At 37.3% G+C, this 230,686-nt stretch carries 211 protein-coding genes and 1 riboswitch (1 of these 212 cut by a window edge); of the genes, 120 read left to right on the forward strand and 91 right to left on the reverse strand.

From position 1 onward, the window contains the following. Positions 1 to 160: 160 nt before the first annotated feature. The 6 genes from BUA76_RS09020 to proS all read right to left on the reverse strand — a co-directional run bounded on the left by BUA76_RS09020 (position 161) and on the right by proS (position 7,779). Complete coding sequence (locus BUA76_RS09020) at positions 161 to 1,141, reverse strand: HNH endonuclease (RefSeq protein WP_143149888.1); 981 nt, start codon at positions 1,139 to 1,141, stop codon at positions 161 to 163. 109 nt (positions 1,142 to 1,250) lie between these two features. Further along, positions 1,251 to 2,363, reverse strand: coding sequence for a molecular chaperone DnaJ (dnaJ, locus tag BUA76_RS09025; RefSeq protein ID WP_072884487.1), 1,113 nt, complete (start codon positions 2,361 to 2,363; stop codon positions 1,251 to 1,253). Positions 2,364 to 2,463: 100 nt separating this feature from the next. Continuing rightward, on the reverse strand, positions 2,464 to 3,000 hold the full coding sequence (locus tag BUA76_RS09030) for a nucleotide exchange factor GrpE (RefSeq protein ID WP_072884488.1): 537 nt from the start codon (positions 2,998 to 3,000) through the stop codon (positions 2,464 to 2,466). A 436-nt stretch (positions 3,001 to 3,436) separates the two neighbouring features. Further along, the gene (locus BUA76_RS09035; protein WP_072884489.1) at positions 3,437 to 4,777 is read right to left on the reverse strand and encodes an Nramp family divalent metal transporter; all 1,341 of its coding nucleotides are present in this window, start codon (positions 4,775 to 4,777) and stop codon (positions 3,437 to 3,439) included. Positions 4,778 to 4,883: 106 nt separating this feature from the next. Next, on the reverse strand, positions 4,884 to 6,179 hold the full coding sequence (locus BUA76_RS09040; RefSeq protein ID WP_072884490.1) for an OmpA family protein: 1,296 nt from the start codon (positions 6,177 to 6,179) through the stop codon (positions 4,884 to 4,886). 124 nt (positions 6,180 to 6,303) lie between these two features. Beyond that, positions 6,304 to 7,779 carry a proline--tRNA ligase gene (gene proS / locus BUA76_RS09045; protein WP_072884491.1) on the reverse strand — a complete coding sequence of 492 codons (1,476 nt, stop codon included), beginning with the start codon at positions 7,777 to 7,779 and terminating at the stop codon, positions 6,304 to 6,306. Positions 7,780 to 7,926: 147 nt separating this feature from the next. On the opposite strand from proS, the gene BUA76_RS09050 reads away from it, so the two are divergent. Next, a complete protein-coding gene (locus BUA76_RS09050; protein ID WP_072884492.1) occupies positions 7,927 to 8,979 on the forward strand; it encodes a prolyl-tRNA synthetase in 1,053 nt (350 codons plus the stop codon). 53 nt (positions 8,980 to 9,032) lie between these two features. Further along, positions 9,033 to 10,409 carry an OmpP1/FadL family transporter gene (locus BUA76_RS09055; protein ID WP_083573206.1) on the forward strand — a complete coding sequence of 459 codons (1,377 nt, stop codon included), beginning with the start codon at positions 9,033 to 9,035 and terminating at the stop codon, positions 10,407 to 10,409. Between the two features lie 97 nt (positions 10,410 to 10,506). Here the strand turns inward: BUA76_RS09055 and BUA76_RS09060 are convergent, their stop codons facing one another. Both BUA76_RS09060 and BUA76_RS09065 read right to left on the reverse strand, forming a co-directional pair. Further along, the gene (locus BUA76_RS09060) at positions 10,507 to 11,220 is read right to left on the reverse strand and encodes a ZIP family metal transporter (RefSeq protein ID WP_072884679.1); all 714 of its coding nucleotides are present in this window, start codon (positions 11,218 to 11,220) and stop codon (positions 10,507 to 10,509) included. Next, positions 11,220 to 11,945 (reverse strand): class I SAM-dependent methyltransferase, encoded by a 726-nt coding sequence (locus BUA76_RS09065; RefSeq protein WP_072884494.1) that lies wholly within the window; start codon positions 11,943 to 11,945, stop codon positions 11,220 to 11,222. Before BUA76_RS09065 ends, BUA76_RS09060 begins: the two co-directional genes overlap by 1 nt. Before the next feature lie 134 nt (positions 11,946 to 12,079). On the opposite strand from BUA76_RS09065, the gene BUA76_RS09070 reads away from it, so the two are divergent. Next, on the forward strand, positions 12,080 to 13,240 hold the full coding sequence (locus BUA76_RS09070; RefSeq protein ID WP_072884495.1) for a THUMP domain-containing class I SAM-dependent RNA methyltransferase: 1,161 nt from the start codon (positions 12,080 to 12,082) through the stop codon (positions 13,238 to 13,240). 244 nt (positions 13,241 to 13,484) lie between these two features. Here BUA76_RS09070 and rsmA read toward each other — a convergent pair whose 3' ends face one another. Continuing rightward, positions 13,485 to 14,255, reverse strand: coding sequence for a 16S rRNA (adenine(1518)-N(6)/adenine(1519)-N(6))-dimethyltransferase RsmA (gene rsmA, locus BUA76_RS09075; protein WP_072884496.1), 771 nt, complete (start codon positions 14,253 to 14,255; stop codon positions 13,485 to 13,487). 92 nt (positions 14,256 to 14,347) lie between these two features. Here rsmA and BUA76_RS09080 point away from each other — a divergent pair, with 92 nt between their 5' ends. From BUA76_RS09080 to rluF, 6 genes are all read left to right on the forward strand, one after another. Continuing rightward, positions 14,348 to 15,247, forward strand: a complete 900-nt coding sequence (locus tag BUA76_RS09080; RefSeq protein ID WP_072884497.1) for a cell division protein FtsX — start codon at positions 14,348 to 14,350, stop codon at positions 15,245 to 15,247. A gap of 1 nt (position 15,248) precedes the next feature. Continuing rightward, positions 15,249 to 15,548: a DUF3098 domain-containing protein gene (locus tag BUA76_RS09085; protein ID WP_072884498.1), complete on the forward strand. Its 300-nt coding sequence runs from the start codon at positions 15,249 to 15,251 to the stop codon at positions 15,546 to 15,548. A gap of 75 nt (positions 15,549 to 15,623) precedes the next feature. Continuing rightward, complete coding sequence (locus tag BUA76_RS09090) at positions 15,624 to 16,442, forward strand: undecaprenyl-diphosphate phosphatase (protein ID WP_072884499.1); 819 nt, start codon at positions 15,624 to 15,626, stop codon at positions 16,440 to 16,442. Between the two features lie 58 nt (positions 16,443 to 16,500). Further along, complete coding sequence (gene truB / locus BUA76_RS09095) at positions 16,501 to 17,199, forward strand: tRNA pseudouridine(55) synthase TruB (protein ID WP_072884500.1); 699 nt, start codon at positions 16,501 to 16,503, stop codon at positions 17,197 to 17,199. Beyond that, positions 17,196 to 17,768, forward strand: coding sequence for a hypothetical protein (locus BUA76_RS09100; RefSeq protein WP_072884501.1), 573 nt, complete (start codon positions 17,196 to 17,198; stop codon positions 17,766 to 17,768). Before truB ends, BUA76_RS09100 begins: the two co-directional genes overlap by 4 nt. Beyond that, positions 17,768 to 18,490, forward strand: coding sequence for a 23S rRNA pseudouridine(2604) synthase RluF (rluF, locus tag BUA76_RS09105; protein ID WP_072884502.1), 723 nt, complete (start codon positions 17,768 to 17,770; stop codon positions 18,488 to 18,490). The genes BUA76_RS09100 and rluF overlap by 1 nt, the downstream gene beginning before the upstream one ends. An 81-nt stretch (positions 18,491 to 18,571) precedes the next feature. Here rluF and BUA76_RS09110 read toward each other — a convergent pair whose 3' ends face one another. Next, a complete protein-coding gene (locus tag BUA76_RS09110) occupies positions 18,572 to 19,873 on the reverse strand; it encodes a ComEA family DNA-binding protein (RefSeq protein WP_072884503.1) in 1,302 nt (433 codons plus the stop codon). A gap of 128 nt (positions 19,874 to 20,001) precedes the next feature. Further along, a complete protein-coding gene (locus tag BUA76_RS09115) occupies positions 20,002 to 20,346 on the reverse strand; it encodes a MerR family transcriptional regulator (protein WP_072884680.1) in 345 nt (114 codons plus the stop codon). 231 nt (positions 20,347 to 20,577) lie between these two features. Between BUA76_RS09115 and BUA76_RS09120 the strand changes: the two genes are divergently transcribed. Further along, positions 20,578 to 21,471, forward strand: a complete 894-nt coding sequence (locus tag BUA76_RS09120; RefSeq protein WP_072884504.1) for an SMP-30/gluconolactonase/LRE family protein — start codon at positions 20,578 to 20,580, stop codon at positions 21,469 to 21,471. A gap of 330 nt (positions 21,472 to 21,801) precedes the next feature. After that, the gene (locus tag BUA76_RS19405; protein WP_072884505.1) at positions 21,802 to 24,264 is read left to right on the forward strand and encodes a TonB-dependent receptor plug domain-containing protein; all 2,463 of its coding nucleotides are present in this window, start codon (positions 21,802 to 21,804) and stop codon (positions 24,262 to 24,264) included. Positions 24,265 to 24,328: 64 nt separating this feature from the next. On the opposite strand, the gene BUA76_RS09130 is transcribed toward BUA76_RS19405, so the two are convergent. After that, the gene (locus tag BUA76_RS09130; RefSeq protein WP_072884506.1) at positions 24,329 to 25,636 is read right to left on the reverse strand and encodes a DEAD/DEAH box helicase; all 1,308 of its coding nucleotides are present in this window, start codon (positions 25,634 to 25,636) and stop codon (positions 24,329 to 24,331) included. Positions 25,637 to 26,409: 773 nt separating this feature from the next. Between BUA76_RS09130 and rpsA the strand changes: the two genes are divergently transcribed. From rpsA to BUA76_RS09150, 4 genes are all read left to right on the forward strand, one after another. After that, on the forward strand, positions 26,410 to 28,206 hold the full coding sequence (gene rpsA, locus BUA76_RS09135; protein WP_072884507.1) for a 30S ribosomal protein S1: 1,797 nt from the start codon (positions 26,410 to 26,412) through the stop codon (positions 28,204 to 28,206). 217 nt (positions 28,207 to 28,423) lie between these two features. Next, positions 28,424 to 31,012, forward strand: coding sequence for a T9SS-dependent M36 family metallopeptidase (locus BUA76_RS09140; protein WP_072884681.1), 2,589 nt, complete (start codon positions 28,424 to 28,426; stop codon positions 31,010 to 31,012). 121 nt (positions 31,013 to 31,133) lie between these two features. Next, the gene (locus tag BUA76_RS09145) at positions 31,134 to 32,105 is read left to right on the forward strand and encodes an EamA family transporter (protein WP_072884508.1); all 972 of its coding nucleotides are present in this window, start codon (positions 31,134 to 31,136) and stop codon (positions 32,103 to 32,105) included. Positions 32,106 to 32,180: 75 nt separating this feature from the next. Further along, complete coding sequence (locus BUA76_RS09150) at positions 32,181 to 33,176, forward strand: alpha/beta fold hydrolase (protein WP_072884682.1); 996 nt, start codon at positions 32,181 to 32,183, stop codon at positions 33,174 to 33,176. A 63-nt stretch (positions 33,177 to 33,239) separates the two neighbouring features. Here BUA76_RS09150 and BUA76_RS09155 read toward each other — a convergent pair whose 3' ends face one another. After that, positions 33,240 to 34,202, reverse strand: coding sequence for a Gfo/Idh/MocA family protein (locus BUA76_RS09155; RefSeq protein ID WP_072884509.1), 963 nt, complete (start codon positions 34,200 to 34,202; stop codon positions 33,240 to 33,242). 130 nt (positions 34,203 to 34,332) lie between these two features. On the opposite strand from BUA76_RS09155, the gene BUA76_RS09160 reads away from it, so the two are divergent. From BUA76_RS09160 to BUA76_RS09185, 6 genes are all read left to right on the forward strand, one after another. Then, on the forward strand, positions 34,333 to 34,986 hold the full coding sequence (locus BUA76_RS09160) for a protein-L-isoaspartate(D-aspartate) O-methyltransferase (protein ID WP_072884510.1): 654 nt from the start codon (positions 34,333 to 34,335) through the stop codon (positions 34,984 to 34,986). Between the two features lie 119 nt (positions 34,987 to 35,105). Beyond that, on the forward strand, positions 35,106 to 36,086 hold the full coding sequence (locus BUA76_RS09165) for a 2-hydroxyacid dehydrogenase (protein WP_072884511.1): 981 nt from the start codon (positions 35,106 to 35,108) through the stop codon (positions 36,084 to 36,086). A gap of 246 nt (positions 36,087 to 36,332) precedes the next feature. Further along, positions 36,333 to 36,623, forward strand: a complete 291-nt coding sequence (locus tag BUA76_RS09170) for a hypothetical protein (RefSeq protein ID WP_072884512.1) — start codon at positions 36,333 to 36,335, stop codon at positions 36,621 to 36,623. Between the two features lie 233 nt (positions 36,624 to 36,856). Next, on the forward strand, positions 36,857 to 41,023 hold the full coding sequence (locus tag BUA76_RS09175) for a T9SS type B sorting domain-containing protein (RefSeq protein WP_072884513.1): 4,167 nt from the start codon (positions 36,857 to 36,859) through the stop codon (positions 41,021 to 41,023). 283 nt (positions 41,024 to 41,306) lie between these two features. Next, positions 41,307 to 43,292: a urocanate hydratase gene (locus BUA76_RS09180; protein WP_072884514.1), complete on the forward strand. Its 1,986-nt coding sequence runs from the start codon at positions 41,307 to 41,309 to the stop codon at positions 43,290 to 43,292. A gap of 165 nt (positions 43,293 to 43,457) precedes the next feature. Then, complete coding sequence (locus BUA76_RS09185; RefSeq protein WP_072884515.1) at positions 43,458 to 43,913, forward strand: hypothetical protein; 456 nt, start codon at positions 43,458 to 43,460, stop codon at positions 43,911 to 43,913. 193 nt (positions 43,914 to 44,106) lie between these two features. On the opposite strand, the gene BUA76_RS09190 is transcribed toward BUA76_RS09185, so the two are convergent. From BUA76_RS09190 to BUA76_RS19245, 4 genes are all read right to left on the reverse strand, one after another. Further along, positions 44,107 to 44,370: a hypothetical protein gene (locus BUA76_RS09190; protein WP_072884516.1), complete on the reverse strand. Its 264-nt coding sequence runs from the start codon at positions 44,368 to 44,370 to the stop codon at positions 44,107 to 44,109. Then, complete coding sequence (locus tag BUA76_RS09195; RefSeq protein ID WP_072884517.1) at positions 44,367 to 46,676, reverse strand: PHP domain-containing protein; 2,310 nt, start codon at positions 46,674 to 46,676, stop codon at positions 44,367 to 44,369. The genes BUA76_RS09190 and BUA76_RS09195 overlap by 4 nt, the downstream gene beginning before the upstream one ends. Before the next feature lie 12 nt (positions 46,677 to 46,688). After that, a complete protein-coding gene (locus tag BUA76_RS09200; RefSeq protein ID WP_072884518.1) occupies positions 46,689 to 46,904 on the reverse strand; it encodes a hypothetical protein in 216 nt (71 codons plus the stop codon). Between the two features lie 132 nt (positions 46,905 to 47,036). Beyond that, a complete protein-coding gene (locus BUA76_RS19245) occupies positions 47,037 to 47,210 on the reverse strand; it encodes a hypothetical protein (protein ID WP_178337326.1) in 174 nt (57 codons plus the stop codon). Positions 47,211 to 47,317: 107 nt separating this feature from the next. Here BUA76_RS19245 and BUA76_RS09205 point away from each other — a divergent pair, with 107 nt between their 5' ends. The 3 genes from BUA76_RS09205 to BUA76_RS09215 all read left to right on the forward strand — a co-directional run bounded on the left by BUA76_RS09205 (position 47,318) and on the right by BUA76_RS09215 (position 51,285). Beyond that, on the forward strand, positions 47,318 to 48,025 hold the full coding sequence (locus tag BUA76_RS09205; RefSeq protein WP_072884519.1) for a DUF6261 family protein: 708 nt from the start codon (positions 47,318 to 47,320) through the stop codon (positions 48,023 to 48,025). A 121-nt stretch (positions 48,026 to 48,146) separates the two neighbouring features. Further along, positions 48,147 to 48,740, forward strand: a complete 594-nt coding sequence (locus BUA76_RS09210) for a TonB-dependent receptor plug domain-containing protein (protein ID WP_072884520.1) — start codon at positions 48,147 to 48,149, stop codon at positions 48,738 to 48,740. A 916-nt stretch (positions 48,741 to 49,656) separates the two neighbouring features. Further along, complete coding sequence (locus BUA76_RS09215; protein WP_072884521.1) at positions 49,657 to 51,285, forward strand: NADP-dependent glyceraldehyde-3-phosphate dehydrogenase; 1,629 nt, start codon at positions 49,657 to 49,659, stop codon at positions 51,283 to 51,285. A gap of 367 nt (positions 51,286 to 51,652) precedes the next feature. On the opposite strand, the gene BUA76_RS09220 is transcribed toward BUA76_RS09215, so the two are convergent. Beyond that, complete coding sequence (locus tag BUA76_RS09220) at positions 51,653 to 52,483, reverse strand: alpha/beta fold hydrolase (RefSeq protein ID WP_072884522.1); 831 nt, start codon at positions 52,481 to 52,483, stop codon at positions 51,653 to 51,655. 161 nt (positions 52,484 to 52,644) lie between these two features. Here BUA76_RS09220 and BUA76_RS09225 point away from each other — a divergent pair, with 161 nt between their 5' ends. Both BUA76_RS09225 and BUA76_RS09230 read left to right on the forward strand, forming a co-directional pair. Beyond that, entirely contained in the window at positions 52,645 to 53,151 is a 507-nt protein-coding gene (locus tag BUA76_RS09225; RefSeq protein WP_072884523.1) for an RNA polymerase sigma factor, read from the forward strand. Between the two features lie 11 nt (positions 53,152 to 53,162). Continuing rightward, positions 53,163 to 53,756, forward strand: a complete 594-nt coding sequence (locus BUA76_RS09230; protein WP_072884524.1) for a hypothetical protein — start codon at positions 53,163 to 53,165, stop codon at positions 53,754 to 53,756. A 32-nt stretch (positions 53,757 to 53,788) separates the two neighbouring features. Here the strand turns inward: BUA76_RS09230 and BUA76_RS09235 are convergent, their stop codons facing one another. Both BUA76_RS09235 and BUA76_RS09240 read right to left on the reverse strand, forming a co-directional pair. Next, on the reverse strand, positions 53,789 to 54,352 hold the full coding sequence (locus tag BUA76_RS09235) for a YdcF family protein (RefSeq protein ID WP_072884525.1): 564 nt from the start codon (positions 54,350 to 54,352) through the stop codon (positions 53,789 to 53,791). Between the two features lie 14 nt (positions 54,353 to 54,366). Then, complete coding sequence (locus BUA76_RS09240; protein ID WP_072884526.1) at positions 54,367 to 55,902, reverse strand: S41 family peptidase; 1,536 nt, start codon at positions 55,900 to 55,902, stop codon at positions 54,367 to 54,369. Between the two features lie 133 nt (positions 55,903 to 56,035). Between BUA76_RS09240 and BUA76_RS09245 the strand changes: the two genes are divergently transcribed. Beyond that, a complete protein-coding gene (locus tag BUA76_RS09245) occupies positions 56,036 to 57,136 on the forward strand; it encodes an MBL fold metallo-hydrolase (RefSeq protein ID WP_072884527.1) in 1,101 nt (366 codons plus the stop codon). Here BUA76_RS09245 and BUA76_RS09250 read toward each other — a convergent pair whose 3' ends face one another. Next, entirely contained in the window at positions 57,137 to 57,424 is a 288-nt protein-coding gene (locus BUA76_RS09250; RefSeq protein ID WP_072884528.1) for a GNAT family N-acetyltransferase, read from the reverse strand. A 215-nt stretch (positions 57,425 to 57,639) separates the two neighbouring features. Between BUA76_RS09250 and BUA76_RS09255 the strand changes: the two genes are divergently transcribed. The 3 genes from BUA76_RS09255 to BUA76_RS09265 all read left to right on the forward strand — a co-directional run bounded on the left by BUA76_RS09255 (position 57,640) and on the right by BUA76_RS09265 (position 60,868). Continuing rightward, entirely contained in the window at positions 57,640 to 58,533 is an 894-nt protein-coding gene (locus BUA76_RS09255; RefSeq protein ID WP_072884529.1) for a helix-turn-helix domain-containing protein, read from the forward strand. An 87-nt stretch (positions 58,534 to 58,620) separates the two neighbouring features. Beyond that, positions 58,621 to 59,622 carry an aldo/keto reductase gene (locus BUA76_RS09260; RefSeq protein ID WP_072884530.1) on the forward strand — a complete coding sequence of 334 codons (1,002 nt, stop codon included), beginning with the start codon at positions 58,621 to 58,623 and terminating at the stop codon, positions 59,620 to 59,622. 55 nt (positions 59,623 to 59,677) lie between these two features. Further along, the gene (locus tag BUA76_RS09265) at positions 59,678 to 60,868 is read left to right on the forward strand and encodes an MFS transporter (RefSeq protein WP_072884531.1); all 1,191 of its coding nucleotides are present in this window, start codon (positions 59,678 to 59,680) and stop codon (positions 60,866 to 60,868) included. A 343-nt stretch (positions 60,869 to 61,211) separates the two neighbouring features. On the opposite strand, the gene BUA76_RS09270 is transcribed toward BUA76_RS09265, so the two are convergent. Then, positions 61,212 to 63,431 (reverse strand): NADP-dependent isocitrate dehydrogenase, encoded by a 2,220-nt coding sequence (locus BUA76_RS09270; protein ID WP_072884532.1) that lies wholly within the window; start codon positions 63,429 to 63,431, stop codon positions 61,212 to 61,214. A 165-nt stretch (positions 63,432 to 63,596) separates the two neighbouring features. Between BUA76_RS09270 and tpx the strand changes: the two genes are divergently transcribed. Then, positions 63,597 to 64,097, forward strand: coding sequence for a thiol peroxidase (tpx, locus tag BUA76_RS09275; protein ID WP_072884533.1), 501 nt, complete (start codon positions 63,597 to 63,599; stop codon positions 64,095 to 64,097). A 475-nt stretch (positions 64,098 to 64,572) separates the two neighbouring features. Further along, positions 64,573 to 65,784, forward strand: coding sequence for a DUF763 domain-containing protein (locus BUA76_RS09280; RefSeq protein WP_072884534.1), 1,212 nt, complete (start codon positions 64,573 to 64,575; stop codon positions 65,782 to 65,784). Between the two features lie 66 nt (positions 65,785 to 65,850). Here the strand turns inward: BUA76_RS09280 and BUA76_RS09285 are convergent, their stop codons facing one another. From BUA76_RS09285 to BUA76_RS09310, 6 genes are all read right to left on the reverse strand, one after another. Beyond that, positions 65,851 to 66,690 carry an SDR family NAD(P)-dependent oxidoreductase gene (locus tag BUA76_RS09285; RefSeq protein ID WP_072884535.1) on the reverse strand — a complete coding sequence of 280 codons (840 nt, stop codon included), beginning with the start codon at positions 66,688 to 66,690 and terminating at the stop codon, positions 65,851 to 65,853. Positions 66,691 to 66,876: 186 nt separating this feature from the next. Further along, positions 66,877 to 67,614: an SDR family NAD(P)-dependent oxidoreductase gene (locus BUA76_RS09290; protein ID WP_072884536.1), complete on the reverse strand. Its 738-nt coding sequence runs from the start codon at positions 67,612 to 67,614 to the stop codon at positions 66,877 to 66,879. A 272-nt stretch (positions 67,615 to 67,886) separates the two neighbouring features. Next, positions 67,887 to 68,459: a Crp/Fnr family transcriptional regulator gene (locus BUA76_RS09295; protein WP_072884537.1), complete on the reverse strand. Its 573-nt coding sequence runs from the start codon at positions 68,457 to 68,459 to the stop codon at positions 67,887 to 67,889. Positions 68,460 to 68,550: 91 nt separating this feature from the next. Then, positions 68,551 to 68,865, reverse strand: coding sequence for a hypothetical protein (locus BUA76_RS09300; protein WP_072884538.1), 315 nt, complete (start codon positions 68,863 to 68,865; stop codon positions 68,551 to 68,553). 3 nt (positions 68,866 to 68,868) lie between these two features. After that, a complete protein-coding gene (locus BUA76_RS09305; RefSeq protein WP_072884539.1) occupies positions 68,869 to 69,297 on the reverse strand; it encodes a DUF4268 domain-containing protein in 429 nt (142 codons plus the stop codon). Positions 69,298 to 69,404: 107 nt separating this feature from the next. Beyond that, complete coding sequence (locus BUA76_RS09310) at positions 69,405 to 69,812, reverse strand: VOC family protein (RefSeq protein ID WP_072884540.1); 408 nt, start codon at positions 69,810 to 69,812, stop codon at positions 69,405 to 69,407. A 170-nt stretch (positions 69,813 to 69,982) separates the two neighbouring features. Here BUA76_RS09310 and BUA76_RS09315 point away from each other — a divergent pair, with 170 nt between their 5' ends. The 6 genes from BUA76_RS09315 (at position 69,983) to BUA76_RS09340 (ending at position 74,729) form a co-directional block, all read left to right on the forward strand. Then, positions 69,983 to 70,390: an RrF2 family transcriptional regulator gene (locus BUA76_RS09315; RefSeq protein ID WP_072884541.1), complete on the forward strand. Its 408-nt coding sequence runs from the start codon at positions 69,983 to 69,985 to the stop codon at positions 70,388 to 70,390. An 88-nt stretch (positions 70,391 to 70,478) separates the two neighbouring features. Continuing rightward, entirely contained in the window at positions 70,479 to 71,171 is a 693-nt protein-coding gene (locus tag BUA76_RS09320) for a phosphoadenylyl-sulfate reductase (protein ID WP_072884542.1), read from the forward strand. After that, positions 71,167 to 72,099: a sulfate adenylyltransferase subunit CysD gene (cysD, locus tag BUA76_RS09325; protein WP_262484273.1), complete on the forward strand. Its 933-nt coding sequence runs from the start codon at positions 71,167 to 71,169 to the stop codon at positions 72,097 to 72,099. The genes BUA76_RS09320 and cysD overlap by 5 nt, the downstream gene beginning before the upstream one ends. A gap of 84 nt (positions 72,100 to 72,183) precedes the next feature. Beyond that, positions 72,184 to 73,425, forward strand: a complete 1,242-nt coding sequence (locus BUA76_RS09330) for a sulfate adenylyltransferase subunit 1 (protein WP_072884683.1) — start codon at positions 72,184 to 72,186, stop codon at positions 73,423 to 73,425. A 39-nt stretch (positions 73,426 to 73,464) separates the two neighbouring features. After that, entirely contained in the window at positions 73,465 to 74,349 is an 885-nt protein-coding gene (locus tag BUA76_RS09335; protein WP_072884544.1) for a sulfite exporter TauE/SafE family protein, read from the forward strand. An 89-nt stretch (positions 74,350 to 74,438) separates the two neighbouring features. Then, positions 74,439 to 74,729, forward strand: coding sequence for a putative quinol monooxygenase (locus BUA76_RS09340; RefSeq protein ID WP_072884545.1), 291 nt, complete (start codon positions 74,439 to 74,441; stop codon positions 74,727 to 74,729). A gap of 148 nt (positions 74,730 to 74,877) precedes the next feature. Here the strand turns inward: BUA76_RS09340 and BUA76_RS09345 are convergent, their stop codons facing one another. Together BUA76_RS09345 and BUA76_RS09350 are read right to left on the reverse strand one after the other, a co-directional pair. Continuing rightward, positions 74,878 to 76,185, reverse strand: a complete 1,308-nt coding sequence (locus BUA76_RS09345; RefSeq protein WP_072884546.1) for a T9SS type A sorting domain-containing protein — start codon at positions 76,183 to 76,185, stop codon at positions 74,878 to 74,880. Positions 76,186 to 76,395: 210 nt separating this feature from the next. Next, positions 76,396 to 77,214, reverse strand: coding sequence for a T9SS-dependent choice-of-anchor J family protein (locus BUA76_RS09350; RefSeq protein ID WP_072884547.1), 819 nt, complete (start codon positions 77,212 to 77,214; stop codon positions 76,396 to 76,398). Positions 77,215 to 77,310: 96 nt separating this feature from the next. On the opposite strand from BUA76_RS09350, the gene BUA76_RS09355 reads away from it, so the two are divergent. The 9 genes from BUA76_RS09355 to BUA76_RS09395 all read left to right on the forward strand — a co-directional run bounded on the left by BUA76_RS09355 (position 77,311) and on the right by BUA76_RS09395 (position 87,163). Continuing rightward, positions 77,311 to 79,446, forward strand: coding sequence for a TonB-dependent receptor plug domain-containing protein (locus BUA76_RS09355; RefSeq protein WP_072884548.1), 2,136 nt, complete (start codon positions 77,311 to 77,313; stop codon positions 79,444 to 79,446). An 11-nt stretch (positions 79,447 to 79,457) separates the two neighbouring features. Continuing rightward, positions 79,458 to 80,585 (forward strand): HmuY family protein, encoded by a 1,128-nt coding sequence (locus BUA76_RS09360; protein WP_072884549.1) that lies wholly within the window; start codon positions 79,458 to 79,460, stop codon positions 80,583 to 80,585. 42 nt (positions 80,586 to 80,627) lie between these two features. Further along, positions 80,628 to 81,506, forward strand: a complete 879-nt coding sequence (locus BUA76_RS09365) for a heme/hemin ABC transporter substrate-binding protein (RefSeq protein WP_072884550.1) — start codon at positions 80,628 to 80,630, stop codon at positions 81,504 to 81,506. Further along, the gene (locus tag BUA76_RS09370) at positions 81,490 to 82,533 is read left to right on the forward strand and encodes a FecCD family ABC transporter permease (protein ID WP_072884551.1); all 1,044 of its coding nucleotides are present in this window, start codon (positions 81,490 to 81,492) and stop codon (positions 82,531 to 82,533) included. The genes BUA76_RS09365 and BUA76_RS09370 overlap by 17 nt, the downstream gene beginning before the upstream one ends. Beyond that, positions 82,530 to 83,300 (forward strand): heme ABC transporter ATP-binding protein, encoded by a 771-nt coding sequence (locus tag BUA76_RS09375; RefSeq protein ID WP_072884552.1) that lies wholly within the window; start codon positions 82,530 to 82,532, stop codon positions 83,298 to 83,300. The genes BUA76_RS09370 and BUA76_RS09375 overlap by 4 nt, the downstream gene beginning before the upstream one ends. A 1-nt stretch (position 83,301) precedes the next feature. Further along, entirely contained in the window at positions 83,302 to 83,952 is a 651-nt protein-coding gene (locus BUA76_RS09380) for a class I SAM-dependent methyltransferase (RefSeq protein WP_072884553.1), read from the forward strand. Positions 83,953 to 83,957: 5 nt separating this feature from the next. Beyond that, on the forward strand, positions 83,958 to 84,986 hold the full coding sequence (locus BUA76_RS09385) for a hemin-degrading factor (protein ID WP_072884554.1): 1,029 nt from the start codon (positions 83,958 to 83,960) through the stop codon (positions 84,984 to 84,986). Between the two features lie 344 nt (positions 84,987 to 85,330). Further along, complete coding sequence (locus tag BUA76_RS09390) at positions 85,331 to 86,203, forward strand: ChaN family lipoprotein (RefSeq protein WP_072884555.1); 873 nt, start codon at positions 85,331 to 85,333, stop codon at positions 86,201 to 86,203. 330 nt (positions 86,204 to 86,533) lie between these two features. Continuing rightward, positions 86,534 to 87,163, forward strand: a complete 630-nt coding sequence (locus BUA76_RS09395) for a peptide deformylase (RefSeq protein ID WP_072884556.1) — start codon at positions 86,534 to 86,536, stop codon at positions 87,161 to 87,163. Positions 87,164 to 87,170: 7 nt separating this feature from the next. Here the strand turns inward: BUA76_RS09395 and BUA76_RS09400 are convergent, their stop codons facing one another. From BUA76_RS09400 to BUA76_RS09475, 16 genes are all read right to left on the reverse strand, one after another. Then, positions 87,171 to 87,806 (reverse strand): hypothetical protein, encoded by a 636-nt coding sequence (locus BUA76_RS09400; protein ID WP_072884557.1) that lies wholly within the window; start codon positions 87,804 to 87,806, stop codon positions 87,171 to 87,173. A gap of 148 nt (positions 87,807 to 87,954) precedes the next feature. Next, positions 87,955 to 88,377 carry an organic hydroperoxide resistance protein gene (locus tag BUA76_RS09405; RefSeq protein WP_072884558.1) on the reverse strand — a complete coding sequence of 141 codons (423 nt, stop codon included), beginning with the start codon at positions 88,375 to 88,377 and terminating at the stop codon, positions 87,955 to 87,957. After that, positions 88,378 to 88,812: a MarR family winged helix-turn-helix transcriptional regulator gene (locus BUA76_RS09410; protein ID WP_072884559.1), complete on the reverse strand. Its 435-nt coding sequence runs from the start codon at positions 88,810 to 88,812 to the stop codon at positions 88,378 to 88,380. Between the two features lie 21 nt (positions 88,813 to 88,833). Beyond that, positions 88,834 to 89,466: an NAD(P)H-dependent oxidoreductase gene (locus BUA76_RS09415; RefSeq protein ID WP_072884560.1), complete on the reverse strand. Its 633-nt coding sequence runs from the start codon at positions 89,464 to 89,466 to the stop codon at positions 88,834 to 88,836. Between the two features lie 129 nt (positions 89,467 to 89,595). Then, on the reverse strand, positions 89,596 to 90,048 hold the full coding sequence (locus BUA76_RS09420; RefSeq protein ID WP_072884561.1) for a DoxX family protein: 453 nt from the start codon (positions 90,046 to 90,048) through the stop codon (positions 89,596 to 89,598). Between the two features lie 52 nt (positions 90,049 to 90,100). Further along, complete coding sequence (locus BUA76_RS09425) at positions 90,101 to 90,667, reverse strand: Crp/Fnr family transcriptional regulator (protein WP_072884562.1); 567 nt, start codon at positions 90,665 to 90,667, stop codon at positions 90,101 to 90,103. A gap of 53 nt (positions 90,668 to 90,720) precedes the next feature. Further along, entirely contained in the window at positions 90,721 to 91,449 is a 729-nt protein-coding gene (gene lipB, locus BUA76_RS09430; protein ID WP_072884563.1) for a lipoyl(octanoyl) transferase LipB, read from the reverse strand. Positions 91,450 to 91,481: 32 nt separating this feature from the next. Next, positions 91,482 to 92,216 carry a tryptophan synthase subunit alpha gene (gene trpA, locus BUA76_RS09435; RefSeq protein ID WP_072884564.1) on the reverse strand — a complete coding sequence of 245 codons (735 nt, stop codon included), beginning with the start codon at positions 92,214 to 92,216 and terminating at the stop codon, positions 91,482 to 91,484. A 122-nt stretch (positions 92,217 to 92,338) separates the two neighbouring features. Next, positions 92,339 to 93,517 carry a tryptophan synthase subunit beta gene (gene trpB, locus BUA76_RS09440; protein WP_072884565.1) on the reverse strand — a complete coding sequence of 393 codons (1,179 nt, stop codon included), beginning with the start codon at positions 93,515 to 93,517 and terminating at the stop codon, positions 92,339 to 92,341. 85 nt (positions 93,518 to 93,602) lie between these two features. Beyond that, a complete protein-coding gene (locus tag BUA76_RS09445; RefSeq protein WP_262484271.1) occupies positions 93,603 to 93,986 on the reverse strand; it encodes a transposase in 384 nt (127 codons plus the stop codon). Positions 93,987 to 94,315: 329 nt separating this feature from the next. After that, the gene (locus tag BUA76_RS09450; protein WP_072884566.1) at positions 94,316 to 95,002 is read right to left on the reverse strand and encodes a phosphoribosylanthranilate isomerase; all 687 of its coding nucleotides are present in this window, start codon (positions 95,000 to 95,002) and stop codon (positions 94,316 to 94,318) included. A gap of 18 nt (positions 95,003 to 95,020) precedes the next feature. Further along, entirely contained in the window at positions 95,021 to 95,800 is a 780-nt protein-coding gene (gene trpC / locus BUA76_RS09455) for an indole-3-glycerol phosphate synthase TrpC (RefSeq protein WP_072884684.1), read from the reverse strand. A 5-nt stretch (positions 95,801 to 95,805) separates the two neighbouring features. Beyond that, entirely contained in the window at positions 95,806 to 96,792 is a 987-nt protein-coding gene (gene trpD / locus BUA76_RS09460) for an anthranilate phosphoribosyltransferase (RefSeq protein WP_072884567.1), read from the reverse strand. Between the two features lie 22 nt (positions 96,793 to 96,814). Then, positions 96,815 to 97,426: an anthranilate synthase component II gene (locus BUA76_RS09465; RefSeq protein WP_072884568.1), complete on the reverse strand. Its 612-nt coding sequence runs from the start codon at positions 97,424 to 97,426 to the stop codon at positions 96,815 to 96,817. Position 97,427: 1 nt separating this feature from the next. Next, complete coding sequence (locus BUA76_RS09470; RefSeq protein WP_072884569.1) at positions 97,428 to 97,781, reverse strand: four helix bundle protein; 354 nt, start codon at positions 97,779 to 97,781, stop codon at positions 97,428 to 97,430. Between the two features lie 124 nt (positions 97,782 to 97,905). Continuing rightward, on the reverse strand, positions 97,906 to 99,327 hold the full coding sequence (locus tag BUA76_RS09475; RefSeq protein ID WP_072884570.1) for an anthranilate synthase component I family protein: 1,422 nt from the start codon (positions 99,325 to 99,327) through the stop codon (positions 97,906 to 97,908). A 380-nt stretch (positions 99,328 to 99,707) separates the two neighbouring features. Here BUA76_RS09475 and BUA76_RS09480 point away from each other — a divergent pair, with 380 nt between their 5' ends. From BUA76_RS09480 to BUA76_RS09495, 4 genes are all read left to right on the forward strand, one after another. After that, positions 99,708 to 99,938 carry a hypothetical protein gene (locus BUA76_RS09480; RefSeq protein WP_072884685.1) on the forward strand — a complete coding sequence of 77 codons (231 nt, stop codon included), beginning with the start codon at positions 99,708 to 99,710 and terminating at the stop codon, positions 99,936 to 99,938. Further along, positions 99,938 to 100,315, forward strand: a complete 378-nt coding sequence (locus BUA76_RS09485; protein ID WP_072884571.1) for a c-type cytochrome — start codon at positions 99,938 to 99,940, stop codon at positions 100,313 to 100,315. The genes BUA76_RS09480 and BUA76_RS09485 overlap by 1 nt, the downstream gene beginning before the upstream one ends. A gap of 160 nt (positions 100,316 to 100,475) precedes the next feature. Then, entirely contained in the window at positions 100,476 to 102,176 is a 1,701-nt protein-coding gene (gene lysS, locus BUA76_RS09490) for a lysine--tRNA ligase (protein ID WP_072884572.1), read from the forward strand. 112 nt (positions 102,177 to 102,288) lie between these two features. Then, entirely contained in the window at positions 102,289 to 103,107 is an 819-nt protein-coding gene (locus BUA76_RS09495) for an OmpA family protein (protein WP_083573200.1), read from the forward strand. 86 nt (positions 103,108 to 103,193) lie between these two features. Here BUA76_RS09495 and BUA76_RS09500 read toward each other — a convergent pair whose 3' ends face one another. Beyond that, positions 103,194 to 104,201 (reverse strand): cytochrome d ubiquinol oxidase subunit II, encoded by a 1,008-nt coding sequence (locus tag BUA76_RS09500; RefSeq protein ID WP_072884574.1) that lies wholly within the window; start codon positions 104,199 to 104,201, stop codon positions 103,194 to 103,196. Continuing rightward, positions 104,198 to 105,541: a cytochrome ubiquinol oxidase subunit I gene (locus BUA76_RS09505; protein WP_072884575.1), complete on the reverse strand. Its 1,344-nt coding sequence runs from the start codon at positions 105,539 to 105,541 to the stop codon at positions 104,198 to 104,200. The genes BUA76_RS09500 and BUA76_RS09505 overlap by 4 nt, the downstream gene beginning before the upstream one ends. Positions 105,542 to 105,771: 230 nt before the next feature. On the opposite strand from BUA76_RS09505, the gene gyrB reads away from it, so the two are divergent. The 6 genes from gyrB to BUA76_RS09535 all read left to right on the forward strand — a co-directional run bounded on the left by gyrB (position 105,772) and on the right by BUA76_RS09535 (position 114,306). Further along, on the forward strand, positions 105,772 to 107,706 hold the full coding sequence (gene gyrB / locus BUA76_RS09510) for a DNA topoisomerase (ATP-hydrolyzing) subunit B (RefSeq protein WP_072884576.1): 1,935 nt from the start codon (positions 105,772 to 105,774) through the stop codon (positions 107,704 to 107,706). Between the two features lie 135 nt (positions 107,707 to 107,841). Next, positions 107,842 to 109,734: a DUF3857 domain-containing protein gene (locus tag BUA76_RS09515; protein WP_072884577.1), complete on the forward strand. Its 1,893-nt coding sequence runs from the start codon at positions 107,842 to 107,844 to the stop codon at positions 109,732 to 109,734. A gap of 1 nt (position 109,735) precedes the next feature. Then, positions 109,736 to 111,667, forward strand: coding sequence for a transglutaminase-like domain-containing protein (locus BUA76_RS09520; protein WP_072884578.1), 1,932 nt, complete (start codon positions 109,736 to 109,738; stop codon positions 111,665 to 111,667). Positions 111,668 to 111,743: 76 nt separating this feature from the next. Further along, entirely contained in the window at positions 111,744 to 112,571 is an 828-nt protein-coding gene (locus tag BUA76_RS09525) for an RsiV family protein (protein ID WP_072884579.1), read from the forward strand. A gap of 23 nt (positions 112,572 to 112,594) precedes the next feature. After that, a complete protein-coding gene (locus BUA76_RS09530; RefSeq protein WP_072884580.1) occupies positions 112,595 to 113,410 on the forward strand; it encodes a hypothetical protein in 816 nt (271 codons plus the stop codon). Between the two features lie 5 nt (positions 113,411 to 113,415). Then, on the forward strand, positions 113,416 to 114,306 hold the full coding sequence (locus BUA76_RS09535; RefSeq protein ID WP_394332942.1) for a diacylglycerol/lipid kinase family protein: 891 nt from the start codon (positions 113,416 to 113,418) through the stop codon (positions 114,304 to 114,306). Positions 114,307 to 114,630: 324 nt separating this feature from the next. Here BUA76_RS09535 and BUA76_RS09540 read toward each other — a convergent pair whose 3' ends face one another. Both BUA76_RS09540 and ggt read right to left on the reverse strand, forming a co-directional pair. Continuing rightward, a complete protein-coding gene (locus tag BUA76_RS09540) occupies positions 114,631 to 115,911 on the reverse strand; it encodes a dicarboxylate/amino acid:cation symporter (RefSeq protein ID WP_072884581.1) in 1,281 nt (426 codons plus the stop codon). A 134-nt stretch (positions 115,912 to 116,045) separates the two neighbouring features. Next, positions 116,046 to 117,734 carry a gamma-glutamyltransferase gene (ggt, locus tag BUA76_RS09545; RefSeq protein WP_072884582.1) on the reverse strand — a complete coding sequence of 563 codons (1,689 nt, stop codon included), beginning with the start codon at positions 117,732 to 117,734 and terminating at the stop codon, positions 116,046 to 116,048. Between the two features lie 163 nt (positions 117,735 to 117,897). On the opposite strand from ggt, the gene BUA76_RS09550 reads away from it, so the two are divergent. The 3 genes from BUA76_RS09550 to BUA76_RS09560 all read left to right on the forward strand — a co-directional run bounded on the left by BUA76_RS09550 (position 117,898) and on the right by BUA76_RS09560 (position 122,654). Continuing rightward, positions 117,898 to 120,753: a TonB-dependent receptor plug domain-containing protein gene (locus BUA76_RS09550; protein ID WP_072884583.1), complete on the forward strand. Its 2,856-nt coding sequence runs from the start codon at positions 117,898 to 117,900 to the stop codon at positions 120,751 to 120,753. Positions 120,754 to 120,865: 112 nt separating this feature from the next. Beyond that, positions 120,866 to 121,819 carry an NAD-dependent epimerase/dehydratase family protein gene (locus tag BUA76_RS09555; RefSeq protein ID WP_072884584.1) on the forward strand — a complete coding sequence of 318 codons (954 nt, stop codon included), beginning with the start codon at positions 120,866 to 120,868 and terminating at the stop codon, positions 121,817 to 121,819. Between the two features lie 82 nt (positions 121,820 to 121,901). Further along, on the forward strand, positions 121,902 to 122,654 hold the full coding sequence (locus BUA76_RS09560) for a polysaccharide deacetylase family protein (RefSeq protein WP_072884585.1): 753 nt from the start codon (positions 121,902 to 121,904) through the stop codon (positions 122,652 to 122,654). A 1-nt stretch (position 122,655) separates the two neighbouring features. Here BUA76_RS09560 and BUA76_RS09565 read toward each other — a convergent pair whose 3' ends face one another. The 3 genes from BUA76_RS09565 to BUA76_RS09575 form a co-directional block, all read right to left on the reverse strand. After that, positions 122,656 to 123,486 carry a class I SAM-dependent methyltransferase gene (locus BUA76_RS09565; protein WP_072884586.1) on the reverse strand — a complete coding sequence of 277 codons (831 nt, stop codon included), beginning with the start codon at positions 123,484 to 123,486 and terminating at the stop codon, positions 122,656 to 122,658. 25 nt (positions 123,487 to 123,511) lie between these two features. Further along, positions 123,512 to 124,717: a metallophosphoesterase gene (locus BUA76_RS09570; RefSeq protein ID WP_072884587.1), complete on the reverse strand. Its 1,206-nt coding sequence runs from the start codon at positions 124,715 to 124,717 to the stop codon at positions 123,512 to 123,514. Positions 124,718 to 124,784: 67 nt separating this feature from the next. Continuing rightward, complete coding sequence (locus BUA76_RS09575) at positions 124,785 to 125,852, reverse strand: 3-oxoacyl-ACP synthase III family protein (protein ID WP_072884588.1); 1,068 nt, start codon at positions 125,850 to 125,852, stop codon at positions 124,785 to 124,787. Between the two features lie 101 nt (positions 125,853 to 125,953). Here BUA76_RS09575 and BUA76_RS09580 point away from each other — a divergent pair, with 101 nt between their 5' ends. The 8 genes from BUA76_RS09580 (at position 125,954) to BUA76_RS09615 (ending at position 132,229) form a co-directional block, all read left to right on the forward strand. Then, positions 125,954 to 126,523, forward strand: a complete 570-nt coding sequence (locus BUA76_RS09580; protein WP_072884589.1) for a hypothetical protein — start codon at positions 125,954 to 125,956, stop codon at positions 126,521 to 126,523. Positions 126,524 to 126,526: 3 nt separating this feature from the next. Continuing rightward, a complete protein-coding gene (ubiE, locus tag BUA76_RS09585; RefSeq protein WP_066437096.1) occupies positions 126,527 to 127,258 on the forward strand; it encodes a bifunctional demethylmenaquinone methyltransferase/2-methoxy-6-polyprenyl-1,4-benzoquinol methylase UbiE in 732 nt (243 codons plus the stop codon). A 3-nt stretch (positions 127,259 to 127,261) separates the two neighbouring features. Next, a complete protein-coding gene (porT, locus tag BUA76_RS09590) occupies positions 127,262 to 128,044 on the forward strand; it encodes a type IX secretion/gliding motility protein PorT/SprT (RefSeq protein ID WP_072884590.1) in 783 nt (260 codons plus the stop codon). A gap of 137 nt (positions 128,045 to 128,181) precedes the next feature. Further along, positions 128,182 to 128,484 carry a hypothetical protein gene (locus tag BUA76_RS09595; RefSeq protein ID WP_072884591.1) on the forward strand — a complete coding sequence of 101 codons (303 nt, stop codon included), beginning with the start codon at positions 128,182 to 128,184 and terminating at the stop codon, positions 128,482 to 128,484. Continuing rightward, positions 128,484 to 128,771, forward strand: a complete 288-nt coding sequence (locus BUA76_RS09600; protein ID WP_066437082.1) for a cell division protein ZapA — start codon at positions 128,484 to 128,486, stop codon at positions 128,769 to 128,771. The genes BUA76_RS09595 and BUA76_RS09600 overlap by 1 nt, the downstream gene beginning before the upstream one ends. Before the next feature lie 222 nt (positions 128,772 to 128,993). Next, a complete protein-coding gene (rny, locus tag BUA76_RS09605) occupies positions 128,994 to 130,559 on the forward strand; it encodes a ribonuclease Y (RefSeq protein WP_072884592.1) in 1,566 nt (521 codons plus the stop codon). A gap of 80 nt (positions 130,560 to 130,639) precedes the next feature. Next, entirely contained in the window at positions 130,640 to 131,881 is a 1,242-nt protein-coding gene (locus BUA76_RS09610) for an MFS transporter (RefSeq protein WP_072884593.1), read from the forward strand. Between the two features lie 159 nt (positions 131,882 to 132,040). Beyond that, positions 132,041 to 132,229, forward strand: coding sequence for a hypothetical protein (locus BUA76_RS09615; RefSeq protein ID WP_072884594.1), 189 nt, complete (start codon positions 132,041 to 132,043; stop codon positions 132,227 to 132,229). A 345-nt stretch (positions 132,230 to 132,574) separates the two neighbouring features. Here BUA76_RS09615 and BUA76_RS09620 read toward each other — a convergent pair whose 3' ends face one another. The 3 genes from BUA76_RS09620 to BUA76_RS09630 form a co-directional block, all read right to left on the reverse strand. Continuing rightward, positions 132,575 to 133,882, reverse strand: a complete 1,308-nt coding sequence (locus tag BUA76_RS09620; protein ID WP_083573201.1) for a voltage-gated chloride channel family protein — start codon at positions 133,880 to 133,882, stop codon at positions 132,575 to 132,577. A gap of 32 nt (positions 133,883 to 133,914) precedes the next feature. Next, positions 133,915 to 133,983: riboswitch (Fluoride riboswitch) on the reverse strand. A 13-nt stretch (positions 133,984 to 133,996) separates the two neighbouring features. Then, positions 133,997 to 134,869, reverse strand: a complete 873-nt coding sequence (locus tag BUA76_RS09625) for a sugar phosphate isomerase/epimerase family protein (protein WP_072884595.1) — start codon at positions 134,867 to 134,869, stop codon at positions 133,997 to 133,999. Then, the gene (locus tag BUA76_RS09630; RefSeq protein ID WP_072884596.1) at positions 134,869 to 135,336 is read right to left on the reverse strand and encodes an acyl-CoA thioesterase; all 468 of its coding nucleotides are present in this window, start codon (positions 135,334 to 135,336) and stop codon (positions 134,869 to 134,871) included. Before BUA76_RS09630 ends, BUA76_RS09625 begins: the two co-directional genes overlap by 1 nt. Before the next feature lie 95 nt (positions 135,337 to 135,431). Here BUA76_RS09630 and BUA76_RS09635 point away from each other — a divergent pair, with 95 nt between their 5' ends. After that, the gene (locus BUA76_RS09635; RefSeq protein ID WP_072884597.1) at positions 135,432 to 135,788 is read left to right on the forward strand and encodes an arsenate reductase family protein; all 357 of its coding nucleotides are present in this window, start codon (positions 135,432 to 135,434) and stop codon (positions 135,786 to 135,788) included. A 31-nt stretch (positions 135,789 to 135,819) separates the two neighbouring features. Further along, a complete protein-coding gene (locus tag BUA76_RS09640; protein WP_072884598.1) occupies positions 135,820 to 136,224 on the forward strand; it encodes a hypothetical protein in 405 nt (134 codons plus the stop codon). Positions 136,225 to 136,422: 198 nt separating this feature from the next. On the opposite strand, the gene gcvT is transcribed toward BUA76_RS09640, so the two are convergent. The 3 genes from gcvT to idi are packed head-to-tail and all read right to left on the reverse strand — an operon-like array spanning position 136,423 to position 138,503. Then, the gene (gcvT, locus tag BUA76_RS09645) at positions 136,423 to 137,499 is read right to left on the reverse strand and encodes a glycine cleavage system aminomethyltransferase GcvT (protein WP_072884599.1); all 1,077 of its coding nucleotides are present in this window, start codon (positions 137,497 to 137,499) and stop codon (positions 136,423 to 136,425) included. A gap of 15 nt (positions 137,500 to 137,514) precedes the next feature. Beyond that, complete coding sequence (locus BUA76_RS09650) at positions 137,515 to 137,991, reverse strand: hypothetical protein (RefSeq protein ID WP_143149891.1); 477 nt, start codon at positions 137,989 to 137,991, stop codon at positions 137,515 to 137,517. Further along, positions 137,988 to 138,503 carry an isopentenyl-diphosphate Delta-isomerase gene (gene idi / locus BUA76_RS09655; RefSeq protein WP_072884600.1) on the reverse strand — a complete coding sequence of 172 codons (516 nt, stop codon included), beginning with the start codon at positions 138,501 to 138,503 and terminating at the stop codon, positions 137,988 to 137,990. Before idi ends, BUA76_RS09650 begins: the two co-directional genes overlap by 4 nt. 258 nt (positions 138,504 to 138,761) lie before the next feature. Between idi and BUA76_RS09660 the strand changes: the two genes are divergently transcribed. Together BUA76_RS09660 and BUA76_RS09665 are read left to right on the forward strand one after the other, a co-directional pair. Beyond that, positions 138,762 to 139,172: an LNS2 domain-containing protein gene (locus BUA76_RS09660; protein ID WP_029294086.1), complete on the forward strand. Its 411-nt coding sequence runs from the start codon at positions 138,762 to 138,764 to the stop codon at positions 139,170 to 139,172. A 75-nt stretch (positions 139,173 to 139,247) separates the two neighbouring features. Continuing rightward, positions 139,248 to 140,207 carry a D-2-hydroxyacid dehydrogenase gene (locus BUA76_RS09665; protein WP_072884601.1) on the forward strand — a complete coding sequence of 320 codons (960 nt, stop codon included), beginning with the start codon at positions 139,248 to 139,250 and terminating at the stop codon, positions 140,205 to 140,207. 44 nt (positions 140,208 to 140,251) lie between these two features. Here the strand turns inward: BUA76_RS09665 and mscL are convergent, their stop codons facing one another. Next, the gene (gene mscL, locus BUA76_RS09670; protein WP_072884602.1) at positions 140,252 to 140,638 is read right to left on the reverse strand and encodes a large conductance mechanosensitive channel protein MscL; all 387 of its coding nucleotides are present in this window, start codon (positions 140,636 to 140,638) and stop codon (positions 140,252 to 140,254) included. A gap of 200 nt (positions 140,639 to 140,838) precedes the next feature. Between mscL and BUA76_RS09675 the strand changes: the two genes are divergently transcribed. Then, complete coding sequence (locus tag BUA76_RS09675) at positions 140,839 to 142,353, forward strand: bifunctional ADP-dependent NAD(P)H-hydrate dehydratase/NAD(P)H-hydrate epimerase (protein WP_072884603.1); 1,515 nt, start codon at positions 140,839 to 140,841, stop codon at positions 142,351 to 142,353. A 1,797-nt stretch (positions 142,354 to 144,150) separates the two neighbouring features. Here BUA76_RS09675 and lgt read toward each other — a convergent pair. The 10 genes from lgt to BUA76_RS09725 form a co-directional block, all read right to left on the reverse strand. Beyond that, a complete protein-coding gene (gene lgt / locus BUA76_RS09680; RefSeq protein WP_072884689.1) occupies positions 144,151 to 145,017 on the reverse strand; it encodes a prolipoprotein diacylglyceryl transferase in 867 nt (288 codons plus the stop codon). 434 nt (positions 145,018 to 145,451) lie between these two features. Beyond that, the gene (gene yidD, locus BUA76_RS09685) at positions 145,452 to 145,697 is read right to left on the reverse strand and encodes a membrane protein insertion efficiency factor YidD (protein WP_072884604.1); all 246 of its coding nucleotides are present in this window, start codon (positions 145,695 to 145,697) and stop codon (positions 145,452 to 145,454) included. A gap of 412 nt (positions 145,698 to 146,109) precedes the next feature. Beyond that, entirely contained in the window at positions 146,110 to 146,502 is a 393-nt protein-coding gene (locus BUA76_RS09690) for a DUF6705 family protein (RefSeq protein ID WP_317041294.1), read from the reverse strand. Next, positions 146,498 to 146,710 carry a DUF6705 family protein gene (locus tag BUA76_RS09695; RefSeq protein ID WP_072884606.1) on the reverse strand — a complete coding sequence of 71 codons (213 nt, stop codon included), beginning with the start codon at positions 146,708 to 146,710 and terminating at the stop codon, positions 146,498 to 146,500. The genes BUA76_RS09690 and BUA76_RS09695 overlap by 5 nt, the downstream gene beginning before the upstream one ends. Before the next feature lie 157 nt (positions 146,711 to 146,867). Then, positions 146,868 to 147,467 carry a DUF6705 family protein gene (locus tag BUA76_RS09700; RefSeq protein ID WP_072884607.1) on the reverse strand — a complete coding sequence of 200 codons (600 nt, stop codon included), beginning with the start codon at positions 147,465 to 147,467 and terminating at the stop codon, positions 146,868 to 146,870. A 38-nt stretch (positions 147,468 to 147,505) separates the two neighbouring features. Further along, complete coding sequence (locus tag BUA76_RS09705; protein ID WP_143149892.1) at positions 147,506 to 148,093, reverse strand: DUF6705 family protein; 588 nt, start codon at positions 148,091 to 148,093, stop codon at positions 147,506 to 147,508. Between the two features lie 197 nt (positions 148,094 to 148,290). After that, a complete protein-coding gene (locus BUA76_RS09710; protein WP_072884609.1) occupies positions 148,291 to 148,845 on the reverse strand; it encodes a DUF6705 family protein in 555 nt (184 codons plus the stop codon). Beyond that, on the reverse strand, positions 148,845 to 149,414 hold the full coding sequence (locus BUA76_RS09715) for a DUF6705 family protein (RefSeq protein WP_072884610.1): 570 nt from the start codon (positions 149,412 to 149,414) through the stop codon (positions 148,845 to 148,847). The genes BUA76_RS09710 and BUA76_RS09715 overlap by 1 nt, the downstream gene beginning before the upstream one ends. A 25-nt stretch (positions 149,415 to 149,439) precedes the next feature. After that, on the reverse strand, positions 149,440 to 150,921 hold the full coding sequence (locus BUA76_RS09720; protein WP_072884611.1) for a hypothetical protein: 1,482 nt from the start codon (positions 150,919 to 150,921) through the stop codon (positions 149,440 to 149,442). Continuing rightward, positions 150,890 to 151,129, reverse strand: coding sequence for a hypothetical protein (locus tag BUA76_RS09725; protein ID WP_143149894.1), 240 nt, complete (start codon positions 151,127 to 151,129; stop codon positions 150,890 to 150,892). The genes BUA76_RS09720 and BUA76_RS09725 overlap by 32 nt, the downstream gene beginning before the upstream one ends. Positions 151,130 to 151,580: 451 nt before the next feature. On the opposite strand from BUA76_RS09725, the gene BUA76_RS09730 reads away from it, so the two are divergent. Beyond that, the gene (locus tag BUA76_RS09730) at positions 151,581 to 151,829 is read left to right on the forward strand and encodes a helix-turn-helix domain-containing protein (protein ID WP_072884613.1); all 249 of its coding nucleotides are present in this window, start codon (positions 151,581 to 151,583) and stop codon (positions 151,827 to 151,829) included. Positions 151,830 to 151,842: 13 nt separating this feature from the next. Here BUA76_RS09730 and BUA76_RS09735 read toward each other — a convergent pair whose 3' ends face one another. After that, positions 151,843 to 152,118, reverse strand: coding sequence for a hypothetical protein (locus BUA76_RS09735; protein ID WP_178337327.1), 276 nt, complete (start codon positions 152,116 to 152,118; stop codon positions 151,843 to 151,845). Positions 152,119 to 152,165: 47 nt separating this feature from the next. Here BUA76_RS09735 and BUA76_RS09740 point away from each other — a divergent pair, with 47 nt between their 5' ends. Together BUA76_RS09740 and BUA76_RS09745 are read left to right on the forward strand one after the other, a co-directional pair. Further along, positions 152,166 to 152,891, forward strand: a complete 726-nt coding sequence (locus tag BUA76_RS09740) for a DUF6261 family protein (protein WP_072884615.1) — start codon at positions 152,166 to 152,168, stop codon at positions 152,889 to 152,891. Positions 152,892 to 153,057: 166 nt separating this feature from the next. Beyond that, a complete protein-coding gene (locus tag BUA76_RS09745; RefSeq protein ID WP_072884616.1) occupies positions 153,058 to 154,335 on the forward strand; it encodes a replication-associated recombination protein A in 1,278 nt (425 codons plus the stop codon). 71 nt (positions 154,336 to 154,406) lie between these two features. Here BUA76_RS09745 and BUA76_RS09750 read toward each other — a convergent pair whose 3' ends face one another. From BUA76_RS09750 to BUA76_RS09765, 4 genes are all read right to left on the reverse strand, one after another. Next, the gene (locus tag BUA76_RS09750) at positions 154,407 to 154,850 is read right to left on the reverse strand and encodes a hypothetical protein (RefSeq protein ID WP_072884617.1); all 444 of its coding nucleotides are present in this window, start codon (positions 154,848 to 154,850) and stop codon (positions 154,407 to 154,409) included. 112 nt (positions 154,851 to 154,962) lie between these two features. After that, positions 154,963 to 157,152, reverse strand: coding sequence for a DUF2339 domain-containing protein (locus tag BUA76_RS09755; protein ID WP_072884690.1), 2,190 nt, complete (start codon positions 157,150 to 157,152; stop codon positions 154,963 to 154,965). Between the two features lie 91 nt (positions 157,153 to 157,243). Continuing rightward, positions 157,244 to 158,092, reverse strand: coding sequence for a prephenate dehydratase (gene pheA, locus BUA76_RS09760; RefSeq protein ID WP_072884618.1), 849 nt, complete (start codon positions 158,090 to 158,092; stop codon positions 157,244 to 157,246). Positions 158,093 to 158,103: 11 nt separating this feature from the next. After that, positions 158,104 to 158,514 (reverse strand): acyl-CoA thioesterase, encoded by a 411-nt coding sequence (locus BUA76_RS09765; RefSeq protein WP_072884619.1) that lies wholly within the window; start codon positions 158,512 to 158,514, stop codon positions 158,104 to 158,106. Between the two features lie 138 nt (positions 158,515 to 158,652). On the opposite strand from BUA76_RS09765, the gene dnaA reads away from it, so the two are divergent. The 3 genes from dnaA to BUA76_RS09780 all read left to right on the forward strand — a co-directional run bounded on the left by dnaA (position 158,653) and on the right by BUA76_RS09780 (position 161,432). Continuing rightward, positions 158,653 to 160,107: a chromosomal replication initiator protein DnaA gene (gene dnaA / locus BUA76_RS09770; RefSeq protein WP_072884620.1), complete on the forward strand. Its 1,455-nt coding sequence runs from the start codon at positions 158,653 to 158,655 to the stop codon at positions 160,105 to 160,107. A 96-nt stretch (positions 160,108 to 160,203) separates the two neighbouring features. Continuing rightward, positions 160,204 to 160,653, forward strand: coding sequence for a low molecular weight protein-tyrosine-phosphatase (locus BUA76_RS09775; protein ID WP_072884621.1), 450 nt, complete (start codon positions 160,204 to 160,206; stop codon positions 160,651 to 160,653). 80 nt (positions 160,654 to 160,733) lie between these two features. Beyond that, complete coding sequence (locus BUA76_RS09780; protein WP_072884622.1) at positions 160,734 to 161,432, forward strand: SAM-dependent methyltransferase; 699 nt, start codon at positions 160,734 to 160,736, stop codon at positions 161,430 to 161,432. A 288-nt stretch (positions 161,433 to 161,720) separates the two neighbouring features. Here BUA76_RS09780 and BUA76_RS09785 read toward each other — a convergent pair whose 3' ends face one another. Next, complete coding sequence (locus BUA76_RS09785; RefSeq protein WP_072884623.1) at positions 161,721 to 162,584, reverse strand: DUF4349 domain-containing protein; 864 nt, start codon at positions 162,582 to 162,584, stop codon at positions 161,721 to 161,723. A 129-nt stretch (positions 162,585 to 162,713) separates the two neighbouring features. Here BUA76_RS09785 and BUA76_RS09790 point away from each other — a divergent pair, with 129 nt between their 5' ends. Then, positions 162,714 to 163,781, forward strand: a complete 1,068-nt coding sequence (locus BUA76_RS09790; RefSeq protein WP_072884624.1) for a DUF2891 domain-containing protein — start codon at positions 162,714 to 162,716, stop codon at positions 163,779 to 163,781. Positions 163,782 to 163,904: 123 nt separating this feature from the next. Here the strand turns inward: BUA76_RS09790 and BUA76_RS09795 are convergent, their stop codons facing one another. Beyond that, positions 163,905 to 164,378 (reverse strand): Mpo1 family 2-hydroxy fatty acid dioxygenase, encoded by a 474-nt coding sequence (locus BUA76_RS09795; RefSeq protein ID WP_072884625.1) that lies wholly within the window; start codon positions 164,376 to 164,378, stop codon positions 163,905 to 163,907. A 69-nt stretch (positions 164,379 to 164,447) separates the two neighbouring features. Here BUA76_RS09795 and BUA76_RS09800 point away from each other — a divergent pair, with 69 nt between their 5' ends. The 5 genes from BUA76_RS09800 to BUA76_RS09820 all read left to right on the forward strand — a co-directional run bounded on the left by BUA76_RS09800 (position 164,448) and on the right by BUA76_RS09820 (position 170,669). Beyond that, entirely contained in the window at positions 164,448 to 165,293 is an 846-nt protein-coding gene (locus tag BUA76_RS09800; protein ID WP_072884626.1) for a helix-turn-helix domain-containing protein, read from the forward strand. 89 nt (positions 165,294 to 165,382) lie between these two features. After that, positions 165,383 to 166,693: a TolC family protein gene (locus tag BUA76_RS09805; RefSeq protein ID WP_072884627.1), complete on the forward strand. Its 1,311-nt coding sequence runs from the start codon at positions 165,383 to 165,385 to the stop codon at positions 166,691 to 166,693. A 21-nt stretch (positions 166,694 to 166,714) separates the two neighbouring features. Next, entirely contained in the window at positions 166,715 to 167,842 is a 1,128-nt protein-coding gene (locus BUA76_RS09810) for an HlyD family secretion protein (RefSeq protein WP_072884628.1), read from the forward strand. Positions 167,843 to 168,042: 200 nt separating this feature from the next. Beyond that, entirely contained in the window at positions 168,043 to 169,635 is a 1,593-nt protein-coding gene (locus tag BUA76_RS09815; RefSeq protein ID WP_072884629.1) for an MFS transporter, read from the forward strand. A gap of 329 nt (positions 169,636 to 169,964) precedes the next feature. After that, on the forward strand, positions 169,965 to 170,669 hold the full coding sequence (locus tag BUA76_RS09820; protein ID WP_072884630.1) for a class I SAM-dependent methyltransferase: 705 nt from the start codon (positions 169,965 to 169,967) through the stop codon (positions 170,667 to 170,669). A 47-nt stretch (positions 170,670 to 170,716) separates the two neighbouring features. On the opposite strand, the gene BUA76_RS09825 is transcribed toward BUA76_RS09820, so the two are convergent. Beyond that, the gene (locus BUA76_RS09825; RefSeq protein WP_228408476.1) at positions 170,717 to 171,367 is read right to left on the reverse strand and encodes a hypothetical protein; all 651 of its coding nucleotides are present in this window, start codon (positions 171,365 to 171,367) and stop codon (positions 170,717 to 170,719) included. Between the two features lie 72 nt (positions 171,368 to 171,439). Continuing rightward, positions 171,440 to 173,476 (reverse strand): methionine--tRNA ligase, encoded by a 2,037-nt coding sequence (metG, locus tag BUA76_RS09830; protein WP_072884632.1) that lies wholly within the window; start codon positions 173,474 to 173,476, stop codon positions 171,440 to 171,442. Between the two features lie 328 nt (positions 173,477 to 173,804). On the opposite strand from metG, the gene BUA76_RS09835 reads away from it, so the two are divergent. From BUA76_RS09835 to BUA76_RS09960, 26 genes are all read left to right on the forward strand, one after another. Further along, positions 173,805 to 176,666, forward strand: a complete 2,862-nt coding sequence (locus tag BUA76_RS09835; protein WP_072884633.1) for a SusC/RagA family TonB-linked outer membrane protein — start codon at positions 173,805 to 173,807, stop codon at positions 176,664 to 176,666. A gap of 12 nt (positions 176,667 to 176,678) precedes the next feature. Then, complete coding sequence (locus BUA76_RS09840) at positions 176,679 to 178,238, forward strand: RagB/SusD family nutrient uptake outer membrane protein (RefSeq protein WP_072884634.1); 1,560 nt, start codon at positions 176,679 to 176,681, stop codon at positions 178,236 to 178,238. A gap of 18 nt (positions 178,239 to 178,256) precedes the next feature. Beyond that, entirely contained in the window at positions 178,257 to 179,324 is a 1,068-nt protein-coding gene (locus BUA76_RS09845; protein ID WP_072884635.1) for a SusE domain-containing protein, read from the forward strand. 78 nt (positions 179,325 to 179,402) lie between these two features. Continuing rightward, positions 179,403 to 181,559 carry a glycoside hydrolase family 97 protein gene (locus BUA76_RS09850; protein WP_072884636.1) on the forward strand — a complete coding sequence of 719 codons (2,157 nt, stop codon included), beginning with the start codon at positions 179,403 to 179,405 and terminating at the stop codon, positions 181,557 to 181,559. 59 nt (positions 181,560 to 181,618) lie between these two features. After that, a complete protein-coding gene (locus tag BUA76_RS09855) occupies positions 181,619 to 182,098 on the forward strand; it encodes a DoxX family protein (protein ID WP_072884637.1) in 480 nt (159 codons plus the stop codon). Next, a complete protein-coding gene (locus tag BUA76_RS09860; RefSeq protein WP_143149895.1) occupies positions 182,095 to 182,448 on the forward strand; it encodes a hypothetical protein in 354 nt (117 codons plus the stop codon). The genes BUA76_RS09855 and BUA76_RS09860 overlap by 4 nt, the downstream gene beginning before the upstream one ends. Positions 182,449 to 182,468: 20 nt before the next feature. Continuing rightward, positions 182,469 to 184,322, forward strand: a complete 1,854-nt coding sequence (locus BUA76_RS09865; protein ID WP_072884639.1) for a glycoside hydrolase family 13 protein — start codon at positions 182,469 to 182,471, stop codon at positions 184,320 to 184,322. A gap of 98 nt (positions 184,323 to 184,420) precedes the next feature. Then, entirely contained in the window at positions 184,421 to 184,933 is a 513-nt protein-coding gene (locus BUA76_RS09870; RefSeq protein ID WP_072884640.1) for a nuclear transport factor 2 family protein, read from the forward strand. Continuing rightward, entirely contained in the window at positions 184,933 to 186,351 is a 1,419-nt protein-coding gene (locus tag BUA76_RS09875) for an MFS transporter (protein WP_072884641.1), read from the forward strand. Before BUA76_RS09870 ends, BUA76_RS09875 begins: the two co-directional genes overlap by 1 nt. A 465-nt stretch (positions 186,352 to 186,816) precedes the next feature. After that, positions 186,817 to 187,719 carry a branched-chain amino acid transaminase gene (locus BUA76_RS09880; RefSeq protein ID WP_072884642.1) on the forward strand — a complete coding sequence of 301 codons (903 nt, stop codon included), beginning with the start codon at positions 186,817 to 186,819 and terminating at the stop codon, positions 187,717 to 187,719. Then, the gene (gene ilvD, locus BUA76_RS09885) at positions 187,712 to 189,397 is read left to right on the forward strand and encodes a dihydroxy-acid dehydratase (protein WP_072884643.1); all 1,686 of its coding nucleotides are present in this window, start codon (positions 187,712 to 187,714) and stop codon (positions 189,395 to 189,397) included. Before BUA76_RS09880 ends, ilvD begins: the two co-directional genes overlap by 8 nt. A 20-nt stretch (positions 189,398 to 189,417) precedes the next feature. Then, positions 189,418 to 191,157 carry a biosynthetic-type acetolactate synthase large subunit gene (gene ilvB, locus BUA76_RS09890; RefSeq protein ID WP_072884644.1) on the forward strand — a complete coding sequence of 580 codons (1,740 nt, stop codon included), beginning with the start codon at positions 189,418 to 189,420 and terminating at the stop codon, positions 191,155 to 191,157. 5 nt (positions 191,158 to 191,162) lie between these two features. Next, positions 191,163 to 191,753, forward strand: coding sequence for an acetolactate synthase small subunit (gene ilvN, locus BUA76_RS09895; protein ID WP_072884645.1), 591 nt, complete (start codon positions 191,163 to 191,165; stop codon positions 191,751 to 191,753). Between the two features lie 152 nt (positions 191,754 to 191,905). After that, positions 191,906 to 193,387, forward strand: coding sequence for a ketol-acid reductoisomerase (ilvC, locus tag BUA76_RS09900; protein WP_072884646.1), 1,482 nt, complete (start codon positions 191,906 to 191,908; stop codon positions 193,385 to 193,387). Positions 193,388 to 193,523: 136 nt separating this feature from the next. Continuing rightward, entirely contained in the window at positions 193,524 to 194,792 is a 1,269-nt protein-coding gene (gene ilvA, locus BUA76_RS09905; RefSeq protein WP_228408477.1) for a threonine ammonia-lyase IlvA, read from the forward strand. 105 nt (positions 194,793 to 194,897) lie between these two features. Beyond that, on the forward strand, positions 194,898 to 195,626 hold the full coding sequence (locus tag BUA76_RS09910; RefSeq protein ID WP_072884647.1) for a pirin family protein: 729 nt from the start codon (positions 194,898 to 194,900) through the stop codon (positions 195,624 to 195,626). Positions 195,627 to 195,839: 213 nt separating this feature from the next. Then, the gene (locus BUA76_RS09915) at positions 195,840 to 196,373 is read left to right on the forward strand and encodes an NADPH-dependent FMN reductase (protein ID WP_072884648.1); all 534 of its coding nucleotides are present in this window, start codon (positions 195,840 to 195,842) and stop codon (positions 196,371 to 196,373) included. A gap of 284 nt (positions 196,374 to 196,657) precedes the next feature. Beyond that, positions 196,658 to 197,650 (forward strand): phosphoribosylformylglycinamidine cyclo-ligase, encoded by a 993-nt coding sequence (gene purM, locus BUA76_RS09920; RefSeq protein ID WP_072884649.1) that lies wholly within the window; start codon positions 196,658 to 196,660, stop codon positions 197,648 to 197,650. 81 nt (positions 197,651 to 197,731) lie between these two features. After that, positions 197,732 to 198,298 carry a phosphoribosylglycinamide formyltransferase gene (gene purN / locus BUA76_RS09925; RefSeq protein ID WP_072884650.1) on the forward strand — a complete coding sequence of 189 codons (567 nt, stop codon included), beginning with the start codon at positions 197,732 to 197,734 and terminating at the stop codon, positions 198,296 to 198,298. A gap of 617 nt (positions 198,299 to 198,915) precedes the next feature. Continuing rightward, positions 198,916 to 200,433 carry a bifunctional phosphoribosylaminoimidazolecarboxamide formyltransferase/IMP cyclohydrolase gene (purH, locus tag BUA76_RS09930; protein ID WP_072884651.1) on the forward strand — a complete coding sequence of 506 codons (1,518 nt, stop codon included), beginning with the start codon at positions 198,916 to 198,918 and terminating at the stop codon, positions 200,431 to 200,433. 246 nt (positions 200,434 to 200,679) lie between these two features. Beyond that, a complete protein-coding gene (gene purD / locus BUA76_RS09935; protein ID WP_072884652.1) occupies positions 200,680 to 201,918 on the forward strand; it encodes a phosphoribosylamine--glycine ligase in 1,239 nt (412 codons plus the stop codon). Positions 201,919 to 202,161: 243 nt separating this feature from the next. Then, the gene (gene guaA / locus BUA76_RS09940; RefSeq protein WP_072884653.1) at positions 202,162 to 203,691 is read left to right on the forward strand and encodes a glutamine-hydrolyzing GMP synthase; all 1,530 of its coding nucleotides are present in this window, start codon (positions 202,162 to 202,164) and stop codon (positions 203,689 to 203,691) included. 423 nt (positions 203,692 to 204,114) lie between these two features. Continuing rightward, complete coding sequence (locus BUA76_RS09945) at positions 204,115 to 205,614, forward strand: carbon-nitrogen hydrolase family protein (protein WP_072884654.1); 1,500 nt, start codon at positions 204,115 to 204,117, stop codon at positions 205,612 to 205,614. 749 nt (positions 205,615 to 206,363) lie between these two features. Beyond that, a complete protein-coding gene (locus tag BUA76_RS09950; RefSeq protein WP_072884655.1) occupies positions 206,364 to 206,801 on the forward strand; it encodes a transposase in 438 nt (145 codons plus the stop codon). Position 206,802: 1 nt separating this feature from the next. Beyond that, entirely contained in the window at positions 206,803 to 207,138 is a 336-nt protein-coding gene (locus BUA76_RS09955; protein ID WP_066436637.1) for a transposase, read from the forward strand. A 97-nt stretch (positions 207,139 to 207,235) separates the two neighbouring features. After that, positions 207,236 to 208,885, forward strand: coding sequence for an ABC1 kinase family protein (locus BUA76_RS09960; protein WP_072884656.1), 1,650 nt, complete (start codon positions 207,236 to 207,238; stop codon positions 208,883 to 208,885). Between the two features lie 11 nt (positions 208,886 to 208,896). Here the strand turns inward: BUA76_RS09960 and BUA76_RS09965 are convergent, their stop codons facing one another. After that, on the reverse strand, positions 208,897 to 209,244 hold the full coding sequence (locus BUA76_RS09965; RefSeq protein ID WP_072884657.1) for a winged helix-turn-helix transcriptional regulator: 348 nt from the start codon (positions 209,242 to 209,244) through the stop codon (positions 208,897 to 208,899). A gap of 137 nt (positions 209,245 to 209,381) precedes the next feature. On the opposite strand from BUA76_RS09965, the gene BUA76_RS09970 reads away from it, so the two are divergent. Continuing rightward, positions 209,382 to 209,996 (forward strand): NADPH-dependent F420 reductase, encoded by a 615-nt coding sequence (locus tag BUA76_RS09970; protein ID WP_072884658.1) that lies wholly within the window; start codon positions 209,382 to 209,384, stop codon positions 209,994 to 209,996. A 67-nt stretch (positions 209,997 to 210,063) separates the two neighbouring features. Then, the gene (locus tag BUA76_RS09975; RefSeq protein WP_072884659.1) at positions 210,064 to 211,416 is read left to right on the forward strand and encodes a DEAD/DEAH box helicase; all 1,353 of its coding nucleotides are present in this window, start codon (positions 210,064 to 210,066) and stop codon (positions 211,414 to 211,416) included. Between the two features lie 79 nt (positions 211,417 to 211,495). Here the strand turns inward: BUA76_RS09975 and BUA76_RS09980 are convergent, their stop codons facing one another. From BUA76_RS09980 to BUA76_RS10010, 7 genes are all read right to left on the reverse strand, one after another. Then, on the reverse strand, positions 211,496 to 212,461 hold the full coding sequence (locus BUA76_RS09980) for a tetratricopeptide repeat protein (RefSeq protein ID WP_072884660.1): 966 nt from the start codon (positions 212,459 to 212,461) through the stop codon (positions 211,496 to 211,498). 10 nt (positions 212,462 to 212,471) lie between these two features. Next, complete coding sequence (locus BUA76_RS09985; protein ID WP_072884661.1) at positions 212,472 to 213,125, reverse strand: GDSL-type esterase/lipase family protein; 654 nt, start codon at positions 213,123 to 213,125, stop codon at positions 212,472 to 212,474. A gap of 58 nt (positions 213,126 to 213,183) precedes the next feature. Beyond that, a complete protein-coding gene (locus BUA76_RS09990) occupies positions 213,184 to 213,645 on the reverse strand; it encodes a lipocalin-like domain-containing protein (protein ID WP_072884662.1) in 462 nt (153 codons plus the stop codon). A 188-nt stretch (positions 213,646 to 213,833) separates the two neighbouring features. After that, positions 213,834 to 214,997 (reverse strand): iron-containing alcohol dehydrogenase, encoded by a 1,164-nt coding sequence (locus BUA76_RS09995; RefSeq protein WP_072884663.1) that lies wholly within the window; start codon positions 214,995 to 214,997, stop codon positions 213,834 to 213,836. Between the two features lie 377 nt (positions 214,998 to 215,374). Next, positions 215,375 to 215,950, reverse strand: coding sequence for a hypothetical protein (locus BUA76_RS10000; RefSeq protein ID WP_072884664.1), 576 nt, complete (start codon positions 215,948 to 215,950; stop codon positions 215,375 to 215,377). A 237-nt stretch (positions 215,951 to 216,187) separates the two neighbouring features. Next, a complete protein-coding gene (locus BUA76_RS10005) occupies positions 216,188 to 216,592 on the reverse strand; it encodes a hypothetical protein (RefSeq protein WP_072884665.1) in 405 nt (134 codons plus the stop codon). A gap of 13 nt (positions 216,593 to 216,605) precedes the next feature. After that, the gene (locus BUA76_RS10010; protein ID WP_072884666.1) at positions 216,606 to 217,769 is read right to left on the reverse strand and encodes a DUF4062 domain-containing protein; all 1,164 of its coding nucleotides are present in this window, start codon (positions 217,767 to 217,769) and stop codon (positions 216,606 to 216,608) included. Positions 217,770 to 217,887: 118 nt separating this feature from the next. On the opposite strand from BUA76_RS10010, the gene BUA76_RS10015 reads away from it, so the two are divergent. Next, positions 217,888 to 220,422, forward strand: a complete 2,535-nt coding sequence (locus BUA76_RS10015) for a phosphoenolpyruvate carboxylase (protein ID WP_072884692.1) — start codon at positions 217,888 to 217,890, stop codon at positions 220,420 to 220,422. A 6-nt stretch (positions 220,423 to 220,428) separates the two neighbouring features. Further along, a complete protein-coding gene (locus tag BUA76_RS10020; protein WP_072884667.1) occupies positions 220,429 to 221,175 on the forward strand; it encodes a hypothetical protein in 747 nt (248 codons plus the stop codon). 43 nt (positions 221,176 to 221,218) lie between these two features. On the opposite strand, the gene BUA76_RS10025 is transcribed toward BUA76_RS10020, so the two are convergent. Further along, the gene (locus tag BUA76_RS10025; RefSeq protein ID WP_072884668.1) at positions 221,219 to 222,829 is read right to left on the reverse strand and encodes a S8/S53 family peptidase; all 1,611 of its coding nucleotides are present in this window, start codon (positions 222,827 to 222,829) and stop codon (positions 221,219 to 221,221) included. An 86-nt stretch (positions 222,830 to 222,915) separates the two neighbouring features. Here BUA76_RS10025 and BUA76_RS10030 point away from each other — a divergent pair, with 86 nt between their 5' ends. The 5 genes from BUA76_RS10030 to BUA76_RS10050 are packed head-to-tail and all read left to right on the forward strand — an operon-like array spanning position 222,916 to position 226,634. Continuing rightward, positions 222,916 to 224,040: a DegT/DnrJ/EryC1/StrS family aminotransferase gene (locus BUA76_RS10030; RefSeq protein ID WP_072884669.1), complete on the forward strand. Its 1,125-nt coding sequence runs from the start codon at positions 222,916 to 222,918 to the stop codon at positions 224,038 to 224,040. Positions 224,041 to 224,047: 7 nt separating this feature from the next. Then, on the forward strand, positions 224,048 to 224,470 hold the full coding sequence (locus BUA76_RS10035) for a hypothetical protein (RefSeq protein WP_072884670.1): 423 nt from the start codon (positions 224,048 to 224,050) through the stop codon (positions 224,468 to 224,470). A gap of 52 nt (positions 224,471 to 224,522) precedes the next feature. Next, on the forward strand, positions 224,523 to 225,077 hold the full coding sequence (locus tag BUA76_RS10040) for a hypothetical protein (protein WP_072884671.1): 555 nt from the start codon (positions 224,523 to 224,525) through the stop codon (positions 225,075 to 225,077). 56 nt (positions 225,078 to 225,133) lie between these two features. Beyond that, positions 225,134 to 226,156 (forward strand): UDP-glucose 4-epimerase GalE, encoded by a 1,023-nt coding sequence (galE, locus tag BUA76_RS10045; RefSeq protein WP_072884672.1) that lies wholly within the window; start codon positions 225,134 to 225,136, stop codon positions 226,154 to 226,156. A 25-nt stretch (positions 226,157 to 226,181) separates the two neighbouring features. Further along, entirely contained in the window at positions 226,182 to 226,634 is a 453-nt protein-coding gene (locus tag BUA76_RS10050) for an adenylyltransferase/cytidyltransferase family protein (RefSeq protein WP_072884673.1), read from the forward strand. Positions 226,635 to 226,678: 44 nt separating this feature from the next. Here BUA76_RS10050 and BUA76_RS10055 read toward each other — a convergent pair whose 3' ends face one another. The 3 genes from BUA76_RS10055 to dapF all read right to left on the reverse strand — a co-directional run. Beyond that, positions 226,679 to 229,246, reverse strand: a complete 2,568-nt coding sequence (locus BUA76_RS10055; protein WP_072884674.1) for a TonB-dependent receptor domain-containing protein — start codon at positions 229,244 to 229,246, stop codon at positions 226,679 to 226,681. A gap of 166 nt (positions 229,247 to 229,412) precedes the next feature. Next, complete coding sequence (gene mltG / locus BUA76_RS10060; protein WP_072884675.1) at positions 229,413 to 230,438, reverse strand: endolytic transglycosylase MltG; 1,026 nt, start codon at positions 230,436 to 230,438, stop codon at positions 229,413 to 229,415. A gap of 19 nt (positions 230,439 to 230,457) precedes the next feature. Continuing rightward, positions 230,458 to 230,686 carry the 3' end of a diaminopimelate epimerase gene (dapF, locus tag BUA76_RS10065; protein WP_072884676.1) on the reverse strand. It continues 539 nt past the right edge of the window, so only the last 229 of its 768 coding nucleotides appear in the window; its start codon lies off the right edge, out of view; the stop codon is at positions 230,458 to 230,460.

A 230,686-nucleotide genomic window follows, 5' to 3' on the forward strand; every position in this document is an offset into this window, starting at 1 on the left:
CTCAAAAGTGTGCGGAAACAAAACCAGCTGATTTTGATTATAATGTCTAAATCCCATATATATGACTGATTACCAGATAAATATACAAAATACTCACAAATGTTACAACTTTTTTTAATAAAAAAACCGCCTCAGTTGTGAGACGGCCTCCTAATCGTTTTTATGATTTATTAAAAATAAGACTATAGTGATATCGCAAGAATTCAGATCCTAGATTTTCTCGGTTATAGGCTAATTCTTTAAGGTGATATTGATTATGAGAATCAATGTGCTCTATTAATTTTGTCTCAGGATTTATGGCAATACTTCCATAATCAAATTCAGTGTGGTGATAAGGGCAAAGAATGATTATATTTCCCTTAGTGTCTGGTCCTTGATGTTCTCCACCTAATGGTTTCAAATGATGACCTTCAGAATAGTAAAACCCATTTGGCAGTTGAATACTTTTTCCACATATTTGGCATTTCCAATTGTTCTCAGCCTTAGTTGATCTTGATAATTTAGTATCTCTAATTAGTCTTGAAATAATTGTTTTAACACGCCCTGCAGGATTGTAATCTGGACTCTGTGGTTCGTTTTTAGTTGGTACATTAATATTATTTTCTATACCCAATTCAGGTTTAAAACCAATTGATCTTGAAATCAAGTCAAAAACATTATACAATTCTGGAGAACATGTAGCGAAATATTTTTGTGCAACTCTAAGTTCTTCCCTATATAAATTATAGAATTGTCCATCTTTGTTATTTTGAAGAATATCTTTTAAATTTTGGTGATATTCAATAAAAATTTTATCGATTGGATACGGGACTTCAACTTTTGTAAAATTGGTAATATTAATTCTTTGATAAATTTCTCTATTACCCCAGTCTTCGGATAACGGTGGTTCTTCATTCGTTTCAATTAGTTCCGAGTTGGCTGTAGAAATGCCATAAAAATGATACTTGTCTTTAATTTTTACAAGATGTATTATAGTATCATTTATATTTACTCTTTCCATCAATTTCCAAGATCTAGTGTAAGAATTGCGGCTAAATTTTGGGCTCCATAAGCAAGCTCCTAATTCCCATCCGATTCCTCCATGTTTTAAGTTTGTAATTTCAATATAAATTTTTTGATTTTCTTTAATTTGAGGTAACATTTTTCTGTTTTTTTTTGTTTTTAGCTTATTTTTTAAATTTAAAAACAAATATATAATTAAAAATGTTGAAACTATTAAATAAAAAAGAGGCCTAAGCCTCTTTAATATATTAGTTGAATAGATCTTTCACTTTATCAAAAAAAGTTTTTTCCTTTCCTGATGGTTCAGCAATCATTTCTCCGCTGTCCATCTGTTTCTCAAAGAAATCTTTCTGTTCTTTCGTCAGCTTTTGTGGAGTCCAGACATTAATGTGGATAAACATATCGCCTTTTCCGTAGCTGTCGATGCTTGGAAGACCTTTTCCTGCTAATCTCAGGATTTTTCCGGATTGCGTTCCGGCATCGATGGTAATTTTTACCTTTCCGCCAACAGTCGGTACTTCTTTTTTTGTTCCCAAAGCTGCTTCGGCAAAAGAAATATACAATTCTTGGTGAAGATTATCGCCTTCTCTTTTAATGGTTTTATCAACTTCTTCTTCAATAATCACCAAAAGGTCTCCCGGAATACCGCCGAAAGGCGCATCATTTCCTTTTCCTCTTACATTAAGCTGGATGCCGTCTCTCGCTCCTGCAGGAATATTGATGGTAACTTCCTCTTCATCTTTAATAAGTCCTTGCGCATTGGCACCGGCCGGAATTTTATCGGCAACTTTCCCGATTCCCTGGCAGGTTCCGCAGGTAGTCTGGGTCTGCATCTGTCCGAACATCGTATTCATGACTTTCAGCTGAACTCCCGAACCGCCGCAGGTAGGACACGTTTTTGAAGTCGCCCCTTCAGCTAACTTCATTTTCTTTACTTTAATGGTCTTCTGCGTTCCGTTTACCATTTCATCAAGATTCAGCTTGATCCTGATTCGCAGATTGGAACCTTTCACCTGCTGACGTCCGCCTCCGCCGCCAAAACCGCCGAAACCGCCACCGAAAATATCTCCGAACTGACTGAAAATATCCTCCATGTTCATTCCGCCGCCAAAGCCGCCGCCAAAACCACCGTTTCCGCCAACTCCCGCATGACCGAACTGATCATATCTTGCGCGCTTCTGTTCATCGCTCAATACTTCGTAAGCTTCTGCTGCTTCCTTGAATTTTTCTTCAGCATCTTTATCGCCCGGATTTTTATCAGGGTGATATTTGATAGCCATTTTGCGGTATGCTTTCTTTATCTCGTCGGCTGATGCAGATTTGCTGATCTCAAGAACCTCGTAATAATCTCTTTTTGACATCTCTTTCTATAATTGATTATTGATAAATGATAATAGATTTAAATGGGTAAACAAATGAATGTACATCAATTATCACTCATCATTTATCATTCATAAATTTTTAATTTCCTGTAACTACTTTCGCAAAACGGATCACTTTATCTCCCAAAGTATATCCTGTTTCAATCACGTCTACAATTTTACCTTTAAGATCTTCTGACGGGGCAGGGATCTGAGTAATGGCTTCGTGGAAATCTACATTGAAGCTGTCTCCCGGATTTACCTCTATCGCTTTCAGTCCTTTTTCAGTTAGTTTACTTTTAAATTTATTGTAGATCAGTTCAACGCCCTGAAGATCCGAAGGATTACCGTTTTTGGCAATTTCCTTTAGTGCTCTTTCAAAATCATCCAGAACGCCCAGCATGGAAACCATCATATCCTGATTGGCATACTGGAAAAATTCCATTTTTTCCTTAGACGTTCTTTTTTTATAGTTTTCGAATTCAGCGTATAATCTGATGTAACGGTCTTTTTCTTCTGCCAAAAGTTCCTCCGCAGAAGGTTTTGCTGTCACATTGTCTTCAGATGCAGCCTCATTCTGAATATTGGTTTCTTCCTGATTATTGATGCTTTCTTCGTTGATATCCTGATTTTCCATAATTCAATATTTATTTGGGTTAGTATTGACAAACATTCTGCCAAAGGACAAAGGGTGACATTTAGGCAGATATTGTAATTTTTAATAATTCACCATTCACCATTAACTTCTTTTAAGAAGCTTTATCGCGCTATCCACTCATACTCCTCGCGCAGCCGCAGCTTTCATTGCCCGCGTTTGCTGTGGGGTAACCGTTACTATCGCGGCTAGGGTATCAGGTTTGGTAACTTCGGAACCTCAGGCACCATTGAAATTACTGTTTGTTAAAACTATTATTTTAATATATATAAAAATAGCATTACAAAATTCCCCTCATCCGGAGGAGGGGTGGATTTGACCAAAGGGAGAAGACGGGGTGGTTTAAAATTACTTAAATAAAATGGTAAATTAAAAAACTGAAAATATTTAAATATAAAAAGTTCTTAATAAATTCACTTTAAACACCCTCTCCAAAAAAAGTCTGGTACAAAAGATAAACATTCAGAATAATGATAATAAATGAAATAATCCAGACACAAACTCTTAAAAAAGGTTTATTCACAAATTCCCCCATTTTTGCTTTATCATTGGTAAACATGACTAAAGGAACAACCGCAAAACTCAGCTGCATGGATAGTATCACCTGGCTTAAAACTAAAAGATCCGTAGTTCCTTTTTCACCGTAAAGAATAGCAACAATAAGTGCCGGAATGACAGCAATTAATCTTGTAATCAGTCGTCGCAGCCAGGGTTTTAATTTAATATTCAGAAAACCTTCCATTACGATTTGTCCGGCAAGAGTGCCTGTTAAAGTAGAATTCTGTCCCGAAGCCAGTAAAGCAATCGCAAAAACAATACTTGCCATAGAAGCGCCTAAAATGGGAGTCAGTAATTTATATGCATCATGAATATCCGCTACGTCATGATTCCCCGAAACGTGGAAAGTGGCGGCTGCCAGAATGAGAATCGCACCATTAATAAAGAAAGCCAGCATCAGAGAAAAAGTGCTGTCTAATGTCGCAAATTTTATGGCTTCTTTTTTTCCTTCAGCATTTCGTGGGTAATCTCTTGTCTGAACAATACTGCTGTGTAAATACAAATTATGCGGCATTACAGTGGCTCCTAAAATTCCTATCGCAATATAAAGCATCGCAGGATTCTGAACGATTTCCGCTTTTGGAATAAGCCCCCCGAAAATTTCTTTCATGGCAGGCTCTGAAATTACCAGTTCATAAACAAAACAGGCGAGGATAATAAAAATTAGTCCTCCCACAATGCTTTCAATCCACCGGAATCCTTTAGACTGGAGCAGAAGAATGAACAGTACGTCTATTGTCGTTATAACAATTCCCCAGGTAAGAGGAATCTGGAAAAGGAGATTGAGTGCAATGGCAGATCCAATCACCTCGGCAAGATCGCAAGCTGCAATAGCAATCTCACAGAATATCCATAATACAAAGTTGGTAGTAGGACTGAAATGATCCCTGCAGGCCTGAGCAAGGTCTCTTTCGGCAACCACTCCAAGTTTTACGGATAAGTGTTGCAATACCATCGCGAAAATATTCGAGATCAGTATTACGGAAAGCAGCGTATAACCGAACTGCGCTCCTCCCGCAATATCCGTTGCCCAGTTTCCGGGATCCATGTATCCTACCGCAACCATAAGTCCCGGACCGGCAAAGGCCAGATATTTTCTCCAGAAGCTGCCGTTTTGGGGAACTTTTACGGAAGAATATACTTCAGATAGTGAATTGGATGTTTTATCTCTACGCCAGGCGTTCTTTAAATTCAAACTCATAGAATGTTAGAAATGACTAACAAATGTAATTAAATAAATGAAAACTACAAAATCATAAATAAAGATCCCGAAATGCTTCGGGATCTGCCATTATATCGTAATAAAATTATTTTGCAAAACGTACAGCCATTTTACGGTCAACGGCTCTTTCAGCATCAGAGGCAGAAGCATCAACAGTTGCAAATTCACTTCCATATCCGTCTGCTCCGGTAATTTGCGATCCTACACCTCGTTGGTCCAGCCAGGATCTTATAAATTTTGCACGGTCTTCAGATAATTTCTGATTTTTAGCTTCGTCACCTGTCTTATCGGTATAACCTCCAATTTTAACCTTTACATCAGGATAAGCTTTTAAGATGGCTACCAGGTTTTGTAGTTGTGCATCGGAGCCGGCTTCAAGCTGATCAGCACTTCCCGTTTTAAAATTGACGTGGTCAAAGTTATACCAAGTATCTTTTAATGCGTCGTCATTCTGTGCGTTTTTATAACCTTCTGATTTCAGAAAAGCAATCATTCGGTCTTCCATCCCTCCTTTGTATCCTCTTAAAGGGGTGCCATTCAGATCAATGTCTTCATCAGCCTGAGTAGCAGAAATTCCTGTCGAGTTACTGTTTCCGGTAGTAGTTGCTGTATCGGTTACCACTTCGCCGGAGTCAGTTACAATAGTGGTTGTCGTTGTTTCTCTTTGTTCACACTGTCTCCAGATGAAATAGGCTGCGGCAATCAATAATAAAAGTGGCAAAAGCCATTTCCAGATAGAACTGTCTTTATCTTTATTTCTATCGGGGAAAGTTCCATTCATAGCGGTGCTTCTCGTAACTTCCACTTTCGGTTCTTCCTGAGCCGGCATATTGATCTTATCCTTATCATTGTCAAATTTATATCTAGCATCCCAGTCTCCCATGCTAAGCGAAGCAAAAGAAAGTCCTGCAGGCAATAATGTTGAAACAATCCCTTTCTGGTCATTAAGGAGTCTTGAAATTCCTGCTTTATCCAGATTGTTATCTGCAGCATACTTACTAATTGTACCAATAGTTGTTCCGGTGACCAAATTTAAAAGAGAGTTTGAAGAATTATTACTGACTTCCGCATAAGTGGCAACTGAGTTGACAAGTCCGTTCAGCTTATCGCCGAATATCTGTGTAAGTACACTTGCAATCGATGAATTGTTGGAAGAATTTCCCACCGCATTTGCGAGAATTTGTGGTGAGGAAGAATTCATGATAGCATCCAATACTAAAGGATTATCCGAATTGTTGGCCAATCCTCCCACCACAGCAGGCAATAATCCTTCGATGGCTTTTGTAATTCCGGATTCGCTTTCACCGTACTGTGAAGCAGCTTGGGTTATCAAAGCCGGTCCCAGCTGTCCTTTAATAAGATCAATAATGTTTAGAGACATAGTAAATTATTTTGAGATTAATGTAGAATGATGCTAGCAAAAACTTGTCCAAACGTCGATGATAAAAAAAAATCTGCAAAAATCCATTGGATTTTTACAGATTCAATATCATTTTTAAGATTTGTTAATATGCTTTTGCAAATAAAACTCTTCTTTTGGATGGTTTTCCTGAAATAAGAGATACTCCCTCTTCAATATCATCATCCAAAGGGATACATCTGATGGTTGCCTTGGTCTCTTCTTTGATCTGTTCTTCTTCCTCAGCAGTGCCGTCCCAGTGCGCATAGATAAAGCCGCCTTTTTCTTCCAGAACTTTTTTAAATTCCTCGTAAGAATCAACTTTGGTAATATTGTTCTTTCTGAATTCGAAAGCTTTATTATAGATATCCTGCTGGATGGTTTTTAGTAAATCTTCGATGTAAGAATCCAGTCCTTCAATAGAACGTACTTCTTTCGTAAGATTGTCTCTTCGTGCAATTTCCACAGATTTGTTTTCCAGATCTCTAGGTCCCATCGCAATTCTTACAGGAACACCTTTTAGTTCATATTCTGCAAATTTCCAACCCGGTTTGTTTTGAGTGTCATTATCAAATTTCACGGAAATTCCTTTCGCTCTTAATTTAGCCTGGATGTCCAATGCTACTTCACTGATCTGCTCCAGCTGCTCTTCTCCTTTAAAAATCGGAACAATAACCACCTGAATAGGAGCCAGCGTAGGAGGAAGCACCAATCCGAAATCATCGGAATGGGTCATGATCAATGCTCCCATAAGGCGTGTTGAAGTTCCCCAGGAAGTTGCCCACGCATGTTCTATCTTTCCTTCTTTATTGGTGAACTTTACATCAAAAGCTTTGGCAAAATTCTGGCCTAAAAAGTGAGAGGTTCCTGCCTGAAGCGCTTTTCCGTCCTGCATTAATGCTTCAATACAATACGTTTCATCGGCTCCGGCAAACCTTTCGGAAGGTGTTTTTAATCCTTGGATTACCGGCATTGCCATGAAATTTTCTGCAAAATCCGCATACACTTTATTCATTTTTTCCGCTTCTTCAATCGCTTCTTCTTTTGTTGCGTGAGCAGTATGGCCTTCCTGCCAAAGAAATTCAGCAGTTCTCAGGAAAAGACGTGTTCTCATTTCCCAACGTACCACATTGGCCCATTGGTTAATAAGGATCGGTAAATCTCTGTAAGACTGGATCCAGTTTTTATAGGTGTTCCAGATAATTGCTTCCGAAGTAGGACGTACAATCAGCTCTTCTTCAAGTTTAGCATCAGGATCTACAATCAGTTTGGAAGGGTTATCCGGATCTGTTTTTAATCGATAGTGCGTAACAACGGCACATTCTTTAGCAAAACCTTCTGCATTTTTTTCTTCAGCCTCAAACAAGCTCTTGGGCACAAAAAGCGGGAAATAAGCGTTTACGTGACCTGTCTCCTTGAATTTTTTATCCATTTCGTCACGCATTTTCTCCCAGATTGCATAGCCATATGGTTTAATTACCATGCATCCTCGTACTCCTGAGTTTTCAGCTAAGTCGGCTTTTACCACCAACTCGTTATACCATTTGCTGTAATCTTCGCTTCTTGAGGTTAATTTTGCCATTAATTTTTTTTTAATTTTTTTAACTTTTCGCTATTATTGTTATCTAAAAATAAAAATCTATTTTTGATAGATTTTTGTACCTGTGGTAATGGTACATTTTTGGTACATTTTGCAAATATAATTTAAATAAAAAATTTTTACGTTATCATGAAAAGAAATATACATAAAAATTTGCTTGGCGCAATTAAATCCAAAGGGATTCTGGCGGTGGCAGGCGGATTATTACTTGTGTCTTGCGGCGCCCAGATGGGTGGATACAGCGAGACAGATGGCGTTTATTACGACCCGAATAAGGATACCCTTCCGGAAGGCGTAATTATCAACGACAGAGGAAACAGGGTAGGAGAGGACTATAATTATTATCAGGATGATTCTAATCTTATTCAGAATGCAGAAATCAATTCCAGAACGGGGCGTTATGAAGACTGGAACAGCTATAATTGGAATAATACGGCAACCGATTCCGACTGGGGAATGTATGCAGGAAGTGAAACCAACTACTACGATAATTCGTGGGGGTGGGGTTGGGGTAATCCTTGGGGCTGGGGCGGCTGGAACAATCCTTATTGGGGTTGGGGCGGTGGCTGGGGCATCGGACTTTCATGGGGTGGCTCATGGGGTTGGGGTGCCGGCTGGAACTTAGGATGGGGCTACTCACCTTTCTGGGGATATAACCCTTATTGGGGATGGGGTGGAAATCCTTACTGGGGCTGGGGTGGCTATTGGGGAGGTAACTATTATGCTCCTTATTACAGAAGAAGTAGTGCCAACGGAAGAGGGTTTAATACCTACAACGGAAGCTTTGCCAACAAATATGGAGTTACCAGTTCGAATGGTTTCAGAAGAAGTTCTACCGGTACAGGAAGCTTCAGAAATAATGCAAATAACGGCGGTTTCAGAGGATCCAATAACAGTGGTGGTTTCAGACAGGGAAATACTACGAATGGTGGTTTCAGAAATCAAAATGGTGTAAGACCTCAGGGAGGATTCCGTAATCAGGGGCAGCCAAGACCAAATTACAATTATCAGCAGCCTTCCCAGCCAAGAAATGACGGCGGTTTCAGAAACAACGGCGGCTTTAATAATTCCAACAGTGGCGGCGGCTTCAGATCAGGAGGCGGTGGCTTCGGAGGAGGAAGTAGCGGTGGCGGTTTCAGATCCGGCGGCGGTGGAGGCGGTGGCTTCCGAGGTGGCAGATAATTTTAAAATTAATAACTATTCAAAAAATAATGTTAAAAAAATCTTTAGCAATAATGAGTATTTCTGCTGCATTTTTTGCGCAGGCTCAAGATGTTTCAGTGATCAGGAATACGGTGGATGTTTATTCCAATGCACCTAATATCGGTTCAGCAAAATTTAATGCCATGGCAGGATCTAATGGTGCTTTGGGTGGAGACGCCAACGCTCTTCTTACCAACCCTGCCGGTTTGGGAGTTGCCATTTCAGGAGAAGTTTCAGGAACCCTTTCTGTCACCAGTAATAAAAATACATCTTCTTATGCAGGATCATCTTACGGATACACTATTAATAAGGGTGATCTGGGAAATGTGGGAGGGGTAATGACCTTTCAGTTGATGACCGAAAGTGCATGGAAATTCATTAATATTGGTGTGAATTATTCCAATCAGTATATAGACAATTATATTGAAACTCCGGGTAACAGTAATTTAATTTATGATTTTCCTGATGCTACGAGCTCGTCATTAGGCAGACACGCCTACGACAGATATGGGTATATGTCTAAAACAAGTTTTGGTGTAGGGGCAAATTATAACAATAATTTATATTTGGGAGCGGGACTTAATTTTTTCAATTCGTCCATCGACCAATCTGATACTGCAATTTTTAATTCTTTATCAAATGGAAGCTCAGAATACTTCAGTAAGCAAAACACTCCTTTTTATGAAAGAGGTAACGGTTTTTCAGCATCTCTTGGTGTAATTGGGAAATTAGGTAGAAATTTTAGACTGGGTGCGGCGTTGGAAACTCCTACTTTCTGGAATATTGACAGAAGCTATAATTTTTATAATGATCCTATTTACGGAGATGATTATGCTGTTGAAGACCGAAGGCTGACTTCGCCGATGAAAGCTACCTTAAGTGCCGCGTTTATTGCTAATAAAAGTTTTGCTTTAAATGTCGATTATACATTAGGTTTAACAAAGCCTAAATATAAAGTATATGGAGATGCAGAAACTGAACTGAATGATTTCTTCAAAGATAATTATAAAAATCTTTCAGAAGTAAAGATCGGTGCAGAATACAGAATTAAGCAATTCAGGCTTAGAGGAGGGTACGCCTATGCTTCGAGTCCTTTTGATGCACTAAATGTTGACAGATATACTGATAATGGCGGTATTACCGGTCAGTCTTATAGCAATCTGATCTTAAATGACAGGAATGCACTTTCAGTAGGTTTGGGATATGATTTCAGGTCATTTTATATTGACGCATCTTATCAGAATGTAACCTCAAAATATAGCAATCCGTTTTTATATGGTGTGGTGGACAATGCTTATGAAGCAGGATATTATTCTCCAAGCCGTCTGATTTCAAGTGATGCTTATGCGGTATCGGATGTAAAAAATGTGAGAAATAACTTCTTTATTACCTTTGGATGGAAATTCTAACGTACTATAGATTATATTCAATATAAAACAAAGCTCCGATAATTTCGGAGCTTTGTTTATTTATAGATAAAAAATGATCTAATTTAATGGTGATGCCTCAATGAGAATGATCATGGAAAAGATGCATTAATAAAGCAAGAGAAACTCCCAGAATGACCAAACCAATTTTCAGCCAGTCAATATTGTGGTTTTTATTGCTTTCAAATATAATGACTGAAGAAATATGCAGAAAAATACCTCCCACAATAGCCAGAAAATAAGGCTGCAGATCCGGATCAAAGTAATTGCCCAACAGCATTCCCATCGGTGAAGCCAGCGCAAATAAAGCTACAATCATCAGGGAAGGATAAGATGGCGCAGATCTCGATTCATCTTTCCTATTGAACAAAAAAGCTCCCAAAATAAAGGAAATCGGAAGATTGTGAAAAACAATTCCCCACAAATAAGGTGAAAGCCCATGCTCATCATTGGCTAAAGGAATTCCTTCTATAAATGCATGAATGAAAAGTCCTACCATTAACGCAGCCGGAAGAATATTATGTTCACTGTGGTGGTGAAAATGGCCATGTTCAAAACCTTTGGTAAGCGCTTCCAGGATCATCTGCAGTAAAACACCGGCAATAACGAAAATACCCAGGCTGGCTCCTGTTTCCGCAGTATATACTTGAGGAAAGACTTCATTAAGACAGATGGTAATCAAAAATCCTGCACTTAAAATCAATAAGTTTTTAGCCAGCTTTTCTTTTTTTCCAAAATATTTTCCTAAAAATACTCCGGAAACAACACTTAAAATCAGTAAAAAAACCGTTATCATTTTTTCTTAAATAAATTAATGCAGCGCGGAGATTTTTCTTTATCAAATTCATTCAGCTGATAATCTCCCCAGATTTTAATTCGTTCAAAACCACATTCTTCAGCATAGCTATTAATTGCTTCCAATGTATGAAGTTTTACTTTTTCAAAAAAATGGTAAGGTTTTCCCTTATCTTCAAACCGGATATCTTTAATGATATGTCTTCCTTCTATTCTTTTTGTAATTTTAAATTCAATTTCTCCACGTATAACAATAGATTCTGGAACGATATTCTTCCTTACAAATTCTTCATTCAGATAATCCAGCACGAAAAAACCTCCCGGTTGTAAAATGTTGTACACCGACTGGAAAACTTTCCTGTCATCACTTTCATGATCAAAATATCCGAAGCTTGTAAAAAGATTGAATACCGCATCCATAGGATCCGCATCAATGGGATTCCTCATATCATGGACGTCGAATAATAAGGTCTGGTTTTCAAACTGTTTATCAAATTCAATGCTTTTTCTGGAAAGATCTAATCCTAAAACATCATATCCTAGCTTGTTAAGAAACACAGAATGTCTTCCTTTTCCGCAGGCCAGGTCGATAATCTTGGCATTTTGAGGCAGTTTAAGGTCTTCCGTGAGTTTTGTAATGAAGTTTTCTGCTTCCGTGTAATCCCTGTTACTGTAAAGCAAATGATAATAAGGGGTATCAAACCAAGATTCAAACCATTCCATAATGCAAAAATAACTAAATTTGTGCGGTAAAAGGAAAAAGTATTTAATATTGAAAGATCGAAATATTCAATGATGCAATAATCGGAATATCTAATCTTTTAATTTTTAAATATTTAAACTTTTAATAATACGATATGGATACAGAAAATATACAAATTCAGATAAAAACATTTTTCGGATTAGAACAGGTTTTAGCAGAAGAGATTAAAAAACTCGGCGGAAGAAAGGTGGAAGTGAAGAACAGAGCGGTCAACTGTGAAGGCGACCTCGGTTTTTTATACAAAATAAACTATTCTGCAAGAACAGCTTTAAAAATTTTAGTACCGATTCATGAATTTAAAGCTTTCAACCAGCATCAGTTTTACGACAGGCTTTTCAAATTCAATTGGGAAGAATTTATGGATGTTGAACAATCATTTGCGATTGATGCAACGGTAAATTCAGAAACATTTAAGCATTCGCAATTCGTAACCCTGAAAATGAAAGATGCAATTGTCGATTATTTTCAGAAGAAATTCAAAAGACGTCCCAATGTGGAAACAAGAAATCCGGATATTAAATTCCACCTTCATATTGATCGCGAATTAATTACCATTTCGCTGGATTCTTCAGGAGATCCTTTATTTAAAAGAGGTTACAGACGAGAACAAGGTGAAGCGCCGATTAACGAAGTTTTAGCCAGCGGAATGCTACAGTTAGCGGGATGGGACGGAAAAGGAAACTTCCTGGATCCGATGTGCGGTTCCGGTACCTTATTGATTGAAGCGGCAATGATTGCAATGGATCTTCCGGCGCAGCTTTTCAGAAAAAGATTTGCCTTCCAGAACTGGAAAAATTATGATGCTGATTTATTTTCGAAAATAAAAGAATTCAGAGTCAACCGAATCAAAGAATTTACCGGGAAAATCGTAGGCTATGATATTGACGCCAGAATGCTGAATGCCGCAAGAATCAATATTGAAGCTGCAGAAATGGAAGATGTGATTGAAGTTAAAAAACAGAATTTTTTCGATTCTAAAAAAGAGCTTTTCCCGTTACTAATGGTTTTCAATCCGCCTTATGACGAAAGAATTTCCATTAATGATGATGATTTTTACAAGAAAATAGGAGATACCTTCAAAACACATTATCCGAATACGCTGGCCTGGCTGATCTCATCAGATCTGGAAGCGGTAAAGAAAATAGGGCTTCGCCCTTCAAGAAAAATAAAGCTTTTCAACGGAAAATTAGAGACAAGATTCCTGCAGTATGAAATGTACGAAGGAACTAAAAAAGTCCACAAATTAGAAAATTAATCAATTTTTATGTCATAAATTAAATTTAGAGCCTGTTTAAATTTTAATAAATAAATTTTTTATAAGTTTTTCTTAATTTTCTAAATTAAATAAACTATGTTTATTCTTTTATTTTAACATTAAGGATTTTAGTGAGTTAGATTTTGTTCAAGTTAAATCAATAAATTGATTTTTATTAAGTTTTTTAAGCTAAGGTGCTTAATTCCTTAATGTTAAAATACATATAAATTTAAACTGGCTCTTGTTATTGATTGTCTTTCCAAAGCTGTGTAAATGAAATAAAATCGGAAACACTTAGTTCTTCCGCTCTTTTGTCCATAAATTCATGGGTTTTTAACGCTTCGGGAATGTTCAGTATTTTTAAAGCGTTTGAAAGCTTTTTTCTTCTTTGGTTAAACCCGGCTTTTACGATCTGTTTAAACAAAACTTCATTTCCTGAAAGTCCTTCCTTAGGATTTCTTGTCAGTCGGATAACTCCGGATTTTACTTTCGGAGGAGGGTTGAACACATTTTCATGAACCGTAAACAAATACGATGTATCATAATACGCCTGTATCAGAACGGTAAGAATTCCATAATCTTTTGTTCTCGGAACCGCGGCTGTTCTTTCAGCAACTTCTTTCTGGAACATGCCCACCATTTCCGGAATCAGCTCATAATGATCTACAATCTGAAATAAAATCTGGGATGAAATATTATACGGAAAGTTCCCGATAATGGCAATTTGTTCGTTTTTAGTAAATTGAAAATCCTGTTTAAGAAAATCACCGACGAAAGTTTCTTCCGTTACTTTGGGATAATTATTTTTTAGATATTCAATAGATTCGTTGTCGATCTCCGCCAGGTAAATATGCTGGTCTTTTTCCAGCAGATATTTGGTAAGAACTCCCATTCCCGGTCCAACCTCCATTACATTTTTGTAGCCTTCAAAACTCAGACCTTCCACAATTTTTCTTGCGATGTTTTCATCTGTCAGGAAGTGCTGACCAAGATGCTTTTTTGCTTTTACACTCAATGTTTTTTATGATTTTATTAACAGTGATTTTCTCTTTTTCGTTCCCAAATTTCGGAAGTTTTTTTCTATTTTAGCCAAAAATTTTAATATTAATGGCTAAATCTGTAGATGAATTTAATAAGAAAAGGCTTAGGTCTAGCAATATTACAGTGGTAATAAGTATCGCCTTAGTGTTATTTTTACTCGGATTAATGGGACTTATTTTGATCAATGCCCAGAAATATTCCGATTATATCAAAGAACAGCTTGTGGTAAATGCTTACTTCGCTGAAAATTATAACGCTAAAGATTCTGTAAAGATTGCGAAAATGGAAGCCGAAGTTTTCAAGGAAATTCAGACGCTGGCTCCGGTGAAAAAGGCAACTTACATCAGCCGTGAAATGGCATCTCAGGAAGCTAAAAAAAGCATGGGAATCGATACGGATGCTCTTTTCGAAGAAAATATATTTCCTTCATCTATAGAAATTGCACTGAAACCGGAATATGTGGATCCTGCCAAAATTGATGAAGCCCTGAAAGTAATCAAAGCCGTTCCGGGAATTGCTGAAGTGAAGAATGACAGTACCCTGATGGTGGATGTTTACAATAATCTGAGCCGTATTCTTAAATGGATCTTAGGTTTTTCCATATTATTTTTAATTTTAGCGGTGGTTTTAATCAACAATTCCATCCGTTTGAAAATATTCTCCAAAAGATTTATTATTAAAACCATGCAGCTTGTAGGAGCAAAGAGAAGATTTATTCTCAAGCCTTTTATTATTGAAGCGGTGGTGCTTGGAGCCATTGGCTCTTTAATCGGGCTTCTGGCATTGTTCGGGATCTGGTATTACTTTACAAGCCAGATTGGTTCTGCCTTTGTACAGGACAATAATCAGTACTTCTGGCTGGTATTGCTGGTAATCGGAGTAGGTATTTTTATTACGGTTCTGAGTACGGTAGTTGCTACCTGGAGATTCTTAAGATCAAACGTTGACGACTTATATTATTCTTAAAATGAGCAAAAAAACAAATAAATTTTCCGCAGATGACTTCGGAAAAGAACCCAATGAAGTTCCTCAGCAAACAAACTTTTATTTCGGAAAGGAAAACTTTAAGTGGATGCTGATCGGTCTTGCATTTATCATTGTAGGATTTCTCCTGATGATGGGGCCTGATGCCAATACCGTAGATGGAAAATTTGATCCTAATTCCTGGAACGACGGCATCTTTTCTATCCGCAGGATCAGAATTGCACCCCTTTTTGTAGTTATAGGCTTTATAATCGAAGTATACGCAATTTTAAAAAGAAAATAAATAATATTTTACGATATAAGCTTTGTCAGAGTTCTGGACTTTGACAAAGTTTTTTTTGATAAATACAAAAAAAATATGGATTTAATCAAAGCAATAATCATCGCGATTATCGAAGGATTAACAGAATATCTCCCGATTTCTTCTACAGCGCACATGGGATTTACGGCCAGTTTAATGGGACTGCCGGAAGATGAATTTTTAAAAATGTTCCAGGTTTCTATTCAATTTGGAGCCATACTTTCCGTAGTTTTTGCTTATTGGAAGAAATTTTTTGATCTGAAAAATTTACAGTTTTACTTTAAACTCGCTTTTGCAGTAATTCCGGCTCTTGTTTTAGGCTACCTTTTTGATGATACAATAGAAGCTGTACTGGGTAATCAGATTGCGATCTCATCAGTTTTGGTATTGGGTGGAGTTGTTCTTTTATTTGCGGACAAATGGTTTAAAAATCCTAAAATTGACGATGAAAAAGGCATTACCATAAAAAAAGCAGTTACCATAGGTTTTTGGCAGTGTCTGGCCATGATGCCGGGAACCAGCCGGAGTGCCGCATCAATTATTGGCGGGATGACGCAGGGTTTAACAAGAAAGGCAGCGGCAGAATTTTCATTTTTCCTGGCCGTTCCTACGATGCTGGCGGTTACAGTATATTCTGTTTTTGTAAAAACGTGGGGTAAAGAAACGGCAAATCCACAGAAAGGTTATGAGATGATCATGTCATCACAGGATCACATCACGATTTTCATTGTCGGAAATATTGTCGCTTTCATTGTTGCATTGATAGCCATTAAAGCATTCATCGGCGTTTTAAATAAATATGGTTTCAAACCTTGGGGATGGTACCGTATTTTCGTTGGAGTCGCTTTGCTGATCTATTTTTATTTTTTCCAGTAAACTAAAATAAATCAAACATTACTGATTACCCATTACCCATTATCATTATCATTTGACCATGACAGCTGAAGAACTACAGTCAGGACATCTATTTTTATTGGACAAGCCTTTGGATTGGACTTCTTTCCAGGCGGTCAATAAAATGAAATACAAGCTCAAAAGAGAGTTTGATCTTCCCAAAAAATTCAAAATCGGTCATGCCGGAACATTAGATCCAAGAGCAACCGGACTTCTGATTGTATGCTGCGGAAAATTCACTAAAAAAATTCCTGAAATCCAGGATGCACCAAAAGAATACCGGACAGAAATAAAAATCGGGGTACAGACCGAATCCTACGATACTGAAAAACCGGAAATTCTTCATCAGGATATTTCGCATATTACTGAAGATCAGATTCATAAGGCTTTGGAGAAATTTGTGGGAGAAATAGATCAGACTCCGCCGGTTTTTTCCGCAATAAAAATCGAAGGAAAAAGAGCTTACGATCTTGCGAGAGCTGGAGAAGAAGTGGAAATGAAATCCAGGAAAACCACCATTCTTTACATCAATGAAATTAAAATTGATCTACCTCTGGTAAGTTTCATAGTTGGCTGTTCAAAAGGCACTTATATCAGAAGCCTGGCTCATGATATTGGGAAGGAGCTGGAGGTCGGGGCTTACCTTACTCAGTTGAGAAGAACCAAAATAGGAGAATATAAAATTGAAGATGCAACATCAGATTTTCTGGAAAATGATTTTAGATTTAATCAACCATGAAAAATATACTTGTATTAATTGCCTTAATTTCTTTTTTAACAGTATTTTCCCAGGAAAGAGAAACTTCAGGAAAGACAATGGGATTTTATTTCAACCCATCCATGCATCTGGGTTTAAAATTAAATAAAGAAAAAGAAATTCCCAACAATACGCAGTATATCACTCCAGAGCCGCCACGTAAAATTATGTATGGCATTACGGCGATCGGCGGTTACAATTTTCTTCCTAACTTTGCAATAGGATCAGGATTCAGGTACAGCTTTATTCAGGATAATTACCATCTGATTTATCTGATGGTTCAGCCGAAATTTATTTTTGATCCGGGAGAGAGACCATTCTATATTGAACTGAATTATGGGAGACAGCTTAATCATTCTTTGGTTTCCGATGCTGAATTTTGGGGTGGAAGACTGGGGCTGCAGGTCTCTTATTCAAAAAGAATCAGCCAGGAAGGAGGTATTTTCCTGGAATCTCACAAATTAGGAAATTCAAATCCGTTTTTTGTTGGGTTAAGCTATGGAGTAACGATTTTCAGTAATAAAAATTATACAGGGTACGGAGAAGATTAATGGAAAAAACTCGCATCAATAAATATTTATCAGAAGTTGGCTACTGCTCCAGAAGAGCGGCAGACAAGCTTTTGGAGGAAGGGAGAATTAAGATCAACGGAAAAATTCCGGAGATGGGAACAAAAGTTTCAGATGAGGATGTAATTGAAGTAGATGGCAAACCGATCCGTGAGCCGCAGGAAGACCATGTTTATATCGCATTCAATAAACCTGTGGGAATCGTCTGCACCACAGATACCAAAAGAGAAAAAAATAATATCATCGATTACATCAACCACCCGAAAAGAATTTTTCCTATCGGAAGGCTTGATAAACCAAGTGAAGGGTTAATCCTTCTGACCAGTGATGGCGATATTGTCAATAAAATCCTGCGGTCCAGAAACAACCACGGGAAAGAATATATCGTACGGGTTGATAAGCCGATTACACCAAAATTTCTCGAAAAGATGAGAAACGGTGTACCGATTTTAGACACGATAACTAAAAAGTGTGAGGTTGAAAAAATTGATGAAATGAATTTCCGGATTGTTCTTACACAGGGATTAAACCGCCAGATCCGGAGAATGTGCGAATACCTCGGATATGAAGTGAAAAAACTCAAAAGAATACGGGTTTTAAATATTAAACTGGATCTGCCCATCGGAAAATGGAGAGATCTTACAAATGAAGAGCTTGCCACATTGCAAAATCTTGTAGAAGGCTCCAGCAAAACTTTTGATTAAACTCCGAGACTTTGCCTAAACTTATTATAAGCTTTATTTTGTTACTTATTTGATATACCTGCTTTCTATAACTATTGAATGTTATTTAAGATACAATTTCATCTTGGCCTCATATTCAGGTTTGATTTTTAAGAGCTTCCAAAGTTTCTTTTCGTCTTTTTCTGTTAGCCTGTAGAAAATGATTTTATCTGCTGAATATTTGAAGTACGGATGATTTTTAAGCCATTCTTCGGGAGCTTCGAGCAAAGGATATCTGATAACATTGGAAGTGTTAAGCTGCGCTGTAGAGAGCAATTTCTGCATTAAAGGGATATCAATATTATAGGTCGTTAGTATTTGCTCCTTATTCATAAATCCGCCCAATTTTTTCCTGAAACCAATCATAGAACCTGCCGCTTTTTCATCAAAACCAAACTCTAAAAGCTGTCTGAAAGTAATTGCATTTAAATCAACTTTAGAAAAGTCTGTTTTTTCCTGCTGTTTAGTTTCAGACTGTATATTGTGTCGTTCTGCAACGGATGCCGGATTTAATCTTATAAAAGGTTTCAGATCCTCAAATTTTTCATTGGATATTACAAAACATTTTTGAATATCTCCTAAACTTTTAAAACTTCCTCTTAAATTCCGGTCTCGGTAATTGACAATTATCTGTGCCTGCTTATCGGAAAAACCCAGCGATCTCCAGCCTTCTGCATCTAACAGATTCGGGTCAAAAGGACGGTACTGAATTTTTGATGCATTCGATATCAAATTGTTAGTGTGGTGGTTAAATCCGGCAGGCGTTTTCTCAGGAAGAATAAGATAAGATGATAACTTTTGATAATTTTCTTCGCTAATAATAAAACACTCTTTGAATTTCTCTTTGCTTACAAAACTTCCGCCCAGATAATTTTTATATTTAACTATAGCTTCCGCCTGCCGCTCCGAAAATCCAATTTTTATCCAGTCAGCAACAGCATAAAAATCAGGATTAAATTTTCCTGAAACCGTAATTGATTTCTTTCTAAAATCAGAAAAATCCTTGATTTTTGCTTCATTATTAGTTTGTGGTAATGTGATATAAGGCTCCAGTTCTGAAAACTTTTCTTCTGAGACCGCAAAACATTTTTTAAATTGCTCTTTGGAAAGAAATTTTCCGCCGACTACTTTTTTATAATTAAGAATGGTTGCCGTCTGTTTTTCGGAAAACCCTAAATGCTTCCATTGCTTTTCATCAAGATCATTGGGATCAAATTCTGCTAAATGTAAAGCAGCAGTATTATTGCCGATAAAATGTACATTGGAGAATTCTTCCTTCCCTTTACTCCTATATTTTTGAAACCCGAATAAGATAATAAGCAGCATTCCCATGAATGCAAGCTGTTGGTAATAATTTTTTTTCATCGCTGCAAACTTAACAACTCTGTTAGTTAATAGCAATGAGCGGATTGCAATTGGATGATTTTAGAATATAAATTCAGGAAAATGGTTGAAAAATATGCTGATAAAAAGAAATCAACTTCAAATTTTACTTATTCCGAATCTCTTTCTACCAAGGAATCTTTGAGTTTCAGCAGTTCTGCTTTTACAAATTCCAGTCTGTCGATCAGGGTAATGGTTTCTGAAATTTTGCTGTTGGTAGTAAGGGCAATTTTTGCGCCGTCGAGCGTATAGCCTTTTTCTTTAACCAGATGATAAATGATCTGAAGATTTTTAATGTCTTCCGGAGTGAAATATCGGTTGCCTTTTTTGTTTTTTTTAGGCTTAATGATAGGAAATTCCTGTTCCCAATATCTTATTAATGAAGTGTTTACATCAAATGCTTTCGCAACTTCTCCTATGGAATAATACAGCTTATCTGGTAAATTTATCTTCATTTTTAGAATCCTAATTTTCAAAGATAAAAAATTTTTAAATTTCATCAGCAAAACCCTCCCTGAAAAGTTCGGTCATAGGTAAAAAATCATTCTTGGTTTGCATTTTTCAATTTCAATCCATTGAAAAAATAAATATTAATTAAAATCTTGATTAATGTCCACAAATGAGAAAATAAACTTTTGAATCTGATGGTACAAATCGTAAATTGTACCCTTAAAATTTAATGTTGTATGAAAAATATTCTACGGTTTGCTCCGGTTGGTTTGGTTTTAGTAGTACTCAACTGCAAATCAGTTAATACCAATACTATGTTTTATGAAGACGTACAGCCGAAAAAAATTTCGGATCAGTTTACTTTTACAGAAGGACCTTCTTCGGATAAAGAGGGAAATGTTTATTTTACCGATCAGCCCAACGATAAGATTTATTACTGGGATTGGAAAACCAACCAGATAGTTGAGTTTTTAAATAATACGGGAAGAGCCAATGGTACTCATTTCGACAAAGATGATAATCTCATTACCTGCTCTGATAATAAAGGAGAGATCTGGAAAATTTCAAAAGACAAAAAAGTTGAAGTCTTGCTGACAAATGTGGAAGGTAAAAGACTGAATGGCCCTAATGATGTATGGAATGATAAATTCGGTGGAATGTACTTTACAGATCCTTTATATGAAAGAGATTATTGGGTAGATTTTAAAAAGGAAACCCCTCACAAAAGCCTGTATTATAGAAGCAAAGATGGTGTAGTGACAAAAATTGAAACCTTTACGCAGCCGAACGGAATCGTGGGAAGTGAAAAATTCAGAAAATTATATGTATCAGATATTGATGCCGGAAAAACGTATGTTTATGATATGCTGGGGGAAGGAAAATTATCTGAAAAGAAACTTTTCTGTGAGATGGGTTCTGATGGTATGACAATAGATAAACACGGAAATCTTTATTTAACCGGAAATGGGGTTCATGTTTTTAATCATGAAGGAAAAAAGATTTACCATATTCCTATTGATGAAGACTGGACAGGAAATGTGACTTTTGGAGGTAAAGATAATAATGTATTATTTATAACGGCTTCCAAATCAGTTTACATTCTTCCTACAAAAGTAAAGGGTGTAGAATAGAAATTAGTGTTTAATGTATGTTCAATAAATACTGAACCTTGTCATTTTTGACAAGGTTTTTTTATTTTAAATTTTATTATGAAAAGCAACATCATATGAATATATAGATTTAACCAATTTATATGCATAGCATAGCAAAAAAAAGATTAATTGTATATCAATAAATGGTGATAATATTTTTCATAATACAGAATTATTAAAAAAAAATTAAATCCTTTATTATAATTTAAATAAATTATTAAAGTAGTTGATTGAATAATTGATAATTAAATTGATGTAAATTTAAATTTTATTCAATACATTTACTCGAAATTGATTTAAAAAGACTGAATGATGAAAAAAAATTATGTTGCGGTTGCATTTTTGATATGCGCCGTAAGTTTATTAAAAGCACAAGAGAAAGACTCGGTGTCAACAACCAAAATTGATGAACTTGTTATGGTGGGCACAAGAGCCGCGCCGCGGTCAAGTGTCACTACGCCTCTTCCGATTGATAATATTGATGCATCTATTATTAAGTCGTCCGGATATACTCCGTTGGGGCAGACTCTACAATACAGAATTCCTTCCTTTAATTCTACAAGTGCTGCAGTGCAGGATGCAACTTCATTGCTTGACCCATTTGAAATAAGAAATATGGGATCTTCCAGAACGCTTGTTCTTGTCAACGGAAAAAGAAAAAATCAATCTTCTTTAATTTTTACACAAAATACAATTGGAAAAGGCGAGACAGGAACCGATCTTTCCGCTATACCCAGTATTGCGATAAAAAAAATAGAAATTCTTCGTGATGGAGCTTCTGCACAATATGGTTCTGATGCAATTGCAGGGGTTATCAATATTATCTTAAAGGATAAAATAGACTTTACTGAAGCCAACGCGAACTTCGGATTGTTTTCCAAAGGCGACGGATTTTCTCAAAACTTTAATATCATTACCGGAACAACATTTAAAAACGGAGGATTTGTGACTTTTTCATCTAATATTCAAAATAATGACTATGCCTACAGAAATGGAAATGTAAATGCTTATTGGGAAGCACAAACTTTCGGTGCCAATCAAAATGTAGTGGAATCATACCTTGCGAAATACCCAGACGCACAGAACAAAAATGCCTATCCTAAAAAAAGCAATATAAGCTTTTTAGTAAATTCTTCCGTTGTTTTATCTGAGCATTCCAGTTTGTACGCTAATGCTTCACTTGCGGTAAAAAAAGTGAATAGTTTTGCTAATCACAGAACTCCTTATTGGGTGAATCCTAATAATGTAATTAATTCACCGGATGGATTTACTCCGACTTTTATTGGTGATCTTACCGATTATGGAGCAACACTCGGGTATAAAAATAAAACTGAAAACGACTGGAATATAGATATGAGTGCTACATTTGGGGGCAATAAGATTTTATATACAGTTGGAAATACTTTTAATTCCTCTTTGGGAGCATCCAGTCCTATCAATTTTAAACCTGGTGGTTTTAGATTCAATAATATTGTGGGTAATATAGATGTCACCAAAAGATTTTCAGAAAGTGTTGCATTGGCTTTTGGTACGGAAGCAAGAAGAGAAGAATATGAAATCTATGCCGGGGATCCCGGCTCCTATTTTCAGACGGGAGCTATATCTTTTCCGGGTATTTCTCAGGACAATGCTGGAATATTTTCACGATATAATGTTGGTGTATATGCAGATGCTGCATTTGACATTTCTGAAGCTACTTCGTTTAATGCTACAGCACGCTTTGAAAATTACAGTGATTTTGGAAATGCATTGGTTTGGAAGGTGAGTGCGAAACAAAATATCATAGGAAAAAAACTTATTGCAAGAGCTTCTGCGTCTACAGGATTTAAAGCTCCGTCTCTTCAACAGGTTTATCTCTCAACTATTCAGAATGTTTTTTCAAACGGAAATATTGTATCGGAAGGACTTTTTAATAATGTAGGAAAAGAGGCTAAAGCAGTAGGAATTCCTAGTCTTGATGCCGAAAAATCCCTGAACTTCACTTTTGGACTTGGTATTCAGCCCAATAAAAATTTCTCAATTACTATAGACGGCTATCTTATCAAGCTTTATGATAGAATTTTATTGAGTTCCAGAATGAATGACCAGGCTACTATTTTAAATCCTTTATCAGCAATTGGAATTTCCAACGTTACAGCAGCAAGCTTTTTTATTAATGGAGTAGATACCAATACTTTAGGTGTAGACCTTGTTGCCAATTACAGAAATATCAATATAGCAGCGGGAAAACTTGCTCTCAATCTGGCGATGAATATCAATCATTCTGAAATCACAGAGAATTCAAGCAAATTGGATGGATTAAATCTCGTAGCTCCTTTCAATAGAACAGAAGAAGCGCTTGCTACAACATCAAGACCTTCTTTAAAAGCAGTATTTGGAATTGATTATGCCATTCAGAAATGGAACTTTTCACTGAATAACACGCTGTTTGGAAAAGCTAAGTATGCGAATAGCGGAATGCCGGGAGCCAATTTGGCTTGGAATGATCCTGCTGCATCTTCGCAGTCATATCTGGAATTTAGTCCCAGAGTAACATCAGATCTTCTAATCAACTATAATATTAATGATAAAAACACAATCAATTTGAGCGTTATGAATATCTTTAATGTTATTCCTAAATGGAAATTGGTAAATCTGCCTTCCGGTACTTCTTATGATGAAATTTATAATGCAGTCACCTTTAATGGAAGATATCAGCAATCAAGCTATGACGCGCAGCATTTCAGCATCTTTGGGACACAATTTATGCTGGGATATAATATAAAATTTTAATAATGCCCTAAATAGTGTTTATATAATGGTGGTGTAGAGTTGCTTTCTGCTGAAAGCAACTCTTTTAATAAGCTACTTCCATTTTCACTTTTTTACCTTTCAGTTTTTCATTGGTTAGCTTTCGTAAAACAGAATTTACTTTGTTTCTGGAAACTGCAACATAGGAAGCAGTATCTTTTACTTCAATCAATCCGACATCTTCTTTTTGCAGTTCGCCTTTTTTCAGAAGATATCCCACAATATCCACTTTGTTTACTTTATCTTTTTTCCCGACACTGATGTAAATAGTCTGAAAAGGTGTTTTTTCGGGAACTTTCTCAAATCCGGCAACATTCTCTATTGGCGTATCATTTTTAATAAAAGGAAAATTTTCTTCTTCTGTCATAATCATATAAGCGAAACCTTTGGCGTTCATTCTTGCAGTACGGCCATTCCGGTGAATGAAAGCATCTTCCTTCGGAGGTAACTGATAATGTACAATCGATTCAACTTCAGGAACATCTAAACCTCTTGCCGCCAGATCGGTAGTAATTAAAATTCTTGCCGAATCATTTCTGAATTTCAAAAGTGCCCGTTCTCTTTCATCCTGCTCCATGCCTCCGTGGAAAGTTTCCCTGTCGATACCTTTTTGGCGCAGAAGTTCGGAGATTCTATCCACAGCATCACGGTGATTGCAGAAAATCAGGGTTCTCTTATTTCCGATCTTGCATATTAAATTAAATAAAGTGTCCAGCTTTTCTTCCGATGTGGTTGTCACTTTTTTTAATTGAATATCGGGTTTTACATCATTTAATTTTAAAAAGTTGATGACCTTTTCGTCTTTAAGTCCGGTGAATGCCGGGATATCCTCCATCGCCGTTGCAGACGTTAATATTCTTTGAGATAGACCTTTTAACGAATTACAGATAAATTCCATATCTTCATGAAAACCTAATTCCAAAGCTTTGTCAAATTCATCTAAAACCAATGTCTGAATTGTTTTCGGATCGAAATTATTGTTTCTTAAATGGTAAACAACCCTTCCCGGAGTTCCTATCAGCACTGCCGGAGCTTCAATAAGGTTGTTGACTTCAATTTTTTTATCATGCCCGCCATAACAAACCGAAACTTTAAAATCTGTTCCCATTGATTTGAAAACCTGTTCGATTTGTAAAGCCAGTTCTCTTGCCGGGACCAAAATCAAAGCCTGAATTCCCGTAACGTTTTTCTTTAAATTTCTCAGCAAAGGAAATAAAAAAGCAAGTGTTTTTCCTGAGCCGGTAGGGGATAGTAAAACAATGTCCTGGCTTTTCTCCGCCGCTTTATAGACAGATTTCTGCATCTGATTCATATCCTGAATCTGCAGTTTTTGGTAAATAGAATGTAGTTCCATGGCTGCAAAGGTAGTGAATCATGTTTGAAAAGTTTTGGAATGGCAGTGGTTTAGCATATATGAGTTTGCAATATTGCTTATGGATGATCATTAATTGATAAGTTCTCAAACCCTCCAGCTCTCAAATCCTCGAAATCTCGAACTCTCAAACCCTCTAACTCTCAAACTATATTTTCAGGAGCTTATTCCGGCTTTCCGCACTCGCTATTTCATGAGTTTCGGCGCGGCAGCGAAGCTGCCGCGCCGAAACTCATGAAATGAGCTCAGACAATTGCTGCAATCCGGGCTAAGTATTCAGGAATCGTTACAAGAGTTGTTATTGTGCTCAGTTTTTCTTTATTAAGCTTTATTAATAGTATCGGAAATTCAGCTTTAAAATATATTGATCGTGTTGATGTAATGAAAAAGACTGCCATTTCAAAGGTGGCTGAGGCTCCCGAAGCCACATGATACAGAACCTAGCCTTGATAGAAACGGTTACCCCGCAGCATGAGCAGGGGAACAAAAGGCTCCGGACCGGAGTGCGCCGGAGCGAGGAGTAAGAGTGGATAGCAAGAGTAAGCTCCTTAAAATATTTTGAAAATGAGAGGGTTATGATTATTGTGGGATTGATTGCAACAATTGTTTATTTCAAATAAATATTGTACCTTTGCACCCACTTTTGTGACTAAAGGTTTGAAAAGTAAATAACTAAAAATTAATTACTTCCGTATTTTTCAATTCACATTTATTCAAACCGTTGAAAGAGAAGGAATACAAATTTTATTAGAATTATGTCAAAAGAGACAAATTCAGCAGAATTAATATTAAACCAAAACGTAGCACCTGAACAATTTGACTGGGATTCTTTCGAGTCCGGTCTTGATGCTGATGCTAGAAAAGAGAAAAGCGATCTTGAAGAAATCTACAACGGATCTTTAAACAACCTGGACGATAATGACGTATTGGTTGGTAAAGTTGTTAGATTAACTGACAAAGAGGCTATCGTAGACATCAACTTCAAATCTGAAGGTGTTATTTCTCTTAACGAATTCCGTTACAACCAAGGCCTTAAAGTAGGGGACGAGGTAGAAGTAATGGTAGACAGAAGAGAAGACAAAACCGGTCAATTACAGTTATCTCACAGAAAAGCAAGAACGCTTAAAGCTTGGGATAAAGTAAACGAACTTCACGAAACAGGTGAAATCGTAAACGGTTTTGTAAAATCAAGAACGAAAGGGGGTATGATCGTAGACGTACACGGAATCGAAGCATTCTTACCTGGTTCTCAAATTGATGTTAAGCCAATCAAAGATTACGATCAGTTCGTAGGTAAAACAATGGAGTTCAAAGTTGTGAAAATCAACCCTGAGTTCAAAAACGTTGTAGTATCTCACAAAGCATTGATCGAAGCAGATATCGAAGGTCAGAAAAAAGAAATCATCGCTCAGCTTGAAAAAGGTCAGGTTCTTGAAGGAACTGTTAAGAACATTACTTCTTACGGGGTATTCATTGACCTAGGCGGTGTAGACGGATTAATCCACATTACAGACCTTTCTTGGTCTAGAGTGAACCATCCGTCTGAAATCCTTGAAGACGGACAAACTGTGAAAGTGGTTATCCTTGACTTTGATGATGAGAAAACAAGAATCCAGTTAGGTATGAAGCAATTGGAAGCTCATCCTTGGGATGCTCTTTCTGCTGACCTTAAAGTTGGAGACAGAGTAAAAGGAAAAGTAGTGGTTCTTGCTGACTATGGTGCATTCGTAGAAATCGCTCCTGGTGTAGAAGGATTAATCCACGTTTCTGAAATGTCTTGGTCTACTCACTTAAGATCTGCAGGTGACTTCGTAAAAGTTGGTGATGAAGTAGAAGCAGAAGTATTAACTTTGGACAGAGACGAAAGAAAAATTTCTTTGGGTATCAAGCAATTAAGCAAAGATCCTTGGGAAAATATCGAAGCTAAATATCCGGTAGGATCCAAGCATGTAGGAACAGTAAGAAACTTCACTAACTTCGGTGTATTCGTAGAATTAGAAGAAGGTATTGACGGTTTGATCTACATTTCTGATCTTTCTTGGACTAAGAAAATCAAACACCCGTCTGAATTCTGTGCAGTTGGTGATAAACTAGATGTTGTAGTTCTTGAACTTGACATCCAGGCTAGAAGATTATCTCTAGGTCACAAACAATTGACGGAGAATCCTTGGGATGCATTTGAAACGAAGTATGCTGAAGGAACAATCCACGCTGGTAAAGCGGTAGAAGTTCACGATAAAGGAGCTTCTGTACAGTTTGAAGATGCTGAAGTTGAGGCTTTCTGCCCATCAAGATTATTAGAGAAGGAAGACGGATCTAAAATCAAGAAAGGAGAAGAAGCTGATTTCAAAGTAATCGAGTTCAATAAAGAATTTAAGAGAGTAGTAGTTTCTCACACAGGTATCTTCAGAGATGAAGAGAAAAAGAATGCCAGAGAAGCTTCTAACAACAGATCTAATACTACTTCATCTTCAAACAATGAAGAGAGATCAACTCTTGGAGATATCGATGCATTAGCAGAATTAAAAAGAAAAATGGAAGAAGGTAAATAATCTTCACATATTTTTGAAATAGGCCACTCGTTTGAGTGGCTTTTTTGTTTTAATATCATTTTATGAATAATTTTAATTTCAATAAATAAATTAAAGTAATTTATAAATATATTAATTTATATAATTCTAATTTCTAGAATCATATTTTGTTGATTTATTTAATATTTTATTGTTTTTATTGTATTTTATTTTTATTTTAGTTCCTTTATTTGATATTATGAAAAAAAATAATTTACAATTGCTATTTGCTTTTTACGCATTTTTACCCTCATTTTTTTTGGGGCAGGATAATGAAGTATTAATAAAAGAGTATATTTCTCAAAATAAAATCAGGGAGTATAAAAAATCTGATCTTATAAATTTTATCATTGATAATGTTGACAATTCAAAGTCAATGAATGGAGAAATTGTGAAATTTCAGCAGATGTATAATGGATATCCGGTTTATAATGCTGAAGGAACGGTACTCATCAGAGACCATAAAATTATTTATTATTCAGATACTTTTGTGAAAGACTACCATTCAGCAGTATCAGGCAATTCTGCAATAACGAAAGCTGCAGCGTTGCAAAAAATTTCTGAATACCTTCAACAACCGAAAATACAATCTTATCCAATATTAGAATTTAAAGATCCTGAACCTGAAAATGGTAAAATGGTAAAGCAAAGATTAATCTATGTTTATGACAATGGAATTTTAAAGTTAGCTTATCATTTTTCTTTTCCGGAACCGGATACCTCACATTATTGGGATATTCTTATTGACGCTGATAATGGAAATATCATCAGCAAAACAGATCTTAATCTTTCATGCAGTTTTCGTCATGACGCATATTCTCATGATGAAGATCATTCTCAGCATCATTTTATCGGTCCGGTATTCGAACGTTCTGACAATAGTTTCTCACTCTTAGTTCCGGATAACGCAAGTTATAACATTTTTCCTTTACCTATTGAAGCTCCTACCTTCGGTTCCAGATCTATTGTGAATAATCCCTGGATTCTGTCAGCTTCCCCTGAAGGATGGCATTATGACGGAAATACAAGATATACCATTACAAGAGGGAATAATGTCTATGCTTATGATGATAATGCCAACCAAAATTTAGCCGGATATTCTCCGGATGGTGGTACAACCAGAAACTTTAATTATTATTTTGGTATTAATGATGATCCTTTTACCAATCAAAGTGCTTCTATTACCAATTTATTTTACACGAATAATATAATTCATGATATTTTCTATACGTTTGGATTCACTCCTTCAGCAAGGAATTTTCAAAATACGAATTTTGGATTAGGAGGTATCGGTAACGATTATGTACAGGCTGAAGCCCAAGATGGAGGAGGAACCAATAATGCAAACTTCGCAAGTCCGGCTGATGGAAGCAGGCCAAGAATGCAGATGTATCTTTGGTCCACTGTAAACAGGATCTTTTTCTATAATGCTCCAGGTACTGCTGTAAACCGACAGCCTGTAGTCGGAACGGCGCAATTTGGAAATCCTTTAGATGCTGTAGGAGTTACCGGTAACGTGCAGTTATCATCTGTGTTAAACGGTTGTACAGCAATCCCGGCAGGGTCACTTACCGGAAAAATAGGCTTGATAGAAAGGGGAACCTGCGGTTTTACCGTAAAAGTAAAGAATGCACAGAATGCCGGAGCATCTGCTGTGATTATTTATAATAGTTTAGCTAATGGCAATACGGTTACAGATATGTCGGGAACTGATGCAACAATAACAATTCCTTCTGTTTTAGTCTCGAATACTGAAGGAGAGTACATTAAAGACCTGCTCTCTGTTAATACCGCTGTGAACGTAACTTTAAAAAAAGATGCTACGACTCGTGATGGAAGTTTTGATAATGGAATTATCGTTCATGAATATGGACACGGTATTTCAAACAGATTAACGGGGACAGGTTCCGGCTGTTTAAATTCGACTGTAAGCAAAGAGCAAATGGGAGAAGGCTGGTCTGATTTTTTTGCATTAATGCTAACCAATAAACCGGGCGACAATGCATCAATACCACGAGGAATCGGAACCTATGCAATAGTGCAGCCCACTTCAGGAGGAGGAATCAGACCGGCAAAATATTCACCGGATTTTGCAATCAATGACTATACTTATGGTGATACAAACGGCATGGAATTCACCAATTCAAGTGGGCAAATAGTTCCGAATGTACATTCAATCGGATTCATTTGGGCTTCAGTACTTTGGGATCTTCACTGGCAATATGTGGCAAAGTATGGCTACTCATCAGATGTTACAGCCAATACAACCAATGGAAGCTCAAGAATACTTCAGTTGGTAACAGATGCTTTGAAACTTCAGGTTTGTAATCCTACATTTATAGATGGAAGAAATGCAATTCTTAATGCCGAACTTGCTACCACACAAGGAGCGGACCGTTGTATGATCTGGCGGACTTTTGCAAAAAGAGGGCTCGGAGTTAATGCATCAGCAGGATCTAAAACGGATATATATGATCAGATAGAAGATTTTACTACGCCGGCAGATTGTATTTTAGCAACAGGTGAGGTTAATACTGCCAATAATACAATTACAGTTTATCCTAATCCCGCTAGAAATGAGTTTTTCATTAATTTTCCGGACAACGTTTTAGGAAAAGTAAATGTTGAGATTTATGATATGTCCGGAAAACTGATTTTATCTGAAAATAAAATTTCTCCTGATATGAAAAAATCAATTTCTACCGATAAGCTGACAAACGGAACTTATCTGGTAAAAGTAAAAGGAATAGGTATTGATAAAACATCAAAACTAATAGTAAAAAAATAAGTCAAACAACAATAAAATTCTCCGGCGCAAGCGTAGCTTGCGCCGGAATCTTTATCTATATGCATCACCTCAAATTATTTCATTTATTAGCCGTACCTTTGCAGGCTTTTAAAAATGAATCATGCAGAAGAAAAATGTATTGAAAGGAGTTTTGTTTGTAGGAATCGGAGCAAGCATTTACGGAATGCTCGCAACATTTGTAAAACTCGCATATCAGGATGGTTATACAACTTCAGAGGTTACAACATCGCAGTTTGTTTTAGGCTTGATCGGGCTATTGATATTGAATTTTATCCAGACCATTACTTCAAAAAAATCACTTTCGTCACCCAATTCCGCAGAAGTAAGAAACTTACTGTTGGCGGGTACATCTTTAGGCTGTACAAGTCTGTTTTATTATATTGCCGTTCAATATATTAATGTTTCAGTTGCGATTGTTTTGCTGATGCAGTCGGTATGGTTCAGTGTTATTGTTGAGAGTTTTATAACCAAAAAAATACCGCAGATACGAAAAATCATATCCGTAATTATTGTACTGGCAGGAACAGTATTGGCGACAGATTTGGTTAATACACAAATTGAACTGGATTTAAAGGGAGTTTTTTGGGGATTGATGGCAGCAGCCTCATACACGCTTACCATGTTCACTTCGAACAAACTGGCCACCCATCTTCCGGTTCTCAGAAAAAGTATCATCATGCTTGCGGGAGGTGGTGTGGTAATCTTTTTGTTCCTGATTTTTGCACAAATCGGACCGTTATATATTGATGGCTTAAAAAATTTCTATCTGAATTTTACGGAAAATACGGAGCATATCCATGCTTTTAGATATTCAATTCTTTGGAAATACGGTTTTATTCTAGCATTATTCGGCACGATTGTTCCACCGATTTTATTTAATATTGGATTTCCTAATGCGGGACTGGGATTGGGAAGTATTGTATCGTCCCTGGAGTTGCCTGTTTCAGTAACAATGGCTTTTGTTTTGTTGGGCGAAAAAGTAAACGCAATACAATGGGTTGGGATCGCATTGATTCTTTTTGCGATTGTTTTGATGAATCTTCCTTCTAAAAAAGAACCTGCTGTGGTATAAAGTTTGAACAATTCATGAATTTAAATAATGTTTTCTTTTAAAGCAGTCTTTAAATGGAATAATAAATATACCGTTATGCAACATCTTAAAAATATTCTTGCTATTATAATTCTGGTTTTTTTTTCGGGGACTTTGTTTTCACAAATAAAACCTTTGGATGCCGAACTCACCAATTATGAGTATCCTTTTCAGGTAAATTTTCTGGATATCGAATCTCAGAATAACGATCTTAAAATGGCGTACATGGATCTACAACCTAAAAAATCGAATGGGAAAACAATCCTGCTTCTCCACGGTAAAAACTTTAATGGAGCCTATTGGGAAAAAACGGCAAAGGACCTTTCTGATAAGGGTTTCAGGGTAATTATTCCGGATCAGATCGGATTTGGAAAATCATCCAAGCCACAGCATTACCAATTCTCTTTTTCACAGCTTGCCGACAATACGAAAGCAATTTTAGATCAACTTAATATAGATAAGACTATCGTTTTAGGACATTCCATGGGTGGAATGGTAGCTACAAGATTTACTCTTCTTTATCCTGACATAGTGGAAAAATTAATTCTCGAAAATCCAATAGGGTTGGAAGATTATAAAACATTTGCATCATACCAGACAGTAGATCAGGCTTACCAGTCGGAATTAAAGAATACGGCCGAATCTTACAAGAATTATCAGATGAAATTCTATTACGACAACAAATGGAAGCCTGAATATCAGCCCTGGCTGGACTTAATTGCAGGCTGGACATTACATCCTGATTATCCCAAAGTAGCGTGGGATGCTGCTTTGACCTCAGATATGATTTACAATCAACCTGTTTGCTATGAATTTAAGAATATTAACGTTCCAACACTTTTAATTATCGGAACAAGAGACCGTACCGCTATAGGAAAGGATAGAGCACCAAAGGAACTGCAGGCAAAAATGGGACAATATCAGTTGTTGGAAAAAAAAACGCAACAGGAAATTAAAGGCTCAAAATTGGTTGAACTGGAAAACGTAGGCCATCTTCCGCATATTGAAGTCTATGATCAATTTTGGAATGCATTGTATGATTTTATCAGATAATTAAAAATAATTCCGGCTGCCAGTTTCTGGCAGCCGGAATTATTTATTTCAAATTACTTCAAATCAGGAAATAAGTTCCATTATTCGTAAAGCTACTTTCAGCGCTTCCGTTCCGTCTTCAATGGGAACTTCCACATTCTTATTTTCAATAATAGAATCCGCAAAAGAATTCAATTCATCAAGAATTGCATTATTCGGTTGAATATCAGGATATTCAAATAAAATCTGATTTTTTTCTCCCTCTGCATTTTCAATAATCATATCAAAAGGAGTAGGATTTTCCGGTGCATCTTTCATTCGGATGACTTCTGCTTTTTTCTCTAGGAAATCTACGGAAATATAAGCATCTTTCTGGAAAAAACGGCTCTTTCTCATGGCCTTCATGGAAATCCTCGAAGTGGTAAGGTTGGCAACACAGCCATTTTCAAATTCAATTCTTGCATTGGTAATATCCGGAGTTTTACTCACCACACATACACCGCTTGCATGAATGTTTTTTACTTTTGATTTCACAATGCTTAACAGGATATCAAGATCGTGTATCATTAGATCCAGTACCACCGAAACATCCGTTCCGCGCGGATTAAATTCCGCAAGTCTGTGGATTTCAATGAACATCGGGTTTTTGATGTATTCTTTTGTGGCAATGAAAGCAGGATTATACCTTTCAACGTGGCCCACCTGCGCTTTGATTCCTTTTTCCCGGCACTTTCTTAAAAGCTCTTCAGCCTGCTCAAGCGTTTGGGTTACCGGTTTTTCTATGAAAAAATGAAGGCCTCTTTCAATGGCTTGCAAAGCATAATCATAATGATAAATGGTTGGTGTCACAATATCCAGCACATCGATTTTATCCAGCAATTCATCAAAATTTTCAAAATAAGGATATCCGAATTCGGCTTCCAGCTTTTTTCCATTCTCAGCATCTTTATCATGAAAACCTACAAATTCATATTTATCCGACTGATTCAGAAGCTTTAAATGAATCTTTCCTAAATGTCCGGCGCCTACCAAACCTGCTTTTAACATACGTTTATTAAATTTTTGTAAATATAAGAATTTTAGAGAACGGTAGGCAGATGATCATTTTTAGGTTGACAAATACTGAATGTTTTTTTACTTTTGTAAAAATAAAACCTGGAATATAAACTAAATTTAAATGGCGCAAGACTCGTTCGTACACAAAGGTAAAAGAAAGATTTTGGTGGATTATCTCAGGAACAGGATCGGAATATCAGATGAAAATGTACTTTCCGCAATGAATGAAGTCCCAAGACATCTTTTTATAGAAAGTATTTTTGAAGATTTTGCCTATGAAGACAGAGCTTTTCCCATTCTTGCCCATCAGACGATTTCTCATCCTTCTACTGTGGCGGAACAGTCTGAGCTTTTACAGGTAAAAGAAGGTGAAAAAGTACTGGAAATCGGCACAGGTTGTGGTTATCAGACGGCCGTTTTACTGGCTATGAAAGCCTTGGTTTTCACCGTTGAAAGACAAAAAGACCTTTTTGATTTTTCTAAAAAGAAATTTCGTGAAATGGGTCTTTATCCTAAATTTCAAAGTTTCGGCGACGGTTTTGCGGGACTTCCTACTTTTGCACCTTTTGATAAAATTATTGTGACCTGCGGGGCTTCTGTTTTACCTACTGAATTGCTGAAGCAGCTTAAAGTTGGTGGTAAAATGGTGATTCCTTTAGGTCCTACAGATGAGCAGGTTTTATATAGGTTTACCAAAATTTCACCAACCGAATTTGAGAAAGAAGAGTTCGGTGCTTATAAATTTGTCCCAATGCTGGGCAATACGAATTTATAGTTTTTGCAATATAAATTTAACGTAAAAATGGTCCGTCCCATTATTAATTTAATGAGACTTTTCTCTGGTGGTTTGCTTTTTGATGAAATATCAGCATCTAAAAAAATCAATGCATTACAATGAAAGTATTTATCAATAAACAGATTCCGGAGATAGGAATCCATATGTTAAAGGATGCGGGTCTTGAAATTTTTATTCCTGATCATGACAATTTAACAAGAGAAGAATGGTTAGGATATTGCCAGAGTCACGACATGATTTTAAGTGTCGGATCTGAATTTAAATTTGATATAGATTTCTTTAATGAATGCCCGGATTTAAAAGCCATTGCTTTATATTCTGTTGGCTTTGATCATGTTGATATTCAGGAGGCCAATCGCAGGAAAATCCCCGTAGGAAATACGCCTGATGTGTTAAGTAAGGCCACTTCAGATATTGCATTTCTCCTTATGCAGTCGGTGGCGAGAAGAGCCAGCTATAATTTTGAAAAAGTAAAGTCCGGAAACTGGGGAGATTTTGATCCGCTTCACGCACTTGGACAGGAGCTCTATGGAAAGACACTGGGGATTTTCGGATTGGGAAGAATCGGTTATGAAATGGCTAAAAAATCAAAGGCTGCTTTTGATATGGAGATCATTTATCACAATCGAAATCGTAATGAAGAAGCTGAAAATGAACTGAACGCAAGATATGTTCCCTTCGAAGAACTGATCTCGCAATCGGATGTACTGAGTATTCATGCGAATTTTAAGCCTGAACAGGCAGAACTGTTCAATGCATCTGTTTTTGAAAAAATGAAGGACAATGCTATTTTTATCAATACTGCAAGAGGAGGATTTCACAATCAAAAAGATCTTTATGATGCGCTTACGGAACATAAAATTTGGGGAGCCGGACTTGATGTAACCAATCCGGAGCCTATATACAAAGATGACCCGATTTTGGAACTTTCAAATGTTTGTGTTCTCCCACATATCGGTTCGGCAACAGCTGAAGCAAGAAACGGAATGGCAAAAATAGCGGCAGAAAATCTTATTGCCGTTTCAAAAGGTGAAAAAATGCCTGCTTCGGCCAATCCTGAAATTTATTCAGAAAAATAGAAAAGTAATTGATTTTATTCTTAAATTTAATCTGTCAAATATTAATATAGGTTTTACGATAAACCTGTTTTAAACTTTTACAATTTTAATAGTAAGGATTTAGGAATTAAAGCCTTATATAATTTTAATATTTAAATTGCAGTTTCAGGCGTAGTTCAAAAGAGAATTACAGCTATTAAATCAAACCACCTGTTTTAGACTTGGAATTATTTTTGTTTATGTTATAATAACACTAAATACAATATTATGATACCAGAAAACAGCGAACAGGAACAGGAAAGAAGATTGGAACAGAGAGATTACCAACCTAGTGAAGATATATTTAATCAGGAAGAACATATCCCTTTAGATGGTGATGGAAAACCCATATTTAATGAAAATACTAACGATGATACGTTAGACAAAGGACTGGATATTCCCGGAGTTGATGATCAGGCCGGAACCGATGATATCGGGGAGGATGAAGAAAACAGCTACTGGGGATATAGTGATAACGAAGACGATCACGAAGAACAAAACGACGACTTGATACGCTAACCTTGCCTTAACCGGTAAGGTTTTTTATTTCCTGAATGTAAGAAATAATTAATTTTTTAATTAAAAAAACTAAATGATTGAAAGAAAGTTATTTAAATGTTAAGCATGTTTATTTAACATAAATAATAATTAATGTTGAAGCAATTGAATTTTTTAATTATTAAATTTATCATTGAATAGTGATTAATTATAATTAAATTATGCTAAAATATTTACAAATCTTGTTCATTTCTATGAGCGTATTTACATTTTCACAGGTTCCCGTGAATGTAAAGGTAAAAGATAGCGCCGGAAATGAAAGTTTTAATGTTACCTGTAATAATAATCTGGACACAAACGGATGCATTGCCTTAAGTGTTGAATATCCTGTACTAAGACAGACAGCCAGCTATCAGGTTAGCCAGGAGACATACAGTCCTGTGATTCCTATGAATCAGGGAACATCGCTTAATGCAAACTATGATGATGTTTTTGCAGTAAAACTGGATCTGCCTTTTAAATTTTGCTTCTACAATCAATATTTTCAATCCATTGTAGTGGGATCGAACGGAATGGTAACATTTGACCTGACTCAGCTTGGAAATATCAATTATCCAAATGTACAGTGGACAAACCCAAGCGAGAATCTCCCTAAAAATTCAATTTTCGGAGCCTATCATGATATGGTTTTTTCTACAGGAGATGCATCGGAAATTTATTATTCTACCGTTGGTACCGCTCCTTACAGAAAATTTATTGTTAATTTTTTTGAAGGCCGCGTTTCCGGGTGTACCGACAGATCTTCATCACAAATTGTTTTGCATGAGACAACGAATATCATCGAAGTTTTTGTTGAAAAAAAACTTACCCCATGTCCTACCAGAAAATTTGAAAATGCTTTGATCGGTGTTCTCAACAGCGACGGAACGCAGGGCATATCTCCTGCAAACCGGAATACAGGCGTTTGGCAGGCTCTCCAGGAAGGATGGAAATTCAGTCCGCTGGGAAATGTGATAGAACCTCAGGTTACATGGACAAATGCTGCAGGCCAGAATGTCGGTACAGGAGTACAGACAACGGTTTGTCCCACCCAAAACGATACCTTTACCGCCAATGTAAAATTTAACATCTGCGGAAACAGTGATCTTATATTAACTGATGACTTTCCGGTAACGTTTGATTCTACTTATCCTATAGCAAAAAATTATACCCAGAATTTTTGTGGAAATACTGCTGTAAACATTACATTAAGCAGCTTTCAGGGAAATGTCACCACGCAGAATCCTGCAAATTTTCAGTTCAGCTTTCATACCAGTCAGCAGGATGCACAGAACAATGTGAATCCTCTGCCCAATAACTATACGCTTACGGGCAATACGGTTTTGTACGTCAGAATTCAAAACCCCGTTATACCTTCCTGTTTCAGGATTGCAGTGCTTACGTTAAATATTATTTCTAAAAGCTTACTTAAAAATACAATTGAAATTTGTGACACCAATAATGACGGAGTAGAATCCAATTATGATGTAACCTCTTTCAATACGGAACTTTTCCCGGCCGGAACCACCGGAATTTCATATCATCCGTCACAATCAGATGCCCAGAACAATACCAATGCATTAACAACAGTAAATATCACAGCTTCTACCAATCTATGGGTAAGGCTACAGGAAGGCAATTGTACGTATATTTTAGGACCTGTTAATTTTCAGTTCAGACCCGGTGTAAACTTGAATAACCCTGTAAATTTTACTTATACGGTCTGTGATATCAATGCCGATAATCAGGAACCATTTAATTATTCAACGGTTATCGGACCGCTTATTACAACCCAAACCGGAGTTGTATTTGAAGCGTATAATACCTATAATGAAGCATTTAACGGAACGGGAACAGTTTTGAATACCATTAAAAGCGGGATTTATACCATCTATGTACGAGTGGAAATTCCAAACGGATGTTTTGCTGTGGCTACCGTAAATATGAATGTAACGTTCACTACAATTGTTGCTGATGAAAAGAAAACATACATCTGTTTTAACGGTACGGACGATATTGCCGTAAATCTGAATACACTTTCAGCCGGAATGCTGGTCTCTCCACCTTCGGTTCCCGTGACAGAATTTTATACCACAGCAGCAAATGCCAATGCGGGAATTAATCCGATAAGTCCCAACCAGACAATTACGACGGACGGAAACCTCGTAACACAGACTTATTTTGTTCGTTTTGAAAATTCTGATGATTGTTATACGGTGCGGCCTCTGGTGGTAAATCTCGTACATCCGGTAATTGTGCAGTCTGCATTTACGGTATGTGATTTCAATAATGATAATTCGGAAAATGTACAGCTCTCCCAGTTTTCTCAGGCAATTATAGGAAATCAGAATGCAACAACTATCTTTTATCAGACTTCTGCCAATGCCATAGCAGGAACCAATCCGATTACCAATATTACCCTCACCGGAACCCAGCAGGTTTTTGTAAAAATAATATCCTATAATTGCGAACAGATTTACCCGGTAAATCTAAGTCTGGCTGCAACACCTACAGTAAATCCTGAAGTTACTTTAACACTTAATACCATTTGCGATAATAACAATGACGGCAGCGAAAATTATAATCTTACCCAGGCACAGCCTCAGATTTATTCAGGATCCAACGTAAGTTTTACATACTATCTGAATTATAACCCTGCAACTAATGTATTGTCCAATCAGATTGCAAATCCTGCACAGTTTCCTGTTTCCGCGGGAAATGCAACGGTATATGTAAAAGTAAAATTCAATAACAGTGAATGCTTCTCTGTATCTAAACTCAATATTCAGATCACTTTTTTACCGCCGGTTGTTTTAACTCCTGCCGTTCTGGAAAAATGTGACGAAGAATTTAATCTGAATGAAACGTTCATGCTCAGTGATGCAGTTTCCCAATTATTTGTTGCTTCACAGAATACCTATCCATTGTCATCAATGACAATCAGCTATTACAATACTGCAGCTGAGGCCAACGCAGGAAATTCAGCCAATCAGATCGGGCCAACGGTTACAACAACTGTTTCTTCCGTTCAGCTGTGGGCAAGATTTCAGTCGCAGACTACCGGATGTTATTCGGTGGCGCCTATTCAGCTTAAAACCTATTTTCCGCCAAAAGCCATTAATTCAACGATAACAGTCTGTGATGAAAATTTAGACGGAAGTTATGAAGTCAATCTGCTGAATTTTACAAATCTGATGGTCGATATCCCGAATTCTGCCAATTCATTCTTCTTTTATCTTACCCAGCAGGATGCGGAAAACGGAACGAATGCGATCGCTAATCCTGCTAATTTTACAGCCAATCCTTTTCCTGCGCAGATTTGGGTGAAAGTTCAGAATATTCCTGGCTGTGATGATATTGCAGCTGTAAATTTCACATTCGGAAATAAACTGGTTTTACAGAATCCCGGACCTTTCCAGATTGCGGTCTGCGATACGGGAAATAATGGAACGGAAACCATTGATTTAACGCAGTTTCAAAACCAGATCTATACAGGAGCAAATGTTACTTTCACATATTACCCTTCTCTGGCAGATCTTAATGCGGGAACCAATGCAATTACATCACCTTCAGCCTTTGATTACACTCAGGGCCCGGGTTCCAATACCGTGTATGTAAAAGTAAGTGTTCCCGGCTCTTGCCCGAATGTTGTACAGATTAATCTTTCACTGAAACCGACTCCGGTGTTTGATATTCCTACGCTTTATTTCTGTCCGGAAGGTTCTTTGGATTATACGGTGAATATTGAAGGCTATACCATTATTAGTTATGTCTGGACCAATCCGGCAGGACAAATTATCTCAACAACAGATACGATTACCGGAGTTACAGTTGTCGGAAACTATACGCTTACCGTCACCGCCGAAAACGGATGTACATTCACCGATACATTTGAAGTCAAGTATTTTGATGTTCCTGTAATAGAAAAACTGGAATTCAACGGAAATACAGCCGTAGTGTATGCTACAGGTCTGCAGACGATCCTTTATTCTATCGACGGAGTAACATGGCAGTCCGGAAATACATTCTACAATCTGCCAACGGGAATTACCACTTTCTATGTAAAATATGTAAACAGCGACTGCATTGTGAAGCAGCAGGGTGTAGTTCTGGATATTAAAAATGCCATTACGCCAAACGGAGACGGTATCAATGATGAATGGATTGTTAAAAATCTACATGTTTTCGGAGACAGAAGATCTACCGTGAAGATTTTTGACCGTTATCAGATGCTGATTTTTGAGCAAAGCTCCAATACCCAGTTTTTCTGGGACGGAACAATCAAAGGGCGGGCAATCCCAACCTCAAGCTATTGGTATGTTATCACTCTTCCTGACGGAAGAACTTTCACCGGCTGGATTCTGGTAAAGAATAATAATTAAACCTTAATCAGATAATTGAAACCTCATTGAATCTTCAGTGAGGTTTTTTTATTTTTGAAAGTTACATTCGTTATTCCCTTAAAGAATTTCCCTATGTGGAAGTATTTTAATGGACAGAATTCCCCTTCCTTGGAAATCTCGTTCCTCGATTTCCAGAGGAGGGGAATTAGCCACTCATCAAATTTTCACGCATTAGTTGCAGGAATTTTTGAATTTGAATATCTTTAAAACTTTGAATTTTCAATCAACTGTAAATATTAAACATAGAACTTTAAACTGTAATATGACTTTCCAGGAACAGATACAGCAGGGCATTCCCGCCACATTGCCAAAGCCGAAACCATACGAAACTACTATCAACCATGCTCCCAAGCGTAAAGAGATTTTAGGGGAAGAAGAGAAAAAACTTGCCCTGAAGAATGCTTTGCGGTACTTTGAGCCTCAGTTTCATGCAGAATTACTGCCTGAATTCAGGGAAGAGCTTGAAAAATACGGAAGAATTTATATGTACCGTTTCCGCCCGGATTACGAGATGAAGGCAAGGCCGATTTCAGAATATCCCGGAAAATCCGAGCAGGCGAAAGCGATCATGCTGATGATTCAGAACAACCTGGATTACGCGGTCGCACAGCATCCGCATGAGCTGATTACTTACGGCGGAAACGGAGCGGTTTTCTCCAACTGGGCGCAGTATCTTTTAACAATGAAGTACCTCTCTGAAATGACGGATGAGCAGACTCTGGTCATGTATTCCGGGCACCCGATGGGACTGTTTCCTTCGCACAAAGATGCACCGAGAGTGGTCGTAACCAACGGAATGATGATCCCGAATTACTCCAAACCGGATGACTGGGAAAAGTTTAATGCATTGGGCGTAACGCAGTACGGACAAATGACGGCGGGAAGCTATATGTACATCGGGCCGCAGGGAATTGTTCACGGGACAACGATCACAGTACTCAACGCATTCAGAAAAATAAATAAAGAACCAAAAGGCGGACTGTTCGTTACCTCAGGATTGGGCGGAATGAGCGGTGCGCAGCCGAAAGCAGGAAATATCGCGGGCTGTGTTACGGTTTGTGCGGAAGTCAATCCCAAGATCACCAAAATCCGCCACGACCAGAAATGGGTGAACGAAATCCATGAAAACCTGAATGAACTGGTGGAAAGGGTAAGAAAAGCCCAGGAAAGCAAAGAAACCGTTTCCCTGGCTTACCTCGGAAATATTGTTGAGGTTTGGGAAAAATTTGATCAGGAAAATTTAAGAATCGATATCGGTTCAGATCAGACGTCGCTTCACAATCCGTGGGCGGGAGGCTATTATCCGGTTGGGCAGAGCTTTGAAGAGTCCAATAAAATGATGGCGGAAAACCCTGAACTATTTAAAGAAAAAGTACATGAAACGTTAAGACGACACGCAGATGCGATCAACAGACATACCGCTAAAGGAACCTATTTCTTCGATTATGGAAACGCCTTTCTTTTGGAAGCTTCCAGAGCCGGAGCCGATGTCATGGCGGAAAATCCTACGCTCGGAAGAGAATTTAAATTCCCTTCTTATGTTCAGGATATTATGGGACCAATGTGTTTCGATTACGGATTCGGGCCGTTCCGTTGGGTGTGTACCAGCGGAAAACCGGAAGACCTGCAGAAAACTGATGATATCGCCTGTGCGGTGCTAGAAGAAATCCAGCAGAATTCTCCGGAAGAGATCCAGCAGCAGATGAAAGACAATATCCAGTGGATCAAAGGCGCGCAGGAAAACAAGCTGGTCGTGGGATCACAGGCCAGAATTCTGTATGCTGATGCCGAAGGAAGAATGAAAATCGCCGAAGCATTCAACAAGGCCATCCGAAACGGGGAGATCGGGCCGGTGGTATTGGGAAGAGACCATCACGATGTTTCGGGAACGGATTCTCCGTACCGCGAGACTTCCAATATTTATGACGGTTCCAGATTTACAGCAGATATGGCGATCCACAATGTGATCGGTGACAGTTTCCGTGGGGCAACCTGGGTTTCCATTCACAATGGCGGCGGCGTAGGATGGGGCGAAGTGATCAACGGCGGTTTCGGAATGCTGCTTGACGGAAGCGAGGATGCCGACCGAAGATTAAAATCCATGCTGTTCTGGGATGTCAACAACGGAATTTCCCGAAGAAGCTGGGCCCGAAATGAAGGCGCTGTTTTCGCCATCAAAAGAGCCATGGAAGCAGAACCGAAACTGAAAGTAACGCTCCCGAATTTTGTGGATGAGAATCTTTTTTAATTTGATAATTTGAAAATGAGCTAATTTGAAAATATTTTTAATTATTCCGTCATTGCGGGGAGGGAACGACGAAGCAATCTGTTGAATTCGTCAAACTATTTGAAAGGATTGCTTCGCTTTGCTCGCAATGACGGAAACCTAACGTAGAGCAGTGGTACTTATTGCATGAAAATATATACAATTAACAAAACAAAAGCTTCGTACCAGCTGTTTGATGACCATGAAATTTTGGTAGGCGAAATTGTTTTCGATTATATTCTGAGAAGAAATATAAAGATCAAAACAGACCATCAGCTATTTACCTTAAAACGCTCCGGTTTCGCAGGGAATACCTGGAAGTTTTTGGACGAAAAAGGAAAATTAGCGGTGATGATTGATTCTTCAAACAGGATGTTCTATTACGGTCACCCTTACACTGACATTTATGCCATTAAAATAAAAGGCAGGTGGAACAGTGCTACCTATTTGCTAAATCATCGGGACGACAGCCTGCTGATGTCCATGCAATACCGAAATCTGTTTTTTACCCGGAAATATCACTTGGAGGTTGAAGACCATTTCCCGCATGCTTTGGTGATGCTCGCTTTTTTATGTTATAATATAGAAATAATAGAAAATTAGTACTCAATAAACGAGACGTCATTGCGAGGAGGGAACGACGAAGCAATCTGTTGAATTCGTCAAACTATTTGAAAGGATTGCTTCGCTTTGCTCGCAGTGACGGACAATAAGAAAACCTGCTGTACGGCAGGTTTTTGTTTCACAATGAAAGATGTTTGTAACATATTTGAATCTTTTTATATACAGTAATAAATTACAAATCGTTAATTTCATTTTCAACATTAGAATCAGAGTTATCATCTTCTTCCTCTGCAAAAACTTTACTGATTTCATCTAACATTTCTTCTATTTTAGTCTTTTCTTCATCTTCAATTCCTTCAAAGGACACATCATCTATTTCTTTATTTTCAATTAGTTGTTTAACCATTTCAACATAGCTAAAATCTGTTAGAATTGTACCAGTGTGAATTTGTGCTTTGATATCATCATCCTCGTCTTTTGTAAATACTAATCTCATGACTCGTTATATTTTTTTAAGTTATATTTTTTTACACGTTTTTTAATTGATGATTTTCCTCCATCAGTAATTTCAGCAATGTAATCGACAACACTTTTATTTCCAATTTTACCTTCAAGTTCACATGATTTTATAACAATCTTATTGTCAATATTTCTACAGAGAATTATATTTTGAGCATCGGCAAGCATCGGAATAGTCGCATTATGGGACACCAAAATCACTTGCTTTTTTGCTTTAATTTTTTTAATAGCACTTACAAGCCCTTTGTTAATGTAATTTGTTGCAAGATTATCTTCTGGTTGATCAATTATTATTGGCGATATATCTTCTTCATACCCAAGTATTAAATCTAAAATTACAGAGGTTTTCCAACCAGGACTTAAAGAATCAAAATCTTTACCTCCATCTGTTATGATTTTATAATTTTTTTTATTTAAGTTTTCAAAATCTGAGTAGATTTTCTTTTCAAAATCTTCGTAACCATGAACTTTCGGCTGTTGCTTTTTATGATTATCCTCAAATAATATATTTGGCGTAATGTTCTCAAATCTATCAATTTTGTTTTTCAAATAATGATTAACAATCTCTATAAATTTTTCTTTATCAAGCTTAAAACCATTTTCTATATGAAGTTTATGACCCATAGATTCAATAACTTCAGAGTCGAAATTCAAATTATAATTAGAAATTTTAGAAAGCGTGAGATTAAATTTCTTATTAGCATTTACATAGATTTTCAGTGTTTCAATTAGTTTTTCAAAATTTTGTTTTTTCGTTTGATCTTCAGAATTGTTTTCTTTCAACAAATCATCGAATTCTTTTTTATAATTATCAACAATTTTCCTAGTTGAACTTTCATTTAAAAAATTTTTATACGCTAACTTTAACTCGTCTTTTAATTCTTTTATCAAACTTGAATTATGATTGACAAATGGATATTTTCCTAAGAAATCTTCTATTTCATCTAAATCAGAATTATAAGTATCATATTTTGATTTAGAAAATTCCAATTTAGATTTTTCCAAGTCACTAGGCTGCAATTTTTTAAAAGGATTTGATTTCAGATTGTCTTTAACTATTAACCTTGAAATAACAGGAATATTATTTAAATTTTGAATTTCCTTGTCGATTATTTTTACTTGTTTAACTAATTCAATTACATCTTGTTTAAACTCAGCCAACCCTTTGTTGATTAGTTCTTTCACTTCATCATCTCCCGGAAAAACATTTTTAATTATGTCTATGTCATCTATTTTATTTTCTGATACATTATTAACGACACTCATAATATAATTTTGAGATAAAAAATGAGGTGTCATACCTGAAGGATTTTTTATAATTGCTTTATCAATATCATATTGCTCTAAATATATTGATTGATCAGTTGTAGCACAAATATTCTTATGTATTGAATCTACAAGTAAGGATTTACCGCTTGATGAACTTCCAATCACAACATTTAATCCTGATTTGAATTCTACATCTATTTTAATATTTTCTTTATTAAGCGAAATGCTTTCGATGTTTTCTGACCAAAATTCTGGTTTAGTATCAGAATAGATCAGTCTTGAAGATTCCGATAAAGACAAACGTAACCCATTAAATGTAGGTAATGCTAACATCCAAGTTGGTACATAAGGATTTTGATCTTTACCGTTTGGGTAAAGCGCTGGATTATAATTATCACTACATTTTATTAGATTTACAAATTCATTGATACCAAGTTTTATAAAATATTCTTGTGTTCTTTCTAAACCACGGTTTCCTCTTGCTGTAAAGCCATCAAACTGATTGTAATAAATACTTTTTTCTAAAGTTGTATCAAATTTAACTCCTGCAGGAATAGAAGTATCAAATGTTGCATGTGATTGCCCTCCATGAGGTAATAAAATAAATTCATAATTATCAAATTCATTTATAACTTGCTGAATTGTTGGTATTGAGGGATCTAATTTTTCAACAACCTTTTTAGGATAGAGCTTGTCTAGTTTTTTATTTATCTCATCAAGCACATCCTGAGTAATTTCATCAATATCAAAATAAATATGACAATGATACGCAGGACAATCATCATAATTTTTTATATGTAATTCTACACCAACTATAATATTTACTCCTAAATTTTTAGCTTTCATGTAAGCATTGGTATTGATAGTATTATGATCTGTTAATGAAATAAGAAAATCAGATTCATCAGTAAATTCTTTAATCTTATCTACAAGTGTTTCAACAGAATAGTTTGGATCCAAACTATCAGGATTATCAGAAGTGTGTATATGTATATCTACAAAAATTGGATTCATAGCTATTATTTTTTAAGAATATTTTTTCATCATTTTTTCAATCGCTTTTTGTGTTTCATCAGCAATAATTTTTTCTGCTTTCTTTACTAATTGGCTTCTAAAATTTTCACAGCATGCTTTAATTTCAAATCCTTTTGAAGTTTTGATGAATTGTGGGTTTTGATTATGTTCAGCACATTTTTGACTTTCAATTTTTCTTTTAATTGAATTGTAATCTAATTCGTTCATAGTTTTGTTTTTAATTTTATAATCAAATGTATAGAACTTTGGTATGTTATCATTACGGATTCCCGTAGCAGCATACTTTTTTGCTTATTTATCAAACAAATAGCCGTTAAAAATAAAAAACCACCACCATATTTATCTCCGTATTTCTACGTAATTTAAAACAACGCTGAAACAAACCCCCTGCAACTGCATGAAGTCTCCCACAACTTGCGGGAAACCTCCTGCAACTGCATTTTGTTTAAAACAAGTCTGTTGGTAACCTCCTGCAATTGCATGAAGTCTCCAACAGATTGCAGGAGACTTCATGCAACTGCATTTTGTTTCCCGCAAAATGTTTTCAAACTAAATGCAGAATTATTTATATTTGTTGGTCTCAATTCATCAATAATTAACAATAAAAACACATTTCAAGTATGAAAATTTCATTAGTGAGGCTGAGTACCAAAGACCTGGCTACTCTTGCCCAGCGAATTATTTCGAATGCCCAGTCGGGAAAATATCCTGTTATTTCCAACCATCCTCTTGTGTCAACGATGCAGACTTCCTATGCGGCGTATGATGAGGTATATACCAAGCAAATCTACAGTGGGAAAGGAGTAGATGTTGCCCAGGCAGACCGTGAAAGAGATCTTGCTTACAAAAACCTCAAAGCATTCCTGAACGGTTACCGCAAGCTTCCGACGGCAGTCAATCAGCAGCTGGCGGAAGAGCTGTACCAGGTATTTAAGCAGTTCGGACTGAACCTGGAGCGATTGAGCTATTCGTCGCAGACTGCCCAGATGAAAAAGCTGATCGAGGAACTGGAACGTCCTGAAAATGCACAGAAAATTGTGGCGCTGTCTATTGATACGGCATTTACGGAAATGAAAGCGAAGCATGAAACTTTTGAACAGATCTTTGCCGATCAGGCTGTAGCCAATGCAGACCTGCGGCAGATGTCCAGCGCCTCCGCCATCCGAAAGGATCTTGAGAAAAATCTGAAATCGTATTTCAATCTGCTCACGGCCATGAAAGACGTACCGGGATGGGAACTTTTCTACAGCGATGTGAATGAACTGGTAAAAGCCGCCAAAAACTCCTCCGGGAATGATAAGGAAAACAATCAGCCCAAAAGCGAATAATTCTATACACTCAGCACTCCGCTGAGTTTTTTTATGATCGTATGGAAGAGTTATTGGTAATAAATGTTGTCCTTTCCAACCTTTTCAATCGAAAGCGCATCTTTATAAGAAAAGATACCCTATGAAATTAACGATACCTATCCCATGTCATGAAAACTGGAACCGGATGTCTCCGGCAGAGCAGGGAAGATTCTGCTCCGTATGCTCCAAAACCGTAAAAGATTTTACCGCCGTTCCGGATGAAGAAATCGTTAACGCCTTTTCGCAAAATTCGGAAAATGTCTGCGGGCGTTTTAAAAAGTCACAGCTCAACCGGGACCTGCAGTTTTCCTTTATCAACACCCTTTTCGCAAAATTTGCGGTAGGTTTTATCCTGACCGCCGGAGGATTTGCCGCTGTTAAAGCCCAGCAATGCGAACCTAAACGCGACAGCCTGGACAGGGAAAAAATTAAAGGAAAAGTGGTTTCGCCGGTAAAACAGGATTCTGTAAGGCGGATGAGTATGGTGGTTGGAGGGCTTCAAACGGTAAGTATAAGAACGAATGTTCCTTTGTATGTGGTTGATGGAAAAGTAATGAGTGAGAAAAGATTCAGAAATATTGATACCCAAAACATTGAAAGCGTACGGATTATAAAAGATGAGCCTGCGATTGCCGCCTACGGAAGGAAAGCGAAAAACGGAGTCATCGTAGTGACCACTAAGATAAAGCGATGATCTTAAAACAATGAATAATTGTTTTATTTGTCATTCTGAATAGAGCGAAGCGACGTGAAGAATCTTTTTAACCGCAGATTTCTCGGATTTGCGCAGATAATTGAGTGTTTATCATGGTAGATGAGATTCTTCCTTTGTCAGAATGACAATGGAATTTTTATCGTGTTGGTGGATATATTGTCGTCTGTCATTCTGAACAGAGCGAAGCGACGTGAAGAATCTTTTTAACCGCAGATTTCTCGGATTTGTACGGATGATTGAGTGTTTATCGTGGTAGATGAGATTCTTCCTTCGTCAGAATGACAATGGAATTTTTATCGTGTTGGTGGATATATTGTCGTCTGTCATTCTGAATAGAGCGAAGCGGCGTTAAGAATCTTTTTAACCGCAGATTTATCGGATTTGCACGGGTGATTGAGTATTTATGGTGGTGGATGAGATTCTTCCTTCGTCAGAATGACAGTAAAGTTATATCAATCTGCGTTTCTGCTTGCGTTTAGTTTGTCATGCTGGAAGCATCTCTACAGCTTTTTATGATGTGTTTTCTTGCTCTATTTGGATCCTTAACAGGATGACAAATACGAATATGTTTTAAAAACATGAGTTACTTGTTTGGTGTTTCGATGGACTGTAGTGATGGACGTTTCTAAACCATCCCGTCAAAAATTTTTTCAAATTTTCGACACCAGTGCCTCTGTGCTTTTATTTATAAATAGAATCGGCGAATCTCGTTCCTCAATTTCCAGAGTTGGGGAATTTTTTATGTACCTTTTTAAGGAAGAATTTTAGATATTGTGTGTTAATTTTATTTCAAATAGAGCAAATCTATTAATTCCCTCTTTTTAAAATCAATTTTTAGGTCTACCTTTATTCTATTCAAATAAAAACGCTAAATATTAATTAATAAAGAAGATCTATGGAATCATCAAACACTCCTTCATTTCAGGAAATATTTAAAACCTACAACGAAATTCCAGATGAATATAAAGTTCCCGAAATCCATCAGCGCGAATACCTCCTTAATGGAGAACTGGTAGCCTGGAGCGGAGAGGTACAGGAAATTTATTCGCCGGTCTGCATTCCTACGGAAAACGGTTTGCAGCGAAAGCTGCTGGGAAGCGTTCCCAATATTGGCCCTAAGGAAGCAATGGATGTGCTTGATGCCTGCGTAAAAGCCTACGACAACGGACTGGGAGAGTGGCCAACCATGTCGGTGGAAGGAAGAATCAAATGCATGCAGAAGTTTGTGTACCTGATGATTAAGGAGCGCGATGTGATTATCAGGCTGCTGATGTGGGAGATCGGAAAAACACTGGCCGATTCTACAAAAGAATTCGACAGAACGGTAGATTATATCAACCAGACGATTGATGCGCTGAAAGATCTTGACCGCGAGTCGTCCCGTTTCCAGCAGGCGGAAGGTACGATTGCACAGATCAGAAGAGCACCGCTTGGGGTTGTGTTAAGCATGGGGCCGTTTAATTATCCTTTAAATGAAATCTTTACCACGCTTATCCCTGCGCTGATCATGGGAAATACGATTTTGTTTAAACTTCCGAAACATGGTGTTCTGGCACATTATCCGCTGTTAAAAGCATTTAAGGAAGCCTTTCCTAAAGGAACGGTCAATACGCTGTATGGAAAAGGATCTGAAATTATCACCCCGATTATGGAAAGCGGCAAGGTAAATGTCCTTGCCTTCATCGGTTCGAGTAAAGTGGCCAACGGTCTGAAAAAGCTTCATCCTAAGGTTAATCGTTTACGTGCAATTTTAAGTTTGGATGCAAAAAATGCAGCCATTGTTACCAAGAATGCGAATCTTGATGTTGCAGTAAGCGAGTGTATTCTGGGATCTCTTTCTTTTAACGGACAGCGTTGTACGGCTCTGAAGCTGATCTTTGTACAGAAAGACGTTGCTGAAGAATTTACCCAAAAGCTGACAGCTGCGGTTGCGGCGATGAAACCGGGACTTCCGTGGGAAAAGGATGTTAAAATAACGCCGCTTCCTGAAGTGAATAAGCCGCCTTATCTGAAAGAATGCATTGAAGATGCTAAGTCAAAAGGAGCATATGTGCTTAACGAAAACGGTGGTTTCGGAGAAGAGTCTTTCTTCTTTCCGGCGGTTGTTTATCCGGTGAACAGTGATATGAAGCTGTATCATGAGGAGCAGTTCGGGCCTGTAATTCCGGTGGTTCCTTTTGACAGTATTGATGAACCGATTGACTACCAGGTAAACGCAGATCACGGAATGCAGGTAAGTATTTTCAGTGAAGATCCGATGGAATTATCGAAATTAATCGATCCGTTTGTTAATCTGGTGAGCCGTGTGAATATCAATTGCCAAGCACAGCGTGGTCCGGATGTTTTTCCTTTCACGGGAAGAAAAGACAGTGCGGAAGGTACGCTTTCGGTGTTTGATGCGTTGCGTTCGTTCTCAATCCGCTCTTTGGTAGCGGCGAAAGTAACGGAATCGAATAAGAATCTTTTGAATACGATTGTAAGGGATCATGATTCTAATTTCCTGAGTACGGATTATATTTTTTAGATCGTAAACGAAGGATGGTCTGTTGTCATTCTGAACAGAGCGGCGCGGCGTGAAGAATCTTTTTAACCGCAGATTTCCCGGATTTGCACGGATGATTGTGTGTTTATCGTGTTGGATAAGATTCTTCCTTCGTCATAGTGATATAGAGACGGATTTGTTGAAGCAATGAATACTTGTTTTGAGTGAATTGCTAATGTTGTGATCTTTTTAAACCACCCCGTCGTAAATTCTTTGAATTTCCGCCACCTCTCCAAAGGAGGGGAATTGCCTAAAAATTATGTAGTTTACATTATAAAATAAATCCGCAGTACCAAAAGTGCTGCGGATTTTGATTAATGAAATCAAAACATATATTGGAAGAGAATTGTTAGTGCGAAGTCAGGAATCTGCTGATGATACCGTTCAGCTCTTCGGCATGGGTCACATTAAGACCATGCGGCGCTCCTTCTATGATCATAAAATCGTTGTTGACGATTCCCTGAGCAGCCTGTTTGCCTGCGGTATCAATCGGAACAATATTATCAGAATCTCCGTGAACAATGAGTGTTTTTACGGTAACATTTTTAAGTTCGGGACGGAAATCCGTATTGGCCCAGCTTTCTGCACATTTTATCGTCGCAATAGGATTGGCGAATGAGGCAATGGCCCAATCATAGTCGAGTTGTTTTTGGCTGACTGTTTTTGAAAGCAGTCCGACATTGTAAAAATCTTTGTGGAATGATTCCAGGAACGTGATACGATCTGTTTTTAAGGCATTCATGATCTCATCCAGCTTTTCCTGCGGAACACCATCCGGATTGTCGTCTTTCTGCTTGACAATCGGAATAATGGATGAAATTAAAGCTACCTTATCGATGTTTTCGGTTCCGTAGTTGGTAATGTAGCGAACAACTTCGCCGCCACCCATTGAGAATCCGAAAAGGATCACATTTTTTAATTCAAGCTGTGTGATGATTTCATGAAGATCTTTTGCCAATCCGTCATAATCATACCCATCAAGACTTGGAGATGATTTCCCGAAACCTTTTCTGTCGTAAGAAATAACCCGGTATCCGAGATTAAGTAAAACGGGAATCTGCATTTCCCAGGATTTTCCGCTCAACGGCCATCCGTGAATCAAAATAATGGGTTGTCCGGATCCTAAATCTTCATAGTAAAGCTGGACGTTTTGATCGTCCTGTTTTGTAATAAAAGGCATATTTATATTTTTTGGTGTACCTCAGGAATCACAAATATTAAGCCAATCATTTTATATAAATTAGCATTACGTCAGACCTAATAAAAAAAATGCATAAAAATTTAATATTCGCTGTAACATTTTTAAAAAGGTAGAACTAACCTCACAGAGAGTACGAAATTATGGCCTCAACTGAACAGGACTTTTTAGATAAAATGGAAAAGCATAAAGGAATCATTTTCAAGATTTCTAAAATGTACATGGACGATAAAGACGACCGTGACGATCTGTTTCAGGAAATTACCTACCAGGTCTGGAAGGCTTATCCTAATTTCAAAGGACAGAGTGAATTTTCTACATGGCTGTACCGAATTGCCCTGAATACAGCAATTATCTTCCTTAAAAATGAGAAAAAGAGAAGTTTCATCAGTAGCGGACCTTATACCGAATATAAAATTGCCCATGAAGAATTTAATAATGAGAAAGAAGAAAAACTGAATGGCATGTACAAAGCCATCAACCAGCTGAATTCTATCGACAAAGCCTTTATTTTCTATTATCTAGAAGATTTTTCAGGAAGAGAAATTGCTGAGCAGATGGGAATCTCTGAAGGAAATGTACGGGTAAAAATGAACCGCGCAAAAAATAAACTTAAAGATATTTTAAACTCAGATAAATCACAATATTAAAATCAACTATCATGAATATAGATGAATTGAAAAATACATGGAATCAGGATGATTCTTTTGAAGAAACACCGGAAATAAGTATGGAGCAGAAGAATAAAATTAATCTTCCGCTTGAAAAAATCCGCGGCAATATGCGTATGGAATTCTGGTCTACGGTAGGTATTTTTGTTTTTGCTTTCGGGGTAATCGCTTTATCTCCTGGTCCGTTTAAGTTTAAATTTTATATCACCATCCTGATCGCTTCAATGGTTTTTGTGACTTTCTTTTTCTTTAGTAAATTTTTTAAGCTGTATAAAAATATGAGCAGCCCGATGATGAAAACGTACGACAGCCTGAAAGACCTGCTTCACCAGTTCGAGCTCAATAAGCAGTATTATTCATCATTTTATCTTTCTTTTGTTCCATTTTTAGTGTGCGAAATTATAATTGTTCTTGAGTTTATACCGCGGCCTTTTCCTTTATCAAATATCAAAATTGCAGGTATTCTTATCGGCAGTCTCGTTATTGTAATGCCTTTGTTGTTTGTGATGGGAAAATGGTGGTTCAAGAAGTTTTACGGGAAATTCATCCGTCAGATTGAGGATCTTGTTAATGAGCTTCGATGAGAGTTTCGGCGGCTGAAAGCCGCCGAAACTCTTTATTGTGTATAATAAGCCGGAAATTCTCTTATTATGGCATATATATCCCGCCATTCAAAATAATCCGGACTTGCACTGCTTACATTTTTAAAGCCTTTGTCCCTGAAAAGTTTTTTTGTTCTGCTGACGTGAAAATATTGAGATACAACAATCAGGCTGTTGAAAGGCATCTGTTTTCTTAGTGCTAACGTATTCTCAACACTTGCTCTTGTATTGTTTCCGAGATTATCAACAATGATCACAGAATCAGGAACAGCATGGGCTACAAGAAATGTTTTCATTTTATCTCCTTCATAAAAACCCTCTTTTCCCAGTCCGCCACTTACCAGAATTCGTTTGACACGTCCGGATTTAAAAAGTTGTACACCGGTTTTCAGCCGCATTTCCAGTCGTTTGGATAAGGTTCCGTCTTCATTAACCTTATTTCCCAATATAACGGCAAGCTCTGCATTTTTACCGCTGTCGGAAAGACCGTCATAAATGATGAGTGCCGAATGTCCAAGAAACCATGTAAGTATTATAAGAGCAATTATTTTAAATACTTTCAATGTATTTTTTATCATCAGTTTTAATATGATTATTTTATCGTTTTTTCTTTTTTAATTTCATTGAGAATCCAATTGAGCTGAGGATCTCTTTTATGGATAATATCGTCCATTGTTTCCTGAACGGGAATGTCAGGAACAACGCCTTTTTTTGTATGCGTAGGTGTGATATCAGGTTGTACGAAAACAAGCCCGATCGGCAGATCTATCTTTGAATTAGGCAAGGTCTGGTATGAATAAAATCCGGCTACTGTTCCGTCGTTGGCGCCACCTGTTTCTTCACCGACGAGAACAGCTCTTTTGTCATTTTTAAGTTTAGAAGTAAGAATCGATGATGCTGAAAAACTGGCTCCGTTGATCAGTACAAAAACTTTCCCGGTAAAAGCATTTTTATCGGGTTTTGAGACTTTGTCCGCTTTTATTTTATAATAAAATTTTCCGTCTTTTTTGTAGGTACTGAAAGTCTGCGCAAAGAAAAAAGCAGGATAAGCAAGAGTTTTGAAAGTGTATTGCAAAGGATTGCTTTTCCTGAAATAGTTGGTTTTTAATGGTGCTGCAGCAGAATTTACTTCAGAAGGTTTAATCAAAATATAAGGTTCAGGAGAAAGATAAGAATACAACTTGTGAATTTCTTCCAGCGAGCCTCCGTAATTGTTTCTTACATCAATAATAAGGTATTTTGATTGCGCATTTTTTATGTTTTCAAAAGCATTTTTATAAAACTTTCCTGAATATACTCCCGAAAAACTCTTTACCTGAATATAAGCAATGGTACTGTCTTTATCAAGAAATCTGAAGTTCCTGTTATATGAATCGCTCAAAGCCACATAATCATTGATTTTTTTCTCGTCTGTCCTTTTTTTGTTTTCTTTTTCTTTTTTTAAATCAGCCTCAGATTTTGATTCGCGTTTCAGCTGATAGATTTTTTTCTCACCATTATAAACCGTTTCAATAACCGCTTTATTTTGAAAACCTTTTTCCGCCACGTAATAACTGAAGAAAAGGTCTTTCAGGAAATAAGGCTTGAAGGTCGTGTTAAATCCGTCGGTACTGATAAGTTTACGGTATCTTTCAATATAATAAGATACGGGTGTATGATCAATGGACAGGATTTCTGTTCCGGGTTTGATATTTTCAATAGAATCTTTATTCCTGATAATAAAAAGACGGTTTCCCTGAATGTAATAATCAAAGCGGCTGAACATTCCTTTTTTATTTTCCAGTTCTCTGATTTCTTTTTTACTGATGCTTTTGGATGGAATTCTCAGCGAAAGATGACCTTCACGGATATCTGAAATTACCGGCTGCAGCTTAAAATAAAACTGAAGCGGCGTAAGCGGTGCATCTATGGTCTTTTTTATGCTGTCAAATTTATGATCAAGTTCTTGGTGAGAAATGTACAGGAAGAGTTGGGGGTGCATTTCTTTAATCTTGGAATAAGCAAAATCCACATCCTGCCTCAGCTTCTCAGGCGGAATAGAAGTTTTCTGCAATTCGTTGTGTTTTCGCACAGATCCGCAGGCGGAAATTAACAGAAGAAATAACAGGATGAAATAATTTTTCTTCACTTTTTTTATTTCAAAATTAAAATTTTAGTTATTATGTTTAAAAAAAAGGCGTACTTTTTTCATATAAATTAAAGGTTTTATTTTCTGTAACCGTCATATATCATATTATCATCCATTAACATTACCTAAGAAAATGATTTACATAGTTATTAGTCTGGCTGTTTTACTCGTCCTGCTGTATTTTATTATTACCGGACAGGAGGTTTTCGGTGCAGAAGCAAAAGGGAAGAGGCTGCTTAGAATGCAGCGTTCCCGATATTATAAAAATAAGCAGTTCCAGAATATTTCTAATACTCCCGCATTGGCAGAAGGGTATTCCATGCCTAAAGTAATGTTTAATTTTTTGTTTGATAAAAAAGATCCTCATCTTAAGCCTCTATCAAAAATTCCATCTATACATACTAACCTGAAAAGTTTTTCTAAAGACCAGGATGTTTTTATATGGCTTGGGCATTCGTCCTATTATATTCAGAGTGATGGCGTTTCTTTCCTGATTGATCCTGTGCTAAGTTCGTACGGCTCTCCTTTTAAGTTTTTCAATAAAGCATTTCCGGGAGCAGATGTTTTTAAACCGGAAGATATTCCTGTCATTGACTATCTCGTGATTACCCATGATCATTACGACCATCTTGATTATCCTACGGTAAAAGCGATTAAAAACAGGGTTGGAAAAGTTATTCTGCCTTTGGGAGTAGGTGCTCATCTTGAACGATGGGGCTATGCACCGCAACAGCTGATTGAAGAAGAATGGGAAACTGAAGTTGATCTGAAAAATAATATTAAAATCATATTTACACCGGCCAGGCATTTTTCTGGGCGTAAAATGAGAAGAAATGCTACTTTATGGACTTCCTATGTTCTGCATACGCCTACTAGAAAGCTGTTTCTCGGTGGGGATAGCGGCTATGATACCCATTTTAAAGAAATCGGAAAAACTTACGGGCCGTTTGATTACGCGATCATCGAAAACGGACAGTATAATGAAGCCTGGAAATATATCCACGCTTTGCCGGAAGATGTTGTTCAGGCAAGTATTGATGTGAAGGCCAGAAATATAATCCCCGTCCATTCTTCCAAGTTTGCCCTTGCTCTGCATTCATGGAATGAACCTTTAAAAAAAGTGACAAGCCTGGCAGAAAATAAGAACCTTTCTGTTGTAATACCCATGATCGGTCAGCCTGTAGATCTTAACACAGCAGAACATCATTTTGAAAAGTGGTGGGAATTTGAATAATTAGGCGTGCCAGATATTTTTGTATCGAGCAGGATGATTTTCAAACTGCTGCCGCACAAAGTCACATTCGGGATCTATCAGCAGGTCTTTTTCTTCGGCATACCGTACGAGTTCGTCCAGCAGCATTTTAGCATACCCTTTTCCTTCACGATCTTCGTTAAGTTTGGTATAATAGACAATTAACAGCCTGCCATCAACCTCTATAGACATATAGCCGGATTTTTTATCGTCTATCAGTATCTGCAACTCATCTTCATAGGGAGATATTTCAAATTTTATATTTTCCATGATAATGATATTTTCAGTGTTAATGAAATGATTTTGAGAATTATCCTCTTAAAATTACAAATTAAAAATAATATATATAAACAGAAACAGAATTTATTCATTAACCAACTATACATTCAATTTTTCAATAACCGGTCACGAGATTGGTTATTTTTATTTTATCTATTGTAGTTATTTTTATAGTAAGTGTTGTTTGATTTTTATAATTTTAATAAATGGAATTTAGCGAAACAATAAAAGGTTTTTACAAACGTGTAGGGCTGCAATGTATCAAAACGCCCGGTGTAGGTCATTTCAATGTATTTTCACGCGAGAACTGTTCTCTAATAACACCTTACAGCAGAAGAGATTATTATAAAATTTCGTTGATTATAGGAAAGGGTAAACTGCATTACGCCGATAAATGGATCTATGTAGATCGCCCTGCTATACTATTTTCAAATCCTTTAATTCCTTATTCCTGGGAAGCAGAAGATAATAACCAAAAAGGATATTTCTGTCTTTTTACCGATCATTTTGTGCATGACGGAAACCGTTTGGGAAATCTTCAGGATTCCAGCCTTTTTAAAATTGGCGGAACTCCGGTTTTCTTTATTAATGAGGAACAGCAGAAAACTGTTGCGGACATCTTTATGAAGATGATGACCGAAATTCAGTCGGATTATCTTCACAAATATGATATGCTTAGAGCCTATCTGCATCTGCTGATCCACGAAGCTATGAAAATACATCCTGCGGAAAATTTCGAATCTTACCAGAATGCTTCACAGAGAATAGCTTCTTTATTCATGGAATTGCTGGAAAGACAGTTTCCTATTGACAGTCCGGAAAGGTTTCTCAAATTGAAGAGTCCGGTTGATTATGCCGAAAGTCTTTCTATTCATGTTAATTCCTTAAACCGGTCTGTAAAAGAAATCACCGGAAAAACCACCAGTCAGCAGATTGCAGCAAGAATTATTCAGGAAGCCAATGCATTGCTGAAACATACGGATTGGAACATTGCCGAAATAGCCTATGGTTTGGGATTTGAAGAACCTTCTTATTTTACCAATTATTTTAAAAGGCAGACCGGAATATCACCCAATGCAGTAAGAACTGCTGTTGTTTGATTTTTATAATTCTTTGTTTGAATTCTATATTGAATACCAAGTGTGGCTGTTATAATTTTGTACTGTAAATTTTAAATCACAGTTATCATGAAATTTAGAACCTTAGGAAAAACAGGAGAACGATTGTCTGCCATTGGATTAGGATGTATGGGAATGAGCACGGCATATGGACCAACCGATGAACAGCAGAGCCTCGATACATTGCATAAGGCATTGGATTTAGGGGTAAACTTCTGGGATACTGCCGATATGTACGCCAATGGCGAAAACGAGAAACTGATTTCGAAAGTGTTGGTGCCGAACCGCGATAAAATTTTTATTGCCACCAAATTCGGATTTCGCTTTAAAGATGGTCAAGCCGGTCACAGCGGAGTTCCCGGAACCTACTTTGACGGTTCACCGGAGTGGATTAAACAAGCGGTGGATCTGAGTCTTCGGCGATTAAAAATTAATGAAATCGACTTATATTATGCACACAGAATAGATCCGAATATTCCTGTTGAAGACACCGTGGGAGCGATGGCAGATCTTGTAAAAGCAGGGAAAGTCCGTTATTTAGGATTATCAGAAGCTTCTGCGGAATCTATTAAAAAAGCGAATGCAATTCATCCGATCACTGCCCTGCAGTCTGAATATTCTTTGTTGACAAGAGATATTGAAAAAGAGATTCTTCCAACGATTAGGGAGCTGGGAATTACTTTAGTGCCGTATTCTCCGCTGGCAAGAGGACTTTTTTCAAATATCACTGAAACTGCGAATTTTGGGGATGATGATTTCAGAAAATCTCTGCCACGCTATCAAAACGAATACCTGGAGAACAACAAAAATCTTGCAAACGAGATCAATGAATTTGCTCAATCTAAAGGGGTTAAAGGAACGCAGCTGGCTTTAGCATGGGTTCTGAACCAGGGAGAGGACATTATTCCTATTCCGGGAACGAAACGCATTCCATATTTAGAAGAAAATATCGAAGCAGCAAATCTCGAACTTTCTCAGTCTGATCTGCAAACGATTGATTCAATTCTAAAAAAATATCCCAACATTGGCGCACGGTACAGCGAAGGCGCAATGAAATTGGTTAATAACTAATATTACATTTTTCAGGTTTTCTCATCAGGAAATCTGAATGTTACGAAGTCTAAAAATGGTTACACTTAAAGAAAAAAATAAGTTTATTGCGACGATTCTGGCATTCGCCGTAATTCCGATGTCGGGTCTGGCGACAGATATTTACCTGCCTTCTATGCCGAGTATGGCAACAGAGCTGCACCAGCCGGAAAGTAATATCCAACTGACGCTTTCCATATTTCTGATTAGTTATGGTCTTACCCAGTTTTTTGCAGGAAGCATTGTAGATTCATTCGGCAGATACAGGATTTCTCTCTTGTCGCTTGGTTTGTTTGTAGCGTCTTTTTTAATTACGGCAACTACCCATAATATTTTTGTGATTTATGCCATGCGTGTTCTGCAGGGAATTCTTTCAGGATTTGCCGTTGTTGCGAAAAGGGCATACTTTGTAGATGTGTATGAAGGGGAAGAGCGGAAACATTATCTCAGCATTATGACAATTGTCTGGTCTGTTGGTCCTATTATTGCGCCGTTTATTGGCGGATACTTACAGAAAAACTTCGGATGGCAGTCCAATTTTTATGTATTGGCGGGCTACAGCTTACTGCTTTTGCTTTTAGAATTAATTTTTTCCGGCGAGACCTTGAAAAAACGAAATCCTTTTCGTCTTGAGTTTCTCATTAAGGAATACAACACGATGTTCAAGGCTAAAGATTTCTTTTACGGGATGATTATGTGCGGATTGAGCTATTCAATGATTATGTTTTTCAATCTCTGCGGATCATTCATTATCGAGCATAAAATGGGTTATTCTGAGGTAGTAGCAGGCTACGTTTCACTGGTTCTGGGCTTTGCCTGGATGATCGGCGGATTTTTAGGAAAAGCATTAATCAATAAAGCATTTCTGCCTAAAATACGGAATGCAAATTTCATTCAGCTGTTGTTAATTGTCCTGATGTTTTTCGTATCTTATTTCTCCAACAATATTTACAGTCTGGTTGCTTTTGCATTTTTGATTCATGTTACTGCCGGATTTATATTCAACAATTACTTTTCTTACTGTATCGGAAGGTTCCCGAATTCCGCAGGCATAGCAGGCGGACTTACCGGCGGCGTGGCATTTATTATTACTTCTGCCATCAGTTACGGGATTGTTGCGGCAATAAAGCCTCAGGTTCAGCTGGAAGTTGCAGAAGGGTATTTCGTGCTGGGAATTTTAGGACTGTTTATTTTAAGCATGATTAAATTAAGAAAGGCACATGCCTAAACTAAGTTTTTATTTTAATTAAATTTTCTACAACCTATTTCAATACTAAAAATCCTCTCATTTTCGGGAGGATTTTTTTTTAGGCAAATTAAGAGCCTGTTTAATTGAATTTATTTTTACCATTAAGGCATTAAGCTCTTTTATCTTAAAAAAAATTAATAAAATCAATTTATTGATTTCTTAATCATAGTTGGTCAACTTACTGAAATTCTTAATGTTAAATATTAAGAATAAACAAAGTTTATTTTAATTTAGAAAATTAAAAAAAGCTATAAAAATTTAATAGGCTCTAATAAAAAAAAGCCCCTTAAAAAGGAGCTTCATTTATATCAAAACTTGGAAATTAAATTCCGTCGATGATTTCATTTAAAACCGTACTTGGTCTCATAGAAGCATACGTTTTGTATGTGTCTGTTTTGTAATATCCTCCGATATTCTGAGGTTTACCCTGAGCGCCGATCAGTTCAGCGTTGATTACTTCTTCATTTTCTTTCATGGCCTGTGCTACCGGAGCAAATTCAGCAGCCAGCTCCGCATCGGCAGTCTGATTCGCCAATGCTTCAGCCCAATACATAGCCAGGTAGAAGTGAGAACCTCTGTTGTCGATTTGTCCTACTTTTCGTGCAGGAGATTTATCCGTAGCTAAAAATTTAGCATTGGCTTCATCCAATGCATCCGCCAACACCTGGGATTTTGTATTCCCCTGAGTTTGTGCCAAATGCTCCAAAGAAGCTTGTAAAGCTAAGAATTCACCCAAAGAATCCCATCTTAAATAACCTTCTTCCACAAACTGCTCAACATGTTTTGGTGCAGAACCTCCGGCTCCTGTTTCAAAAAGTCCACCACCGTTCATCAACGGAACGATAGAAAGCATTTTTGCAGAAGTTCCAAGCTCAAGGATAGGGAAGAGGTCCGTAAGATAATCTCTTAATACGTTTCCGGAAACAGAAATCGTATCTTTTCCTTCTCTTGCTCTCTTTAAAGTTTCTGTCATTGCATCTTTAACATCCATAATTCTGATGTCAAGACCATTGGTATCATGATCAGCTAAATATTTTTCAACTTTTTTGATGATTTCTCTGTCGTGTGCTCTTCCTTTATCCAGCCAGAAAATTGCAGGCGTATCAGATAATCTTGATCTGTTTACGGCCAATTTCACCCAATCCTGGATAGGTGCATCTTTCGTCTGGCACATTCTGAAAATATCTCCTTTTTCAACCTTCTGAGAAAGAAGAACATTTCCGTTTTCGTCCTGAACTTCAATTGTTCCGTCAGCAGAAGCCTGGAATGTTTTATCGTGAGAGCCGTATTCTTCAGCTTTCTGAGCCATTAATCCAACATTCGGAACAGAGCCCATTGTCGTAGGATCCAGCTTTCCGTGCGCTTTCATGTCATCAATTACAGACTGGTAGAATCCTGCGTAAGAACGGTCCGGAATGATACAAACCGTATCTTCTTCTTTTCCGTCCTTGTTCCACATTTTTCCGCCGCCTCTTACCAAAGCAGCCATAGAAGCATCCACAATAATATCGGAAGGAACGTGGAAGTTGGTAATTCCTTTATCTGAATTTACCATAGCTACTCTCGGTCCGTTTACCAAAGCAGCTTCAATATCTCCTTTAATATTGGCTTCCTGCTCGTTTCCTTTAATTTTATCGAAAAGATCGGCAAGACCGTTGTTAGGATTGATGTCTAAAGATTTGAATGTTTCAGCATATTTAGTGAAAACTTCTTTAAAGAAAGTTTCTACGATAGCTCCGAAAATAATAGGATCGGAGATTTTCATCATCGTCGCTTTCAAATGCGCTGATAATAATACGTTTCTATCTTTAGCTTCCTGAATTGCTTTTTCTACAAAAGCTTTCAAAGCATTTAAGTTCATTACGGATGAATCAATCACTTCTCCAGCCTGAAGACTTGCAAAATCTTTTAATTGAGTTTCAGAACCGTCATTTCCTTTAAATACGATTCTGAATTTAGTAGCATTTTCTACTGTAGTGGAAGTTTCCGTTCCGTAGAAATCCCCGCTTTCCATGTGAGCCACATCGGTTTTGCTGTCAGCAGCCCAGTCACCCATTCTGTGAGGGTTTGCTTTGGCGTAGTTTTTAACAGCTTTAGGAGCACGTCTGTCAGAATTTCCTTCCCTTAGTACAGGATTTACAGCACTTCCGAGAACTTTTGCATATTTAGCCTTAATTGCTTTTTCTTCGTCATTTTTGGGTTCAGCAGGATAATCCGGAACCGCAAAACCTTTAGCCTGCAGTTCAGCGATTGCCGCATCAAGCTGAGGTGCCGAAGCAGATATATTAGGAAGTTTGATAATATTAGCGTCAGGTTGTGTAGCCAATTGACCCAATTCAGCCAAAGCATCACCGATTTTCTGATCATCTTTCAGAAATTCCGGGAAGTTGGCTAAAATTCTTCCTGCCAAAGAAATATCCGGTACTGCAATCTCAATGTTTGCTGATTTTGTGAAAGCTTTTACAATCGGTAAAAACGAGTGTGTTGCCAACATCGGAGCCTCATCTGTAAGGGTGTAATAGATTTTTGATTTGTCTGACATTATACTGTTATTTATTATTTGATTTTTTAAGACTCACAAATTTAGGTAAAAATTAATTTTTTAGATGATTATGAGCCAATATTTTCCACTTTAAGATTAATTTAACCTCAAACCGGATAAAAACCGCCGTATTTTAATTAAATTTGATGAACTAAAAAAAGAATTATGTCAACAACAATTACTTTAAAAGGAAATGAAGTGCATACAATAGGGCATTTGCCATCAATAGGAACAACCATCAGGGATTTTGCCTTGGTAGATTCCGGGTTACAGGTGAAAACGCTTGAAAACTTCAATGGAAAGAAAAAAGTATTTAATATTTTCCCAAGCATTGATACGCCTACATGTGCATCATCTGCAAGAAAATTCAACGAAGAAGCTTCTGCACTGGAAGATACTGTTGTTATTAATGTTTCTAAAGATTTACCTTTTGCTTTGGGAAGATTCTGTGCTGCGGAAGGTCTGAATAATGTAGAAACCCTTTCCGATTTCAGAAGCAGCTTCGGGGACGATTATGAAGTAACCATTACTGATTCTCCAATGAAAGGACTTTTGAGCCGTGCTGTAATCGTTACTGATGCCGATAATAAAGTAGTGTACACAGAACAGGTTTCGGAAATTGCAGACGAACCGAACTATGAAGCTGCTTTAGCTGCATTGAAATAATTAAAGATTATATTTAGAGCCTGTTTAAATTTTACTAAATAAATTTTTTATAAGTTTTTTCTCAATTTTCTGAATTAAATAAACTTTGTTTATTCTTAACATTAAGAATTTTAGTGAGTTAGGCTTTATTCAAGTTAAGGAGTCAATAAATTGACTTTTATTAAACTTTTTAAGCTAAGGTGCTTACTTCCTTAATGTTAAAATACAATAAAAAATTTAAACAGGCTCTTAATAATTGCCTTGTGAAATTTCCGCAGGGCATTTTTTATTTAAACACAAATGTCACGAATATTTTTACGGATAATACAAACCTCAATCAATAGGAACGTGCTTTAGCCCGTTTAATCAAATAGCAATTCAATTGGCTTTAGCCAACTTTATAAATTTAATTACTGAATATTTGTGAAAAATATTTGTGCTTAAATTACTGACCTTAATCACCAAAATTTAATTCTAATAATCTTACCTTTACCTTATGAAACGTTCCGGAACAGCAGATTTACCGCTTCACTATGGCAAAGTACCGCCGTGGCTGTATGAGCGTATGTCTATTCTGGGGCTTTCGATTATAGAGGTAATTCTTGCGGATTACGGGAAAGATGAGGTCTTGAGAAGACTCGCAGATCCGTTCTGGTTTCAGAGTTTTGGTGCCGTGATGGGGATGGACTGGCATTCTTCGGGGATTACTACTTCCGTGATGGGAGCATTAAAACGTTCCATTAACCCGAATTCCAAGACCCTCGGATTGTATATCTGCGGTGGAAAGGGAAAATTTTCAAGAGAAACACCTTCGGAGCTGATTCAAATCGCCGATAAGACAGGTTTGAACGGAAATGAACTGGTAAGAGCCAGCAAGCTTTCTGCAAAAGTAGATAATACGGCTATTCAGGACGGTTATCAGCTGTACCTGCATAATTTTATCCTTGCAGACAACGGGAATTGGAGTGTTGTACAGCAGGGTATGCACGAAACCGATAGTACGGCAAGGCGTTATCACTGGCACTCTGAAAACATAAAATCCTTTGTGGAAGAACCGCATACGGGAATCAACGGAATTTCAAGAGGTAAAATTTTAAATCTTACTGATTCGGATGCTTCCGAAAACAGAAAAGGCATTCTGGAAATCTCCCATACCGATTCTGCGGAGATTATGAGCGATTTTGCAAGGTTAATTCTTCCCGCACATCACGATGTTCAGGCTTCCGATGTTGATTTGAAACGTCTCGGAGCGTTGTTGTATGTGACCCGCGAACAGCAGCCCCAAAATTTTGAAGATCTGCTGATGCTGGAAGGAGTAGGTCCCAGAACCATGCAGTCGCTTGCACTAGTGAGCGAAGTAATTCACGGGGCGCCGTCAAGGTTCACGGATCCCGCAAGATTTTCTTTTGCCCACGGCGGAAAAGACGGCCATCCTTTTCCGGTTCCCACTAAAGTGTACGATGAAAGCATCAGTATCATCAGAAAAGGAATCGAAAAGTCAAAGCTCGGTAATTCCGATAAATTGAAAACTTTAAATAAACTTCACGATATTGTCGTAAAAACCGAACAGGATTTTACCCCGGGTTTTGATATTCAGGAAGTAATTGAAGAAGAGAGACAGAATTCATGGCGATTTGGTGGGAAAACGGTATTTGGTGATGCTCAGAAACCTTCTCCTCCGAAACCAATCCAGCTTTCTCTGTTCTAATTTAAAATAAAAAAGCCTTATACTTTTGTTAAGTATAAAGCTTTGTCTGAATTTGCATTCTGATTTTTAAATAGCTGTAGATAAGGTTAAACTTTCCCAATCTTTTGCATCTTTTGTGATGGCTTCGATCTTATTGTTCAGGAATTCCGGAGCTCCGACTCCCAACAGCAGATGTACGGGCGGATTTTCTTCTTTACTGATCTGTATCAGCACATCGGCCGCTTTTACAGGATCGTTCGGCTGATTACCGTTGATCTCATCCAGATGCGATTTCTCTGAATTTCTTGCTGCTTCATAGGCTTCAATGGAATTTTCAGGCGTTTTTACCGAATCTTTTGTCAGGAAATCCGTACGGAAATAAGCGGGATAAACAACCGTTGCATGAATTCCGAAATCTTTTGCTTCTTCTGCCAGTGCCTCTGTAAAACCTGCTACCGCAAATTTGGTAGAACAATAAACACCCCATCCCGGAAAACCTCCGTAATATCCTCCAACAGAAGAAATGTTGAAAATATTCCCTGATTTTTGTTCGCGCAGATATGGCATTGCATTTCTGATAACATTAAGGGTTCCGAAAACGTTAACGTCGAAATTCGCTCTTGCTTCAGCATCGCTTAATTCTTCCAATGTTCCCAATTGACCGTAACCTGCATTGTTAACGATGACATCAACATTTCCGAAATGTTCTACTGTTTTGGCTAAAACAGATTGTACATCATTGTTATCCGTAATATTCATACTTAACGGGAGAAAATTTTCGGAAACCTCTCCGAATGCATCTGTTAACGATGTTACCCTGCGGCTTGTTGCAGCTACTTTATAGCCATTAGATAATAGTTTTTTTACCAGTTCGAATCCAAGTCCTTTAGACGCTCCTGTCACGAACCATACTTTTTTTGTTTCCATTTTTAATATTTTTTATTGTTTTAAATGATGGTACAAAGATGACAAGAAGAGCATTTTTAAAAGTAGCCGAATCCACGAATGATGTAACCAAATCGTGAATGATCATATTTTTATAAATAAGTTGCAGGAATTATGGTTTTAAATAAAAAAGAGAAACGTAAGTCTCTCTTTTAAATGTTGTTAAATTTACCATGGGCTGATTCCTGTTTCATCTTCAATATCATTGCTAAAATACTGTCCGGTCGGTCCGTTTTCATCAGTCAGCGTATGTTTTACGATGAACGAAGCCGCGCTTTCCACAGAACCTGGACCGCTGTGGTCGTTGAAATCTGTCGCCGTATATCCGGGATCAATGACATTAACCTTAAATGGAAATTCTTTCAGTTCATAAGCCAGGGTGATGGTATAGGCATTCAATGCTGATTTGGAAGGACCATATGCTGCGGTCTTCACATGATAGTATTTCCATTCCGGATCACTATGTAAAGTAAGCGAGCCTAACCCTGAAGTAATATTGCTGATTCGCGGGCTGTCTGATTTTTTAAGAAGATTCAAAAATATCTGCGTTACATTGATGACGCCAAAGAAATTCGTATCAAAAACTTCCCGGATGTCATTAACGGATGTTTCGGCAGCGGTCTGTGGGTTTACACCCAGAATTCCGGCATTGTTGATCAGGATATCCAGTTTTCCCTGTTCGTTTTCAACAATACTTTTCGCGTTTGCGATGGATTCAGGATTGGTAACGTCGATTTCAATTGCTTTGATATTCTGAAATCCCTGCGCTGTTAATTCTTTTACGGTTGCTTCACCTTTTGCCAGATTCCTGCTTCCTAAATAAACAAATAATCCTTTTTCTGAAAGTTGTTTTGCGGTTTCAAGGCCAATGCTTCTGTTGGCGCCTGTAATGAATACTGTTTTCATTTTTTTATTTTAATTGATGGTGTAAAATTCCGATAATAAAACAAGGAGGCATTTGCCATTTGGCAAAAAGAGAAAAGAATGATAAATAAAACTGACTGATCACTTTATGTCAGAAGCGCATACATTCCCCTCCTTTGGAAATCGAGGAACGTGATTCGCCGATTCCAATTTATAATTATAAAAGTAATGAGGCATTGGTTTCAAAAATTCAAAGAATTTTTGACGGGGTGGTTTAAGTAAAGATTAAAAAAAATAGAAATTAGTCTATACAATTATAGCCTGATATTCTTCCTTATCCTGCTTAAAGAAGACTGCGTCACGCCGAGATAAGAAGCTACGTAAGAAAGAGGAATTCTGTTGACTGCCGTTGGATAAATTTCCAGGAACTTGAGATAACGTGTTGTTGCATCCTCTGTAACGAGCGGGCTTCTTCTTTCCACCTTCTGCATCAATGCCCGTGAAATGATTTTGTGGACAATGGCATCAAAACCTACAATAGTTTGCAGGAGCTCCAGCCAGTCTTTTCTTTCAAAAACAATAAGTTTACAGTCGGTCACGGCCTGAACGTAAGCGCTGGAACAAATCTGGTTATCAAAACTTTCGAGATCTACAACCAGGTTGTTTTCTTCAATGAAATATTTGGTAATCTCCTCGCTTTTATTGTTGTAGTAGCAAACGCGCAGAATTCCGTTAACCACAAATCCCACCTGTTTAGCTACTTTACCAGCTTCGGAAAAATATTCTTCTTTCGGAAGAGTTAATTCCATGGCTTTACCGGCGATAAAGTCCATCTGCTGCTGGTTGAGGTTCCCGAATCTCAGGATAAAATCAAATAATTCTTTCATGAATGCAAGGTAAGGAAAGAAAATGTTCCGGCATTTGTCATTTGGCAAATAAAAAATAAAAAACCTGTACTAATGTATGCAATCTTTTCTGTTACAATTTTCTTTTATTACCACATTTCGGGCAAAATGTAGCTGTTTCTGTTCTGTATGGTTTTCCGCAATTTTCACAATCAGGGCCATACATTTCTATAAAATGGTGCATGATAGCATTGGGATTGGTTTCTTCAAAACCTGTTAGATCATTATAATAGTCCAGCAATTTCTTAAAATTCTGTTTAAATGGGACTTTCTGTGAATTTTTTATTTCCTGAAATCCTTCGGCAAATAACTTTGATGCAATTTCTCCTTCTTGTTTATCAAGCATAGGAACATCCATTCTGCATCTCCAGCAATATCTGATTTTCATGATTTAAACATCTTTTATAAAATCCTCATATTCATAATAAAACCTTTCAAAGCCATCCATTTTGTCAACAAAAAACTGAAAAGTTTCCTGCCATGTATTTTTATTGAAAACAGAAACACCGTGTTTTTCCACCCAGATTCTGCTGATGACTTTTCCGTTCTCCAGCGTGTAAAATTCTTCTTTATGAAAATCGCCGATAAAATCTTTCAGAATATCTTCCAGCGACCAGATCTTGTTGTAATAGGCATCTCTGAAAACTTCATCTTTCATTTCGATATCCAGAGACACTTCTGCTTTTTTATTATCTGCATAAAACTTGAACGACATATCCTTGATCTTGGTATCGTATAAAATCCATTTTCTAGGAAAAGACTTTCCAAAAGCCGTCCAAAACTCTTTTTTTAACTGTTGTGCTTCCTGTTTGCTGAACATATAGCAAAAGTAGGTATTTTGAATGGAATGAAATTGGGTAAAAAAGTAAAAATCCCCAAAGAATACATGTTCTTTGAAGGACTTTTTGATTTGTTGCTGAAAGAATATTAATTTCGTTCAGTTCTTCCTAATGCTTCTGGTGTCACAGGGGTGAAAAAATTAACAAGGTTTCCATCGGGATCACGAAATAAAAGTGATTTATTTCCCCACGGCATTACTGTTGGTTCCTGAACAATGCTTCCCTTAAGATAAGCCGATAATCTTTCGTAATCGTTATCAACATCATCTACCCTGAATTCAATGATAACGCTCTGGTTTTGTTCAGGTTTTGCTACTTCATCACCGCCAAAAAACTGCAATGTTTTGGTGCTTCCGATGGCTAATGTTGTTGTTGCCGTCCGCAATTCAGCAAAATCCGGTGTGTATCTTACTATGGATAATTCTGTGATGTGTTCATAAAAGCTTATTAATCTTTCTATTTCTCCGGTAATAATGCGGACTGACAATAAATTCATTCTTCTAATATTTAATTATATCACAAAATTAGTTCGGTCTTATGACAACTATCTGTCAGCAGTATTTGGTTTAAATGAAATAAATTATAATATAGTCATAATCCATATCCGGATCTTTCAATTGATCAGCATGTTGATCCATTTAAAACAATTTTCTTATTTTTGTAGTAATGCTGTCTAAAAAATCTCAATACGCCTTTAAAGCACTGTCTTACCTTGTAGAAAAAAGGAATGACGGGCCCATTCTTATTTCCGAAATTGCGGATCATAGGAAGATCCCTTTGAAGTTTTTGGAAAATATCCTGCTTGAACTCAAAAAAGCTGGCATTCTCGACAGTAAAAAAGGGAAAGGGGGAGGATATTTTTTTAAAGAAAATCCGGAAAACGTAAAGCTTGCCAAAATCATCCGTCTGGTAAACGGGCCGATTGCACTGCTTCCCTGTGTAAGCCTTAACTTTTATGAAAAGTGCGAAGACTGTACCGAAGATCACTGTGGTCTGCATGATGTACTGATTGAAGTGAGGGATGCTTCGCTGAACATTCTGGAAAGAAAAACTTTAATGGATCTGGTGGACTGACCCGGTCCTTTTTTTTGAATTATTAGTCTACTTTTTTGGTGGGATAATAATTTTATTGGATATTTGCAATACTTCAAATGAATAAAATATGATTTCAAAAGAAGATGCAGAAACACTCAAACAGCTTTCAGCAGAGGAGGGATTGATGTTTATTTCATCACGGTTTCCGGAAACAGCTGTTTTTTCAACCTCGCTTGGTCAGGAAGATCAGGTTATTACCGATATTATTTTCAGAAATAAACTGCCGATAAAAGTTTTTACGCTGGATACAGGCCGGCTTTTTTATGAGCATTACGAACTGCTTTCACAAAACAATTCAAAATACAGGAAAAAAACGGAAGTCTATTTTCCGGATCCTTCGGATGTTGAGAAATACGTCAATGAAAAGGGGATCAACGCGTTTTACTATTCTGTGGAAAACAGGAAAGAATGCTGTTTTATAAGAAAGGTTAAACCTTTAAACCGTGCTCTTGAAAAGGCAGAAATCTGGATCACGGGATTACGCTCAGAGCAATCGGAAAACCGCGAAAATATGCCGATTATCGAATGGGATGAAGAACGCAGGCTGTACAAATATAATCCGTTAATCAACTGGAATTACCAGCAGGTTCTGGTTTATTTACAGCAGAATAACGTTCAGGAGCTGTCTTTGCATAAAAAAGGTTTCATCAGTGTTGGCTGTCAGCCATGCACAAGAGCAATCGTTGAAGGAGAAAATCCCCGTGCAGGACGCTGGTGGTGGGAAAATTCACAAAAAGAATGCGGTCTTCATTCGCATTAATTCAAAATTACTTTCAAAAATGGAAACATATAAACTAGACTATCTGGAACAGCTGGAGGCTGAAAGTATTTATATAATGCGGGAAATTGCCGCACAATTTGAAAAACCGGCTTTGCTTTTCAGCGGCGGAAAAGATTCTATTACCCTGGTTCATCTGGCCAGAAAAGCTTTTGCGCCGATGAAAATCCCTTTCCCGTTGGTTCATATTGATACCGGACATAATTTCCCGGAAGCGTTGCAGTTCAGGGATTATCTTGCAGAAACGATCGGTGCGGAACTGATCGTAAGAAGCGTGGAAGATACGATTAAAGCTAAAAAATTAGCAGAACCTAAAGGGAAATTTGCCTCAAGAAACTGGCTGCAGACGCATACTTTACTCGATACAATTGAAGAGTTCGGGTTTGATGCCTGTATCGGAGGAGCCAGAAGAGATGAGGAAAAAGCAAGAGCAAAAGAACGTTTTTTCTCTGTTCGTGATGAATTCGGGCAATGGGATCCGAAATTACAGCGTCCTGAACTCTGGAATATTTACAACGGAAGAATTGATAAAGGTGAAAATGTAAGGGTTTTCCCAATTTCCAACTGGACCGAACTGGATGTATGGAATTATATCAAGAAAGAAAATATTCAGCTTCCATCCATTTATTTTGCGCATGATCGTGATGTTATCGAACATGATGGACAGCTGATTGCCGTTTCGGATTTTATCCGAATTGATGAGCATGATACGATTGTCAATAAAAAAGTCAGGTACCGAACAGTAGGAGACATGACCTGTACGGCAGCCGTAGAAAGCTACGCGGAAACACTCGATGAGGTAGTGAACGAAATTACCGCTTCCAGAATTTCAGAACGCGGTGAAACCAGAATCGATGATAAAGTGACGGAAGCCGCCATGGAAGACCGAAAAAAGGGCGGATATTTTTAGGCTGGAAGATGGATGAAGGAAGCCGGAAGTTTTTCAATCCAATTTTTATTATATACTCATTACCCATTATTAATAAACTTAAACGTGGACATATTAAGATTTATCACTGCAGGAAGCGTGGATGACGGTAAAAGCACCCTCATCGGCAGGCTTTTGTATGACAGTAAAAATATATTGATCGATCAGCTTGAAGCGCTGGAAAAGCAATCAAAAAACAAAAATGAAAACGGAATAGACCTTGCGATTTTAACGGATGGATTACGGGCGGAAAGGGAGCAGGGAATTACCATTGATGTTGCGTACCGTTATTTTTCAACGCCCAAAAGAAAATTTATTATTGCCGATGCTCCGGGACATATTCAATACACTAGAAATATGATTACAGGGGCATCAAACTCACAGCTGATTGTCATTCTTATTGATGCAAGACAGGGGGTGATTGAGCAGACTAAAAGGCATTCCATCATTGCTTCATTATTAAAGATGAAAAATGTAGTGGTTGCCATTAATAAAATGGATCTTGTTGATTATTCGCAGGAAATTTTTAATGATATTAAAATTCAGTATGATGAGGTTGCACAAAAATTGGGACTGGAAAATGTAAATTATTTCCCGATTTCAGCGTTTCATGGTGATAATATTGTTTCAAAATCGGAGAATATGAACTGGTATGAAGGCCCTTCACTGCTTGATTTTCTGGAAACGGTTGAGGTAGGCCGTAACAATGAATTTGAATATCCGCGATTCCAGGTACAGTACGTGATCCGGCCGCAAACCGATGAGCTTCATGATTACAGAGGTTATGCCGGGGAAGTAATTTCCGGAGTCTATAAAAAAGGAGATGAAATTACCGTGCTTCCGCAAAATATCAGGACAAAAATAACCGCAATTGAAACCGGAGGAAAAGAAACGGATGCCGTTTTTGCCGGTCAGCCTGCCGTTATTCATCTTGAAGATGATATTGATATCAGCCGGGGTGATTGTCTCGTAAAGCCGGGAACTGAACCAAAAGTTGAAAATGAAATTGAAGCTATAGTCTGCTGGCTGGATAAAAAGGAACTCACCGAAGGCAGCAAATATTTTATTCAGCATAAAAGCAAACTTCTGAAGGCTCTTGTAAAAGAAATTGAATACAAAATTGATGTTAACACATTAGAAAAAATACCGGTTACTGAAAATATCAGGCTTAATGAAGTGGCAAAGATCCGGATGAAAACGGCTTCACCGCTTGTATTCGACAGTTTCGAAGAAAGCCGGAACACAGGAAATGCCATTCTGATTGACGAGACAAGCAATTCTACAGTTGGCGCTGTCATGATCTTATAGTGTAAATACAGATTTTTTATCAGCATTAAATTAAACCGCATGATCATCTCCAGGAAAGTCCAGTTCAGGCTAAATGTATTTTTTGTAACGGCCGCTGTGTTGTCGGTTACTGTTTTCACAATGTTCGAACTCGGGTATCTGGATGAACTTTTCACCATTCTTGCCAAAGATAATTATATTTTTTACTGGATGCTGCTGGTGGGAATTTTAGCTGAAACTGTTGCAGGATCTATGGGAATGGGCTACGGTGTCATCTGTACTACCACATTGCTGTTTCTCGGAATTCCTCCACATGCGGTGAGTGCAAGCATTCATTCCGCAGAAAGTTTTACAACAGCCGCCGGAAGCATTAGTCATATCAGGCTGAAAAACGTGAGTAAAAATCTGGTGAAAAGACTTGCTGTTCCGGCTGTGATCGGAGCTGTGATTGGGGCTGTTTCCTTAACGTATCTGGGAGAATATTATTCAAAAATTACGAAAACAATTATTTCTTTTTACACGCTGTATCTGGGAATCCAGATTTTCTCGAATGCTTTTAAACAAAAGCAGGATAAAAAATTAAAAAGGAAAACAAATCTTACGAGACTTGGTCTTGCGGGAGGATTTATCGATTCTTTTGCGGGTGGCGGATGGGGACCTCTGGTAACCGGAACGCTAATTAAAAATTCTTTCACACCCAGGTTTGCAGTGGGAAGTTCTACGGTGGCCAAGTTTATTTTAACGCTTACCGCAGCCATTACTTTTATTCTCACATTGGGCATTCAGCACTGGAACATCATTCTCGGGCTTCTGATCGGCGGGATCTTTACCGCACCTTTTTCTGCGATGCTTACGGCGAAACTTCCCGTTAAAAGCATGTTCGTGGTAATCGGGCTCCTCGTAATCATTATGAGTTCCATAACGATTTATAAATCTGTTTTTTAATGTAAACCACTTGTCTGTGGAAAAATAAAAGCAATAAAAATATCTTCCGTTTTGAAAATATTTTACTTTTACATCATTAAAAAAATACTATGAACATACACGTTGTTGCCGTTTTTAAATTTAATGAAAACTACTTGATGGAGGCTGTTGAGCTTTTTCAGACGCTCGTAAGAGAAACCCGGAAAGAAGAAGGCTGCCTGCAATATGATCTTATTGAAGATAAAAACAATAAAGGAACCTTCTTTATGGTGGAACTATGGGAAACCGAAGACCATCTGAACCGTCACAGCGGGCAGGACCATGTGCTGGATTTCAGAAAAGACGTATCCAAAATGCTGGAAAGTTCTACCCAGGTATATAAAGGGTTCAAAACACTTTAAAAAGGAAATAAGAACCAGTTCAAAAAATCTAAAAGGCTGTCCACAAATGCGGGCAGCCTTTTATCAGAAAAAATAGAAAGTATTATTTGAAAGTGAATTGTCAATTGTGAATTGTGAAAATTGACTGTTCACCATTCACCATTGACTTTTATTTAACGATCAGCTTTTTCGTTTCTGTTTGTCCTCCGAATGTTATTTTTACAAGATAGTTTCCGGAAGAGAGATGAGAAAGATTCAGATCCTGCTTATAAAAACCTGCCTGGTTTGTCAGTTCTGCGGAATATACTTTTTTGCCTGACATATCGAATACCTCCACATTTCCTTTATTGCTTAGCTTTTCTTTAATATCAAATAAAACAGTCACCTGTTTATCAGCTGTCGTAGGGTTCGGATAGATTCCGAAAGATGCTTTCTTTCCTGCAATTTCATTGGTTCCCAAAACAGAAGTGATATTTTTATACTTAAAATACATATTTCCGGTCTGCGAACCTTCGTTTGACGTGAAATACATTCTGTAATAGTCGGAACCTTGTTTGATATAATATACCACATCGCTGTACACGCCCATCGTTGGCTTCCACGAATGTCCTATCGCTGTAATGTTGCTTGAAAATGAAGCAGATGCAGGAAGAGTAGTGGTAGCAGTAGCCTGCGTTTCCGGCTGTACTTTCGCTACGGTAATATTTGAATTCTGAATCACACCGGACATTCTGTACTTCATGGTAGCAGGCTGGCCTGTATTTGGATCGGTGTAGGGATAATCGGTCCAGTATCTGGTGAACATGAAATCCCAGTTGGTTTTTGAAGGTTCCAGATTAGTCACCTTATCTCCTGTTGCAAAAGAGAAATAATTGAAATAAGCATCATCGGTTCCGTTGGCAATTGTTTTTGAAACCGTAGTATCCCATGAAGAATTGGCAGCATTCCATTTGGCATATTTAAAAGTGTAGCCTCCGAAATAATCGTCAATCATGAATTTATAATAGGTATTGCTCGAAATATACTTCAGGATAAAAATTACTTTTCCTTCAATGTGGTGATTTCCCGGATTATATTCGCCCCATCCGTACGTGGCTGTTCCCTGCTCGAAAGCACCTTCCTGGATGGAAGTTGTATTGTCCAGATTGTATAAAGGCGATCCGTAGGAAGAGACTGCATTCGTGGTGATGGAATTCCAGTCGTTCGGGTTGCTGGACGCCTGGTAAACTTCTATATTCTGGGCATCGTTTATTCTCGTCCCGAAGTTCATGCTGGAATTTCTGTAAAATGCAATATCCCATGTATTAGCTGGTTGAGCCACCATTGAATTGGCACTCAGGTCAAAAAATACACGGTTCTGGTAGCTTGCCCCCATCGTCATATTTACCGTTGTATATCCGTTGGCATCTGTCTGTGAGAAGGCCATCTGCTGTGCCCCTATTGCAAGCATTGAAGCGAAAAGTAGTTTTGTTTTCATAATATCAGATGTAAATTATTATTTAGAATTATTCTACAAAACTAAATAAATTATTTTTAATTGTTCTAAATAAAATATGATTTTTATCGTGTTTAAGCACAAATTCTGTTTATATTGAACAAAGAAGTGATTTTGATAGCGTATTAAATCAAAAAAGACCGACTTATGAAAATCATAAACCAGTCTTCTATATAAGGCTGTCTAATAAATTTATTTTTTAATAAACTTGGATTTAACAGCAGAACCTTCCGCAGTTTCAATAATGATATAATAAATTCCTGTCTGAAGGGTGCTGATATCAAATGATTTTCCGGATAATTTTCCATCTGCAACTTTCTGTCCGGAAGCGGAATAGATACTGATGTTTTTAGGATCTTTTTTGGTGATAAACTGTAAGGCAGTGTTATCTGAAGTCACTGCAAACTGTATAGGTTCCTGGGATTTGATCTGATTAGAAACCGAAAGGTTTGAAGCGGTATTATACACTACATTATCAATCTGTATCGCAACGTGTGTCGCCGAAGGGGTAAACCTGAAAACAATATATTGTGAAGAAGAAGCCGGAATCGTGATACTGATATTCTGAATGGTCCCAATGGTTGCTACCGTAACAGGATTGCCAACAGCAACAAATGTAGACATATCCGAAGGATTTGAAGCGAGACCGATCTGGATTGTTCCCGGGCCAGGCGACGGAGAAACTAAAGTCGTCTGGAAAGATAAGATTTTATCGCCAGCAGGAGCCACAATCTGTGGAGAAATAAGGTAAGAAGGTGCAGCACCGTTATTTCCGGCATAAGACTGTACAAACTTATTGGAAGAATTTCCATTGTCCACTGCAACAATCATTCTTGGAGATACGGGAGGAAAATCTGGAGTAGGAGAAGCTGTTATCGCAGACCATCCACCTTGTGGGAAAGTGGTGTTCCCGGCAGTAAAGCTGTCGAAATTTTCATTAAGTGTTGCAAGCTGTGCTTGAGCGGTAATCGCTGTAAATAATAAAGTTCCTAAAAGTAATTTTAGTTTCATAACATTATTTTTATTTAGAATTATTCCACAAAATTATAATTTTATTTTTAACTGTTCTAAATAAAATTATATATTTGTCAAAAATTTTTTCTCCTTATGAAAAAGAAAGTGCTTTCCATACTATCCTTATCCGTTATTTTATGGGTGAACGCACAGGAAAAAGATTCACTTAGGCAAAAAACAATCGATGAGGTTGTTATTACAGGGCAATTCATGCAACAGTCCATTGATAAATCAATCTACAAGGTTGAAGTAATTGATGTGCAGCAGATCAAAAATATGGCCGTAACCAATGTTGCCGAAGTGCTCAATCAAAATCTTAATATTTTAATAGAACCCAGCAAAAGCTCAGGAAACTCCACAGCAAATATTATGGGACTTAGTGGTGAGTACACGAAGATTCTTATTGATAATATTCCTGTGGTAAGTGATGAAGGGATGGGAAATCTTGTGGATCTTACGAAAATCAATGTCAACAACATCGAAAGAATTGAGGTGGTAAAAGGTTCAATGGGTGTGGAATACGGAAACAATGCAGTGGCCGGAGTCATCAATATTATCACGAAGAAAAATTACAGTAAAAAATTTACCGCACTGGCATCTGTACAGGAAGAAACGGTAGGGAAAGATTACGACTGGTTCAAGAAAGGAAACGGGCGCCACATCCAGTCACTGAATCTCGGGTACAGATTTAATGACAGCTGGTCCATCTCTGCAGATATTAACCATAATGATTTCCAGGGATTTAAAGGTTCGCTGAATGGCTATAAATATTTCAGTGAAAACAACGACGGAAAGCGCGGATACGACTGGCAACCGAAGGACCAGCTCACCGCAAACGGTACGATCCGTTACAGCAAAAACAATACAAGTTTCTTTTATAAGCTGAACTTTCTTACGGAAGAAATAAATTATTACAATCCTTTAGTTACGGATCTTCCTTTGGGAGGGGGAAACAGAACCTACACCGCTAACGACAAAGATTACCATACCAACCGTTGGATTCATCAGTTTAATATTCAGACAAAATTCGGAAGAATTAACTATAACGGAGATTTCTCTTATCAAAGCCAGGAAAGAAAATCACAAGTTTATACGTATGATGTTCCCAACAGACAGGAAATCTCAAGAGATCCTGAGATTACATTTTACAAATCGAATGTATTGTATTCCAGAGGGATGTTCAGTAATTTTTTGGACAATGAAAAAATTAATTTCCAGCTTGGCTACGAATTAGACCGAACAAAAGGCTTTGCCGATGCCACCACTTTTGAAAGCAATAACAACGGTAAAAATATTGAACGAGCGATCTTTAATTATGCCAATTTCCTGTCGGCAGAATGGAAGGTCAATGACTGGCTTTCATTTCGTCCCGGTGTAAGGCTTGCATTGAGCGACAGGTTCAGTTCGCAATATAACTATTCGGGAACATTACGGTTTACAACCTCTGAAAATTCGGATATCCGTGCCGTTTTCGGTTCTGCCAACCGATTTCCTACCTATGATGAATTATACACCTTTGTAGTGGATAACAATCATGACATCAGGGGAAATGAAAATTTAAAACCTGAAACGGGATATTCTGCTTCCGTATTCTGGGATTATGCTTTAACAAACAATGACAACTGGAAATTTAATTTCAGTCTATCCGGAATGTACCTGGATGTACAAAACAGGATTGAAGATGTCATCATCAACAACAGCCCGCTACAAATCACTTTCCTGAATGTAGATAATTATAAATCAATACTATTCGGAGGAGGAATTAATATAAGGAAAGGCGATCTTTCATTGAATGCGGGAGTTTCGGTTATGGGTGTTTCACAGGTTTTAAATACAGGAAACATTACTTCACCTGACGACTATAACTATTGTGCTGAAGCAAACCTGGCGGCCAATTATACTTTGCCTTCTACAAAAACTTTGTTTGCTCTTTACTATAAATATACGGGAACGCAGAGACGTTACACGCATCAGGGAAAAGAAAATGATCCGGGAGATCCGGGGCAGTATATTTTAGGGAAAATCGGGGATTTCAGCATGATGAATTTTACGGTGAGCCAGCCTTTCTTTAACAATCATTTTGAAATAAGTGCGGGGATCAAAAATATTTTCGACGTAACGAGTGTAAGAAATACCATTCAGGCGGGAGATACCCATAATGCTTCTTCCGGACTGCAGAATCTGTTCTATGGCAGAAGTTATTTTGTGAGATTAAATTATAATTTTTAAATACATTAAAAATGAAAAAAATATTCTATTGTTTGCTGATAGGAGCTTCCTTTATATCTCAGTCATGTATTAACGATAACGAAGATCCGGTATCGGTAGCAAAGATCGAGGGATCCATTGCGGAACCGAAAGTAGGAGGGGCAACACAGCCTAATCAGGTATGGATTGACCTCAGTGAAACGGATCCCGTAACGAAAGGACCTGTACAAAAGCTGACAAGAAGGACCGACTGGGATATCGCCCTTTATTCAGGAACGGAATTTAAAGTGGTGTTGAATTCCTCTATTATGATGGCCGCGGCTAAAATTCCCAATGTTACCAACTTTAGTCAGGTAACGGAAGCCACGGTTTCTACCCTGAAAAACCAGGTTCAGGTAGCCAATTTCAATCCTTCCAATGAGATTTATATCGATGATGTTAAGGGAAATTTTCCTGCTGGATATACCGCTATTGAAGAAATCAAAGCCAATGATTCTGAAAACGGAGTTTACCTGGTCAATATGGGAAAAGAAATCTACACCGGTTCGGTACCCGTTGGTTCCGTTGCGACGGGAGGCGACAGCCGAGGCTGGAAAAAAGTACAGATTGTACGTTCCGGAGAAGGATATAAAGTAAGATCTGCCGATATAGACGGAAACAATTATTATGAAATAACCGTAGCTAAAAATGCGGCCTACAATTATAATTTTATCAGCTTAAAAAATAAAAGCGAAGTCTCCATTCAGCCCGAAAAGAAAAAATGGGATCTGTGTTTCACGGTATTCACAAACACCATTTCCGGAGCGGGAAGTTACATTTATGCAGATTTTGTAACGATAAATAATGTTGGTGGAACAGGTGCTTATGAAGTGATTGTTCCTGCAGGAACTTCAGGAGTGGAAGCGTATAATAATTTTAAAACTTCTGATATCAATTCGTCTAAATTCATTTACAATGATCAGCGCATAATCGGTTCCAACTGGAGAAATCCTGTAGGTACCAATGGTCTGGAAGTATACGGTGACCGTTTTTATATCCTGAAAGATCCCAACGGATATTATTTCAAGTTGAGGTTCACAAGACTTACCAAAGCCAATACGGACGATCAGGGGGTGAAAGATGAAAGAGGCTTCCCTTCTTTCGAATATAAGCCTTTGTAAGATTTACATTTTCTCTATTCAATAAATCAAATAAGTATATCTATGAAAAAATTCATTCTTGCAGCTTCTGTTCTTGTAGCAGTATACTCCTGCAAAAAAGAAGAGGGTGCTAAAACGGAAACCCAGACAGAAACAAAAGCGGAAACACCGAAATCCAACAATAAAATTGTAACGCTTAACGGCGGAATTACGGAAATTGTGGCGGCATTAGGCCATGAAAAAGAAATCGTGGGAACAGATGTTACCAGCACGTATCCGGAATCGCTAAAAGCTACCGCTAAAGATTTAGGACACGTAAGATCCATGACTATAGAGCCGATTATGGCGGTATCTCCGACTTTAATTTTGGCCTCTGATAAAGATATCAATCCGGAACTGATGGGGAAAATCAAATCTTCAGGAATCAAAACTGAAATTTTCAAACAGGAATTTACCGTAGACGGAACCAAAAAGCTGATTGCTGACATGGCAAAAGCCATCGGAAGTACAGATTACCAAAAGCTTAATGATAAAATTGATGCGGATTTAAAACAGATTCAGCCTATTGCTAAAAAGCCGAAAGTATTATTCATCTATGCCAGAGGAAACATGCTGATGGTATCAGGGAAAAATACACCTATGGCTTCTTTAATTGAGATCGCCGGAGGCGAAAATGCGGTTAATGACTTTGAAGATTTTAAACCTTTAACACCGGAAGCTGTGGTAAAAGCAAATCCGGACGTGTTATTCTTCTTCACCAGCGGACTGCAGGGAGCCGGAGGAAATGAAGGCGCGCTGAAAATGCCGGGTGTTGCCCAGACCAACGCCGGGAAAAACAAAAAGATTATTGCGATGGATGGCGGACTGGTTTCCGGTTTCGGGCCAAGACTGGGTGAAGCGGCTGTACAATTAAACAAACTGCTCATTGAAAACGCAAAGTAAATTATACGTTTACCTTATCATAAGTGCCATACTGCTTCTCATCATAGCAGTATGGTCACTCAATACCGGAGTCTACGACTTTGCCGGAAAATCTGCCTTTGAAGTGTTGGGAAAAGTTATAAAAGGAGATGCCAATCTGCCGTTGAGCGACAAATATGTAGTGTGGGATGTGAGAGCAGCAAGAATTATCATGGCGATCCTTATCGGAAGTATGCTTGCCGTTTCGGGAACCAGTCTTCAGGGATTATTTAAAAATCCGCTGGCAACAGGAGATTTGATAGGACTGACATCGGGTGCAACATTATTGGCCGCAATTACTATTGTTTTAGGAGGATATTTCAGACAGTATCTTCCTGAAGCCGTACAATTTTCGCTGGTGGGTATTGCTGCTTTTATCGGTTCATTATTATCCATGCTGTTAGTATATAAGATTTCCACAAGCGGTGGGAAAACTAATGTTGTCATGATGTTGCTAACGGGAGTTGCCATTACGGCTATCGGTTTTTCTGTTACCGGGTTCCTGATTTATATTTCTAAAGACGATCAGTTGAGAGATTTAACATTCTGGAATTTAGGAAGTTTGGCCGCTGCAACATGGACGAAGAATATTATTTTAGGCATTGTCCTTTTAATTTCCTACATCATTTTGTTACCTAAAGGGAAAGCATTAAATGCCATGATGCTGGGTGAAAAAGATGCGCAACATCTCGGGATTAATGTGGAAATGCTAAAAAAACAGATCATTATTATTACGGCACTCATGATCGGAAGCTGTGTCGCATTTTCAGGAACCATTGGGTTTGTCGGCCTTATTGTGCCGTATATTTTAAGGCTTTTATTTAAATCGGATTATGCTTTCATTTTACCCTTATCAGCAATATGCGGAAGTATTTTATTGTTGACGGCAGATACATTCAGCAGAAGCATTGTGGAGCCTTCGGAACTTCCTATCGGGATTTTAACGGCATTAATGGGCGGTCCTATTTTCATTGCCATTTTGGTTAAATTCAAAAAATCGCTGTCATGATAAAGGCGCATCAGATCAGTTATCAACAAAAAGAATTTCATATTCTGGATTCGGTGGATGTTCACCTCGGATATGGTGAATTTTTGGCCATCGTCGGTCCAAACGGAGCCGGAAAGTCAAGTCTTTTGAGCATTCTGGCGAATGAAGTGAAATCAAAACACCAGGTTTTATTTAAAGATAAAAACATCAGCGAATGGAAAGTAGGCGAACTTTCAAAACATAAAGCTAAATTTTCCCAGCACAATAGCAACGATATTCCGCTTGAAGTAAAGGATGTCGTGATGATGGGCCGCTATCCGTATTTCGATGCACAGCCGGCACAGGAAGATTACGAAGCCATGAATTCCATGATGTATGAAACCGATATTTTCCATCTTAAAAACAGGGAATACAACACGTTGTCAGGAGGAGAAAAGCAAAGGGTACATCTTTCCAGGGTCATGGCACAGCTTCAGAATGAAATTGCCCATAAAGTCCTTTTCCTTGATGAACCGCTTAATAATCTGGATGTAAAACATCAGTATAAAGCTTTGGAAATTATTAAAAAATTTACGAAAAAAAACAATTCTGCCATTGTTGTTCTTCATGACCTTAATCTTGCGGCACAATACGCAGATAAAATTTTATTAATGAAATCCGGGAGAATTGCAGCCTGCGGAACACCGGAAGAAGTCTTTACCGCTGAAAACATCAGCGAAGCGTATAATTTTCCCTGCACGATCTGCGATCATCCCATCACCGGCAGGCCAATGATTATTTTTGGATAATATGGAAAAAAAGGACTTGAAAATAATAGCACAGAACCTTGCGAATCCGCAGGGAGAGAAAGGGATTGAGATTGGTGAAATGATGAATGCCACCAATATCGGAATGACGCTGGAAAGCATCAAAACACTGTTAATAGAAGACAACGAACAAATTCTTGAAATCGGGCACGGAAATGCAGATCATGTGAAAAGCATTTTAAATAAAGCTGCAAACATACAATATACCGGAATCGATATTTCCGAAACCATGCATCAGGAAGCGAAAAGGCTGAATAAGCATTTTGGAGATCAGGCAGATTTTGTTTTGTATGAAGGAAAGAAATTACCATTTCAGGATAAAACTTTCGACAAGATATTTACGGTAAACACGGTGTATTTCTGGGAGCAGCCGGTTGAATATTTAAATGAAATATACCGCGTCCTGAAAGACAACGGAACGTTTGTACTCACCTTCGGACAAAAGGATTTCATGGAAAAGCTGCCTTTCACTCCGTTTGGTTTTACCTTGTACAGCAACAGTGAAATGGAAGAAATGATTTCTAAAAGTCATTTTAAAAGAATGAAAATTTCAGAACGGGAAGAGCAGATCAAAAGCAAAACATCAGAAGAAACAATAACAAGAAATTATACAATTTTAACCATTAAAAAATAAAAATAATGAGCACATTAGTACACGATCTAAAAGAAAAATGGGAAGCTCTTAAAGCAGATAATCCTCATTTGAGAATCCGTAATGCAGCTGCAGAACTAGGAGTAAGCGAAGCGGAATTGCTGGCTACAAACGTAGGAGAAGGCGTAACGGTTTTAAAGCCGGAATTTAAGGATATTCTTACCGAAACGGAACAGTTGGGAAAAGTAATGGCGCTTACCCGCAATGACGAGTGTGTTCATGAAAGAAAAGGAACGTACCTGAACGGCGATTTCAGCAGTCCTCATGCACAGCTTTTCGTGGGAGAAGATATTGATCTCAGAATCTTTCTTAATCACTGGAAGTTCGCTTTTGCAGTGGTGGAAGGTGATAAAAAAAGCCTGCAGTTCTTTGGAAAGGACGGACTGGCTCTTCATAAAATTTATTTAACCAAAGACAGCAATGAAGCTGCTTTTGATGCCATAGTAGAAAAATTCACAGCCGATGAGCAGCATTCAATCCTGGAATGCGAAGCAGTTGCTCCTAAAGCCGAAGAAAAACCAGATTCTGAAATTGATGTGGAAGGTTTCCAGAAAGCATGGAGAGAATTGAAAGATACCCACGATTTCTTCATGATGACCAGGAAATTCGGGGTGAGCAGAACGCAGGCATTACGACTGGCTCCGGAAGGTTTTACCCAAAAAATCGACAGCTCGAAAGTTGTTAATGTATTGGAAGACGCTTCCGAAAAGCAGCTTCCGATCATGATTTTTGTTGGGAATAGAGGAATCATCCAAATCCATACAGGAAATGTTAAAAAGACGCTTTGGCACCAGCAATGGTTCAATGTGATGGATCCGGATTTTAATCTTCATCTCGACGTCACGAAAATCGCTGAAGCATGGATCGTGAAAAAACCTACGGAAGACGGAGAGGTTACTGCTATTGAAGTATTTAATAATGAGGGCGATTTTATCGTACAGTTTTTCGGAAAAAGAAAGCCGGGAATCCCGGAACTTCAGGAGTGGAAAAATCTGGTCGCAGATCTTGAAAAATAAATAGTTAGATTAATTGTAAGGCCGTTTTGTTTTGTGCAGGGCGGCTTTTTTAATAATTAAATTAAAACAAAACCGTCAGATATATAAAAGACAATTTGTGCTTTCGTTACTTCGAGTAGATTTTGAAGAAATCGTATCGAGAAGTTGCACTGCGGGTTACCTTATTTATAGGTTCTCGATAATAAAATTGTTTCAGAACTTTACTCGAACAGACGGACTAATAACCGAATTGGCTGATCAAATATGAAATATTTCAAATTATAAATTGGAATAGGTCTTAAAATTAAATTTAAAAACAAAACTTTCCGATCTTTGCGTTACATTAAATAACCTGATTAGTAAAAATGAAAAATATTTTCTCAATAGTATTGCTTGCTTTTTTCTGTTCATTGAATGCCCAGAATTTCAAAGCCTACCAGTTTTATGATAAAAAAGGAAGGGAAATAAGCACTGAAAAACTGGTGAAGGAATTGGTTGATTACGATGTTGTTTTCTTTGGTGAAAATCATAACAACTCCATCAATCACTGGTTGCAGCTAAAAGTTACCGAAGCGCTTTATAAAAAGAAAAACGGACAGCTGATCCTGGGTGCCGAAATGTTTGAACGGGATAACCAGGAACAGCTTAATAAATACCTTAACGGAACTTTCGATTTCAAGACATTGAAAGATTCTGCCCGTTTGTGGAATAATTTTTCTACCGATTATCAACCGTTGGTTGATTTTGCTAAAGCTAAAAAATTACCGTTTTTCGCCACCAATGTTCCGAGAAGATATGCTTCCCAGACTTCGAAAGAAGGCCTGGAATCCCTGAATAGTTTGTCTCAGAAAGATAAGAGCTATATTGCAAAGCTTCCGATCAACGTCACCCTGGAAACGCCGGGTTATCCGGAAATGAAAAAAATGATGGGCGACCATGCGGAGGAAATGAAAGTGATGAATTTTATCTCGGCACAAGCTGTTAAAGATGCCACGATGGCGGAATCGATTCTTAAAAATATGCAAACCGGGAAAACATTTATTCATTATAACGGAAATTACCACAGCAAAGAGTTTGGGGGAATTTATTGGTTTATTAAACAGAAAAATCCCGGTCTGAAAATGGCCGTGATCTCCGTTTTTGAGTCGGAAGATCCTGAACTGAAAATTCCTGAAAAAGAGTACATTCCTACAGATTTTAACCTGGTATTGCCTGTGGATATGACGAAGACGTATTGATGGTGAGAGGTGAAAGGTAAGAGGTGAGAAGTAAGAAGTGAGAGGTGAGAAGTGAGAAGTGAGAAGTGAGAAGTGAGAAGTGAGAGGTGAGAAGTAAGAGGTGCTTTGGTATATTCAATTTATTTTTGCTGGTTGTGCGGATTACGCAGATTTTAATTTTAAAATAAAATGTTAAAACAAGTAAGATAAGCAGTAAAATATACGAAATCATCTATGGAAATCTGTGGTCATAGATATACGGAAAGGTTGCTATAATCATAAATAAAATAATACGACACGGTTTTGAAAAATTTAGAAACATCTTTTATCTTTGCTCAACATTCCGGCAACATGAAAAAAATAGTATTTTTCTTCGTCTTTTTTATAAGTCTTTTGAATGCCCAGAAGCTTAGTTCTGATGAGATTTCCATTATTAATCAAGGTGATGTAACCACAGCATTGCCTATTTATCAAACCACTGATGAAAATCAGCACAGAACGCTGCTTAATATTTCCACTGAAATTGATCCGTTAGATAAAAACACGGCAATTTTAGTCCGCAGAATGAAGCAATCTTTGCTTTCAACGGATGGAGGCGTAGGCATTGCGGCGCCTCAGGTCGGCATCAACCGCAAAGTGATTTGGGTACAGCGCTTTGATAAAGCAGGGGAACCGCTGGAATACTTTATCAATCCGGTGATTGTGTGGAGATCGGAATTACAAAATCTTGGACCGGAAGGCGACCTCTCGATTCCCGATTTCAGGGACCAGTTTTACAGGAGCAAGGTAATCCAGCTGGAGTATGTTGACCTGAAAGGACAAAAATATTCGGAGATGGTGGAGGGATTTACTGCGGTCATCTTCCAGCATGAGATCGACCATCTTTTCGGAATTTTAATTTCTGATAAAAAGGAGAAAGAGAAAAACAATTCTTATCAAAAAGTGGACGCTTTCAAAAAAACGGATTCCGTGACCAGATAAATTTAGATTAATTCTTCTGTGTGTTGATATTACTGATCATATCAATGATTTCCAGAAAGTTATTTTCTTTTTTAAATGCTCTTATCTTTTCAACAATCTCAGGATAATCTTTGAAAAGGACATAAAGGTTTTCTTTTGCCTTTTCATATTTTTTTTCCTTCATTCTGATCATGTACGGATAAGCGTATAACTTTTTGTCGGGATCAGCGGTGTCCTGAAATACAAAATTCAGATAATCTTCAGCAGTTCTTGAAATAGCATTGTATCCTCTTATTGAAGTCAGATAAACATTAAATTTTCCTCCTGAAATTACCTGTCCGAAAGTATTTTCAATTTTGGTAGGCGTACCAATCAAGGCATAATTATCTGCATATGTCTGAAAATTGTGGAGGGGTACAAATTTCATATCTCCTGAAGAAAAACTAATTAGATCATCAGGATTATATTTTACCGGATTTTCACTTTCATTTTTTCTGAATTTCAGTTTATCATTCTGGCTGGGGTACCATTTGATCTGTCCGCTCAGCTCGGATGAATCTTTAAGAGTAACTTTTCCGCTGGCAAAATCTTTTGCGAAAGGATAGTTTTGGGCATAAAAAAATAATGAGATAAATAAGAAAGTCAGTGTAATTAATTGTTTCATGAAGATAGTTTTGGGTTCACAAATGTATGAATTATGATTTAAATCTTTACCTTATAATGAGCATGATATACAGTTTTAATCATTCCGGGATTAATTAAAAAAATAAATCTGCTCCAGGAAGAAACAGATTTATTTATATAAGGATATCTTAATTATTGGTTACCGAAAGTTTCACCTCGATATTGTTCCTTGTAGCGTTCGAGTAGGGACAGATCTGGTGTGCTTTTTCCGTTAATGATTGTGCTTCTTCCAAAGAAACTCCTGGAATATTGACATCAAGCTGAACAGCCAGTCCGAAACCACCGTTTTCAATTTGTCCGATGCTCACTTCCGCAGTTACCGTTGTTTCTCCTGTTTGGGTTTTCGATAAAGAGATCACTCTGTTCAGGGCACTGTCAAAACACGCTGAATATCCGGCTGCGAAAAGCATTTCAGGGTTGGTAAAATCATCATTAGCTCCACCAAGCGCCTTCGGCATTTTAACGTCGAGGTCAAGGACTCCGTTATCGCTTTTTACATGGCCGTTTCTTCCTCCGGTTGCTGTAACTTTTGTTGTATATAAGGTTTTCATTTATTTTTCTATTTTATTTAATATTTTTAATACGCTTGTTTTAAGATCGATCCAGTCCTGCTCGGAAGCGTCGATTTTTTTAGATATTTTTTCCGGAATTTTGCAGGCTTTTGCCTTCAGTGCTTTTCCGGTTTCCGAGATAAATACTTCTACGACTCTTTCATCTTCTTTTTTCCTTTTCCTCGTAATGAAGCCTTTTGTTTCCAGCCTTTTCAGCAAAGGTGTTAGTGTTCCGCTGTCGAGATACAGCTTTTCACCGATATGGTTTACAGAAAGACCGTCATTTTCCCATAAGACCATCATTACGAGATATTGAGGATAGGTAATATCAAGCTCATCAAGGAACGGTCGGTAAAGTCCTGTGATTTCTTTTGCGATTACATACAGCGGAAAGCAGAGTTGATTTTGCAGTTGTAAAGATTCCTGTTGTTCCATGACTTGAAAATTTAGGGTTAATTATTTTTTGATGATAAATTCCTCCATAGGAATTCTCACTTTTTTCATGTGGGAAAGCCAGTCGTTTTTTTCATCGCGGTATCCCAGATACAGCAAACTTACGCTTTTTAATCCCAAAGCTTTCAGTCCCAAAATCTCATCCACCACTTCATTGCTGAATCCTTCTGCTGGAGTACTGTCGATTTTCAGTTCAGCAGCCTGAGCCATAGCGAGGCCGAGTGCAATATAAGTTTGTCTTGCCGTATGGGCGAAATGTTCGTCCGGAGTCTGTGCTCCGTATATTTCTTTAAGTTTATCGGTATAACTTGAAAAACGCCCTTTAGGCAGATCTCTTACATCGGTATGATAATCATATACTTTGTCGATTTTTTCATCCGAATAGCTGTCCCATGCGGCGAAAACCAAAACGTGGGAAGAATCTCTCATTACTTCCGGGTTTAAAGCACCTTTCACCATTTTTTCTTTCAGTTCCTGGCTTTCAACTACAATAACGCGGAATGGCTGTAAACCGGATGAAGTAGGAGCAAGTCTTGCTGCTTCTAAAATTTTATATACATCTTCTTCTGAAATTTTTTTTGAAGGATCATATGCTTTTACGGCATGTCTCCAGTTTAAATCTTCTATTAATGACATTTTGATATTTTTTATTTGCAGTAGTCTATGCAAAAATGTTGCCAAATTAAATTGTGCACAATTTAATTGTATTTTCAAATAGAATTTGATATGCATGTAATTTATTTTTCAGAACAATAAGACGTTTTGTCAGAATTTAATTGCTGACAGATACACCCAAATAATAAAAAATATCTGTAAAGGTATTCTGAACCAAAGATAGCTTATACCATCTCCCTTAAATGTAGCCTTTTGATAATCAATATGGTTAATGGCCGCATATATGTTTGAAGGAAGGATTACAATAAAAAATACAATCAGTAGCCAGCCTGTGGTAATCCTGATTTCAGGAATGAGAATTCCAATTGCCGCTAGTATTTCCAAAATTCCTGTCAGGTAAATAATTCCTGTTTTAAAAGGAATATAATCCGGCAGCATCATAGACATTCCTTTAGTAAAGATAAAATGTCCGACAGCCGTAAACATAAGCATGGCAGCCATTGCGATTCTCGCTGAAATGATCACGTTAAAATTACCACGGAACATTTTGATAGTAAATAAAGAAATAGAAAAGACAGTTAGTAAAATAAGCAATGGTTTCATTATTTTTTTAGCAAAGGTCAGAATATGAACTTTTCCGGACAATGAACCAAGGTTAATAAATTCGCTTTCGTATTCTGCTTAAGGCCTGCGGTGTGATCCCGATATAAGAGGCAATATATTTTAACGGAATATTTTTAATAAGGTGTGGCTGTTCGGTAAACAAATTCAGATAACGTTGTTCGGCCGTCTCGTCAAGTAAGGAAATTTCTCTTTTGGATTTTTTTAGAAACAATTCTTCACCGGCTTTTCTTCCGATGGTATTCCCGATTTCGGTCTGTTCATATATTCTTTGCAGATCTTCGTAAGTGATTCTCCAGAGAATGGTTTTGGTGAGGGTCTGAATGGTATATGTTGATTGTGTTTGGGTTAAAAAAGAATCATAACCGCTTACGAAGCTGTTTTCAAATACGAAAGCAAACGTTAAATCATTTTCTTCTTTCGGGATAAAAAAGCGGATAATTCCTTCTTCAACAAAGGAAAGATGCTTTTCCGTGCTGCCTGCTTCCAGGAGTAATGTATTTTTAGGAAATTCCTGACGATAAAGCTTTGAAGAAAACATGATCCAGTCTTTATCTGTCATTTTTACTGTTTGTTCAAGATAGTCCCGTATCTGTTGCATGCAGAATAAGTATTAAAAAATCTGTCCGCAACGAACAGATTGTATAGATGAAATTATTTTATAAGCAATTCCGCTTCAAAAACATCCGCAAAATGTTTTCTGATTTTTGCTTTGATATCTTCCACTTCTTCAGGGGTCAGTTCTCTTTCCAGCTCTCTTTTTAAAGAAGTGACCTGCTTGTCTTTTATCCCGCATGGAACGATGTATTCAAAATACCGCATATCGGTGTTGACGTTTAAAGCAAAACCATGCAGTGTAACCCATCGTGAAGCTTTTACGCCCATCGCACAGATCTTTCTGGCATAAGGTTTTCCGACATCCAGCCAGACTCCTGTTTCCCCTTCGGAGCGTTCTCCTTTCAGTCCGTATTCTGCAATGGTCCTGATAATAACTTCTTCCAGGTTTCGCATGTATTTATGAATATCGGTGAAAAAGTTTTCAAGATCAAGAATAGGGTAGCCTACAATTTGTCCGTATCCGTGATAAGTAATATCCCCGCCTCGGTTTACCTTTACAAAAGTGGCATCAATCTCTTTTAATTTGTCGATTCCGGCGAGCATATTTTCTTCATGACCGCTTTTTCCTAACGTGTAAACATGCGGATGTTCTACTAAAAGAAAATGGTTGGGTGTGATACTATGCTGTTCTGCAGGCAGGTCGCGGTTTTTAATTTTAAGGTCGATGATGTTCTTCATCAGAGATTCCTGATAATCCCAGGCTGACTGGTACTCTCTGGTTCCTAAATCTTCAAATTCTACAACTTTATTCTGATGTGTATTCATTTTATTTTTTGATGATACAAATTTAGTGATTTTTACGCTTTGATCGAATGGATGAAATCTATAGCCTTATTCTTCCAATCTCTATCATGAAGTAAAATATCTACAAAGGCAGTTCCTATGATTCCGCCGGCGGCTTTTTCGGTTACAGTTTCGAAGTCTTGTTTTGTTTTTATTCCGAAACCGATCATCACCGGATTTTTCAGCTGTAAAGATGCAATTCTTGAAAAATATTCTTCATTTTTTAAATCTGCATTTTGATTTCCGGTAGTTGATGAGGAGCTTACGGCATACAGAAACCCGGAGCTTAAAGAATCCAGATACAGAATCCTTTCATCTGATGTTTCAGGAGTAATCAGAAAAGTAAAGTTCAGACCGTATTTTTTTATAATATGCTGATAATTTTTTTCAAATTCAATGGAAGGAAGATCCGGAATTATCAATCCTGAAACACCGCTTTCAGAACATTCTTTACAAAAATTTTCAAACCCAAAACTTAAAACAGGGTTGATATAGCCCATTAAAATCAAAGGAATTTTGAGTTTATTTTTAATGGATTTCAATTGTGAAAAAAGCTTTTCTATTGTCATTCCGTTTTTCAGTGCCGATTCGTGAGCCTTTTGAATAACAGGTCCGTCGGCCACAGGATCAGAATAGGGCATTCCGATTTCGATCATATCGGCCCCGGAATCCTGAATAAGCTGTATAATGTCTGCAGTATCTTCCAGCTGTGGAATTCCTGCGGTGAAGTATATATTGAGTTTTTTCATTTAAAATGCTTTTTAATTTGTTTTATGCTGAATATGCGATCCGGCTTGAGCGGAGCTCTTTTTGTGCAGCGAAGCGGAACAAAAAAGCGGGAGCGGAAGACGGGAATTATCGCCCAATTATTTTATAAATGTTTTAGATAGGTTTCCATGTCCTTATCTCCACGACCGCTCAGACAGATCACAACAATATCATCTTTTTCAAATGTTTTTTTATCTAAAACGGCTAGAGCATGGGCACTTTCCAGAGCTGGAATAACTCCTTCAATTTTGGTGAGCTGAAATGCCGACTGCAATGCCTCTTCATCAGTAATGCTGAAAAATTCCGCCCGGTTTTCTGTAAACAAATTCGCGTGAAAAGGTCCGATACCGGGATAATCCAGTCCTGCGGAAATAGAGTGAGGTTCAATAACCTGTCCGTCACTGGTTTGCATCACCAGACTTTTGCTTCCATGAAGAACGCCTAACGTTCCCAAAAAAGTAGTGGCAGCAGATTTTCCCGAATCTATTCCGAAACCTCCGGCTTCGGCTGCAATCAGTTGTACGTTTTCTTCTTCTACAAAATGGTAAAAAGCTCCTGCAGCATTGCTTCCGCCGCCAACACAGGCAATAACGTAATCGGGATTTTCGTGTCCCGTCTGTTCCAGCAGCTGCTCTTTGATTTCTTTTGAAATAATACTCTGAAACCTCGCCACCAAATCCGGAAAAGGGTGCGGCCCAACGACACTTCCAATGACATAATGTGTAGTTGAGGGATTGTTGATCCAGTCTCTCAAGGCTTCATTTACCGCATCTTTCAATGTTTTGGAGCCTGAAGTTGCGGGAATCACCTCTGCGCCCAGCATTTTCATACGGGCAACATTCGGAGCCTGTCTTTGAATGTCAATTTCTCCCATGTAAACAATACACTCCAGTCCGAGCAAAGCACATGCTGTGGCAGTGGCGACTCCATGCTGTCCGGCGCCGGTTTCAGCAATAATCCTGTTTTTGCCGAGACGTTTTGCCAGTAAAACCTGCCCTATCGCATTGTTGATTTTATGGGCTCCCGTATGGTTGAGATCTTCTCTTTTAAGATATATTCTGGTATTGTATTTTTCGCTTAAATTTTTAGCAAAATACAAAGGTGTCGCCCGCCCAACATAATTTTTTAATAAATCCTGGTATTCTTTCTGAAAACTTTCGGACTCAATGATCTCCAAATAATTAGACTGTAATTCTTCTACATTGGGATAAAGCATTTCGGGGATAAATGCTCCTCCGAATTCTCCATAGTATCCGTGTTTATCGGGATTTTTGTAATTCATATTTTGGTTTTTAATGTTATATTATTTTGATTGAGCAAGTCCCGAAGGGACGGCTTATGTCAGAATTGGATGGAATCCAATTAAACTAATCCCATAAATATTTTTCGTCATATTTCATTTTGTGTTTTTCGAGAATGTCCATCAGTTCTTCCTTGTAATGGATTTGCTGGTGATGCTGTCTTTGGTTTCTGATATAATTTCTTACAACAAATAGATTTTCTTCAGTCACTGAAAAAGCTCCGTACCCATCCTGCCAGAAGAAATTTTCATATTTTTTTCCTCTAGTTTTTATCCATTTGGATGAATTTGCTTTAATTTCCTGTACTAATTTCATTAGTGCAATTTTCTTTGAAAGCATACAAAGAATATGAATATGGTTATCTGTTCCTCCAATTTGCAATGCTGTACTTTCTAAATTTTTACAAATGACCGCGATATATGAAAATAATTCCTTTTCTATTTTTTTCATCAATGAAATCTTCCCGATGTTTTGTGCTGAAAACAATGTGAACATAATTTTTTACTAATGATTGTGACATCTTTGTGTTTTTTTAATTGTTATTTAAATCGGACTTACATCCGATTCTATTGTAGGTCGTCCCTTCGGGACTCTTTTTGTTTAAAATTTTTATTTAATCGGGTTTGTATCCTATTCTGCTATAAGTTGTCCCTTCGGGACTTTGTTTGTTTTTTTAATTGTTATTTAAATCGTGCTTACATCCGATTCTATTGTAGGTCGTCCCTTCGGGACTCTTTTTGTTTAAAATTTTTATTTAATCGGATTTGCATCCGATTCTGTTATAGGTCGTCCCTTCGGGACTCGGTTTTGTGGAAATATTTGTTTAATATTTTTATTTTTTTCAGATCTTTAATGCCGGGTTTTATTTCAAAGCGTGAATTGATATCGATGGCAAAAGGTTTTTGCTTTAAGATCTTTACATTTTCAATATTTTCCAGTGAAATGCCGCCACTTAGAAAGTAAGGAAAGGGGATTTCTGCTTCATTTAATATATTCCAGTCGAAGGTTTTTCCTGTTCCGCCAAATGCTGCAGAATCGGTGTCGAAGAGGAAATAATCAACAATGGATTTATTGGTGTTTATCGTTTGCTGTAATTGATCTGATTTTTGATTTCCAATTCGTATGGCTTTAATAATTTTGATTTCAGGATATAATTGTTTTCTTAGTTCGATCATAAAACCGTTATCTTCATCACCATGCAGCTGAATGAGATTCAGTTTTGCCTTTTCTGCGGTTTCTGTCACTTTTTCTAAGCTTTCATTTACAAAAACCCCCACTTTTCCCTGATGTGCAACCTCTGAAATCTGTTTCATATTCAGGTGATTCAAAATAAACCTCGGTGATTTTTCATAAAAAATAAAACCAAGAAAATCGGTATTCATTGAAATCAGTTCCTCAATTTGCTCCAATTGTGTTAAACCACACACCTTTATTTTTAGCAGATCATTTAGTTGCGTCTCGATCATTGTTAAATTTTTATACTGTTATATTGTTACATTCAAAGCAAATTCCCTGAATGCATTTCCCGGATCTTCATTTTTCATAAAATATTCTCCCATGAGGAAACCGTCAAACCCTTTTTCTTTCAAATACATGAAATCTTCAACACTGTAAATTCCGCTTTCTGCAACAGAGAGTGTCTTTTTAGGCAGCAGATTTTTCAACCGGACCGAATGTTCCAGATCTACCCGGAAATCTTTTAAATTCCGGTTGTTAATTCCTACCAGATCTATGTTTTTGTTATAATGTTGTAATTCTTCTTCGGTATGAATTTCCAATAAAACCTCCAAGCCGAGCGTATGAGCCAGATCTGTAAACTCATCAACCTGGGAAACGGAAAGACTGGCCGCAATAAGCAGTACAATGTCTGCACCCATATTTTTTGCTTCGTAAAACTGATATTCATCCACCATAAAATCTTTTCTTAAAATAGGAATACTGATATGTTCCCTTATTGGGTATATATCTGTAGGACTTCCTCCGAAGAAATCATGATCAGTTAATATCGAGATTGCACTGGCTCCGAATTTTTGATACGCTGAAGCGACGTCTAAAACAGAAGACTGATCATTGATGATTCCTTTTGAAGGAGACTTTCTTTTGAATTCGGCGATGATTCCGCTTTTGGTTTTTAATGTTTCCTTTAAAGAATACGTTTTTCTTCCAAAGAATGCTGAATCTTTCAACTGCTGAACGGAGATTTTCGACTTTGAAAACTCAATTTCCTCCTTTTTTCTCTGAATGATTTGGTCAAGTATATTCATAAGCATTATTTTAATAACAGTTCAAAGCTGTTTAATGCTTTTCCAGTGTAAAGACTTTCTTTGGCAAGAACCAGGCAGCTTTCATAGTTTCCGAATTTCCCTGTGTGAAAAAGCGCAACGGCAGCATTGGCCAAAACCACTGCATTTTGCTGCGGTGTTCCTCTTCCTTTTAGAATGTTTTTAAATATTTCAGCTGTTTCCGCAATAGTTGATCCCGCCTGAATGCTTTCTGCCGTTACAGGTTCAAAACCCAGATCAAGTGTTGAAAATATCTCTTCGCCTTCTTTGGTGATGATTTTGCTGTCGTGGGTAAGGCTGATTTCATCGTAACCATCCATTCCATGAACAAGAATGAAATCGCGGCTTTCCTTCTGAAGGAGGTATTGGTAAATCCTTGCAATCTCAAGATTATAAACACCAATTACTGAAAATTGCGGTTTGGCAGGATTGACCAACGGTCCCAGGAGATTAAAAAATGTCCGTAACCCAAGTGATTTTCTCAATGCGCCAACCGATTGTAGGGCAGGGTGGAAGAAGGGTGCATGCAGAAAACAGATGTTGGCTTTGTTGAGGTCTTCCTGTAATTCTTCCGAAGTTTTTTTAAAAATATAGCCTGCCTGTTCCAGAACATTTGAAGAACCTGTGAGGGTTGATGCACCGTAATTTCCATGTTTTATCACTTTTTGTCCGGTGCCGGCAACCACAAAACTCGCAAGGGTTGAGATGTTTATGGTGTTTTTCCCGTCACCACCGGTTCCTACTATGTCAATCGCATCTTTTGCATCAATATTAACCGGAACAGCCATTTGCAGAAGAGCTTCACGGAAACCCTGAAGTTCGGGTAATGTAATATTACGCATTAGGAAAATCGTTACAAAAGCGGTAACTTCGGTCATATTGAATTTATTTTGAGCAATTTCAATCATAATGGCTTTTGCCTGAGATTTGGACAACGTATGATGATTGAAAAGATATTCTAGAATCTCTTTCATTGATTTTAATTTAAATAGATTATTAATTCAGAAGAAAGTTTCTGATAATAATTTCTCCTTCCGGGGTCAGAATGCTTTCAGGATGGAACTGTACGCCATGAACATCGTAGGTTTTATGCTGCAGTGCCATGATCATACCATCTTTGTCTATTGCTGTTATTTCAAGTTCTTCCGGAAAACCGTCAGGATTTACCGCCCAGCTATGGTATCTTCCGACTTCCATTCCGCTATTGAGATTTTTAAAAATTTTGGTCTCCGGCTTTACAATTTCTGTGGATGTGGCAACACCATGGAAAATCTCAGTAAGGTTAATCAGGCTTCCGCCGAATGCTTCAGCAATGGCCTGCTGGCCGAGGCAAACTCCTAAAATGCTTTTTGTGGGCGCATATTCTTTAATTAAATCCAGTAAAATTCCCGCCTCTTCGGGGATTCCGGGACCGGGTGAAAGAACAATTTTATCGTATTTGCTAATCTCTTCCAACGTAATTTCGTCGTTCTTTACAACGTCTACTTTTGTCTGCAGAATTCTTTCGATCATCTGAACAAGATTGTAGGTAAAGCTGTCGTAATTATCGAAGACCAGAACTTTAGTTGCTGGTTGTTGGTTGTTGGTTGTTGGGATATTTTGTTTCATTTTATTTTTTTTTGTAATAGGCTATAAACCCATTTAATAACTTTTTACAGATAATTATTTGATTTAAAATTTCAGTAAACTCTTTGGCATTTATGTAATTTTGGTCGGAAGATAAATACAGCTGTGTTTCCAATTCATATAATGAACCTCTTGCGATAAACAGAAAATGTATTGTTTCTTTGTTTGTATTTCTTCCGCAACCTTCTGCGATATTTGAGGGAACAGAAATTGCAGATCTTCTGATTTGATTTTGAAGTCCGAAAATTTCTTCTTTTGGGTATTTTTTTGTTGCATTATAAACAAGATTAGTAAGTTTTCTTGATTCAATCCAAACATCAAGATTTGTGTATTCCATAATTTGTATTTATTTATTTATTTATTTATTTTGATCACTATCATGAAGTTAGCCATTACCATCAACTGATAACCAACAACGATCAACCAACAACGATCAACCAACAACGATCAACCAACAACGATCAACCATTAAATAGCTTTTCTGCTTTCTCCACTGCTTTTTTCAGGGCATTAAGCTTGTTATTCACTTCCAGCAATTCACTTTCTGGGCTTGATTTTGCGACTAATCCGGCTCCCGCCTGATAATACAGCGTATTGTTTTTGCTTAAAAAAGTACGGATCATAATGGCCTGGTTGCAGGTTCCGTTTAACCCGAAAAATCCTATGCATCCACCGTAATATCCTCTTGAATCTTTTTCATAGGTATTAATGAGCTGTAATGCTTTATGTTTTGGAGCTCCGCTTAACGTTCCCTGTGGAAAGGTTGCTGCCATCATTTCGAAAGGTTTTGTTCCTTCAGATAAATCGGCGGTAACTTCGCTCACCATATGAATAACGTGTGAAAATAATTGTATTTCCTTCAGCTTTGTCACAGTGACGTTTTTTCCAAGCTTTCCGAGATCATTTCTCGCCAAATCAACAAGCATGGTGTGTTCTGCGTTTTCTTTGGGATCTTTTTTTAAAGATTCGGCGGATTGCAAATCGGTTTCAAAGTCGCCGGTTCTTTTGAAAGTTCCCGCAATAGGATGGATAATCGCTTTGTTATCTTTAATAATGAGTTGGCTTTCAGGGCTTGAACCAAAGAGTTTGTAGCTTCCGTAATCGAAAAAAAATAAATACGGCGAAGGATTTATATTTCTCAAAGCACGATACACATTGAACTCGTCCCCTTTGAATTTCTGTTCAAATCTTCTGCTCAGAACCAACTGAAATACATCCCCTCTCATGCAGTGTTTCTGGGCTGTTTTCACCAGGTCGATATATTCTTCATCTGTAATATTTGAAATTTCTTCTCCATTTTTTTCAAACGGATAAATGGCAGAATTTTTATTTTTGATATAACTTTCCAGCGTATACATATCGGATTTTATTCCTTCGATCTGGTTTTCGATAAGATGCATTTCATCATTGTAGTGGTTGATAGCAATTACATATTGATACAGGCGGTAGCGGAGAAGCGGGATTTCAACTTCCGGACTCTGCGGTTTAAATTCAAGCTTTTCAAAGAATTGCACGGCCTCAAAGCTGGTATACCCGAAAAGACTTTGAGCGGTTTCTGCAATCGGATCATGCGTTTTTTCACATTCAAACACATTTGAAAATTCGTCAAAAATACCGGCAATATCTTTTTCTAAAGGTTGTTTTACAGGTTCTTCACCAGGAAGTTTTAGTTCATATTCTTTTAGATTTTTAATTTCAATTCCGGCGATGGCATTGATGGCAATGAATGAGAAATTATTATCCATGTTTTTGGAATCTGAGCTTTCCAGCAAAATGGTGTCTCTGAATTTATCGCGCACCTGCAGGTAAATATTCATCGGAGTCTGGAGATCTCCAAGGGTTTTTCTGGAAACGGTTTTTATTTTTATTTTTTTACTGAACATCACAGTTTTTTTATATAGTTTAAACAAAAAAAGACTTCAACGGGATACGTCAAAGTCTTTATTATATAATTTATGATTATAATCGCTGTATAAGAATCACCAACACGACAATAACTTCAGACCCGACGAAGAGTTTGAAAGCCACCACCAATTTTTATTGTTGCTGATATGAAACATGCCACAAATGTAAATATTTTTTTTAATACAAAAAATAAAATCCAGAAAATTTAATTTCTTTCTCGTCATAATAATTACAGCATGATCTGTCTTAAGAGTACTAATATTGGTGTTTCTTTTCTTAGAATATCTTTAAAATGAATATTTATCATGAGTTTAAAAGTTTATTTTTTATATTTTTGCTTAATAATTTTATAGAAAAAATGAAAAAAGTATTAGCAATTGCATTTATCGGAGGTTTATTAGTGGCTAACTGTTCTAAAAAGCCAAATCATGACTTACAAGACAGCAACACAATGTTGCCGGAACCGGACGCACCAACGGCAGTACAGCAGGATTCCAGCGCAGAAACAAGAGATACACCGGAAGCTGATGTAAATGCGGCAATGTCAGTTCCTGCTAAAGACGCAAAAGCCGATACGCTTACAAAATAATGAGAAAACTTTTTTTAGCAGGAATTATTGGGCTGTGCCTGTTTTCTTGTTCTCAAAAAGAAAATGTGCCTGTGGACACAGCATCTTCGGAAAAAACGGTTGATACTGAATCTGCGAAAAACAGTCTTTCCGGAGATCAGATCATCGAAAGCCTGGATTGTTCCGGATGTCACGCGGTTAATGAAAGAATGATAGGACCTTCTTATCAGGAAATTGCAGATAAGTATTCTGAAAAAGATATTGATCTGCTTGCTTCAAAAATTATAGAAGGCGGCAGCGGAGTCTGGGGCAGTGTACCGATGGCACCGCATCCTCAGGTATCAAAAGAAGAGGCTAAAAAAATGGTGGAGTATATTTTAATGCTAAAGAAAAAATAATCCATCCTGAAAAATAATAAAGCTGTTTCTCATTACGGGACACAGCTTTTTTTATACTTATTTAGCAATAATCTTACCTAATTTACTCCGAAAGCAGACAAAATTTTGAATTTTAAGGACAAAAACCCTTATCTTTGCGCGTTATTGAAATATAGAAATAATGCAATTATCAGAACAGGAAATTATCAGAAGAGAAAAGCTGAACAAGCTTGTTGAAATGGGGATTAACGCATTCCCGGCAGATGAATATGTAATTACAGATACTACAGAATCTATAAAACAGGATTTCGCTGATAATAAACAGGTTAAGATTGCAGGAAGATTAATGTCAAGAAGAATTCAGGGAAAAGCTTCTTTCGCTGAATTGCAGGACTCTACAGGCAGAATTCAGGTGTATTTCAACAGAGATGAAATCTGTACAGGTGAAGACAAAACTTTATACAATGAGGTGTACAAACACCTTTTAGATATAGGAGATATTATCGGCGTTGAAGGAGAATTGTTCACAACGCAGGTTGGTGAGAAAACGGTTTTGGTAAAAAACTTTACCCTTCTTACAAAATCACTAAGACCGCTTCCTCAGGCAAAAACTGATGAAAACGGAGTAGTGCATGATGCATTCAATGATCCGGAACTAAGATACAGACAGCGTTACGTAGATTTAACGGTAAATCCTCAGATAAAGGAAGTTTTCGTGAAAAGAACCAAGTTGTTCAACGCCATGAGAACATTCTTCAATGACGCCGGATATTTTGAAGTGGAAACTCCGATCTTACAGTCGATTCCGGGAGGTGCGGCTGCAAGGCCGTTCATCACTCATCATAATGCATTAGACATTCCATTATATTTAAGAATTGCCAACGAATTGTATCTGAAAAGATTAATTGTAGGTGGTTTTGATGGAGTTTACGAATTCTCCAAAAACTTCAGAAATGAAGGGATGGACAGAACCCATAACCCGGAATTTACCGCCATGGAAATCTATGTAGCTTATAAAGACTACAACTGGATGATGGATTTCACGGAAAAATTGTTGGAATTTTGTGCGATTCAGGTAAACGGGACAACGAAAGCAACTTTCGGAGAACATGAAGTGGATTTCAAAGCACCTTATCAAAGAATTTCGATGACGGATGCGATTTTGAAGTTTACAGGCTTTGATATTACCGGAAAAACAGAGCAGGAATTGTTTGATTTTGCCAAGTCTATCGGGATTGATGTTAATGAAACGATGGGTAAAGGAAAACTTATTGATGAAATTTTCGGTGAAAAATGTGAAGGCAACTTCATTCAGCCGACTTTCATTACCGATTATCCTATTGAAATGTCTCCATTGACGAAGAAACACAGAAGCAAAGAAGGACTTACTGAACGTTTTGAATTGATGGTGTGTGGAAAAGAAATTGCCAATGCATATTCTGAGCTGAATGATCCGATCGATCAGAGAGAACGTTTTGAGGACCAGTTAAAACTGTCTGAAAAAGGAGATGACGAAGCAGGTCAGTTCATTGATGAAGATTTCCTTAGAGCTTTGGAATACGGAATGCCACCAACATCAGGATTAGGAATCGGGATGGACCGATTAATCATGTTCTTAACAAATAATGCCTCCATCCAGGAAGTATTGTTCTTCCCGCAGATGAAGCCTGAGAAAACTGTTCCTCAAGTCGAATTAGGTGAAGACGAAAAAGTGATTCTAGAAATTTTAAACGCTCAGGAAGAGCCGTTTTTATTGGCAGAAGTGAAAGAAAGAAGTCAGCTTTCCGGTAAAAAATGGGATAAAGCGTCTAAGACGTTAACAAAGAATAATCTGGTGAAAGTAGAAAAGATTGATGACAATCTTTTGATGAAACTGGTTTAAGATTTTATTTTTATATAATTTAGTTCCGGCGGAAGCGAAGCTTCCGCCGGAACTTTTTTAAACAGACGCAAACTATTTTTGCTGATTTTACGTTTCCATTAAAAACTATCAGATGAAAACTCTCGTATTGCTGGTTTTTTGTTGTATCAGTATCCAATCACAAATGCTTACTTCTGTCTATTTCGACTATGACAGTTATACACTCACGAAAGAATCCCAAAAGAAATTAGATAGTTTGGCAAACCTGAAAAGCAATCTGAAATTCAGGATTTTCGGAAACTGTGACATCTCCGGAAGCTCAGAATACAATAAAAAGCTGTCTGAAAATCGGGCAAGCGCGGTCAGCAAATACCTTCAGGCAAGAATCGGAAATACGATTGCTTTGGAAAGTGTGGTTGGCTTAGGAAAAGAAAAGCAGATCAATGACAACAGTACCGAAGAATTACGCCGTAGAAACAGGAGAGTAGATATTTTTGTTGATCAGGTACTGATGGCTGGAGAAATAAAATCCGGCCGGTCATTTGAAAGTTTTTTCAGCAAAAAGGTGTCTGATATGAAAGTCGGAGATACCTATTCTTTACCGAATGTCAATTTTATCGGAGGCCGTCATGTCTGGTTCCCGAAAGGAAATAAGATTCTAATTCAGCTGGCTGATGTGCTGAAAAATAACCCATCTCTTGAAGTTGAGCTTCAGGGACATATCTGTTGTGATTACGATAATTTTGACGGTGAAGATCTTGATTTGAAAACTTTTAATCTTTCCTGGACGAGAGCTAATGCGATCAAAGAGTTCCTTGAAAAGCAGGGAGTAAATCCTCGACAAATTAAAGTTACCGGAATGGGACATCTCAATCCCGTCGTTTATCCTGAACGTACTGAGGAAGATATGATAAAAAACAGAAGAGTGGAAATTGTGGTGCTTAAAAAATAGTGGATTTCGGGCGGAAGCGAAGCTTCCGCCCGAAATCCACTCCAAATCAAATTCATTATCAAGGATTTGTTTCGTGACCTTTATTATTAATTTCGTCTCAGTTTGCTGAATGAAGCCATCAGATAAAATAAAAACGGTAGAATAAAGATAGACCCCAAGATCAATGCCCATCCTAAAGCGGAGATGGTTTTCGGAGCTGCAACATGCTCCAGCAAAGAAAGATGCTGACCATTCCCAAAAAGAATAATATTGGGATTATGCTGATAGGTTGCGGCCACTAAAATCATAACAACCTGGAATCCTGCTAATGCTCTTACGGGAAGAAGTTTCCTGGTATTCATGGCTCTCAGGATCAATACCAGGCAAATGGTTGCAAAGGCGGTTGCCATAATTCCCAGGGGTTTTGAAAAGACCCACATGATTAAAGGAATATCGGAGAGATAAGCTGTTAAGAAAACCAATGCTCCGGTAATGACTACAAAAATCATGGTTTGCTTGGATTTTTTAATCATTAAATTAAGTTCCAGTCGGTCAACTGTTTCTCTCAAGGCAAAAATAGAAGCCAGATAAGCGCAGATGGCAGCTGTGAACAGTCCTACAGCAACGCCAAACCAATTCAGCCAGCTGAAAATATATAAATCTAAAAAGCTGGTAGCATTAGGATTGATCGAATGGGAAATCGTAGCGGCAGCAATTAATCCCAGGAAAAACGGTGTCAGCAGACTCGAAAAATAAAAAATTTGGGTGTACAGCCTCTGCCATTCATCTTTCACAGCATCATAATGCCTGAAAGTAAATGCCGTTCCTCTTGCAATAATGCCGATGAGCATTAAAACCAATGGGATATGGAGATACGTTGACAAAGTGGTATAAATTTCAGGAAAACCAACAAAAAGAATAACGATAGCAATGATCAGCCACATATGATTGGCTTCCCACACCGGAGCGATCGATTCATACATGATCATCTGCGTTTTCGGACGGTTCTTTTTTCTCGTAAAAAGCTCTACAATTCCTGCCCCGAAATCTGCTCCGCCCAAAATCACGTAAAGACAGATCGACAGCCAGAGAAAACCTATAACTACGTATATCATAATTTTTTTTGTTTAGCGTTAAACTGAGGATCGGTAGGGTCATAAAGTTTCGGAACCATTTTGATCTGCCTGGTCAGAAGGAAAATAATGACGAAAGACAGCGAAACAAAAACGGCAGTAAAGAAATAGAACGAATATTGTATTCCGGGCATTGGTGTTACGGCATCCACAGTTTTCATAATTCCGTAAATAATCCAGGGCTGCCTCCCCACTTCCGTTACGGTCCACCCGGCTTCAAGCGCAATATATCCGAATGGAGTTGCTGTCAAGAATGTCCTTAGCAGCCATTTTCTTTCCAGCCATTCTTTTTTGAAAAATGCAGCGTACAAATAAATAATTCCTATAATAATCATTACAACCCCAAAGAAAATCATGATCTGAAATGCAAAATGGACAACAGCAACCGGCGGCCATTCATCCCTAGGAAAATCTTTCAGTCCTTTTACTTCAGAATTAAAATCATTGCTCACGAGAAAACTTAAGACTTTAGGGATTTTTATAGCATATTTTATTTCTGCTTTTTCTTCATTCGGAATACCTCCAATTACAAAAGCTGCACCTTTTTCTGTCTCAAAATGTGCTTCCATGGCAGCGAGTTTTATAGGCTGTCTCTCTGCCACGGATTTCGCGGCAACATCACCACTAAGAGGTGCTCCAAAAGCTCCTATTAATGCGAATCCGGCAGCAATTTTAAAGGCTTTGGTGTGAAATTCAACATTCTTTTTGCGAAGGATCATATAGGCATGAACTCCCGCAACAGCAAATCCTGTGGCACAAAATGCGGCAACCGTCATATGCAGTGCCTGCGGAAACCAGGCATCATTAAACATCGCTTTGATAGGGTCTATATTCAGGTACTGTCCGTTAATATAATCAAAACCGGCAGGAGAATTCATCCATGCATTGGCCGCAACTACTAAAATTCCTGAAGCTAAGCCACTGATCCCAACCAGAAAGCCGCAGAACCAGTGAAACCATTTATTAAACCTGTCCCAGCCGTATAGAAAAAATCCTATGGCAATCGCTTCTATAAAAAAGGCTGTTCCCTCCAGGGAAAAAGGCATCCCGAAAATAGGACCAGCGTGTTTCATGAACTGCGGCCAGAGAAGTCCGAGCTCAAAAGAAAGCATCGTTCCGGAAACTGCTCCGGTAGCAAAAAGTATGGCGACGCCTTTGCTCCATGCTTTGGTGAGACCTTTGTAGATTTCATTATTTGTTTTTAAATATTTCCAGTGGGCAAACGCCATCAGAAAAGGCATAACCATTCCCACACACGAAAAAATAATATGAAAACCAAGGGACATTGCCATTTGGGCACGGGCTGCAAGGAAATCGTCCATAAATATAATTTTAAGTAAATAAATGTAAGGATAAATTGCCTATTTACGAATATGATTTCCGACAGTTATTATTCAGATTGAAGATTTTAACTTTGTATTTTTTATGGCTAAATTCTATTCCGTTTCTGTGGAAAAGTCTATAGGTTTTTGACACATTTTAACTTTCATACCTCGAAAAAAATCACGATATTTGTGGGTCTTTGCATTTAGCAAAATTTTTAATATTTTATATGAGTCAGAAACAATATACAGCTAGTAGTATTCAGGCATTGGAAGGGATGGAACACGTTCGTATGCGTCCTTCAATGTACATTGGTGATGTAGGGGTAAGAGGCCTGCATCATTTGGTTTATGAAGTAGTGGATAATTCTATTGACGAGGCTTTGGCAGGATACTGCGACACCATCTTTGTCAGCATTAAAGAAGGAAACGGAATTGAAGTAAGTGACAACGGTAGAGGTATTCCGGTAGACTTCCATGAAAAAGAACAAAAATCTGCTCTTGAGGTTGTAATGACTAAAATCGGGGCCGGAGGTAAGTTCGATAAAGATTCGTATAAGGTTTCCGGAGGTCTCCACGGTGTTGGGGTTTCTTGTGTGAATGCACTTTCCAATGAAATGGTAACAACCGTTTACAGAGATGGAAACATTTATCAACAGATCTATTCCAGAGGAAAAGCACAAACCGGTGTTGAAGAAATCGGGAACAGTGACAAACGAGGAACCAAGCAGTTCTTCCAGCCGGATGATACTATTTTTACCGAACTGGTTTATAACTATGATACCTTAGCAACCCGTTTAAGAGAACTTTCTTACCTTAATAAAGGAATTACGATCACCTTAACGGATGAAAGAGAGAAGCTTGAAGACGGATCTTTCAGATCTGAAGTTTTTCATTCCGAAGGCGGATTAAAGGAATTTGTTGCCTACATCGACGGAAACCGTGAATCCATCATGGAGAATGTAATCTTCATGGAGGGCGAAAGAGATGATATTCCGGTGGAGGTAGCCATGCGTTATAACACATCATTTACTGAAAATCTTCACTCGTATGTTAATAATATCAATACGCATGAAGGAGGGACTCACCTTGCGGGTTTCAGACGGGCTTTAACGAGAACCCTTAAAAAATACGCCGATGATCTGGGCATTCCGCAAAAAGAAAAAGTAGAGGTTACCGGTGATGATTTCCGTGAAGGATTAACAGCTGTGATTTCTGTAAAAGTGATGGAACCTCAGTTTGAAGGACAAACTAAAACTAAACTCGGTAACTCAGAAGTTTCCGGTGCGGTAGATAAAATCGTAGGGGAAATGTTAACCAATTTCCTTGAAGAAAATCCTACTGAAGCGAAGCAGATTGTTCAAAAAGTGGTTTTAGCGGCAAAAGCAAGACAGGCAGCAAAGAAAGCCCGCGAAATGGTTCAGCGAAAATCTCCGATGGGAGGCTCCGGACTTCCGGGAAAATTGTCTGACTGCTCCTCAAAAGATCCTGCAGAATCTGAAATCTTCCTTGTAGAGGGAGATTCAGCAGGAGGAACGGCAAAACAGGGCCGCGACAGATTCTTCCAGGCGATTCTTCCATTAAGAGGAAAGATTCTGAATGTTGAAAAATCAATGCTTCATAAAGTATATGATAACGAGGAAATCAAAAATATTTATACCGCTCTTGGTGTTTCCGTTGGAACAGAGGAAGACAGCAAGGCATTGAATATGGCTAAGCTGAGATATCATAAAATCGTAATCATGACCGATGCCGATATCGACGGATCTCACATTTCTACCCTGATCCTGACTTTCTTCTTCAGATATATGAAAGAGCTGATTGAGAACGGGTATATTTATATTGCCCAGCCGCCTTTGTATTTACTGAAAAAAGGAAACAAAAAAGTATATGCTTACAACGAAAAGGAGCGTGAAGAATTTACCCTCGAAATGTCTCCGGACGGTAAAGGAGTGGAAGTGCAGCGTTACAAAGGTCTTGGAGAAATGAATCCTGAACAGCTTTGGGAAACAACTCTTAACCCTGAACACAGAATCCTTAAGCAGGTAACTATTGATAATGCCGTAGAAGCGGACAGTGTTTTCTCCATGCTTATGGGAGATGAGGTTCCTCCGAGGAGAGAATTTATTGAAAAGAATGCAAAATATGCAAAAATTGATGCATAATAGAATAGCATTTAACATAATAAAAAGGCCTCAATAAATGAGGTCTTTTTACTTTTATTTTAATTCTTGTTTAACATAAAAAAATAATTATAACACTTAATGGGATTTTCTTATTTTTGCTAAATTTTAATAACCATGATTAAAATACTTTGTACCGTAGCTCTTTCCACAGCATCATTGTATTATGCACAGAGCTTTCCTGCTTCGGCAATTCCTGAAAATTTGAAGAAGAATGCAGACGCAGTTATCAGAAAAGATTTCACTACTGTTCAGATCAATAAGATCGATGATATCAGATACCAATACTATACCGTAACAACAGTTCTTAATAAAGATGGAGATTCGGATGCGCAAGTGTTCATCCCCTATGAAAAAGGAAACAGTATTTCCGATGTGAAGGTGAATATCTATGATGAAGCCGGGAAAAAAATAAAGTCTTTTTCCAAATCCGATTTCAGTGATTTTGCCAACAACAATCAGGGAACATTTTATTCGGACAGTAGGGTGATGGTTATGCCTTATATGGCCACACAATATCCTTACACCGTTGAATTTTCTTACCAGATCGGTGATGAAAATACGGTGTTCTTACCGGATTTTACTCCTTTCAGATCAACGAAAGTGTCATTGGAAGAAGCGCAGATGAAAATCATTAATAAATCCGGAATAGACCTTAAAACAAAAATTTATCCGTCAGCCTATAATTATACTGCCGTAACTGAAAGTGAAAGTGCTGGCGAAAAAACCTATACCTATAAAAATGTTCCGGCTATAGATGACGTATTTTTACTGCCTCAACCCGTAAAAATTTTACCCAAAGTAAGCTTTGCTTTAACGAAATTCAACCTTGAAGGAAAGCAGGGAAGTATCAACAGCTGGGGAGATTTTGGAAGCTGGTATTACAATAGTATCTTACAGCCGGTTTCCGTATCTACACCTGCTATTAAAGCTGAAGTAATGAGCCTTGATCTTAAGGGAACAACAGAAGAAAAGGTGAAAAAATTATATCAGCATATGCAGGCTAAAACAAGATATATCTTTGTTGCGCTTGGGATAGGAGGATGGCAGCCTATGCTTCCTGATGAAGTGCAGAAAAAAGGATATGGTGACTGTAAAGGGCTTACCAATTATATGAAAACTTTGCTGGATGAAGCCGGTATTCCTTCGTATTATTCAGTGGTCAATTCAAATGCTTCGCCTGTATCTTTTGATAAGGATTTCCCAAAGATGGGTGGCAATCACGTTATTTTAATGGTGCCAACAGAAAAAGGAAATATATGGCTGGAAAATACTTCTCAGCAAGTGGCATTTAATCATTTAAGCTACAATACAACGGCAAGAAACGTTCTTTCGATCAGAAAAGATGGAATTGAACTGATTGATACTCCGGATTATTCCGCTGAACAAAGTAAAGAAAAACAGAAGCTTACAATCAAAATCAATGAAGATAACAGCATTCTCGGTGAAGGAAGTTTTTCTTATACCGGAATTCAGTATGATAATAATCTTGCTCTTGCTTCCATGTCTTCAAAAGAACGAACCGAAGCGGTAAAAAGTATGTTGGATGTTTTGCATTTCGAGAAAATTGAGATGAAAAATTTCCTGAATGATAAAGATAATGCAGTTGCGAAATACGACCTGGATTTCAAAGCCAACAATTATTCTAAAAATGCGGGAAACAGTATTATTTTCAGAGCAGTTCCTATTTTTTCGAATAATGTTTATAAAAATGAAGAAAACAGAGAATTGCCTTTCGAACTAAGACAATCTTTTGAAGATGAATATGAAGTAAGCTTTATCCTCCCGCAGCAATATAAAGTAGAAGAGCTTCCCGAAAATGTTGTGTTGAATTCAGAATTCGGAACCTATAAGCTGAGTTTTGTGAAAAACGCAGAATCCCTGAAGGTCACAAGATCCATCAGAATCAATAAAGGTATTTACCCGAAAGAGAAATATAATGATTATATCAATTTCAGAAAAAAAACAATTAACATAGACAACTCAAAAGTTTTAATATCTAAAATTTAACATGAAAAAAATAGTATTCATCGCTCTTTGCTCAGCTCAATTTATTTTTGTGAATGCTCAAAAACATAAATTTCTCGATCCTCCAAAATTCAATGATGCAGATTTATCGAAACAGAAATCAACTCTGGATGAAAATGCTCCGGCGGAAATTCTTTACAGATCATTACATTTCAGTATTGATAACACCACCGGTAATCTCATCAAAAATACATTTTACAGGGTAAAAATTTATGATAAAGATAAAGCTGAAGATTGGTTGAATGTCGAAATACCGCTTTATCAGAACGGAAGTGACCAGGAATCACTTTCCAAAATGAAGGCATTTACCTATAATCTTGAAAACGGAGCTGCGGTTGCCACCAAAGTTGACAAAACATCAAAATATAAAAGTAAAGAAAGCAAAAATATTTCTATCAGCAAGCTTGCATTCCCTAATGTGAAAAACGGGTCTGTTATTGAATATCAGTATGAAGTGATATCACCCTTTCTGTTCATTATTCCCGAAATTTTGATTGAAACGGATACCCCTTCTCTTTACACGGAATACATTTTGGACAGTCCGTCAAATATTGCCTACAATCTTAACTATACTGGTTCTTTGCTCCCAAAATATAAAGAAGTTGATGAAAGGCTATTGTATGGAGCAAACTACAGAACTTATAGGTTTGCTTATGAAAATTTGAAATCATTCAAAACGGAAAAGTTTGTAAACAATGACAGAAATTACAGAACAAAAATAGGTGCTGAGCTTCACTCTACAAATTTTAGGGAGCTGAAACTCTATTCTTCATCATGGGAACAGATTAAAGAACGTCTTTATGAAAGTGAAGATTTTGGAGGAGAGCTGAAGAAAACAAAGCTTGCCAAAGATAATATGCCGGCTAATATTGCCGGTATTTCCAATGAATTGGATAAAGCCAATGCCATTTTTAATTATGTAAAAAATACTTTTACCTGGAATAAAGATGCAGGCCTGTATGTGGAAGACGGTATTAAAAAAATGCTCGAAACTAAAACAGGAAATGCTGCTGAGATGAATCTTTTCCTGGTAATGTTGCTTCGTGAGGCCGGTTTAAAAGCAGATCCTCTTGTTATTTCTACGATAGGTAACGGATTGATCAATCTTGCTTCTCCCAATGTTTCTAAAATGAATTTTGTAATTGCAGCAATCCAGACGAAAGACGGTATTCATTTGTTTGATGCTACGGTAAAACAGTCGTCTATCGATCAGCTTCCTCCAAGAGATTGGAATCAATTCGGGATTCTTATCTCTAAAGATAAAGTTCAGCAGGTTACCATGAGCAATGCCAAGGCAAGCTTTACCTATCTCACGGCAACGGCTAAAATTAATGATGACGGAAGCATTTCCGGAAGTTATTCAGACAGAGATACCGGAACGTATGCTATGTTTGCCAAAGAATTCTACGATGAAAACGCCGATAAATACAAAAAACAATACAAAGAGAATTTCTCTATAGACTTTACTGATATTGATTCTAAAGTTATGGAGAACGGTGATTTTGAAAGTACCATGAAGTTTTCATCCGAAAACCTGATAGATAAAGTAGGAAAGAAAATCATTATTAACCCAATGCTTTTCCTGAATAAGAATTCCAATGAATTTGATCAGACGGAAGAGAGAAAATACATGATTGATTTTACTACCCCTTTTACGCGGGTCAAAAAAGTTGTTCTTGAAATTCCGGAAGGATACACAATTGAAGAAATGCCTAAAAACAAAAAGATAGTGACGGAAGATAAAGAAATCGAGTACAGTTATATTGCCGAGAAAAAAGGGAATAACCTGGAAATTGTTTCTACTACAAAAGTTTTGAGCCCAAATTATCCAAAAGAATATTATCCTGCATTCAAACAGATTTGGGGCGTGGCATCCAAGCAGGAAAATCAGGTAATAAGCCTGGTGAAAAAATAAAACAATATAATTTTTAAAATAAGTTGAAAACCATTCATTTTTTGAATGGTTTTTGCATGTATGTAGAAAAAGGATTATGAAAAACAGTATAGCCGCTCTTGCTCTTTCAGCGCTTTTTATCGTTTCATGTAAAAAAAACGAAAACAGCAGCACGGAAATTATTAAGAATGACTCTGTTCACACAAACACATTTACGGTAGATTCTGTAAAAGTGAGTGATTCTTTGAAATTGAGCGATTCCCTTAAGGTTAAATTTTCAGCTACAATGCTGGTATTTCCTGATATTAAAAACAAAACGCTTCTGGACAGTATTTATTTCGGAGAAAAGAACATCCGTGATTTTTCGAAAAACGGCATTCTAACATGGCTTGAAAAAGATAAAACCGAATACTTCAACACTATTAAAAAAGATTCCAAAGACTGGATTTCAGATATAAGTTTTTCCCAGGAATGGTATTCCGATAAAGCAATGAAGCTGAAATCAAAGCTGCACGATTATTTGCATATTCAGTATATCTGGAGTTCTTATGAAGGAGGTGCTCATGACAATTATGGTTTTTCGGAAAGAGTATTTGATGTAAAAAACGGTAAAAAGCTTCAGCTAAAAGATATTACCAGCATGTCTGTCTCAAAAATTGAAGCTTTGCTGCTGAAAAACATTAATAAAATAAACAGCGGAACTACAGATAACACCGGAGCAGTAAATAATTCGGAAATGCTTTTGGTAGATGTGATTCCTGCAACGGAAAATTTTTATTTTGATGAAAAAAACCTGTATTTCCATTACAGTCCTTACGAAATTGCCGCCTTTGCTGCAGGAGATATTACCATTCCTATTTCATGGACAGAGCTAAAAGGAACCATCAATCCTGAATTCGAAAAAAGAATGGGGATAACCTATTAGCCAATATTAAGATCAATGCATAAATGATGAAAAAAACGTATGTCATATGGATGTTGGCTTTGATTTCAGTATTTTTTGCCTGCAAAGAATTTGGAAATGAAAATAAAAATTCTGAAAAAAACGGATTTGGAAGGATTAATATAGATTCTGCCATAGAAGAAGATACCCTGCAAATTTCTGATTCGGTGGTATTGCGCTATTCATCTAAGGTGTTGTGGTTTCCCGATCTTGAAAATAAAAAACTTCTTGCACAAATTTATTCCGGGAAAAAAATATCAGATTACTCCAAAAATGGACTTCAGGATTATATTGATAAAGAAAAAGAATCCGTTTTTGACCGAACTAAAAACTCTCGTGGACTGCCGGATGTAAAACAGCAAAAGCAATGGTCTTACATCTCTCAGATGAACGTGCGTATGAACAGAAATAATTATGTAGCTATTCAATATTATAACAGTCAGTTTCTGAATGAGAGTAAAGTTCAGTATCATTATGAAGAAAAAGTTTTCGATTTTAAAAATCAGAAAAAGCTTGAATTATCAGATGTAGTAGTTCTTTCTGAAGAAACCATCCGAAGAATATTAAAACTGAGCCTTGAGAAAACAACCATGATGCAGCAGATTAAAACCTATGACCGGGAGGCCTATGCTGTTCTTTCTTCTATTACCTTTCCGGTGACCAAGAATTTTTATTTTGATGATTCCAACCTGTATTTTCATTACAATATGAATGAGATCAGCCATAATTATGATATCGGAGATATTATTCTCACCATTTCATGGGAAGATCTAAGCGGATATATTAAGCCGGACTTTGCCAGAAGAATGAAAATTAACTGAATTTAATGCTTTCTAATCTGAAAGCATTTTTTATTTTTGCATCAATGGAAAAAGTAGCCTTCATTATCAATCCCTTTTCGGCCAAGAGAAACTATCAGCCGTTTCTTACTGAACTGCATGCCAAGGTGAAAACTCCTTTGTATTATATTTCAGAATCCATTTTGGGAACAGACGATTTTATTCGGAACCATTTTTCTGAAGTTGATATTTTTGTAGCGATAGGAGGAGACGGAACTATTTCAACGGTAGCCCGTAATCTCATCAATACACAAAAAATTCTGGCTATTTTTCCGGCAGGCTCCGGAAACGGATTTTCCAATGAGACCAATTTCAGCAGAAATCTTGATGAACTTCTAGAAAAGCTCAAAGGAAAGAAATCCAGAAAAATTGATACTTTTACCATCAACGGAAGACTTTCCATTAACGTTTCCGGCACCGGTTTCGACGGAAAAGTGGTAAAAGAATTTGAAAAAACAACGCGGGGTTTTAAAAATTACATTAAAGTTTCCCTCAAAACATTCTTCAAATATAAGCCCAAAAAAGTTAAATTTTTGGATGAAAAGTATAGAGAATATGATGGTAAATACCTCATGGTAAATATTGCCAACACGCGCCAGTTTGGGAATAATGCGTACATAGCACCCCATGCTAGCAAAAGTGACGGACTGGTGGATATGGTTTTGGTTAAAAAATTTCCGATCACGTATTCCCCGCTATTTGCATTCAGAATGTTTACCAAAAAACTGAAAGATGACAGCTATATTACGTATCTCCCTGTATCAGAAGTGGAATTTAAGGTAAATACCAAAAACTGGCATATTGACGGTGAATTCAATAAGATAAAGTCACCTATTCATGTAAAAGTGCAGCCTTCGAGTCTGAATATTTTAATTTAAATACGGATATTCCTATTCAAATGAATTTTTTCTATTAATTTTTAGTAGCTATTTGATTACATCGAAAAGCGATATATATTTTATTGGAAGCTTTGGACTCCGTCGAATTGTATTTATCATTTTTTAAGGAGCAATTTGATTACATCGAAAAGCTATACTTTTATTTTTATTGGAAGCTTTTTCTCGCTTTCGCTACTCGCTTTTCCGGTATTCGGCGGCGGCGAAGCCGCCGCCGAATACCGCAAGCTCAGACATATCGCACGATTGAGACTAAAATGGCAGTTTATACAAGACCAGATGCATTCATAAGCAACTAATGATGAACTATACCTCAAGCTTTTTTTCAATATTAGCGGGATGATTCAAAGAATACTGCAGCTGATCCTTATCCAGTTGTTTTTCCCAGTTGGCAACTACAACCGTTGCTACGGAATTGCCGATTACATTGGTTAAGGCACGGCATTCACTCATGAATTTATCAATTCCCAAAATTAAAGTCATTCCCGCAATAGGAATTTCAGGAACAACGGCCAACGTTGCAGCTAATGTCACAAAACCTGCTCCGGTAACTCCTGCAGCGCCTTTTGAGCTCAACATCGCTACTAACAGCAGCATAATCTGCTTTTCAATCGGAAGATGAATATTGAGAGCCTGGGCGATAAATAAAGATGCCAGGGTCATGTAAATATTAGTGCCATCCAGATTGAAAGAATATCCCGTTGGAACCACCAATCCTACAATAGCTCTTGAACAACCCGCTTTTTCCAGTTTTTCCATAATTCCGGGAAGTGCAGATTCGGACGAACTGGTTCCTAAAACCAATAGCAGTTCCTCTTTAAGGTAATACATCAGTTTGAAAATATTAAACCCATTATACCAAGCCACAGCGCCTAAAATTAATACCACAAACAATGCGGAAGTAATGTAGAAAGTTCCCACCAGAAATAGAAGATTCAAAACAGAATGAAGCCCATATTTGCCGATTGTAAATGCCATTGCCCCAAATGCCCCAATCGGAGCCAGCTTCATCAGCATATGAACAATTTTAAAAACCGGCGTGGAAAGATCTTGCAGGAATTCGGTTACTTTCCCGCTTTTTTCTTTTGTTAAAACCAAAGCAATCCCCATCAAAATGGCTACCAGAAGAACCTGAAGGATATTTTCTCCCACCAGCGGACTGAAAAGTGTTTCGGGGATAATATTCATGATGAATCCGGTAAGGGTAGATTCATGTGCTTTCTGTTGGTATTGCGAGACATCTCCGGAAAGGGTAGCAGGATCTATATTCAGTCCATGGCCAGGCTGTAGAATATTTCCAACTACAAGCCCGATAATCAGTGCCAATGTTGAAAAGGTTAAAAAGTAGATCATGGCTTTAATGGCAATTCTTCCTACTTTTTTCAGATCTGTCATATGGGCAATTCCTAATGTAAGGGTGATGAAAATTACCGGAGCAATGATCATTTTTACCAGTTTGATAAATCCGTCACCCAAAGGTTTCATTTTTTCTCCCAGTTCGGGATAATATCTTCCTAAAAGAATTCCGGCAATTATAGCGACCACCACCTGAAAATAAAGCTGCTGATAAAGTTTTTTTGCTTTCAATGAAATTGTTTTGAAGAACGGAAATTATGAAAAAAATACTGTTTATGATGATAAATATCAGTAAAAGTTTCGGCGGAGCCTTTGGCTCCGCCGAAACTAAATCATCAAAATTCTTGAAGAAAATACTCAAATTGTTATTCCACCGCTACAGAATCATCGCCTCTGCCATCCGCAACAGCATGGATATTCCCTTCATCATCAACCATAATCATCTCTGTTCTCCCGATCTGACCCCATTTTTCCGCTTTGTAACCTAACTTTTCCATAGCTTTAATAGTGGTTTCAGGGAAGTTCTTTTCAAAAGCAACCGTTTCCGGAAGCCACTGATGATGGAATTTCGGAGCGTTGACAGACATATTGGCACTGAGTTTAAAATCTACTACATTCACAATAGACTGATAAACAGAAGTAGGAATTGTTGTTCCTCCTGGTGTTCCGACAACCATATAAGGTTTTCCGTTTTTCACAATAATTGTGGGAGTCATTGAAGAAAGCATTCTTTTATTAGGCTGTATAGAATTTGCTTCTCCGCCCACGGCTCCGAACATATTCGGAACACCTGGCTTAATGGAAAAATCGTCCATTTCGTTATTTAGAAAAAAACCTGCACCGGAAACCACAACTTTACTTCCGTACAAACCATTCAGGGTTGTTGTTACGGCAGCTGCATTACCCTCTTTATCAATCACTGAAATATGCGTAGTCTCTGTTGATTCTTTAGGTTGTTTTATGATTTTCCCGACTTCAGCACTTGGAGTTGCTTTATCAAAGCTGAAACTTTTCCATCTGTTTTTTAAGTATTCATCTGAAATAAGATATGAAGTTTTATCCTGGATGAAAGCGGGATCTCCCATATATTCTGCCCTGTCGGCATAAGCTCTTCTTTCTGCTTCCACCATAATCTGCACGGCTTTTGTAGAATTCTGCTGGTATTTTTCCAGATTTTCATAAGATGCCATTTTCAGCATTTGTGCCAGAAGTATACCTCCGCTTGATGGCAGCGGCATAGATATGATCTGGTTTCCTTTATAATCAAATTCAAGTGCTTTCCTTTCTACAACTTTATAATTGATAAGATCTGCAGACGTAATAATTCCGTTGCCTTTTTTCATTTCGGCAACCAGAAGTTCAGCAGTTTTTCCTTCATAAAATCCTTTTTGACCGGATTTCTGGATGCGTTTTAAAGTTTCAGCCAATTCTTTCTGAATAAGCAGGTCTCCGGTTTTCCAGGGAATATTTTTTACAAAAGCAATATTCGTTTTATTGTGGCGTACAAATTTTTCTTTATTGGCGTTTAGGAGATCAGCTTCCTGGCGGGTAATAGCAAATCCCTTTTCTGCTAAGTCTATTGCCGGCTGAATCAGCTGTTCCATCGGTAGCCTGCAATGCTTCAGTGTTGCAAAAAAACCGGCTACACTTCCCGGAACTCCTACCGCAAGTCTCCCGTTTTGAGAAAGGTCTGTATCTGCCTTTCCTGATTTATCAAGATACATATCATGTGAAGCTTGCGAAGGTGCAGTCTCGCGATAATCAAGTGTAAATTTTTCACCGGTATTTTTTATCCCTACCAAAAAGCCGCCGCCGCCGATATTTCCGGCCTGCGGGTAAACTACTGCAAGCGCATACTGAGTGGCAACAATAGCGTCATAAGCATTTCCTCCCATCTTCAATATTTTAGCGCCTGCCTCGCTGGCCAGGGGATGTGCCGAGACAACAACGCCTTTATTTTTAACTTTAACTTCTTTTACAATATTAAATGAGGTGAATTGGGAAGAACAAATATTGTATGTCGAAAGGATAATTACTATTACTATCTTTTTCATAGGGTATAAGATAAATTTTATTTTCTAATGTACAATTATCAATAATTATGTTAAATAAATGATTTTATTTAAACAAAACGACTTATTTATTTGTCAAATTTTCATTTAAATGAATTTTTATTATTATGTTTGAAAATTAAATATACTATAAAAACATATAATTATGAGAAAAAATTATCAAAAAATTATTTTGATCGGTGTTTTGTTTTTTGTTTCGGGTAATGTTAGCGCTCAAGTAAATGACAGCTTAAAAATCAATACGGTAGAAGAAGTTAAGATTACGGTAGGCTCCAGGAACAAAAGCCGTGTTGCTACAGATACACCCGTTCCGGTAGATGTTATCAATATCAATTCGCAATCCGTTCTGAGTCCGCAAACTGATCTCAATCAGATCCTGAATTATGCTGCCCCTTCATTTACCTCAAATTCTACTACAGTTGCAGATGGAACTGATCATATTGATCCGGCTCAGTTGAGAGGATTGGGCCCGGATCAGGTTCTGGTTTTACTCAATGGGAAGAGAAGGCATACTTCTTCATTGGTGAATATTAATGGCTCGCCTGGAAGAGGCTCTGTAGGGACGGATCTAAATGCGATTCCGGCTTTTGCCATCGATAGACTCGAAGTGTTAAGAGATGGTGCTTCTGCGCAATATGGCTCTGATGCTATTGCGGGAGTTATCAATGTGCTGATGAAAAAAAACACCAAAAAATTCACTGCAGCCATTACGGCCGGAGGATTTAATTCTAAAGGCTCCAATGATCATTCCGGAGGCTGGGACGGGGAAAAGTATCAGCTGGATCTTAATTACGGAACTAATCTGGGTAAAAACGGATTTATTAATTTTACCGTAAGTTTAATGAATAGGGATGATACAAGAAGGGCAAGAGAAAATACATCCAATATATTCAATGCTTATAACGCGATTGAACAGCGTGCTCTTAATGACGGGGTAAATATTTCTTCACTTTTTAGCAATATTAATAATACTCCTAATTCCAGTCAGATTCTTAATTATATTAAACAATATTCTCAAGAAGTTTCCTATTTTACTGCACAGCAGCTCAATCAGATTCAAAATGCAAATACTATTGCTGCCATGCAGACTGCATTGAATTTTGATGTTACTAATAACGAGTTGGATTATAGAAGATTAACACGGAAGGATTTCAATATGAGAGTAGGGCAATCCAGGCTTACAAGCGGTCAGCTGTTTGTGAATTCTGAGTTTGACGTAGCTTCTGGGATAAGAGGGTATGCTTTTGGAGGATATTCTTACAGAAGTGGTAATGCAGCAGGTTTTTACAGGTTGCCCAATCAAAACAGAACATCAACTTCCATTTATCCGAATGGTTTTTTGCCGGAAATATCTTCTGATGTTATTGATTTATCTTTTGCTGCTGGTTTCAAAGGAAAACTGGGAAATGTTAACTACGATATTAGCAACACTTTCGGAAAAAATACTTTCGATTATACCATTGAAAATACGGCTAATGCAAGTATGAAATATCCTGGTAAGACCAGTTTTGATGCCGGAGGTCTTGGTTTTTCACAAAATACCATTAATGCAGATTTTGATACTAAAGTGGATTGGCTGAAAGGGCTGAATATTGCCTTTGGGGGAGAAGCAAGGTTCGAAAATTTTAAAATAAAAAATGGGGAAGAAGCTTCCTGGGCCCTTTATGACATCAACGGGAATATACAGACCTCTTCCACTACAGCATCTTTAAAACCTACCGATTTTTTTGGGAATACAAGACCTGGTGGTGCACAGGTTTTCCCGGGATTCAGACCGGAAAATGCTTTAAGTAAAGGAAGAAATTCCATGGCTCTTTATACAGATACGGAACTGGATATTACAGACAAATGGCTGGTAAGTGCAGCATTGCGGTATGAGCATTATTCGGATTTTGGTTCTACATTTAATTATAAAATAGCTACCCGCTATAAAATCACGGAAAAATTGAATTTTAGGGCAGCGCATTCCACAGGATTCAGAGCGCCGTCTTTACAGCAGCTGTATTTTAATTCCACTTCCACACAGTTTGTGGGAGGGGTTCCTTTTGAAGTAGGTACTTTTTCAAACGATTCAAATGCTGCAGAAATATTAGGTATACCGCAGCTGAAACAGGAAGAATCCAAAAGTTATTCTGCGGGTTTTACAGCTAAATTTCCCACTGCTAAGCTTAGTCTAACTCTGGATGGATATTATATTAGAGTAAATGACAGAGTTGTTCTTACAGACCAATTTTCAAGGCCTTCAGGAACTTATGCGGATGGTACTCCTCTTAGAAACCTTCAGCTGGCTTTTGATGCGGCGAACGCAACGGCGGCTACCTTTTTTGCTAATGCTATTGATACGCAGACCAAAGGTATGGAAGCTGTGATTTCCCATAAAGCTTCCGTAGGAAAGCTTTCGTTGAATTCAGATTTGGCTGTTACGGTTTCTAAGACAAACAGGGTTGGAGATATTAACGGTTCTGATATTTTGGTGAATGCGGGACAAATTAACAGATATTATTCAGAGGCGAGCAGGATATATGTTGAGGAAGCGATTCCGAGATTTAAAGCTTCATTAAATAATTCTTTGGAAATAAACAAATGGAATTTTCTTCTGAGAAATGTATTTTTCGGAAAAGTTACAGATCCCAACGTTGTAGATGTAAACGGAGATGGGGTAATTCAGGCTGAAGTGATTAACGGGCAGGCTGTGGAAGTAGAGCATCCGGTTTGGAATGGTAAATTAATTACCGATTTTTCGGTGGCCTATAATTTCTCGGAATCATTTAAGCTTACTTTGGGAGCCAATAATATATTTGATATTTATCCAACTGAAAATTATGGTCCCGTGACTGCAAGACGTGCTACAGGTGTAGATAGTAACGGTAATGTAATTTATTCTGCCTCTCCGTCTACAATTGATTTGTCAAACGCTAATCAATTCGTTTATTCAAGAAATGTCTCTCAGTTTGGAATGAACGGAAGGTTTCTTTTTGCAAGAATAAATATGAGCTTTTAAGGATTTGTTCTTTGAATAAATGAAAAAAGGTGTGTTTTACGCACCTTTTTTATTTTGGTTGGCTTGATTTTTTTACTTTTGCGAGATCTAATAATAGTAAAAAGAATCGACTATGGAAAAAATACTTATAACGGGTGCCTTAGGACAAATCGGTACCGAGCTTACCAACAGACTTGTTGAAATTCATGGAGCAGAAAATGTAGTCGCTTCTGGGCTTGACAGATGGCAGAAGGGCATTACTTCAGCAGGATATTATGAGAGAATGGATGTAACCAATACACAGCTGGTGAGGCAGATCATTAAAGATTATGAAATCACTACAGTATATCATTTGGCTTCATTATTGTCCGGTACATCAGAAAAGCAGCCTGTTTTTGCATGGAAGCTTAATCTTGAACCGCTTCTTCATTTCTGTGAAATGGCAAGAGAAGGCCTTATTCAGAAGATTTTCTGGCCAAGTTCAATTGCTGTATTCGGGAAAGGAATTCCAAAAGAAAATGTAGGTCAGGATGTAGTATTAAATCCAACCACCGTTTACGGAATCTCCAAAATGGCGGGAGAAAAATGGTGCGAATATTATTTTGATAAGCATGGAGTAGATGTGAGAAGTATTCGTTATCCGGGTCTTATTTCCTGGAAAACTCCTGCAGGCGGAGGCACCACAGATTATGCCGTAGAGATATTTTATGAAGCCATTGAAGAGGGAAAATACACAAGTTTCATTTCTGAAAATACCGGGATGCCAATGCTGTATATGGATGACGCGATCAATGCAACGCTTAAACTGATGGAAGCCCCGAAAGAAAATCTCAGCGTACGTTCTTCGTATAATTTAGGCGGAATGTCTTTTACTCCGAAAGAATTAGCAGAAGAAATTAAGAAAGAAATACCGGATTTTGAAATCGATTATAAGCCTGACTTCAGACAGCAGATTGCAGATTCCTGGCCGGCATCCATTGATGATTCTGTTGCAAAAAAAGACTGGGGATTATCTTATGAATATGGAATTTCTGAAATGACAAAGGATATGATTAAGAATCTAAGAGTAAAACTTAACAAAAATTAGAAGTAAAGTATAATTTTAAATACAAGTTTATTTAACATCTGATTTTTAATTCTTTATATTTTTTATTTAAAATTCACTTTAAATGGTTTTGTTAACTTTTAATATTGTAAACATCGAAGCAAAATGTAAAAATGGCATTGAGGTTTCTGATGAGGAAAGATTGAAAATTTCAGAAAATAACACCAAAGCTATTTTAAGGATTTTAGATAAGCAGGATATTAAAGCAAGCTTTTTTGTAGAAATTTCTTTAGTAGAAAAGCTCCGGAACTTACTAAAAGCAATTTCATCCCAAGGGCATGAGATTGCTTTTTACAATCAGAATTCAAGTTCTGAAGAAATAGAAAATACGAAAAGAATTATTCAGGATTTTTTAGAAAAACAAATTAAGGGAATTCGCCAGAAGGATAACAAAATTTCTTACGAAAGTTTGAAATTAATGGAGTTCAGTTATATTTCAAATATTGACAACGCCGGTATTCTTTTTCCTTTTAAACGGCTTAAAAGAGATACGGAGATTATTGAGCAGGACGGACTGAGTATTGTTCCGGAGAGTATTTCCCCTTACAGCCAGCTTCCTTATAATGATTTTGTGTTTCAGGTTTTGCCGATGAAGTATTACCGAAATATGGTTTTTGAAACATTAAAAAACGATGAGTTTGTGCTGATCTATTTAAACTCCTGGCAGTTTACCGATTTCGCTAGATATCATTTTGATGTTCCCTTTTACAGGAGGCTGAATTCGGGAAAAAAAATGGAGGACAAGTTAGATGACCTCCTGAGCTGGATCAACGAGAAAGAAATGGCTACTTCCCGCATGAAAGATTATATTTTTTAATCTATTCTTCACTTTTACATATAGCCAGAAGATCTGTTGAATACTTCATATCTTTTTTAAATACAATATCTTTATGGGAATACTGTGCTGCGAAATCAACTGAGGTATTGTCCAGTACCTGGTCTGTATTTTTATTACCTTTCCTTATTTTTCTCAAAAGCTGAAACATCTTTTTTTGAACATTTAAAAGGAAAACCCTCACGGGATAAGGGTAAATGGATAAAGTGGCAGGAAGTACCGCTATTCGTTGCTTTCTGGTTCTTCTGATTTCTTCCAGAATTAAATCTGAATCTGAGCCTATTTTTAAAATTTCAACCTGTGCAAAATACTTCTTAAGCAATTTTTCCAGGCTTTCAGGCGTATATTCTTTCAGATGAAAAATATTCCAGGGTTGCTGGATATAGTTAAATAGCCTGTGCTTTTTATCCGGCGTTGAAATAATGACTATGCCGTCGGGATTCAAAAGCTGTTTTAACGCAGAAGTGTATTTTTTGTCGTCGGGAACGTGCTCAATAACCTGGAAAGAGGTAATAACGTCAAACTTTTCATTTCCTAATTCAGCAATTGTTTTAAAATTCAGATTGTGAGCTCTATATTCCTTATTTGCAAAGTCTACCGCTTCCTTGCTGATGTCAACACCAGTAACGCTTGCAGCATTCATAGAAAGCATATGTGATCCATATCCTGAACCGCATCCGTAGTCTAGAACTTTTTTGTCTTTTACAAGGTTTTTGGCGTATTCATAAGTTGCAATATGCATTAAGTGAAGGTACAATTCAGATGTATTGGTAAATTGCTGATGAATGATATGTCTTTCTCCGGTATCTTTCATTTTAAGGTACTAATTAAATGAATAACTATGCCAGTTCAAAAAGCGTGATTTCGGGTAAAACACCCACTCTTCCGGGATAAGCCAGTACACCAAAACCTCTGTTTACATAAAGCATTTTTCCTTCGCTTTCATAAAGATCTGCCCATTTCGGATATTTGTACTGAACCGGAGACCATTTTACATTTTTAAGATCAAGCCCAAACTGCATTCCATGAGTGTGCCCCGAAAGTGTCAGGTGAATGTTTCCGGGATGCTTTTTTACTACATAATCAAAATGGGTAGGGTCGTGGCTCATCAGAATTTTTGTGGCCGATTCCGGAACATCTTTCAAGGCATCATCAATTCTCCCGAATTGCGGAAAAGGTTTCAATCCCCAGTTTTCAACACCCAAAATGTACAGCTTTTCACCGTTTTTCTCAATAATACGGTGCTCATTCCGAAGCATATCAAAACCGGCCTGTCTCTCATAATCAATCAAAGTATCAAGGTTTTGTTTCTTTTCATTCAGCGAGGTCCATTGTACATAATCGCCATAGTCATGATTACCAAGCACGGCAAATTTACCATCTTTTGCTTTAATTTTTGAAAAAAGCGGAATGAACGGTTTAAATTCTTCCGCCACATTATTCACCATATCTCCGGTAAATAAAACAAGATCTGGATTTTGTTCATTAATGAGATGAATGGCATGTTCCAGTTTTGAAGGATCAGAAAAACTTCCGCTGTGAACATCGGAGATCTGAACAATTTTATATCCTTTAAAGCTTTTAGGCAGGTTGGCAAAATTGATTCTTACTCTTCTTACTTTGTGACGGTATTTCCCAAAAGTAATTCCATCAATAAAAAGAGCGGAAAGTACGCCTCCGAGCCCTAATCCTACAATGCTTAAAAATTTTCTTCTTTCGGGAAAGTAATTCTCTGATGACCCGGCCAATCCGATAAGGTAGCCTCCGGTTCTCAGGATATCATCAATTAAAAGAAATAAAACGACAAAAATTTTAGGTAGAATAAAGATCAAAAATAATGATATCATGATCTGTGCTCTCATCATACTTCTGTCGGCCCTGCTGAAATGCATCACCTCATAGGCGAAAAAGCCATACACCGCAAGAGAAATTGCCCAGTAGCCGATCCGTAGCCAGAAATTATCTGTAAGGGTTCTGATAGCCTGATAAATGTATATTTCCAGAAAAAGGAATAACGCTGCGATAATTAAAAAGTTTCTTTGCATAATCCGTTTAAAAAAGCACAAAGAATAGTTTCCCTGTGCTTTTTATATTTTAAATTAAATAATAATATTAAGGAAATCTGTATACGATAGCATTGATGTTCATTCCGGCACCTACCGAAGTCATCACAATGTTACCTTTTTCTTTAAACGATTGACCGTCCATTTTTCCTTTAATTATTAAATCAAACATCGTAGGAATGGTTGCCACGGAAGAATTTCCAAACTCCTGAATCGTCATTGGAGAAATAGAATGATCATAATCTTTCACATTATAAAGCTTATGAAGTCTTTCAATCATGGCGTAATCCATTTTGGCATTAGCCTGGTGAATCAGAATTTTATTGATATCTTCTATAGAAAGCCCTGCATCTTCAATCGTTTCTTTGATGGCTGCAGGAACGTTTTTTAAGGCATATTCGTAAATTTTTCTTCCCTGCATCCTTACAAAAAGACGGGTTTGGTCAGATTCTTTATTAATGGATGGACCGTTTGCCAGGTAATCCAATTCCGGACCGTTGTCACAAATGGTGTTGTGGGCAATGATTCCTACATTTTCATCGTCTGTTGCTTTTACAACAACAGCACCGGCACCATCTGCAAAAATCATTCTGTTTCTGTCATGAGGATCGGTTACTCTGCTTAATGTTTCTGCACCGATCACAAGAATGGTTTTGGCAACTTTAGCTTTAATTAAGTTATCAGCTAAAATCATAGCTTCCACCCATCCCGGACATCCGAAAAGCATATCATAAGTAACGCATTTTCGGTTTTTAATGCCTAATTTATTTTTTACTCTTGCCGCCATCGTTGGCATGAAATCCGCATATCCGTGTACAGTGACTTCTCCGAAATTGCTGGCGTAAATAATATAATCCAGATCTTCCTGGTCTATTTTTGCGTCTTCAATCGCAACTTTGGCAGCCTCGTACCCGATTTGTGAATTGGATAGATCTTCTTCTATGAATCTTCTGTTCTCAATTTCTGTAATTTCTACAAATTTTGCAATCGTTTCTTCAGCAGGTTTATCAATTTTCACCCCGTCTTCTGAATAAAAATCTGAACCTAAGAAATAGTCTCTCCCGATAATTCTGCCGGGAAGGTAAGATCCAGAACCAATTATGATCGTATTCGGCATTCGTTTAAATGATTTTTTAAAGATGCAAAGTTAATAATTAATATTAATAACAGAGAATTAAAAATATTATTAAATTTGCAAAAATTGTACTTTACAATCCTATGAAAAATAATGCATCCTTGAAAGGCTTACTTATTGCAATTGCGGCATTTATCTTTGCCTTTGGGATTTACTTTCTCTTTCTGGCCAAAAGGAATTATTACGTGGTCGACAATCCTACGGCCAATACATTTTATTATAAAATAAACAACGGTTCCGAAGGAACCATCGCAGGAGGTCAGACCGTTCAGGTTGAGCTGAATAAAGGGAAAAACTCCATTAAAGTGTTTGACCGGAATAAAAAAATGCTGTTTGATTCTGCTTTTGAAGTAAATAAAGTAAGAGGACTTATTAATATTGCGCATCAGGATTATTATATCAATGAACAGTATTATGGATACAACCTTAAGAAAGATTCACTACTTTTGGCACTGGATAAGACCATCATCGACGGAAAAGCCTATTTTGGAGGAGCAAAACTCTTCAATAAACTCTTCACCGACGATTTTTATTATAACGTTGATGAGGATTATGATAAAGTAATCAAAAACGTTCAGAAGGTAGAATCGAGATCAAAGATCTTCAGAAAACAGGATTACCTTAATTATTATAAAGAATATTACAAGTTTTAAGTTTTGACAAAAGATATTACCAAAATTACGCCCTACAACTCTGAAGCTACTAAGAAAAGCCAGGTAGAGGATATGTTCGACAATATTGCACCGAAGTATGATCTGCTCAATCATGTGCTGTCCATGAAAATTGATGTTTTATGGAGAAATACTTTAGTAAACTGGATGAAAAAAGACAGCCCGCAGGAAGTGCTGGATGTCGCTACCGGAACCGGAGATCTGGCCATTGCTGTTGAAAAAGGGACAGGCTCAAAAGTGATCGGATTGGATTTATCGCAACAAATGTTAAATGTTGGCGTTATTAAAATAAAAAAACTTAAATTAGACGGCAAAATTTCCATGCAAAAAGGAGATGCGGAAAATTTACCTTTCGAGGATAATAGATTTGATGCGGTATCTGTTGCATTTGGAGTGAGGAATTTTGAAAACCTTACCAAAGGTTTGGCAGAGTTGAGAAGAGTTGTTAAAGATAACAAGAGTGTTTATATACTGGAGTTTTCAAAGGTTGAGGGTTTCATGGCACCATTCTATATGTTTTATTTCAAAAATATATTACCTGCTATTGGCAGACTGGTTTCCAAGGATAATAGGGCATACACATACCTTCCGGATTCTGTAAACGCTTTTCCTTTCGGGGAAAAGATGAGACAAATTCTTTTAGATACAGGATTTAAAAAAGTTGAATATAAAAAACTAAGTTTAGGTATAGCCACAATTTATAAAGCAACAAAGTAACCTATGAATAAATTTTTATTAAAAGCACTGGTTTTAGCCTCAGTAAATGTTGCGTTGTTAGCAAACGCGCAATTCAGAACCCGAAACAGAATGGATAAGTTGGAAGACTTTGATGAACAGAAATTCAGCTGGGGTTTTTATCTGAATGGTAACAGACTAGACTACCGTATCGTTCTTAATCCAAGATATGGCTCAAGTAACAATCAGAATCTTGTTACCTCTAAGGAGAGTTACAGTTTTGGAGCCGGGTTAATCGCAAAATGGAGATTGAACGATTATTTGGATTTAAGATTAGAACCAGGGTTACAATTCGGTCAGAGACAATTAACTTTCAACACACAGTCTAATGATCAGTATGCAGCAGGTACTTTGACAAATGATCCTTTTATTCCGTTTCCTCTAACAGAAAAAGACAGGGTAAGAGAAATTAAAACAACTTTGGTTGACGTACCTGTATTGCTGGAATTCCATGGGCAGAGATGGTACAACTCAAGACCATACGTTGCAGCAGGGGTTAATTATATTGTTAATCTACAGTCAAATTCAGACTCCAGCGATGATAATTTACAGCAGGTTTTCAGATCTACAACGCATAATTTTGCATGGTCTGCAGAAATGGGAATCCAGTTTTACTTTAATAAGTTTAAGCTTACTCCTGCAATCAGAGGAACATTCATTATGAATAACGAGATTGTGGCAGATAATGCGACAACACCTCCGTACTGGACGGCAGCAATGTCTACCTTACAGACAAGAGCTGTTTTCTTCGTACTGAAATTTGAATAAGAAAATAAAATAAGATATAAAAAGGAGACGCATTTGTGTCTCCTTTTCTGTTTGAAATAAAAATATAAAGACTTTTATTTTTGTTAGTGTTAATATTTTGTTATTTTTGCTACTAGTTAGAATATACAAAACCTGAAATGCTTCAAGATTTAGAAAACAATTTTTCAGAATTAGAGAAAAAGATTTTGCTATTACAAAAGAATTACAGAAATCTTACTGAAAAGTTCTCAGAATTAAGCATGGAGCATGAAGACCTGAAAAAAAGGTATGATGAAGAAAGGAAAAAGAATCAGGTATTAGCAGAAGAACAAAAAAATATAAAACTTTATTCAGCAATATCAGGAAACCCTGAACACAACAGATTGATGAAAAACCACATCAACAGGTTGGTAAAAGAAATAGATTTCTGTATTGCACAGCTTCAAAACAGTGGATTATAATGGAAGTAAGAAGAATAACCATTAATATTGCAGGAAGAGTGTATCCGCTGAACGTACCCGCAGCAGAAGAAGAAACGCTGCGCAAAGTTGGGAAGCAGATTGAAAATATGATTAAAGATTTTGAACAGAATTTCGATGTAAGAGACAAACAGGATGCTTTGGCCATGTGTGCCCTGAAATTGGGAACCAATGCAGAAGTGGTGTCTATGAACTACGAAAAAACAATACAATCTACCAACGAAAGATTAGCAACAATCAATCAGTCGTTGAATGAAACAGGGAAATAGATTTTTTTTCCCGGAAAATGCTGCCTACAATAATTCTAACACATTAAAGGTAAACTCAACGCTAAACAATTACCGAACAAATGTCCATTGAATGGCGTGCCGGTTCGTCCGGATTACAGACAGTGGAAATCAGTTCAAATCGTGTTGATTAGGAGTTTACTCTCAATCTCTGGATTATTGTGGGCTTTTTTTATGTAATACAATTAAAACTCAATATACATTATGATAGAAGTTATAGTCGGCGTTGTTTGTTTGGTAATCGGAGCGGCAGCAGGAGTGTTTTTCTCCAAAAGTTCACTCAATACTAAAGCAAAATTTATTATAGATGATGCAAAGAAAAATGCCGAAAACCTTATAGAAAAAGCCAACGTACAGGCTGAGTCCATAAAGAAAGAAAAAAACCTTCAGGCAAAAGAAAAATTCCTGGAGCTGAAATCACAGCATGATGCCGATATTCAGGCAAGAGAAAAGAAAATGCAGGAGGTTGAAAAAAGAATTAAGGACAAGGAACACAAACTGAACGATGAGCTTAGCAAAGCAGGAAAACTGGAAAAAGACCTTGATAAGCAAATCGCAGATTATGCGAAGAAAAACGAGATTTTAGACAGAAAACAGCAGGAACTTGATGTTGCAACAGCTAAAAAAGTTGAAATTCTTGAGAAAATTGCCAACTATACGGCAGAAGAAGCAAGAGCGGAATTGGTGGAAACCATGAAAGCAGAGGCCAAAACAAGAGCTCAGGCACACGTTCAGAGCATCATGGAAGAAGCTCAGCTTAACGCTAAAAGTGAAGCAAGAAAAATCGTGATCCAGACGATCCAGAGAATCGGTACCGAGCAGGCCATTGAAAATTCAGTATCAGTATTCAACATCGAATCGGACGAAGTTAAAGGTAGAATCATCGGTAGAGAAGGTAGAAATATCCGTGCCTTAGAAGCGGTAACAGGAGTAGAAATCATTGTAGACGATACGCCGGAAGCAATCCTTCTTTCATGCTTTGATCCGGTAAGAAGAGAAATCGCAAGACTATCCCTTCACAGGTTGGTAACAGACGGCAGAATTCACCCTGCAAGAATTGAAGAAGTGGTGGAAAAAACCAGAAAACAGATCGAAGAGGAAATCATTGAAGTAGGAAAAAGAACCATCATCGATTTAGGAATCCACGGATTACACCCTGAGCTGATCAAAATCGTTGGTAGAATGAAATACCGTTCATCTTACGGACAAAACCTACTGCAGCACTCCAGAGAAGTAGCAAACATTGCGGCAACCATGGCTGCTGAATTAGGACTTAACGTAAAACTGGCGAAAAGAGCAGGTCTTTTACACGATATCGGTAAAGTTCCTGAGCAGGAATCTGAGCTTCCTCACGCTTTATTAGGAATGCAGTGGGCTGAAAAATATGGTGAAAATGCAGAGGTAGTCAATGCTATCGGTGCTCACCACGATGAAGTGGAAATGACTTCATTATTGTCTCCGATTATCCAGGTGGCCGATGCGATCTCAGGAGCAAGACCGGGAGCAAGAAGACAGGTGCTTGAATCATATATCCAAAGATTAAAAGATCTTGAATCTGCAGCATTAAGCTTCGATGGGGTTTCATCAGCGTATGCAATTCAGGCAGGTAGAGAATTAAGAGTGATGGTAGAAAGTGGTAAAGTAAATGATGAGGTCGCTTCCCAGCTTTCTTATGATATTTCCGAAAAAATCCAGAACGAACTGACTTATCCGGGACAGGTAAAAGTAACCGTGATCCGGGAAACAAGAGCCGTAAATATTGCGAGATAATAATCGTAAAAAGATATTTGATAAAAACCTTTCAAGAAATTGGAAGGTTTTTTATTTTTAGTAAAATTTAAAACTCCGAAATGCAAGAACTTTCCACTTCTTCGAAACTGAAGTACATTTTTTCAATTCCTGTTATTATTTCCGCTTTGGGATACTTTGTTGATATTTATGATTTACTTCTGTTCGGCATAGTACGAATTCCCAGTTTAAAAGCATTAGGTCTGAATCCGGATACTGATGGGACATTTATCCTCAATGCACAAATGATAGGATTGCTGATCGGAGGAATATTTTGGGGCGTTTTTGGCGATAAGAAAGGCCGGTTGTCAGTTTTATTTGGGTCCATACTCGTTTATTCTTTAGCGAATATTGCCTGTGGTTTTTTACCCTATTTTCCAAAAGAATATTTAGTGTATCAGTATGCCGGATTAAGATTGGTTGCAGGGGTAGGTCTTGCCGGAGAGCTTGGAGCCGGAATTACCCTTGTTTCTGAAAGCCTGCCGAAAAATTTACGGGCTATTGGGACTTCTGTAGTTGCCGGTTTCGGATTAATGGGTGCGGTCGTGGCGCAGCTTACGGTAGAACTGGCCGGTGGCTGGAATATTTCTTACATTATAGGAGGGGTACTCGGTATTTTATTACTATTCCTGAGAATCAGTGTATCGGAATCCGGTATTTATAAAAATATTGAACATAAATCTGTTTCCAAAGGTGATTTTCTTTCATTTTTCACCCATAAAGACCGTTTTATAAGATATCTGAAATGTATTGCCATTGGATTGCCGACCTGGTACTGTATCGGGATTCTGGCCGTCCTTGCCAATCAGTTTGCTCCTGAGCTGGGAATTCAAGACCTGAGTCCAGGTAAAGCCATTATGTGGGCATATATCGGTATTTCCGTAGGTGATCTGGCAAGCGGGTTTATTTCGCATCTTCTGAAGTCCCGGAAAATGGCTATTTTCTATATGCTCATCTTTACGATTATCGGAGTTGCCATTATGCTGTTTGGGAATACGGATACGGAAACAAAATATTATATCTTCTGTGTATGGCTTGGTCTCGGAACAGGGTATTGGGCTATGTTCGTTACATTGGCAGCAGAACAGTTCGGAACGAATATCAGAAATACGGCAACCACTACGGTGCCGAATATGGTTCGCGGATTAGTTCCTGTAATGATCGTGGCTTTTGATTTTTTTAAAAATGATTTCACGGTAATTGTAAGTGCCGCATGGGTAGGTCTTATCGTTTTTGCACTTGCTTTCTACTCATCGCTTACCATTTCCGAAACCCACAACAGGGATCTTGAATTTACAGAATAAATTCAGCTGTTTAAGAAATAAATTAGTATGGTTTACCGTTATAAAAATATTAAGTTGAACAAAATAAATTATTTATAAAATTTAATATTAAATTATGCTGTGAATAATTAATATTTGTTTAACTTTGAAACTGTAATTAATCACCAAAACCGAATCACAATGAAAAATTTTTTGAAAAACGCCACAAAATTAAACAAAGCAGATCTTAAAAACATTACGGGTGGTATTAGCGGAACTCCTGATCTTTCCCTTTGCGGATGCGACTGCACGGGATCTGTAACAGGACCTAAATATTGCATTCAGTACATAGCATGTCCACAAGTATATACTTGCAGAGATCTTGTATAAAAAATTATTTCATTAGAAATAAACATTTCCACATTTAATACGCAGAAGCCTTTTGGTAATCCCAAAAGGTTTTTGTAATTCTTAGAATTCAGTTTAGGAGCTTTTTGATTACATCGAAAAGCAATATTTATTATTTTATTTGAAGCTTTTTCCCGCTTTCCGCACTCGCTATTTTTCTTATTTTCGGGCGCGGCGGCGGCGAAGCCGCCGCGCCCGAAAACAAAAAAATGAGCTCAGACAAAGCTGCAATGGGGCTAGGGTTGCAGACCTTAAAAGAATAGATATTTCATAAACCTTTTATAATCAAAATATGTTGCAGAAGAAATCGACGCAATTGAACTGTGATTACAGATCCTCAAAATTTTTATTGATAAGATTCCCGAATCGGCTATTCTTAGCTTCCCCGATTTTCTGTTTTGTATAAATACTGTTATTCCCTGAAAATAAATACGATACAATACAGGCAATAGCAACATAAACTCCACATTCCACGCCAAACAGTTCAATACCCATTAAGGTGCAGGCAAGAGGCGTGTTGGTAGCTCCGGCAAAGACTGCTACAAAACCCATTCCTGCCAGTAATCCGTAAGGAAGCGGAATGAATATAGACAATGCACTTCCCAAGGTAGCTCCGATGAAAAATAATGGCGTAACCTCGCCGCCTTTAAAACCGGCTGAAAGCGTTACAACGGTAAATAACATTTTCAACACAAAATCATACAAAGGCAGCTGTTTTCCGAACGCTTCTTCAATAACCGGAATTCCAAGCCCAATGTATCTTGTGGTTCCCATCGCAAATACTGCGGCAGCAATTATAAATCCTCCCACGAAAGGACGCAACGGAGGATAGACAATTTTTGATTTAAAGAAAGAGCCTCCATAACGCATCATTCGGCTGAACATGGCGGCACAGATTCCAAAAGCAATCCCGGCAATTACAGAGTAAACAAAAGAAATAACATTCGTTTCCGGAATAAATCCGATAAGATAGGATGTATGGTGAACATTCCACATTCGGGTAACCTGATCTGCCAGAATAGCGGATGCAAAAGCAGGGAAGATGCCGGTGTAGCGGATTTTGCCTACCAGAAAAACCTCAAGCCCAAAAACTGCTCCGGCTAAAGGAGTTCCAAACACAGACCCAAATCCTGCAGCAATTGCTGAAATGATAAGCACTTTTCGATCCTGTTCATTCAGCTTCAAAAGCTTGGTAAATTGATCTGAAATAGCACCGGCCATTTGTAATGCTGTTCCTTCACGTCCTGCCGATCCTCCGAATAAATGCGTAATAACAGTTCCCAGATAAACAAAAGGAGCCATTTTAAATGGAATGGTTTTTCGGACAGGTTCATGAATGGTTTCGATGAGAAGATTATTTCCTGCTTCCACGTCTTTTCCAAAATAATAGTACAGCATTCCTACAGCCAATCCCGCAAGAGGAAGAAAAGCAATCAGCCAAATATGCGCTTCCCTGAAATGGGTGGCCCATGCTAATGATTCCAGAAAGCCGGCAGAAGCAGTTCCTGCAGTTATTCCGATAATGATGCTGATGAAAAGCCATTTAATAATATATAAGAATGCCGGATATTTCCTTGACAGCACAAGGATTTTAATCTGTAGTAAGCGAAATAAAGTTCTTGATTTCTGAGACATAATTTTCCTGATCAAATTACTGTTAATAATCTTTTTAATCAGGCGTCATCAGCTTTCTGAAAAGCGGTTGGGTAAGGAAGAACACCATTTCCTTTTGTTAGACAAAGATAAAAATTATTTTAAAAAGAAACGGTTTTTAGCAACAAATTCGCTGCTGATCCGGATGCTTTCAAAAATATCCTTATCACTGGAATCCTGTTCCAGGAACCAATATTCAAGTCCTGCCTGTTCTTTGGCTTTAAAAATACGTTCAAAATCAATAGTGCCATTTCCGATTTCGGTGAAATCTTTTGATCCCTCCTTCATATCTTTAACATGCCATAGCGGAAATCTTTTCGGATAGTTCTCAAAATACACCAACGGATCAATTCCGGCCTTTGCAATCCAATACAGATCAAGCTCCATTTTAACCAGTTCCGATGAAGAATTTTCCAAAATGAAATCATATACATTTCGGGTTTCGTCAAATTTTTCAAATTCAAAATCATGATTATGGTACGCAAACTGAATTCCGGCTTCTTTAGTCACTTTCCCTGAATTTTCAAGCAGTTCAGGAAGCTTTTTATAATTTTCGATCGTCCTTTCTTCCGGAAATAGATACGAACATACCATATATTCTGAACCGATGAAATGAAGAGCTTCCACAGATTTTTCCCAATTATTGAGTAATGTTCCTTGTCCCTTGTTAAAAATTCCGGTCGTATGATGTGAACTGATCACCCGCAATCCTGTATTCTTAAGAATATTCTGAAATTCTTTAGAGGTCTTTCCGAAAAAAGTACCGTCGTACCCATAGATTTCCAACCCGGTAAAACCCATTGCAGCCAGTCTTTCAAGCGTTTTTTCTGGATCTGCAGACATTGCATCCCGCACGGTGTATAATTGAATAGCCAAAGTTTTTTTTCTGTTTTTAACATGAGAGATTCCGCAGGAATATAACCATAAAATTCCTAACGCCGAAAGTTTTATGAAGTCTTTTCTATGCATTATAGGAAAGGTTTCATTTCGTCTTCAATCTGAGTTCGCAACTGCATAAGTCTTATGGCATACTGTTCTTTCTGTTTATCATCTTCGGTTTCAGGAATCCATTTTGGGACCGGTAGTTTTTTTCCGTTCTCATCAACCGCTACAAATACAATAATACAGTGTGTTTTCTTATCGAATTTCGGCTGTTTAAGGTTTCTTGAGAAAACATTGATGGCAATATGCATGCTTGAAGAACCGGTGTAGATCACCTGGGCTTCTACTTTTACAATTTCCCCGATTTTTATGGGCTCATAAAACCGTATTCCGCCTACATATACGGTTACGGAATAATTTCCGCTCCAGGTTGTGGCACAAGCATAACCGGCCTGATCAATCCATTTCATGACACTTCCTCCATGTACATTTCCTCCGTAATTGACGTCTGAAGGCTCTGAAATAAACTGAAAAGTAATAGGTTTGTTCTCCATCCTCTTAAAATTTAACTAAAGATATTTATAATTTTTAAAATCTTAGATTAAATCTTACTTTTGGCGGAGAAAATTTTGTTTTAACAACCCTATTTATGAAAAAAGTATTTTATCTGAATACCTGCGATACCTGCAGAAAAATTTTAGCGCAGTTCGATTTGTCCGACTGGGAACTGCGTGAGATTAAAAAAGAGCCGATTACAAAAGAAGAACTGGCTGAAATGTACATGAAGACAAAATCTTATGAAGCATTGTTCAGTAAAAAATCTACTCAGATCAAACAAAGAGGTTTGGATGTAAAAACTTTAACTGAAAATGATTTTAAAGATCTTCTGTTGGATCATTACACTTTTTTGAAGCGTCCGGTTTTTTTAACGGATGATCGGATTTTTGTGGGAAATGATAAAAAGAATGTGGAGGCATTGCAGGAGTTTTTTGGAGTGAAATTGTAGATATACTCAAAACCCGACGATAATCTGTTACATGAAAAAACTTAATTTCCCTGTCATTACAACGGTAATTTTAAATTCTTTTATCGTAATCGGAGCCGGACATGGCTTAGGGATTTTGCTCATTTATGAAATTATAAGTCCTCAATTTATTTTTACCGACTCAAATGCTTTTAATTGGGATCATTATGATGGGAGATTGATTCCTGTTGCATTTCTGTCTTTGCTATTCCAGCTGTTATTTTTGATGAGTTTAAAGATTAAAAGAAGCCAATTGCAGAAGATTGTAATGAATGTTTTCTGTATAATTTTGATATTCATATTTTTTATTTTGGTTAAAGATTTTTCAAAATCTAATGTAGATAGACTATCTTTAATAAGCGGAATTCCTTTTTTAATATCATCTCTTTTTCTATTATTTAAAGTTAATTTCAAATAGAGTCTTAATTTTTAAGACATCAAACCCAAACCTCACAGGTTTTCAAAACCTGTGAGGTTTTTTAGAATTGTAAAAAAAGATAAAGTGGATAGCCGGATTAAGCTCCCAAAAAAACAAAAAACCCGCAACGAGGCAGGTTTTATGGTATGTTTAAACTTTGTCAAAGATTTTCAACTTTGACAAAGTGGCGTCAAAAAGTTATACAAAAGGCGCTTTTACTACCTTGGCAGGAATGTTTTTATTTCTTACCTGAATGAAGATTTCGGAACCCAATTTAAAGTGAGGTTTATCTACATACGCAAGGCCTAATCCTACTTTTTTCATTGGGGATTGTGTTCCGGAAGTCACTTTTCCGATTACATTTCCTTCTGCGTCTACAACAGGATAATCGTGTCTTGGAACTCCTTTATCCGTTAATTCAAAACCAACCAGTTTTCTGGTAACGCCTTCTTCTTTTTGCTTGGCGAATGTTTCTTTAGAGAGAAAATCTTTATCAAATTTGGTGATCCATCCCAAACCGGCTTCGATAGGTGATGTCGTATCATCAATGTCATTTCCGTAAAGGCAGAACCCTTTTTCAAGACGCAGGGTGTCTCTGGCAGCCAGTCCGCAAGGAATAATCCCTTCTTCCGCACCGGCTTCGATGATGGCGTCCCAAAGCTTTTCGGCAGATTCGTTCTTAAAATAAATTTCAAAACCGCCGCTTCCCGTGTATCCTGTGTTGGAAATGATAACATCGCTTACTCCTGCAACAGAACCTACGGTAAAATGATAATAAGGAATTTCGGAAAGATTCGTTTCCGTTAATTTCTGAAGAATTTCGGTAGCTTTCGGGCCCTGAACTGCCAGTAACGACATATCGTCTGAAGCATTGGTCATTTTTGCTCCGAAAGTATTATATTTGGAAATATGATTCCAGTCTTTATCGATGTTTGAAGCATTTACAACCACGAAATACTTATCGTCATCCATTTTGTAAACGATAAGGTCGTCAACAATTCCTCCGTTTTCGTTGGGAAGACAGGAATACTGTGCTTTTCCGTTTTCCAGTGTATCTACATTATTGGTGGTAACGTATTGTAAAAGTTCTTTGGAACCAGCTCCTTCAATAAAAAACTGTCCCATGTGGGAAACATCAAACAGACCTGCTTTTTCTCTTACGGCAAAGTGTTCTTCAGTAACTCCGGAATATTGTACAGGCATCTCAAAACCTGCGAAAGGTACGATTTTAGCTCCCAAAGATACGTGCTTGTCGTACAATGCTGTTTTCTTCATATTTAATTTTTATTTCTATTTCTTTATTTTAAAACTGTCAAAAGCTTCATTGAAAAGCTTCATAGAATTGCCGTTCCAGTATTTCTGTCCGCAGTTGATGGAAATCAGGTACAGCTCTTTATCTTTCTGGTAGACTTTTGTAAGCCAGACCAGATTTTGCTTTTCATCAAGGTATTCGTAAAAATATTCTGTATATCCTTTTTTGCCGCTTTTAGAAGTTACTTTCTTTTCGTCGTCGGAAGATTTATAAAGGGCGAGAATGAATTTTTTAGTTTCGGATTTTGGCAGATTCAGGTTGTGGTATTCCGAAATGGTAATGGCTCCGATCTGGCTTGGCGGAAAAATATTGACAATCTCGCTGTCATTGGTAACTTTCCAGCCTTGAGGATAAACAATGAAGTAGTTGTCATGATCATAGACCTCAGTCGGAATGGATTGTGCCATCCATAAACTTCCGGTGAACAGAACCAATATAAGAAATATCTTTTTCATGAATTGAGATGATGTTTATATTCATTAAGGATAATCTTGAACCATTCTGTAAAATGCTCAGGATTTGCAGATATTTCTTTGTCGAGATCTTCAATTGAAATATATCGGACTTCTTCAACTTCATCTTTATTAAGGTGAAATTCATCTTCAAAAATCCCGGTAAAAACATGATCCAGCTCATGTTCCCAGAGTCCGTTTCCTACATCTGCTTTATAAATAAAACTGAATTTTTCCGAAAGATCGGCTACAATTCCCAGTTCTTCTTTCAGTCGGCGCTTTGCTCCTTCAAGATAGGTTTCTTCAATTCTGGGATGAGAGCATACTGCGTTGGTCCATTTTAACGGTGAATGATATTTTCCAGAAGCTCTTTTCTGCAAAAGCATTTCGCCTTTGCTGTTGAAAAGGAATACAGAGAAAGCACGGTGCAGAAGGCTGTTGATGTGGGCCTGCTGCTTTTCCATTAAACCAAGAACCTGGTCTTCCGGGTTTACTAAAACTACGAATTCTTCCATTTCTACAAATGTAAGTGTAATAAATGTATTCTGAAAATTTTTGGTAAAACATCATGATTTTGAGATACCGCACATGTTCTTAAATAAGAATATGATTGCCGCATGAAGAGAATATTTTTAACTTTAATTACAAAAACTAACAATTTTAATTAAAAATTTTCATTAAATATTGATTTTTGATTTAAAAAATTTACATTTACTAAGTTTAACGGGGCTTATTAATGTAAAAAACGTAACTTTGCCATTCAATTTTTTATGATGGAATTAGAGTACAAAGATCACATTAGCCCTATCCTGAAAGACGGCGTAAAAAACTACCTTATTGATATCGACGGAACCATTACAGAGGATGTTCCGAACGAAGAACCCGAAAGAATGGTAACCTGCGAACCTTTTCCGGATGCGTTGGAAACCATCAATAAATGGTATGATGAAGGTCACCAGATCTGTTTTTTCACCTCGAGAACAGAAAACCTGAAACAAATTACTATAGATTGGCTTGATAAGCACGGATTTAAATACCACAGTGTACTATGCGGAAAGCCGAGAGGCGGAAATTACCACTGGATTGATAACCACCTGGTAAGAGCAACACGATATAAAGGTAAATTTACAGATCTTGTTGAAAAGCAGGTTACCATTGAAGTTTTTAAAGAAGACGGAGAATAAAAATTTAATTCAAAGATTAAACGATTAATGTTTTTAAGTTAATCGCTAGTCTTTACTTTAATCTACAAAAAGTTTATGAAAGTTTTAGCAAACGACGGCCTGGATCAATCCGGTATTGATGCATTGACTGAAAAAGGTTTTGAAGTAATCACCACAAAAGTTCCCCAGGAGTTTTTAGTTGATTACATTAATGAGCATAGGATTCGTACCCTGTTGGTGCGCAGTGCCACACAGGTGAGAAAAGATATTATTGACAACTGCCCGTCTCTTGAGATCATCGGAAGAGGTGGTGTAGGAATGGATAATATTGATGTGGATTATGCAAGGGAAAAAGGAATTCATGTGATCAATACACCATCAGCTTCCTCAGAGTCTGTGGCAGAGCTTGTTTTTGCCCACCTGTTTTCCGGAGCCAGATTTTTGCAGGACTCCAACAGAAAAATGCCTTTGGTGGGCGATACGGAATTTGCAACGCTTAAAAAAGCATACGCAGCCGGTATCGAACTGAAAGGAAAAACAATCGGTATTGTAGGAATGGGAAGAATCGGGCAGGAAGTTGCTAAAATTGCTTTAGGCCTTGGAATGAGAGTTGTTGCAGCTGATAGCAATGTCGGAAAGGCAAGCATTAAAGTAACCTTTTACAATAAGCAGTTCATTAATGTTGATATAGAAACCGAACCACTTCAGGATGTTCTTAAACATTCAGATTTTATAACGCTTCATGTACCGGCACAAAAAGATGGCTACATGATCGGTAAAAATGAATTTGAGATGATGAAAGACGGCGTTGCCATCGTAAACTGCTCAAGAGGCGGTGTTATTGATGAATCGGCTCTTATAGAAGCTTTAGACTCCGGAAAAGTAAAATTCGCAGGATTGGATGTTTTCATTAATGAACCTACACCTTCCAAAGAAATACTGAGCCATGCTAAAATTTCCATGACACCGCATACAGGTGCCTCAACACTGGAAGCTCAGGACAGAATCGGGCTTTCGCTTGCAGAGCAGATTTCCAGTATTTTACAAATTCAGTAATATTCAAAAATGAACAAAGCACTTCATTGCGAAGTGCTTTTTCATTATATATTGTTTTTATTTTTCAGTAAATCCCTGATTTCCGTAAGTAATTTCTGGTCTTCCGTAAGTACCGGTGGCGAAGGTGCTGTTTCCGGTTTTTTGTTAAGGCTGTTTACGCCTTTAATAAGAAGGAACAAAACAAAAGCAACAATAAGGAAGCTGATAACCGAAGATAAAAAATTACCATACTTTACCCCTCCCCAGGAAAGTTCTGCAATATTTTTTACATTGGCCTTTTCCAAAGCCGGATTCAGAAGAAGCGGCGTTATGATATCATCAACAAATGACTTTACAATGGCACTGAATGCAGCACCGATGATGACACCGACTGCAAGATCAAGCACGTTCCCTTTGAACGCAAATTCTTTAAATTCTTTAACAAATCCCATATTTATATTTTTAATTGTTGTCTAAAAGCAGGTTAATTTACAAAAAAATATGTAACTGGTTTATTTTAATTCCTTCTTTAGCGAATAATTTACATAAAACTCACTGTTTCCTAATATTATATTATAAATTTTATATATATAGGGTTTTTAAAATCACTTTTTTTGTAAATTGCTGATAGCGTATTATTAAATATCAATCAATGAAAATTTTTACAGCAGGGCAGATCCGCAACTGTGATCAATACACGATAAAAAACGAGCCGGTTTCTTCTGTACAGCTTATGGAAAGAGCAGCAGAATCATGTGTGGAATGGATCTCTGAAAACTGTAATCATCACCGTAATTTTGCTGTTTTCTGCGGAAGCGGAAATAATGGGGGCGATGGTTTTGCTATTGCAAGAATGCTTTACCAGAAAGGATTCGATGTAGATGTATTTACCCATACAAAAGCTAAGTTTTCTTCCGAGGCTCAGGAAAATTTTAAGCAGATCAAAGAGATTTCAGGAATTACCATCAGGGAGTTTAAAGAAGTATTCAATTACCGTTTCGACAGCAGAACAGTGATTGTTGATGCGCTTTTCGGTACCGGGCTCTCAAGAAGTCTGGACGGTGATATGAAAGACCTGGTGGAATTTTTAAATCAGAAAAAAAACATAAAAATTTCCATTGATCTGCCTTCCGGTCTTATGGCTGATGCTGTTTCAGATTCTGATTCGGTTGTCTTTATGGCAGACTATACGTTAAGCTTCCAGTTCTGGAAAAAATCTTTTCTCCATGCCGAAACCGGAAAGTTTGCAGGAAGAGTTCAGGTGTTGGATATTCGTTTAAGTCAGGATTATATTGATGAAACGGATACGGAAGATTTTGTAATTGATGATGAGATCATTAAAACTATTTTTAAAATAAGAAGTGAATTTTCTCATAAAGGCACCTACGGAAAGGTAAACATCATTGCCGGAAGCTATGGAAAAATGGGAGCGGCAGTACTTTCTACCAGGTCTGCTCTGAAGGCAGGTGCAGGTCTCACCTTTACACTGGCTCCAAAATGCGGATACGAAATTTTGCAGACCTCTGATCCGGAGGCCATGTTCATCGAAGGTGGAAAAGATTATATTGAAAGTTTCGATGTTGATGAAACAGCTGTTTGCGGAATAGGTCCCGGAATCGGAACTCATGAAAAAACGGCGGCAAGTCTTTTGATGTTTTTAAAAAGCTATTCAAAACCGTTGATTCTTGATGCAGATGCTTTAAATATTATTGCCCAGGATCCTGCCAATTTAAATTTAATTCCTGAGAAATCGATTATCACTCCCCATCCCAAAGAATTTGAAAGGCTTTTCGGAAAAACAAAAAATTCTTTTGAAAGAACGGAGCTGGCTAGAAATAAAAGCCGGGAACTGCAGATTTATATTGTTTTAAAGGATCATCATACCCAGATCATCACACCGGAAGGTGCGGTATTTTATAATATTACGGGAAATTCCGGGCTGGCCAAAGGTGGCAGCGGAGATATTCTTACAGGAATTATCACTTCATTCCTGGCGCAACAGTATACCGAGCAGGAAGCAGCCATTTTAGGGGTATGGTTTCATGGAAAAGCAGCCGAATTTGCTGCAGAGAGACATTCCAAAGAATCCATGCTTCCGTCAGATGTAATCAATGAGTTTGGGACTGTTTTTTCTGAATTGAATGGCAAAATAAGGAAGCTTTTGTAAGAGAAGGCTAGATAATAGACGAATAGATAATAGATTCGAGAGGTTTCGAATTTTAGATCCTGAACTTTTGTTTCTTTTATTTAAGGAATACAGACTTAGGTAAACACGCTGTCATCCTGAGCGCGAAGCAGTCGAAGGATCTTTATTCTCAATAATGTAAACCCGACCTAGGAACCTGAAGCGTTAAGAAAATTACTTTTGCGAACGTTAAGAAAATTCTTCTGTCCGAAGCGCGACAAAAATATAAAACCGATAGTTAACTCGCGCAAGTTTTAGAATTTTTAGAGAGCAGAAGGGATTTTAGCTTTCAGATTCCAGTCTTAAATTTTTGATTCTTTTGTTTGACTACGTCGAATCTTCGATTTCAAGACAAAAGAAAATGCAATTAAAAAGAAAGTTTAGATTTTTTCAGAATGACAAACTTAACTAACACGATCTGTCATCCTGAGCGCGAAGCAGTCGAAGGATCTTTATTCTCAATAATGTAAACCCGACTTAGGAAACTGAAGCGTTAAGAAAATTACTTTTGCGAACGTTAAGAAAATTCTCCTGTTCGAAGCGCGACAAAAATATAAAACCGAAGAACCGATAGTGAATTCGCGCAAGTTTAGAATTTTTAGAGAGCAGAAGGAATTTTTAGCTTTCAGATTCCAGTCTTAAATTTTTGTTTCTTTTGTTTGACTACGTCGAATCTTCGATTTCAAAACAAAAGAAAAATTGTTTAAAAAATATTTTGAGATTCTTACAGAATGACAATATTCAATAAACAGTTTCTGTCATCCTGAGCGCGAAGCAGTCGAAGGATCTTTATTCTCAATAATGTAAACCCGACTTAGGAAACTGAAGCGTTAAGAAAATTACTTTTGCGAACGTTAAGAAAATTCTCCTGTTCGAAGCGCGACAAAAATATAAAACCGAAGAACCGATAGTGAATTCGCGCAAGTTTAGAATTTTTAGAGAGCAGAAGGAATTTTTAGCTTTCAGATTCCAGTCTTAAATTTTTGTTTCTTTTGTTTGACTACGTCGAATCTTCGATTTCAAGACAAAAGAAAAATTGTTTAAAAAATATTTTGAGATTCTTACAGAATGACAATATTCAATAAACAGTTTCTGTCATCCTGAGCGCGAAGCAGTCGAAGGATCTTTATTCTCAATAATGTAAACCCGACTTAGGAAACTGAAGCGTAAAGAAAATTACTTTTGCGAACGTTAAGAAAATTCTTCTGTCCGAAGCTCGACAAAAATATAAAACCGAAGAACCAATAGTTAACTCGCGCAAGTTTTAGAATTTTTAGAGAGCAGAAGAAATTTTTAGCGTAAGATTCCAGTCTTGAACTTTTGTTTCTTTTGTTTGACTACGTCGAATCTTCGATTTCAAGACAAAAGAAAATGCAATTAAAAAGAAAGTTTAGATTTTTTCAGAATGACAAACTTAACTAACACGATCTGTCATCCTGAGCGCGAAGCAGTCGAAGGATTTTTATTCTCAATAATGTAAACCCGACCTAGGAAGCTGAAGCGTAAAGAAAATTACTTTTGCGAACGTTAAGAAAATTCTCCTGTCCGAAGCGCGACAAAAATATAGAACCGAAGAACCGATAGTAAATTCGCGCAAGTTTAGAATTTTTAGAGAGCAGAAGGAATTTTTAGCTTTCAGATTTCAGTCTTGAACTTTTGTTTCTTTTGTTTTAAGACAAAAGAAAATTGAACAATCTTAACCAACCAGGATAACCGGATATAAAAAAGCAAGTCGTCCATTCACGACTTGCTTTTTATGCTTGTAATACTATTTAAAAATTACTCAGGTTTCTCGTTTTCCGCTTGTGTAATTCTGAATTTTTTAGACATAATCATGATCACGACGCCAGCAATCATAAAAGGAATGGATAATACCTGCCCAGTATTCAGTCCTCCGAACTGAATAAATTCATCACCCTGTGGCTCTTTCAGGAACTCTACAAAGAAACGTATTGCCCAAAGAATGATGAAAAATAATCCGAACAGCCATCCCTGCTGATATTTCTTGTTGGTTTTTTTGTATAAAATCCATAACAGGACAAATAGACAAACATACCCAAATGCTTCAAAAAGCTGTGATGGATAACGTGGTACCGTCACGCCGTACTCGCTGCTCTGCTGCGGGAAAAGTAACGCAAAAGGTGAGTTGGGATCTACCGGCTTTCCGATGATTTCGGAATTGAAGAAATTTCCAAGCCTTACAAATGCGCCGCCCAATGCTACCACAATTCCAAGCCTGTCGTACACCCAGAAAGGATTTTTCTTAATAATTTTAAATGAATAATATAGGGTGGTAAAAATCAATGCGATGGTTGCGCCATGACTTGCTAAGCCGGAAAATCCTGTAAATTTAAGACCGTTTTTGGTGCTGATCGGTAAAAACACACTCCAGAAATCCTCTTTGAATAGTTCCGGCTGATAGAAAATAACGTGCCCCAGACGTGCCCCAAGAATCGTTCCTATTAATGTCCAGGTGAATAAAGGCTCCAGATATTTCTGGTTAACATTGTCAATTTTAAATATCCTGTTCATTAAAATATACCCGAAACCGAAGGCAAAAATAAACATCAAACTGTAAAAATGCAGGGTAATCGGTCCTAAAACAATACCTTTCGACGGATCCCAGATCTTAAAAGGCGTTTCCAGGCTTACCTGATCTGAAGAAGCGATTAGCTTATTTGATTTTACGGCATATTTAAAAGCTGTGATATTCTCTTTGGTAGCAGGTGTTTCTATCAGTCTGAAGTTTTTATCCAGAAACTGATATTTTTTATTTTTCAATTTATCCAGTGTTAATGCACTATAATTAAAAGATGCAGGCTCCAGATTAGATTCATTAAGGATTATCAGCACATTGCCATCTACTTTTCTATCCGGAAAGACGTTGAGATCCGCCAGTTCGGTAGTGCTGTAAATTTTTACGGGCACACCTGCTGAGTTGATTTTTAAAGTTCCTTCCGACATTCCGTCCGGATAATTCTGCGCAAATAAACACTGAGTAATCAACGCAAAAATAACGAGATACATTCTGAAAAAAATATTGCTCATTTCTATTTTTTATAGTTTGTTATATTCAAATTTTACTTTTTCTTGGGAGGAACAGGATCATAGCCGCTTCCTCCCCAGGGATGGCATCTTGAAATTCTTTTAACACCCAGCCAGAATCCTTTCAATGGGCCATGTACCTGTAACGCCTTTACCATATAATGCGAGCAGGTAGGTTCATACCTGCAGTTTTTAGGCAGCAGCGGCGAAATAAACCATTGGTAAAACTTAATTAGGATTACCAGAGGAAAGGTGATGATCTTGTTGGCTGTAGGTTTCAAAACATTGCAAAAATAGCGTAAAAAATCGGAAGTTGGTTGAAATATACCGGAAGTTTCGGCAGGGCGGAAGGGGGTTCGTCGGAGATAATTTGGTGTTGGTCGATTTGTGGATTTAGAAAATGAGAAAGAATCATAAGATGATGTTACTGTAATAAATAAGCTGCCTTCATTTGAGGCAGCTTTTACTCGTAAATTTTATTTAATGATTGTTTTTAAATCCTGAATAACTTGTTGTTGCGAATATTCTTGCTTTATAAAATTGTTTTCCTAATGGACTTCCTTCTTTAATTGTATGATTTTGCGAATAGTAATTTTCACTTACTGCGAGTTTATTCCAATTAAATTACTATTGGCTTTGAATAAAAACCAACTATAAAAACAAAAGCGACTGAAAAAGATCGCTTTATTACTTCTATTGTTTTATCATCGTAAATTCTCCAGCAGGTAAAGTAAATGCCGGTGGGTTCATATTCTCAAAATCGGGTAAAATATCTATTAACTTTACTTGTAAAACTTCTTTTCCATTTATCATTGTTTTTCTTATAATATAATCTCCCGATCTGTTGGCGCTTACATCTCTAATCTTTAAACGTAATCTTTTCTCATTTGGATTGCATTGTGGGCATTTCCAAGTTCTATTATTATTGTCAACAGGAGCATTACCTGCCAAAGCATGTTTTGCAAATTGGTTATTATATACAACATTCAAATTAAAAAGGGTATTGGCTTTTTCTATCCCATTTACAATATATTGATATTCTCCAATTATTAAATCTTCATAATAACTGCTATTATATTGTTTAATTTTTTTTTACCAAAACAATTTTAAAACTTTTATCTCCATTGGTATAAAGATAAGTGCCTTCAAATTGATTTAAGATATTATTTAAATCTTTTCTATAATATCCACTAGGCTGTCCAATTCCCGATTTACTTATATCAATTACTACACTCTGAGATTTCAATAAAGATGATATTAATGATATTACTACCAATAGAATTATATTTTTCATTTTATTAAGTTTTTTTAATTACAATTAACAGGAGTTACTACTGCTGTATCTGAATTTTCACTTATTGTGAGTTTACTCCAATTTGTTAAATCACTATTGGCTTTAAATAAAACCAACTATAAAAACAAAAGCGACTAAAAAAGGTCGCTTATTACTTCTATGGTTTTATCATCGTAAATTCTCCAGTAGGTAAAGTAAATGGTGCCGGGTTCATATTCTCCAAATCCGGTAAAATATTAGTTACTTTGACTTGTAATACTTCTTGTCCATTTACAACTGTCTTTCTTACGAAAAAATCTGCCGTCCTATTTGTACTTACATCAGTAATACTTGCACTTAATCTTTTCTCATTAGGATTGCATTGTGGGCGTTTCCAAAGTCGAGTGTTATTGTCTATTGTATAATTTCCAGCAATCGCATGCTTTGCAAATTGGTTATTGTATACAACATTTAAATTAGATAGCGTATTGGCTTTTTCTACTCCATTTACAATGTATTGATATTCTCCGATGATTAAATCTTCGTAATAACTGCTGTTGTATTGTTTTATTTTTTTTACTAAAACAATTTTAAAACTTGTATTTCCTTTGGTATAAAGATAAGTGCCTTCAAATTGATTAAGAACATTATGAAGATCTTTGCTGTAATATCCATTAGGCTGTCCTAATTCTGAATCATTAATATCAATAATCACGCTTTGAGATTTATATAAGGATGAAATTAATAATGCTATAATAAGTAAAATAATATTTTTCATATTTTCATTATTGAAAAAAACTCCGGAGAGGCTTTAAATTATTGCTTTGTAAAAATTAAATCCTTCGTTTCCGGAAGATAAATTGTTGTATCCAAATTAGGGGGACACTTTTCAGCTGTTGTAACAATATCGTTGGGTCTATACTCCCATGAAATTTGCGTAGAACTAATTTTTATCAATTTAATTCCTCCAAAACCTATGTTGCAATTAGTTCCATTGTATATCAATTCAGCCTTATTTCCGTTATCTGTAACCCATATACTATAAATTGTATGCTTGAGATCATCTGCTGGTAATAGCATGTTCTTCGTATCCTGAAGAACAGTTCCTGAAGAATTTTTTATGATATATTTTACGGACAGAACATCTATATATACTTTTTGACTACCATAATCAAAAAATTTATCATTCTCCTTAGAAATGTATAGTGTGATCTGATTCCCATTGTATGTTGAAAAATATGTTCCAACAAAAGATTGAAGCTCGTTATTAGTATCTTTTATATGAGACATATTTGGAACGTTATCTAAAGAAGTTAATAGAGGATAAATTTGTTGAGCATTACATGAAATTAAATTTCCAACTATTAATAACATTAGTAATATTTTTGATTGTATTAAATTCATATTTTATTTATTTTTTTATGGACAAGGCGTTCCAACAGGCACACCAATATTATTTAAAGATATATTATTGACAGTTCCATTAGATTCTACTCTTTGTAAACTGACTTTTCCACTTAAATTCATAGTTTTTAGTGTTTCGAGAAATAATTTTTCCAACCTTTTCCATAAGCAAAAAACCGCCTTTCAGCGGTTTATATCTATTGCTTTGTGAAAATTAAATCCTTTGTTTCTGGAAGATAAATGTTTGTGTCCAAAGTAGGAGGACATTTATCTGCTGTAGTTACAATATCATCTGGATGATACTCCCAAGAAATTTGTGTTGCATTTATTTTTTTTAAATAAATATCTCCCCAGCCAACACTACAATTTGTACCGCTATAATAAAATGTGATTGCATTTTTAGAAGGACTCGTTCCTATGATATATAATTCAATATCAGTAACATTATTCTGAGTATCTTGCAAAATAACTCCTGATAAATTTTTCACAATATACTTTACAATTAATGCATCCATATAATAATTTTTTTGCCCTGTTTGCTCTAACTTGTTTTCTTGTTTAGTAATAAATAAAGTAATTTCATTACTATTGAAATTTGCTTTGTAAGCTCCAATATAAGGATTCAACTCATTATTTAAATCCTTTAGATAAGCACCCTTTGGAATATCTAAAAAGGGTGTGTTCATTGGCGAAATTTGCTGTGATTTACAAGAAACCACAGTAAAAATTATTAAAAGCAAAACACTTTTCATTATTGCTTTGTAAAAATTAAATCCTTCGTTTCCGGAAGATAAATTGTTGTATCCAAATTAGAGGGGCACTTAGCAGCTGTTGTTGTAATATCATCCGGATAGTAGTCCCAAGATATTTGACTAGCATTAACTTTTTTTAATATTATTCTTCCCCAACCTACACTACAATTAGTGCCACTATAAAAAAAGTTCACTTTATTTTGAGCAGGTGTAGTACTAATACTATATAATTCAATATCATATACATTATTTTGAGTATCTTGTAAAATTGCTCCTGTAGAACTTTTTACAATATACTTTATTATTAAAGCATCCATATAGTAATCTTTTTGTCCAGTTTTTTCTGGTTTTTGTTCTTGTTTGGTTATATAAAGTGTAATTTCATTTCCATTAAAGTTAGCTTTATAAATTCCAACGTAAGGTGTGAGTTCATTATACAAGTCTTTTAAATATGAGTTTGGGGGAACTTCTTCATAATCTGCATTTAATGGATAGACTTGTTGAGCTCTGCAAGAAATAAAGTTTGTAATTAAAAGAAAAATTACTATTCTTAAATATATTGTTTTCATATTTTATTTTTTAAATTAAATTAAATTAAGGACAAGGTATTCCAACAGGCATACCATTACTATCTTCATTTACATTATAAACTGTTCCATTGGGTTCTACACGTTGTAAGTTTACTTTTCCACCCAGTCCCATATTTTTTAAAGTATCAAAGTATAGTTTTTCGAGTCCTATTTGGTTAAGTTTAGCTCCATTATTACTCGAATATAATGGATTTTTCAATAGTTTATCCACTTTTTTTTGATAATCTTTTTCAAATTGTTTCATTTGTGCAGGAGTATAAACATAACCTCCCAATTCCGCACCTGTTCCTGTATAAGTTATTACATAGTTTATAAATTGCTGATTGCTTGGTGGACAATTACACCATTCCGCTGCAATCATCCCAAAATAGGCATTTCCAACACCGTCTTGTATACTTTGGGCGGCTGCAAATCCAAATAATGTTTCTATATCTGGTGGAGAAAACATGTGTGTTCCTGTTGCTGTATGATTATGATAACCTCCGTAACCATCCGTTACATCACTAAAAATAACATGATGAGAAGCATTAACATTTGCTGGAACTATTGTTCCATCTTTTTTCTCTTTGAAACCAATCTCACCTGCATTTATATTGCTTAGAGTATTTAATGCTTGGGCTTTTACATTATTTATGCCTGTTTTTACATTGGATCTGTTCAGCATTTTCTTCGTTTTCTCACAAGGGCTGTCCGCTGACAGATATTGATTATAAAACTCTTCCCACGCAGCATTAGGATGGTCCATAAAATATTGTACCGCTTCATTGTGAAAATTCAAATTTTCTGTATTATTGGCAGTAGAATAATGGTTGAGGTAGCTCTCTATGATATTCTGGTAAATATCTACATGCTCATTTGCCCATTGTCGGTACAACGCTCCCGGAAGCTGTTCCCAAAACAGATAGGCTCTCAATGCTCTTACATAACCCGCATCGGTAGAAGGAGGAAGATTGGGATCAAAAACATATCCGCTCGGGTCGGTAAGATATACAGCAGAGCCACCCTCTGTAATAGGGTCTACAGGAGGAGGTGGATTGGAAGGGTTTCCGTTATTCTGACCGCCAAAACCACCGGAGTTGTCTCCGCCACCACTTCCTACACAAACGGTTAAGGTTTCCAGGCAGCTCTCACATTTGTCGCATGCATCCCAACTGGAACCGTTTTTACAGTGCCATACACTCACGCTGTAAGAAGCCAGGCAGTCTTCATAATTTGAAGTTTTGGCAAACGCATTTTTGTGAGAGTGCTTTTGGGCAACGGAAGCCGCTTCGGAGTCGTAAAGAACGTAAGGAGTATCCCCTATTATCCTTATAATAGAATAATGAAGCGTGCCGTCATTTCTCTTGCGGTACACGATATTATAAACATCCTGGGGATTACCAAACAAAGAATAGATCCTGAATGAATAGGTAGAAATATCTGCGTTGGCTTTAATACGGTTGATCGTTTCTGTATCAATAAGGAACCCCAGAAAGTGTGTCGTCATACTCTATGCTTTTTTGCGAGATGCTTAGCGGTGAAATCACCTCTCCAACTTTTTGAATCTGTGTTTCTTTTTGGAAAGCAGCAAAGGAAATAATATCCCGATTTCTATTTGCAGAGGATTCATTTAAAATATCCTGCTCATTCCTACAGGAAAATAAGGAAAGGAACACCGTTACTAAAAACAGCCATGAAATTTTCTTTCTCATCATTTGCATTTGTTGTTTTAGTTAATAATTCTTTTTACCTATAGATGCATGTTTTATCCGTAAGGTTGGAAAGGGATAAAACCAATCTATAGTTGTGCGGCAAATCTAAAGAAAATATTTCACATGCATCTGAACTAAAGTTGTAAAATCGCCAACAAAAGTTGTATTTAATTGGTTTTTACTTAATCTGCTTCATTCAAATAAACTCTGTTTATTCTTAATTTTAACATTAAGAAATTTAGTTGATTAAGCTGAAAAAGATAAGAAATCAATACATTGATTTTAAATGAAGATCATTAAGAAAAGATATCTTAACTTCTTAATGGTTAAAAAAATTATATCAAAAAAAAATCTTAATCTTTATGCTTTTTGCGTTAAACCTTCGGTTTGTAGTTAATTAAAAGTTTAAAAAAGTTTAATGTAAAAATAGTAAATTAGCTGAAAATTATTTGATATGTCTTTAGGAACTAAACTCAGGGAACTGAGAACAGGAAGAAATTTATCGCAGACACAGGTCGCTATGGAGCTTGATGTTTCGCAGACCGCTTATGGTAAGTGGGAGAGTGACCAGTCGAAACCGGGACTCGATAACCTGCTGAAAATTTCTGAATTTTATGAGACGGATATTTATGATCTGCTGGAAAATAAAGATGGAAATCATAATTTTAATAATACATATGATAATTCGTTAATAATGCGGTAAAAACTATCAATTATTATATATCAGAAAAGCTTGTAGAGCAATACGAAGAGCGCATCAAAGAACTACAGGAAAGGAACCAGGAGCTCAAAAACCAGCTTGCCTTCTGGAAAAACCAGGCTGAAAACAGCAAATAATATCTAATCTTCCGGAAAGTTTGCCGCACCCTCGCGGGAAGTTTTCCGGAAATCCGGAAAGCTTCATGCACTCCTGCAACAACTTTTCCGGTAACCCGGAAAGCCTGTTGCACCCCTGCGGCAAACTTTCCGGAAAGCAGGAAACCTTCTTGCACCTCCGCAACAAGGTTTTCCGATAAAAACGCAAATAATGTAAAAAAATATGAATACAATCGAATTACAATTACTTCGCAATGCAGAATACCTGCAATACGTAAAAGACTTCTCAGGAATTATCGCCCTGAACAATCCCGCAACCTTACAGATTGATGCCAAGCTTTCCGCCTTCAATACCAAAATTTCCGATCTGGAAAACTTGTATAAGAAAGCATTGGCCAACGAGAAAACACAGGATCTCTTGCTGTTGGATGAAAGAAGGGACAATGCCATTAACGGAATTTATTATTTTCTTTTGGGGCATTCTTATCATTTCGAAGCAGATAAAAAACAGAAGGCACAATTGCTTCTCGACAATATGGCTCTGTATGGCAGCGGTATTGCGCGTTTAAACTATCAGGCAGAAACCGCCACGCTTAACAATCTCATCAGAGATTGGGAAAACAAACCAGAGCTCATCGATGCGGTTGCCTCCTTTAATCTTTCTGCATGGATCAATGAGATGAAAACTGCCAATGACCTGTTCAACACAACTTATCTTTCCCGTACCCAGGAATACGGAGATGCCAATCCGGAAACCATTAAGTCCAAAAGGGAAGAGGTGAATTCCGCTTACTACGCATTGCGTGACCGGATCGATGCGCTTCATCTCTTGGTGGAAACCCCGCCGTCACCATACGCAACCGTCATCAAGCAGCTGAATGCGCTTACGGATCAATACAATGTGCTGCTGATGAATAGAAAAGATGTCCCGCCTTTAGAAGGAAAATAAGAACTACCTTAACCATAAGAAAGTAATTAGCCCAGGAAACCCGTCAATACATTGGCGGGTTTCTTTACACTGTGACAGGAATAAGATTTGTATTACTTTATTAACTTTGCATTACGTATTAATACCAGTTCACAATATTTAACTTTAACAAATACTTTTACCTACCTTGAATCAAAATATTCCATTAGCAGAAAAATTAAGGCCGAAGACACTGGAAGATGTTCTCGGGCAGGAACACCTTACCGGCGAGAAGGGAACCATACGGAAGATGCTGCAGAATAATACGCTGAATTCCTTAATCTTCTGGGGGCCGCCGGGAACAGGAAAAACAACCCTGGCGGAAATTATTTCGGAACAGTCGGGAAGGAAATTCTATAAGCTTTCTGCCGTTTCTTCGGGAGTTAAAGATGTTCGCGACGTCATAGAAGATGCTAAAAAACAGAATCTTTTTTCGGGAAAATCTCCGATTTTGTTTATTGATGAAATCCACCGGTTCAACAAATCGCAACAGGATTCGCTCTTGCATGCTGTAGAGAAAGGATGGATCGTTCTGATCGGTGCCACCACCGAAAATCCGAGTTTTGAAGTGGTTTCGGCATTGCTTTCAAGAAGTCAGGTGTATATCCTTAAAGCACTGAGCTATGAAAAACTTGAGGAATTAATCGATATTGCTCTTGAAAGATTTAATACTGATGAAAAGTCGGATTTTAAGATTATTGAAAAAGAAGCATTGATACAATATTCAGGAGGTGATGCAAGGAAGCTGATCAATTCTGTGGAGCTGGTGCTGAATCAATATAAAGGTTCTGGCAAGAACGAAATTCAGAACAGTGATGTTCTGGAAGTATTGCAGGAAACGATGGCATTGTATGATAAAAACGGCGAACAGCATTATGATATCATTTCGGCATTCATCAAATCGATGCGCGGAAGCGATCCCAACGGAGCAGTATATTGGCTGGCAAGGATGATTGCAGGCGGTGAGGATATTAAATTCATAGCGCGGAGAATGCTGATCCTGGCAGCAGAGGATATCGGACTCGCCAATCCTAATGCTTTGATGATGGCCAATACCTGTTTTCAGGCGGTCAATGTGATCGGAAATCCGGAAGCAAGGATCATCTTAAGTGAAACGGCGGTTTACCTGGCAGTCTCACCCAAGAGCAATTCAACGTATATGGCCATTAATGAAGCATTGGCGCTGGTAAAGAAAACAGGAAATCTTCCTGTTCCTTTGCATCTGAGAAATGCACCCACCAAGCTGATGAAAGACCTGGACTACGGAAAAGAATACAAGTACGCTCATTCTTATGAAGGTAATTTTGTAGACCAGGATTTTCTTCCGGAAGAGATTCGGGATGTAACCTTGTATCAGCCGGGCAGCAATGCAACGGAAAAGAAAATCTATGAAGAACTTAAAAAGAAATGGAACAATAAATATTAATGTCAGATTACGGCCAAATAAAAAAGGATACTTTGTTTGAGTATCCTTTCTTTATATTTTAATTTTAAAAATTATTTCTTAGCAGCAGTAGTGATAGAAACGGCTTTTGCCCCATGGTTATCTATAACTTCCATTTTATTCAGGATATCACCGAAAACCTTTGTATCGCTGTTTTTAAATTCATAGCCATCAATAAATACGGGTGTATCTTTGGCAAGGCCATAATACACATTGAGTTCAGAAAGTGGAATCCTGTCAATCGCTCCTTCCTCGCTTTTTAATTTGTATACTACCAAACCGTTTGCAGCGATAAAGCTGTATTTTTTAAGATTTTGCGGAAGTTCTGCCGCAGATTTGTAAGTCTGTGTACTCTGAATAGCATTTTTATGATTGGCAGTAAACATATCTACTGTTCCGACAATATCATCAGCTACTGCAAATTTTGTAGAAGCATTCTTCTGAGCAAATAACGTGACAGAAGACAATAATAAAAAGGAGTAGAGCAATTTTTTCATAATGTTTTTGGAATAAGTATCTGTTAAAAACTTGATAAATATAGTTATTTTTTAGAAAGCGTAAAGAAAATTTTACAATAATTTAATCAAATCATTAAAAATAAACCATTTTTCAGTTTGTCTTATCTGTTTCTTGCTTTTTTTCAACCATGGTTGCCACTATATTTTTCAGTCGCTGGAACAAAAAAGAGCTGAGCAGCAAAATAATACCGAGAATAATAAATGCAACAATCCTTGAAACATTATCCATTTTCCAGACATCATACAAATAAAGCTTGATAATGGTGATGCCCAATAAGGTAAATCCTGCCTTTGCATATTCTCTGGCATCGGTTTTCAACCCTTTATAAATAAAAATGCTTGCCAGTATGGCCCAGATAATCGGAAGGTAAAGAAGAACAAAATATTCCTGAAGTTTTTTCATGTCGGCGATATTTTCCGAGCGTATTAAAAGATAAATATGGTTTGCTTCCATGCTTACAGCGATTACAACAGCGGTTACAAGAAGCCAATAAGAAAGCTTTATTTTAAAAAAAGATGAATGGGGAATAATTTTTATTATCATACAGATTAAGGGAAGCAGGTATGTCCCATACATGAAATAAAAGTTTAGGTTAATATTTTTCATCATAATATGGGTGATGATTCCGGAACCGGCGATGATGGTGTTCAGAATAATCAGGGAGAAAAAGATATACAATAATCCTGTTTCAAGCATTCTTCCGATCTCAAGTTTTCTTCCGAAAAGCAGAATGATGAAAATAAAATACAGGCTGAAAAGCATTCCGATACTGAAAATAATGATCAGTGGTTCTTCCGAAATGTGATAAATAATTTCTGATAACATCGCAACATAAAAAACCCCATAACTTACCGCCGAAAACAGGTTTTCAAAAAAGCTGTCTTTTGGTTTCTGTTGCATTCTTTTGAGCAGTCTAAGGTTGATAAAAATGGTAAAGACGGTGACCAGGCTCGTTAGAAATACAGGGTTGAAAATAATGCGTAGATCTTTTGCATCCATATATTCAGCCCAGGTTATCACTTGGGCAATGATCACCAGGGGGAAGAGGATGTGAAAAAAGCCTCTGAAGATCCGAAGACCGGTCTTTTTCCAGATGAAAAGAAGAAGTGTGGCTTCAATAGCCCAGACACTGGTGATTAAATGAGCGCTGAACTGAAGTGCGAAAGCGATGGTAATAAGACTCACTACAATTCCTGAAAATACCGAATGAGCAGTATCCAATCTTTTCTCGTTATGTTCTCTGTACAGCAGAATCCCATTGAGTAAAGCAAATCCTGTCGGGAAAAGAATAATAGGATCATATTGTAATTGTTTGAAAATAAACACCGTCCCGATAATGGCTGTCAAGTTCACCAGAATAAGCATTAGAATATAAGCAGGCAATAATTTCTTTTGCGTGAAATAATTCTGTAATGCAAATGCGTAAAAAATAATATAACTTATTACATAAAAATATACTGCATTGATTTCTGTCTTTGCAAACGTCCAGTAAAAAAGATAAGTGCTGGTGAAAACAAATGAAATCCATCCAATACTTTTCCATTTTTTAAGAAAGGCAATTATAAGCATCCCGACATTGATGACGGAAATATAAGTAAACAGAAACAGATAATTGCTTTGTCCGGTACTGATCATCAATGGCGCAAGAAATCCTCCGAACAGCGAAAAAATGATGAGGATTTCACTTTTATAATAATAGGAAAGAAATAGGGAAACCAATGTTACACAACATGTAATTGAAAATGCTGCATTCTGCGAAAACAGATGATACTCCCGAAAGGCAATGGTTGTCGTAAAATAGAGTGCGGCAATACCACCCCCTGTGATAATGGAAGCGAAAACGGCGTAATTTTTTCTCAGAAAATGCCCGATAGCGATTATTCCCGCACCTACTGCAAAACCTATTGCTGCTCTTGAAATTTCGCCAATCCAGTTGTTGTCAATCGCATATTTCACAAAATACCCGATTCCCAGAACCAATGTGAAAATCCCGGCTATCGCCAGTGCATTTTGCTGTAAAAATTCAAAAACGGGACTTATCTTTATGGCTGGTTCCTCTTCGATATCGTTATTTTCGCAGGGCTTTTCCTCTTTTTCAATAATCTCTTCGGCTGCTGGCAACAGTGGGTTTTCCGGAAGATTTTTTATTTCCTCTGTGCGGTTTCCGTCTTGTTCTTCCCTGATTTTCAAAATTTCTTTTTCAAGGCTCCTGATCCTTTTATTCAGGCTGCTGAAAAGAATAATAATGATGATACATAAAATGATGATCAGGATGTACATTTTTTCCGGATTGATGTTATTCAAATATAATCAAATGTTTACAAGCAAAAGATGATCTGTAATGGTAAATTCTTTTAGATAAACTAAAATTTTAACTTTCTAATCCAAACTCTTTGTAATTGCCTAGGAAATAAGTTTCAGCATGCAGCGCTTTTAATTCTTCCAGAGCATTATGGTGAAGTGCAGATTCCCATTTTCCAACCACGTTGATGAAAAAGAAATAATTACCCAGTCCGGTTTTAAGCGTTCTCGATTCTATTTTGCTGAGATTCATTTTTCGCCATGCAAATACCGATAATACCTGATGAAGGCCTCCTGCATGATCTTCCGGAAGGGTAACCAGCAATCCTGATTTTTCACCTAAAACTCTCAGGTTTTCATTTTCATAGCTCTCCGGATCTTTGGAAATAATAATAAACCGTGTATGATTCTGCTCAAAGTCATGGATATTGTGATGGATAATTTTAAGTCCGTACAGATTGGCTGCAAACTGATTGGCAACGGCTGCCAAATTTCTATCCGGATTTTCTGAGACATATCTTGCCGCGGCGGCAGTTGAAGAAAAGTCCTGCTTTGGAACTTCTTTGAAATGCGTATCCAGAAAATGAAAGCTCTGGGCTAAGGCCTGCGGATGAGAATAAATTTTCTTAACAGATCCTGAGTGTGAGTCAGGATGTACCATAAGATGATGGGCAATCGGCATTACTGCTTCAGCCAGTATTTTTATTCCGGGTGTTTTGTATAAGTAATCCAGTGTCATGGAAACTGTTCCTTCGATAGAATTTTCCAGGGGGACAACGGCTTTTTTCACTTCGCCTTTTTCTACCGCTTTAAAGCAGTCGAGAATGTTGGGTTGAGGAATAAGCTCTTCTTCCGGGAAGAGCTGAATCGCTGCAAGCTGTGTAAAACTGGCCTCCGGGCCCAAAAATGCAATCTTCATTATTCTTTAATTTATTCTTTCCAGTTTTCTTTAATCAGTTCCATGAGGTAATCCGGGCATTTCACTAATTTATTGGTTTTAGCGTCAAGAAAAAAAAGTGTGGTAGAAGCCTCTGTAATTTTAACATGTTTTTCGTTAAAAATTTCATATTCGAATTCAATTCTCACACCCGGAATTTTTTTAACATAGGTGTGGATTTCCAGTTCTTCATCATAAAAAGCCGGCCGCAAATACTTAATTTTATACTCTGAAACAGGCAGCCAAATTCCTTGATTTTCAATCTCATTATAAGACATTCCGATGCTGCGGAAAAGTTCTACCCGGCCAATTTCGAGGTACTCTGCATAATTGCCGTAGTAAACGTATTTCATGGGGTCTGTTTCTCCGTAACGTACTCGTAATGAGTGTTTTGTGTGTATCATTATTCCTGCTTATATATACATACAAATATATTTTTAAATAATCAATAAGCGCAATATTTTTTTTTGAAATAAAAAATTTAGACCTTTGTCTTCCTTCTATAAAACAATACTAACTAAGAATTAATCGGGGCATAAATTATGAATGAAAATTTAATGTTGACATGGCAGAAGTGCCTTCAGTTCATGCGCGATAATCTAAACGCTGCTGAAGACAATTCTGATCTTAAAAAACTTGAAAAATCTTTCGATTTACTGTTTGATAAAGTACAGCCAATTTCTTTGGTTGACAACAATCTTACATTAATGGTCCCGAGTGATTTTTACAAGGAATATATTGAGGATAACTACCTGTCCTTGCTTTCTGCTGCCCTGAAGAAAAATATAGGAAAAGGTGTAAAATTATGGTATTCGGTGATGGAAAATAAGCCTTCCGGTTTAGAAAAGCCCGTTACCATGAATATGAAAGGAAAAACCGTTCCTACACCTAAAGTTCAGGAAACAATGCCTCAGGGATTTTCATCCAATATCGTCAATCCTTTTGTAGTGCCGGGAATCAAAAAAGTAAATATTGATTCCAACTTAAAATCGGATTTCTCTTTTGATAATTATGTAGAAGGAGAGAGCAATAAATTTGCGGCAACCGTAGCAAGATCTATTGCCAAAAGACCGGGAGCAACAGCTTTCAACCCTTTATTTTTATATGGAGGATACGGAGTAGGAAAAACCCATCTTGGCCAGGCGGTAGGACTGGAAGTGAAAAGCCAGTTTCCGGATAAGGTAGTTTTGTATCTGTCTTCTGAAAAATTCATCCAGCAGTTTATTTCGGCTGCCAAAGCCCACAAACAGACAGAATTTGCCAATTTTTACCAGATGGTGGATGTTTTGATTATTGATGATATCCAGTTTCTTTCCGGTAAATCTGCAACCCAGGATAGTTTCTTCCATATTTTCGATTATCTTCACCAGAATGGAAAGCAGATTATCCTGACATCTGATAAAGCTCCGGCTGATATCATGGATATTCAGGACAGAATTGTTTCCCGCTTCAAATGGGGACTTTCCGCAGAAATTAAATCTCCGGATTACAGCACCCGTAAACAGATTATCGTTGATAAACTAAGCAGAGATGGTATCGTCCTTACTGAAGATATGCTGGATTTCTTGGCATCAGAAGCTAAAACAAATGTAAGAGAACTCATCGGGGTGATCAATTCCGTGATTGCGTATTCTACCATTTATAAATCAGATTTAAGTCTTGAATTATTAAAGGATACCATCAACAAGATTGCAGCGAACCAGAAGAAAATTATCAATATTCCTTATATTCAGGAAGTGGTTTGCGATTATTTCGGGATCAAAAGAGAACAGCTTTTATCCAAAACAAGAAAAAGAGAAATCGCGCTTCCAAGGCAGCTCGCCATGTATTTCGCAAAAGAGCTTACGAATGCAACCTTTACTAAAATAGGTGAGGAAATGGGAGGAAAAGACCATTCAACAGTAATGTATGCCTGCGAAACAATTAAAGATGTTTCTAAAATCGATAAAGAGGTGAAGAAATACGTTAAGGAATTATCCGAAAGAATTAAGCAATAAGAAATTATTTAATGTAAATATTGAAAATGGAGAATAAATTTTATTCTTCATTTTTTATTTAGTTTTGTCTGAATTTAATTTTATTACAATACCGCCATGAAAATACTGATGGTCTGTCTCGGAAATATTTGCAGAAGTCCGCTTGCCGAGGGAATTATGAAAGCGAAAGCTCCCAATAATTTTTATATAGATTCTGCAGGAACCATTTCACTCCACGAAGGGAAACACCCCGATAAAAGAGCCATACAAACCGCAGCCCGCCACGGAATTGACATTTCCCAACAGAGATCCAGACCCATCACTAAAGCAGATTTTGAAAAATTTGATAAAATTTACTGCATGGATGTAGATGTATTGGCAGACGTAGTTTCCAAGGCAAGAAACGAAGACCAGCGAAAAAAAGTTTCCTTATTTCTGGAAATCCTGGACGATCATCAACATGCTGAAGTTCCGGATCCGTATTGGGGAGATATGAAAGAGTTCGAAGAAGTTTTTCAATTGCTGGATCGTGGTTGTGAAGCTATTTTAAAACAAATTCCGGCATAAAGCTTTACCTTTGCTTAATGATGTCAATTTTACAGGACATCTAAAATTTTAAACTTTAAGAAAGACTAAAAAATAAAACAATGCTTTTTCTACTTCCTGCTTATCTTTCGGAAAATACTTCTATCAGTCATTTTTCACCAGTGATAAAAGATTATATCATGCAGACCGATTACTTTTTCGTGGAAAATGAAAAAACCGCAAGAAAAGTGGTAAAATTCTTTGCCCCCGAAAAGAAGCAATCTGATCTTAAACTCTTTCTGCTGGATAAGTACACTGAAAACGCGGATATTAAAGAAGCGCAGGAAATGATGCTGAAAGGGCAGGACTTTGGATTGCTTTCTGAGGCCGGACTTCCCTGTATTGCAGATCCGGGGAGTCTCATGGTAAAATGGTGTCACGAAAAGAATATTCGGGTGATTCCTATTTCGGGTCCTTCGTCTATCATTCTGGCGTTGATTTCGAGCGGTTTCAACGGGCAGGAATTTACCTTCAACGGCTATCTTCCGATTGATAAAGGTGAAAAGAAGAAACAGATCCTTCATCTGGAAAACCTTGTTCAGAAAACAGGTTATTCGCAGATTTTCATGGAAACCCCCTATCGCAATAATCAACTTTTTGAAGATTTAATCAAGTTTTTATCTCCCAATACAAAGCTGTGCATTGCTGCCAATATCAACGATCCGGAGCATGAATTCATCAAAACCAAAACCATAAAAGAATGGCAGAAACAGAAACCGGAACTGCATAAAATTCCGGCGGTTTTTGTTTTAGGGAAATAGAAAATTTACATCTCACGCTGATTTTGCAGATCGAGCAGATTTACGGTCAAATTTGATTTCTATATTTGTTAAAAGATGCTTTCCTTCGACAAGCTCAGGATAAACTCTTGTCTCAGCATGATATCTCTAATACTAACTGTTGTTATGTAGTGGTGTAAGACTGAACCTTTCAAGGTCTTTATAATAGAGAATACCTAAGTATTATGCATGCTAGTTATTTTAAAACAGTGTCAGACTGAGCTTGTCGAAGTCTTTTGGTAGAGACTTTTATTAACAGGCATTTACCCTCTATTTTTTCTTCCTGTTTCTCCATTTTCTCCAAAGGAAAACAACCACAGGAATCAGCAGGAAGAAAGGCCAAAGCGAAACGACTCCCAACAAGAAAGCTACAAAACTGTTCCAGCCTTCCGTTACCGAATCGCCGAACCGGCTTCCAAAACCAATTTTCGATGTCGCAGAACTTCTGATTTTTTCTTTGTATAAACTCAGATTTAAAGTGCTGTAATTTACACGGTCATCAATAAAACGAAGCCTGCCTTCCGCAATGTCAATTTCATCTTCCAGAGCACGAATATTTTCCTGGATTTCCAAAATGTCTTTCGTTGTTTTTGCGCTTTGCAGCATGTCGCGGTATTTCTCAAGATAGATTTTTTTGTTTCCGAGTTTTATGGAAACGTTAGTATATTCTTCCGTTACGTCATTGGATGAAATGTTTTTTGACAGGACAGAACCTATTCCATTAGAAAAAGAATGGATCAATGCATCAAAATTCTGATGAGGAACTCTTATGATAATATCTAAATTTTCATCGGTATCCGTATTCTGAAACTCTTCTTTCTGAATATACGCTTTGTTGTTTTTAAGAATGGAATTGATCTGTTCCTGAGCCTTTTTGATATCGCCAACCTGAATTCTCATTTCACCGTTTTTGATAATTTTCTTGGTAATTGTATTACTCTGCGAAGGCGAATTTTCAGAACCAACTTCCAGATTGGGAGGCATCATTTTTTCAGACACTGAAACTGGGGCACTGACTCCTGCTACCTTATCTTCCTGGATGATATCAGCCATATTGGCATTAAGTGCCTGCGGTTCATTTTTTTTACAATGTATAAGAAATAAACAGAATAAAGGGATCAGTAATTTTTTCATGGATAAAAGTTTGATTGAATCACAGCAAAAAGTGTACTGAAAATTTTATCAGAACGGCAATGATCGGTTTTTCTCTTTTTTAACCAATTATTTTAAAAGCAGATTGAAATAATTTTATATTTTTAGTCCATGAAAAAAAGTCTTTTAGCTATTGTTTTTTCTCCATTTTTACTATTTGCCCAGGAAGTTCCGAAACTTACCGATGAGGTGGCCGTAAAATTATCCGAAAAGCCGCTTCATTGCATTACTCAGGAATATCCGAATAAAACCGCACATATCATCAACAATGAAAATGAAGTTCCTTTAAGTCCGAAAGCACTGCATCCCAGCTTTTATGGCTGTTTCGATTGGCACAGTTCTGTACACGGACACTGGATGCTGGTTCGTTTATTAAAAACAAAGCCGGGACTTTCCATTGCAAAAGACATTGAAAATACGCTGGATCAATCATTCAGCAAAGAAAATCTGCAGGCAGAAGCAGATTATTTTACCAAATATCAGCTTACCGGAACTTTTGAAAGAACCTATGGCTGGGCGTGGCTTCTTAAGCTCGATGAAGAGCTCACTACATGGAATCATCCTAAAGCAAAAATATGGCATCAGAACCTTAAACCGTTAACAGATAAGATTCTTGTGGCCTGGAAAACCTATCTTCCAAAACAAACTTATCCGAACAGAACGGGTGTTCACCCTAACAGTGCTTTTGCCATGGCTTTCGCGGTGGACTGGGCAAGGTCGGCGGGAGATAAGGAATTTGAAAATCAGCTGATTGAAAAAGCAAAATATTTTTATTTAAAAGATGAAAAAACGCCTGCCTATCTTGAACCGGACGGATCAGATTTCTTTTCTCCGAGCCTCGAAATAGCAGATTTAATGCGAAGGGTTTTACCACAGAAAGAGTTTGTACAATGGCTGGATACGTTTTATGAGAAACGCAGTATTCAAAATATAGAAAAAATCCCCGTTGTGAGTGATCTCTCAGATTATCAGACGGTACATTTAGTTGGTTTATCTTTTTCGAAGGCGTGGTGCATGAAAGGAATTGCAAAATCTCTTCCCGATAATCATCATTTAAAAAAGGAATTTCAGAAAACAGCAGCCGTATTCCTGAGCAACGGGCTTCCATTGCTTTTCCAGGGAAATTATGGCGGCGATCACTGGCTGGCAAGTTTCGCAGTGTACGCTCTGGAAGATTAATCCCATTTAAAGCGTGATGCTGATAGAGTGAAGTTATGTAGCTTAAAAACTAGCTCCCATCTTCAATCATCAGTTTCAATCATCAATCATCAATCATCAATCATCAATCATCAATTATTATATTTAATATCTGATTCCCAATTTTTTAAGGATAAAACTCAGCAGCCAGATTGGCCCGACTAAAAGAAATTGTAAATCTTTAAGAAAAGATGGTTTTTTTCCTTCAATTTTGTGGCCCACAAACTGGAAAATCCAGGTGATTACAAAGACCGAGAAGTAAACGATCCATGAATTTTCTTTAAAACGTATATTGATTCCATACGCAAAGCTTTCCATAATCACCATCAGAATAAACATGATGATGCTCACAACAAACGAAAGCCTCATGTAAAAGATGGTAACCAAAGCGATGGCTGTAAAGCTCACGTAACTAATTTCACCGATGTAGATAAAGCCGATCGACTTTGACGGAATAAGGGAAATAAATCCTAAAATGCTCCAGAAAATCAACGGAACACAGATCCAGTGGATCAGTTTATTGGTAGAATTCCTGTGGCTTTCACTGTATTCTGCAAAAAGCAAATCAATTTTTCTCATAGCTGTAATTTGGACACACTAAAATAATAAATTTTTGTAATCACTCAGCAGATTGCTTACATTTGTTCTATGTCTGTCCTAGAAAAATTCGGAGTTGAAATTTTTACACAACATAATATTTTCGAGAGAATTGCTGTCGACAAACCTTTCCGTCCTGAAAATCCTGCCTTTATCTTTATAAAATCTGGAACGATCAAGCTGAAACAGCATTTTCGGGATCTGGAACTTTCCGCCAATATGTTCATGGTTACAGATCCGCAGACGGTCTATGAAATGATCTCGGTGAGCGATGATTTTCAATCCAGAATGGTATCTTATAAAAGAGAATTTATTTCTGCTTTATCATTAAAATTCAACAGATTAATTACATACCGGTATTTTCGTCAGCAGATGAACATCGGCGTTCCTTTTCATGCCGATGAAATGGAAGTCGTATGGAAAAGCGTTAATTTCTTAAAATATATGCTAGATTCTGAAACGGAAATGACCTATAAAAAAGAGATTGTGGAACATCTGTTTTCCGTATTCTGCTACCAAATGGCCGGAATTATTTCCAAAGAAGACAGCAGTGCCATGAACCAGATGTCAAGACAGGAAGAAATTGTTTTTGTTTTTCTGAATGATGTGGCTAAATATCATACAACTGAAAGAAGTGTAGAGTTTTATGCAGGACGGCAGTCGATTACAACCAGACATCTATCGTCAGTCGTTAAAACGGTTACCGGCAAATCGGCCAGTGAGATCATTGCCTTAATTGTGATCAATGAAGCAAAGGTGCTTCTGAACTCCTCCAGTAAGCCGGTATCCGAAATTTCTTCTATCCTGGGTTTCAGTGATCAATATTCGTTTTCTCATTTTTTTAAGAAACATTTAGGCGAGAGCCCGACACAGTATAGAAACCAGTTCGAAAATTAAAATCTTACATTTGAACATCTTTTTCCAAAATTCAAACATTTGTTTGAGTCTGGAGGTGCCATAACTTTGCATTCGTAAAACAAGGTAAAATGGTACAGAATATAAAAACAGTGCTGTCATTAATGATAGCAGTCTTTCCTGCGCTGTCTTTTTCACAGGAAATAAAACAGATGACGGCAAATGAAGTAGCAGAACTTGCGCTACAGAACCATCAGCAGCTGAAAGTTTCTGCACAGAATATTGATATCGCAAAACAGAATACAAATGTTGTAAAATTGCAGAAACTCCCGAATATTACCGCTTCTACAAGTCAGTTTTATTTGGGTGATGCTGTAGCGATAGATAAAGATTTTTCAAACTCTGCCAACGTTCCGATGCCTCATTATGGAAGTTCGTATGGGGTTCAGGCAACCCAGCTGATCTTTAAAGGCGGACTGGTGAATAAATCTATTGAGATGGCGGGTCTTCGCGAGCAGCTTTCTGAGCTTGATCTGGAGAAAAACAAACAGGATGTGAAAATTCTGGTGATGTCCAATTATCTGGATGTTTATAAAATCGTAAATCAGGAGAAGGTTTTTCAGAATAACAAAAAGCTGGCTCAGGAAAGGCTTAAGAATATTCAGAAATTTTATCAGCAGGGAATGGTGACCCGTAATGAAGTGATCCGTGGGGAGTTGGCGATCAAGAACCTGGATCAGGGCATTCTTACATTAGCCAACAATAAAAAGATTCTTAATTATAATTTAAATATTGCCCTCGGATTAGCTCCGGATACGGAAATCGTTCCCGTTGAAAGTCTGGAGAACAAAGAATCAGGAATTGGTATTGACTATTATCTGAATCTTGCCCATGACAACAATCCTCTGCTAAAGTCGGCACAAACCAACGTGAATGTTGCCGACAAAAATATCGAAATCATTAAAACGGATAAGGCACCAACCATTTCAGGATTTGGAGGATATAGTTTGCAGAGACCGATAACCACCAGAAATCCTGTTCTGGATATGTATTCAGGAGGATGGCAAACCGGAATTTCCCTCAGCTATAATATTGATAATTTATATAAAACCAAAGAAAGGGTAAAATTGGGAGAGCTTCAGAAAAACCAAGCCAATGATGCGGTTACGTTAACACAGCAGAATGTAGATATGGCAGTAAATGCTTCTTATATCAAATATCAGGAAGCAATTCAGCAGGCAGAGATTCTTAATGATGCTAAAAAATTAGCAGAAGAAAACTATAAGATTACGGAAGCAAAATACCTTAATCAGCTTGCGGTTCAGGCGGAAATGATCGATGCGCAGAATCAGAAATTACAGTCGGAATTAGATTATGCCAATGCAGAGATCAATGTGCTGTATCAATATTACAATCTGCGGAAATCAACAGGGACATTATAATTTTTTAAGGTAAATATAACAATGGAAAACAAGGGACAAAATATTCAGAATACAGCTTCGGCACCGGTACAGACCACCGCTGCAGCGAAGAAAAAAGAAAATAAAAAGAACAGGATCAGAGCAATTATCTCCAATATCATTGTATTTTTGATAATCGGTTTCGGGCTATTCTGGCTGGTACGGGAATATTTCCATGTAGGTGATAAAACCTATACGGAAGCAGCTCAGGTGGAAGAATTTATTAATCCTATCAACACCAGAGTTTCTGCATACATCAAAGAAATTAAATTTATAGAGCATCAGCCTGTAAAAAAAGGAGATACCCTGGTTATTCTTGATGACCGTGAAATTCTTACACAGCTTGGCCAGGCAGAAGCAGCTTATCAGAACGCTCTTGCCCAGAGAACGGCTACCAGTTCTTCTGTTAATACAGTATCCAACAATGTCAGTGTTATGGAATCCAATATTGCCGGAGCAAAAGCAAGGCTTTGGAATGCAGAGCAGAATCTCAACCGGTATAAAAATCTTTTGGCTTCCGAAGCGGTGACCAGGCAGCAATATGATCAGGTAAAAACTGAATATGATGCTCAGAAAGCAGCGTATGAAACTTTAATCAACCAGAAGCATTCGGCGAGCCTTTCTACAACAGAAGTGAAAAGCAAATTAGGAATTAATGATGCCGAAATTAAAAGAACAAAAGCGGCTCTTGATATGGCGAAGATTAATCTTTCGTACACGGTAATCACTGCACCTTATGATGGTGTAATGGGACGAAGAACCATCTCCGAAGGTCAGCTGATCCAGCCCGGACAGCAGGTAGCCACCATTGTATTAAACGGGCAAAAATGGGTCACTGCCAATTTTCTGGAAAGCCAGATGCCTGATGTTAAAATAGGAGAAAGAATGATGATGACTGTGGATGCGTTGGGCGGAAAACAGTTTGAAGGCGTGGTAACGGCAATTTCTGCGGCAACAGGATCGAGATATTCCAGCGTGCCGACCGATAATTCTACCGGAAACTTTATTAAAGTGCAGCAGAGAATTCCGGTGAGGATAGAATTTACCGAGTCTAATAAAAAAGCCGATCTCAACAAACTGAGCGCGGGAATGAATGTGAATTTAGTGAGTAAAGTGAAAAGTGAAAAGTGAAAAGTGAGAAGTGAGAAGTGAGAGGTGAGAGGTGAGAAGACCAAGTATAGTACAGATTGTAAATTCATAAAATCTGTTCGAGTCTTTATACATTTTTCTTACTTCAAACCTCTTGAACCTTTATAATTTTACTTTTTCACTTTTAACTTCTCACTTCTTACTTTTCACTTCCAACTTCTCACTTCCATAATACAAAATCTATGTACAACAAAGGACTATACAACGACTGGGTTCCCAAACCGCTACAGCTTCTTCTTATCGTATTGCTGCTTGCCGTAGTAATGCCGTTGGGAGGTGTATATACAGGAAACATCAGCTATCTCGTAAACGGAACCGGTGCCATGACAGAATATTTCATATGGGCCAATTACGCCACAACCATCGGAATGGGTGCCTGTATGCCGATTGTTCTCAGGATGAAAATGAGATTTAAGGTCCGTGATAAAATGACGGTCTTGCTGGTGCTTTTAGGGTTATTAAGTTACCTGAATTCCACAACCTATGATCCTATGATCTTTGTGTTCAGCTCACTGGTGATCGGGTTTTTAAAAATGATGGTAACGATAGAGCTGTTTCTTCCGCTGATGGCGATGATCGGCAACCGCGGAATATTTTACGGGGCATTTTATACTTTTGTTCTGGTGCTCAATCAGGTCGCAGCTTATTATGCTGTTGATATTTCAATACGTTACAACTGGCAACAGTTTTATATCATCGCTGCAGTTGGATGTTTCATACTGGCCTTGCTGCACTGGGTTTTTATGCACGACAAATATTTTGCCTTAAAAGTTCCCCTGCATTATATAGACTGGCTCAGTGTATTGCTTTTTGTGGCTACTTTTATGTTTTCAGCGTATGTTTTTTCATTTGGAAAACAGCAGGACTGGCTTCATTCAACCAAAATCATCAATGCCGGAATTGCGGCTTTCGTGAGTTTTGCATTGCTTGCCATTAGGCAACAGACTTTAAAGAGACCTTATTTATCTTTTAAAATTTTCGCTAAAAATAATGTGCAGCACGGATTGTTTATGCTTTTATGTCTGGGTATGTTTTTAGGAACAACATCCATTCAGAATACTTTTGCAGTAGGGGTTTTAGGATATGATCAGCTCACCAATGCCAAATTGAATCTTTTAATGATTCCCGGGTTGGTTCTTGCAGGTATAATGGCTATTGTCTGGTTTAAAAAAGAAATCCCGCTGAAAATGTACATCTTTTTGGGGTTTGCCGCCATGTTGGCATATGCCATTATTATGTATTTTTCTATGGTGCTGGAATTCAGCTATGATTACTGGTATCTCCCGATGTTCCTGAAAGGATTTGGAATGGGAGCGCTGTTCATTTCCGTTTGGTTTTACACCCTGGATAAGCTTGAGATGGATGATATGCTTGCCGCAATCGGTCTGGTTCTGGTATGGAGAACCTTTCTGGCAGTGGGTGTTTTCTCTGCCTTGTATTCCTGGTTTCAGTACCGTTTTCAAGTAGTGGCGGTTGGTGATCTTGCAGTCTATATGGATGGAATGACGGTAACACCGCAGAATGTGGCAGGTAATTTAAAGCTGATTCAGCTGAATGCCATTATCATCGCTTCCAAAAAAATATTCGGATACATTATTCTGGCCGGAATGGGTGTTTTGATCTATGTTTTTACCCATCATTTCGGAAAAGAACGTTTCGTCTCTATGCGTTTTATCAGAATGCTTACGGGTAAATCGGTGATTGCCAGAAGAAGGCTCCGTGAAAGAAGAAAACTTTTAGAAGAAATAAAAGACGCAGCAGGACCTGTGTTGTAACGATACCTTGTTTTTCATTTACTCAGTCAGAGCTTCATTTTATTTATAGAATGGAGCTTTGCATTTTTTACCGGATTATCTTTTAAAAGTGGTTTTTTGGCCGAATTCGCTGCTTTTTGTTACTGCGGTGCTGACGTACTGTTGAAGGTGCGTTGACCGCCCGATCTATGAAGTACTGACCGTGCATAACAGGATGATTCTTTAGGTTGATACAATCCTTGCACCTTTTATACGGACTAAGGTTTTCTATAATATTAGAAATATCCTATCTAAATTAGTATTCTGAAAATACATCAAAAACTTCTATCTTTACAGTCAGAATTAGCACTATGAAAGACCTTATGGGAAAGGCGATCCGGGATTATTACCATCAGGAAAATCCTCAGGATCTGCAGACCGAAACTTCAATTTCCGAACTGGATGAACTTCCAGTTGCATATCTCTTTCGCGATTTTGAAGAAATGAATGAAATCGAACAAAAAGCTCTGGATTTGTCCTACGGAAAAGTCCTGGATATAGGAGCCGGAGCAGGATCGCATTCTTTGTACCTTCAGAATGAAAGAAATCTTGACGTAACGGCCTTAGACATTTCACCAAAATCTGTTGAGGTTTGCAAATTGCGAGGAATAAAAAAAGCAGTGGCTGAAAATATGCTGCAATTCTCCGGTGAAACTTTTGATACAATTCTTTTATTAATGAACGGAACCGGGATTTTCCAAAGCCTTCAGGTAATTGATATTTATCTCAAAAAACTCTACTCGCTCCTTAATGAAAACGGACAGGTCTTGATCGACAGTACCGATATTTTGTATATGTTTGACCGGGATGAAGATGGCGGGGTTTATATTCCGGCAGAAGGGTATTACGGTGAACTGGATTATATCGTTCATTATAAAGGAGAATCCGAAGATCCTATCAAATGGCTGTATCTTGATTTTAATACATTAAAAAATGCAGCGGAAAACAATGGTTTTAAGATCGAAAAATTGCTTAAGGATGAAGATGCTTATCTGGCGAGGCTGACTAAGATATAAAAATAAAAACCTTGAAGGTTGAGCATTATTTATCTATTTAATTTCGTTTAAAAACTTCCCAGCAATCTAAATACTGACATAATAGGATATCCTGATAATGATTCTTTGAAAAGGATATACATGATGATGCTAAGTACGGACAAAACGATTGGAAGTATCGGTGATTTTGCTTGATATGCTAATTTTTTAGGCATTGCGACTACTGACATAACCAATAATAATACGGCTCCCAGTGCAAGAATTCCTATTTCCAGATTATATTTTGTGTTAAATCTCCCGTCATGAGGGGCTGTTGATAAAATATACTGCTGCAAAAAGAAAAATCCAAAACCAATTAATAAAGTTAAAGCAGCAGCGGTGTATCTTTTTACTGTGACCAGATTTAAAAATAATAGAATGGATCCCGGAATGGTACCAAAAACTAAGGAAATGATCAGAATTGTATTGCGGGAATAAAGCTTTATAGCAGAAGGGTCTGTGGTAATATAGTCTTTCCAGACTTCTTTTTCCTGGTTTGTACGGGTTTCATCTTGCTGTTTTTTAGCCAGGATCATTTCACGAATGAAAATTTTTTCGGATTCACTAAAAAGCCGGCCTCTTTCCGTTAGGATTTCAAAGGCTGCCTCAACGGCTTCAGGGGTAAAACGGTTTCCGGGAATGAAGTATCTCTCCAATTCGGCATCAGAGAGTTTTCTCAAAACATTTTTGCTGACCATATATAATAATAAAAAACCTTCAAGGTTCTTAAAACCTTGAAGGTTTGGCTTTATTTACCCAATCTCAATACCGTTTTCTACATTGCTGTCGTCCGGCGTTACAAAAGATAGCTTTCCGTCCGGTTTAGTCGTTAATAACAACATTCCCTGCGACTCGATACCTCTGATTTTTCTCGGCGCAAGATTTAACAAGATCATCACTTGCTTTCCGATTACTTCTTCCGGCGTAAAACTTTCCGAAATCCCTGAAACAACGGTTCTTACATCAACTCCTGTATCTACAGTAAGCTTTAATAATTTATCTGCTTTTTCCACTTTTTCAGCTTCCAGAATTGTGGCTGTTCTCAGGTCGATTTTCGTAAAATCATCAAAAGTGATTTCCTCTTTCATAGGGTTGGCGTTTGGATTGGTTTTTTTATTATTCTGTTTGGTCTGTTCTAATTTCTGAATCTGGGCTTCAATCACCTCATCTTCGATCTTTGAGAAAAGAAGGGATGCTTCGTTGATTTGGTGACCGGTTTCAATTAAAACAGATTTTGTTTCAATATCATTCCAGTCTGATTTATGGACATTAAACATGTTTAAAAGCTTCTCAGAGCTGAAAGGCATAAACGGTTCACACAGCTGAGCCAGAGCCACTGCAATCTGAGCACCCACAAATAATGAGTGTGCTGCTTTTTCAGGATTATCTTTAATGGTTTTCCACGGCTCCTCAGTCTGCAGATACTGGTTTCCGAAACGGGCTAAATTCATTAAGGCACTTAAAGAATTTCTGAATTCATAGTTTTCTAAAAATCCTGCAATTTCTTTAGCCGATTTGCTGATTTCCTGTAATTCAGATGCATTTACATCTCCTTGAGGAACAACGCCGTTGTAATATTTATGAATCAGAACGGCAACCCTGTTAATAAAGTTCCCGAAGATTCCTACCAGCTCAGAATTATTTTTCGTCTGAAAATCTTTCCACGTAAAATTATTATCCTTGGTTTCCGGAGCCGATGAAAGAAGAGCATATCTCAATACATCCTGCTGTCCCGGGAAATCTTCCACATATTCGTGTGCCCACACCGCCCAGTTTCTTGAGGTTGAAATTTTATCGTTTTCAAGATTCAGAAATTCAAAGGCAGGAACATTTTTGGGCATAATGAAATCACCGTGTGCCTTCATCATGCTTGGGAAAATAATACAGTGAAAAACAATATTATCTTTCCCGATAAAATGAACAAGATCAGAAGCTTCGCTTTGCCAGTAGTCTTTCCAGTCTTTCCCGTTTTTCTCTGCCCATTCTTTGGTGAAAGAAATATAGCCGATGGGTGCATCAAACCATACATATAATACTTTGCCTTCTGCGCCGGGAAGCGGAACCGGAACACCCCAATTCAGATCTCTGGTCATGGCACGAGGTTTCAGACCGTCATTCAGCCATGATTTTACCTGTCCGTAAACGTTAGGCTTCCAGTCGTCTTTATGACCTTCAATGATCCATTCATTCAGGAAGCTTTCATATTCATTTAACGGGAGGTACCAGTTTTTTGTTTCCTTTAGGATAGGAACATTTCCGCTGAGCATTGATTTAGGATTAATCAGCTCAGACGGGGAGAGGGTAGAACCGCATCTTTCGCACTGATCGCCGTATGCGTTTTCATTGCCGCAATTCGGGCAGGTTCCTACAATATAACGGTCGGCCAAAAATTCTCCGGCCTGCTCGTCAAAATATTGCTCAGACATTTCTTCCGTGAACTTTCCTTTTTCATAAAGAACCTTAAAGAAATCCTGGCTGGTTTCATAATGATTTTTTGAAGTAGTCCTTGAATATTCGTCAAATGAAATTCCTAAATCCGCAAAAGACTTTTTAATGATTTCGTGGTATTTGTCTACAATATCCTGAGGTGTGACTCCTTCTTTTTTTGCTCTTATGGTTATAGGGATTCCGTGTTCATCCGAACCACAGATAAACGCTACGTCTTTTCCCAATCTTCTCTGAAATCTTGCATATACATCTGCAGGAATATATACCCCTGCCAAATGTCCTATATGAACCGGCCCGTTTGCATAAGGCAAGGCTGCCGTAATCATCTTTCTGTTCGACATTTATAGTAAGTTTTAGTCTGCAAAGATAACGAATATCTCCGGAATAGTATACGGTACCACTTTTAAAGTATTTTGTAGTCTATTAATACGATCGGATATTACATTTAGTTAAACTGATGTTTAACTTTTTGTTAATTTAATATTGTGTTATGCGATGCATATTTTGTATTAATGTACTGATAATTAATGTATTAATATTAATTCATGGTTTAATTTACATAATTTTAACAAATTTTTTAAAAAATTTAAGATAATTATGTTTTTTTTTTAAATTGCAGAAGGCTCACGCCAGTATGATGAAAAAAGTAACTATATAAAAAATAATATTGTGAGAAATTTTACAACGGTATTAAAAATTGCACCTGCATTTCTATTGGCAAGTGCAATGATTCATGCGCAAACCAGTGATACTGCGACTAAAGAGAAAAAAATTGAAGAAGTGGTACTCATTGGTTATGGTAAGCAAAAGAAAACGGATCTTACGGGATCAATAACAGCAGTTTCTGAAAAAGACTTCAACAAAGGGGCAATTGTTTCTGCCGATCAATTGATAACGGGTAAGGCTCCAGGTGTGAGAATAACAAATTCAGGCGGTTCTCCTGATGCTGCACCAAACATCAGAATTAGAGGCGGATCTTCTTTCAGTGCCAACAACAATCCTTTGATTGTAATCGACGGTGTTCCCTTGGATACCAATAATCCAGCTGGAGTTGCCAATCCATTGAATTTGATTAATCCGAATGATATTGAATCTTTTTCAATTTTAAAAGATGCTTCTGCTACGGCAATTTACGGAAACAGAGGTTCTAATGGGGTTATTATCATTAAAACCAAAAGAGGAGGTGGAAAGCTGAGAGTAAGTCTGAACACAAATGTTTCGGTAGGTACGGTCACAAGATATGTTGACGTAATGAATGCCGATCAGTTTAAAAGCTTTATTAACCAGAACTATCCCGATTATAATTACTTATTGGGTGTTGGAGGAAATTCTTCTAATCCTACCCAGGCGGGAACTATATATGATACAGACTGGCAAAAAGCGATCTATAGAAATTCGGTATCTTCAGATAATAACCTGAGTATTTCCGGAAGCTTATTTAATAAAGTCCCAACTAGGCTATCATTAGGATATAATAGAACAGAAGGGGTTGTAAAAACCAGTGATTACGAAAGATTTTCAGCGGGATTAAATATTACTCCTACCTTTTTTGATAATCATTTGAAAATTGATTTCAGTTTAAAAGGATTATTTTCGAAACTTAATGCTATTGACGATGGAGGAGCAATCGGAGGAGCTGTTAATATGAATCCTACACTTCCAGTTTATCTTTCTCAAACAAGTTTGTCGGGGGGAGCATATAACAGATTCGGAGGATATTACCAAAATACTGTTTTGACTGGAAATCAATACCTTATTCAGGGACAGAGCAATCCTTTAGCCATTCTTTTGCAAAGAGAATCTCCACAGAGGATTACCAAATTTTTAGGAAATGCAGAAATTAATTATAAATTCCATTTTTTACCGGATTTAAGAGCTATCGTGAATTTAGGATTGGAAGCATCAAGATCTAATCTTAAAACAGTTTATGGTGAAAATGCCATTGCAACATACAGAAATCCTCAGAATTCTGTAGCTCCTAATGACTACGTATTCAGTCCGGGTGTAGATTATGCAGAACACCAGAATATTGTCAACCAGACCATGGATGCCTACTTGGTGTATGAAAAAAAATATTCCGGCTTTTTATCCCATTTCCTTATTCAGGGAGGGTATTCTTACCAAAACTTTAAAAATGACGGATACAAAGATAATTACAGATATGATGATGCAACAGGTTTAAGAGTTCCGAATCCGGGTACTGCCCTGAATCCTAATAACAGGTATTATAATGTATTAAATCTACAGTCTTTCATTGGAAGAGCAAATATTGACTTTTATGATAAATATTTATTTACATTAAACTTCAGAGCAGATGCTTCATCATTATTTCAGAAAGGCGAAAGATGGGGCTATTTCCCGGGAGTAGGCTTTGCATGGAAAGTTAATAAAGATTTCTTTACAGGTTCCTCAAATGTAAACGACCTCAAATTGAGATTAGGATGGGGGAGAACAGGTAACGCAGATATTGTTGGCGTTGCAGGATTTTATCCTTCTAGTCCGTACTTTTCAATCGGAGGATCAAATTCTCAGTATTTTCCGGGTGTGGGTACCTACAGTGCTTTGGCATTTAACCCTGGACTTACATGGGAAACAACGGATACATGGAATGGAGGTATAGATTTCTCATTCTTCAAACAGGATAGATTATCAGGAAGTATAGATGTTTATACGAGAAAAACCACTAATCTTCTTGCAAAAGTACCTTTGCCATCAGGACAAGGTTTAACAAACGAATTCACTGAGAATGTAGGTTCTTTGGAGAACAAAGGAGTTGAATTGAATTTAACGGTAGTTCCTGTGAAAAATGAAAATGTAAACTGGTCGGTATCGGGTAATTTCGGATACAATGATTCTAAAATATTAGATCTTGGAGATGTAAGTTATTTTCCTGATAACTCCAGTACATTGCCTATCGGAACCGGTGTGAAAATTGCCAATAATGCTGTGAGTTATCAGCCTTATTCTGCATGGGTTTTAGAGCAGGTATATGATTCAAACGGAAGACCACTTGATAATGTTTATGTTGATAAAAATAATGATGGAATCATTAATGAAAGTGATAGATATTACAAAGCGATCAGACCAAGATGGACTTATGGTTTCAGCACCTCATTAACCTACAAAAACTGGGATCTGAATGCAGCTTTCAGAGGGCAGATAGGAGGATTGATTTATAACACAAGAAAACTTGCTCAAGGATTTAAGAGTTATACAGTACCTCAAAACTCACAGAGTTTAAATAACATTCTGGTATCTACTGCAGATTCTCCGTTTACTCTTTCCGATAATCTATATTTCTCAGATTACTTCCTGGAAGATGCTTCTTTTTTAAGACTGGATAATGTAACAGTTGGTTATTTATTTAAAAATGTATTTAAAAGTACAAATGTAAGAGTATATGCATCAGTAAACAACGTTTACACATGGACCAATTATTCAGGCCAGGACCCTGAAAATTTTAACGGAATTGATAATAATTTTTATCCAAGACCAAGAACATATACAATTGGGTTTAACTTTAATTTCTAAAAAAATACTAAAATGAAAAATATTAAATATAAAGTACTTACTCTTCTCACGTTTCTGGCTGTGAATACAGCTTGTATTAGCGATTTAGATACAGAGCCTAAAGTAGAATTAACCTTGGAAAACCTTTTGGCAGCTGATCCTAACGCGGTAGAAGGATTGCTTTCAAGATTATATGCAAGTTTTGCCCTTTCGAGTGTGGAAGGACCGGATAAATCCGATATCTCAGGTGCAGACCCTGGAGAATCTCCGTTTGTAAGAGGTTTGGTAAATCTTCAGGATTTTACTGCAGATGATATGAAGAACAGATGGGGAGATAATGGGCTGGATCAGCTTACAACGACTTCAAACTGGACATCCAATAATAAATTCTTCAAATATGTTTATGACAGAATCTATTATACGATTCCGCAGGCTACTAATTTAATTCTAATCATGAAGAGTGGCCAGGTTAATTATGCAAATAAAGATCAGGTTGTTGACGAATTAAGATTTTTAAGAGCTTTATCATACTATTACTTAATTGATTTTTTTGGAAAAGGGGTATTGGTAAAAGATGATAACTTTAATACAACCGCACTTTTACCGGAAACTTCGAGAAAAGATCTTTTCAATTATGTTGAAAGTGAACTTTTGGCAATTGAGTCTACTTTACCTGCAGCAAACTCTTACGGTAGAGCAAACAAATCCTGTGCAAGAATGCTTTTGGCTAAATTGTATCTTAATGCAGAAGTGTATACAGGAACAGCAAGATATAATGATGCTGCAACCTATATCAATAAAATTATCAATGAAGGAGGATATCAGCTGGAGTCTAATATCAGAAAAAACTTTTCATCTGATAACAATACATCTAAAGAAATAATTTTCCCGCTTCTTGCAGATGCAGTTTCCAGTCAAAGTTTTGGAAATACCACTTATCTTGTTAATGGTAGTCTGAGTACAGATACTATGGTGCCTGCAAATTTCGGCGCTTTAGAAGGGTGGGCTGGCCACAGAGCTACAAAAGCTTGGTACGGTCTGTTCGGAAATAGTGTTGCAGATCTTCAGGCAAGTACTGACAAAAGAGCAAAATTGTTCTGGACTCAAGGTCACAACTGGGAAATGAATGACTATAAAGCATGGACTGATGGATTACCGTCAGATAAATTTTGGAATAAAGATTCTAATGGAAACGGTGGTGCAACTAAATTCTCATCAACAGATTTCCCATTATTCAGATTGGCTGATGTTTATTTAATGTATGCTGAATGTGCATTAAGAGGAGCTACAGGAACTACCGTTTCCCAAGGATTAACTTATGTCAATCAGGTTAGAGCCAGATCAAGTGCTACACCGTTAACTTCTATTACCCTAAATACCATTCTTGACGAAAGGGCAAGAGAACTTAATTTCGAAGGTATGAGAAGACAAGACCTTATAAGATTTGGGAAATTCACAGGTGGTAGCTATTTATGGCCATGGAAAGGTGGTGTGAAAAACGGGACATCTATTTCCGACAACTACAAGCTGTTCCCGATTCCAAGTTCAGCATTACAATCAAATCCTAATTTAACACAGAACCCTGGTTATTAATTTTAAAAAGAAACTAAAATGAAAAAAATATTTAATATATTGTTAACCTCAATACTATTTTTATTTGTTTTCTCTTGTGTAAGAGAAGATGATAAAATAGTTTTGAATGAAGTCTCCAAAGGAAATATCTCTGCTAATAAAAGTTCTTTAGTACTTGATAACACAACACCTGCAGATGAAGCAATAAAGTTTACATATACTATTCCTAAATTTGATTTGTCGGTCGTACCACAATATTTTATTGAAATAGCTTTAAAAGGTACAAATTTTAGTAAATCAGAATCAATATCTGTAATTACAGATCCTGCTATGTTTACGTTAGCGCATAAAGCTTTTAACGATAGATTAATAGCTTTAGGAGCAAAAGCAGGAGAGCAGACAGATGTTGAAATAAGACTTAGAACATCTTTTAGTCAAAATACCAATTATTATTCTAATGTTGTATCATTAAAAGTAACACCTTTTGTTAATCTGAAAAACCTATACCTTGTTGGCGATGCTACAGAAGCTGGTTGGAATAATAATAACAATAACCCTGTACTTTTTAGAGATCCCGTTAACGTTAATAAATTTTACTTCAGAGGATATTTTGCTGCAGGATCTTTTAAAGTATTAGAAAAACTTGGAGAATGGCACCCGCAATGGGGAGTAAATGGAAGTGCAGTTTCATCGAGCAACCCTAATGGTTCCAATGAGCCTGCTGTATTTAGTATACCTGCTGCTGGATATTACAGTTTCGAAATCGATATTAATTTAAAAACATACACATTAGCACCTTCGACCTCTGGAAATGTTTATCCGACTATTGGCATCATTGGATCTTCAACTCCTGACGGTTGGAATAGTGATCAGGATATGGTGGCATCTACCTTTAATCCTCATATATGGAAAATTATTAATATAGCACTTACTGTAGGAGAAGCAAAATTTAGAGCTAATAATGATTGGGGGGCAAATTGGGGAAGCAATACTCCTTTTTCCGGAGTGGGAACGTCTGGTGGTGCTAATATTCCTGTAAATGAAGCTGGTAATTATGATGTCTATTTCAATGATTTAGATGGCAGATATATTTTCATTAAAAAATAACCTAATGAAATTTTACATAGCAAAGTGTTGCTGAAAAGCAGCACTTTCTTTATTTTTAAAAGTTTATAAATAATCATTATGAAGAAAATTACAGTGGGAGCGTTATTGTTCTCGACAATGTTTGTTGGTATTAATGCCCAATCCTTAAAATCCCCGGACGGGAAGTTTGAAATGAACTTCCAGCTGAAGCAGGGAATTCCATATTATAATCTGAAATACAATGGCAATGTAGTGGTGGAAGATTCTAAATTGGGTCTTAGATTATTTAAAGATACCGCCATCAAATTTGCTTCGGAGATTGCAAAACCCGAAGATGCCAAATTTGATTTGAACAACGGATTCACAAAAACGGAAGAAAAACGGGACGCTAAAAATGAAACCTGGCAGCCTGTTTTAGGAGAAAAGAAAAGTTACATCAACCATTATAATGAATTGGCGGTAACGCTTCATCAGGATGCAACCGACAGGAATATTGTCGTTAAATTCAGACTGTTCAATGATGGATTAGGATTCCGGTATGAATTTCCACAACAGAAAAATCTTAATTATTTTGTAATCCGTGAGGAAGATTCAGAGATTGATTTTCCTACCGATATGAAAGCATGGTGGATTGCAGCCGATTACGATTCTCAGGAATACCAGCCGCAAACCACTAGAATATCCGAAATTCCGGCAAGATGGCCGAATTCATTCGACAGCAACGCCTCGCAGCAAATGGTGCCTAACGCCGTTCAGTCTCCATTAATGCTGAAAAAAGAAGGTAAAGATCCTTTGTATGTCAATGTTGGGGAGGCTGCTGTTTTAAATTATCCTGCATCTCACCTTGAAGTGGATCCTGTAAATTTTAAATTTAAAACACACTTAACTCCGGACAGACAGGGGGCAAAAGGATATATTCAGACTTCTTCTGCTTCTCCATGGCGAACAATTATCGTTTCTCCTAAAGCTGAAGAAGTATTAGCATCCAAAATGATGTTCAACCTGAATGAGCCTACAAAATATACCGATACTTCCTACATTCACCCTACAAAATACATGGGCGTATGGTGGGAAATGATCATTGGAAAATCGCAGTGGGCCTATTCTACAGCTGAAAATGTTCATATAGGAGTAACTGATTTTTCTAAATTAACACCAAATGGAAAACATGCTGCCAATAATACGAAAGTCAAAGAATACATTGATTTTGCTGCGGCTAACGGCTTCGGAGGATTATTAATCGAAGGATGGAATGCAGGTTGGGAAGATTGGTTCGGACATTCCAAAGAATTTGTTTTCGATTTCATCACGCCTTACCCGGATTTTGATATCAAAATGCTGAACGAATATGCGCATTCAAAAGGAATTAAGCTCATCATGCACCATGAAACTTCTGGTTCGGCCACAAACTACGAAAGATGGGCAGACAAGGCGTTCAAATTAATGAATGATTACGGCTATGATGCGGTGAAAACCGGTTATGTAGGCGATATCATACCAAGAGGAGAACATCACTATTCGCAATGGACGATCAACCACTATTATCGAATTGCTGAGAAAGCTAATGAGTACAAAATTATGGTCAATTCCCATGAATCGGTAAGACCCGGAGGAGAAAGCAGAACCTATCCGAACTGGATTTCCGCAGAAGCAGCAAGAGGAACAGAATTTGAAGCTTTTGCAGGAAATAATCCGGACCATCAGACTATTCTTCCGTTCACGAGATGGATGGGTGGACCAATGGATTACACGCCTGGAATTTTCCAGACGAAATTAGATTATTATTTTCCGGGAGATAAACGTTTTGTCAAAACAACACTTGCAAAGCAATTAGCATTGTATGTAGTGATGTACATGCCGCTTCAGATGGCTGCAGATTTACCGGAGAATTATCAAAGACACATGGATGCTTTCCAGTTTATCAAAGATGTGGCTGCAGACTGGGACGATACGAAGATTTTATCTGCGGAGCCCGGAGATTATATCATTACCGCAAGAAAAGCAAAAGGTACAGAGAACTGGTTTGTGGGAGGAATTACCGATGAAAACAAACGTGAATACACTGTGGATTTTTCATTTTTAGATAAAGGTAAAAAATATGAAGCCACGATCTACGAAGACGGTAAAGATGCAGATTATATCAACAATCCGCAGAGCTACAATATCTACAAAAAACAGATTACCAGCAAATCTAAAATTAACCTTAAAATGGTAAGAAGCGGTGGTTTTGCGATCTCAGTAAAGCCTGTACAATAAATATTTAACAATAATAAACCTTACAGATAATATGCTGTAAGGTTTTTTCACACAATCTTATGATAGAAAAAATCTTTAAACCCATTCAGATGCCATTTTGGTGGCAGGATCTGCTGTTGGCTATTCCTAGAATAGTGTGCGGATATTTACTTACGGTTGACTTCGGAGCAGCAAAATTTGGCTTACCCTGGTCTCCTGAAGATAACAATTTAAAATTTTTTGAAGTTGCTTATTGGTTTCCGAATGACGTTGCTGAATATGGAGGTATTTTCAACATGTTCCCGGCATTTTTTGCCTGGATGGGTGCTTTCAGTGAAGGAGTTGGCGGAATTTTTTTATTGTTAGGATTATTTACAAGACCTTTTGCTGTACTTATTTTTATAACCATGTTTGTCGCTGTATTCTTTCAGCAGTTTAATCAGGGTATGTGGAATATGCTTCCTGCGATGGGCATTATGTGGGTGAATTTATTTTACATTATTTTAGGTTCAGGAAGATTTGGTTTAGATGATGTAATTGCTAAAAAAACAAAAAGATGAAAAAACTACTTTTTTTAATAACATGTTGTTTTATATTGACGGGCTGCGTTCAGAAAGCTTATAAGCAAACTGTAATTTATACACTAAAGGTTCCTGTACAGGAAGAAATTAAATCCGTTGGAATCAGAGGAAATGACCAGCCTTTAAGTTGGGATCAGGATACTGAACTTAAAAAGATCAATAACAGCGATTTGTACCAGACAAAAGTTACATTTATAACCGGATATAAATTCACTGAAGTAAAGTTTACAGTAAATGGAAAGTATGAGCTCCAAAACATGCCTAATAGAAGAGTTGAATTCAAAAATTCAGGAGTAACACACTATAATGCGGTGTTTAATGAGCCTTAAAATATATAAATTATTAAATTATGTCTCAAAACCTTATCTACATTATTGCGCTTTTTGCGTCAACACATTTTTTTTCTCAGATTCAGAAAGTAGAACCTGCATTCTGGTGGAAAGGAATGAAAAACCCCGAACTCCAGATTCTTGTTTATGGAAAGGATATTGCCAAAAACGAAATTGAACTTTCAGACGGAGTTCAGATTAAGGATATTCAAAAAGTTGAAAATCCAAACTATGTTTTTGTAACCGTTAATATCAGTGAAATTAATGTTCCGAAATTTAAAATAAATACTAGAAAAGGCAAAAAAATCACCAGCTCTTATACCTATGAATTAAAGCAGAGAAATCCAAATTCTGCCAACAGAGAATCGTACACGTCAAAAGATGTAATGTACCTTATTATGCCGGATCGTTTTGCGAACGGCGATGAAAAAAACGATTCCAGTCCGAATTTAATCGAAAAAGCAAACAGGAATCTTCCTAACGGTCGTCACGGCGGTGATTTACGCGGGATCATCAATAATTTAGACTATATTCAGAATCTTGGAGCAACTGCGGTTTGGCTTACTCCTGTGAATGAAGACAATGAAAAAGTATATTCTTACCACGGATATGCGCAGACCGATTTATATAAAATAGACGAACGTTACGGAACCAACGAAGAGTATAAAGAGCTTTCCCAAAAATTAAATCAGAGAAATATGAAGCTCGTGATGGATTATGTAACCAATCACTGGGGAGTTTCACATTGGATGATCAAAGATCTGCCAACAAAAGACTGGATTCACTGGTTCGAAGATGGGGAAAATGGTTTTAAGCGCTCTAATTACAAAACCACTACTCAGTTCGACACGAACGCTGCCGACATTGATAAAAAACTGGCCTTGGATGGTTGGTTTGATACCACAATGCCGGATATTAACCAAAAAAATCCTTTAGTTTTAAAGTATCTGATACAAAATGCAGTCTGGTGGATAGAGTATGCCGAATTAGGCGGTTTTCGTGTAGACACCTATCCTTACAACGACAAAGAAGCGATGGCAAAATGGGCAAAAGCGATTACCGATGAATATCCCAACTTCAATATCGTTGGCGAAGCATGGCTGTATTCCACTGCGCATATTGCGGCGTGGCAAAAAGATTCTAAAGTAGGGGAAGCGGCACATTACAATTCAAATCTGCCTTCTGTAATGGATTTCACCCTTTATTCCGACCTTCCGAAAGCATTAAAAGAGAAAGAAGGCTGGGATGGCGGAATGGTAAAGTTATATAATGTTTTTACAAGCGATTTTCTATATCCGAATATCAATAATCTCCTTGTCTTTTTCGAAAATCATGACACAGAAAGATTTAACGAAATTTTCAATGGAAGTCCGGCAGAATACAAACTGGCAATGACTTTAATCTCGACAGTTCGGGGAATTCCACAGCTTTATTATGGTTCGGAAGTCGGGATGCGGGGTGACAAAAACAAAGGCGGGGACGCAGATATCCGGCGAGATTTTCCGGGCGGATGGAAATCAGATAAAATCAACGCTTTTAATCCCTCGTTACAGACTTCAGAACAAAAAGAATTTTATCAGTTTACTCAGAAGCTGCTAAACTGGAGAAAGGGCAAGGATGTAATTCACACAGGAAGAACCAAAAATTTCGTTCCGCAGAATAATGTTTTTGTGTATTTTAGGTATAACGATAATGAAAGCGTAATGATTATTTTAAATAATAATGAAGCAGAGCAGGCAATTGATGTTAAACATTTCGCAGAATCTTTGAATGGTTTTTCAAAAGGAAAAGACGTGATTTCCGGCAAAGAATTTTCAGTAAAAGAAAACTTTAAAATTCCAGCAAAATCGTCAATGGTTATTGAATTAAATTGAATGGAAAAATAGAGATCCTGATACTAAAAATAAGTAACAAACCTAACAGGTTTCTAAAACCTGTTAGGTTTAAATAAGATTATTCAAAACAATCAAACATGAAAAAAACAACAATATTCTTCACGCTTTTTCTAATTATATTCAGCTGTACAACTATTTCTGCTCAAAAAAAATTTGAAGATGAGAAAAAAGAAATCGGAATGATGCTCGATGGATTCAATGTCGCTGCAGCAAAGGCAGATTTTAACACTTATTTCAACTACTTTGCTGAAGAATCAACCTTTATAGGGACCGATGCCACCGAAGTTTGGGACAAAAAAGCCTTTATGAGCTGGGCCAAGCCTTATTTCGACAAAAACAAAACCTGGAATTTCACTTCGTTGAAAAGAAATATCTATTTTAGTAAAGATGGGAAATTGGCTTGGTTTGATGAGCTGCTGGACACGCAAATGAAAATCTGCCGTGGCTCCGGTGTTGTTGAAAAAATAAACGGACAGTGGAAAGTGAAACAATACGTTCTTTCCGTAACGGTTCCGAATGAGGTAGTAGATAAAGTGGTGGAAATTAAAGCGCCGATCGAAGATATATTAATTCAAAAAATGAAGCAATAATGGCAGAGATGATAGGGAAATCCGATAAAAATAAATGGGGTAAAGTGAAAAAGCCGGAGTTGTCAATGCTTCAGATTATCAATATGAGCATGGGATTCCTGGGAATTCAGATGGCTTTTGGTCTGCAAAACGGAAACGCAAGCCGGATTTTGGCTAATTTCGGGGCAGATGTTCATGAATTATCATGGTTCTGGCTGGTTGCTCCGGTTACCGGTTTAATTGTTCAGCCGATCATCGGCCACATGGGAGACAATACCTGGAGCCCGCTCGGAAGAAGAAAACCATATTTTTTAATGGGGGCAGTTCTGTGTGCAATCGGATTGGTAATGCTTCCGAATGCTGCTTCTGCAACGCAGATGATGGCTGCAAATGTTTTATTGATGGCCGTAATTTTCCTTGCCATGATGGATGCTTCCATCAATGTGGCTATGGAACCTTTCCGTGCCTTAGTAGGAGATATGTTGCCGAAACATCAGGCAACCATTGGATTTTCAGTGCAGACGATTCTCATTGGAATCGGAGCGGTAATCGGTTCAGACCTTCCCGGTTGGCTCACGAAATTGGGCGTTTCCAATGAAGCACCGAAAGGATTTGTAGCGGATAACGTCATTTATTCTTTCTATATCGGTGCGGCAGTTCTTCTCATATCGATTTTATATACGATTATTACCACCAGAGAATACTCACCGGAAGAGTTTGCCTCATTTGAAGGCGGAAAAGAAATTGTTGAAGAAAAATCTAAACTTTCTGATATCTTTAAAGATTTTGCAAATGTACCTTCTCAAATGAAAAAATTAGGAGTTGTACAGTTCTTTTCCTGGTTTGCCCTGTTTACGATGTGGGTTTTTACAACAAGTGCTTTAGCAACGCATCATTTCGGACTGTCACCTGATGATACTCATTCTGCGGAATTTAATAGAGCCGGAGACTTAACGGGAAGCCTGTTCGGAAGTTATAATTTCTACGCCATTTTCTTTGCGTTTGCTTTAACACCGATTGCAAAATTTATAGGCAAAAAACAAACACATGCATTAGCGTTGACTTGTGGTGGACTGGGATTGATTGCAATGTATTTTATTAAAGATATTCATTATTTGTGGATTTCAATGGTCGGACTTGGATTTGCCTGGGCAAGTATTTTAGCCATGCCTTATGCGATGCTGATCGATTCTATTCCGCAAAAGAAAATGGGAGTTTATATGGGAATTTTCAACTTCTTTATTGTCATTCCACAGATCATCAACGGACTTTTCGGAGGACCTATCGTAAGTGGAGTCTTTGGTAAAATGGCCATCGATTATATTGTAGTTGGAGGTGCCTGTATGTTATTGGGAGCTGTTCTAACAATGATTTTTGTTAAATCCGAAGATGAAACGCCAAAAGAAATTGAAGAAGAAATTCAGCAGGTACATTTCTGATAAAAAGGAACTTTTTTCCTGAATGATATTTGGTCAATATTTTACGGACTTATCATTCAAAACTGTAAAAGAGTCGGTGGATTTAAGATAAAGCGCCATGTCCGGGAATGTAGATGAATTTTTAGACATCGTATTTTTGTCATATTTTAAGTTTTGATATTCAGTAGGTTATTTGTTGTTTTTATGGTAATGAATATCGTAGAAAGTTTTATTTTTAATAGTATTTCAAAAGAATTTTTATGAAAAATTAAATACATGTAAAAATTAGTTTATTACATTTGCATCATTAAAATACAAGCACATGTATAACTCAATTATTATTCTTGTCATTCTTATTATTATCGGATTCCGGTGATGAGTAATGGCTTGTGATAATTTTATTGAAACAATACCAAACCATTCTCATCTACGAGGATGGTTTTTTGCTTAACAGATGTGCCAAAGTAAAATTAAAAACGATATAGAATGTATTACAATGACAAGACTATTCTCTTCTACGATGGAGAATATGTGAAAGCAAAAGAAGCAAAGACCGATTTGTACGGTCAATCATTACATTACGGATATGCGGTTTTTGAAGGTATTAAATCCTACAAAACAGCCAATGGAACCAAAATTTTTAAAGCCAAAGAACATTATGAAAGATTGATAAAATCAGCGGAAGCCATGCATATACCGTTCAGTTATTCAACCCGTGAAATGATTGATGTTACTTATAAATTGTTGGAAATAAATAATTTAAGTAACGCTTATATCCGCCCCTTAGTTATCTGTTCCCCCAATATGTCCCTTTCAAAAGGACAGAAAAGCTACCTTGTTATTGAAGCTTGGAACTGGGATAATGGTTATCTGGCAAATAAGCTGAGAATTATGACGTCTTCCTTTCAGCGCCCCAACCCGAAAGCATTTAAAATTGAAGCTAAAGTGAGCGGACATTACGTAAATTCTATTCTGGCAAGTCAGGAAGCGAAAGATAAAGGATTTGATGAAGCACTTGTTCTGGACGAAAATGGAAATGTAGCAGAAAGCTCCGGCGCAAATGTATTCTATGAAAAAGACGGAAAACTATATACTCCTCAAAAAGGAAACATCTTGCCCGGTATTACAAGAGCTACAGTTTTTGAAATATGTAATCAGTTAGGGATTTCATACGAAGAAAAATTATTTACACCGCAGGAAATGCAGGGCGCAGATGCCGCATTTTTCTGTGGAACAGCAGCAGAAATTGTCGCTGTAGAATCTTTGAATGATATTCCTTTCAGAATGAATTGGGAAGACAGTTTATCAGCTAAAATTCAGCAGGCTTACCGTCACTTGGTAGTGGAAGAAAATTATTCATACCTGAAATCAAGCTTACAAAATGTGTAATACAGAACTGAACAAATACTCCAAAACCCTTACAAAAGACCCGACTCAGCCTGCAACTCAGGCAATGTTTTACGGAATTGGATTCCAAAAAGAAGATTTCGATAAAGCGCAGATCGGAATTGCAAGTATGGGCTACGATGGCAATACCTGCAATATGCATCTTAACAGCCTTGCTGAGATGGTAAAAAAGGGAGTTAAAGAAAAGGACTTGGTGGGCTTAATGTTTCACACAATAGGAATCAGCGACGGTATGACCAACGGTACCGATGGAATGCGGTATTCTCTGGTAAGCCGAGACATCATTGCGGATTCCATCGAAGCTGTATGTGCAGGACAATATTACGATGGGCTGATCACCGTTCCCGGATGCGACAAAAATATGCCTGGTTCCCTTATTGCCATGGCAAGGCTCAACCGGCCTTCCATAATGGTATATGGCGGAAGTATTGCTCCCGGACATTACAAAGGGCAGGATCTGAACATCGTTTCTGCTTTTGAAGCTTTGGGAAATAAAATTGCCGGAAAAATTTCAGAAGAAGATTTTCAAGGAGTTATTCAAAACTCTTGTCCGAGTGCCGGAGCCTGTGGCGGCATGTACACCGCAAATACTATGGCTTCTGCTATTGAAGCTTTGGGAATGAGTCTTCCGTATTCCTCTTCCTATCCTGCGCTCAGTCGCGAGAAAAAAGAGGAATGCCGGTTTGCGGGACATTACATCAGAATTCTTCTCGAAAAAGACATCAAACCTTCTGATATCATGACACCGAAAGCCTTTGAAAATGCTTTGAGACTGATCATGATTTTAGGCGGAAGCACCAATGCAGTACTGCATTTTATCGCCATTGCAAAATCAATAGGATATGATTTGACTTTGGATGATTTTCAGCGTATCAGTGATGAAACGCCGTTTCTGGCAGACCTCAAACCCAGCGGTAAGTATTTAATGGAAGACCTTCATAAAGTAGGCGGAGTGCCTGCTGTAATGAAATATCTGCTGGATCTGGGATTACTGCACGGCGACTGCCTTACAGTTACCGGAAAAACGATTGCTGAAAATCTGGAGCATGTAACTTCCATTATCGAAAGAGATCAGAACATTATCCATGATATCAGAAATCCTATCAAAGAAACAGGACATATCAGAATATTATATGGAAATCTTGCCGAGAAAGGCTCCGTAGCCAAGATCACCGGTAAAGAAGGAAGCTATTTCAGGGGAACAGCCATTGTATTTGACGGTGAAAAAGAATTCATCAAAGGAATTGAAGATAAAAAAATTAAAGAAGGAAATGTCGTTGTTATTAAAAACGAAGGTCCGAAAGGCGCTCCCGGAATGCCGGAAATGCTGAAGCCAACTTCTGCTTTGATGGGCTCCGGCTTAGGAAAAAATGTGGCGCTGATAACAGACGGAAGATTCTCCGGAGGAACCCACGGCTTTGTTGTAGGGCATATCACACCCGAAGCATTTGAAGGAGGGCTGATTGGTCTTATACAGGACGGAGACCTTATCGAGCTGGATGCAGAAAAAAATACCATCCATGCATTGCTCACGGATGAAGAAATTGCAAAAAGAAAAGCCGGTTTTCGTCAGCCTGAATATAAAGTGAAAAGCGGTGTTCTTTATAAATATGCCAAATCTGTAGCAGATGCTTCGCAGGGTTGTGTAACTGACCTCTAATCAAATTAAACTGAAATATAATGAATACACTTGAAATAAATAAATATAAAGACCCTAAAAGTTCGGGAGCTATTGAAATATCAGGCTCCAAAACAGTTCTGGAAGCTTTATTGCAGGAAAATGTAGATACTGTTTTCGGATATCCCGGTGGAGCAATCATGCCCATTTATGATGCGTTATACGATTATTCCGAAAAAATAAAACATATTCTGGTTCGTCACGAACAGGGCGCAATCCATGCTGCGCAGGGATTTGCAAGAGTCTCAGGGAAAACCGGGGTTGTTTTTGCGACAAGTGGTCCCGGAGCCACCAATCTGGTGACCGGTCTGGCAGATGCCATGATCGACAGTAACCCGGTTGTCTGCATTACAGGGCAGGTTTACGCTTCGTTGTTGGGAACAGATGCATTTCAGGAGACCGATGTGATTAATATTACCACACCAGTTACCAAATGGAATTATCAGGTTACCGATGCTAAAGAAATTCCTGAAGCTATTGCCAAAGCATTTTATATTGCAAACACCGGTCGTCCCGGTCCTGTTTTAATTGATATTACCAAAAATGCACAACTTCAGTTATTCGATTATTCAGGCTATAAAAAATGCACTCATATCCGAAGTTATCGTCCCGAACCCGAGATCAGGATAGCATATATTGAAAAAGCAGCAGAACTTATCAATAACGCCAAAAAACCATTTGTTCTTTTCGGGCAGGGTGTGATTCTGGGAAAAGCAGAAGAAGAATTTAAATCTTTTATTGAGAAAGCCAATCTCCCGGCAGCGGCTACCGTAATGGGACTGAGTGCACTGCCTACCCATCACAAATTACACGTAGGAATGTTGGGAATGCATGGCAATTATGCTCCCAACGTAATGACGAATGAATGCGATGTATTGATCGCTGTAGGAATGCGGTTTGACGACCGCGTTACCGGACGTCTCGATAAATATGCAAAACAGGCAAAAGTAATTCATCTCGATATTGATCCTGCAGAAATTGATAAAAATGTAAAAACAACGGTTCCTGTTTGGGGAGACTGTAAAAAAACGCTCCCTTTGCTTACAGCGCTTCTCGTAGAAAACGATCACTCAGATTGGGTAGCAAAATTTCGCGAACTGGAAAAAGAAGAAATAAAAGAAGTCATCCATAATGAACTTAATCCCACCACAGATGCTATAACGATGGGGGAAGTTATCAAAGTATTAAATGAGCTTACCAAGGGAGAAGCCATTATCACGACAGATGTCGGGCAGCATCAGATGGTTGCCTGTCGCTATGTCCGGTATAATCATTCAAAATCCAGCGTGACTTCCGGAGGATTGGGAACAATGGGATTTGGTTTGCCGGCTGCTATCGGAGCATGGTATGGCGCTCCCGAAAAAACAGTAGTAGCCATTATTGGCGATGGAGGATTTCAGATGACACTTCAGGAGTTGGGAACCATTATGCAGTTTGGGGCAAAAGTTAAAATTCTCATCCTCAATAATGAGTTTTTGGGAATGGTGAGACAATGGCAGCAATTATTCCACGACAGACGTTACTCCTTCGTAAATATCACAAGCCCTGATTTTGTGGCAGTTGCCAAAGGTTATTACATTGATGGTGAGAAAATATCCGAAAGAAAAGATTTAAAATCCGCTCTTGAAAAAATGCTTAGTCATGATGGGGCATACCTTCTTGAGGTTATGGTGGGAAAAGAAAACAATGTCTTTCCGATGGTGGCGCAGGGAAGCTCAGTTTCAGAGATCAGACTTAAATAAAAAAAATGGAAAAACAGGAATTTACCATCACATTATACACTGAAAATTCAGTGGGATTAATCGGGAGAATATCAGGAATCTTCTCACGGAGAAAAATCAATATCGAGAGTCTGAATACCTCACCCTCAGAAGTGGAAGGCATTCACAGATTCACCATTGTTATCCATGAAAACGAAGAAGTAGTGCGAAAACTCTGTCGGCAGCTGGAAAAGCAGATCGATGTATTAAAAGCCTATTACAACACAGACGATGAAATTGTATGGCAGGAACAGGCACTTTATAAAGTACCCGCAGATGTGGTAACCGAAAAAGTATACGTAGAACGGCTGCTTCGTCAGTATGGCGCATCCACCGTAGTAATCCGTCAGGATTATATCGTGTTTGAAACAGCAGGACATCGTGAAGAAATAGACAGATTAACCGAAGAACTTAACAAATACGGTCTCATAGAATTCGTGCGTGGCGCCAGAATCGCTATCATTAAAAACAGTGCGGGAATCCACGAAAAAGTCCTTCAGTTTGAAAACCGGGATCCGTCTCCGCATATTGTAGAGAATGAATATCTTGATAAACGGGATGATGTTTTTACCATGTAAAAGATCAGTCAAAACATTCAAATCCCGAAATTGAAATACAATGTTTTATTGTTTCAAAAAATATTCAAAACAAAACCTAAATAAAAACATTAATCCTGAAAAGTAGTTACAGTAAACATTTTACCGAATACTTTTTACATTTTACTTAAAATATGGAAAATTACTTCAATACCTTATCCCTAAGAGAACAGCTGCATCAGCTTGGACAGGCAGAATTTATGGACAGTACAGAGTTTTCCGATGGGGTAGCAGCCTTAAAAGGGAAAAAAATAACAATCATAGGATGTGGCGCTCAGGGACTTAATCAGGGGCTTAACCTAAGAGACAGCGGACTCGATGTTTCTTACGCGCTCAGAAAAGAAGCCATCGACGAAAAAAGAGATTCCTGGAAAAATGCCACAGAAAACGGCTTTCATGTAGGAACTTATCAGGAGCTCATTCCCACGGCAGATTTAGTAATCAATTTAACCCCTGATAAACAGCATACTTCCGTTATCAACACCGTACAGCCACTCATGAAAGAAGGCGCCACGTTGTCCTATTCCCACGGTTTCAATATAGTGGAAGAAGGAATGCAGATCCGTAAAGATCTTACCGTAATCATGGTAGCACCGAAATGTCCCGGTTCCGAAGTCCGTGCAGAATACCTACGTGGTTTTGGAGTACCTACACTTATTGCCGTACATCCCGAAAATGATCCTCAGGGAAAAGGATGGGCAGAAGCGAAAGCTTACTGTGTTGGAACTGGCGGACATAAAGCAGGAGTACTAAAATCATCCTTTGTGGCAGAAGTTAAATCTGATCTTATGGGAGAACAAACAATCTTGTGCGGACTTTTGCAGACCGGTTCTATTCTTTCCTTCGACAAAATGGTAGAAAAAGGCATTGATGCAGGATATGCTTCCAAGCTCGTTCAGTATGGCGTTGAAGTCATCACGGAAGCCCTGAAACACGGCGGTGTTAGCGGAATGTTAGACCGTCTTTCCAATCCGGCAAAAATAAAAGCATTTGAACTTTCCGAAGAGTTGAAGGACATTATGCGACCGCTTTTCCAGAAACACCAGGACGATATCATCTCCGGAGAATTCTCCAAAACCATGATGGAAGACTGGGCAAACGGGGACACCAGTCTTTTGAAATGGAGGGCGGAAACAGGCGAAACGGCTTTTGAAAAAACACCCGCGGCAGATATAAAAATTTCGGAGCAGGAGTATTTCGACCATTATCTGCTCATGTCAGCTTTCATAAGAGCCGGCGTAGAACTGGCTTTTGAAACCATGATAGAGGCAGGGATAAAACCGGAATCGGCTTATTACGAATCCCTGCACGAAGTACCGCTGATTGCCAATACCATTGCAAGAAAAAAACTGTTCGAGATGAACCGCGTGATTTCCGATACCGCAGAATATGGATGCTACCTCTTCGATCAGGCCTGTAAACCTTTACTGGCAGACTTTATGAAAAAAGTAGATACCGATTTGGTAGGGAAGAACTTCAACGAAGGAAAAGACACAGCAGTAGACAATGCGCAGCTGGTTCGCGTTAACGACATTCTGAGAAATCATCCTGTGGAAATTGTCGGCAGAACACTTCGTCAGGCAATGACGGCTATGAAATCCATTAAAACCGCATAAAATTTTTTTGGGCAGCTATTTCCGCCCTCCGTTCCCGCTTTTTTCTTTTCCGAAAAAGAAAAAGAGCTCCACTCAGGTCGGGCTGCGGCAGATTGCTGCTTCAGGGAATAAAGATCATAAAGAATCATTAAAATAAATGAAGATGAATAATACCCTCACATTTCCCACACTGGAATCCATCATACAGGCCGGAAAAAGTATCGAAAATGTAGTGAATTACACGCCTTTGCAATATAACGCTCGTTTGTCGGAGAAATTTGGCGCGCATATTTACCTTAAAAGAGAAGATTTACAGCCGGTACGATCTTACAAATTAAGAGGCGCTTATCACAAAATAAAAAGTCTTTTCAATGAAGGTAAAACTTCAGAAGGAATAGTTTGTGCAAGCGCAGGGAACCATGCTCAGGGTGTAGCTTTTTCATGTAAACAGCTGCAGATTAAAGGGACGATTTTTATGCCGGTCACAACCCCGAAACAAAAGCTGGAGCAGGTAGAGATGTTTGGCGGTCATTTTGTAGAGATCAAACTCTTCGGAGATACTTTTGACGCATCGAAAAACGCCGCTTTGGATTTTGCAGAAACTTTCGGTGCAGCCTTTATACATCCTTTTGATGATGTCCAGATTATTGAAGGGCAGGCAACGGTAGCACTCGAAATTCTAGGACAGCAAAAAGAAGCAATGGACTTTGTTTTTATACCCATTGGTGGAGGTGGCCTCGCTTCAGGAATTTCCACAGTATTCAAAGAATTGTCGGCAGAAACAAGACTGATCGGAGTAGAGCCCAAAGGGGCGCCATCTATGAAAATATCCATAGAAAATAAAATCAATACGGAACTTCCTGAAATTGATCGCTTTGTAGATGGAGCTGCTGTAAAAAAAGTAGGGGATTTAACATTTGAGATTTGCAGAAATACACTATCCGAATGTATTTCCGTAGATGAAGGAAAGATTTGTAATACCATTCTTCAGCTTTATAATAAAGACGCTGTCGTGCTGGAACCCGCCGGAGCTTTGTCAATTTCAGCATTAGACCAATTCCGAAACCGGATAAAAGGTAAAAATGTAGTATGCATCGTAAGCGGAAGCAATAATGATATCACAAGAATGGAGGAAATTAAAGAACGCGCTTTGCTCTACAATGGTCTTAAACATTACTTTATGGTAAAATTTCCACAGCGTCCGGGTGCTCTTAAAGATTTTGTCCTTAATGTGTTAGGAGTAAATGATGATATCACCCATTTTGAATATACAAAGAAAAACTCCAGAGAAACAGCTTTGGCGATTGTCGGAATCGAGCTTTCCGATCCTTCGGATTTTGAAGGGCTCAGGCAGAGAATGCAGGCCCTGGATTATCTTGAATCTTATCTCAATGAAAACCCCGATGTTCTCAATATGCTTGTGTAAGATTAAAAATGATAATCCGATGAAAGACTGATTTTGACGTTCTTACCTTACATCAATATTTTAACGTTTTATTGAATGTACATTTGTATCATAAATAAGAACAACATGAAAACAGTATATCATAAAGCAGATACAAGAGGCCACGCCAATCATGGATGGCTAAACAGCTATCATACATTCAGCTTTGCCAATTACCAGAATCGGGAAAGAACACATTTTGGTGTACTGAGAGTGCTGAATGATGACACCGTGACGCAGGGAATGGGTTTCGGGACACACCCGCACAGAGATATGGAAATCATTTCAATTCCGCTCGAAGGAGATCTGGAACATAAAGACTCCATGGGAACTACGGCGGTCATCAAAAAAGGAGAAATACAGGTGATGAGTGCCGGAACGGGTGTCATGCACAGCGAATACAACAAAAATAAAGACCAGGCGGTAAAATTTTTACAGATCTGGGTGTTCCCGAGAGAAACCGGTGTTGAGCCAAGATACGATCAGAAAAGTATTAAAGAAGGCGAAAAAATCAACGGTTTCCAGCAGATTCTGTCTCCCGATAAAAATGACGACGGAGTATGGATTCATCAGGATGCATGGTTCAATCTGGGAAAATTTACCCAGGGAAACGGTAAAAATTATATGTTTCATAAAAAAGAAAACGGAGTCTATGCCTTTGTGTTAAAAGGAAGTGCTAAAATCGGCGATCGGATTTTAAATGAAAGAGACGGGCTTGGAATCTGGGATACCCAAAGTTTCAACGTTGAAGCCATCGAAGACACAGAAATCCTTTTAATGGAAGTTCCAATGGAATTGCCCCATTATTTGAAATAAACAATTAATTTTGCAGCGTCAGGTTGATATCATTGAAGGAATTACAATAAAAAATGAAATGATTCCGATCTGTAAACAACGAAGTGGTTCAATATAAATAGCCATGGGTGAAACCCTGGGAAGAAATGACATAACATCAACGAACCGCGAAGTGGTTCAATTTAAATAAAAATGGGGAATCCCATAAAGAAAACAAAAGAAAATTAAAAATAAATGAAAATTTTAGCAATAGCAGGAAGCAATTCCGAAACATCTATCAATAAACTTTTAGTGACTTATGCAGCTTCACTTATTCAGAATGCAGAAGTGGAAGTTGTAGACATGAACGAATTTGAAATGCCAATCTACAAGCACCAGCGTGAAGTGGAAAGTGGTGTTCCGCAGGAAGCAAAAAATTTCGCTGCGAAAATTGATGCGGCAGATATGCTTATCATTTCTTTATCAGAACATAACGGAACCTATTCTTCAGCGTTTAAAAATGTATTCGACTGGACTTCCAGAATCAAAGACCGAGCAGTGTGGAATGAAAAACCAATGCTGTTGATGGCAACGGCTCCGGGAGCCAGAGGCGGATTAGGTGTTTTGGAAGCAGCAGAAAAACGTTTCCCGCTTCACGGAGGAAATATTGTAGATACTTTTACCCTTCCTTTCTTTAATGATAATTTCGACAAGTCGGCTCAAAAAATTTCTAATGAAGAGAAAGACAGCGAATTGAAGGAAAAAATTGCAAAAATTTCCGCAGTATAAATTATCCTTTAAAAATAGATTTGAATATTAATTTAAAATTAATATCTTTGCAAAAAGAAAAAAAGATGAATATTCAGACCACTTTTAAAGAATGTTTCTCCAAGAAAGGGAATGTTGTGGGCTCTGAAATTCTGAGATAATACAACGGCCGATAATCTACTAAGATTGTCGGCTTTTTTATTTTCGAAATTTAAATTTAAACATAGAAATAAATTGTGCCATTTTAGCACATTAACAATTAAAATCATTGTTAAATTGTTAAACTGATACACTTACATAATAATATGAGCAACACATACAAATCAGCAGGAGTAGACAAAGAGGAAGGATACAAAACCGTTGACAAAATCAAAAAAGCGGTTGGCGAAACCCATAATTCCAATGTATTGAATCATTTGGGAAGTTTTGGTGCTTTTTATGAAATTGGAGGATACAAAAATCCAGTCCTCGTTTCCGGAACCGATGGGGTGGGAACAAAGCTTAAAGTAGCTTTAGACTCGAAAAAATACGATTCTATCGGGGTAGACTGTTTCGCAATGTGCGCCAATGATATCCTTTGTCATGGTGCAAAGCCTTTGTTTTTCCTGGATTACCTGGCTTGCGGAAAACTTGATTCCGAAATTGCTGCAGAAATTGTTTTAGGAATGGTAGAAGCATGCAAAGATAACAACTGTGCACTGATTGGCGGAGAAACTGCCGAAATGCCGGGAATGTACCAGCCGGGAGATTATGATGTGGCAGGTTTTTGCGTAGGAATTGTTGAAAAAGATCAGATCATTGACGGATCCGATATAAAACCAGGAAATAAAATTATTGCTCTCCCAAGTTCAGGATTCCATTCAAACGGATTTTCTTTGGTAAGAAAAGTATTCCCTGATTTCAACGAAGAATTCGAAGGAAAACCTTTATATGAAACACTTTTGGTTCCTACAAGATTGTACTACAAAGATATTCATAAAGTTCTTGAAGAAGTAAAAGTTTGCGGTATTGCCCACATTACCGGAGGCGGATTATATGAAAATATTCCGAGAATTATTGGCGAAGGATTATGCGCATCCATCGATGCTTCAAAAATCCAGATTCCAAGCATCATGCTGGAATTGGAAAAAAGAGGTGGCGTTGCCCGTGAAGAAATGTTTGGAACCTTCAACATGGGGGTAGGAATGATCGTTGTGGTAGATGCGGAACATGCAGAAAAAGTATTACACCTTTTGGATGATGCTTACGAAATCGGAGAAATTACAGAAGCAAACGAAAAAATCAAATTATCATTTTAATGTACCAATATAACAATGTAACATTTTACCAATTTTAATGAATTGTTATATTGTTAAACTGATACATTGTTACATTAATCTATGAAAAACTTAGTTATACTCGTTTCAGGTTCAGGAACTAATCTTCAGAGAATCATCGATACCATTGATAATGGAGAAATCCGGAATGCAAAAGTATCTTTGGTGGTTGCCGATAGAGAATGTTACGGATTGGAAAGAGCAAAAAATCATAACATCGAAAACGTTTTGATTCCGAGAGGAAAAAATTTCAGCAGCGAATTGAGTAAAATGATTCCTGAAAATACGGACTTAATCGTTTTAGCAGGATTCTTATCCATTCTGAAGCCTGAGTTTTGTGAAAGCTGGAAGGGTAAAATAATCAACATCCATCCGGCATTGCTTCCGAAATTCGGAGGAAAAGGAATGTGGGGACATCATGTTCACAACGCTGTGATAGAAGCAAAAGAAAAAGAAAGCGGAGCTACCGTACACTTTGTGACTTCAGGAATTGATGAAGGAGAAGCTATTCTTCAGAAATCATTCGAAATTAAGGAAGACGATACTCCCGAAACTGTTGCGGAAAAAGTTCACTTAATAGAATACGAAATTTTCCCGATAGCAATAAATAAAGTATTAAATAATAAATAAACGCTAATTATTAGCGATACAAAATTTCCCTCTTTTGGAAGGGGGATAAAAATTCGGAAAGAATTTTTGACGGGGTGGCCGAAAAGCTAACAGCAATGAAAGGCTTCTAAAAGCTCAGCCTGACAACGTAACATCTAGCCACTCAGTTTGTCATTCCGAAGGAATCTAAACATAGTTAAGATGCTTCCAGCATAACAAGATATAAAAAAGTTAGTATTAGAGATTTCATGCTAAGCCAAGAGTTTATCCTGAACTTTTCGAAGGAAAGCATCTCTTTGATCAAATTAGAAAATACATTTAGATCTAAATTATTTCGAAAAAATTGAAAATCTAAGTAAAAATAAAAGACCGGAGGTGAAAGACCCGGTCCACAGTTTGAAATAACTGTAAAAAGTAAATTGAAAATAAAAGTTCTTAATTAAAGAGAGTCCTGAAAGGACGACCTACATCAGGATAGGATGAAGTCCTATCAGATTGTAAAATGAGAGTCCTGAAAGGACGACCTACATCAGAATAGGATGAAGTCCTATAAGATTGTAAAATGAAAGTCCTGAAAGGATAATTTAAATCAGGATAGGATCAAAGTTCCTATCAAAAAGTAAAAAATTGAAAGTAAGATGAGCAAAAAAAGAGTTTTAATCAGTGTTTCTGACAAAAGCGGATTGATCGAATTCGCGCAGTTTTTGGAAGCCCGGAATTACGAATTGATTTCTACAGGAGGGACGTTCAAACATTTGAAAGATGCTGGTTTAAATCCCATTCAGATTGATGAGGTTACCAATTTTCCGGAGATGTTGGACGGAAGAGTGAAAACATTACACCCGAAAGTTCACGGAGGATTGCTGGCGGTTCGTTCCAACGAAGAACACATGAATACGGTACAGGAACATGGAATTGGCCTGATTGACATGGTCATTGTAAATCTTTATCCTTTTTTCGAAAATGTAAACAAAAACATTTCTCTTCACGAAAAGGTAGAATTTATCGATATCGGAGGACCTTCTATGCTTCGCTCTGCGGCTAAAAATTTTGATTCTGTGACGGTAATTACCGATGTTGAAGATTACGCAGCCGTTAAAATCGAAATGGAGCAAAACGGTGATACCTACATTGAAACCCGTAAGAAATTAGCAGGAAAGGTATTCAATCTTACTTCTGCTTATGACGCAGCGATTTCAAGAATGCTTTTGGAAGAAGATTACCCAACTTATTTGAATGCCTCTTACAAAAAAGTTTCTGACCTTAGATATGGAGAAAACCCGCACCAGACAGCAGCTTACTACGTTTCTACTTTCGAAAATGGTGCAATGAAAGATTTTGAACAGCTGGGAGGTAAAGAATTGTCTTTCAATAACCTTCGTGATATGGATCTTTGCTGGAAAGTGGTAACAGAATTCAAAGAAGAAATGGCTTGTTGTGCTGTAAAACATTCTACACCTTGCGGAGTTGCAATCGGAACTTCAGCGTTGGAAACCTATCAGAAAACTTTTGAATGTGATCCTGTTTCCATCTTTGGCGGAATTGTTGCAATGAACTACAAAATCGACGCAGCAACAGCGGAAGAATTAAATAAAACATTCCTTGAGATTGTAATGGCTCCTGAATTTGACGAAGAAGCATTAGAAATTTTAAGAAAGAAGAAAAACTTAAGAATTATAAAAATTGTAAATCCGGTATCCGACAAACAAACTTGGGTGAAAATCGACGGCGGAATTCTGGTGCAGGATAACGACAATATCTTCTCTGAAGATATTAAAGTGGTAACAGAAACTCAGCCTACGGAGGAACAGAAAAAAGCATTATTATTCTCTCAGAGAGTAGTAAAATATGTAAAATCAAACGCTATTGTAGTTTCCAACGGGATTCAGGCCTTTGGAATCGGGGGCGGACAGGTAAACAGGATCTGGGCAACCCAACAGGCGATTGAAAGAGCCAAAGAAAAGTTTTCAGGTGAATTGGTGTTGGCTTCAGATGCATTTTTCCCTTTCCGTGACGTGGTAGATTTCTGCGCTCAGGAAGGAATTACCGCAATCATTCAGCCGGGAGGAAGTGTAAAAGATCAGGACAGCATAGATGCTGCCAATGAACACAATATCCCGATGATGTTTACCGGAATCAGACATTTTTTACATTAATTAAAATTAAATTAAAATTATGGATGGAAATCTGTAATTTAAGATAGAGTGCTTTTCGGTCTTTGCTGAGTGTTAACGCCTTTGCGAACTTAAAAAACAGTCAGTTAATAAAAATATCTTAGCGGACTTTGCGTTAAAAATTTTACTAAGACAAATATTGACATCCGGAAATTATATTTTGAGATTGTATTTATAGCATTCAAAATTATATATTTGTAAATTATAGACTAGATAATTAAATAAAGTATGAGAATATTAATCATAGGTGAAGGTGGAAGAGAATCTGCTTTGGCAGCAAAACTTCAGAATGACCCAAGAATTTCTAAAATGTTTTTTGCTAACGGAAACGCTACCACTGATGTTATTGGAAAAAATGTTCATTTATCAGAGATTAAGGAACTTAGAGATTTTGCCATCAAAGAAAAGGTGGACTTAACAATCGTTGGTCCTGAAGCACCGCTTGTAGCAGGTTTAAAAGACGAATTCAAGAAGCATGATCTTAAAGTTTTCGGTCCTACACAGAAAGTGGCAAGTTTAGAAGGAAGCAAAGCTTTCTCTAAAAAGTTTATGCAGACCTATGATATCAAAACGGCTAAAGCGGTAGTATTTGATTCATACAATGAAGCTAAAGAATATGTTCAGACGCAACAGTTTCCATTAGTCGTTAAAGCAAGTGGTTTAGCAGGCGGAAAAGGTGTTGTGATCTGCGATACTTTAGAAGAAGCTGAAGCTACCATTCACGATTTTATGATCAGAAGAATCTATGGTGATGCCGGAATCCGTTTAGTTATCGAAGAATATTTAGAAGGTTTTGAAGCTTCCATTATTGCATTCTCAAACGGCGAAAAATTATTCCCTTGTATCGCGGCGAAAGATTATAAAAAAGCAGGAAACGGAGATACCGGACCAAATACGGGAGGTATGGGAACAGTAGCACCAAGCCCTGAATTCACTCAGGAACACTATGCAGATTTTGAAAAAAATATCTTAGAACCAACCTTAAAAGGTCTTAAAGCAGAAGGCTTCGGTTTTAAAGGAATTATTTTCTTCGGACTGATGGTTACCAAAAACGGAACATATCTTCTGGAATACAATATGAGATTTGGAGATCCTGAAACGCAGGTATTAATGGCTTTAATGGAAAACAATCTTTTGGATGTGATCCAGGATTGTATGGAAGGAAAGGATATCGAGCTAAAATTTAAGGACGAAAAAGCAGTTTGCCTCGTAATGTGTTCTGGAGGTTATCCAAGAAACATCGAGACAGGTTTCGAAATCGTGGGTGAAGATAAGTTGAAATACAGCAAACTTTTATATGCAGGAGCCATCAGAAAAGGGGACAAGGTAGTTTCTAACGGCGGTAGAGTGCTGAACATTGTAGCTACAGGTGCCACTTATGAAGATGCCCGTAAAAAAGTGTACGAAGATGCAAGCCATGTGCATTTCGATTACGGCTTCTACAGAGAAGACATCGGAAAGTTCTAACATACATCACGAAAAAAGATTTGGAGAAATCCAGGTCTTTTTTTGTAAAGGTTTCATCAATAGGATCGGGCAATGTCATCCTGAGCTCGTCAAAGGAAGCCCAATTAATTAAAGGAAATCAAATTGGCTTTAGCCAAAACCTAAATAAAGAGTTCAAGAGAGCCCTGAAAGGGCAAAATCATAATAGCTTCGGGTGAAACCCGGAGCGAATTAATCAGAATCATCATTCATCAATTATAAAAAATGAACAACGGTATTATCATATTAGATTTCGGATCACAGTACAACCAGCTTATCGGAAGAAGAATCCGTGAAATGGGCGTATATTCCGAAATTTTACCATTCAATACACCATTAGAGACCATATTGGAAAAACAGCCGAAAGGAATTATCCTTTCCGGCGGACCAAGCTCCGTAAATGCAGAAAATGCACATCTTGTTCAAAAGGAACTGTACGAACTGGGAATACCTGTGTTGGGAATATGCTACGGAATGCAGTTAACGGCGCACCTTTTAGGAGGGAAAGTTCATAAAGGCGTAAAAGGAGAGTATGGAAAAGCACATCTTGAAATTGTCAAAGAAAGTTCTTTGTTAAAGGGCGTAGCCAATAATTCTATTGTGTGGATGAGCCATTTTGATGAAGTAGGGCAATTGCCTCCGGGCTTTGAGTTGAATGCACAATCAGGGGTAATTGCTTCCATGGCCAATGAAGACAAGAAAATATTCTGCGTACAGTTTCACCCGGAAGTCTCCCACACGGAAGAAGGCGGAAAAATGCTGGAGAACTTCGTTTTTGGAATCTGTAATGCAGAAAAAAACTGGAAACTGACCAATTATATCGAAAAAACAGTTGCCGAAATCCGTGAAAGAGTAGGTGACCAGAAAGTAATCCTCGGACTTTCGGGGGGCGTGGATTCTTCGGTAGCAGCGGTTCTTATCCACAGAGCAATAGGCGATCAGCTGACTTGTATTTTTGTTGATACAGGATTGCTGAGAAAAGATGAAGGTAAAAAAGTAATGGACAATTACGGAGAGCATTTCCACATGAACATCAAATTGGTAGATGCTTCGGAAAGGTTCTTATCAAAATTAGCAGGAGTAGATGATCCTGAAGCAAAAAGAAAAATCATCGGAAACGAGTTTATTCATGTTTTTGATGAAGAGTCTCATAAAATTGAAGGTGCCAAATTCTTAGCACAGGGAACAATTTACCCGGATGTTATTGAAAGCCATTCGGTAAACGGTCCTTCTGCGGTAATTAAATCTCACCACAATGTGGGAGGTCTTCCGGAAGAAATGGAGTTTGAATTGCTTGAACCTTTAAGAGAATTATTCAAGGATGAAGTAAGAAAAGTAGGTGAAGAACTGGGAATTCCACATCATTTGGTGCACAGACATCCTTTCCCTGGCCCTGGTTTGGGAATTAGGATTTTGGGAGCTGTTGATGCTGAAAAAGTGAGAATCCTTCAGGAAGCGGATGATATTTTCATTGAAGAATTATATAAAAATGATTTATATGAAAAAGTTTCTCAGGCATTCGTCGTGCTTCTTCCGGTAAAATCTGTCGGCGTAATGGGTGATGAAAGAACCTATGAATACACAGCAGTTGTCCGTTCTGCCAACACCATCGATTTCATGACAGCAACATGGAGCAGGCTTCCTTACGAGTTTTTAGATACGGTTTCAAGCAGAATCATCAACGAAGTAAGAGGAATCAACAGAGTAGCGTACGATATTTCAAGCAAACCGCCTGCAACCATCGAGTGGGAATAATTTGACTTGAATTTTTAGATATAAATCCTGCCTTTTTGGTGGGATTTTTTGTTAGAACTTATTTAATAAACAAATTATCAATAAAATATTCAGTGCAATTAACAAACAGTATATAATTTTAAATACAATATATTTATGAAAAATAAGATAATTTAATCCGATAGATCCTATGAGATAAACATAAATAAATGTTTTTACATCCTCAACACTTACAGGTGAAACGGAGACTAAATTTAAATTATATGATAAATTGATTACAGAATTTGTATAAAATATTTTCAAAACAGAAATAATAACGACAGTACTCAATTGAATTAATGGATAAATTCTCATATTTTTTGAAGGGTTATTAACAATATCTTTTCATATTGCTAAAATGTATTTTTATTAATTTTTCCCTAAATTTAAATAAAATTACATCAAATGCAAATTGAAACAAGACCGTTGACGGTCGAAGATTATCCGGGGCTCGTCGAGACCATGAAGCGGGCATATCCCCAAATGTCAGAATATGTATGGTCCAAAAAAAGCATCGAAAAATTAACAAGAATATTTCCTCAGGGACAGATCTGTATTACGGTTGACGGAAAGCTCGCCGCCGTGGCGCTTTCTATCATTGTCAACTATGATGAATTCGGGGATGATCATACATACAGCGATATTACTGGAAATTATACCTTCAATACCCATACTTCCACAGGAAATGTACTCTACGGAATTGAAGTTTTTGTTGATCCTGAGTTCCGTGAGCTTCGGCTGGGAAGAAGATTATATGATGCCCGGAAAGAACTTTGTGAGCTTCTCAATTTAAGATCCATTATTTTAGGCGGAAGAATCCCAAATTACCATAAACACAGCGAGCTTTCACCAAGAGAATACATCAGAAGAGTAAGGGATAAAGAAATTTATGATCCGGTTTTGTCTTTTCAGTTGTCCAATAACTTTTTGCCAATCAGGGTTTTAAAGAAGTACCTTCCCGAAGATGAATCCTCAAAAGAAAATGCCGTCCTTCTTCAGTGGAATAATATTTATTACAGTAAGAAGCCAAACACCATGCAGGACAGCATCATCCGTCTCGGACTGGTACAGTGGCAGATGAGGCATTTCAAAGATATTGATGCCTTCTACGAGCAGGTGGAGTTTTTTGTAGATGTGATGGGCGATTATAAAGCCGACTTCGTACTCTTTCCGGAATTGTTCAATACTCCTTTGCTGGCTCCATTTAATAAACTTTCTGAAAGAGACAGTATGATTGAGCTGGCAAAATTAACGGAAGAAATCAAAATGAAAATTTCGGATCTGGCCATCAGTTACAATGTTAATATCATTTCCGGAAGCATGCCGGTTTTCGAAAATAATGAGCTGTATAATGTAAGTTACCTTCTTCACCGTGACGGAAGAACCGATGAATACAGGAAAATCCACATTACCCCAAACGAAAGAAAATATTACGGAATGAAAGGCGGGAGTGAAATCCGTGTTTTTGATACGGACTGCGGAAAGATCGGGTTGGTCATCTGCTACGATGTGGAATTCCCGGAATTACCGAGAATTTTAGCTGATCAGGGAATGAAAATTCTCTTTGTTCCTTATCTTACGGATACGCAGAATGCCTATATGCGTGTTCGGCATTGTGCAGCGGCAAGGGCCATCGAAAACGAATGTTACGTTGCAATTGCAGGTTGCGTAGGGAATCTTCCGGGAGTTAATAATATGGATATCCAGTTTGGGCAGGCTGCAGTATTTACTCCTTCAGATTTTGCTTTTCCATCAAATGCCATCAAAGGAGAAGCAACACCCAACACGGAAATGACACTAATTGTTGATGTTGATTTAAATCTTCTGAAAGACCTCCATCACCATGGTTCTGTACAGGTGATGAAAGACCGAAGAAAAGATCTTTATGAAACGTATTTAAAATAGTTAAAGTACTATCAGTTGATTGTAAAAATTTGCACCTCTTTAGAAAAAGGGGTGCTTTTTTTATAAATAGGTGTAAAACATCATTAAAAATAAGTATTAATAATTGTATATATATTAAAAATTTTAACAAGAAATTTTCACAAATTGTTAAGCATTAAATAGTGATAAATAGGTTAAATAGCTGTTATATACAATAAAATACTATGATAAGCGTTAACAGATAAAGCTTAGTAAAAATTTGCAAATAGAAATTAATATTTTTTTATAAATTAATAAATAACTCTAATATTAATATTTAAATGTAAATGATTTAAATATATTGTATTATTGTTTGGTTTTATCTAAATTTGTAAAAATAGTTTAGTTTAAATAAAGCTAATAATTGCCACTGAAAACTTTAACCTGACAAACCTGATTATAAGATATTCATGAAAAATTCGGACCTGAATAAATCTTTAAGTAATAACCAAAGATTTAAAGCCGTCTTAAAGTTCCTTCCATTCTTAAAAATGCAAACTGTTGAAATTGTTTTTGTTTCGCGAAGTATTAAAATAATAAATACTTCTCATCAAAATTAGTGCAAACACATGAAAGGTATCTGATGATGAATAATACATTGCACATAGATTGTAAGCTTCGGTTTCTGGTAATTTCAATAGTTTTTTTTCGTTTTCTATCCGGAGATAGAGAATTTTATTTACCCAAAAGTAACAACACCATTTTTATTTTTCACATATAATACTAAAAGGATGAAATTTGACTACAAAGAAATACACATAGGAAGTATCATAAAGACTCGCGTTGAAGATACAGGAACTGATCTCGAAAGAATTTGCAAATTCCTGAAAACCACGAAAGACCAGATTGATGAGATGTATCAGTCCAAGAGCTTAGATAGTGATATTCTTATGAGATGGAGTAAGCTTCTGGAATATGATTTCTTCAGAATATACTCTCAGCATCTTATCCTCTATGCACCACCTTCCAAAGTAGATAAACAGGCAGAAAAAAAATCCATGCTGCCCAGCTTTCGCAAAAGTATCTATACCCGGGAAGTTATCGATTTTATTGTTGAACTGATAGAAACCGAGGAAAAAACAATGCCTCAGATTGTGAAGGAATACCGCATCCCGAAATCTACGCTTCATCGATGGACTAAAAAATACGGTAACCTTAATAACGGATAACATGAAAAAAAACAAAACTTCACAGCCGGACTTTAAAAGAATTTATACTGATATCCTGCAAAAGAAATTCCCGGAAAAAAAAGAACTTTGTGATAAAATCCTCAGTAAAAAGACTCTTTCCGAACTGGATGTTATTGCAATTAACAATATAATATTTACTCCTGTTTCAGAAGATATCATCAAATCCAATCAGCAGCACCGGTCGTACAGCAAGTCTACCATTATCAAAATTCTAGAATTCCAGAAAGAGCACGGCCTGAACAATACCAAACTCGCGCTGCATTATAAACTGAGCCGAAATACGGTTTCAAGATGGAAAAAACTTTTTATTGTATAAAATACTATAGCCGCTTTGCCTTTATGGCAAAGTTTTTTTTAGATATTAGGAATACTTTTTGAATGCTTATGGCTTGTTTTTATTACTTTTATGCATTATGTTTAATAAGCAACAAAGAAAGCTGAAAAGATCTGCAAAACTCATCTCTGTACTAAGCAAGTATGGATTTAAAGATCTTCTGGCAAGAATGAATGTCGGAAATAAGCAGGCTGAAGTTTCTTCCGATCTTGAAGAAATCATTTCAAAAGGAACCGTTTATGAAAGAATAAGAATGGCTCTGGAAGAGTTGGGACCTACCTTTGTAAAACTCGGCCAGACCTTTAGCAACCGGGAAGATCTTCTTCCTCCGGAACTGATCCAGGAACTGCAGAAACTTCAGGATAAAGTAGATCAACTAGAGATGAATGTTGCCGAAATCCTCGAAAATGAATGCAATATTTCTGTTTCGGAGCACTTTTCCGAAATTCAAAACGAGCCTCTGGCTACCGCTTCCATTGCGCAGGTTTACAAAGCTTTCCTGACAGACGGAACACAGGTCATTCTTAAAATAAAAAAACCGGATGTTCAGAAAATCATAGAAGATGATCTTTTGTTGATCAAAGATCTGGAGAAACTGATTTCATCCTATTCTGAAATCGGAGAAAAACTTAATCTTAAACAGGCCATTTCAACTTTTGAAAAATCTTTGCTGGAAGAGGTTTCACTGATTAATGAAAAAGAAAATATTCTTCAGTTCAGAAGAAATTTTAAAAACAGCAAAGAAACGTATGTACCGAAGGTCTACGAAGAATTTTCCAACAATAATATACTTTGTATGGAGTTTGTTGACGGAATTAAAGTAACCGATAAAGCGGCATTGTTAGCAAATTCCATAAGTCCGGTCATTGTTTCCGAAGCCGGGTTGCGGCTCTTTGTCTCACAGATTCTCGACTATGGTTTTTTTCACGCAGATCCTCATGCCGGAAATATCCTGGTAAAAAAAGATGGAAAAGTTGTTTTCATAGATTTTGGTGCGGTAGGTAAAATTCCGCCGAATGATAAAGAAATCCTGGAAGATCTTATCGTAAGTTTCGTCGCAAAAAATCCGCATAAAATTGTACGTTACCTTAAAAAAATGGCAGTCAGCTATCAGATTCCGGATGAAAGGAGATTCGAGGGTGATGTGGAAGATATTCTGGATTTTGTTCACAGCACATCACTCAAAGAGATTGATCCGCATGCGGTGATGAACAAAATGAAAGATGTCCTGAAAGATAACCGCCTCTACATGCCGGATTATTTTTATCTTCTGTTTAAAGGTATAGGATTGATTGAAGGCGTAGGCCGCACCATTAATCCTGATTTGGATGTTGTGAAAAGCCTGCATCCGTACACCAAAAAAATATTCGCTAAAAAGATAAGTCCGCAGAATATCTTGAAAACCGGGATGGATAAAATGATGACCTTTACCGATAATGTAGATGAAATCCCGAAAGAATTACGTTCCGTACTTCAGAAGCTGGACGAAAATAAATTCACTGTTACCAGTGAAATTAAAAATATTGAGAAGACCAACCAGTTAATCAAGTCAAGCATTGTCAATCTTATTCTCACGATAATCCTGGGTGCGAATATCATCGCCACGGCAATTGTGTTTGTCTCGGAATCCGGACCTAAAGTTGGGGAAATGTCTCTCGTAGCCGTTCTTGGATTTATATTTTCAATGGTCTTGACAATCATTATCTTGCTGAGAATCACCAGGAAATAGCAACTCTTATCTTAATGTGATTGGATACCGTAATCTTTCATCAGTTCCGTCCCGTAATCCCGTAGAATTCCTACGATCTCAGAAGCTTTTTTACCTCTTTCGGTAATAGAGTATTCCGTTCTGGGCGGAACTTCAGGGAAAATTTCTTTTGTTATAAATCCGTCTTCTGTCAATTCTTTCAGGCATTTGGAAAGCATTCGGTGGGAAATGTGCGGGATACTCGCTGCAAGCTCAGAATAACGCCACGCTCTGTCTTTTATACGCCATAAGATAGGCATTTTGTAGGTTCCTCCTATTTTGCTCATCGCAAATTCTACAGGATTATGGAAAACGTGATGATCAGAAATAAAATTAGGCATACTTACATTTTTGTGTGTTTCTCACAAAGATAAACAATATAGCTTTTTATCCAAATAGCACGCTATATTTGTTGTATTAATCTGAAAATGATAGTGTTCAGATAACAATACATTCAATCTAATAATAAATATAAATTATGAATATCGCAATTATCGGTTCGGGAAATGTAGGCGGAGCTTTAGCTCAGCAATGGATAAAAGCAGGCCACAATGTTTTGATCGGAGCTCAGTTTCCTTTGAGTGAAAAAAATCTTGACCTGGCAACGAAAATAGGCGAGGACCGTTTTGCCGTTATAGAAAATGCAGTAAAACAATGCGAAGTCATTCTCATTGCAACACCTCCGGAAGCCGTTTTTGAAATCGTGGAAAAAATTGGTAATGCATCAGGAAAAATAATTATCGATGCGACCAATGCAATTATGAAAAATCCCGGGCCCTACAAAACAGTTTATCATGCCTTAACAGATAAAACAAATGCTGAGATCGTAAAATGTTTTAATACAACCGGCTTTGAAAATATGCTGAATCCTTTATACCGTGGTGAAGGAATTGATATGTTCATGGCGGGCGACAGTGAAAAAGCTAAAGAAGTTGCTAAAAAACTTGCTTTGGATTGTGGTTTCGGCTCGTGTATCGATTTTGGAAAATCTGACAAAGTAGAGCTTCTGGAAAAATTTGCTCTTTCTTGGATCAATCTCGCCATCATGCAGGGATTAGGACGTAATATCGCTTTCAGAGTGGTAAACAGATAAGCAACGGCTGCCAAGACTTACCGGATCAGTCTTATATTCTCAAAAATTAATTGCCTATCTTTGCAAAATGGAAAAACTCACTTTTGCAGATTTTGACCTTCCGGTTAAAATTCTTGATGTTTTGGCAGACCTGGAATTATTCGAGCCTACACCGATTCAGGAGAAGAGCCTGAAGCCGATCCTTTCCGGACGCGATGTGATGGGAATTGCACAGACCGGTACCGGAAAAACACTGGCCTATCTTTTACCTGTCCTTAAAACCTGGAAATACAATAAGAGCGGAAATCCTACAGTTCTTATTCTTGTACCCACAAGGGAGCTCGTAGTGCAGGTAACGGAAATTATTGAGAAGCTGACAGAAAATATCACGGCAAGAGTGATCGGGATTTATGGAGGTAAAAATATCAATACTCAAAAGCTTTTATTCGACGGTGGCTGCGATATTCTGGTAGGAACTCCGGGAAGGGTAATGGACCTTGCGATCGACAATGCAATTTCCCTCAGGGAAGTTCAGAAACTTATCATTGATGAATTTGATGAAATGCTGAATCTCGGTTTCAGACCGCAGCTGACTCACATTTTTGAAATGATGAAAGAGAAAAGACAGAACATCCTTTTTTCCGCAACCATGACGGAAGCGGTGGATGATATGCTGGACGAATATTTTGCCAGTCCTGTTGAAATTTCCCTCGCAAAATCCGGTACGCCGCTTGAAAAAATTGAACAGACCGCTTATAAAGTTGAGAATTTCAATACCAAAATCAACCTGTTGGAATATCTCCTGAAGCGTGATGACGAGATGTCTAAAGTATTGATATTCAATAATAACAAGAAAAATGCAGATCTTCTCTTTACTAAAATCAGTGAGCTTTTTCCGGATCAGTTTGATGTGATCCATTCCAATAAGTCTCAGAACTACAGGTTAAAAGCTATGAAGAGCTTTGAAAATGAAGAGATAAGAGGCTTAATCACAACAGACGTTATGGCAAGAGGTCTTGACATTTCAGATATTACGCATGTGATCAACTTTGAGACCCCTGATATTCCGGAGCAGTATATTCACAGAATCGGTAGAACGGGTAGGGCAGACAAAGACGGGAAAGCGGTAACATTTGTTACGAAAAAAGAAGAACCGTTGATTCTGGATATTGAATTATTGATGGATAAAGAGTTGAAATTCATCGATTTCCCTGAAGAAGTCAAGATAAATCCTAAGAAAATTGCATCTGAAGAGGAGCAGGTTTCCATGAAAAATCCGGCCCAGGTAAAACTGAATGAAGGCGGAGGGGCATTCCACGAAAAGAAAGCCAAAAACACCAAGGAAAACTGGGGAGGACCCTCCAAAAGAAAAGCTCCGAAAAAATTCGGTGCCAACAGGGCCCAGCAAAAAGCGATTTCAAAATCCAAGAAAAAGAAATAAAAAAACTCCCGAAATTTTCGGGAGTTTTTTTTATCATATTAAATATTACAATGAACACAGATCAAAGAATAATCGAAAATCACTCAAAGTCTATATTGTTATTCTTTAAAATTTCCTTGAATTTATCTATCTTATCTTCTTGCTTCATTTTCCTGTAAATCAAACCCATTATTGTTTCTGCGTCAGTACGATAGGGAGATTTTTGTTGGTTATAGATCTTGTAGGCTTTTGATATATAATCTAATCCTTTTTCATCATCCTTCAAACCATTAAAATAAACATTACCCATTCCATAATATACTTCAGGATCATTAGGATATACTTTATCCAATTCCTTATAAGCATCAATAGCCTTTTGATGCTCTTTTTTGTACGAATATACTATCGGTATATTTTGTAATGCCATTTTTCCTTTCGGATCTACTTCAAGCGACTTTTTATAAGCTATCAGCGCCTTGTCGTAATCTTCGACTCTTCTGTAACAGACTCCTAAATTATCCCAGGCATAAGTGAAATCAGGATCTTCTACTACTGCGTTCTCATAGTTTTTTATGGCTTCCTTCCAATCTTCTTTTTTAGATGCCGCAATAGCTATATTATAAAATTCAATAGCCTTCTCATTTTTTGAGAGCTTTTCAGACTTACTTTCAGCAACGTTTACAGCATTTTTCAGACTAGGACAATTCTTCATCATATATCTTTCGATTGCATTATAGCTATCTTTATATTGTTCAGAATTTTGACTTGTATCTACGTTAATATTGATTTGTTTTTTTTGATTTTTTTTATCTGTTTTCTTAGAGTTTTTCTCAACATCAGCTAATAAACTTCCTAACTGTAATGCTAGAGTATTTTTATCGATACAACTATGAATATCTTTAATAACATCAGTTTTATTTCTGTTAAAAAGGCTGATAGAGTCTACACATTCACAAGCGTTCTCAGAAAGCTCTTCTATTAGCTTTTCCTGGGTAGATTTGTCCTGTGCTGATACAAGAAAGCAAAATAAAATCGATAGTAAAATGGTTATTTGTTTTTTTATCATGATTGAAAAATTATTTCATATAAGGATTCATCACAGAAGTCCACAGCTTATATCCTTCCGGTGTCATGTGCAGCATGTCTTCCACAAAAAGATCTTTCCGTACGTTTCCGTTGGCATCCTGCATTACTTTTGTGATATCAATAAACGCTGCATTAGGCTGCTTTTTCATGAAAGCGGCAATTTTTTTATTCGCTTCCTTCATTTGGGGCCAAAGCTTTTCGCGGCTCGGAGAATATTTGATGGAAATATAATCAATTTCGATTTTCGGAAATTTAGTCCGTATTTTTTGATAAAAAGTTTTGAATCTTTCTACCACAACATCAGCTTTCAGTTGGTCATCATCCGCAAAATCATTTTCACCGCAATAAATGATAATTTGTTTGGGCTGATAATTTAAAAGATCATGGGCATAATAGTTAAGATCTGTTAATCGTGAACCGCCAAAACCTCTGTTAATGATGGTTTTATCCGGAAAATAATCGCCGACATCTGTCCATTTTGTAAATGATGAACTTCCTATCAGAAGGATGGCATCTTTAGGTGGTGGCGTTTCCTGATCTTGTTTTTTAAAAGTCTGTATGTCCTGCCAGAACATCGGTTTTTTTTCCTGCGAAAAGAAAAGGGCAAAAGTCAGCAATAAAAATGCTGATAACATCTTCTTCATTATATAATCATTTAAAAGTTCCTTTCATTAAAAAACTCCCGAATTCCGGGAGTTTCTGTTATCTTTTTAAAGAAATGTAGGTGTAATCAATCACCTGATCTCCATTCTGGTCTATGTTTCCGAACATCTGTTTAAGCCGCATCTCCGAGCTTGTAAGAACAACTACCTGATATGGTCTGGGGCTGTCATTTGTATATTTTATGGTAAGGTTTTTAGTCTCAGTATCATAATCATATGTCCCTTCTGATTTGTAAGTGAGCTGACAGTCTGTTCCCGTTCCTGTATACGCTGAAAAAGCTGTGTAAAAATCCGTTCTGTATTCGATGGTATTTTTAGCCTCGCAGCCGGTTGGAACATCTGTTCCAAGCACTGTCTTGTCGTCTTTTCCTGAAATTACTTCTGTTTTACTGATTTTCCATTCACCTTTCATCATATCCATTTCATAAGCTTGGATATCATCATCTTCACATGAACTAAGCACTAATGCTGAAAAGGCAAATAAAAGTAATTGTTTTTTCATTTTTACAAATTTAAGAATATGCTAAAATATAAATAAATTTGAAATATCTCTAATGAAATTAAGGTTTTTTAAACGAATGTTTGTAAACAAAATAATTTACCAGAAGTTTGAAGATGGTGATGGTAAGTTATAATCCATTTCTGAATTTCAAATAACTTATATCTTCCAACTTCACGTTTCCTGCTTCTTTAATAGCTCATTTCTACGATCTTCCTTGCATCCTGAGGTGTAAGTTTTTTATACTCGCCAAGACCGGTCCAGTTCCTCTCCGTGAATGCTTTTTCCACTCTTTCTCCTGTACCCTGAAAATCTTGCGTATATTCTGAAAGTTTAGTCTGAATATGTAGGCTGTGGAAAAATTCTTCCAGTTTTCTGATTCCGGCTTCTGCCCGTTCTTCAAGACTACCGTTTGTAATTCCCCACACTCTTTCTGCGTATTGAGCCAGTTTCCCTTTTTTAGAGTCGAAGTTATAGCGATAGTGAGAAGGAGCGATAATAGCCAGTGTTCTCGCATGATCGATCCCAAAATACGCGGTCAGTTCGTGACCCATGGCGTGAACGGCCCAGTCGGTAATAACCCCTTTCTGAATCAGTCCATTAAGGGCCATTGTACAGCACCACATAAAATTCCCGGCTGCTTCGTAATCAAAATCATCTGCCAGAACTTTCGGAGCCGTTTCCTGTAGGCTGATCAAAATGCTTTCTGCAATTCTTTCCTGCAAATCTGCAGAGGAAGGTGCGGTCATATATTGTTCTAAGACATGCGTATAAGCATCTGTTAAACCGTTTACAATTTGTTTTGGCGGGATGGATCTTACCACTTCAGGATCCAGTACGGAAAACTGAGGGAAAAGACCCGGACCGCCGGAAGACAATTTTTCATTGGTCTCTCTTCTTGAAATCACATAGCCGGAATTCATTTCAGAACCGGTTGCCGGCAATGTAAGAACCGTTCCGAAAGGCAATCCTTCACCTTCAAAAGTTCTTACCGATTTTCTCAGTATTTCCCACGGCTCACCATTATAATTGGCAGCAGCAGAGAGAAATTTGGTTCCGTCGATTACCGATCCTCCGCCCACGGCCAGAAGGAAGTCTATGTTTTTTTCTTTAATGAAGTTCAAAGCATCAATCAGAATTTCATATTCAGGATTGGCAGGGACGCCTCCAAATTCATAGATTTCATGGCCTTTCAGCGCTTCTTTTACCTGGTCGTAAACACCGTTGTTCTTGATGCTTCCGCCGCCGTAGATTAGTAAAACTTTAGCGTTTGCCGGGACTTCTTTGGAAATTTTGGCAATTTCCCCTTTACCGAAAAGTATTTTAGTTGGATTTTTAAACTCGAAATTAAGCATTGTTCTTAAATTTATTTTGATTCAAATGTACGGAATGCTTCATAATATCTGAGTTAACAAAGGTTTAAAATTTTAATGACTGATTTTTATGAAAACTATCAGATAGTGTCGTCAGTTCGAGTAAAATTCTGAAAGAATTTATATCGAGAACCTGTTAGCTAAAAAGTTCTCGATACAATTTTTCTCCATTTCATTGCGAAAAATCACTCGAACTGACGTGTATTTAAAAAGGTATCATATATTTTCAACTCGTCAGTTCGAGTAAAATTCTGAAAGAATTTTGTATCGAGAACCAATCAACCAAAGTTCTCGATACAATTTTTCTCCATTGCATTACGAAAAATCACTCGAACTGACGAAGCATTCAAAAATTGAAATTAATAAGTCCCAATCTTTTTTCCTTCAAGTTTTCCGGTTTTCCGGGCGATTGTTACTAAATATGATTCTTTGTTTGTAGAATTGGTAAGCTTCGTAACGTAAAGTGAAATATGCTTTTCGTCTGTTTTGTAAGAACTGCTTAATGTATTGCTTGTATCAACAATATAACCGTAGGTGTTGGCAATTAAAACCGCTTCCGGCAGATTATCAACAGATCCTATAAAATCTCTCAGTTGCTGCTCGGTGAAAAAGTATTTTGTTTTATCTTTTTCACAGGCCAGCAGGTAAGAAAAGCAATCTTCTCCCAGGCATTTCTGAAAAAATCCTTTCTCCGGTGCAGGATCGTTTAAGGTCATAAAATCGGGGGTCTGAGTTTCGTAGATGATGGCTTTATCGGGATCCGGGTTGTTCCTGAGAACACTCCAGTACTCATATTTTTTATCGGGGACAATAAAAGGGAAAAGCAATTCAGGATTATCTAAAATTTCCGGGATCTTTTTGTAATCCGGCGGAACGGTTTTCTGGCTGAAAACCAAACCTGAACATAGAAATAAAACCAAAAATAATAATTTCATATTTAAATTATAATTTATTTTAACATTAAAGAATTAAGCCCCCTCAGCTTAAAAAACTTAATAAAAATCAATTATTGATTCCTTAACCATGATAAAGTCTAACTCGCTAAAATTCTTAATGTTAAATAAAGAATAAACAAAGTTTATTTAATTTAGAAAATTAAAAGAAAACGATAAAAAACTTATTTAGTAAAATTTATACAGTTTTTTATTGTTTTAAAAGTTAACAAAATAAATTCACTGGAATATAATTTTGTAATATCCGTTTTCATCTTTTACATCAAATCCCACTCCTGTAAATGTCAGCTTATTGATCTGATACCCTTCACAGCCGCTGTTAAACTCCGAAGATTCAATAGAAAAATCAAAAAGTTTGACATTAGAATAAAACTTGTAATTTTTTGTGCCATTGTAGGCTCCTACATTTTCCAGCAGCACCCTGTTCTCTGAAGTTTTGGTAAGCTGAATGGCAACATTGTTTTCATCCTGTATGGAATAGGTGGTCAATGTTCCGTTGGCGATCAGGTTTTCACCGGCAGCATTTACAAATTCAAAAACAATCGGTTGAGGCGGATTATAGCAGTCTTCACCGCAGGCGGTGAAAAGGATAAGCGGGAGGAGAAATAGGATGAGTTTTTTCATGAGAAGTGAATATTTAATTTGAGAACCTTATTTGTAGTTCTTCAAGTAATTTATTTAATTTATTATGAGCTTCATCATTAGTGGTTAATGTTAGGCTTAAATTAAGAACATATTCCTTCCCAGCCAGTTCGTCATGTTTTGCTTGAATAACTCTTTCCATAATTTCATATGGATAATTCCAAAGTTCATTAGCTGTATGCATGGCTAAATCAGATAAATATATTTTAATATCTTCAAATTCAGGATCTATATAAGTACTTTTTACATCAATTATCCAATTAAGTAATTGTTCATATATTTGAGCATATTTAACAGAAACATAATATAAACCTTTAATATCCGATGGTTCACCATATTCACCAATAAATTTTTGTACCATAATAACTAAACCTTTTAAATTTTTTATAGTATTAAGATGCGACGTTGTTCTGTTTGAGGCCCAGGTTGGTAAATCAAAATGATCTTTTATGAAATGTCTTGGTTCAATTAAGATTGAGTATTCAATATCATTTTTCAAAAATTCTTTTTTTTCTATCTCATCAATTAGTGTTTGACATAAGAATTCGAATTCAAAAAAACTATTTTTTTCAATAAGTATTTTTAAACACTTTTCGCTTAAGTTTAGTTTAAAAAAATCTGGAATATCCCTATCAATTATATTTTTAACTTTTAGACTATTTTTGAATAAATGTGATAACTGTATCTTTAATGTTTGGATAATATCTTGTGATTGTTCAAAAGGAAAGGTCCAAATTTTTTTGTTATCTCTTATATCAGTAATGAATTCAAATATTTGTTTATTATCTACTATATTTGAAAAATTTCCATCTTTATTATTTTTCCAAAAATTCATAGCATTTAATGTGCTTTTATCTATAAAACAAAAAATGGGAATACCTTTTTGCTTTGCAGTCAAAAACTCTGTATTTGTAATTGATTTTCCATTTTCAATAATACTGCCATATCTGCTTCCTACTATTAAAACTAATATATCAGCATTATCTTTTATATTTTTTATGCAATTTTCAATTGAATTTAATTCTGGTGAAATAGGAAAATTGTCATATTCTGAAAGAACTGGGTTATGACCTGAAGTATGTATGAAATCATATAAATTAGCTCTTAGTTGTGATAAGTCGTAACAGGTCGAACTTACAAAAATATTTAAGTTATTCATTTTTATTGTCTATTGATTCAAATTTACATAAATTGAATATTATTTGAAAAAAAGAATTAAAATTAATTACTTTAAAGTAAATAAATATATTAAAATCAAAATCCCCTACATTTGTTATATGATACACGACCAACGCGCAGAAAAATTCAGGCAGATCGTGGAAAATAAGTTCCAGATCTACAATTCTTTGTTTATGAGCCTGCCTTATGATAAAATGACGAATATCGGGATGCTGCTTCCGTTTCTTTGTGAAGAAAGCAAAACCGGCTACGAAGCCGGAAAAACCCCCGAAGAAATCGTTGAAGAATTTTTTAAAAGCCATACCGATTTGCAGACCGAAGAACAGAAACTGGAGCTGCTTTTTAAAATCATACAATATATTGAAAGGCAAGTTGTTTTGTTCGACAGTATCGAAGATGCGGCTTTCCCTAATCTTCACTCCGACAGCGATAAAGGAACGGTAACCAACCTTTACGAGCATTCCCTTCAGGACCATAAGCTGGAACAGGTTCGTGAAAAACTGAAAGATTTTGCCATCAAAATTGTTTTCACCGCACACCCGACACAGTTTTATCCGAATTCCGTTCAGAGAATCCTTCATGACTTAAGAAATGCAATAACCAACGATTCCATCACCAATATCGATATGCTTTTGCAGCAGCTGGGAAAAACACCTTTTGTCAATAAAGAAAAACCCACTCCGATTGATGAGGCAATGAGCATCATTTATTATTTGAGATATGTGTATTATGATACGATCGGGGAACTTTTCACGAAAATAAAAGAAACATTCGGAAGCGAGCATTTCCATATTCATGAAGATCTTATCCAGTTGGGTTTCTGGCCGGGCGGCGACCGCGACGGAAATCCGTTTGTAACAGCCGATGTCACCAAAAGGGTAGCAGAAGAACTGCATTCAGCCATTCTGAAAGCCTATTATAATAATTTAAAATCGGTTCGGCGAAGATTAAGTTTCAGAGGCGTTTCGGAAGTATTAACCAAGCTGAGCAATGAATTGTACTCAGCCATATTCAGAAATGAAAGAATTACGGCGGAAGACATTATCAGAAGAATTGATGAAGCGGAAACAATTGTTAGAGAACAGCATAATTCGTTATTTGTTGGTCTGCTGAAAGATTTCAGGGACAGGGTGAAAATTTTCGGGACCCACTTTGCCACATTGGACGTGCGCCAGGACAGCAGGATCCATCAAAGAGTAATTGATGAAATTTTTGCCAAAATTCAGGGAAATCCTGATGCTGATAATGAAGAGAAATTCAACACCTTAATTCAGGCTCCGGAAAAAATTAATCCTGATGATTTTGAAGATATTATAAAAGATACTTTGCTTACGGTTACTCAAATCTCGGACATTCAGAAACTGAATGGCTTGAGAGGAATGAATCGCTATATTATTTCCAATTCTGATGCGGTAAAGGATGTCATGAATGTCTATGCATTTTTCAAGATCTGCGGTTATCAGGATGAAGAAATCAATATCGATATCGTTCCGCTGTTCGAAACCATGGAAGGTCTTGCCAATGCAGAAACAGTAATGGCTGAATTGTATCAGAATCCGGTGTATCAAAAGCATCTGGAAAGAAGAGGAAATCAGCAGACCATTATGCTTGGCTTCTCAGACGGAACAAAAGATGGCGGTTATCTGAAGGCCAACTGGGAGATTTACAAGGCTAAAGAAGTGCTGACCAGACTTTCCGAACAAAACGGGATTAAAGTAATCTTCTTCGACGGAAGAGGTGGCCCGCCGGCAAGAGGGGGTGGAAAGACGCACGATTTTTATGCTTCCCAGGGAAAAACGATTGCCAATAATAAGATTGAATTAACGATCCAGGGACAGACCATTACCAGCATTTTCGGGAATAAAGAACAGGCAAAATACAATTTTGAACAGCTCTTAACTGCCGGTGTGGAAAATGATGTGTTTAAAAATTCCAAAAAAGACCTTACGGAAAAAGAAAGAGCGCTGATTGCCGAACTGGCAGAAATCAGCTATAAAAAATATTCGGATCTGAAATCGCATCCAATGTTTGTTCCGTATCTCCAGGAAATAAGTACGCTGGAATATTACGGGAAAACCAATATTGGAAGCCGTCCGTCGAAAAGAGGTGCAGGAAATGAGCTTAAATTTGAAGACCTGAGAGCCATTCCGTTTGTAGGTTCCTGGTCACAGCTGAAGCAGAATGTTCCCGGATTTTTCGGATTCGGGTTTGCTATGCAGCAGATGAAAGAGCAGGGAAGATTTGATGAGGTGGAAGCCCTTTACAAAGGTTCCGATTTCTTCAAAACATTGGTTTTAAACTCGATGATGAGTATGAACAAGACCTATTTCCCACTGACGTATTACATTAAGAATAATCCTAAATTCGGTGCATTCTGGAATGTCCTTTTTGATGAGTATAATTTATCTAAAAATATTATGCTCGAGCTTACCGGATTCAGCATGCTTCAGCAGGAAGATCCGCTTTCCAGAAAATCCGTAAAGATCCGTGAAAGAATTGTTCTTCCGTTATTGAGTATTCAGCAATATGCCCTGATTAAAATTCAGAAAGGAGAAGGAAATAAAGAAGCATATGAAAAATTGGTGACCCGTTCTTTGTTTGGAAATATTAATGCCAGTAGAAATTCAGCGTAAATAAGTATGAAAGATATATTCTTTTCGGTCTCGGTTTTTACGGCGCTTTTTCTGCTTGAAGGCTGTAAAAAATCCAATGAAAGCCAGCTTCCGCCTGCTGCTAAGAATGAAGCGTTATCAGTGGAAAAAGCGTTGGAAGATCATGTAAAAACTGCTGATAAAAAAAAACCTGCTGATTTTATACCCAATGGGTTTGTACTTTTTGATGAAGTGGAAGGAGATCTGAATAACGACGGACGCAAAGATCATGTGCTGATCATCAAAGGAACGGAAAAGGATAAGATCGTTGATGACGAAAACCGTGGTAAACTGGATCGCAACCGCCGGGGAATTATTATCTTATTTAAAACAGAGGATAATAGTTACAAAAAGATTTTAGAAAACAACAACTGCTTTTCATTCGAAAATGAAGATGGCGGCGTATATTATGCTCCGGAATTGGAAGTTTCCATAGATAAAAATAATCTCTATGTTAACTATATGCATGGCAGATATGGATACTGGACCTATACTTTTAAGTTCAGAAGCAATGATTTCCAGTTGATTGGTTATGATGCGAGCTATAACCACGGCCCGATTGTTCAAAACGAAACGAGCATTAATTTTTTAACCGGTAAAAAGCAGATTAAAGATAATATCAATAAAGATGAGGAAGACGGAGATGAGGTTTTCAAGGAAACATGGTCTAACGTTGATATTCAAAAGCCTGTTATTTTATCTGGAATTAAAGATTTTGATGAACTCAGCTTCTGATATAAATTCAATAAAAAACCTCTCGGACTGAGAGGTTTTTGCTTTATTCTTTTATAAATTTCTCATAAGATATTGCATCTTTTGTTTTGATCTTCAGATAGTAAACGCCTTTACTGAAGTCTTCAATTTTTATGGATTTCTGATGATTTACGGTTGTAATCAGCCTTCCTAAATTATCATAAATTTCTAATGATACAATTTCTTTTTCTGAAGCGATATTGAGGATGTTTTTAACCGGATTCGGGAAAATCGCAATGTTATTTTTCTTTACCAATTCAGAAGTATTTAAGACATTGTTATACAAACTTCCGAAATTAAGGATTCCAAAACCCATCTGATCCGTATGATTCGGATAGAGTGATGCGGTCTGTCTTAGCTTATCTCTCATCAGATCCCTGTTCATCGTAGAAAAGGCCTGAATAAGACAGGCTACGCCTCCTGCTGCAATAGGAGTGGCAATAGAGGTTCCGCTTACCGGAAGGGTAGAATTGTTATTGCTCACCGTAATCGCTGCTGTCCCTCTTGCACTTGCATCCGGTTTGATTACTCCCACAGAATTTGGGCCATAAGATGAGAAATTGGACGAAGTTCCTGCGGCATCTACAGAACCGATAGTAAAAACTTTCGCGTTATCCGCCGGCGTTAAAATATAGTGCCAAGGCTGAGCTCCCGAATTTCCTGCTGCAAACAATACAAAAATCCCTTTGTTTACTGCGATTTCTGCACCTCGCGCAATAAAAGAAGTGGTTCCGTTCAAATTCGCGTAGGAATAATTGTATTTAGGGTCATCAAAAGTAGAATAGCCTAAAGAAGTGGTGATCATATCAACTCCTTTCCGGTCGGCTTCTTCGGCAGCTTCAATCCAATACAGTTCTTCTTCGGGAATTTCGACATTGGCATTTTCGCTTCGGTACAGATAAAAATCAGCATCAGGAGCAGAGCCTACGAAAGTATCCTGCACGAAGCCGCCGATGGCTCCCAGAACTACCGTTCCGTGTATATTGAGGGACGGATTGTAAATGTCTGTGGTTTTTGTTACAAAATCATATCCTCCCTTGATGTGTCCGTTATTCCAAAGCCTTGAAAATGCGGAGCCGGTATTTACATTCGGAAAACCGGTGTCAATGACAGCAATGGTGACTCCTGTTCCGGTATATCCCGCAAGATGCAGCGGACGAATGTTAATCTGGTCAATCTGCTGTGCTCCGGAACCGTAGTCAAAGACGGTAAGGTTTTTACCAGCATTTCCGCTCGGATCTTCCCACTTGTTAATATTTTTCGTCTTCGGGATACCTGATGTGTTTCGGGCAAAACTTTCAACAGAATTTACGTATGTCTGTGACTGCAGCAGGGATACCTGAGCCGGAGTAGCATTTACGGCAACCCCATTCAGCCATTTTGAATAATCCGTTACCGTAAAGCCCAGATTCTGAATATTGGTGATGTAAGAAGGCTCAATAGGAGCGTCCTGGTCATTCAGGGCAATTCCAAGTGCTGTACGGCGGTCGAGGGACTTTTGTGAAAGTTCAGACAGAGGATTTGCATAAAATGCGTTCTTATTCGGCTTATCTTTAAAGAACACGAAAGCAAGCGAGGTTTGTGCAAAACTCACTGAGTAACCTGCTAAAATACAAAAGAGTAGAATTTTTTTCATGTAGATATTTTATATAAAGATAAAACAAAATCAATAAAATTTTTGATAGGATTTTAAATTCCTTATTTTTACAGAAATATTTATTTATGAAAAAGATTCAAATGGTTGACTTGCAAAGTCAGTATTACAAGATAAAAAATGAAGTAGATAATGCAGTTTCAAATGTAATGGATTCGGCGGCTTTTATCAACGGCCCCGAGGTAAAGTCTTTCCAGAATGAATTAGAGTCTTATTTAGACGTAAAACATGTAATACCTTGTGCTAATGGTACAGATGCTCTTCAGATCGCTTTAATGGCTCTTGATCTTAAAGAAGGGGATGAAATCATTACTGCAGATTTTACTTTTGCAGCAACCGTTGAGGTTATTCATTTGTTAAAGCTTAAATCAGTACTGGTAGATGTTGATTATGATACGTTTACCATTTCCACGGAAGCAATCAAAAAAGCGATTACTCCAAAAACAAAAGCCATTATTCCGGTTCATCTTTTCGGACAGTGTGCCAATATGGAAGAAATTCTGAAAATTGCAGAACAGCATAATTTATATGTTATTGAAGATAATGCACAGGCAATCGGTGCCGAATTTACGTTTTCCGATGGAAGCGTAAAAAAAGCAGGAACCATGTCCACCGTGGGAACCACTTCTTTTTTTCCTTCTAAAAATCTCGGATGCTATGGCGACGGAGGTGCTATTTTCACCAATAATGATGACTTGGCTCACCGTGTGAGAGGAATCGTAAACCACGGCATGTACGAAAGATATTATCATGATGAGGTAGGGGTAAACTCAAGACTGGACAGCATTCAGGCTGCGATTCTGAGAAAGAAACTTCCGCATTTGGATAATTATAACGAATCAAGAAACAAAGCTGCTGATTATTATGATGAAGCTTTTGCGGGTCAGGAGCAAATTTTAACGCCGAAAAGAGCGGAAAATTCCACACATGTTTTTCATCAGTACACGTTGAGAATTTTAAATGGTAAACGCAATGACCTTCAGAAATTTTTAACGGAGAAGGAAATTCCGGCCATGATCTATTATCCTGTAGCCCTAAGAAAGCAAAAGGCTTATTATCAGGAAAGCAATGATGCCGATTTTGTCAATACGGATAAATTACTGGATGAGGTTATTTCCCTTCCGATGCACACGGAACTGGATGAAGAGCAGCTGAAGTATATTGCGGATGCAGTGCTGGAGTTTATGCGATAATTTTGAAATGGGAAAAAGAGTATTCAGCAAAAAAATAGTTTTTTATTTAGCGCTTATCGTTACAATATTTCTTATTTTTTTCTCGATTATGTCATTTCTTTCTTTATTTGATGATTTTAACATTATTACCTTAATTATAACTATTTTTTCAATTGTTGTAAATTTATTTGCATTCGTGCATTTAATTGAAAAATATAACAGGGCAGTTTTGTTTTTAAATCTAAGCTTAGGTGTGTTTATGCTTGATTCATTGTCTTTTGTTGTATTAGCACTTAAAATGTCTCCTGGAAATTTAAATGAAATTCTAACGAGTTTTCATTTTAAGATTTTGGTCTTTGGAACAATAATTCTAATAATTATTAATAGATACAGTCTCAAGGAAAATAAAACTGAAATCGAAATTGAATCTATAGGAACGCACAATGATTAACAATACTTTGTCAAAGTTGAAAATCTTTGACAAAGTTTAAAAAACACAATGTATGAAAATAAGAGAAAGCCGTTTGGAAACGGATCGTTTTTATCATATTTTCAAACGGGGAATTAATTCTAAACCGGTCTTTTTGAATAATGAAAACTACAGGTATTTTCTTCAGAAAACCAAAATTTATCTGGTTCCCTATTTCGATATATATTCTTATTGTCTGATGTCCAATCATTTTCATTTTATTTTGAGAACTAAACCTGAAAGTGATGGGAATCCAGCTTTTAAAGAAAACGGATTACATTCCGAAGAAAGTTTTTTCAGCAAGATCATTGGCAAATTAATCAGCAGCTATACACAGTCTTTCAATAAAGTATATCAGCGCAGCGGTCCTCTTTTCGAATCACCTTTTAAAAGAATTCTTATTGATTCTGAGGATTATCTGAGAAATTTGATTATTTACATCCATCAAAATCCGGAAAATTTTCAGAATTATAAATTTTCCTCTTATCTTGCAGTGCTTTCTGATGTTGAAACCAATATCAAGAGGAAAGAAATTATTGAGCTATTTGATAACCGTGAAAATTTTATAGGAAGTCACATAAAAATTTAAATAATAAAAAACTTTGTCAAAGATTTTCAACTTTGACAAAGTCCAAAAAATACAACATGGCAATACTCGTAACAGGAGGTCTCGGATATATCGGTTCACACACGGTGGTGGAACTTTTAAATAACAATTTTGAAGTTGTTATCGTAGACGATTTATCCAATTCAGAGAAATTTATATTAAAAAATATTGAGGAAATAACAGGGAGAAAACCTGTTTTTTATCCTTTTGATTTAAAAAGAAGAGAACTTTTAACCCAGGTTTTTGAGGCGCATCCTATTGACGGCTGTATTAATTTTGCTGCTTCAAAAGCCGTAGGAGAGAGCCAGCTGAAACCCGTGGATTATTATGAAAATAATCTTTTTTCTTTAATTAATATTTTACAGGAATTTAAAGAAAGAGGCCTTTCCAACTTTATTTTCAGCTCTTCCTGCACTGTTTACGGACAGGCTGACGCCATGCCGATTGATGAAAATACGCCGCTGAAAATGCCTGAAAGTGTTTATGGTAAGACAAAGCAGATGGGCGAGGAAATTTTGGCCGATTTTGCGAAAGCTTATCGAAGAAAAGTTTCCCTGTTAAGATATTTTAACCCGATCGGGGCACATCCATCTTCAAAAATTGGTGAATTACCTATAGGAATTCCGAATAATCTTGTACCTTACGTCATGCAAACAGCAGCAGGCATCCGCGAAAAGCTGAATGTCTGGGGAAATGATTATCCTACTCCCGACGGGACAGCAATACGCGATTACATTTATGTTGTTGATCTTGCGAAGGCTCACGTTGCGGCTTTACAAAAATTAATGCAAAGCAATTCAGATGGAGCCGTAATTGATATTTACAATCTCGGAACCGGAAAAGGATCTTCTGTTCTGGAAGTGATTAAGGCCTTTGAAGTGGCAAATAATGTTAAAGTTCCTTATCAGATCTGTGACCGAAGAGAAGGGGATATTACCATAGCATATGCCAATGTAGATAAAGCAGAACGAGAGCTTGGATGGAAATCTGAAACTTCTTTGGAAGAATCGTTAAGAACGGTATGGGAATGGCAGAGATATCTTCAGTCAAGGAATATTTAAAAATTAATTAAAAAAGAAATTTATTATGAAAACACAAAGAATAGGCATTACGTTTTCGTCTTTTGATTTACTTCATGCCGGACATATTAAAATGCTTGAGGAAGCAAAAACGGTTTGTGATTACCTTATCGTTGGCCTGCAGATTGATCCGTCTCATGACCGCCCGAATAAAAATAAACCTACGCAGACTATCGTAGAAAGATATATTCAGCTGAAGGCCGTAAATGCGGTGGATGAGATTATTCCTTATTATACCGAACAGGATCTGGAGGATATCTTAAAATCATTTGTAATTGACGTAAGAATCATTGGAGATGATTATAGAGACAAAGATTTCACCGGGAAAAAATACTGCGAAGAAAATGGCGTTGAGATCTTTTATAACAAAAGAGACCACAGGTTTTCATCAAGTGACCTCAGAAAAAGAATTTACGAAGCCGAAATGGAGAAAAATTCAAAGGCTGAAGCTGTAAAATAAAAAAATCCCGAAAATATTTCGGGATTTTTTTATATGAAGGATATTTACATTGGTCCTCCCTGCTCATCTCCGCCGGTATCATTGGCATTGATGTCTTTTTTACGTTTCGGCTGTTCCACTTTTTCCCCCTGTTTAAATCTGTAGGTAAACGATAGAGCGAACTGTCTTGGCTGCCACTGCATGTAAGAATCCCTCACGCTGTTTGCAGTATAAGTGGTAGATCTCATTGCTCTTGTGTTGAAGATATCCTGAATATTGAAAGAAATGGTAGCATTATTGTTCCAGATGTTTTTGGATGCTCCGAAACTGATGGCATACATGTCTTTTCTGTCCTGATACGCCGTTTTCTGGCCGCCTCTGTAGAATCCCTGTACCTGTAAGCTGAATGTTTTATCAACCTTCACCGTAGAAGTAAGTCTTGCTCTGGTTGAAAATCCTTTTCCTTCAAAATTAGCAATAGCCTGTGTAGGGTTTCCATCCACATCAAAAGTATCATACGCAATGCTTCCTTTCGTGTTATATCCGAATAAATCAACATTTCCGAGGAATTTCAGCCAGCTTGTTGCATCAAAGTTGAAGTTTAAATCCAATCCGTACCGGTCATCCGTACCAAGATTGATAGGTTTTGTATGAGATTCGATCACCTTTGGCGTAAGAATATTTCCCGCTTCATCTGTTGCTAATTTGTTATAAACTAACATTTTAGTGTCATCAGTCTGATGTCTGTAATATAATGTAGGATTGATAGTGAATTTTTTCTTGGAAATGCTGTATCCGAATTCAAAAGAGTCAACATAAGAAGGGTTCAGGTCAATATTACCGTCGAAAATATTCTGGTTGTCATTATAATTTGGATTCGGAATCAGGAAGAAAGATCTGGGGCGGTCAATTCTTCGTGTATAATTTAATAACAGCTGATTGTCTTTAGCAAATTCGTAGCTTAAATACACACTTGGGAACAGGTTGTTATAAGTTTTAGTAGTATTTAAAGCCGGGCTCGTAGGAACTAAGTTCTTATAAGCAATATCAATATTCGAAATCTCATCTCTCAATCCTAACTGGTAACCTAAATTTCCGATCTTACTTTTAAACTGTACATAGAATGCGTTAAACATCTCTTTGTACGTAGCATCATAAGTATAAGGTCTTAAAAATGACAATACAGGAGTGATTACAGTACTTTGCTGTACATCATTGCTGTAATCGTTATTGTTGATATCCAATCGGTAACCTGCCTCAAGTTTAGAATTTTCTCCAATCGGAAGTTCATAATCCGCTTTGGCAATTACGGTTCTGTTGATTGTATTTTGGTTGACAATATTTCTTAGCTCAAATAAGCCATCACGGGTCTGGTCAATATCGGTATCGTTATAAGAACGGTTTCTCTGTAAGCTTAATGATAATGATAAGTTTTGTCCATTATCGTCAAATTTATGGTCTAATCCAAAATCTCCCTGAAATGCCAGGTTGTTGTTGGTTCCTAGTGTGATCCTTTGTGAAGAACTGTTTGGAATTGCTAAAAAATCGTAGAAATAATCAATATTTCCTACACTTTCATTATCAAACGTTCTTACCGTTCCGGATGCATTTACGGAAGTTTTATCCGATATGTCATAAACGATTCCCGCAGAAGCATTATAGTTGTTATTCTTGCTGTTGTTTTCAGAATTCGTATTTCTCTGGATCTGATCATCAGCATTCAGTGCATTGGTAAAGTAATCATCATTTCTGTTGGTGCTTTTCGATTCTCTGTATCCGCCGCCGCCATTCAGGAACCATGTAAAGTTTCCTTTTCTCCAGCTTAAATTGGTATTCAGGTTAGTTTGGGGAAGGTAGCCTAAAGTTCCCGTAACACTTCCGTTGAAACCTGTTTTTTTGTTTTTCTTTAAAATGATATTTAAAATACCTGCTGTTCCGCTCGCCTCAAATTTAGAAGAAGGGTTCGTAATTACTTCAATTCTTTCGATCTGGTCTGCCGGAATACTCTGCAAAGCATTAGCCCCGTCATCAATTCCTAAAAGTGCAGACGGTTTACCATTAATTAAGAAACGTACATTTGAGCTTCCTCTCATAGAAACCGTACCATCCGTATCAACAGAAACCGAAGGAACATTAGAAAGTACGTCCTGAAGATTTCCTCCTTTGCTTACAATATCCTGGGAAGGGTCATAGGTTCTTTTATCAAGTTCAACTTTATAGGGTTTTGTAGAAGCTACAGTAATAGTAACGCCCTGGATTTCTCCGGTTTTCATATTGGTAGCACTTGCTTCTGGATCAATAGAAAGCGCGCCGATATTGCCGGCAGCTGTAATCTGTCTGTTAACAACACTTTTTTTGTAATCGATTGCCTCAACAGAAATGTCGTATTGTCCGGGGGTAAGATCAAGTTTGTATTGCCCTTTTTCATCGGTGAGAGTTGCATCACTCAACTGTTTATTCGCTTTGTTTGTGAACGTAACTGAGGCATAAGGAACGGGCTGATTGCTCTTGCTGACAACCGACCCTGAAATACCTACCTTCTCCTGTGCAAAAGCCAACGCTGCGGCCGAAAGTACAAAAGTAAGCCCTAAGGTTTTTTTTGTAAAAATGTTAATGATTTCCGTCTGATTCATAAGGTATTTTTTTGTGTAAAATCGTGAAAGATTCTCTTAATATTATGAAATTATTAATTGTGTATAACTTCAAATATTAAGCCTAATTTATTATTATAAATATATATGTCGCTTTAAATAGCGAAATGTTAATTATAAAATTGTTAAAAAAAGTTAATTATGATTATTATTTTATATTATTTGAATTCAGCCAGTCCTGATAAGCTTTTGCATTGATGGCATGCTGTTCGGCACTTGCGGTGAACTTATGGTATCCCAATCTTGCAGGATCGGCACACATAAAAATGTAATCATTTTTTTCAGCATTTAAAACGGCGTCAACAGAATTTTTATCTACTACACAAATTGGTCCCGGAGGAATACCTTTGTTGGCATACGTATTATAAGGCGATGGTGTAGATAAGTGTTTATAGAAAACTCTTTTAATAGGCTGTTGGAAATTAGTCTGCTTATTGATAGCATAAATTACCGTAGGGTCCGATTGTAATTTCATCCCTTTTCGGTAACGGTTCAGGTAAAGACCTGCAATGGTTCTCATCTCATCTTTTTTACCGCCTGATTCTTTATATACAATAGAAGCCAGTGCATAAATCTGATCTCTCGTAAGTCCGGATTGCTGCTCTTTTTCTTTTCTTTCAGCATTCCAGAATTCATTATACTGATCGTTGAACCTGTTAAAAAATTCTTTTGGTGTAACCGTCCAGAAGAAATTATAAGTATCAATAAAAAAATATTTTTTAAGATCTTCTGCGTTATTATAGCCTTTTTCGGCTGCGATGGTGTTCAGCCCTTTCACAAATTCCAAAGAATCCAGTTCTGTTTTCTTGGTGACTTTACCAAGCATTTGGTATACATCCCCAAAATCACCAATCCTGAAGCTGTTCTCACTCTGGTTTCCTGCTTTGATCATGTTTACAAGATGGGCATTTCCCAATCCTTTCTGAAAATGGTAGCGTCCTGCCTTAAAAAATTTTTCAAGATCTTTTTCCTTAGCTACTGCTTCAAATGTTTCCCTGTTGTCTACATATTTTGCAGCCGAATCTAAAATCTGTTTAAATTCTGCATTATGGGGAATGAGAACATAACCGTCTTTTTTAATATTGTTTCCGTAATATTTGGAATAAAATTTAAGACCAAAAAATCCACCTATCATAATAATAAGCAGGACAATGATGAGTATAGCTTTTTTCATATATCGTTCCTGGATTTATTTACAAAACGTCTATTCTTCCTTTAAAAACCTGTTTTGCAGGGCCTTCCAGCCAAATGTTTCTGAAAGAATTTTCGTCTTTTTCAGCATATACTTTAAGATTTCCTCCCAAAGTCTTTACATTTACGGAAATTAGATTGTTATTTTGCAGAAAGGTTAAAGCGGAAGCTGTAACTCCTGTGCCACAACTGTAGGTTTCATCTTCCACGCCTCGTTCATAGGTTCTTACA

Origin of the sequence: Chryseobacterium takakiae, assembly GCF_900129385.1 — a bacterium.
In the GTDB taxonomy this organism is placed as follows: Bacteria; Bacteroidota; Bacteroidia; order Flavobacteriales; family Weeksellaceae; genus Chryseobacterium; species Chryseobacterium takakiae.

Coding starts and splice junctions, on each gene's coding strand:
- BUA76_RS09385 (WP_072884554.1), top strand. CDS start 83,958: ATGAGCACATTAGTACACGATCTAAAAGAAAAATGGGAAGCTCTTAAA.
- BUA76_RS09480 (WP_072884685.1), top strand. CDS start 99,708: ATGAAAAAAGTATTAGCAATTGCATTTATCGGAGGTTTATTAGTGGCT.
- ggt (WP_072884582.1), bottom strand. CDS start 117,734: ATGAAAAAGATAGTAATAGTAATTATCCTTTCGACATACAATATTTGT.
- BUA76_RS09625 (WP_072884595.1), bottom strand. CDS start 134,869: ATGCATAGAAAAGACTTCATAAAACTTTCGGCGTTAGGAATTTTATGG.
- BUA76_RS10025 (WP_072884668.1), bottom strand. CDS start 222,829: ATGAAAAAAATTCTACTCTTTTGTATTTTAGCAGGTTACTCAGTGAGT.
- BUA76_RS09085 (WP_072884498.1), top strand. CDS start 15,249: ATGAGCAAAAAAACAAATAAATTTTCCGCAGATGACTTCGGAAAAGAA.
- BUA76_RS09870 (WP_072884640.1), top strand. CDS start 184,421: ATGAAAAAAACAACAATATTCTTCACGCTTTTTCTAATTATATTCAGC.
- BUA76_RS09265 (WP_072884531.1), top strand. CDS start 59,678: ATGGTTACACTTAAAGAAAAAAATAAGTTTATTGCGACGATTCTGGCA.
- BUA76_RS10000 (WP_072884664.1), bottom strand. CDS start 215,950: ATGAAATTATTATTTTTGGTTTTATTTCTATGTTCAGGTTTGGTTTTC.
- BUA76_RS09980 (WP_072884660.1), bottom strand. CDS start 212,461: ATGATAAAAAAACAAATAACCATTTTACTATCGATTTTATTTTGCTTT.
- BUA76_RS09780 (WP_072884622.1), top strand. CDS start 160,734: ATGCTTTTTCTACTTCCTGCTTATCTTTCGGAAAATACTTCTATCAGT.
- BUA76_RS09485 (WP_072884571.1), top strand. CDS start 99,938: ATGAGAAAACTTTTTTTAGCAGGAATTATTGGGCTGTGCCTGTTTTCT.
- tpx (WP_072884533.1), top strand. CDS start 63,597: ATGTCAACAACAATTACTTTAAAAGGAAATGAAGTGCATACAATAGGG.
- BUA76_RS09255 (WP_072884529.1), top strand. CDS start 57,640: ATGGAATTTAGCGAAACAATAAAAGGTTTTTACAAACGTGTAGGGCTG.
- trpC (WP_072884684.1), bottom strand. CDS start 95,800: ATGAATATACTTGACCAAATCATTCAGAGAAAAAAGGAGGAAATTGAG.
- BUA76_RS09840 (WP_072884634.1), top strand. CDS start 176,679: ATGAAAAATATTAAATATAAAGTACTTACTCTTCTCACGTTTCTGGCT.
- BUA76_RS09805 (WP_072884627.1), top strand. CDS start 165,383: ATGGTACAGAATATAAAAACAGTGCTGTCATTAATGATAGCAGTCTTT.
- BUA76_RS10050 (WP_072884673.1), top strand. CDS start 226,182: ATGAAAACACAAAGAATAGGCATTACGTTTTCGTCTTTTGATTTACTT.
- BUA76_RS09120 (WP_072884504.1), top strand. CDS start 20,578: ATGAAAAATATTCTACGGTTTGCTCCGGTTGGTTTGGTTTTAGTAGTA.
- BUA76_RS09290 (WP_072884536.1), bottom strand. CDS start 67,614: ATGAAAACAGTATTCATTACAGGCGCCAACAGAAGCATTGGCCTTGAA.
- BUA76_RS09515 (WP_072884577.1), top strand. CDS start 107,842: ATGATTAAAATACTTTGTACCGTAGCTCTTTCCACAGCATCATTGTAT.
- BUA76_RS09285 (WP_072884535.1), bottom strand. CDS start 66,690: ATGGAAACAAAAAAAGTATGGTTCGTGACAGGAGCGTCTAAAGGACTT.
- BUA76_RS09565 (WP_072884586.1), bottom strand. CDS start 123,486: ATGAAAGATACCGGAGAAAGACATATCATTCATCAGCAATTTACCAAT.
- BUA76_RS09535 (WP_394332942.1), top strand. CDS start 113,416: ATGCTTTCTAATCTGAAAGCATTTTTTATTTTTGCATCAATGGAAAAA.
- BUA76_RS09470 (WP_072884569.1), bottom strand. CDS start 97,781: ATGGAATACACAAATCTTGATGTTTGGATTGAATCAAGAAAACTTACT.
- BUA76_RS10005 (WP_072884665.1), bottom strand. CDS start 216,592: ATGAAAAAACTCATCCTATTTCTCCTCCCGCTTATCCTTTTCACCGCC.
- BUA76_RS09415 (WP_072884560.1), bottom strand. CDS start 89,466: ATGTCATTAATAGAAGATTTAAACTGGAGACATGCCGTAAAAGCATAT.
- BUA76_RS09865 (WP_072884639.1), top strand. CDS start 182,469: ATGTCTCAAAACCTTATCTACATTATTGCGCTTTTTGCGTCAACACAT.
- BUA76_RS10020 (WP_072884667.1), top strand. CDS start 220,429: ATGAAAGATATATTCTTTTCGGTCTCGGTTTTTACGGCGCTTTTTCTG.
- BUA76_RS09140 (WP_072884681.1), top strand. CDS start 28,424: ATGAAAAAAAATAATTTACAATTGCTATTTGCTTTTTACGCATTTTTA.
- gyrB (WP_072884576.1), top strand. CDS start 105,772: ATGAGTCAGAAACAATATACAGCTAGTAGTATTCAGGCATTGGAAGGG.
- BUA76_RS09100 (WP_072884501.1), top strand. CDS start 17,196: ATGAAAAATATACTTGTATTAATTGCCTTAATTTCTTTTTTAACAGTA.
- BUA76_RS09795 (WP_072884625.1), bottom strand. CDS start 164,378: ATGAGAAAAATTGATTTGCTTTTTGCAGAATACAGTGAAAGCCACAGG.
- rny (WP_072884592.1), top strand. CDS start 128,994: ATGATAGAAGTTATAGTCGGCGTTGTTTGTTTGGTAATCGGAGCGGCA.
- BUA76_RS09915 (WP_072884648.1), top strand. CDS start 195,840: ATGAAAATTTTAGCAATAGCAGGAAGCAATTCCGAAACATCTATCAAT.
- trpA (WP_072884564.1), bottom strand. CDS start 92,216: ATGAAAAAACTCAATATATACTTCACCGCAGGAATTCCACAGCTGGAA.
- BUA76_RS09260 (WP_072884530.1), top strand. CDS start 58,621: ATGAAATTTAGAACCTTAGGAAAAACAGGAGAACGATTGTCTGCCATT.
- BUA76_RS19405 (WP_072884505.1), top strand. CDS start 21,802: ATGATGAAAAAAAATTATGTTGCGGTTGCATTTTTGATATGCGCCGTA.
- BUA76_RS09755 (WP_072884690.1), bottom strand. CDS start 157,152: ATGTACATCCTGATCATCATTTTATGTATCATCATTATTATTCTTTTC.
- BUA76_RS09700 (WP_072884607.1), bottom strand. CDS start 147,467: ATGAAAAATATTATTTTACTTATTATAGCATTATTAATTTCATCCTTA.
- BUA76_RS09525 (WP_072884579.1), top strand. CDS start 111,744: ATGAAAAACAGTATAGCCGCTCTTGCTCTTTCAGCGCTTTTTATCGTT.
- purD (WP_072884652.1), top strand. CDS start 200,680: ATGAGAATATTAATCATAGGTGAAGGTGGAAGAGAATCTGCTTTGGCA.
- BUA76_RS10055 (WP_072884674.1), bottom strand. CDS start 229,246: ATGAATCAGACGGAAATCATTAACATTTTTACAAAAAAAACCTTAGGG.
- BUA76_RS09390 (WP_072884555.1), top strand. CDS start 85,331: ATGAAAAATATTTTCTCAATAGTATTGCTTGCTTTTTTCTGTTCATTG.
- BUA76_RS09600 (WP_066437082.1), top strand. CDS start 128,484: ATGGAAGTAAGAAGAATAACCATTAATATTGCAGGAAGAGTGTATCCG.
- BUA76_RS09640 (WP_072884598.1), top strand. CDS start 135,820: ATGAAAAAACTTAATTTCCCTGTCATTACAACGGTAATTTTAAATTCT.
- BUA76_RS09495 (WP_083573200.1), top strand. CDS start 102,289: ATGAAAACTCTCGTATTGCTGGTTTTTTGTTGTATCAGTATCCAATCA.
- BUA76_RS09560 (WP_072884585.1), top strand. CDS start 121,902: ATGGTTTTGTTAACTTTTAATATTGTAAACATCGAAGCAAAATGTAAA.
- BUA76_RS09635 (WP_072884597.1), top strand. CDS start 135,432: ATGAAAAAAGTATTTTATCTGAATACCTGCGATACCTGCAGAAAAATT.
- BUA76_RS09715 (WP_072884610.1), bottom strand. CDS start 149,414: ATGAAAACAATATATTTAAGAATAGTAATTTTTCTTTTAATTACAAAC.
- BUA76_RS09165 (WP_072884511.1), top strand. CDS start 35,106: ATGAAAGTATTTATCAATAAACAGATTCCGGAGATAGGAATCCATATG.
- BUA76_RS09675 (WP_072884603.1), top strand. CDS start 140,839: ATGAAAATTTTTACAGCAGGGCAGATCCGCAACTGTGATCAATACACG.
- BUA76_RS09245 (WP_072884527.1), top strand. CDS start 56,036: ATGATTTACATAGTTATTAGTCTGGCTGTTTTACTCGTCCTGCTGTAT.
- purN (WP_072884650.1), top strand. CDS start 197,732: ATGAAAAACTTAGTTATACTCGTTTCAGGTTCAGGAACTAATCTTCAG.
- BUA76_RS09815 (WP_072884629.1), top strand. CDS start 168,043: ATGTACAACAAAGGACTATACAACGACTGGGTTCCCAAACCGCTACAG.
- BUA76_RS09445 (WP_262484271.1), bottom strand. CDS start 93,986: ATGAAAAAAATAGAAAAGGAATTATTTTCATATATCGCGGTCATTTGT.
- BUA76_RS09065 (WP_072884494.1), bottom strand. CDS start 11,945: ATGGAATGGTTTGAATCTTGGTTTGATACCCCTTATTATCATTTGCTT.
- BUA76_RS09180 (WP_072884514.1), top strand. CDS start 41,307: ATGACTTTCCAGGAACAGATACAGCAGGGCATTCCCGCCACATTGCCA.
- ilvN (WP_072884645.1), top strand. CDS start 191,163: ATGGAAAAACAGGAATTTACCATCACATTATACACTGAAAATTCAGTG.
- BUA76_RS09185 (WP_072884515.1), top strand. CDS start 43,458: ATGAAAATATATACAATTAACAAAACAAAAGCTTCGTACCAGCTGTTT.
- BUA76_RS09575 (WP_072884588.1), bottom strand. CDS start 125,852: ATGCCGAATACGATCATAATTGGTTCTGGATCTTACCTTCCCGGCAGA.
- BUA76_RS09040 (WP_072884490.1), bottom strand. CDS start 6,179: ATGTCTCTAAACATTATTGATCTTATTAAAGGACAGCTGGGACCGGCT.
- BUA76_RS09610 (WP_072884593.1), top strand. CDS start 130,640: ATGCAAGAACTTTCCACTTCTTCGAAACTGAAGTACATTTTTTCAATT.
- BUA76_RS09300 (WP_072884538.1), bottom strand. CDS start 68,865: ATGAAAATCAGATATTGCTGGAGATGCAGAATGGATGTTCCTATGCTT.
- BUA76_RS09725 (WP_143149894.1), bottom strand. CDS start 151,129: ATGATGAGAAAGAAAATTTCATGGCTGTTTTTAGTAACGGTGTTCCTT.
- BUA76_RS09280 (WP_072884534.1), top strand. CDS start 64,573: ATGAAACGTTCCGGAACAGCAGATTTACCGCTTCACTATGGCAAAGTA.
- BUA76_RS09730 (WP_072884613.1), top strand. CDS start 151,581: ATGTCTTTAGGAACTAAACTCAGGGAACTGAGAACAGGAAGAAATTTA.
- BUA76_RS09845 (WP_072884635.1), top strand. CDS start 178,257: ATGAAAAAAATATTTAATATATTGTTAACCTCAATACTATTTTTATTT.
- BUA76_RS10015 (WP_072884692.1), top strand. CDS start 217,888: ATGATACACGACCAACGCGCAGAAAAATTCAGGCAGATCGTGGAAAAT.
- BUA76_RS09405 (WP_072884558.1), bottom strand. CDS start 88,377: ATGAAAACCTTATATACAACAAAAGTTACAGCAACCGGAGGAAGAAAC.
- BUA76_RS09070 (WP_072884495.1), top strand. CDS start 12,080: ATGGATACAGAAAATATACAAATTCAGATAAAAACATTTTTCGGATTA.
- BUA76_RS09580 (WP_072884589.1), top strand. CDS start 125,954: ATGAAAAATAATGCATCCTTGAAAGGCTTACTTATTGCAATTGCGGCA.
- rluF (WP_072884502.1), top strand. CDS start 17,768: ATGGAAAAAACTCGCATCAATAAATATTTATCAGAAGTTGGCTACTGC.
- BUA76_RS09250 (WP_072884528.1), bottom strand. CDS start 57,424: ATGGAAAATATAAAATTTGAAATATCTCCCTATGAAGATGAGTTGCAG.
- BUA76_RS09210 (WP_072884520.1), top strand. CDS start 48,147: ATGAAATTAACGATACCTATCCCATGTCATGAAAACTGGAACCGGATG.
- pheA (WP_072884618.1), bottom strand. CDS start 158,092: ATGAAGATTGCATTTTTGGGCCCGGAGGCCAGTTTTACACAGCTTGCA.
- BUA76_RS09410 (WP_072884559.1), bottom strand. CDS start 88,812: ATGGAACAACAGGAATCTTTACAACTGCAAAATCAACTCTGCTTTCCG.
- BUA76_RS09615 (WP_072884594.1), top strand. CDS start 132,041: ATGAAAAATTTTTTGAAAAACGCCACAAAATTAAACAAAGCAGATCTT.
- BUA76_RS09375 (WP_072884552.1), top strand. CDS start 82,530: ATGATAAAGGCGCATCAGATCAGTTATCAACAAAAAGAATTTCATATT.
- BUA76_RS09335 (WP_072884544.1), top strand. CDS start 73,465: ATGATCATCTCCAGGAAAGTCCAGTTCAGGCTAAATGTATTTTTTGTA.
- BUA76_RS09315 (WP_072884541.1), top strand. CDS start 69,983: ATGCTGTCTAAAAAATCTCAATACGCCTTTAAAGCACTGTCTTACCTT.
- purH (WP_072884651.1), top strand. CDS start 198,916: ATGAGCAAAAAAAGAGTTTTAATCAGTGTTTCTGACAAAAGCGGATTG.
- BUA76_RS09195 (WP_072884517.1), bottom strand. CDS start 46,676: ATGAATCCAATTTTTGTAGATATACATATACACACTTCTGATAATCCT.
- dnaA (WP_072884620.1), top strand. CDS start 158,653: ATGAATGAAAATTTAATGTTGACATGGCAGAAGTGCCTTCAGTTCATG.
- BUA76_RS09295 (WP_072884537.1), bottom strand. CDS start 68,459: ATGAAAGAATTATTTGATTTTATCCTGAGATTCGGGAACCTCAACCAG.
- BUA76_RS09030 (WP_072884488.1), bottom strand. CDS start 3,000: ATGGAAAATCAGGATATCAACGAAGAAAGCATCAATAATCAGGAAGAA.
- rpsA (WP_072884507.1), top strand. CDS start 26,410: ATGTCAAAAGAGACAAATTCAGCAGAATTAATATTAAACCAAAACGTA.
- BUA76_RS09995 (WP_072884663.1), bottom strand. CDS start 214,997: ATGCTTAATTTCGAGTTTAAAAATCCAACTAAAATACTTTTCGGTAAA.
- BUA76_RS09200 (WP_072884518.1), bottom strand. CDS start 46,904: ATGAACGAATTAGATTACAATTCAATTAAAAGAAAAATTGAAAGTCAA.
- BUA76_RS09710 (WP_072884609.1), bottom strand. CDS start 148,845: ATGAAAAGTGTTTTGCTTTTAATAATTTTTACTGTGGTTTCTTGTAAA.
- BUA76_RS09790 (WP_072884624.1), top strand. CDS start 162,714: ATGAAAAAAAGTCTTTTAGCTATTGTTTTTTCTCCATTTTTACTATTT.
- BUA76_RS09630 (WP_072884596.1), bottom strand. CDS start 135,336: ATGGAGAACAAACCTATTACTTTTCAGTTTATTTCAGAGCCTTCAGAC.
- BUA76_RS09855 (WP_072884637.1), top strand. CDS start 181,619: ATGATAGAAAAAATCTTTAAACCCATTCAGATGCCATTTTGGTGGCAG.
- BUA76_RS09425 (WP_072884562.1), bottom strand. CDS start 90,667: ATGCAACAGATACGGGACTATCTTGAACAAACAGTAAAAATGACAGAT.
- gcvT (WP_072884599.1), bottom strand. CDS start 137,499: ATGAAGAAAACAGCATTGTACGACAAGCACGTATCTTTGGGAGCTAAA.
- BUA76_RS09650 (WP_143149891.1), bottom strand. CDS start 137,991: ATGAAAAAGATATTTCTTATATTGGTTCTGTTCACCGGAAGTTTATGG.
- BUA76_RS09080 (WP_072884497.1), top strand. CDS start 14,348: ATGGCTAAATCTGTAGATGAATTTAATAAGAAAAGGCTTAGGTCTAGC.
- BUA76_RS09505 (WP_072884575.1), bottom strand. CDS start 105,541: ATGGACGATTTCCTTGCAGCCCGTGCCCAAATGGCAATGTCCCTTGGT.
- BUA76_RS09035 (WP_072884489.1), bottom strand. CDS start 4,777: ATGAGTTTGAATTTAAAGAACGCCTGGCGTAGAGATAAAACATCCAAT.
- BUA76_RS09205 (WP_072884519.1), top strand. CDS start 47,318: ATGAAAATTTCATTAGTGAGGCTGAGTACCAAAGACCTGGCTACTCTT.
- porT (WP_072884590.1), top strand. CDS start 127,262: ATGAATAAATTTTTATTAAAAGCACTGGTTTTAGCCTCAGTAAATGTT.
- BUA76_RS09130 (WP_072884506.1), bottom strand. CDS start 25,636: ATGGAACTACATTCTATTTACCAAAAACTGCAGATTCAGGATATGAAT.
- BUA76_RS10030 (WP_072884669.1), top strand. CDS start 222,916: ATGAAAAAGATTCAAATGGTTGACTTGCAAAGTCAGTATTACAAGATA.
- BUA76_RS09365 (WP_072884550.1), top strand. CDS start 80,628: ATGAAAAAATTCATTCTTGCAGCTTCTGTTCTTGTAGCAGTATACTCC.
- lipB (WP_072884563.1), bottom strand. CDS start 91,449: ATGAATACACATCAGAATAAAGTTGTAGAATTTGAAGATTTAGGAACC.
- BUA76_RS09055 (WP_083573206.1), top strand. CDS start 9,033: ATGAGTATTTCTGCTGCATTTTTTGCGCAGGCTCAAGATGTTTCAGTG.
- BUA76_RS09945 (WP_072884654.1), top strand. CDS start 204,115: ATGCAAATTGAAACAAGACCGTTGACGGTCGAAGATTATCCGGGGCTC.
- BUA76_RS09305 (WP_072884539.1), bottom strand. CDS start 69,297: ATGTTCAGCAAACAGGAAGCACAACAGTTAAAAAAAGAGTTTTGGACG.
- BUA76_RS09530 (WP_072884580.1), top strand. CDS start 112,595: ATGATGAAAAAAACGTATGTCATATGGATGTTGGCTTTGATTTCAGTA.
- BUA76_RS09115 (WP_072884680.1), bottom strand. CDS start 20,346: ATGAAGATAAATTTACCAGATAAGCTGTATTATTCCATAGGAGAAGTT.
- BUA76_RS09950 (WP_072884655.1), top strand. CDS start 206,364: ATGAAATTTGACTACAAAGAAATACACATAGGAAGTATCATAAAGACT.
- BUA76_RS09170 (WP_072884512.1), top strand. CDS start 36,333: ATGATACCAGAAAACAGCGAACAGGAACAGGAAAGAAGATTGGAACAG.
- BUA76_RS09345 (WP_072884546.1), bottom strand. CDS start 76,185: ATGAAAACAAAACTACTTTTCGCTTCAATGCTTGCAATAGGGGCACAG.
- BUA76_RS09230 (WP_072884524.1), top strand. CDS start 53,163: ATGAATATAGATGAATTGAAAAATACATGGAATCAGGATGATTCTTTT.
- BUA76_RS09975 (WP_072884659.1), top strand. CDS start 210,064: ATGGAAAAACTCACTTTTGCAGATTTTGACCTTCCGGTTAAAATTCTT.
- BUA76_RS09475 (WP_072884570.1), bottom strand. CDS start 99,327: ATGTTCAGTAAAAAAATAAAAATAAAAACCGTTTCCAGAAAAACCCTT.
- BUA76_RS09990 (WP_072884662.1), bottom strand. CDS start 213,645: ATGAAAAAACAATTACTTTTATTTGCCTTTTCAGCATTAGTGCTTAGT.
- BUA76_RS09750 (WP_072884617.1), bottom strand. CDS start 154,850: ATGAAAAAATTGCTCTACTCCTTTTTATTATTGTCTTCTGTCACGTTA.
- BUA76_RS09860 (WP_143149895.1), top strand. CDS start 182,095: ATGAAAAAACTACTTTTTTTAATAACATGTTGTTTTATATTGACGGGC.
- BUA76_RS09500 (WP_072884574.1), bottom strand. CDS start 104,201: ATGATATACGTAGTTATAGGTTTTCTCTGGCTGTCGATCTGTCTTTAC.
- BUA76_RS09355 (WP_072884548.1), top strand. CDS start 77,311: ATGAAAAAGAAAGTGCTTTCCATACTATCCTTATCCGTTATTTTATGG.
- proS (WP_072884491.1), bottom strand. CDS start 7,779: ATGGCAAAATTAACCTCAAGAAGCGAAGATTACAGCAAATGGTATAAC.
- BUA76_RS09090 (WP_072884499.1), top strand. CDS start 15,624: ATGGATTTAATCAAAGCAATAATCATCGCGATTATCGAAGGATTAACA.
- BUA76_RS09970 (WP_072884658.1), top strand. CDS start 209,382: ATGAATATCGCAATTATCGGTTCGGGAAATGTAGGCGGAGCTTTAGCT.
- BUA76_RS09960 (WP_072884656.1), top strand. CDS start 207,236: ATGTTTAATAAGCAACAAAGAAAGCTGAAAAGATCTGCAAAACTCATC.
- BUA76_RS09360 (WP_072884549.1), top strand. CDS start 79,458: ATGAAAAAAATATTCTATTGTTTGCTGATAGGAGCTTCCTTTATATCT.
- trpB (WP_072884565.1), bottom strand. CDS start 93,517: ATGAATTACAAAAATCCCGATAAACACGGATACTATGGAGAATTCGGA.
- BUA76_RS09910 (WP_072884647.1), top strand. CDS start 194,898: ATGAAAACAGTATATCATAAAGCAGATACAAGAGGCCACGCCAATCAT.
- ilvD (WP_072884643.1), top strand. CDS start 187,712: ATGTGTAATACAGAACTGAACAAATACTCCAAAACCCTTACAAAAGAC.
- ilvB (WP_072884644.1), top strand. CDS start 189,418: ATGAATACACTTGAAATAAATAAATATAAAGACCCTAAAAGTTCGGGA.
- BUA76_RS09765 (WP_072884619.1), bottom strand. CDS start 158,514: ATGATACACACAAAACACTCATTACGAGTACGTTACGGAGAAACAGAC.
- BUA76_RS09785 (WP_072884623.1), bottom strand. CDS start 162,584: ATGAAAAAATTACTGATCCCTTTATTCTGTTTATTTCTTATACATTGT.
- BUA76_RS09875 (WP_072884641.1), top strand. CDS start 184,933: ATGGCAGAGATGATAGGGAAATCCGATAAAAATAAATGGGGTAAAGTG.
- BUA76_RS09350 (WP_072884547.1), bottom strand. CDS start 77,214: ATGAAACTAAAATTACTTTTAGGAACTTTATTATTTACAGCGATTACC.
- BUA76_RS09555 (WP_072884584.1), top strand. CDS start 120,866: ATGGAAAAAATACTTATAACGGGTGCCTTAGGACAAATCGGTACCGAG.
- BUA76_RS09160 (WP_072884510.1), top strand. CDS start 34,333: ATGGCGCAAGACTCGTTCGTACACAAAGGTAAAAGAAAGATTTTGGTG.
- BUA76_RS09050 (WP_072884492.1), top strand. CDS start 7,927: ATGAAAAGAAATATACATAAAAATTTGCTTGGCGCAATTAAATCCAAA.
- BUA76_RS09220 (WP_072884522.1), bottom strand. CDS start 52,483: ATGCCTTTTATTACAAAACAGGACGATCAAAACGTCCAGCTTTACTAT.
- BUA76_RS09880 (WP_072884642.1), top strand. CDS start 186,817: ATGTATTACAATGACAAGACTATTCTCTTCTACGATGGAGAATATGTG.
- BUA76_RS09310 (WP_072884540.1), bottom strand. CDS start 69,812: ATGAATTTATTGTCAGTCCGCATTATTACCGGAGAAATAGAAAGATTA.
- BUA76_RS09965 (WP_072884657.1), bottom strand. CDS start 209,244: ATGCCTAATTTTATTTCTGATCATCACGTTTTCCATAATCCTGTAGAA.
- BUA76_RS09175 (WP_072884513.1), top strand. CDS start 36,857: ATGAGCGTATTTACATTTTCACAGGTTCCCGTGAATGTAAAGGTAAAA.
- BUA76_RS10010 (WP_072884666.1), bottom strand. CDS start 217,769: ATGAATAACTTAAATATTTTTGTAAGTTCGACCTGTTACGACTTATCA.
- BUA76_RS09395 (WP_072884556.1), top strand. CDS start 86,534: ATGAAAAAAATAGTATTTTTCTTCGTCTTTTTTATAAGTCTTTTGAAT.
- BUA76_RS09665 (WP_072884601.1), top strand. CDS start 139,248: ATGAAAGTTTTAGCAAACGACGGCCTGGATCAATCCGGTATTGATGCA.
- BUA76_RS09705 (WP_143149892.1), bottom strand. CDS start 148,093: ATGAATTTAATACAATCAAAAATATTACTAATGTTATTAATAGTTGGA.
- galE (WP_072884672.1), top strand. CDS start 225,134: ATGGCAATACTCGTAACAGGAGGTCTCGGATATATCGGTTCACACACG.
- BUA76_RS10040 (WP_072884671.1), top strand. CDS start 224,523: ATGAAAATAAGAGAAAGCCGTTTGGAAACGGATCGTTTTTATCATATT.
- purM (WP_072884649.1), top strand. CDS start 196,658: ATGAGCAACACATACAAATCAGCAGGAGTAGACAAAGAGGAAGGATAC.
- ilvA (WP_228408477.1), top strand. CDS start 193,524: ATGAAGATGAATAATACCCTCACATTTCCCACACTGGAATCCATCATA.
- guaA (WP_072884653.1), top strand. CDS start 202,162: ATGAACAACGGTATTATCATATTAGATTTCGGATCACAGTACAACCAG.
- mscL (WP_072884602.1), bottom strand. CDS start 140,638: ATGGGATTTGTTAAAGAATTTAAAGAATTTGCGTTCAAAGGGAACGTG.
- BUA76_RS09225 (WP_072884523.1), top strand. CDS start 52,645: ATGGCCTCAACTGAACAGGACTTTTTAGATAAAATGGAAAAGCATAAA.
- BUA76_RS19245 (WP_178337326.1), bottom strand. CDS start 47,210: ATGAAGTCTCCTGCAATCTGTTGGAGACTTCATGCAATTGCAGGAGGT.
- BUA76_RS09190 (WP_072884516.1), bottom strand. CDS start 44,370: ATGAGATTAGTATTTACAAAAGACGAGGATGATGATATCAAAGCACAA.
- ilvC (WP_072884646.1), top strand. CDS start 191,906: ATGGAAAATTACTTCAATACCTTATCCCTAAGAGAACAGCTGCATCAG.
- BUA76_RS09955 (WP_066436637.1), top strand. CDS start 206,803: ATGAAAAAAAACAAAACTTCACAGCCGGACTTTAAAAGAATTTATACT.
- BUA76_RS09420 (WP_072884561.1), bottom strand. CDS start 90,048: ATGAAACCATTGCTTATTTTACTAACTGTCTTTTCTATTTCTTTATTT.
- BUA76_RS09145 (WP_072884508.1), top strand. CDS start 31,134: ATGCAGAAGAAAAATGTATTGAAAGGAGTTTTGTTTGTAGGAATCGGA.
- BUA76_RS09595 (WP_072884591.1), top strand. CDS start 128,182: ATGCTTCAAGATTTAGAAAACAATTTTTCAGAATTAGAGAAAAAGATT.
- metG (WP_072884632.1), bottom strand. CDS start 173,476: ATGTCGAACAGAAAGATGATTACGGCAGCCTTGCCTTATGCAAACGGG.
- BUA76_RS09155 (WP_072884509.1), bottom strand. CDS start 34,202: ATGTTAAAAGCAGGTTTGGTAGGCGCCGGACATTTAGGAAAGATTCAT.
- BUA76_RS09380 (WP_072884553.1), top strand. CDS start 83,302: ATGGAAAAAAAGGACTTGAAAATAATAGCACAGAACCTTGCGAATCCG.
- lysS (WP_072884572.1), top strand. CDS start 100,476: ATGCAATTATCAGAACAGGAAATTATCAGAAGAGAAAAGCTGAACAAG.
- dnaJ (WP_072884487.1), bottom strand. CDS start 2,363: ATGTCAAAAAGAGATTATTACGAGGTTCTTGAGATCAGCAAATCTGCA.
- truB (WP_072884500.1), top strand. CDS start 16,501: ATGACAGCTGAAGAACTACAGTCAGGACATCTATTTTTATTGGACAAG.
- BUA76_RS10035 (WP_072884670.1), top strand. CDS start 224,048: ATGGGAAAAAGAGTATTCAGCAAAAAAATAGTTTTTTATTTAGCGCTT.
- BUA76_RS09550 (WP_072884583.1), top strand. CDS start 117,898: ATGAGAAAAAATTATCAAAAAATTATTTTGATCGGTGTTTTGTTTTTT.
- BUA76_RS09465 (WP_072884568.1), bottom strand. CDS start 97,426: ATGAAACAAAATATCCCAACAACCAACAACCAACAACCAGCAACTAAA.
- BUA76_RS09570 (WP_072884587.1), bottom strand. CDS start 124,717: ATGCAAAGAAACTTTTTAATTATCGCAGCGTTATTCCTTTTTCTGGAA.
- BUA76_RS09740 (WP_072884615.1), top strand. CDS start 152,166: ATGAATACAATCGAATTACAATTACTTCGCAATGCAGAATACCTGCAA.
- BUA76_RS09720 (WP_072884611.1), bottom strand. CDS start 150,921: ATGACGACACACTTTCTGGGGTTCCTTATTGATACAGAAACGATCAAC.
- BUA76_RS09320 (WP_072884542.1), top strand. CDS start 70,479: ATGATTTCAAAAGAAGATGCAGAAACACTCAAACAGCTTTCAGCAGAG.
- BUA76_RS09985 (WP_072884661.1), bottom strand. CDS start 213,125: ATGAAGAAGATGTTATCAGCATTTTTATTGCTGACTTTTGCCCTTTTC.
- BUA76_RS09270 (WP_072884532.1), bottom strand. CDS start 63,431: ATGTCAGACAAATCAAAAATCTATTACACCCTTACAGATGAGGCTCCG.
- BUA76_RS09400 (WP_072884557.1), bottom strand. CDS start 87,806: ATGAAACAATTAATTACACTGACTTTCTTATTTATCTCATTATTTTTT.
- BUA76_RS09810 (WP_072884628.1), top strand. CDS start 166,715: ATGGAAAACAAGGGACAAAATATTCAGAATACAGCTTCGGCACCGGTA.
- BUA76_RS09215 (WP_072884521.1), top strand. CDS start 49,657: ATGGAATCATCAAACACTCCTTCATTTCAGGAAATATTTAAAACCTAC.
- BUA76_RS09620 (WP_083573201.1), bottom strand. CDS start 133,882: ATGTCTCAGAAATCAAGAACTTTATTTCGCTTACTACAGATTAAAATC.
- BUA76_RS09340 (WP_072884545.1), top strand. CDS start 74,439: ATGAACATACACGTTGTTGCCGTTTTTAAATTTAATGAAAACTACTTG.
- BUA76_RS09150 (WP_072884682.1), top strand. CDS start 32,181: ATGCAACATCTTAAAAATATTCTTGCTATTATAATTCTGGTTTTTTTT.
- BUA76_RS09020 (WP_143149888.1), bottom strand. CDS start 1,141: ATGTTACCTCAAATTAAAGAAAATCAAAAAATTTATATTGAAATTACA.
- BUA76_RS09775 (WP_072884621.1), top strand. CDS start 160,204: ATGAAAATACTGATGGTCTGTCTCGGAAATATTTGCAGAAGTCCGCTT.
- BUA76_RS09850 (WP_072884636.1), top strand. CDS start 179,403: ATGAAGAAAATTACAGTGGGAGCGTTATTGTTCTCGACAATGTTTGTT.
- BUA76_RS09695 (WP_072884606.1), bottom strand. CDS start 146,710: ATGAAAAATATAATTCTATTGGTAGTAATATCATTAATATCATCTTTA.
- BUA76_RS09820 (WP_072884630.1), top strand. CDS start 169,965: ATGAAAGACCTTATGGGAAAGGCGATCCGGGATTATTACCATCAGGAA.
- mltG (WP_072884675.1), bottom strand. CDS start 230,438: ATGAAAAAAGCTATACTCATCATTGTCCTGCTTATTATTATGATAGGT.
- BUA76_RS09450 (WP_072884566.1), bottom strand. CDS start 95,002: ATGATCGAGACGCAACTAAATGATCTGCTAAAAATAAAGGTGTGTGGT.
- BUA76_RS09660 (WP_029294086.1), top strand. CDS start 138,762: ATGGAATTAGAGTACAAAGATCACATTAGCCCTATCCTGAAAGACGGC.
- BUA76_RS09800 (WP_072884626.1), top strand. CDS start 164,448: ATGTCTGTCCTAGAAAAATTCGGAGTTGAAATTTTTACACAACATAAT.
- trpD (WP_072884567.1), bottom strand. CDS start 96,792: ATGAAAGAGATTCTAGAATATCTTTTCAATCATCATACGTTGTCCAAA.
- BUA76_RS09110 (WP_072884503.1), bottom strand. CDS start 19,873: ATGAAAAAAAATTATTACCAACAGCTTGCATTCATGGGAATGCTGCTT.
- BUA76_RS09520 (WP_072884578.1), top strand. CDS start 109,736: ATGAAAAAAATAGTATTCATCGCTCTTTGCTCAGCTCAATTTATTTTT.
- idi (WP_072884600.1), bottom strand. CDS start 138,503: ATGGAAGAATTCGTAGTTTTAGTAAACCCGGAAGACCAGGTTCTTGGT.
- BUA76_RS09235 (WP_072884525.1), bottom strand. CDS start 54,352: ATGATAAAAAATACATTGAAAGTATTTAAAATAATTGCTCTTATAATA.